Annotated in this window: 223 protein-coding genes, 11 tRNA genes, 2 other RNA genes, 2 pseudogenes, 1 riboswitch and 1 other annotated feature (2 of these 240 cut by a window edge); of the genes and pseudogenes, 110 read left to right on the plus strand and 128 right to left on the minus strand. The window is 55.2% G+C overall.

Features of this window, described 5'->3' with window-relative positions; all coding sequences use genetic code 11:
- From moaE to moaA, 5 genes are all read right to left on the minus strand, one after another.
- Nucleotides 1–56, minus strand: the beginning of a protein-coding gene (moaE, locus tag K6R05_RS13190) for a molybdopterin synthase catalytic subunit MoaE (RefSeq protein ID WP_161736227.1). Its footprint begins 397 nt before the window's first position; only the first 56 of its 453 coding nucleotides appear in the window; it begins with the start codon at nt 54–56; its stop codon lies off the left edge, out of view.
- Between the two features lies 1 nt (nt 57).
- Nucleotides 58–303 carry a molybdopterin synthase sulfur carrier subunit gene (gene moaD / locus K6R05_RS13195; protein WP_161736228.1) on the minus strand — a complete coding sequence of 82 codons (246 nt, stop codon included), beginning with the start codon at nt 301–303 and terminating at the stop codon, nt 58–60.
- The gene (gene moaC / locus K6R05_RS13200; RefSeq protein WP_161736229.1) at nt 296–781 is read right to left on the minus strand and encodes a cyclic pyranopterin monophosphate synthase MoaC; all 486 of its coding nucleotides are present in this window, start codon (nt 779–781) and stop codon (nt 296–298) included. Before moaC ends, moaD begins: the two co-directional genes overlap by 8 nt.
- Nucleotides 782–783: 2 nt before the next feature.
- Entirely contained in the window at nt 784–1,299 is a 516-nt protein-coding gene (moaB, locus tag K6R05_RS13205; protein WP_222924322.1) for a molybdenum cofactor biosynthesis protein B, read from the minus strand.
- 14 nt (nt 1,300–1,313) lie between these two features.
- On the minus strand, nt 1,314–2,300 hold the full coding sequence (gene moaA / locus K6R05_RS13210; RefSeq protein WP_161736231.1) for a GTP 3',8-cyclase MoaA: 987 nt from the start codon (nt 2,298–2,300) through the stop codon (nt 1,314–1,316).
- A riboswitch (molybdenum cofactor riboswitch) is annotated at nt 2,290–2,423 on the minus strand. Its footprint overlaps the gene before it by 11 nt.
- Nucleotides 2,424–2,627: 204 nt before the next feature.
- Between moaA and K6R05_RS13215 the strand changes: the two genes are divergently transcribed.
- Entirely contained in the window at nt 2,628–3,551 is a 924-nt protein-coding gene (locus K6R05_RS13215) for a gluconeogenesis factor YvcK family protein (RefSeq protein WP_161736232.1), read from the plus strand.
- Here the strand turns inward: K6R05_RS13215 and uvrB are convergent.
- Nucleotides 3,535–5,556: an excinuclease ABC subunit UvrB gene (gene uvrB / locus K6R05_RS13220; RefSeq protein WP_222924323.1), complete on the minus strand. Its 2,022-nt coding sequence runs from the start codon at nt 5,554–5,556 to the stop codon at nt 3,535–3,537. The two genes, K6R05_RS13215 and uvrB, sit on opposite strands and share 17 nt — an antisense overlap.
- Before the next feature lie 892 nt (nt 5,557–6,448).
- On the opposite strand from uvrB, the gene K6R05_RS13225 reads away from it, so the two are divergent.
- Nucleotides 6,449–7,171: an ABC transporter ATP-binding protein gene (locus K6R05_RS13225; RefSeq protein ID WP_013357183.1), complete on the plus strand. Its 723-nt coding sequence runs from the start codon at nt 6,449–6,451 to the stop codon at nt 7,169–7,171.
- Nucleotides 7,172–7,174: 3 nt separating this feature from the next.
- Here the strand turns inward: K6R05_RS13225 and bioD are convergent, their stop codons facing one another.
- The 4 genes from bioD to bioB are packed head-to-tail and all read right to left on the minus strand — an operon-like array spanning nt 7,175 to nt 10,764.
- Nucleotides 7,175–7,846, minus strand: coding sequence for a dethiobiotin synthase (gene bioD, locus K6R05_RS13230; RefSeq protein WP_222924324.1), 672 nt, complete (start codon nt 7,844–7,846; stop codon nt 7,175–7,177).
- A complete protein-coding gene (gene bioC / locus K6R05_RS13235; protein WP_161736235.1) occupies nt 7,843–8,598 on the minus strand; it encodes a malonyl-ACP O-methyltransferase BioC in 756 nt (251 codons plus the stop codon). The genes bioD and bioC overlap by 4 nt, the downstream gene beginning before the upstream one ends.
- Entirely contained in the window at nt 8,582–9,733 is a 1,152-nt protein-coding gene (gene bioF / locus K6R05_RS13240) for an 8-amino-7-oxononanoate synthase (RefSeq protein ID WP_222924326.1), read from the minus strand. Before bioF ends, bioC begins: the two co-directional genes overlap by 17 nt.
- The gene (bioB, locus tag K6R05_RS13245) at nt 9,733–10,764 is read right to left on the minus strand and encodes a biotin synthase BioB (RefSeq protein WP_222924327.1); all 1,032 of its coding nucleotides are present in this window, start codon (nt 10,762–10,764) and stop codon (nt 9,733–9,735) included. Before bioB ends, bioF begins: the two co-directional genes overlap by 1 nt.
- Before the next feature lie 86 nt (nt 10,765–10,850).
- Between bioB and bioA the strand changes: the two genes are divergently transcribed.
- Both bioA and K6R05_RS13255 read left to right on the plus strand, forming a co-directional pair.
- Nucleotides 10,851–12,155 carry an adenosylmethionine--8-amino-7-oxononanoate transaminase gene (gene bioA, locus K6R05_RS13250; RefSeq protein WP_222924328.1) on the plus strand — a complete coding sequence of 435 codons (1,305 nt, stop codon included), beginning with the start codon at nt 10,851–10,853 and terminating at the stop codon, nt 12,153–12,155.
- Between the two features lie 75 nt (nt 12,156–12,230).
- The gene (locus K6R05_RS13255) at nt 12,231–12,707 is read left to right on the plus strand and encodes a kinase inhibitor (RefSeq protein WP_013357177.1); all 477 of its coding nucleotides are present in this window, start codon (nt 12,231–12,233) and stop codon (nt 12,705–12,707) included.
- A gap of 333 nt (nt 12,708–13,040) precedes the next feature.
- On the opposite strand, the gene pgl is transcribed toward K6R05_RS13255, so the two are convergent.
- Nucleotides 13,041–14,042: a 6-phosphogluconolactonase gene (gene pgl / locus K6R05_RS13260; protein WP_161736277.1), complete on the minus strand. Its 1,002-nt coding sequence runs from the start codon at nt 14,040–14,042 to the stop codon at nt 13,041–13,043.
- Between the two features lie 155 nt (nt 14,043–14,197).
- Here pgl and K6R05_RS13265 point away from each other — a divergent pair, with 155 nt between their 5' ends.
- Nucleotides 14,198–15,016 (plus strand): pyridoxal phosphatase, encoded by an 819-nt coding sequence (locus tag K6R05_RS13265; RefSeq protein ID WP_222924330.1) that lies wholly within the window; start codon nt 14,198–14,200, stop codon nt 15,014–15,016.
- On the opposite strand, the gene modC is transcribed toward K6R05_RS13265, so the two are convergent.
- The 4 genes from modC to K6R05_RS13285 form a co-directional block, all read right to left on the minus strand.
- A complete protein-coding gene (gene modC / locus K6R05_RS13270; protein ID WP_222924332.1) occupies nt 15,017–16,075 on the minus strand; it encodes a molybdenum ABC transporter ATP-binding protein ModC in 1,059 nt (352 codons plus the stop codon).
- Nucleotides 16,075–16,764: a molybdate ABC transporter permease subunit gene (gene modB, locus K6R05_RS13275; RefSeq protein ID WP_161736274.1), complete on the minus strand. Its 690-nt coding sequence runs from the start codon at nt 16,762–16,764 to the stop codon at nt 16,075–16,077. The genes modC and modB overlap by 1 nt, the downstream gene beginning before the upstream one ends.
- Nucleotides 16,761–17,534 carry a molybdate ABC transporter substrate-binding protein gene (gene modA, locus K6R05_RS13280; protein ID WP_161736273.1) on the minus strand — a complete coding sequence of 258 codons (774 nt, stop codon included), beginning with the start codon at nt 17,532–17,534 and terminating at the stop codon, nt 16,761–16,763. Before modA ends, modB begins: the two co-directional genes overlap by 4 nt.
- Before the next feature lie 145 nt (nt 17,535–17,679).
- On the minus strand, nt 17,680–17,835 hold the full coding sequence (locus K6R05_RS13285; protein WP_033731900.1) for an AcrZ family multidrug efflux pump-associated protein: 156 nt from the start codon (nt 17,833–17,835) through the stop codon (nt 17,680–17,682).
- Nucleotides 17,836–17,971: 136 nt separating this feature from the next.
- Here K6R05_RS13285 and modE point away from each other — a divergent pair, with 136 nt between their 5' ends.
- The 6 genes from modE to gpmA all read left to right on the plus strand — a co-directional run bounded on the left by modE (nt 17,972) and on the right by gpmA (nt 24,656).
- Nucleotides 17,972–18,754, plus strand: coding sequence for a molybdenum-dependent transcriptional regulator (modE, locus tag K6R05_RS13290; RefSeq protein WP_222924333.1), 783 nt, complete (start codon nt 17,972–17,974; stop codon nt 18,752–18,754).
- 69 nt (nt 18,755–18,823) lie between these two features.
- Nucleotides 18,824–20,296: a molybdate ABC transporter ATP-binding protein ModF gene (modF, locus tag K6R05_RS13295; protein ID WP_222924334.1), complete on the plus strand. Its 1,473-nt coding sequence runs from the start codon at nt 18,824–18,826 to the stop codon at nt 20,294–20,296.
- A gap of 236 nt (nt 20,297–20,532) precedes the next feature.
- Entirely contained in the window at nt 20,533–21,579 is a 1,047-nt protein-coding gene (gene galT, locus K6R05_RS13300; protein WP_161736270.1) for a galactose-1-phosphate uridylyltransferase, read from the plus strand.
- The gene (galK, locus tag K6R05_RS13305; protein ID WP_115758781.1) at nt 21,576–22,724 is read left to right on the plus strand and encodes a galactokinase; all 1,149 of its coding nucleotides are present in this window, start codon (nt 21,576–21,578) and stop codon (nt 22,722–22,724) included. Before galT ends, galK begins: the two co-directional genes overlap by 4 nt.
- Nucleotides 22,718–23,752, plus strand: a complete 1,035-nt coding sequence (gene galM / locus K6R05_RS13310; RefSeq protein ID WP_222924335.1) for a galactose-1-epimerase — start codon at nt 22,718–22,720, stop codon at nt 23,750–23,752. The genes galK and galM overlap by 7 nt, the downstream gene beginning before the upstream one ends.
- A 151-nt stretch (nt 23,753–23,903) precedes the next feature.
- Nucleotides 23,904–24,656 carry a 2,3-diphosphoglycerate-dependent phosphoglycerate mutase gene (gpmA, locus tag K6R05_RS13315; RefSeq protein ID WP_161736268.1) on the plus strand — a complete coding sequence of 251 codons (753 nt, stop codon included), beginning with the start codon at nt 23,904–23,906 and terminating at the stop codon, nt 24,654–24,656.
- Between the two features lie 343 nt (nt 24,657–24,999).
- On the opposite strand, the gene aroG is transcribed toward gpmA, so the two are convergent.
- Nucleotides 25,000–26,052 carry a 3-deoxy-7-phosphoheptulonate synthase AroG gene (aroG, locus tag K6R05_RS13320; RefSeq protein WP_161736267.1) on the minus strand — a complete coding sequence of 351 codons (1,053 nt, stop codon included), beginning with the start codon at nt 26,050–26,052 and terminating at the stop codon, nt 25,000–25,002.
- A gap of 287 nt (nt 26,053–26,339) precedes the next feature.
- On the opposite strand from aroG, the gene K6R05_RS13325 reads away from it, so the two are divergent.
- The 4 genes from K6R05_RS13325 (at nt 26,340) to zitB (ending at nt 31,428) form a co-directional block, all read left to right on the plus strand.
- Nucleotides 26,340–26,708 (plus strand): YbgS-like family protein, encoded by a 369-nt coding sequence (locus K6R05_RS13325; protein WP_202605056.1) that lies wholly within the window; start codon nt 26,340–26,342, stop codon nt 26,706–26,708.
- A gap of 100 nt (nt 26,709–26,808) precedes the next feature.
- Nucleotides 26,809–27,390: a response regulator transcription factor gene (locus tag K6R05_RS13330; protein WP_161736266.1), complete on the plus strand. Its 582-nt coding sequence runs from the start codon at nt 26,809–26,811 to the stop codon at nt 27,388–27,390.
- Entirely contained in the window at nt 27,372–30,461 is a 3,090-nt protein-coding gene (locus K6R05_RS13335) for a hybrid sensor histidine kinase/response regulator (RefSeq protein WP_222924336.1), read from the plus strand. The genes K6R05_RS13330 and K6R05_RS13335 overlap by 19 nt, the downstream gene beginning before the upstream one ends.
- Entirely contained in the window at nt 30,439–31,428 is a 990-nt protein-coding gene (gene zitB, locus K6R05_RS13340; protein WP_222924338.1) for a CDF family zinc transporter ZitB, read from the plus strand. The genes K6R05_RS13335 and zitB overlap by 23 nt, the downstream gene beginning before the upstream one ends.
- Here zitB and pnuC read toward each other — a convergent pair.
- From pnuC to K6R05_RS13355, 3 genes are all read right to left on the minus strand, one after another.
- A complete protein-coding gene (gene pnuC / locus K6R05_RS13345; protein WP_161736263.1) occupies nt 31,422–32,144 on the minus strand; it encodes a nicotinamide riboside transporter PnuC in 723 nt (240 codons plus the stop codon). The genes zitB and pnuC overlap by 7 nt on opposite strands.
- Before the next feature lie 23 nt (nt 32,145–32,167).
- Nucleotides 32,168–33,229 carry a quinolinate synthase NadA gene (nadA, locus tag K6R05_RS13350; RefSeq protein WP_222924340.1) on the minus strand — a complete coding sequence of 354 codons (1,062 nt, stop codon included), beginning with the start codon at nt 33,227–33,229 and terminating at the stop codon, nt 32,168–32,170.
- A 126-nt stretch (nt 33,230–33,355) separates the two neighbouring features.
- Nucleotides 33,356–33,889, minus strand: a complete 534-nt coding sequence (locus K6R05_RS13355; protein ID WP_222924342.1) for a methylated-DNA--[protein]-cysteine S-methyltransferase — start codon at nt 33,887–33,889, stop codon at nt 33,356–33,358.
- 158 nt (nt 33,890–34,047) lie between these two features.
- Between K6R05_RS13355 and K6R05_RS13360 the strand changes: the two genes are divergently transcribed.
- Nucleotides 34,048–35,523: an AlkA N-terminal domain-containing protein gene (locus K6R05_RS13360; protein ID WP_222924343.1), complete on the plus strand. Its 1,476-nt coding sequence runs from the start codon at nt 34,048–34,050 to the stop codon at nt 35,521–35,523.
- A gap of 397 nt (nt 35,524–35,920) precedes the next feature.
- Here the strand turns inward: K6R05_RS13360 and K6R05_RS13365 are convergent.
- The 23 genes from K6R05_RS13365 to sdhC all read right to left on the minus strand — a co-directional run bounded on the left by K6R05_RS13365 (nt 35,921) and on the right by sdhC (nt 55,755).
- Nucleotides 35,921–36,054, minus strand: a non-coding RNA gene (locus K6R05_RS13365) — RtT sRNA.
- A 43-nt stretch (nt 36,055–36,097) separates the two neighbouring features.
- Nucleotides 36,098–36,173: transfer RNA gene (locus tag K6R05_RS13370), tRNA-Lys, on the minus strand.
- Nucleotides 36,174–36,219: 46 nt separating this feature from the next.
- Nucleotides 36,220–36,295: transfer RNA gene (locus K6R05_RS13375), tRNA-Lys, on the minus strand.
- A 70-nt stretch (nt 36,296–36,365) separates the two neighbouring features.
- A tRNA-Lys gene (locus K6R05_RS13380) sits at nt 36,366–36,441 on the minus strand.
- 164 nt (nt 36,442–36,605) lie between these two features.
- Entirely contained in the window at nt 36,606–37,400 is a 795-nt protein-coding gene (gene cpoB, locus K6R05_RS13385; protein ID WP_161732155.1) for a cell division protein CpoB, read from the minus strand.
- A gap of 9 nt (nt 37,401–37,409) precedes the next feature.
- Complete coding sequence (gene pal / locus K6R05_RS13390; RefSeq protein ID WP_003853135.1) at nt 37,410–37,937, minus strand: peptidoglycan-associated lipoprotein Pal; 528 nt, start codon at nt 37,935–37,937, stop codon at nt 37,410–37,412.
- 51 nt (nt 37,938–37,988) lie between these two features.
- Nucleotides 37,989–39,284, minus strand: coding sequence for a Tol-Pal system beta propeller repeat protein TolB (gene tolB, locus K6R05_RS13395; protein ID WP_013357155.1), 1,296 nt, complete (start codon nt 39,282–39,284; stop codon nt 37,989–37,991).
- 115 nt (nt 39,285–39,399) lie between these two features.
- Nucleotides 39,400–40,725, minus strand: a complete 1,326-nt coding sequence (gene tolA, locus K6R05_RS13400; protein ID WP_222924350.1) for a cell envelope integrity protein TolA — start codon at nt 40,723–40,725, stop codon at nt 39,400–39,402.
- 27 nt (nt 40,726–40,752) lie between these two features.
- Nucleotides 40,753–41,181, minus strand: coding sequence for a colicin uptake protein TolR (tolR, locus tag K6R05_RS13405; protein ID WP_013357153.1), 429 nt, complete (start codon nt 41,179–41,181; stop codon nt 40,753–40,755).
- Nucleotides 41,182–41,194: 13 nt separating this feature from the next.
- Complete coding sequence (tolQ, locus tag K6R05_RS13410) at nt 41,195–41,881, minus strand: Tol-Pal system protein TolQ (RefSeq protein WP_003853142.1); 687 nt, start codon at nt 41,879–41,881, stop codon at nt 41,195–41,197.
- The gene (gene ybgC / locus K6R05_RS13415) at nt 41,878–42,282 is read right to left on the minus strand and encodes a tol-pal system-associated acyl-CoA thioesterase (protein WP_010260759.1); all 405 of its coding nucleotides are present in this window, start codon (nt 42,280–42,282) and stop codon (nt 41,878–41,880) included. The genes tolQ and ybgC overlap by 4 nt, the downstream gene beginning before the upstream one ends.
- Before the next feature lie 177 nt (nt 42,283–42,459).
- The gene (gene ybgE / locus K6R05_RS13420; protein ID WP_161732151.1) at nt 42,460–42,753 is read right to left on the minus strand and encodes a cyd operon protein YbgE; all 294 of its coding nucleotides are present in this window, start codon (nt 42,751–42,753) and stop codon (nt 42,460–42,462) included.
- Nucleotides 42,753–42,857 carry a cytochrome bd-I oxidase subunit CydX gene (gene cydX, locus K6R05_RS13425; RefSeq protein WP_013357150.1) on the minus strand — a complete coding sequence of 35 codons (105 nt, stop codon included), beginning with the start codon at nt 42,855–42,857 and terminating at the stop codon, nt 42,753–42,755. Before cydX ends, ybgE begins: the two co-directional genes overlap by 1 nt.
- A 15-nt stretch (nt 42,858–42,872) precedes the next feature.
- Entirely contained in the window at nt 42,873–44,012 is a 1,140-nt protein-coding gene (cydB, locus tag K6R05_RS13430; protein WP_161732149.1) for a cytochrome d ubiquinol oxidase subunit II, read from the minus strand.
- An 11-nt stretch (nt 44,013–44,023) separates the two neighbouring features.
- Nucleotides 44,024–45,595: a cytochrome ubiquinol oxidase subunit I gene (cydA, locus tag K6R05_RS13435; protein ID WP_161732147.1), complete on the minus strand. Its 1,572-nt coding sequence runs from the start codon at nt 45,593–45,595 to the stop codon at nt 44,024–44,026.
- 575 nt (nt 45,596–46,170) lie between these two features.
- On the minus strand, nt 46,171–47,046 hold the full coding sequence (gene sucD, locus K6R05_RS13440) for a succinate--CoA ligase subunit alpha (protein ID WP_161732145.1): 876 nt from the start codon (nt 47,044–47,046) through the stop codon (nt 46,171–46,173).
- Nucleotides 47,046–48,212: an ADP-forming succinate--CoA ligase subunit beta gene (sucC, locus tag K6R05_RS13445; RefSeq protein WP_003853151.1), complete on the minus strand. Its 1,167-nt coding sequence runs from the start codon at nt 48,210–48,212 to the stop codon at nt 47,046–47,048. Before sucC ends, sucD begins: the two co-directional genes overlap by 1 nt.
- Nucleotides 48,213–48,279: 67 nt before the next feature.
- Entirely contained in the window at nt 48,280–49,503 is a 1,224-nt protein-coding gene (gene odhB / locus K6R05_RS13450; RefSeq protein WP_222924352.1) for a 2-oxoglutarate dehydrogenase complex dihydrolipoyllysine-residue succinyltransferase, read from the minus strand.
- 15 nt (nt 49,504–49,518) lie between these two features.
- Nucleotides 49,519–52,326: a 2-oxoglutarate dehydrogenase E1 component gene (gene sucA, locus K6R05_RS13455; RefSeq protein WP_161732141.1), complete on the minus strand. Its 2,808-nt coding sequence runs from the start codon at nt 52,324–52,326 to the stop codon at nt 49,519–49,521.
- A 200-nt stretch (nt 52,327–52,526) separates the two neighbouring features.
- Nucleotides 52,527–53,243, minus strand: a complete 717-nt coding sequence (locus tag K6R05_RS13460; protein WP_222924353.1) for a succinate dehydrogenase iron-sulfur subunit — start codon at nt 53,241–53,243, stop codon at nt 52,527–52,529.
- A 14-nt stretch (nt 53,244–53,257) separates the two neighbouring features.
- Nucleotides 53,258–55,024, minus strand: a complete 1,767-nt coding sequence (sdhA, locus tag K6R05_RS13465; protein WP_161732139.1) for a succinate dehydrogenase flavoprotein subunit — start codon at nt 55,022–55,024, stop codon at nt 53,258–53,260.
- Nucleotides 55,025–55,372 carry a succinate dehydrogenase membrane anchor subunit gene (sdhD, locus tag K6R05_RS13470; protein ID WP_009091417.1) on the minus strand — a complete coding sequence of 116 codons (348 nt, stop codon included), beginning with the start codon at nt 55,370–55,372 and terminating at the stop codon, nt 55,025–55,027. It abuts the gene before it with no gap.
- Entirely contained in the window at nt 55,366–55,755 is a 390-nt protein-coding gene (gene sdhC, locus K6R05_RS13475) for a succinate dehydrogenase cytochrome b556 subunit (RefSeq protein WP_029519433.1), read from the minus strand. Before sdhC ends, sdhD begins: the two co-directional genes overlap by 7 nt.
- A 632-nt stretch (nt 55,756–56,387) precedes the next feature.
- Here sdhC and K6R05_RS13480 point away from each other — a divergent pair.
- Complete coding sequence (locus tag K6R05_RS13480) at nt 56,388–57,671, plus strand: citrate synthase (protein WP_033731874.1); 1,284 nt, start codon at nt 56,388–56,390, stop codon at nt 57,669–57,671.
- Between the two features lie 367 nt (nt 57,672–58,038).
- On the opposite strand, the gene nei is transcribed toward K6R05_RS13480, so the two are convergent.
- The 11 genes from nei to K6R05_RS13535 form a co-directional block, all read right to left on the minus strand.
- Nucleotides 58,039–58,827, minus strand: coding sequence for an endonuclease VIII (gene nei / locus K6R05_RS13485; RefSeq protein WP_161732137.1), 789 nt, complete (start codon nt 58,825–58,827; stop codon nt 58,039–58,041).
- 11 nt (nt 58,828–58,838) lie between these two features.
- Nucleotides 58,839–59,486 (minus strand): pyroglutamyl-peptidase I, encoded by a 648-nt coding sequence (pcp, locus tag K6R05_RS13490; protein ID WP_222924355.1) that lies wholly within the window; start codon nt 59,484–59,486, stop codon nt 58,839–58,841.
- A gap of 6 nt (nt 59,487–59,492) precedes the next feature.
- The gene (locus tag K6R05_RS13495; protein ID WP_222924357.1) at nt 59,493–60,509 is read right to left on the minus strand and encodes a DUF979 domain-containing protein; all 1,017 of its coding nucleotides are present in this window, start codon (nt 60,507–60,509) and stop codon (nt 59,493–59,495) included.
- Nucleotides 60,509–61,237, minus strand: coding sequence for a DUF969 domain-containing protein (locus K6R05_RS13500; protein ID WP_161732131.1), 729 nt, complete (start codon nt 61,235–61,237; stop codon nt 60,509–60,511). The genes K6R05_RS13495 and K6R05_RS13500 overlap by 1 nt, the downstream gene beginning before the upstream one ends.
- Before the next feature lie 52 nt (nt 61,238–61,289).
- Entirely contained in the window at nt 61,290–62,027 is a 738-nt protein-coding gene (gene pxpA / locus K6R05_RS13505) for a 5-oxoprolinase subunit PxpA (protein ID WP_161732129.1), read from the minus strand.
- Nucleotides 62,017–62,946 carry a 5-oxoprolinase subunit PxpC gene (pxpC, locus tag K6R05_RS13510; protein ID WP_161732126.1) on the minus strand — a complete coding sequence of 310 codons (930 nt, stop codon included), beginning with the start codon at nt 62,944–62,946 and terminating at the stop codon, nt 62,017–62,019. Before pxpC ends, pxpA begins: the two co-directional genes overlap by 11 nt.
- The gene (pxpB, locus tag K6R05_RS13515) at nt 62,940–63,596 is read right to left on the minus strand and encodes a 5-oxoprolinase subunit PxpB (RefSeq protein ID WP_161732124.1); all 657 of its coding nucleotides are present in this window, start codon (nt 63,594–63,596) and stop codon (nt 62,940–62,942) included. Before pxpB ends, pxpC begins: the two co-directional genes overlap by 7 nt.
- A gap of 159 nt (nt 63,597–63,755) precedes the next feature.
- Nucleotides 63,756–64,499, minus strand: coding sequence for a type 2 GTP cyclohydrolase I (locus K6R05_RS13520; protein WP_222924358.1), 744 nt, complete (start codon nt 64,497–64,499; stop codon nt 63,756–63,758).
- 18 nt (nt 64,500–64,517) lie between these two features.
- On the minus strand, nt 64,518–65,942 hold the full coding sequence (gene phrB, locus K6R05_RS13525; RefSeq protein ID WP_161732120.1) for a deoxyribodipyrimidine photo-lyase: 1,425 nt from the start codon (nt 65,940–65,942) through the stop codon (nt 64,518–64,520).
- A 12-nt stretch (nt 65,943–65,954) separates the two neighbouring features.
- A complete protein-coding gene (locus tag K6R05_RS13530; RefSeq protein ID WP_161732118.1) occupies nt 65,955–66,911 on the minus strand; it encodes a YbgA family protein in 957 nt (318 codons plus the stop codon).
- A 154-nt stretch (nt 66,912–67,065) separates the two neighbouring features.
- Nucleotides 67,066–67,266 (minus strand): DUF2517 family protein, encoded by a 201-nt coding sequence (locus K6R05_RS13535; protein WP_013357130.1) that lies wholly within the window; start codon nt 67,264–67,266, stop codon nt 67,066–67,068.
- A gap of 257 nt (nt 67,267–67,523) precedes the next feature.
- On the opposite strand from K6R05_RS13535, the gene kdpE reads away from it, so the two are divergent.
- The gene (kdpE, locus tag K6R05_RS13540; protein ID WP_222924359.1) at nt 67,524–68,198 is read left to right on the plus strand and encodes a two-component system response regulator KdpE; all 675 of its coding nucleotides are present in this window, start codon (nt 67,524–67,526) and stop codon (nt 68,196–68,198) included.
- 348 nt (nt 68,199–68,546) lie between these two features.
- Here kdpE and pgm read toward each other — a convergent pair whose 3' ends face one another.
- Both pgm and seqA read right to left on the minus strand, forming a co-directional pair.
- Nucleotides 68,547–70,187 (minus strand): phosphoglucomutase (alpha-D-glucose-1,6-bisphosphate-dependent), encoded by a 1,641-nt coding sequence (gene pgm / locus K6R05_RS13545; RefSeq protein ID WP_222924360.1) that lies wholly within the window; start codon nt 70,185–70,187, stop codon nt 68,547–68,549.
- Between the two features lie 26 nt (nt 70,188–70,213).
- Nucleotides 70,214–70,762 (minus strand): replication initiation negative regulator SeqA, encoded by a 549-nt coding sequence (gene seqA, locus K6R05_RS13550; protein ID WP_013357126.1) that lies wholly within the window; start codon nt 70,760–70,762, stop codon nt 70,214–70,216.
- 250 nt (nt 70,763–71,012) lie between these two features.
- Here seqA and ybfF point away from each other — a divergent pair, with 250 nt between their 5' ends.
- The 4 genes from ybfF (at nt 71,013) to fur (ending at nt 73,675) form a co-directional block, all read left to right on the plus strand.
- Nucleotides 71,013–71,777 (plus strand): esterase, encoded by a 765-nt coding sequence (ybfF, locus tag K6R05_RS13555; RefSeq protein WP_033782330.1) that lies wholly within the window; start codon nt 71,013–71,015, stop codon nt 71,775–71,777.
- A gap of 168 nt (nt 71,778–71,945) precedes the next feature.
- On the plus strand, nt 71,946–72,221 hold the full coding sequence (gene ybfE / locus K6R05_RS13560) for a LexA regulated protein (protein WP_161732113.1): 276 nt from the start codon (nt 71,946–71,948) through the stop codon (nt 72,219–72,221).
- Between the two features lie 132 nt (nt 72,222–72,353).
- Nucleotides 72,354–72,884: a flavodoxin FldA gene (gene fldA / locus K6R05_RS13565; RefSeq protein ID WP_013357124.1), complete on the plus strand. Its 531-nt coding sequence runs from the start codon at nt 72,354–72,356 to the stop codon at nt 72,882–72,884.
- A gap of 347 nt (nt 72,885–73,231) precedes the next feature.
- On the plus strand, nt 73,232–73,675 hold the full coding sequence (gene fur / locus K6R05_RS13570) for a ferric iron uptake transcriptional regulator (RefSeq protein ID WP_009091454.1): 444 nt from the start codon (nt 73,232–73,234) through the stop codon (nt 73,673–73,675).
- Nucleotides 73,676–73,740: 65 nt separating this feature from the next.
- Here the strand turns inward: fur and K6R05_RS13575 are convergent, their stop codons facing one another.
- The 3 genes from K6R05_RS13575 to nagE all read right to left on the minus strand — a co-directional run bounded on the left by K6R05_RS13575 (nt 73,741) and on the right by nagE (nt 78,220).
- A complete protein-coding gene (locus K6R05_RS13575; RefSeq protein WP_150037227.1) occupies nt 73,741–74,136 on the minus strand; it encodes a hypothetical protein in 396 nt (131 codons plus the stop codon).
- Between the two features lie 236 nt (nt 74,137–74,372).
- Nucleotides 74,373–76,040 (minus strand): glutamine--tRNA ligase, encoded by a 1,668-nt coding sequence (glnS, locus tag K6R05_RS13580; RefSeq protein ID WP_161732110.1) that lies wholly within the window; start codon nt 76,038–76,040, stop codon nt 74,373–74,375.
- A gap of 152 nt (nt 76,041–76,192) precedes the next feature.
- On the minus strand, nt 76,193–78,220 hold the full coding sequence (gene nagE / locus K6R05_RS13585) for an N-acetylglucosamine-specific PTS transporter subunit IIBC (RefSeq protein ID WP_161732108.1): 2,028 nt from the start codon (nt 78,218–78,220) through the stop codon (nt 76,193–76,195).
- A gap of 328 nt (nt 78,221–78,548) precedes the next feature.
- On the opposite strand from nagE, the gene nagB reads away from it, so the two are divergent.
- The 12 genes from nagB to K6R05_RS13645 all read left to right on the plus strand — a co-directional run bounded on the left by nagB (nt 78,549) and on the right by K6R05_RS13645 (nt 85,435).
- A complete protein-coding gene (nagB, locus tag K6R05_RS13590; protein ID WP_013357120.1) occupies nt 78,549–79,349 on the plus strand; it encodes a glucosamine-6-phosphate deaminase in 801 nt (266 codons plus the stop codon).
- Nucleotides 79,350–79,411: 62 nt separating this feature from the next.
- Entirely contained in the window at nt 79,412–80,560 is a 1,149-nt protein-coding gene (gene nagA, locus K6R05_RS13595) for an N-acetylglucosamine-6-phosphate deacetylase (RefSeq protein WP_222924361.1), read from the plus strand.
- Between the two features lie 7 nt (nt 80,561–80,567).
- Nucleotides 80,568–81,788, plus strand: a complete 1,221-nt coding sequence (gene nagC, locus K6R05_RS13600; RefSeq protein ID WP_222924362.1) for a DNA-binding transcriptional regulator NagC — start codon at nt 80,568–80,570, stop codon at nt 81,786–81,788.
- Nucleotides 81,789–81,827: 39 nt separating this feature from the next.
- Nucleotides 81,828–82,580: an HAD-IIA family hydrolase gene (locus K6R05_RS13605; RefSeq protein ID WP_013357117.1), complete on the plus strand. Its 753-nt coding sequence runs from the start codon at nt 81,828–81,830 to the stop codon at nt 82,578–82,580.
- Nucleotides 82,581–82,888: 308 nt separating this feature from the next.
- Nucleotides 82,889–84,556 carry an asparagine synthase B gene (asnB, locus tag K6R05_RS13610; RefSeq protein ID WP_013357116.1) on the plus strand — a complete coding sequence of 556 codons (1,668 nt, stop codon included), beginning with the start codon at nt 82,889–82,891 and terminating at the stop codon, nt 84,554–84,556.
- A gap of 218 nt (nt 84,557–84,774) precedes the next feature.
- Nucleotides 84,775–84,851, plus strand: a tRNA-Met gene (locus K6R05_RS13615).
- A gap of 9 nt (nt 84,852–84,860) precedes the next feature.
- Nucleotides 84,861–84,945: transfer RNA gene (locus tag K6R05_RS13620), tRNA-Leu, on the plus strand.
- 22 nt (nt 84,946–84,967) lie between these two features.
- Nucleotides 84,968–85,042 (plus strand) — tRNA-Gln (locus tag K6R05_RS13625).
- A 35-nt stretch (nt 85,043–85,077) separates the two neighbouring features.
- Nucleotides 85,078–85,152, plus strand: a tRNA-Gln gene (locus K6R05_RS13630).
- A 22-nt stretch (nt 85,153–85,174) separates the two neighbouring features.
- A tRNA-Met gene (locus tag K6R05_RS13635) sits at nt 85,175–85,251 on the plus strand.
- Between the two features lie 6 nt (nt 85,252–85,257).
- Nucleotides 85,258–85,332, plus strand: a tRNA-Gln gene (locus K6R05_RS13640).
- 28 nt (nt 85,333–85,360) lie between these two features.
- Nucleotides 85,361–85,435: transfer RNA gene (locus K6R05_RS13645), tRNA-Gln, on the plus strand.
- 103 nt (nt 85,436–85,538) lie between these two features.
- Here the strand turns inward: K6R05_RS13645 and ubiF are convergent.
- A complete protein-coding gene (ubiF, locus tag K6R05_RS13650; RefSeq protein WP_161732101.1) occupies nt 85,539–86,711 on the minus strand; it encodes a 3-demethoxyubiquinol 3-hydroxylase in 1,173 nt (390 codons plus the stop codon).
- Between the two features lie 172 nt (nt 86,712–86,883).
- Between ubiF and miaB the strand changes: the two genes are divergently transcribed.
- From miaB to lnt, 5 genes are all read left to right on the plus strand, one after another.
- Nucleotides 86,884–88,308 carry a tRNA (N6-isopentenyl adenosine(37)-C2)-methylthiotransferase MiaB gene (gene miaB / locus K6R05_RS13655; RefSeq protein ID WP_222924364.1) on the plus strand — a complete coding sequence of 475 codons (1,425 nt, stop codon included), beginning with the start codon at nt 86,884–86,886 and terminating at the stop codon, nt 88,306–88,308.
- A gap of 209 nt (nt 88,309–88,517) precedes the next feature.
- Nucleotides 88,518–89,579, plus strand: a complete 1,062-nt coding sequence (locus K6R05_RS13660) for a PhoH family protein (RefSeq protein ID WP_161732097.1) — start codon at nt 88,518–88,520, stop codon at nt 89,577–89,579.
- Nucleotides 89,576–90,049, plus strand: a complete 474-nt coding sequence (gene ybeY / locus K6R05_RS13665) for an rRNA maturation RNase YbeY (RefSeq protein WP_222924366.1) — start codon at nt 89,576–89,578, stop codon at nt 90,047–90,049. Before K6R05_RS13660 ends, ybeY begins: the two co-directional genes overlap by 4 nt.
- 82 nt (nt 90,050–90,131) lie before the next feature.
- Nucleotides 90,132–91,013, plus strand: coding sequence for a CNNM family magnesium/cobalt transport protein CorC (gene corC / locus K6R05_RS13670; RefSeq protein ID WP_013357111.1), 882 nt, complete (start codon nt 90,132–90,134; stop codon nt 91,011–91,013).
- A gap of 4 nt (nt 91,014–91,017) precedes the next feature.
- Nucleotides 91,018–92,541: an apolipoprotein N-acyltransferase gene (gene lnt, locus K6R05_RS13675; protein ID WP_222924368.1), complete on the plus strand. Its 1,524-nt coding sequence runs from the start codon at nt 91,018–91,020 to the stop codon at nt 92,539–92,541.
- A gap of 165 nt (nt 92,542–92,706) precedes the next feature.
- Here the strand turns inward: lnt and K6R05_RS22155 are convergent, their stop codons facing one another.
- Complete coding sequence (locus K6R05_RS22155) at nt 92,707–92,835, minus strand: hypothetical protein (RefSeq protein ID WP_256497707.1); 129 nt, start codon at nt 92,833–92,835, stop codon at nt 92,707–92,709.
- A 142-nt stretch (nt 92,836–92,977) separates the two neighbouring features.
- Here K6R05_RS22155 and K6R05_RS13680 point away from each other — a divergent pair, with 142 nt between their 5' ends.
- From K6R05_RS13680 to K6R05_RS13695, 4 genes are all read left to right on the plus strand, one after another.
- Entirely contained in the window at nt 92,978–93,874 is an 897-nt protein-coding gene (locus tag K6R05_RS13680) for an amino acid ABC transporter substrate-binding protein (protein ID WP_013357108.1), read from the plus strand.
- Between the two features lie 280 nt (nt 93,875–94,154).
- Nucleotides 94,155–94,895, plus strand: a complete 741-nt coding sequence (locus K6R05_RS13685; RefSeq protein ID WP_161732091.1) for an amino acid ABC transporter permease — start codon at nt 94,155–94,157, stop codon at nt 94,893–94,895.
- Nucleotides 94,895–95,572 carry a glutamate/aspartate ABC transporter permease GltK gene (gltK, locus tag K6R05_RS13690; RefSeq protein ID WP_013357106.1) on the plus strand — a complete coding sequence of 226 codons (678 nt, stop codon included), beginning with the start codon at nt 94,895–94,897 and terminating at the stop codon, nt 95,570–95,572. Before K6R05_RS13685 ends, gltK begins: the two co-directional genes overlap by 1 nt.
- Nucleotides 95,573–96,298 (plus strand): amino acid ABC transporter ATP-binding protein, encoded by a 726-nt coding sequence (locus K6R05_RS13695; protein WP_161732087.1) that lies wholly within the window; start codon nt 95,573–95,575, stop codon nt 96,296–96,298.
- 45 nt (nt 96,299–96,343) lie between these two features.
- On the opposite strand, the gene K6R05_RS13700 is transcribed toward K6R05_RS13695, so the two are convergent.
- Nucleotides 96,344–96,826 (minus strand): zinc ribbon-containing protein, encoded by a 483-nt coding sequence (locus K6R05_RS13700; protein ID WP_033731844.1) that lies wholly within the window; start codon nt 96,824–96,826, stop codon nt 96,344–96,346.
- A gap of 222 nt (nt 96,827–97,048) precedes the next feature.
- Here K6R05_RS13700 and leuS point away from each other — a divergent pair, with 222 nt between their 5' ends.
- From leuS to lipA, 13 genes are all read left to right on the plus strand, one after another.
- Complete coding sequence (gene leuS, locus K6R05_RS13705; RefSeq protein ID WP_222924370.1) at nt 97,049–99,631, plus strand: leucine--tRNA ligase; 2,583 nt, start codon at nt 97,049–97,051, stop codon at nt 99,629–99,631.
- 14 nt (nt 99,632–99,645) lie between these two features.
- A complete protein-coding gene (lptE, locus tag K6R05_RS13710) occupies nt 99,646–100,245 on the plus strand; it encodes an LPS assembly lipoprotein LptE (RefSeq protein ID WP_161732083.1) in 600 nt (199 codons plus the stop codon).
- Nucleotides 100,242–101,273 carry a DNA polymerase III subunit delta gene (holA, locus tag K6R05_RS13715; RefSeq protein ID WP_161732081.1) on the plus strand — a complete coding sequence of 344 codons (1,032 nt, stop codon included), beginning with the start codon at nt 100,242–100,244 and terminating at the stop codon, nt 101,271–101,273. Before lptE ends, holA begins: the two co-directional genes overlap by 4 nt.
- Entirely contained in the window at nt 101,266–101,910 is a 645-nt protein-coding gene (gene nadD, locus K6R05_RS13720; RefSeq protein ID WP_161732079.1) for a nicotinate-nucleotide adenylyltransferase, read from the plus strand. The genes holA and nadD overlap by 8 nt, the downstream gene beginning before the upstream one ends.
- 92 nt (nt 101,911–102,002) lie before the next feature.
- Nucleotides 102,003–102,320: a ribosome silencing factor gene (rsfS, locus tag K6R05_RS13725; RefSeq protein ID WP_111139027.1), complete on the plus strand. Its 318-nt coding sequence runs from the start codon at nt 102,003–102,005 to the stop codon at nt 102,318–102,320.
- A gap of 3 nt (nt 102,321–102,323) precedes the next feature.
- On the plus strand, nt 102,324–102,794 hold the full coding sequence (gene rlmH, locus K6R05_RS13730; protein ID WP_013357098.1) for a 23S rRNA (pseudouridine(1915)-N(3))-methyltransferase RlmH: 471 nt from the start codon (nt 102,324–102,326) through the stop codon (nt 102,792–102,794).
- A gap of 34 nt (nt 102,795–102,828) precedes the next feature.
- Nucleotides 102,829–104,733 carry a peptidoglycan DD-transpeptidase MrdA gene (mrdA, locus tag K6R05_RS13735; RefSeq protein WP_161732077.1) on the plus strand — a complete coding sequence of 635 codons (1,905 nt, stop codon included), beginning with the start codon at nt 102,829–102,831 and terminating at the stop codon, nt 104,731–104,733.
- Nucleotides 104,734–104,741: 8 nt separating this feature from the next.
- Complete coding sequence (mrdB, locus tag K6R05_RS13740) at nt 104,742–105,854, plus strand: peptidoglycan glycosyltransferase MrdB (RefSeq protein ID WP_033743010.1); 1,113 nt, start codon at nt 104,742–104,744, stop codon at nt 105,852–105,854.
- A 10-nt stretch (nt 105,855–105,864) separates the two neighbouring features.
- Nucleotides 105,865–106,959, plus strand: a complete 1,095-nt coding sequence (gene rlpA, locus K6R05_RS13745; RefSeq protein WP_222924371.1) for an endolytic peptidoglycan transglycosylase RlpA — start codon at nt 105,865–105,867, stop codon at nt 106,957–106,959.
- Between the two features lie 131 nt (nt 106,960–107,090).
- Nucleotides 107,091–108,302, plus strand: a complete 1,212-nt coding sequence (gene dacA / locus K6R05_RS13750; protein ID WP_033732040.1) for a D-alanyl-D-alanine carboxypeptidase DacA — start codon at nt 107,091–107,093, stop codon at nt 108,300–108,302.
- A 100-nt stretch (nt 108,303–108,402) separates the two neighbouring features.
- Nucleotides 108,403–108,666: a DUF493 family protein YbeD gene (gene ybeD / locus K6R05_RS13755; RefSeq protein ID WP_013357093.1), complete on the plus strand. Its 264-nt coding sequence runs from the start codon at nt 108,403–108,405 to the stop codon at nt 108,664–108,666.
- Between the two features lie 79 nt (nt 108,667–108,745).
- Nucleotides 108,746–109,405: a lipoyl(octanoyl) transferase LipB gene (lipB, locus tag K6R05_RS13760; protein ID WP_161732073.1), complete on the plus strand. Its 660-nt coding sequence runs from the start codon at nt 108,746–108,748 to the stop codon at nt 109,403–109,405.
- Between the two features lie 169 nt (nt 109,406–109,574).
- Complete coding sequence (lipA, locus tag K6R05_RS13765; RefSeq protein ID WP_222924373.1) at nt 109,575–110,540, plus strand: lipoyl synthase; 966 nt, start codon at nt 109,575–109,577, stop codon at nt 110,538–110,540.
- Between the two features lie 110 nt (nt 110,541–110,650).
- Here the strand turns inward: lipA and tatE are convergent, their stop codons facing one another.
- The 7 genes from tatE to K6R05_RS22475 form a co-directional block, all read right to left on the minus strand.
- The gene (gene tatE / locus K6R05_RS13770) at nt 110,651–110,854 is read right to left on the minus strand and encodes a twin-arginine translocase subunit TatE (RefSeq protein WP_003854033.1); all 204 of its coding nucleotides are present in this window, start codon (nt 110,852–110,854) and stop codon (nt 110,651–110,653) included.
- A 132-nt stretch (nt 110,855–110,986) separates the two neighbouring features.
- Nucleotides 110,987–111,775 carry a deaminated glutathione amidase gene (locus tag K6R05_RS13775; RefSeq protein WP_222925492.1) on the minus strand — a complete coding sequence of 263 codons (789 nt, stop codon included), beginning with the start codon at nt 111,773–111,775 and terminating at the stop codon, nt 110,987–110,989.
- A gap of 46 nt (nt 111,776–111,821) precedes the next feature.
- Entirely contained in the window at nt 111,822–111,980 is a 159-nt protein-coding gene (locus K6R05_RS13780) for a hypothetical protein (RefSeq protein WP_161732069.1), read from the minus strand.
- A 267-nt stretch (nt 111,981–112,247) separates the two neighbouring features.
- Nucleotides 112,248–112,679 carry a GNAT family N-acetyltransferase gene (locus tag K6R05_RS13785; protein ID WP_161732067.1) on the minus strand — a complete coding sequence of 144 codons (432 nt, stop codon included), beginning with the start codon at nt 112,677–112,679 and terminating at the stop codon, nt 112,248–112,250.
- A 227-nt stretch (nt 112,680–112,906) separates the two neighbouring features.
- Nucleotides 112,907–113,116 carry a transcription antiterminator/RNA stability regulator CspE gene (gene cspE, locus K6R05_RS13790; RefSeq protein WP_006118399.1) on the minus strand — a complete coding sequence of 70 codons (210 nt, stop codon included), beginning with the start codon at nt 113,114–113,116 and terminating at the stop codon, nt 112,907–112,909.
- 591 nt (nt 113,117–113,707) lie between these two features.
- Nucleotides 113,708–113,920 carry a hypothetical protein gene (locus K6R05_RS13795; RefSeq protein ID WP_161732065.1) on the minus strand — a complete coding sequence of 71 codons (213 nt, stop codon included), beginning with the start codon at nt 113,918–113,920 and terminating at the stop codon, nt 113,708–113,710.
- Between the two features lie 160 nt (nt 113,921–114,080).
- A complete protein-coding gene (locus K6R05_RS22475) occupies nt 114,081–114,164 on the minus strand; it encodes a small membrane protein YohP (protein ID WP_441339522.1) in 84 nt (27 codons plus the stop codon).
- A 257-nt stretch (nt 114,165–114,421) separates the two neighbouring features.
- Here K6R05_RS22475 and K6R05_RS13800 point away from each other — a divergent pair, with 257 nt between their 5' ends.
- A complete protein-coding gene (locus K6R05_RS13800; protein ID WP_013357084.1) occupies nt 114,422–114,667 on the plus strand; it encodes a hypothetical protein in 246 nt (81 codons plus the stop codon).
- A gap of 173 nt (nt 114,668–114,840) precedes the next feature.
- Here K6R05_RS13800 and gntT read toward each other — a convergent pair whose 3' ends face one another.
- Nucleotides 114,841–116,157, minus strand: coding sequence for a gluconate transporter (gene gntT, locus K6R05_RS13805; protein WP_013357083.1), 1,317 nt, complete (start codon nt 116,155–116,157; stop codon nt 114,841–114,843).
- A gap of 291 nt (nt 116,158–116,448) precedes the next feature.
- Here gntT and K6R05_RS13810 point away from each other — a divergent pair, with 291 nt between their 5' ends.
- Nucleotides 116,449–117,597 carry an iron-containing alcohol dehydrogenase gene (locus K6R05_RS13810; RefSeq protein ID WP_161732063.1) on the plus strand — a complete coding sequence of 383 codons (1,149 nt, stop codon included), beginning with the start codon at nt 116,449–116,451 and terminating at the stop codon, nt 117,595–117,597.
- 79 nt (nt 117,598–117,676) lie between these two features.
- Here K6R05_RS13810 and K6R05_RS13815 read toward each other — a convergent pair whose 3' ends face one another.
- From K6R05_RS13815 to K6R05_RS13830, 4 genes are all read right to left on the minus strand, one after another.
- On the minus strand, nt 117,677–118,513 hold the full coding sequence (locus tag K6R05_RS13815) for a Cof-type HAD-IIB family hydrolase (protein ID WP_161732161.1): 837 nt from the start codon (nt 118,511–118,513) through the stop codon (nt 117,677–117,679).
- A 101-nt stretch (nt 118,514–118,614) separates the two neighbouring features.
- The gene (locus K6R05_RS13820) at nt 118,615–119,058 is read right to left on the minus strand and encodes an RcnB family protein (protein ID WP_161732061.1); all 444 of its coding nucleotides are present in this window, start codon (nt 119,056–119,058) and stop codon (nt 118,615–118,617) included.
- Nucleotides 119,059–119,329: 271 nt separating this feature from the next.
- Nucleotides 119,330–120,427 carry an ABC transporter substrate-binding protein gene (locus K6R05_RS13825; protein ID WP_161732059.1) on the minus strand — a complete coding sequence of 366 codons (1,098 nt, stop codon included), beginning with the start codon at nt 120,425–120,427 and terminating at the stop codon, nt 119,330–119,332.
- A 234-nt stretch (nt 120,428–120,661) separates the two neighbouring features.
- Nucleotides 120,662–121,948 carry an HAAAP family serine/threonine permease gene (locus K6R05_RS13830; protein ID WP_161732057.1) on the minus strand — a complete coding sequence of 429 codons (1,287 nt, stop codon included), beginning with the start codon at nt 121,946–121,948 and terminating at the stop codon, nt 120,662–120,664.
- 363 nt (nt 121,949–122,311) lie between these two features.
- Here K6R05_RS13830 and K6R05_RS13835 point away from each other — a divergent pair, with 363 nt between their 5' ends.
- On the plus strand, nt 122,312–122,902 hold the full coding sequence (locus K6R05_RS13835; protein WP_161732055.1) for a hypothetical protein: 591 nt from the start codon (nt 122,312–122,314) through the stop codon (nt 122,900–122,902).
- Nucleotides 122,903–123,052: 150 nt separating this feature from the next.
- A complete protein-coding gene (locus K6R05_RS13840) occupies nt 123,053–124,246 on the plus strand; it encodes a zinc-dependent alcohol dehydrogenase (RefSeq protein ID WP_161732053.1) in 1,194 nt (397 codons plus the stop codon).
- Nucleotides 124,247–124,311: 65 nt separating this feature from the next.
- Here K6R05_RS13840 and K6R05_RS13845 read toward each other — a convergent pair whose 3' ends face one another.
- Nucleotides 124,312–124,518 carry a hypothetical protein gene (locus K6R05_RS13845; protein ID WP_161732051.1) on the minus strand — a complete coding sequence of 69 codons (207 nt, stop codon included), beginning with the start codon at nt 124,516–124,518 and terminating at the stop codon, nt 124,312–124,314.
- A gap of 188 nt (nt 124,519–124,706) precedes the next feature.
- On the opposite strand from K6R05_RS13845, the gene K6R05_RS13850 reads away from it, so the two are divergent.
- Nucleotides 124,707–125,459 (plus strand): GNAT family N-acetyltransferase, encoded by a 753-nt coding sequence (locus K6R05_RS13850; RefSeq protein ID WP_161732049.1) that lies wholly within the window; start codon nt 124,707–124,709, stop codon nt 125,457–125,459.
- On the opposite strand, the gene K6R05_RS13855 is transcribed toward K6R05_RS13850, so the two are convergent.
- Nucleotides 125,456–126,148, minus strand: a complete 693-nt coding sequence (locus K6R05_RS13855) for a DUF421 domain-containing protein (RefSeq protein WP_161732047.1) — start codon at nt 126,146–126,148, stop codon at nt 125,456–125,458. The two genes, K6R05_RS13850 and K6R05_RS13855, sit on opposite strands and share 4 nt — an antisense overlap.
- A gap of 579 nt (nt 126,149–126,727) precedes the next feature.
- Between K6R05_RS13855 and K6R05_RS13860 the strand changes: the two genes are divergently transcribed.
- A complete protein-coding gene (locus K6R05_RS13860) occupies nt 126,728–130,489 on the plus strand; it encodes an NAD(P)-binding protein (RefSeq protein WP_222924374.1) in 3,762 nt (1,253 codons plus the stop codon).
- A 14-nt stretch (nt 130,490–130,503) separates the two neighbouring features.
- Here K6R05_RS13860 and K6R05_RS13865 read toward each other — a convergent pair whose 3' ends face one another.
- Nucleotides 130,504–130,833 carry a hypothetical protein gene (locus tag K6R05_RS13865; RefSeq protein ID WP_222924375.1) on the minus strand — a complete coding sequence of 110 codons (330 nt, stop codon included), beginning with the start codon at nt 130,831–130,833 and terminating at the stop codon, nt 130,504–130,506.
- Nucleotides 130,834–131,185: 352 nt separating this feature from the next.
- On the opposite strand from K6R05_RS13865, the gene K6R05_RS13870 reads away from it, so the two are divergent.
- On the plus strand, nt 131,186–132,424 hold the full coding sequence (locus K6R05_RS13870; protein ID WP_222924376.1) for an AI-2E family transporter: 1,239 nt from the start codon (nt 131,186–131,188) through the stop codon (nt 132,422–132,424).
- A gap of 64 nt (nt 132,425–132,488) precedes the next feature.
- Here the strand turns inward: K6R05_RS13870 and K6R05_RS13875 are convergent, their stop codons facing one another.
- The 3 genes from K6R05_RS13875 to K6R05_RS13885 all read right to left on the minus strand — a co-directional run bounded on the left by K6R05_RS13875 (nt 132,489) and on the right by K6R05_RS13885 (nt 133,655).
- Nucleotides 132,489–132,806, minus strand: a complete 318-nt coding sequence (locus tag K6R05_RS13875; RefSeq protein ID WP_161732039.1) for a KPN_00521 family repetitive protein — start codon at nt 132,804–132,806, stop codon at nt 132,489–132,491.
- Nucleotides 132,807–132,944: 138 nt separating this feature from the next.
- On the minus strand, nt 132,945–133,370 hold the full coding sequence (locus K6R05_RS13880; RefSeq protein WP_222924378.1) for a DUF4186 domain-containing protein: 426 nt from the start codon (nt 133,368–133,370) through the stop codon (nt 132,945–132,947).
- Between the two features lie 12 nt (nt 133,371–133,382).
- Complete coding sequence (locus K6R05_RS13885) at nt 133,383–133,655, minus strand: cupin domain-containing protein (RefSeq protein WP_161732035.1); 273 nt, start codon at nt 133,653–133,655, stop codon at nt 133,383–133,385.
- Nucleotides 133,656–133,823: 168 nt separating this feature from the next.
- On the opposite strand from K6R05_RS13885, the gene K6R05_RS13890 reads away from it, so the two are divergent.
- Entirely contained in the window at nt 133,824–134,753 is a 930-nt protein-coding gene (locus K6R05_RS13890; RefSeq protein ID WP_161732033.1) for a lipid kinase, read from the plus strand.
- Nucleotides 134,754–134,760: 7 nt separating this feature from the next.
- Here K6R05_RS13890 and K6R05_RS13895 read toward each other — a convergent pair whose 3' ends face one another.
- The 4 genes from K6R05_RS13895 to K6R05_RS13910 all read right to left on the minus strand — a co-directional run bounded on the left by K6R05_RS13895 (nt 134,761) and on the right by K6R05_RS13910 (nt 138,273).
- Nucleotides 134,761–134,994, minus strand: a complete 234-nt coding sequence (locus tag K6R05_RS13895; protein WP_222924380.1) for a BssS family protein — start codon at nt 134,992–134,994, stop codon at nt 134,761–134,763.
- A 497-nt stretch (nt 134,995–135,491) separates the two neighbouring features.
- Entirely contained in the window at nt 135,492–136,457 is a 966-nt protein-coding gene (locus tag K6R05_RS13900; RefSeq protein ID WP_222924382.1) for a magnesium and cobalt transport protein CorA, read from the minus strand.
- A gap of 103 nt (nt 136,458–136,560) precedes the next feature.
- On the minus strand, nt 136,561–137,580 hold the full coding sequence (locus K6R05_RS13905) for a DUF481 domain-containing protein (protein WP_222924384.1): 1,020 nt from the start codon (nt 137,578–137,580) through the stop codon (nt 136,561–136,563).
- Between the two features lie 96 nt (nt 137,581–137,676).
- Nucleotides 137,677–138,273 (minus strand): DUF1349 domain-containing protein, encoded by a 597-nt coding sequence (locus K6R05_RS13910; RefSeq protein ID WP_222924386.1) that lies wholly within the window; start codon nt 138,271–138,273, stop codon nt 137,677–137,679.
- Between the two features lie 355 nt (nt 138,274–138,628).
- Between K6R05_RS13910 and K6R05_RS13915 the strand changes: the two genes are divergently transcribed.
- Entirely contained in the window at nt 138,629–138,865 is a 237-nt protein-coding gene (locus tag K6R05_RS13915; protein WP_003854080.1) for a DUF2171 domain-containing protein, read from the plus strand.
- A gap of 169 nt (nt 138,866–139,034) precedes the next feature.
- Here the strand turns inward: K6R05_RS13915 and ddpX are convergent, their stop codons facing one another.
- Nucleotides 139,035–139,616 (minus strand): D-alanyl-D-alanine dipeptidase, encoded by a 582-nt coding sequence (gene ddpX / locus K6R05_RS13920; RefSeq protein WP_222924388.1) that lies wholly within the window; start codon nt 139,614–139,616, stop codon nt 139,035–139,037.
- Between the two features lie 516 nt (nt 139,617–140,132).
- On the opposite strand from ddpX, the gene K6R05_RS13925 reads away from it, so the two are divergent.
- Entirely contained in the window at nt 140,133–140,459 is a 327-nt protein-coding gene (locus K6R05_RS13925; RefSeq protein WP_222924391.1) for a SymE family type I addiction module toxin, read from the plus strand.
- Nucleotides 140,460–140,765: 306 nt separating this feature from the next.
- Here K6R05_RS13925 and K6R05_RS13930 read toward each other — a convergent pair whose 3' ends face one another.
- On the minus strand, nt 140,766–141,089 hold the full coding sequence (locus K6R05_RS13930) for a hypothetical protein (protein WP_222924393.1): 324 nt from the start codon (nt 141,087–141,089) through the stop codon (nt 140,766–140,768).
- 564 nt (nt 141,090–141,653) lie between these two features.
- Here K6R05_RS13930 and K6R05_RS13935 point away from each other — a divergent pair.
- On the plus strand, nt 141,654–142,472 hold the full coding sequence (locus K6R05_RS13935; RefSeq protein ID WP_222924394.1) for a DUF4225 domain-containing protein: 819 nt from the start codon (nt 141,654–141,656) through the stop codon (nt 142,470–142,472).
- Here the strand turns inward: K6R05_RS13935 and K6R05_RS13940 are convergent.
- On the minus strand, nt 142,469–142,792 hold the full coding sequence (locus K6R05_RS13940) for a hypothetical protein (RefSeq protein ID WP_222924396.1): 324 nt from the start codon (nt 142,790–142,792) through the stop codon (nt 142,469–142,471). The genes K6R05_RS13935 and K6R05_RS13940 overlap by 4 nt on opposite strands.
- A 508-nt stretch (nt 142,793–143,300) precedes the next feature.
- Here K6R05_RS13940 and K6R05_RS13945 point away from each other — a divergent pair.
- A complete protein-coding gene (locus tag K6R05_RS13945; protein WP_222925493.1) occupies nt 143,301–143,528 on the plus strand; it encodes a putative hemolysin in 228 nt (75 codons plus the stop codon).
- Nucleotides 143,529–143,657: 129 nt separating this feature from the next.
- Complete coding sequence (locus tag K6R05_RS13950) at nt 143,658–143,870, plus strand: hypothetical protein (protein WP_033779622.1); 213 nt, start codon at nt 143,658–143,660, stop codon at nt 143,868–143,870.
- Between the two features lie 158 nt (nt 143,871–144,028).
- On the opposite strand, the gene K6R05_RS13955 is transcribed toward K6R05_RS13950, so the two are convergent.
- Nucleotides 144,029–145,168: a hypothetical protein gene (locus tag K6R05_RS13955; protein WP_222924397.1), complete on the minus strand. Its 1,140-nt coding sequence runs from the start codon at nt 145,166–145,168 to the stop codon at nt 144,029–144,031.
- Between the two features lie 105 nt (nt 145,169–145,273).
- Between K6R05_RS13955 and K6R05_RS13960 the strand changes: the two are divergent.
- Nucleotides 145,274–145,474 (plus strand): annotated as a pseudogene (locus tag K6R05_RS13960) (tyrosine-type recombinase/integrase); the annotation flags it as partial.
- A gap of 18 nt (nt 145,475–145,492) precedes the next feature.
- On the opposite strand, the gene K6R05_RS13965 reads toward K6R05_RS13960, so the two are convergent.
- Nucleotides 145,493–145,569: transfer RNA gene (locus K6R05_RS13965), tRNA-Arg, on the minus strand.
- Between the two features lie 94 nt (nt 145,570–145,663).
- A complete protein-coding gene (locus K6R05_RS13970; RefSeq protein ID WP_222924399.1) occupies nt 145,664–146,167 on the minus strand; it encodes a DUF1198 family protein in 504 nt (167 codons plus the stop codon).
- A gap of 173 nt (nt 146,168–146,340) precedes the next feature.
- Between K6R05_RS13970 and folD the strand changes: the two genes are divergently transcribed.
- On the plus strand, nt 146,341–147,207 hold the full coding sequence (gene folD, locus K6R05_RS13975) for a bifunctional methylenetetrahydrofolate dehydrogenase/methenyltetrahydrofolate cyclohydrolase FolD (protein ID WP_161732013.1): 867 nt from the start codon (nt 146,341–146,343) through the stop codon (nt 147,205–147,207).
- Nucleotides 147,208–147,420, plus strand: a complete 213-nt coding sequence (gene ybcJ / locus K6R05_RS13980; RefSeq protein WP_013357050.1) for a ribosome-associated protein YbcJ — start codon at nt 147,208–147,210, stop codon at nt 147,418–147,420. It abuts the gene before it with no gap.
- Nucleotides 147,421–147,447: 27 nt separating this feature from the next.
- On the opposite strand, the pseudogene K6R05_RS13985 reads toward ybcJ, so the two are convergent.
- Both K6R05_RS13985 and cysS read right to left on the minus strand, forming a co-directional pair.
- A pseudogene (locus K6R05_RS13985) lies at nt 147,448–148,554 on the minus strand (AAA family ATPase).
- A gap of 33 nt (nt 148,555–148,587) precedes the next feature.
- Nucleotides 148,588–149,973, minus strand: coding sequence for a cysteine--tRNA ligase (gene cysS / locus K6R05_RS13990; protein WP_033782242.1), 1,386 nt, complete (start codon nt 149,971–149,973; stop codon nt 148,588–148,590).
- Between the two features lie 212 nt (nt 149,974–150,185).
- On the opposite strand from cysS, the gene ppiB reads away from it, so the two are divergent.
- The 4 genes from ppiB (at nt 150,186) to purK (ending at nt 153,094) form a co-directional block, all read left to right on the plus strand.
- Nucleotides 150,186–150,680, plus strand: coding sequence for a peptidylprolyl isomerase B (gene ppiB, locus K6R05_RS13995; protein WP_013357047.1), 495 nt, complete (start codon nt 150,186–150,188; stop codon nt 150,678–150,680).
- Nucleotides 150,680–151,396, plus strand: coding sequence for a UDP-2,3-diacylglucosamine diphosphatase (gene lpxH, locus K6R05_RS14000; protein WP_222924400.1), 717 nt, complete (start codon nt 150,680–150,682; stop codon nt 151,394–151,396). The genes ppiB and lpxH overlap by 1 nt, the downstream gene beginning before the upstream one ends.
- A 130-nt stretch (nt 151,397–151,526) precedes the next feature.
- The gene (gene purE / locus K6R05_RS14005) at nt 151,527–152,033 is read left to right on the plus strand and encodes a 5-(carboxyamino)imidazole ribonucleotide mutase (RefSeq protein WP_161732007.1); all 507 of its coding nucleotides are present in this window, start codon (nt 151,527–151,529) and stop codon (nt 152,031–152,033) included.
- The gene (gene purK / locus K6R05_RS14010; RefSeq protein WP_161732005.1) at nt 152,030–153,094 is read left to right on the plus strand and encodes a 5-(carboxyamino)imidazole ribonucleotide synthase; all 1,065 of its coding nucleotides are present in this window, start codon (nt 152,030–152,032) and stop codon (nt 153,092–153,094) included. Before purE ends, purK begins: the two co-directional genes overlap by 4 nt.
- Nucleotides 153,095–153,178: 84 nt before the next feature.
- Here the strand turns inward: purK and ybbP are convergent, their stop codons facing one another.
- Both ybbP and ybbA read right to left on the minus strand, forming a co-directional pair.
- Nucleotides 153,179–155,596: a putative ABC transporter permease subunit YbbP gene (gene ybbP / locus K6R05_RS14015; protein WP_222924401.1), complete on the minus strand. Its 2,418-nt coding sequence runs from the start codon at nt 155,594–155,596 to the stop codon at nt 153,179–153,181.
- Complete coding sequence (gene ybbA / locus K6R05_RS14020; protein ID WP_010259059.1) at nt 155,593–156,279, minus strand: putative ABC transporter ATP-binding protein YbbA; 687 nt, start codon at nt 156,277–156,279, stop codon at nt 155,593–155,595. The genes ybbP and ybbA overlap by 4 nt, the downstream gene beginning before the upstream one ends.
- Here ybbA and tesA point away from each other — a divergent pair.
- From tesA to K6R05_RS14045, 5 genes are all read left to right on the plus strand, one after another.
- Nucleotides 156,247–156,873 carry a multifunctional acyl-CoA thioesterase I/protease I/lysophospholipase L1 gene (tesA, locus tag K6R05_RS14025; protein WP_202604849.1) on the plus strand — a complete coding sequence of 209 codons (627 nt, stop codon included), beginning with the start codon at nt 156,247–156,249 and terminating at the stop codon, nt 156,871–156,873. The two genes, ybbA and tesA, sit on opposite strands and share 33 nt — an antisense overlap.
- 30 nt (nt 156,874–156,903) lie before the next feature.
- The gene (locus tag K6R05_RS14030) at nt 156,904–157,677 is read left to right on the plus strand and encodes an SDR family oxidoreductase (protein WP_161732003.1); all 774 of its coding nucleotides are present in this window, start codon (nt 156,904–156,906) and stop codon (nt 157,675–157,677) included.
- A 79-nt stretch (nt 157,678–157,756) separates the two neighbouring features.
- Nucleotides 157,757–158,614, plus strand: coding sequence for a thioredoxin family protein (locus K6R05_RS14035; protein ID WP_161732001.1), 858 nt, complete (start codon nt 157,757–157,759; stop codon nt 158,612–158,614).
- Between the two features lie 57 nt (nt 158,615–158,671).
- A complete protein-coding gene (locus K6R05_RS14040; RefSeq protein ID WP_161731999.1) occupies nt 158,672–159,586 on the plus strand; it encodes an SPFH domain-containing protein in 915 nt (304 codons plus the stop codon).
- Nucleotides 159,586–160,032 (plus strand): NfeD family protein, encoded by a 447-nt coding sequence (locus K6R05_RS14045; RefSeq protein ID WP_222924402.1) that lies wholly within the window; start codon nt 159,586–159,588, stop codon nt 160,030–160,032. Before K6R05_RS14040 ends, K6R05_RS14045 begins: the two co-directional genes overlap by 1 nt.
- Here the strand turns inward: K6R05_RS14045 and cueR are convergent.
- On the minus strand, nt 160,020–160,424 hold the full coding sequence (gene cueR, locus K6R05_RS14050; RefSeq protein ID WP_161731995.1) for a Cu(I)-responsive transcriptional regulator: 405 nt from the start codon (nt 160,422–160,424) through the stop codon (nt 160,020–160,022). The two genes, K6R05_RS14045 and cueR, sit on opposite strands and share 13 nt — an antisense overlap.
- Nucleotides 160,425–160,521: 97 nt before the next feature.
- Between cueR and copA the strand changes: the two genes are divergently transcribed.
- From copA to ybaK, 3 genes are all read left to right on the plus strand, one after another.
- A complete protein-coding gene (copA, locus tag K6R05_RS14055) occupies nt 160,522–163,035 on the plus strand; it encodes a copper-exporting P-type ATPase CopA (RefSeq protein ID WP_222924404.1) in 2,514 nt (837 codons plus the stop codon).
- Nucleotides 163,036–163,106: 71 nt separating this feature from the next.
- Nucleotides 163,107–163,910 (plus strand): TraB/GumN family protein, encoded by an 804-nt coding sequence (locus tag K6R05_RS14060; RefSeq protein ID WP_222924406.1) that lies wholly within the window; start codon nt 163,107–163,109, stop codon nt 163,908–163,910.
- A 173-nt stretch (nt 163,911–164,083) separates the two neighbouring features.
- A complete protein-coding gene (gene ybaK, locus K6R05_RS14065; RefSeq protein WP_222924407.1) occupies nt 164,084–164,563 on the plus strand; it encodes a Cys-tRNA(Pro)/Cys-tRNA(Cys) deacylase YbaK in 480 nt (159 codons plus the stop codon).
- On the opposite strand, the gene K6R05_RS14070 is transcribed toward ybaK, so the two are convergent.
- The gene (locus K6R05_RS14070; protein ID WP_161731987.1) at nt 164,560–165,429 is read right to left on the minus strand and encodes a LysR family transcriptional regulator; all 870 of its coding nucleotides are present in this window, start codon (nt 165,427–165,429) and stop codon (nt 164,560–164,562) included. The two genes, ybaK and K6R05_RS14070, sit on opposite strands and share 4 nt — an antisense overlap.
- A gap of 89 nt (nt 165,430–165,518) precedes the next feature.
- On the opposite strand from K6R05_RS14070, the gene K6R05_RS14075 reads away from it, so the two are divergent.
- Complete coding sequence (locus tag K6R05_RS14075) at nt 165,519–165,950, plus strand: multidrug/biocide efflux PACE transporter (protein ID WP_161731985.1); 432 nt, start codon at nt 165,519–165,521, stop codon at nt 165,948–165,950.
- A 34-nt stretch (nt 165,951–165,984) separates the two neighbouring features.
- Here the strand turns inward: K6R05_RS14075 and ushA are convergent, their stop codons facing one another.
- Nucleotides 165,985–167,751 carry a bifunctional UDP-sugar hydrolase/5'-nucleotidase UshA gene (gene ushA, locus K6R05_RS14080; protein ID WP_161731983.1) on the minus strand — a complete coding sequence of 589 codons (1,767 nt, stop codon included), beginning with the start codon at nt 167,749–167,751 and terminating at the stop codon, nt 165,985–165,987.
- Between the two features lie 555 nt (nt 167,752–168,306).
- Between ushA and ybaL the strand changes: the two genes are divergently transcribed.
- On the plus strand, nt 168,307–170,001 hold the full coding sequence (ybaL, locus tag K6R05_RS14085; RefSeq protein WP_161731981.1) for a YbaL family putative K(+) efflux transporter: 1,695 nt from the start codon (nt 168,307–168,309) through the stop codon (nt 169,999–170,001).
- A 300-nt stretch (nt 170,002–170,301) separates the two neighbouring features.
- Here the strand turns inward: ybaL and K6R05_RS14090 are convergent, their stop codons facing one another.
- The 4 genes from K6R05_RS14090 to K6R05_RS14105 form a co-directional block, all read right to left on the minus strand.
- Nucleotides 170,302–171,603 carry an inosine/guanosine kinase gene (locus K6R05_RS14090; protein WP_161731979.1) on the minus strand — a complete coding sequence of 434 codons (1,302 nt, stop codon included), beginning with the start codon at nt 171,601–171,603 and terminating at the stop codon, nt 170,302–170,304.
- Between the two features lie 57 nt (nt 171,604–171,660).
- The gene (gene hemH / locus K6R05_RS14095) at nt 171,661–172,620 is read right to left on the minus strand and encodes a ferrochelatase (RefSeq protein WP_222924409.1); all 960 of its coding nucleotides are present in this window, start codon (nt 172,618–172,620) and stop codon (nt 171,661–171,663) included.
- A gap of 113 nt (nt 172,621–172,733) precedes the next feature.
- A complete protein-coding gene (adk, locus tag K6R05_RS14100) occupies nt 172,734–173,378 on the minus strand; it encodes an adenylate kinase (RefSeq protein WP_013357027.1) in 645 nt (214 codons plus the stop codon).
- A 114-nt stretch (nt 173,379–173,492) separates the two neighbouring features.
- Nucleotides 173,493–174,368, minus strand: a complete 876-nt coding sequence (locus K6R05_RS14105; RefSeq protein WP_222924410.1) for a DUF6024 family protein — start codon at nt 174,366–174,368, stop codon at nt 173,493–173,495.
- Nucleotides 174,369–174,555: 187 nt separating this feature from the next.
- Here K6R05_RS14105 and K6R05_RS14110 point away from each other — a divergent pair, with 187 nt between their 5' ends.
- Nucleotides 174,556–175,425: a LysR substrate-binding domain-containing protein gene (locus K6R05_RS14110; protein WP_222924411.1), complete on the plus strand. Its 870-nt coding sequence runs from the start codon at nt 174,556–174,558 to the stop codon at nt 175,423–175,425.
- A gap of 345 nt (nt 175,426–175,770) precedes the next feature.
- On the opposite strand, the gene htpG is transcribed toward K6R05_RS14110, so the two are convergent.
- From htpG to K6R05_RS14140, 6 genes are all read right to left on the minus strand, one after another.
- Nucleotides 175,771–177,645, minus strand: coding sequence for a molecular chaperone HtpG (gene htpG, locus K6R05_RS14115; protein ID WP_161731969.1), 1,875 nt, complete (start codon nt 177,643–177,645; stop codon nt 175,771–175,773).
- Nucleotides 177,646–177,742: 97 nt separating this feature from the next.
- A complete protein-coding gene (gene recR / locus K6R05_RS14120; RefSeq protein ID WP_222924412.1) occupies nt 177,743–178,348 on the minus strand; it encodes a recombination mediator RecR in 606 nt (201 codons plus the stop codon).
- Nucleotides 178,348–178,680: a YbaB/EbfC family nucleoid-associated protein gene (locus K6R05_RS14125; protein WP_003850423.1), complete on the minus strand. Its 333-nt coding sequence runs from the start codon at nt 178,678–178,680 to the stop codon at nt 178,348–178,350. The genes recR and K6R05_RS14125 overlap by 1 nt, the downstream gene beginning before the upstream one ends.
- A gap of 55 nt (nt 178,681–178,735) precedes the next feature.
- Nucleotides 178,736–180,805 carry a DNA polymerase III subunit gamma/tau gene (gene dnaX, locus K6R05_RS14130; RefSeq protein WP_222924413.1) on the minus strand — a complete coding sequence of 690 codons (2,070 nt, stop codon included), beginning with the start codon at nt 180,803–180,805 and terminating at the stop codon, nt 178,736–178,738.
- Nucleotides 179,333–179,394: a sequence feature (DnaX frameshifting element), on the minus strand. Its footprint overlaps the gene before it by 62 nt.
- A gap of 157 nt (nt 180,806–180,962) precedes the next feature.
- The gene (apt, locus tag K6R05_RS14135) at nt 180,963–181,514 is read right to left on the minus strand and encodes an adenine phosphoribosyltransferase (protein WP_013357022.1); all 552 of its coding nucleotides are present in this window, start codon (nt 181,512–181,514) and stop codon (nt 180,963–180,965) included.
- Nucleotides 181,515–181,658: 144 nt separating this feature from the next.
- The gene (locus K6R05_RS14140; RefSeq protein ID WP_222924415.1) at nt 181,659–182,048 is read right to left on the minus strand and encodes a DUF454 family protein; all 390 of its coding nucleotides are present in this window, start codon (nt 182,046–182,048) and stop codon (nt 181,659–181,661) included.
- A 57-nt stretch (nt 182,049–182,105) separates the two neighbouring features.
- Here K6R05_RS14140 and priC point away from each other — a divergent pair, with 57 nt between their 5' ends.
- From priC to rsmS, 3 genes are read left to right on the plus strand one after another with little or no spacing between them, the layout of a single operon-like run.
- On the plus strand, nt 182,106–182,636 hold the full coding sequence (gene priC / locus K6R05_RS14145; RefSeq protein WP_161731961.1) for a primosomal replication protein PriC: 531 nt from the start codon (nt 182,106–182,108) through the stop codon (nt 182,634–182,636).
- A gap of 57 nt (nt 182,637–182,693) precedes the next feature.
- A complete protein-coding gene (locus K6R05_RS14150) occupies nt 182,694–182,939 on the plus strand; it encodes a GlsB/YeaQ/YmgE family stress response membrane protein (RefSeq protein ID WP_161731959.1) in 246 nt (81 codons plus the stop codon).
- 8 nt (nt 182,940–182,947) lie between these two features.
- On the plus strand, nt 182,948–183,100 hold the full coding sequence (gene rsmS / locus K6R05_RS14155; protein ID WP_161731957.1) for a pleiotropic regulatory protein RsmS: 153 nt from the start codon (nt 182,948–182,950) through the stop codon (nt 183,098–183,100).
- Here the strand turns inward: rsmS and acrR are convergent.
- Nucleotides 183,097–183,735, minus strand: coding sequence for a multidrug efflux transporter transcriptional repressor AcrR (gene acrR / locus K6R05_RS14160; RefSeq protein WP_033731781.1), 639 nt, complete (start codon nt 183,733–183,735; stop codon nt 183,097–183,099). The two genes, rsmS and acrR, sit on opposite strands and share 4 nt — an antisense overlap.
- Before the next feature lie 142 nt (nt 183,736–183,877).
- Between acrR and K6R05_RS14165 the strand changes: the two genes are divergently transcribed.
- From K6R05_RS14165 to ykgO, 4 genes are all read left to right on the plus strand, one after another.
- Nucleotides 183,878–185,071 (plus strand): efflux RND transporter periplasmic adaptor subunit, encoded by a 1,194-nt coding sequence (locus K6R05_RS14165; protein ID WP_222924417.1) that lies wholly within the window; start codon nt 183,878–183,880, stop codon nt 185,069–185,071.
- Nucleotides 185,072–185,087: 16 nt separating this feature from the next.
- Nucleotides 185,088–188,243, plus strand: coding sequence for an efflux RND transporter permease subunit (locus tag K6R05_RS14170; RefSeq protein ID WP_222924419.1), 3,156 nt, complete (start codon nt 185,088–185,090; stop codon nt 188,241–188,243).
- Between the two features lie 162 nt (nt 188,244–188,405).
- On the plus strand, nt 188,406–188,660 hold the full coding sequence (locus K6R05_RS14175; RefSeq protein WP_222924421.1) for a type B 50S ribosomal protein L31: 255 nt from the start codon (nt 188,406–188,408) through the stop codon (nt 188,658–188,660).
- An 11-nt stretch (nt 188,661–188,671) separates the two neighbouring features.
- Entirely contained in the window at nt 188,672–188,812 is a 141-nt protein-coding gene (gene ykgO, locus K6R05_RS14180; protein ID WP_009091664.1) for a type B 50S ribosomal protein L36, read from the plus strand.
- A 45-nt stretch (nt 188,813–188,857) separates the two neighbouring features.
- Here the strand turns inward: ykgO and K6R05_RS14185 are convergent, their stop codons facing one another.
- The 3 genes from K6R05_RS14185 to K6R05_RS14195 are packed head-to-tail and all read right to left on the minus strand — an operon-like array spanning nt 188,858 to nt 191,256.
- A complete protein-coding gene (locus K6R05_RS14185; RefSeq protein ID WP_161731951.1) occupies nt 188,858–189,736 on the minus strand; it encodes a metal ABC transporter substrate-binding protein in 879 nt (292 codons plus the stop codon).
- Nucleotides 189,737–189,751: 15 nt separating this feature from the next.
- Nucleotides 189,752–190,591: a metal ABC transporter permease gene (locus K6R05_RS14190; RefSeq protein ID WP_222924423.1), complete on the minus strand. Its 840-nt coding sequence runs from the start codon at nt 190,589–190,591 to the stop codon at nt 189,752–189,754.
- Complete coding sequence (locus tag K6R05_RS14195) at nt 190,588–191,256, minus strand: metal ABC transporter ATP-binding protein (protein WP_222924425.1); 669 nt, start codon at nt 191,254–191,256, stop codon at nt 190,588–190,590. Before K6R05_RS14195 ends, K6R05_RS14190 begins: the two co-directional genes overlap by 4 nt.
- Before the next feature lie 326 nt (nt 191,257–191,582).
- Here K6R05_RS14195 and K6R05_RS14200 point away from each other — a divergent pair, with 326 nt between their 5' ends.
- From K6R05_RS14200 to hha, 3 genes are all read left to right on the plus strand, one after another.
- Entirely contained in the window at nt 191,583–191,936 is a 354-nt protein-coding gene (locus tag K6R05_RS14200; protein WP_222924426.1) for a hypothetical protein, read from the plus strand.
- A gap of 147 nt (nt 191,937–192,083) precedes the next feature.
- Nucleotides 192,084–192,461 (plus strand): Hha toxicity modulator TomB, encoded by a 378-nt coding sequence (gene tomB / locus K6R05_RS14205; protein ID WP_161736034.1) that lies wholly within the window; start codon nt 192,084–192,086, stop codon nt 192,459–192,461.
- Between the two features lie 24 nt (nt 192,462–192,485).
- Nucleotides 192,486–192,701, plus strand: a complete 216-nt coding sequence (hha, locus tag K6R05_RS14210) for a hemolysin expression-modulating protein Hha (RefSeq protein ID WP_003850458.1) — start codon at nt 192,486–192,488, stop codon at nt 192,699–192,701.
- 138 nt (nt 192,702–192,839) lie between these two features.
- On the opposite strand, the gene ffs is transcribed toward hha, so the two are convergent.
- Nucleotides 192,840–192,936: signal recognition particle sRNA small type (gene ffs, locus K6R05_RS14215), an RNA gene on the minus strand.
- Between the two features lie 187 nt (nt 192,937–193,123).
- Here ffs and K6R05_RS14220 point away from each other — a divergent pair.
- Nucleotides 193,124–193,444: an MGMT family protein gene (locus tag K6R05_RS14220; protein ID WP_161736031.1), complete on the plus strand. Its 321-nt coding sequence runs from the start codon at nt 193,124–193,126 to the stop codon at nt 193,442–193,444.
- Nucleotides 193,445–193,473: 29 nt separating this feature from the next.
- On the opposite strand, the gene K6R05_RS14225 is transcribed toward K6R05_RS14220, so the two are convergent.
- On the minus strand, nt 193,474–194,031 hold the full coding sequence (locus tag K6R05_RS14225) for a YbaY family lipoprotein (protein WP_033731772.1): 558 nt from the start codon (nt 194,029–194,031) through the stop codon (nt 193,474–193,476).
- A 190-nt stretch (nt 194,032–194,221) separates the two neighbouring features.
- On the opposite strand from K6R05_RS14225, the gene tesB reads away from it, so the two are divergent.
- A complete protein-coding gene (gene tesB / locus K6R05_RS14230) occupies nt 194,222–195,085 on the plus strand; it encodes an acyl-CoA thioesterase II (protein ID WP_161736030.1) in 864 nt (287 codons plus the stop codon).
- 58 nt (nt 195,086–195,143) lie between these two features.
- On the opposite strand, the gene amtB is transcribed toward tesB, so the two are convergent.
- From amtB to K6R05_RS14255, 5 genes are all read right to left on the minus strand, one after another.
- Nucleotides 195,144–196,430, minus strand: a complete 1,287-nt coding sequence (gene amtB, locus K6R05_RS14235) for an ammonium transporter AmtB (RefSeq protein ID WP_161736029.1) — start codon at nt 196,428–196,430, stop codon at nt 195,144–195,146.
- Nucleotides 196,431–196,464: 34 nt separating this feature from the next.
- Complete coding sequence (gene glnK, locus K6R05_RS14240; protein WP_003850469.1) at nt 196,465–196,803, minus strand: P-II family nitrogen regulator; 339 nt, start codon at nt 196,801–196,803, stop codon at nt 196,465–196,467.
- A 257-nt stretch (nt 196,804–197,060) separates the two neighbouring features.
- Complete coding sequence (locus tag K6R05_RS14245) at nt 197,061–198,836, minus strand: SmdB family multidrug efflux ABC transporter permease/ATP-binding protein (protein WP_161736028.1); 1,776 nt, start codon at nt 198,834–198,836, stop codon at nt 197,061–197,063.
- On the minus strand, nt 198,829–200,598 hold the full coding sequence (locus tag K6R05_RS14250) for a SmdA family multidrug ABC transporter permease/ATP-binding protein (RefSeq protein ID WP_161736027.1): 1,770 nt from the start codon (nt 200,596–200,598) through the stop codon (nt 198,829–198,831). Before K6R05_RS14250 ends, K6R05_RS14245 begins: the two co-directional genes overlap by 8 nt.
- Before the next feature lie 24 nt (nt 200,599–200,622).
- Nucleotides 200,623–201,084 (minus strand): Lrp/AsnC family transcriptional regulator, encoded by a 462-nt coding sequence (locus K6R05_RS14255; protein ID WP_033782182.1) that lies wholly within the window; start codon nt 201,082–201,084, stop codon nt 200,623–200,625.
- Between the two features lie 117 nt (nt 201,085–201,201).
- On the opposite strand from K6R05_RS14255, the gene K6R05_RS14260 reads away from it, so the two are divergent.
- On the plus strand, nt 201,202–202,236 hold the full coding sequence (locus tag K6R05_RS14260; RefSeq protein WP_161736026.1) for a PLP-dependent cysteine synthase family protein: 1,035 nt from the start codon (nt 201,202–201,204) through the stop codon (nt 202,234–202,236).
- 34 nt (nt 202,237–202,270) lie between these two features.
- Here K6R05_RS14260 and cof read toward each other — a convergent pair whose 3' ends face one another.
- Nucleotides 202,271–203,092: an HMP-PP phosphatase gene (cof, locus tag K6R05_RS14265; RefSeq protein WP_161736033.1), complete on the minus strand. Its 822-nt coding sequence runs from the start codon at nt 203,090–203,092 to the stop codon at nt 202,271–202,273.
- A gap of 92 nt (nt 203,093–203,184) precedes the next feature.
- Here cof and K6R05_RS14270 point away from each other — a divergent pair, with 92 nt between their 5' ends.
- Nucleotides 203,185–204,903, plus strand: a complete 1,719-nt coding sequence (locus tag K6R05_RS14270) for an SgrR family transcriptional regulator (RefSeq protein ID WP_222924427.1) — start codon at nt 203,185–203,187, stop codon at nt 204,901–204,903.
- 41 nt (nt 204,904–204,944) lie between these two features.
- Nucleotides 204,945–205,640 carry a 7-cyano-7-deazaguanine synthase QueC gene (gene queC / locus K6R05_RS14275; protein ID WP_161736024.1) on the plus strand — a complete coding sequence of 232 codons (696 nt, stop codon included), beginning with the start codon at nt 204,945–204,947 and terminating at the stop codon, nt 205,638–205,640.
- Nucleotides 205,641–205,690: 50 nt separating this feature from the next.
- On the opposite strand, the gene K6R05_RS14280 is transcribed toward queC, so the two are convergent.
- The 9 genes from K6R05_RS14280 to bolA form a co-directional block, all read right to left on the minus strand.
- Entirely contained in the window at nt 205,691–206,089 is a 399-nt protein-coding gene (locus tag K6R05_RS14280; RefSeq protein WP_150013161.1) for a YbgC/FadM family acyl-CoA thioesterase, read from the minus strand.
- Nucleotides 206,090–206,189: 100 nt separating this feature from the next.
- Nucleotides 206,190–206,549, minus strand: coding sequence for a helix-hairpin-helix domain-containing protein (locus tag K6R05_RS14285; protein WP_161736023.1), 360 nt, complete (start codon nt 206,547–206,549; stop codon nt 206,190–206,192).
- A 140-nt stretch (nt 206,550–206,689) separates the two neighbouring features.
- The gene (gene ppiD / locus K6R05_RS14290; RefSeq protein ID WP_222924428.1) at nt 206,690–208,558 is read right to left on the minus strand and encodes a peptidylprolyl isomerase; all 1,869 of its coding nucleotides are present in this window, start codon (nt 208,556–208,558) and stop codon (nt 206,690–206,692) included.
- 247 nt (nt 208,559–208,805) lie between these two features.
- Complete coding sequence (gene hupB / locus K6R05_RS14295) at nt 208,806–209,078, minus strand: nucleoid-associated protein HU-beta (RefSeq protein ID WP_033731763.1); 273 nt, start codon at nt 209,076–209,078, stop codon at nt 208,806–208,808.
- 214 nt (nt 209,079–209,292) lie between these two features.
- Nucleotides 209,293–211,647 (minus strand): endopeptidase La, encoded by a 2,355-nt coding sequence (lon, locus tag K6R05_RS14300; RefSeq protein ID WP_003850493.1) that lies wholly within the window; start codon nt 211,645–211,647, stop codon nt 209,293–209,295.
- Nucleotides 211,648–211,833: 186 nt separating this feature from the next.
- Nucleotides 211,834–213,105 (minus strand): ATP-dependent protease ATP-binding subunit ClpX, encoded by a 1,272-nt coding sequence (clpX, locus tag K6R05_RS14305; RefSeq protein ID WP_003850494.1) that lies wholly within the window; start codon nt 213,103–213,105, stop codon nt 211,834–211,836.
- A gap of 136 nt (nt 213,106–213,241) precedes the next feature.
- Nucleotides 213,242–213,865 (minus strand): ATP-dependent Clp endopeptidase proteolytic subunit ClpP, encoded by a 624-nt coding sequence (gene clpP / locus K6R05_RS14310; RefSeq protein ID WP_010255410.1) that lies wholly within the window; start codon nt 213,863–213,865, stop codon nt 213,242–213,244.
- Between the two features lie 335 nt (nt 213,866–214,200).
- Nucleotides 214,201–215,505, minus strand: coding sequence for a trigger factor (gene tig, locus K6R05_RS14315; RefSeq protein WP_161736020.1), 1,305 nt, complete (start codon nt 215,503–215,505; stop codon nt 214,201–214,203).
- 293 nt (nt 215,506–215,798) lie between these two features.
- Nucleotides 215,799–216,113 (minus strand): transcriptional regulator BolA, encoded by a 315-nt coding sequence (gene bolA, locus K6R05_RS14320; protein WP_033731761.1) that lies wholly within the window; start codon nt 216,111–216,113, stop codon nt 215,799–215,801.
- A 286-nt stretch (nt 216,114–216,399) separates the two neighbouring features.
- Here bolA and K6R05_RS14325 point away from each other — a divergent pair, with 286 nt between their 5' ends.
- The 8 genes from K6R05_RS14325 (at nt 216,400) to K6R05_RS14360 (ending at nt 225,228) form a co-directional block, all read left to right on the plus strand.
- The gene (locus K6R05_RS14325; RefSeq protein WP_161736019.1) at nt 216,400–216,978 is read left to right on the plus strand and encodes a lipoprotein; all 579 of its coding nucleotides are present in this window, start codon (nt 216,400–216,402) and stop codon (nt 216,976–216,978) included.
- 57 nt (nt 216,979–217,035) lie between these two features.
- On the plus strand, nt 217,036–218,526 hold the full coding sequence (ampG, locus tag K6R05_RS14330) for a muropeptide MFS transporter AmpG (protein WP_222924429.1): 1,491 nt from the start codon (nt 217,036–217,038) through the stop codon (nt 218,524–218,526).
- 444 nt (nt 218,527–218,970) lie between these two features.
- The gene (cyoA, locus tag K6R05_RS14335; RefSeq protein WP_150037820.1) at nt 218,971–219,897 is read left to right on the plus strand and encodes a cytochrome o ubiquinol oxidase subunit II; all 927 of its coding nucleotides are present in this window, start codon (nt 218,971–218,973) and stop codon (nt 219,895–219,897) included.
- Between the two features lie 4 nt (nt 219,898–219,901).
- Entirely contained in the window at nt 219,902–221,884 is a 1,983-nt protein-coding gene (gene cyoB, locus K6R05_RS14340; RefSeq protein ID WP_013356988.1) for a cytochrome o ubiquinol oxidase subunit I, read from the plus strand.
- The gene (locus K6R05_RS14345) at nt 221,884–222,501 is read left to right on the plus strand and encodes a cytochrome o ubiquinol oxidase subunit III (protein ID WP_009091720.1); all 618 of its coding nucleotides are present in this window, start codon (nt 221,884–221,886) and stop codon (nt 222,499–222,501) included. The genes cyoB and K6R05_RS14345 overlap by 1 nt, the downstream gene beginning before the upstream one ends.
- Entirely contained in the window at nt 222,501–222,830 is a 330-nt protein-coding gene (locus K6R05_RS14350) for a cytochrome o ubiquinol oxidase subunit IV (RefSeq protein ID WP_008924889.1), read from the plus strand. Before K6R05_RS14345 ends, K6R05_RS14350 begins: the two co-directional genes overlap by 1 nt.
- Before the next feature lie 13 nt (nt 222,831–222,843).
- On the plus strand, nt 222,844–223,731 hold the full coding sequence (gene cyoE / locus K6R05_RS14355; protein ID WP_010255394.1) for a heme o synthase: 888 nt from the start codon (nt 222,844–222,846) through the stop codon (nt 223,729–223,731).
- Nucleotides 223,732–223,863: 132 nt separating this feature from the next.
- Complete coding sequence (locus K6R05_RS14360; RefSeq protein ID WP_222924431.1) at nt 223,864–225,228, plus strand: MFS transporter; 1,365 nt, start codon at nt 223,864–223,866, stop codon at nt 225,226–225,228.
- Nucleotides 225,229–225,726: 498 nt separating this feature from the next.
- On the opposite strand, the gene K6R05_RS14365 is transcribed toward K6R05_RS14360, so the two are convergent.
- Nucleotides 225,727–226,105: the 3' portion of a YajQ family cyclic di-GMP-binding protein gene (locus tag K6R05_RS14365; RefSeq protein ID WP_003852530.1), read on the minus strand. It continues 113 nt past the right edge of the window; 379 of the gene's 492 nt are visible here — the last part of the coding sequence; its start codon lies beyond the right edge, outside the window; the stop codon is at nt 225,727–225,729.

Genomic DNA, 226,105 nt, shown 5'->3' on the forward strand with positions numbered 1-226,105 from the left:
CGATACGCTTCCGCCATATCAAAGGGTGCGGGACCGACGCGAATCTCTGTTTCCATCTCAGCCTCCGGTCACGGGCGGGAAAAAGGCCACTTCATCACCGGCGTGCAGCGGGTGACTCATCGGCACCAGCGTCTGATTGACAGCCGCCAGCAGTTTGCCCGACTCCAGCGCCAGTGCCCAGCGATCGTCACGTTCAGCCAGCGCAGCGCGCAGCGCGGCCACATCCGGATACTCCGCACCGACCTCAAGCGATGCGGTGCCGGTCAGCTCACGCACCTGGGCGAAAAACAGCACCTTAATCATGGGCGACCGCCTGAAAATCACCGCTTTTGCCGCCGCGCTTGCTGATTAACCGCAGCTGATCAATGACAATATCTTTCTGAACCGCTTTGCACATGTCGTAGATGGTCAGCGCGGCAACCGAGGCGGCCGTCAGCGCTTCCATCTCGACGCCGGTTTTGCCGGTCAGGCGACAGAGCGAGGTGATGCGAACCCGATTATGGTCCTGTTCCGCTTCAAGGTTCACTTCCACTTTGCTCAGCATCAGCGGATGACAGAGCGGGATCAGCTCCCAGGTGCGTTTTGCTGCCTGGATCCCGGCGATGCGCGCGGTGGCAAAGACATCCCCTTTGTGGTGGCTGCCTTCCATAATCATCTGCAGCGTTTCCGGCTGCATCAGCACCAGCACTTCGGCACGTGCTTCGCGCACGGTTTCAGCCTTGGCGGAGACATCCACCATGTGCGCTTCGCCCGCGGCGTTAATGTGTGTGAGTTGAGACATACTTACCGTTTTTTCAGATGTGAGACAAAATTACAGGGCGCGGTGCGTGCATCAAGCTGGTCAGCAATAATGCGCTCCCAGGCGGTGCGACAGGCGCTGGTGGAGCCCGGCACGGCCAGGATCAGCGTCCCGTTAGCCAGACCGGCAATGGCGCGCGACTGCAGCGTCGATCCGCCAATCTCTTCATAGGAGATCATCCGGAACAGTTCGCCAAACCCGTCGATTTCGCGGTCAAACAGCGGCAGCAGCGCTTCCGGCGTGCTGTTTTTCAGGTTAAAGCCGGTGCCGCCATTAATGATCACCACCTGTACATCGTCACTGGCGATCCAGCGCGATACTGTGGCGCGAATGCGGTAGAGATGATCCGGCACGATGGCGTGATCGACGACGTCATGGCCCGCTTCTGCCGCCGCCTCGCGCAGATAGTCGCCGGAGGTGTCGTTGCTGGCATCGCGACGGTCTGACACCGTCATCACCGCAATCTGCACGGCCTGAAATTCGCTGGCTGGTTTACCCATACTTCCTCCTGAAATTAGCCACCAATGTAAGAGAGATTCTGTGTGATGCCGGTGTTGCCCTGATGCAGGAAGTGCGTCTGTTTCTTCTGCCCCAGGCTGCTGGCGATGCGCGCCTGCAGTTCGGCCTGCTGCGCATCGGATGCCAGCAGGTCGCGCAGCGGCACACCGCCGTCACCAAACAGGCACAGGTGCAGATTACCCTGCGCCGATACACGCAGACGGTTGCAGCTGGCACAGAAATCTTTGGCGTAAGGCATGATCAGGCCAATCTCGCCGACATAATCGGGATGGTAAAAAACCTGAGCCGGGCCGTCGCTGCGTCCGCTTTCGCGCCGCTGCCAGCCCTGGGCGATGAGTTGATCGCGGATCACCATGCCGGACACATGCTGATCGCGGAACAGCGTGCCGCCGTCGCCGGTCTCCATCAGTTCGATAAAGCGCAGCTGAATCGGACGGGTGCGGATCCAGTCAAGAAAAGTCGCCAGATTACGGCTATTGAGATCGCGCATCAGCACGCTGTTGACTTTGACCTGGCGAAAACCGGCGTCCAGCGCCGCGTCGATGCCGCTCATCACCTGATGGAATTTATCCTGGCCGGTGATGGCGTGAAACTGACGGGCATCCAGGCTGTCGACGCTGACGTTAAGTGCGGTCAGACCCGCATCACGCCACTGCTTCACGTCGCGGGCCAGCCGGTAGCCATTGGTGGTCACTGCGATCTGGCGGATAGAGGCGTTTTCACGCACTGCCGCAATGATGTCGGTAAAATCACGGCGCAGCGACGGCTCACCGCCGGTCAGCCGCACTTTTTCGGTTCCGGCTGCGGCGAAGGCCCGCGTGACGCGGCGGATTTCATCCAGAGAGAGAAAGCTTTTGTTACGAATTCCCTGCGGTTTGTAGCCGTCAGGAAGACAGTAGGTACAGCGGAAATTACAGACATCCGTGACCGACAGGCGCAGGTAATAGAACTTACGCGCGTATGCATCAGTAAATTGTGACACCAGAACACCTTTCCAGATTGGGAGATGCAGTCATTTCTTCCTGCACCCTGGCAGCTCGATGGCTACGGCCTGAACCCCCTATCCGCAGACTTAGGCATTCAGGCTTGAGTGTACGCTGACCCGTTGATCAGCGCGGTAAACATGATGGTAGCGTGAATTCCGCCACTCTTCCATTTGCTCTTTTCGCTATATATTCTTATACATATCGAATTTTCACCGCATTTTCGCGACAGGATACGTTAAAATGCGATCCAGATTTTGACGTAAGTCATCCGCGCGGGCTTAGCGTTTAGAGCCACGCTACGCGAAAGGATAGTAAGGAGAAGTATGAATCGCACACTGGCCGATCTTGATCGCGTTGTGGCACTGGGCGGCGGACACGGTTTAGGCCGCGTGATGTCGGCTCTTTCCCCGCTGGGCTCACGTCTCACCGGCATCGTCACCACCACCGACAACGGCGGATCGACCGGCCGCATTCGTCGATCCGAAGGCGGTATCGCCTGGGGCGACATGCGCAACTGCCTCAACCAGCTGATTGCAGAACCGAGCGTCGCCTCCGCGATGTTCGAGTATCGCTTTGCCGGTAACGGCGAACTGGCCGGTCACAATCTCGGTAACCTGATGCTGCGGGCGCTGGATCATCTGAGCGTTCGTCCGCTGGAAGCGATCAACATCATCCGTAACCTGCTGAAGGTCGACGCCTTTTTAATTCCGATGTCAGAGCAGCCAGTGGATCTGGTGGCGATGGATGCCGAAGGCAATATGGTTTACGGCGAAACCGCGATTGACGAGATGAAGCAGCCGCCGCAGGAGTTGATGCTGCACCCCAACGTCCAGCCGACGCGGGAAGCGCTACAGGCCGTTGCAGAAGCGGATCTGATCCTGATTGGCCCAGGCAGTTTCTATACCAGCCTGATGCCGATTCTGCTGATGGAAGAGATGGCGCAGGCACTGCGTCGCACGCCTGCCACTATGGTGTTTATCGGTAATCTGGGTCGCGAGCTGAGTCCTGCCGCGGCCAGTCTTTCGGTGGCTGACAAGCTTCAGATGATGGAACGTTATATCGGCAAGCGGGTGATTGATGCGGTCGTGGTCGGTCCGGCGGTCGCCACAGAGGGCATTGAGAACCGGCTGATTGTCCGTGAACCGCTGGAGGCCGCTGACATTAAATATCGTCACGACCGCCAGCTGTTACGGGTGGCGCTGGAACACGCCATTCAGGGCTTTGACGGCGCTACGAGGCCGCAATAAACAGCGTTCGCAGCTCATGCAGCTGATCGCGCACGCTGGCTGCCTGTTCGAACTCCAGGTTCTGCGCGTGCTGCTGCATCTGCCCTTCCAGCTCGTGGATCTTCTTCTGCAGCGCCTGCGGCGTTAGCAGTTGCAAATCGGCCAGTGCCTGAGCTTCGCCAGGTCGGGCGGGTTTCGCTTTACCACGGGTTTTCACCACGTTGTTGCCCAGTTCCAGAATATCGGTGATCTTCTTATTCAGGCCCTGCGGCACAATGCCGTTCTGCTCGTTGTGCAGCTGCTGCTTCTCACGGCGGCGCTCCGTCTCTTCAATGGCGCGCGCCATTGACGGCGTGATTTTATCGCCATAAAGAATCGCCTTGCCGTTGATGTTACGCGCCGCACGACCAATGGTCTGAATCAGCGATCGTTCGGAACGCAGGAAGCCCTCTTTATCCGCATCCAGAATCGCCACCAGCGACACTTCCGGCATATCCAGCCCCTCACGCAGTAAGTTGATGCCTACCAGTACATCAAACTCACCCAGACGTAAGTCGCGGATAATCTCCATACGCTCTACGGTGTCAATGTCGGAGTGCAGATAGCGCACTTTCTCGCCATGCTCCGTGAGATACTCGGTAAGATCTTCCGCCATGCGCTTGGTCAGCACCGTCACCAGCACACGTTCGTTGATCGCCACGCGCTGACGGATCTCGGACAGCAGATCGTCAACCTGCGTCCCGACCGGACGCACTTCGATGATCGGGTCCAGCAGGCCGGTAGGACGTACCACCTGGTCAACCACTTCATCGCCCGATTTTTCCAGCTCATATTTGCCCGGCGTTGCCGAGACATAGATGGTCTGCGGGGCCAGCGCCTCAAACTCTTCAAACTTCATCGGACGGTTGTCCAGCGCCGACGGCAGGCGGAAGCCATACTCCACCAGCGTCTCTTTACGCGCCCGGTCGCCTTTGTACATGCCGCCAATCTGCGGGATGGTCACATGCGACTCATCCACCACCAGCAGGCCATCGGCGGGCAGATAGTCAAACAGCGTCGGCGGCGCTTCGCCCGGTCCGCGTGCGGAGAGGTAGCGCGAGTAGTTTTCGATACCGGAGCAGTAACCCAGCTCACTCATCATCTCAAGGTCAAACTGGGTACGCTGGGTAATACGCTGCTCTTCCAGCAGCTTATTGTTCTCCAGCAATACCCGGCGACGGTCGGCCAGCTCGACTTTGATATCTTCCATCGCCTGCAGAATACGCTCACGCGGCGTCACGTAGTGCGTCTTGGGATAGATGGTAAAGCGCGGCACTACTGAATCGATCTGACCGGTCAGCGGGTCAAACAGCGACAGACGCTCGACCTCTTCGTCAAACAGTTCGACGCGCAGCGCGATATCGTCCGACTCTGCCGGGAAGATATCGATCACTTCGCCACGCACGCGGAAAGTGCCGCGCTGGAACGCCTGGTCGTTACGGGTGTATTGCAGCTCTGACAGGCGGCGCAGAATGCTGCGCTGATCGATAATCATGCCGCGGGTCAGGTGCAACATCATTTTGAGATAGAGATCGGGATCGCCCAGACCGTAGATCGCCGAAACCGACGCCACCACGATAACGTCGCGCCGTTCAAGCAGCGCCTTGGTGGCCGACAGACGCATCTGTTCGATGTGTTCGTTAACCGATGCATCCTTTTCGATAAAGGTATCGGAGCTCGGCACATAGGCTTCAGGCTGATAGTAGTCGTAGTAAGAGACGAAAAACTCGACGGCGTTATCCGGGAAAAACTCTTTCATCTCGCCATAGAGCTGAGCCGCCAGCGTCTTGTTCGGTGCCAGCACCATCGTCGGGCGGTTAAGGTCGGCAATGACGTTGGCGACGGTAAACGTTTTACCTGAGCCGGTCACGCCTAATAAGGTCTGATGGGCCAGTCCATCCTCCAGCCCATCTTCCAGGCGACGGATCGCCTCAGGCTGGTCGCCCGAAGGTTTAAAGGCGGAATTGAGTTTAAAAGCTTTGGTCATGAATGCAGTTCCTGCTGGAGAAGTCGGCGGGCAGGCACTTATTTTACTCTGCTATGGTGATTTTGCCAGAAAATAATACTGGATATAAAAACAGTAATCGTGCAAAGTTAATGCAATCAGGGTGAGTCTTAGCCTGCCCGTATTGTGGAGGCGTTATCGCAAAGCGAGCTGCGCAATGTTATCCCCAGACCGGGATCAGATTTAACATTTGTCAATAGAACGTCACAAAATTACAGTTCGGTTACCTGACAGAGAATTCGCAGGCTTGTTTTTTGATAACCAGCTGATTTTATTGATTTAAGATCATAAGGCCAGAATCTCGTCATTATGTTACCAGGCCGCGTATTTCCTCGCTTCTAACCGGTTTTCATTACCTAATGCACAAGGTTATCCACAGGAATGGTGGATAAGTGATGGCAGCCCCGCCGCCATCAGCTGTGTATAATTTTTCCCTGCCCTCCCGCCTCAGTGAAAATAATTTTTTTTGCGTTAAATTTCGCGTTGGCTGCTGACGGATTATTCTGCATTTTTAATCTGTCTTCTGGCGTGGCACGCAAATTTTCATCATTTCACTAAGATTCTTAATCAGACATTCTGCGTTACTGCAGCACGTCTGCACCACAAACAGCGCCCGCAGGCACTGTAAAAGTGCAGGCGCGTGATGACCATGGGTAATTGATAAGTTTTTCTCACCTTTTATCCCTGATACAGCGCACTGTAGCAGGAAACAGGGCCATTTTAAGATCTGGCCTGGGAATTGCAGGAGTCAGTAACGTCACCGCGCTTTATGCGCACTGTGCTGCAATGGTGAGGCTGCCGTTGCTGATGACTTGTTTGCCAGACGACAGAGAGCGGAAGCAATCAGGCTAATGATCGGGAAGGAGAGTGTCAGATGCTGAGTCTACGTTCGGTAAATCAATTTTACGGTCAGAACCATATTCTGTGGGATGTGGACCTGGATCTGTCGCCTGGCACCTGCACCGGCATTCTGGGCCGTCCTGGCATGGGCAAAACCACGCTGGTCAACTGCATTATGGGCAGATTGCCGATTAACAGCGGCACAATTTCCTGGAAAGAGGATGGCTCGCCGCCGGAAGATTTGCTGCTGCAACCGGCTGAACAGCGGGCGCAGATGGGGATTGGCTATGTGCCTCAGGGCCGCCATATTTTTACCCAGATGAGCGTGGAAGATAACCTGCTGATTGCCCTGCTCGCGGGTGCCAGCCAGCGCGACCGTCATCGTGCTATTCCTGAAATGGTATTTGATTTGTTCCCGGCGCTCTACTCGCTGCGCCAGCAACGCAGCGGCGATCTGCCCATCGATCAGCAGCAACAGCTGGCACTGGCGCGCGCGCTGGTGCTGCAGCCCAAACTGCTGATTCTGGATGAGCCGACTGATGGGATGTCGCCGTGGCTGGAAGAGGAGATGGGCAACCTGATCCGCCGGCTTAACCTTGATTACGGGCTGACCATTCTGCTGCTGGAGCAGCGGCTGTCGCTGATCCGGCGTGTGGCGGACTATTTCCTGCTGCTGCACCGTGGCCGTAATGTGGCGCAGGGCAGCATGGAGCAGCTCGATGACCACACCGTGGATAAGTGGCTGACGGTCGCCTGAACCTCACTGCGGCAGCGTCAGGTACTGTCCACAGGACGCCTGCTGCGCTGCATCGGTGAGATACGGAATCGTGCCCAGGCAGGGGGCAGGTAGTCGTTGCTTCAGGCTGGAGAGATATTCCTGATAGCGTTTGCCTGGCGGCTCGACGGTGTTAGCGATCCAGCCCACCAGCAGCAGGCCACGCGCGCGCACCGCCTCGGCGGTGAGCATGGCGTGATTGATGCAGCCGAGCTTAATTCCCACCACCAGAATCACGGGCAGCTGTTCGCTGACCACCCAGTCCGCATAGGTGTGCGTCTCTGACAACGGGGTATACCAGCCGCCCGCGCCTTCGACCAGAATCCAGTCCGCCAGCGGCTCCAGCGCTGCCAGACCTGCTGACAGTGCCAGATGGGTGATCGGCCTGCCCTCTTCAGCGCTGACGATGTGCGGCGAGGTCGGTTCGATAAACGCCAGCGGATTGACCTGCTGGTAGCTCAACGGCACGCTGCTGAAGCGCTGCAGCGCCAGCGCATCACTGTTGCGGAGCCCCTCTGGCGTCATCTCACAGCCTGAAGCAACCGGCTTATAGCCTGCACAGCGGTAGCCCGCAGCGGCGGCGGCCTGCAACAGTGCGCCGCTGGCGACAGTTTTACCGACTTCGGTGTCGGTGCCGGTAATAAACAGCCGTTTCATGATGCACTTACTCCATAAATTAAATGGTAACTCAGGCGATAGCCGTGCCGGTCGCGCGGCCAGTGCGCCTCTAACTGGTTGAGTCGTTGTCGGGTGAGGAGCTGCCCGTCGCGGCCCTGATGCAGATGGGTCGCGCCGATCCCTTTCAGCGAACGCATGGCGCTGAGCGCATCGGGAAAATGCAGCGTCACTTTTTCCGCGCTGCAATGCAGTTGCTCTGCGTAGCAGGCCGCCGCAATCTGCGTCTCGCTGAGAAAGCGGTTGGCGTGCGGCGACGCATCCAGATGGGACCAGGCTTCATGCACCTCCTGCAACGAGCCATCGCCCAGCGTAGAAAACAGCAGCGTGCCAGTGGGGCGCAGCACGCGCCGGAACTGACGCAGCGCGCCGGGCAGATTTTCACTCCACTGCACAGCCAGGTTACTCCACACCAGGTCGAGGCTGTTATCCGCCAGCGGCAGTGCGTCGATGTCGCCCGCCAGATAGTGCTGCGCCGCGTCGTTGTCCCGCGCCTGTTGCAGCATCTGCGGAGAGAGATCCAGCGCCGTGACCTGTTTGCCCCGCTCACGCCATACCCTGCTGTACCAGCCGGTGCCACACCCGGCATCCAGCAGCTGCAGTCCGCTCTGTACGGGTGCACGTGCCAGCAGCGCATTGCCGCTGAGGCGCTGCAGCGCAGCATGCGCATCATAATGGCTGGCCGCGCGGCCAAAGGCGCGCGCCACCGCCTGCTTATCAACCCGCAGCGTCATGCAGCGCCTCCAGTAACCGGTCAATATCTTCAGGGCGATGTGCCGCGGTCAGGGTAATACGCAGCCGGGCCGTTCCCGGCGGCACGGTAGGCGGTCGGATCGCACTGACCCAGCAGCCTGCCTCCGCCAGTCGCTGAGAGAGCGCCATTGCATCGCTGTTTTCACCTATCAGCAGCGGCTGAATCGCGCTGGCAGAGTCCATCAATTGCCACGGCAGCGAGGCCGCGCCACGCCGGAAATGCGCAATGTTCTGCTGCAACTGCTGGCGCAGCACATCGCCCTGCTGAATTTCGCGCAGCGCCGCCTGCAGCGCAGTGGCTTGTGCGGCGGGCATGGCGGTGGAGTAAATCAGATGCCGGCTGAACTGCAGGAAATAGTCAGCGATATCGGCGCAGCACAGCAGCGCAGCACCGCTGACGCCAAAAGCTTTGCCAAAGGTGACCACCAGCAGTTCCGGTTTAACGCCCTGCTGCCAGCAGCTGCCGCGCCCCTGCTCACCTACTACACCGATGCCGTGTGCATCATCCACCAGCAGCCAGCCCTCTGCCTGCTGCGTCTGTTGTGCCAGCGCAGCCAGCGGCGCACTGTCGCCATCCATGCTGAAAATCCCCTCGGTCACCACCAGCGTCTCCCCCTCGCAGGGTGACGCGAGCCGTGCTGCCAGGCTCTCCGGATCGTTATGACTGAAACGCCGCAGCTGCGCCGGGCTGTGGCTGGCGGCGTCGAGCAGCGAGGCATGGCTGAGTTTATCGGCCAGGATGCGATCGTTTTTCTCGCCCAGCAGATGAATCACCGCCTGATTGGCCGCGAATCCGGAGATAAACAGCAGCGCACGGTCGTAGCCGAGCCAGTCGGCCAGCTGCGCCTCAAGATCGGCATGCTGACGGTGATAACCGGTGACGTGTCCCGAGGCACCCGCCCCCGCCCCCGCCTGCGCCGCGCCCTGCTGCCAGCCCGCAATCACCGCCGGATGGCGGGTTAAACCAAGATAGTCATTGCTGGAGAAGTGCAGATAGCGGCGGCCACCGCTCTCTAACGTGCGGGTGGCTTGCTGATCGATGATTCGACGCTGCCGCCAGCCATCGGCCGCACGGCGCTGCGCCAGCCCCTGCTGAAGTCGTTGCTGCCAGCTCATTACAGTGCCGCGTTGTAGAACTGTTCAGTGTCGGCATGGAACAGCTGCTCGCTGAGTTGTTCTTCCTGCTGCTGATCGCCATGTTGGGTGTGGGTATGCTCCGGGTTCAGCCCCAGTTTGCGGAACAGCACGCGGTCTTTATCCTCTTCCGGATTCGGCGTGGTCAGCAGTTTGCAGCCGTAGAAAATCGAGTTCGCCCCGGCCATAAAGCACATCGCCTGAGTCTGCTCGCTCATCTGCTCGCGGCCCGCGGAGAGACGCACATGCGAGGTTGGCATCATGATGCGCGCTACCGCGATGGTGCGGATAAAATCGAAAGGCTCTACGTCATCGTTGTCCGCCAGCGGCGTGCCTTTGACCTTGACCAGCATGTTGATCGGCACGCTCTCTGGCGGCGTCGGCAGATTGGCTAACTGCACCAGCAGACCGGCGCGGTCGTTCACGGTTTCTCCCAGGCCAACGATACCGCCCGAACAGACTTTGATCCCGGCGTCGCGCACTTTGCCCAGCGTATCGAGACGTTCCTGGTAGCTGCGGGTCGTGATGATAGAGCCGTAGAACTCCGGTGAGGTGTCGAGGTTATGGTTGTAGTAATCAAGGCCCGCGCCCGCCAGCCGCTGCGCCTGTTGATCGCTGAGCGTACCGAGCGTCATGCAGGTTTCCATTCCCATCGCCTTCACGCCTTCAACCATTTTTTCCAGGTAAGGCATATCGCGCTCGTGCGGGTTTTTCCACGCGGCACCCATGCAGAAACGGGTTGAACCCGCGGCTTTGGCCTGACGCGCGGAGGTCAGTACCTCCTCCACTTCCATCAGACGTTCCGACTCCAGGCCGGTCTTGTAGCGCGCGCTCTGCGGGCAATATTTGCAATCTTCCGGACAGGCGCCGGTTTTAATCGACAGCAGGGTACTGACCTGCACCTGGCGCGGGTCGAAGTGCTGACGATGCACCTGCTGCGCTTCAAACATCAGTTCAAGAAAAGGTTGATCAAACAGCGCTTGCGCCTGTGCAATTGTCCAGCGTTGAGCCATTAGGTACTCCAGAAAAGGGTGTCATCCCGACAGAAAGCAGGGGTATACTTGTAAACTATATTTTTTTATTTTGGTTTACAACTCCGATGACTACCCCTGTTTTCTCCCTGGATGATGCCCGTTTTGACCGCCAGCATATCTGGCATCCTTACACCTCGATGCGGGATCCCCTGCCCTGCTATCCGGTCGTTGCCGCGCAGGGTTTTCAGCTGCAGCTGGCCGATGGCCGTGAGCTGGTGGATGGAATGTCATCGTGGTGGGCGGCAATTCATGGTTACAACCATCCCCGCCTGAACCGGGCGCTCACGGAGCAGGTCACGCAGATGTCGCACGTGATGTTTGGCGGCATTACCCATCCGGCAGCAGTGGCACTCTGTCGTCAGCTGGTGGCGATGACACCTGAGGCGCTGGAGTGCGTTTTCCTGGCCGATTCCGGCTCGGTAGCAGTGGAAGTATCGATGAAGATGGCGCTGCAGTACTGGCTGGGCCGGGGTGAAACTCGCCAGCAGTTCCTGACGCTGAAGCGCGGCTATCACGGCGATACCTTTGCCGCGATGTCGGTCTGCGATCCCGAGAACTCGATGCACAGCCTGTGGCGCGGTTATCTGCCTGAGCACCACTTTGCGGCGGCTCCGGCCTGCGGCTTTGATGATGAATGGGACGCGCGCGACTTCGATGATTTTACCCGACTGATCGAACAGCATCACCAGCAACTGGCGGCGGTGATCCTGGAGCCGATTGTGCAGGGTGCGGGCGGGATGCGTTTCTATCATCCGCGCTATCTGCAGCAGGTCCGGGAAGCGTGCGACCGCTATGGCGTGCTGCTGATAGCGGATGAGATCGCCACCGGATTTGGCCGCACCGGCAAGCTCTTTGCCTGTGAACACGCGGGTATTACCGCGGATATTCTTTGTGTCGGCAAAGCGCTGACCGGCGGCATGATGACGCTGGCGGCGACCCTGACTACCCGCGAGGTGGCTGATGCCATCAGCCGCAGCGCGGCAGGCTGTTTTATGCATGGCCCGACATTTATGGGGAATCCGCTGGCCTGCGCGGTGGCGGCGGAGAGCCTGAGCATGCTGGCGGAAGGTGACTGGCAGCGACAGGTGGCCGCGATCGAACAGCAGCTGCGGGCTGAGCTGCTGCCGCTGCGCCGTTCACCACAGGTGGCCGATGTGCGCGTGCTGGGGGCGATTGGCGTGGTGGAAACCCATCAGCCGGTCAACATGGCGGCACTACAGCAGTTCTTTGTTGAACAGGGCGTCTGGATCCGGCCGTTTGGCCGACTGATTTACCTGATGCCGCCCTACATCATCTCGCCGCAGGCGCTGAGTCAGCTGGTGCAGGCGATGGGCAGCGCGCTGGAACATTCGCAACATTTTGCCGCCTGATGCGGGCTGACCACTGGCACTGATGGTGCTTTTGGTTATGATGAAAGGCTATTCATCGACAGTTAAGGAGATGTGATGCGCGTTTTTAGTCAGGACTTTAATGACGGCGAAAAGATGCCAGAAAAGCATGTTTTCAACGGAATGGGTTATCAGGGCGAGAATATTTCTCCCCATCTTGCCTGGGAAGCGGCACCGGAAGGCACCAAAAGTTTTGTGGTGACCTGCTACGATCCTGATGCGCCGACGGGTTCCGGCTGGTGGCACTGGGTCGTGGCGAATATTCCGGCCAGCACCACGTCACTGCCGCAGGGTGCCGGTTCCGGCAAAGCGTCACTGCCAGCAGGCGCAATCCAGACCCGTACCGATTTCGGTCAGGCGGGCTATGGTGGCGCGGCGCCGCCTCAGGGCGAAACCCATCGCTACATTTTCACCGTGCATGCGCTGGATGTGGAGACGATTGAGGTGGATGAAGGCGCCAGTGGCGCAATGGTCGGCTTTAATGTGCATTTCCACGCACTGGCGAGCGCCTCGCTGACCGTGAATTATCAGTAATTCAGTCCGCCTGACAAACCCAAAGCTGAGTGACCTGGCAGCAACGCATTAGCTTAAACTGCAGGGAATAGGGTCAGAGGAGGAAAGCGTCCCGCCGCCCGGAAAAAAACGCCGGGAGCGTTTTTGAACAACGCAACGCGTTGGCCCGGCAACGGACGCACCTCAGGAATGAGGTGCGTAATTGCGCAGGTCGAGCACGCCATGGATGGCGGCTTTTGCGTCTTTCCGATCTGACCCTATTGCCTGTGTCTGCACGATCTCACAGCTGGCAGTGGCAAACGCCGTCAACAATTTCACGCCTCTCCCACCCGGGAGAGGCTTTTTCACGATGCGTTACGCCTGCAACTGGTGAATCACCACCCACATCGGGCCCTGCCCTACCGCATAACGTCCCAGCGGCTGTAACAGCCCCTTCGGTTCGCTAATCGCATACACTTCGATGTGATGCGATTTCTGTCCCGCCGCCACCAGAAAACGTCCGCTGTGATCGATATTGAACCCGCGCGGCTGCGTTTCCGTCGGCTGGAACCCTTCCAGCGTCAGTTCATCGCCCAGTTCGCTGACGCTGAAAATCGCCAGCGTGCTGCTGGTGCGGTCGCAGGCGTAGAGGAAACGGCCATCCGGCGTCAGGTGAATATCGGCTGCCCAGCGCGTACCGCTGAAGTCCGGCGGCATCATATCCAGCGTCTGCACGCTTTCCGCTTCGCCTTCACCGGTATTTAATGCCCAGACATCAACAGTACTGTCCAGCTCATTCACGCAGTAAGCATACTGGCCGCCCGGATGGAACTGCATATGACGCGGGCCTGCACCCTCTACCGTCGTGACCTGCGCCTGTTTGCGCGGCGTCAGCTGACCGTCTGCGCCCAGCGCAAACAGACAGATACGATCCTGCTTCAGTGCCGGGACGTAGAGCGTTTTATTGTCAGTGTCGATATTGGCTGAGTGACAGCCATCCAGGCCGTTGATTACCTGTAGCGGGGCCTGCGGAATGCCATCATCGCCAATCGGGCTGACGCTGACGCAGGCATCATTGTAGGAGCCGCAGAACAGGAACCGGCCCTCGCGATCGGTGGAAATGTGGGTCGGACTGCCGGGCAGCGTTGCCTGACCGGCTTCGGTCAGCGTACCATCGGCGGCAATCCGGAACGCCAGCACGCGAAAATTGGGACGCACACCGACATAGAGAAAATCGCGTTTCGGACTCACCACCATCGGCTGAACCTGGCCGGCGACATCGATCACCTGAAGCAACGTCAGCGCACCCTCATCATTCATCTGCCAGACGTGAATCTGCTGGCTCTCGGGACTGGCGGTGTAGACAACCTGTTTCATGCATTCTCCTTTTTTTGCTGCCTGATCATATCTGTGAATCACTGTAGCGCGTTTTATTACCCTACGCTGGAATCATTTGTGCCCTGTTTTTTGTCTCCGGACCGTGGACAGGTGTAGACTTCAGCCCCTGCAAACCTGAAAAAACGAGAGGATGAATGAGCTACCGAGTAATTGCCCTCGACCTCGACGGCACGCTGCTGACCCCAGCCAAAACGATTCTGCCGCAGTCAATTGACGCGCTGAACCAGGCCCGCCAGGCGGGTGTTCATGTCGCTATCGTGACCGGACGCCATCACTGCGCTATCCACCCTTTTTATCAGGCGCTACAACTGGATACACCCGCAATCTGCTGTAATGGCACCTATTTGTATGATTACCGTGCGAAAAAGGTGCTGGCGTCCGATCCTCTCGACCCGCAGCTGGCGTTACAGGTGATTGATAGGCTGGATCAGCAGCAGATTCACGGTTTGCTCTACGTGGATGATGCCATGCTCTATCAGACGCCGACCGGTCATGTGATGCGCACCCTGAAGTGGGCCGAATCGCTGCCTGAGCATCAGCGTCCGCTGTTCTGTCAGGTGCCTGATTTAGCCCAGGCGGCACGTGACGCCGGTTCGATCTGGAAGTTTGCCCTGTCGCACGACAACCATCAGGAGCTGCAACAGTTCGCCACTACAGTGGAAGCGGAGCTGGGGCTGGCCTGCGAATGGTCATGGCACGATCAGGTGGATATCGCCAGAGGCGGCAACAGCAAAGGCAAACGGCTGGCGCAGTGGGTTGAATCGCTGGGGCTGAGCATGTCCGATGTGATCGCGTTTGGTGATAACTACAACGACCTCAGCATGCTGGAAACGGCCGGTCTGGGCGTGGCGATGGGCAATGCCGACGAGGCGATCAAAGCGCGGGTGAAAAAGGTAATCGGCACCAATATTGAACCCGGCATTGCCGACACCCTCCGTCAGTACGTGTTGTAATCAGGGCGTTACCGAAACGCTTTTTATCTGGGCATAAAGCCACTGATCCGGCCGGATGCCCAGTTCATCCCGCGCCCACGGCGTGATGCGCGCCCAGAGTTCGCTGATGCCGATACGCAGCTTCACCTCCACCTGGTCTCCGACCTCCAGCAGCTCAACTACCTGTGCCGGTAAAATGTTGCGAATGGAGGTGTGCTGTGGCGGTTGCAGCGCCAGCGAGACATCTGATGAGGCGATGCGAATACGCAGCGGCGTTTTCACCGGCTGATTCACCCTGCTGACCCAGATGTGTTGATCGCCCAGCGAGAGCGCGGTCATCGGATAGTCGGGATGCTGCTCCAGCACCTGCACCCGCAGCACGCTGGTCAGTTCGCTTACCGGCAGCCATGGCCGCATCGCGCTGCTGCTCCAGACCCGCTCCAGCGGACCAAAGGCTTTGACCTTGCCCGCATCCAGCACCAGCACGTTATCAGCCAGATGCAGGATCTCATCCAGACTGTGCGAGACGTAGAGCATAGGAATATCGACCTGCTTCGCCAGTTTTTGCAGATACGGCATCAGCTCACGTTTGCGCGGCAGATCCAGCGACGCCAGCGGTTCATCAAGCAGCAGCATATCCGGTGCGGTCAGCAGTGCCCGGCCAATCGCAACCCGCTGCTTTTCACCGCCCGACAGCGACAGCGGAAAGCGCGACAGCAGCGCCTCCAGCCCCAGCAGCGAAACCAGGCTGTCGAACTGTGCTTTCATCGCCGGGGCCATACCATATTGCAGGTTGCCCCGGACCCGATAGTGCGGGAAGAGCCGCGCATCCTGAAACACATAGCCGATGCGGCGTTTTTCCGGCGGCAGCGCAACCTTCTGCTCCGCATCAAACAGCAGACGATCGTTAAGCTCAATCCGCCCGCGCTGCGGCTGAGTCAGTCCGCTGATGGCGTTGATCAGTGAGGTTTTACCGGCACCGGAAACACCGAAAATGGCGGTGATGCCTTTGGCGGGGATCTGCAGGTCGATCTCCAGCTGGTGAGCGCCCTGCTGCTGCATAAAATTGAGTGATAGCATCAGCTTCCCATCCGCTTGCGGCCTGCGCGTGCCAGCCCTTCCGACGCCAGCAGTGACGCCAGTGCCAGTACGATAGCGATGATACAGAGCCGTGCCGCCGCACCCTCTGCACCAGGGGTTTCGATCAGGGTAAACATTGCCAGCGGAAGCGTGCGCGTTTCACCGGGAATATTGGACACAAAGGTAATGGTGGCACCGAATTCGCCCAGCGATCGGGCAAACGCCAGCACCGTTCCGGCGATCACGCCTGGCAACGTCAGCGGCAGTGTGATGGTGAAAAAGACCCGCCAGCGTCCGGCACCCAGCGTACGTGCCGCCTGCTCCAGCCGGCTATCCACCGCTTCCAGCGCCAGCCGGATAGCGCGTACCATCAAGGGAAAGGCGATAACGGCGGAAGCCAGCGCTGCACCGCGCCAGCTGAACGCAAAGCTGAAACCGAACCAGTCAAAAAGCTTTTCGCCAATGAAGCCGCGTCGCCCCAGGCTAACCAGCAGCAGATAACCTACCACTACTGGCGGCAGCACCAGCGGCAGGTGGATCAGGCTGTCGAGCAGCGCTTTGCCGGGAAAACGGCAGCGCACCAGAATCCAGGCCATCAGAATGCCAAACGGCAGACTGCCAAGCACGGCTATGCCAGAGACTTTAAGGCTAAGCAGCACTGCCTGCCATTCGGGATCGCTGAGTATCATTTCGTCGGTGTGAATCCGTAATGTTTGAAAATCGCCGCAGCCTGCGGCCCTTTCAGGTAATCATAAAAGGCTTGAACGGTGGCCGTGTCGTGATCGTTTACGATCGCCATCGGATATTCCACCGGTTTGTGACTGGTTGCCGGAAAACGCCCGACCACCTGCACTTTATCGCTGGCGACCGCATCAGATCCGTAGACAATGCCGTATGGGGTTTCGTTACGCTCGACCAGCGCCAGTGCTGCCCGCACATTATTAGCGGGCGCTAACGCGGGCGCAACGCCATCCCAGGCTCCCAGCTTCTGCAACGCCTCTTTAGCATAGATACCCGCCGGAACGTGGTCCGGATCGCCCACCGCCAGACGTTCGCCGTGCAGCAATGTTTTCCAGTCGGTCTGCGGATCCAGCGTCACCGCTTTAGCTGCGGCACTCCGTGGCGCAATCAGTACCAGGTCGTTGCCCAGCAGGGTATAGCGGGTGCGGGTTATCACGCTTTTCTTCGCCACCGCATCATTCATCCACTGCTGATCGGCAGAGATAAACAGGTCGGCAGGCGCACCCTGTTCAAGCTGACGCGCCAGCGTGGAGGATGAGGCGAACGAAGAGACGACTGTCACGCCCTTTTCCTTCTGATACTGACTGGCAATATCCTGCATCGCATTGGTCAGCGAAGCCGCGGCGAACACGGTAATGTTATCGGCGGCCACTGCCTGTCCGGCCAGCGATACGGTGACCAGCGCCGCGACGCCCCAGCGGGTGTAATTTGATGACATGATTCTCTCCGGCTATTCGTTGTGTAGCGAATAATATAACGCAATATCAGGGAGGTTCAGTAAATTATCGGCAGGTGTCAGAGAAGGTTGAATCAATGCGGGACAAAAATGATGACGCTCGCCAGGATGGCGGGCGTCACAGAAATTAATTATGGGAACGGGCTGAAGATTTTTCGCGATGACCCACTTTAGAGAAGATATTAAACACTTCACCCAGGCCATAAATCATACCCAGCATCAGCGCCATTACCACAGGGACCATGAGTACAGCCACGGCGAGGCTTTTCAGTAATTCCAGCATGGAGAGTCTCACTCTGCTAACAAAAAAGTGATTGTAACGGGTCAGTAAAATTTTGCGCAGCCCTTTTCGTGCTTTTACTTTGGACATAAAACGCCGCTATCATCGGCCTTCGCCTTAACCCTTTGCCGGAGCTGTCATGGAAGCCGAACTGTCCCTTCATATCCGTTTACAACAGAAACTGTTTGCCGATCCACGACGTATTGAGCTGCTGAAACGCGTCCAGCAGACCGGCTCGATCAGTCAGGGGGCGAAGCTGGCTGGCATCAGTTACAAAAGTGCCTGGGATGCGATTAATGAGATGAACCAGATGGCGGATGAAACGCTGGTGGCGCGGGCAACCGGCGGCAAAGGCGGCGGCGGTGCAACGCTGACCCGCTACGGTGAACGCCTGATTCAGCTGTTTCATCTGATGGAGCAGATCCAGCAGAAAGCCTTTGATGCACTGCAGCAGGATACACTGCCGCTCGACAGCCTGCTGGCGGCCATCGCCCGCTTTTCACTGCAGACCAGCGCCCGCAACCAGCTGTTCGGCACCGTGGTGAGCAACGATGCGCAGCAGGTGGTTCAGCATCTGATGATTCAGCTGGCTGATGGCGTCACGCAACTCAATGTTGCGCTGACCCAGCGCAGCGCCGATCGTCTGCAGCTGGCGGCGGGTAAAGAGGTGCTGGTGCTGATCAAAGCGCCGTGGATCCGTATCAGTCGTGACGCCGCAGAGGAAGACAATCAGCTGACCGCCATCGTCACTGCCATCGAACCGGGTGAGCAGATGAGTGAGGTGCTGATGCAGCTCGCCAGCGGCGAAACCCTGTGTGCCACTCTGAGTAATGCACAGTTACAGCAGCTGAAGCTGCAGCCCGGCGATGCGGTGATCGCCAGTTTCAATGCAGAGAACGCTATCGTCGCTACCCTGCTCTAGCGGTTGAGTTGACTTCACTGCGGGCAATGGTTACAACTCAGTAACTCGATGCAAAAAATGGAACAGATCATGGCTTCATTGCATATTTTGCAAAGCACGTTTCATCTCAGTGATACCCGGATACTGAGTCTGAATCAGGTGGAACTGCAGCGCGGCGAAAGCTGGGCCTTTGTCGGTGCCAACGGCAGCGGTAAATCCTCACTGGCGCGCGCGCTCTCCGGTGAATTGCCCCCGCTTGCGGGTTCCGTCAGCAGCGATTTCACAAGGCCGGTCCGGCTGTCACTGGAACAGTTACAGACGCTGGTGGCGCAGGAGTGGCAGCGCAACAACACCGACATGCTCAGCGAAGGTGAAGAGGATACCGGACTGACCGTGGCAGAGGTCATTCAGGCGGAAGTGCAGCAGCCAGAACGTTGCGAACAACTGGCTCAGCAGTTTGGTATCGAACCGCTGTTGTCACGCCGCTTCAAATATCTCTCTACCGGCGAAACCCGCAAAACCCTGCTTTGTCAGGCCCTGATGAACCAGCCAGATTTGCTGATTCTGGATGAGCCGTTTGACGGACTGGATGTGGCGTCACGCGCCAGCCTGACCGATACGCTGCGCAACCTGCAGCACCCGGCGTTTACGCTGGTGCTGGTACTCAATCGCTTTGACGACATTCCCGATTTCGTTCAGCAGGTGGGTGTGCTGGCGGAGTGTACTCTTACTCACAGTGGCCCACGCCAGACGATTTTAACGGAAGCGCTGGTGGCACAGCTGGCACACAGTGAACAGCTGATGGGAATGGCGCTGCCCGAAGCGGATGTGCCGGATCAGCTGCCCTCACTGGCGGATGATGCGCCGCGCGTTATCCTGCGCAACGGCACCGTCTCCTACAACGACCAACCGGTCATTCAGGGGCTGAACTGGCAGGTTAACGCAGGCGAGCACTGGCAGATTACTGGCCCGAACGGCGCCGGGAAATCGACGCTGCTGAGTCTGGTAACCGGCGATCATCCACAGGGCTACAGCAATGATCTCACCCTGTTTGGCCGTCGTCGCGGCAGTGGCGAAACCATCTGGGATATCAAACAGCATATTGGCTATGTCAGCAGCAGTCTGCACCTCGATTATCGCGTCAGCACCAATGTGCGGACGGTGATCCTGTCGGGCTTCTTCGACTCCATCGGTCTCTATCAGGCGGCATCCGATCGGCAGAAAGCGCTGGCACAACAGTGGCTGACACTGCTGGGAATGGATAACCGGCTGGGCGATGCGCCGTTCCATTCACTCTCCTGGGGACAGCAGCGGCTGGTGCTGATTGCCCGCGCGCTGGTTAAGCATCCGACGCTGCTGATTCTGGACGAGCCACTCCAGGGACTTGACCCGATTAACCGCCAGCTGGTGCGGCGCTTCGTCGATGTGCTGATTGGCGAAGGTCGCACTCAGCTGCTGTTTGTTTCCCATCATGCCGAAGATGCGCCCGCCTGTATCACGCATCGCCTGAGCTTTGTTCCCGATAAAGGCGGCTACGCTTTTCAGCAGGAAACGTTGCGCTAACGCGTTCACATCGGCCCCTCAACGCCGCTATCGCGGCGTTTTAAAGTACACCTGTGTAATCGCTACCATTCCTGCCTGCCTTTTATCCCGCATTACTGCACACAATGCCACGAAATAAGAATATTCAGCTTGTGTAAACGATACCATTTATCCAGACTTGATCACGCTTTCGGGCGCGCTGATGTGCTACTTTTTACCGATGCCTCTCTGGCTTTTGACGCTTACCAGGATCTCACATGGAAAAATTCAACCCGGTCGATCATCCCCATCGCCGTTACAATCCACTGATTGATCAATGGATTTTAGTTTCACCTCATCGGGCCAAGCGTCCGTGGCAGGGCGCGCAGGAAACGCCAGCGGTTAATACCTTACCGTCGCACGATCCGGACTGCTTCCTGTGTGCCGGAAATACCCGCATTACCGGTGACAAAAACCCCGACTATTCTGGCACGTATGTCTTTACCAATGACTTTGCTGCGCTGATGACCGACACGCCTGACGCGCCCGAGAGCGACGATATCCTGATGCGCTGTGAAAGCGCACGCGGCACCAGTCGGGTCATCTGCTTTTCGCCCGATCACAGCAAAACTCTGCCGGAGATGTCACTGAGCGCGCTGGAAGAAGTGGTGCGTACCTGGCAGGCGCAGACCGCCGATCTGGGTCAGCACTATCCGTGGGTGCAGGTGTTTGAGAACAAAGGCGCGGCGATGGGCTGCTCAAACCCGCATCCCCATGGTCAGATCTGGGCCAACAGCTTCCTGCCGAATGAAGCGCAGCGCGAAGATGATCATCAGCGCGACTATTTCGCAAAACATGGCTCGCCGATGCTGGTCGATTATCTGGCACGTGAGCAGCAGGATGGCAGCCGCACCGTGGTGGAAACCGAACACTGGCTGGCCGTCGTGCCGTGGTGGGCTGCCTGGCCGTTTGAAACTCTGCTGCTGCCGAAAGCGCACGTTAAACAGCTGACCGATCTCAGTGAAGCGCAGAGTGCCGATCTGGCAAAAGCCATTAAGCTTTTGACCAGCCGCTACGACAACCTGTTCCAGTGCTCCTTCCCCTACTCCATGGGCTGGCACGGCGCGCCGTTTAATGGCGAAGCCAACGACCACTGGCAGTTGCATGCGCACTTCTATCCACCGCTGCTGCGCTCAGCAACGGTACGTAAATTTATGGTTGGCTATGAAATGCTGGCCGAAACCCAACGCGATTTAACGGCGGAACAGGCGGCGGAACGTCTGCGTTCTGTCAGCGACGTTCACTTCCGTGAGGCACAACAATGAGCTTAAAAACCATCACGCAGCAGCTTTTCTCTGACACCTTCGGTTACGCTGCAACGCATACCATTCAGGCGCCGGGCCGCGTTAACCTGATTGGCGAGCACACCGACTATAACGACGGCTTTGTGCTGCCATGTGCCATCGATTACCAGACAGTCATCGCCTGCGCCCGCCGTGACGACCGCCAGATTCGCGTAGTCGCTGCCGATTATGAGAATGCGCAGGACACCTTCTCGCTGGACGAAGAGATCGTCAGCGTGCAGGAACCGATGTGGGCTAACTATGTGCGCGGCGTGGTGAAACATCTGCAGCAGCGTCATGCCGATTTCGGTGGCATTGATATGGTGATCAGCGGCAACGTGCCACAGGGCGCAGGTCTGAGCTCATCCGCCTCGCTGGAAGTGGCGGTCGGTACCGTGGTGCAGCAGCTCTATAACCTGCCGCTGGATGGCGCGGCTATCGCGGTGAATGGTCAGGAAGCGGAGAACCAGTTCGTTGGCTGTAACTGCGGCATCATGGACCAGCTGATCTCCGCACTGGGCAGGAAAGATCACGCGATGCTGCTCGACTGCCGCACGCTGGGCACCCGTCCGGTGTCGATGCCGGAAGATATCGCGGTGGTGATCATCAACTCCAACTTCCGCCGCACCCTGGTCGGCAGCGAATACAATACCCGTCGCGAGCAGTGTGAAGCGGGCGCGCGTTTCTTCAATAAGAAGGCCCTGCGTGACGTTGAACTGGCCGAGTTTGAAGCAGCCCAGGCGCAGCTCGACCCCCAGGTGGCAAAACGCGTGCGTCACGTTCTGACCGAGAACGCCCGAACGCTGGAAGCAGCCGATGCGCTGACTCAGGGCGACCTGACACGTATGGGTCAGCTGATGGCCGAGTCGCACGCCTCAATGCGTGACGATTTCGAGATCACCGTGCCGCCAATTGATACGCTGGTTGAGATCGTGAAAGCGCAGATTGGTGAACGCGGCGGCGTGCGCATGACCGGCGGCGGCTTTGGTGGCTGCATCGTGGCACTGATGCCACTGGATCTGGTCGATCAGGTGAAAGCTGCCGTTGCTGAGCAGTATGAAGCCGCGACCGGCATCAAAGAGACCTTCTACGTCTGCAAAGCCTCTGAAGGAGCGGGCCAATGCTGAATGACGTCAATTCCCATGCGCCCGACGGTCAGCCGTGGCGCATAACGGTGCTGCGTAATGCCAACGGCATGCTGGCGACCTTTATGGACTGGGGCGCAACCTGGCTTTCTGCCCGCGTCCCGATGCAGGATGGCACCGTGCGTGAAGCGCTGCTTGGCTGCGCCACGCCCTCTGACTACCTGCACCAGGATGCCTATCTGGGTGCCACGGTGGGCCGTTACGCCAACCGCATCGCCGGGGCAAAACTGAATAAACTGAACCGTCAGCTGGTGCCAAACCAGGGTGCCCATCAGCTGCATGGCGGGCCGGAGGGCTTCGATAAACGCCGCTGGCAGATTGTCAGCCAGTCCGACAGCGAAGTGCACTACCGCATCGACTCGCCGGATGGCGACCAGGGCTATCCGGGCAATCTGATTGCCGACGTGCGCTATCAACTGGATGACCAGAACTGCCTGAACATCCGCTACGAAGCGCGCTGCGATCAGCCCTGCCCGGTCAATCTGACTAACCATGCCTACTTTAACCTTGATGCGCATCATGGCGACGCACGCCAGCATCGCTTACAACTGCACGCCGACCAGTATCTGCCGGTCGACAGCGAAGGTATTCCGAATGCGCCGCTGAAAGCCGTTGCCGATACCAGCTTTGATTTCCGCAACGCCAAAGTCGTGGCGCAGGATTTCCTGGCAGACGATGACCAGCGCGCGGTGAAGGGCTATGACCATGCGTTTCTGCTCAACAGCGCAGGCGACGATAGTCAGCCTGCGGCAGAACTCTGGTCGGAAGATGGCAGATTGCAGCTCAGCGTGACTACCTCGGCACCGGCACTGCAGTTCTATACCGGCAACTACCTGGCCGGCACCCGTGCCCGTGAGCAGGCGAGCTATAATGCATTTCAGGGCATTGCGCTGGAGAGTGAATTTTTACCGGATTCGCCCAATCATGCTGAGTGGCCTCAGCCTGATTGCTGGCTGCAGCCGGGAGATCGCTGGGAATCCGTGACGCGGTATCGCTTCACGCCACGCTGAGCCTCCGGCTGAAAAACGCGCAGTGCGTCACACACAGGCTTACGCGCTGCCCGCTTTTCCGTTATGGTATGGCGCAATCAGCTCGTGTTTCATGCGGGCAGCAGCAGGTTTCCAATCTCACAGAAACATCACAGTATTAAGGAGTTAAGCTATGGCTGTAACTAAGCTGGTTCTGGTGCGACACGGCGAAAGCCAGTGGAACAACGAAAACCGCTTTACCGGTTGGTATGATGTTGACCTTTCTGAGAAAGGTCGTGGCGAAGCCAAATCAGCAGGTCAGCTGCTGAAGAAAGAGGGCTTTGTTTTTGATTTCGCTTACACCTCCGTACTGAAGCGTGCGATTCACACGCTGTGGAATGTGCTGGATGAGCTGGATCAGGCCTGGCTGCCGGTTGAGAAAACCTGGCGTCTGAACGAGCGTCACTACGGTGCGCTGCAGGGTCTGGACAAAGCGGAAACGGCCGCCAAATATGGCGACGAGCAGGTTAAGCAGTGGCGTCGCGGCTTTGCCGTTACCCCGCCAGAGCTGGATCGTTCAGATGAGCGCTTCCCGGGCCATGACCCGCGTTACGCGAAACTGACTCCGGAGCAGCTGCCAACCACCGAAAGCCTGGCGCTGACCATCGACCGCGTTATCCCTTACTGGAATGACACCATTCTGCCGCGCATCAAAAGCGGTGAGAAAGTGATTATTGCCGCACACGGCAACTCACTGCGTGCGCTGGTGAAATATCTGGATAACCTCGGCGAAGATGAAATCCTCGAGCTGAATATCCCTACCGGCGTTCCGCTGGTGTATGAGTTCGATGAAAACTTCAAACCGCTGAAACGCTACTACCTGGGCGACCAGGACGAGATTGCTGCGAAAGCCGCAGCCGTTGCGAATCAGGGTAAAGCGAAGTAATTTTTCGCTGAAAAGGCAAAAAGGCCAGACGAAAGTCTGGCCTTTTTTATTGGGCTGCGCCCGACAATGCTGCGCGTCATGTTTAACTGCCAGAGTAAAATCCTGGATGTGAGTACGTACCAGACTAATCACATATTCAAATCCGTCTAAGTCTGGCAGCAATAAACTAGCTCGACGCGCAGGGAACAGAGTCAGAAGAGGAAAGCGTCCCGCGCCAGGGATGGCGCGGGCAGAGCGACCAGGGACTGGCTTGAGCGTCTTTCCGATCTGACCGTGTTCCCTGAGCAGGCTCACTCTCCACAGAGAATCCGGCCAGACTTTGTTAATGAGTCTGAATAACCAATCAGCCGCGGCGCTGTTTAACCGCTGCCGCCAGCTGACGCAGCACCTTGTCCGTATCTTCCCAGCCGATACAGGCGTCGGTGACACTTTTGCCATAGACCAGCGGCTCGCCGCTCTCCAGACTCTGGTTGCCTTCCACCAGATGACTCTCAATCATCACACCGACAATCGCCTGCTCACCGTTAATCAGCTGCTGTGAGACATCGTCTGCTACGATCATCTGACGCTGGAACTGCTTGCTGCTGTTGGCGTGGCTGAAATCGATCATCACCTGCTGTGGCAGACCCGCTTTTGCCAGGCCCTCTTTGACCTCTGCAACATGCTGCGCACTGTAGTTCGGCTCTTTGCCGCCGCGCAGAATGATGTGGCAGTCATCGTTGCCGCTGGTTTCCACAATGGCGGAGTGACCATACTTTGTCACTGACAGAAAACAGTGTGGCGATCCCGCTGCGTTAATCGCATCAATCGCGACCTTGATGGTGCCATCGGTGCCGTTTTTAAAGCCAACCGGGCAGGAAAGACCGGATGCCAGCTCGCGGTGTACCTGAGATTCCGTGGTGCGCGCACCAATCGCGCCCCAGCTCATCAGGTCAGCCACATACTGCGGGGTAATCATATCCAGAAACTCGCCCGCTGCCGGTAAGCCGCTGTCGTTGATCTCCAGCAGCAGCTTACGCGCCAGACGCAGACCGTCGTTAAGCTGGTAGCTGTTATCCATGTAGGGGTCGTTAATCAGCCCTTTCCAACCCACCGTGGTGCGCGGCTTTTCAAAATAGACCCGCATGACCACTTCCAGCTCGCCTTTCAGCTCATCACGCAACGCCAGCAGGCGGCCTGCATACTCTTTCGCCGCTTCGGTGTCATGAATTGAACAGGGTCCAATCACCACCAGCAGACGATCGTCCTTGCCCTGCAGGATCTGATGAATCGCCTGACGGGCCTGTGAAACGGTCTGCGCAGCACGATCGGTCGCCGGGAATTTTTCGAGCAGCGCAACAGGAGGTAACAGCTCTTTAATCTCTTTGATGCGTAAATCATCGTTCTGGTAATTCATACTGATTCCATATTATTTCTTGCCCGACGCCCGCCGGACACATCCTGCCCAATGTAGCCCGAAGCGCCAGGGGTGTAAATTCCTGCTGCGGGTTAAATGTGCGGGTCATATTTGCATTAATCAGCTTAGCGACTAGACTTTTTAATGGTAAGCACTGAGGAAAGTCCCGCTTACCTTATTTAATTACCCTGTTTAAGCCAACTGGCGAATTTTATTTCGTCAGGAATTTTTTTACCCGAAATTGCACCTCTGGGCTTAAAGCCTCTTCATTTATTAACGGGAGCATAATGATGAAAAAGTTTGCCTTAATCTTTTTGACAGCAGCAATGACACTGAGCAGCGGCGCGGTACTGGCTGCAGACAGCAGCAGCAATAACGGTACAGCGAATCAGGCAGCCAGTGCAGGTGCAGCGGCGGGTGGAGCAAAAGAGAATCTGCCACCAAATAATGTTGATAACAGCAAAATTAATAACACTGGCACCGACACAAATCCTGCAACGTCTGGCAGCACCACCAGCCATGGTAATATGTCTGCTAACGAAATGGACCAGAACGCCCAGTGTAAAGATGGCAAATGTCCGAACATCAATAAAAAAGTTCAGACTAAAGTGGGCGGCGGTGACGTAGATACCAAAACCGACGGCACCACCCAGTAATTCTGTTTAAAACCAGGAGAGCTGACGTTCTCCTGGTTTTTCTCCCCTCTGCCCCACTCTTCCGCTATGCTAATCCTGTGAAATTTACAGGAAATCCTTCATGGCCGTTTTGCTTCTGATTGACGATCATCCGCTGGTTGAAGTGGCACTGGAAGCTGCCCTGAGCCAGTCACCCATACCTATTAAACTCCTCTCTGCCATCAGTGAAAAAGCCGCCCGCCCCTTACTTCAGGAGCCACTGGACATTATCGTGCTGGATATCGGCCTGCCGGACAGTGATGGCCTGGAGTTTCTTCGTCGTCTGAAGATCCATCGGCCTGATTGCCCGGTGCTCATCTACTCTGCTCAGCAGACCCGCCACTATGTGCGTCGCGCCCAGGCGCTGGGTGCGGCCGGTTACGTGGTAAAGAGTCAGCGCATGACGCAATTACTCAGCGCCATCCTGGCGGTGCTGGGCGGTCAGACGGCCTTTCCGGTGATGGATGATGAGCCTGAGCTGCCCCTGACCCAGAAGGAGCGTCAGATTCTGGCACTGCTGGCCAGTGGACTATCCAATCTGCAAATCGCGGCTCAGTTGCACATCAGTAACAAAACGGTCAGTACTCATAAAAAGAACATTCTGGAAAAAACCGGAGCCCGCTCAGTAGTGGAACTGGCTGACCTGTGGAAAGCCCAGCAGTGAGGGTTATTCTGCTGATCCTGCTGTTCTGGTGCGGCACCGGGCTGGCTGAGGTGCGTCCGGTGAGCAGCGTGAATCTGCCGATGATGCTGCCGGTGACGCACGCGGAAACGATGCAGGGCAGGATCCTGCGCGTCGGCCTGCTGGAAGAGAACCACGCGCCCTGGGCAATGCGCATCGGCAATGACCTCTATGGCATCAATGCCGACTATCTTTCCGCGCTGCGACAGCTGACCGGTGCGCAGTTCACGCTTAACCTCTACAGCGATCAACCACATCTGATGCAGGCGCTGACCAGCGGCCAGATCGATTTTGCGCTGGGCATGTGGAGCGACCCACTGCCACCCGGCACCCTGAGCAGCGAAAACTGGTTCAGCAGTCCGCTGCGGGTTTACCGCAATCAGCAAAACCAGCGTGCCGTGATGTTTAACAGCCAGAATGCCTCGCTTGCTATCAGTGACAGCACGCTGGCACAGCTGCCATCTGCGCTGGCGGCCCGTCACAGCTGGCAACGCTACAGCAGCGACCTGCAGGCGCTCTATACCCTGCTTAATCAGCAAAATGACTATGTGGTGGCAGATGAGACCAGCGCCGGTTTTCTGCTGAGCCAGCTGCAACAGGGCCAGATTTATCAGATCGCCTCCCATATTGAGGCCGGCCAGCTCAACCTGCGCGCGGTGGCGCGCGATCCCCAGCTTATCAGCTGGATAAATCAGAGCCTGCGTCAGTTGCCTGCAGAACTGATGAACACGCTGCAGGCACGCTGGAGCAGTACGCTGCCGCGCTATCAGGACACCCAGACTCTGATGCTCAGCCCCGCTGAGCGCGCCTGGATTGCCGATCATCCGCGTATTACCTATACCGCCGAACCGGACAACTATCCCTGGAGTTATCGCGATGCCAGCGGAACTGCCCGAGGCTATGGCGTGGATTTGCTGAAAGCGATTGCGCAGAGCACCGGATTAGCGTTTGAGCCGGTGTGGGTCAGTAATCCCCGTCAGGCCAGCACGCTGATTCAGCAAAAGCAGGCAATGCTGCAGCTGATGCAGCCGCTGAATGGCGATGCGATGCAGAGCACGTCGCTGCCGGTGTGGCGTGCGCTGTGGGGCATTTATAGCGTCCAGTCCGATACGCTGGCTCACTGGCGCGACCTGCAGGGCAAGCGGATCGGCGTGTTGCAGGATGACCTGGCGCTGCGTCTGCTGCCTGCGGATCTCAAGCCACAGCCGTTTGCCGATCGTAATAGTCTCTATGACGCGCTGGCAAAGGGGCAGATCGATGTGCTGGTCGATAACGTACTCTCCGCCCGCTGGCGCATCGCCAGCCGGGATGATGCCCGTATTCATCTCGCCTTTGCCGCCAGCGATATCGCCTGGCCGATCGCGCTGGGCGTCACGCCTGGCCAGCCGGTGCTGCGCACCCTGCTGGATCGCGCGCTGCAGCAGATCCCGGCTGACACACAGAGCCAGATGCGCGACAGCTGGTCAACCCCGCCGCAGCCCGGCAGCGTGATAGCGATGCGTTCGCTGCCGATGATGGTGCTGGCGGTGGCAGGTGCGGCCATTGTGCTGCTGCTGTTGCTGCTGGCGCGCCGCTACTGGCAACAGCGCCGGGAACGTCAGCAGCGTGAACAGGCGGAACATGCCAATGCAATGAAAAGCCAGTTTCTGGCGACCGTCAGTCATGAGCTGCGTACCCCAATGCAGGCGATCCTGGGTCTGCTGGAGCTGGAGAAGCAGCAGCACAGCAGCCAGAACCTTTCGCTACTGCACAGCAGCGCACAATCGCTGCTGACTCTGCTGAATGACCTGCAGGATCATGCACGCATCGAGAGCAACAGTTTTACCCTGGCACCTCGCCCGCTGGCGCTGGCGCAGTGGCTCGATCAACAGCAGCATTTTTATCATCCGTTGATGCGCGCTGACGGCCCACGTCTGATCGTCGAGGCGCTGACGCCGCTGCCTGGCACCGTATTGATTGATGCCGACCGCCTTCAGCAGGTTGTAAACAACCTGATGACCAATGCGCTAAAATTCACCCGCCACGGCGCGATTCGCCTGACGCTGGCCGCACAGCAACAACAGTTGATTCTGACAGTGAGCGACAGCGGCAGCGGTATTCCGCCAGAGGAGCAGCAGAAGCTGTTTGATCCCTGGTATCAGGCGCCGTCCGGTAAATCGGTTTCGGTGCAGGGCAGCGGCCTGGGGCTGTTTATCTGCCGGGAAATGGTGCTGCGGATGGGCGGCGACATCCGGCTCGCCTCTGAACCTGGGCACGGTACTCAGGTCACCGTGACGCTGCCGCTGCAGATCTGTGCACCGGTAAACCACGCAGACGACACGACCCTGCCCGGCTTTCCACAGCTTAGGGTGGCGATTGTCGATGACCATCCAGCCAATCTGCTGGTGATGCAGCAGCAGCTGGCGCGCTTTGCAATTCAGGCTGACATCTTCGAACAGGGACGCGCACTGCTGCAGGCCGACGCAAAGCAGCCTTATGATCTATTGTTTATCGACCAGATGATGCCGCGCCCTGACGGTACGCTGTTGTTGCGCATATTGCGTCGTCGTGACCGCCAGCGCAGACGTCAGGCGATGCGGGTGCTCTGCTCGGCTGACGCGCAGCTGCTGTCGCAGTCACCTGAGGCGGGCGAGCGTGTGCTGATTAAACCGGTGCAGTTAGCCGATCTCAGCGCGCTGCTGGCAGAGTGGCAGCAGGAGTGGCAGGACGATCCGCTGGCGACACTGGATGACAACCTGTGGCAGCTGGCGCAGCAGAATGACAAATTCCTCAGCCGTCTGAGCCAGACGTTGCACAGTACGGTGACACAGGACCTGGCTGTGATGCGTGAGGCACACGAACGCGCAGACTGGACGCAGTTCGCCGAAGCAGCACACCGGATGAAAGGAAGCTGCTTGCTGGCAGGGCTGGAGCATGGCGCGCAACTCAGCCAGCAGCTGACGGAGCAGGTTAAACAGCATCAGGACACGTCTGAGACGTGGCAATTACTGATATTATTCGCAAACAGGTTACTGAAAAAACTGGAATCTTATGGCACATACCCACACTCATAGCGGGCAGGATAGTAATCGCACGCGTCTGGCGGCCGCCTTCGGGGTGACAGTCGTCTTCATGGTTGCTGAAGTCATTGGCGGCTGGCTCTCAGGTTCACTGGCGCTGCTGGCGGACGCCGGGCATATGCTGACCGACGCCGCCGCTCTGCTGATGGCCTTGCTGGCGGTCCATTTCTCACGCCGTAAACCTAATGCACGCCACACCTTTGGCCTGCTGCGTCTGACCACGGTAGCGGCATTTGTTAACGCGATTGCGCTGCTGGGCATTACCGTGCTTATCGTCTGGGAGGCAGTGCGTCGCTTTGCCGACCCGCAGCCGGTGACGGGCGGATTGATGCTGGGGATCGCGATTGGCGGCCTGCTGGCCAATATTCTGTCATTCTGGCTGCTGCATCACGGCAGTGGAGAAAAGAACCTCAACGTGCGGGCTGCCGCGCTGCATGTCATGGGTGACCTGCTGGGTTCGGTGGGCGCGATTGTGGCGGCGGTGATTATTCTGCTGACCGGCTGGACGCCTATCGACCCGATTCTGTCACTGCTGGTCTCCCTGCTGGTGCTGCGCAGCGCCTGGGCGCTGCTGCGTGAAAGTCTGCAGGAGTTACTGGAAGGGACACCGCATTCGCTGGATGTGAACCGGCTGATACGGGATCTGACGCTGAACATCGCCGAAGTGCGCAATGTTCACCATGTGCATCTGTGGCAGGTCGGCGAAAAGCCGCTGCTGACGCTGCATGCGCAGGTGATCCCGCCTTACGATCACGATGCGCTGCTGCATCGTATCCACGACTATCTGCGCCAGCACTATCAGATTGCGCATGCGACCGTGCAGATGGAGTATCAGCCCTGTGCCGGTGCCGAGTGTGAACTCGGCTTAAGCAGCGCTGCTGCCTCCGGCCATGATCACAGTCATTCTCACGACCCTGATCATGACCACGCTCACGCTAAAGGCGAAGCCCACACTCACTGAGCCGAGAGCGCGCGGGAACCCTGTTGCCGCGCGCTGCGGATCCACATACGCGATCCGTTCAGCGCAATCAGCGTCAGAATCACATACTCCAGCGACATCGCATACACGCCCTGACGGGCGAAAATCATCACGCTAATCACGTTGATGATGACCCACAGCAGCCAGTTCTCAACATATTTGCGTGTCATCAGCACCATCGCCGCAATCGACAACACCATCAGGCAGGAATCCCAGAACGGGAAAGCATCCGGCTGCAACGCGGGCATCGCTACCGACAGGCCAAGACCGTTCATCAGCGTCACCGCTGTACGGGTTAACAGCGCAAACACCGGATCGATATAGAGGGTCATCAGCGCAATGGCGATCACACAACCCGCCGCCCAGGCCAGCGCTTTGGGCAGTGGCAGCCAGCGGATTTTCAGCTCGACCTGATGATCGGCGGTCTGACGGCTCCAGGCGTACCAGCCATAGATATTGGCGGCAAAGAAGAAGAGCTGCAGCAGGAGGCTGGCATAGAGCTGGATCTGAAAGAAGATCACCGCAAACAGCGTCACGTTGATCAAACCGAACGGATAGTTGATGATTTTTTCCAGGCTGGCAAACCAGATACAGAGTAAGCCCGCCAGCGTGCCGATGGCCTCAATCCATGAGAGATCGTAGCCCCCGGCACCCAGAGGAATATGAACCAGAATATTATGTGTGCTGAAGAAATCCATGCTGAGCACCTGTCCGGGAACGCTTAGGCGTTGCCCTTCACGTTGAGTTTAAGTTCCGCTGCAAAGGATAGCATGCGATTAAGCGGCAGTAACGCCGCCTCACGCAGCGCCTCATCCACGTGAATCTCATGTTCCGCCCCGCCCGTCTCCAGCGCCTCTGCGATGGCTTTGAGGCCGTTCATTGCCATCCATGGACAGTGAGCACAACTGCGGCAGGTTGCGCCCTCACCCGCGGTCGGCGCTTCCAGCAGCTCTTTGTCCGGTACTGCCTGCTGCATCTTGTAGAAGATGCCGCGATCGGTGGCGACAATCATCTGCGGATGTGGCAGGGATTTCGCCGCCTGAATCAGCTGGCTGGTCGAGCCGACCGCGTCCGCCAGATCGACAATGGCCTGCGGCGACTCCGGGTGCACCAGCACCGCTGCGTCGGGATAGAGCGCTTTCATACGCTGCAGCGCCTGGGTTTTAAACTCGTCATGCACAATGCAGGCACCCTGCCAGCAGAGCACATCCGCCCCCGATTTATGGGTGACGTAGCGGCCAAGATGACGATCCGGTGCCCAGATGATCTTTTCGCCCAGGCTGTCGAGATGCTCAATCAGCTCAACCGCAATGCTGGACGTCACTACCCAGTCGGCCCGCGCTTTGACAGCCGCTGAGGTATTGGCATAGACCACGACGGTGCGATCGGGATGGGCATCACAGAAGGCGTTAAACTCTTCGATTGGACAGCCCAGGTCCAGGGAGCACTCCGCCTGCAGCGTCGGCATCAGCACGGTTTTTTCGGGACTGAGGATTTTGGCGGTTTCGCCCATAAAGCGTACGCCTGCCACCAGCAGTGTGGTGGCAGAATGGTGGCTGCCAAAGCGCGCCATCTCCAGCGAGTCAGAGACGCAGCCGCCGGTCTCTTCCGCCAGCGCCTGAATTTCCGGATCGGTATAGTAGTGCGCCACCATCACCGCGTTACGCGCCTTCAGCAGCGCTTTGATTTTCTCACGGTAAAACGCCTTCTCGTCGTCACTCAGACGAGCAGGTTTAGGTGGAAAAGGGTAAACGGCGCTTTCAGGATCGAACATCACACTCATGACACAGCTCTCGTTTTATCTAATTAACGAAAATCGCCTGATAAGGCGAATAATGGCGATGAATCCGCCGTCGTGTTTTATATGCTAAACACGATAACGGAAAAGTCAGACTGTGTCGTGGGATTTTTAGTCCGCCTGTATCACTAACTGGACCGGCTCTGGAGCCGCTTTGTCGGGAAGCGACTGCGGCGCTTCCAGCGCCAGCAGGAAAGCTTTGATATCCAGCCCGCCTGCAAAGCCGGTCAGCTTGCCGTTGGCACCGATCACGCGGTGGCATGGCGCAACAATGGAGAGTGGATTACGGCCATTGGCCGCGCCGACCGCCCGTACTGCCAGCGGATGGCCGATCTCTCTGGCAATCTGGCTGTAGCTGCGCGTTTCACCAAACGGAATCGCCACCAGCGCTTGCCAGACTTTTTTCTGAAACTCGGTACCAACAAAATCGAGCGGCAGCTCAAAGCAGCGACGCGCACCGGTAAAGTACTCGCTGAGCTGACGCTCAGTTTCAAGCAGGATGGGATGATCGTCATCGCGCGTCTGGGGCAAAAATCGGGTGCGCTTCGGATCATCATTTTCCCACAAGATGCCCGCCAGGCCACTGTCGCTGGCGACCAGTTTCAGCTCGCCTACCGGGGTAACTATCGGTTTGAAGTAGTACATAGTGATTCTCCCGTCACGGTTTCATCGCCTATTATCGCACTTTTCATCAGCCTGACTGGCTGTTTTCGGTCATGGTTCTAAACTGTTGTGCTGTCCGAAAACAGCCAGTCTCTCGGGATTCACCATTGTAGGCTGTGCTTATTTACCGGAGAAATACCATGATCGATCCCGACATTGCTTATCAGGCGCTGACCTCTCGTGATACCCGCTTTGACGGCGTTTTCTTTGTGGGCGTGACGTCAACCGGTATCTATTGCCGTCCGATCTGCCCGGTCAAAGCACCCATGCAGAAAAATTGCCTTTTCTTCAGCAGCGCCGAGGCAGCGGAAAAAGCGCGCTTCCGTCCCTGCCTGCGCTGCCGGCCAGAACTGGCACCCGGCAATGCGCCCGTTGATCAGCCGCATCGTGTGGCGGAGCGGCTGATTCAGCGCATTGAGGAAGGCATGCTGGAGGAGCGCGAAGGTCTGGAAGCGATTGCCGCTGAATTCGGCCTTAGCCTGCGTCAGCTGCGCCGTATCGTGCAGCTTGAACTCGGCGTCTCGCCGATGGAGCTGAAGCAGACGCGGCGTATGCTGCTGGCAAAACAGCTGCTGACCGAAACACAACTGCCGGTTACAGAAGTCGCCTACGCCAGCGGTTTCAGCAGCCTGCGTCGCTTTAATGATGTGTTCCAGGCGCGCTACCGCATGACGCCGAGCGCGCTGCGTCGGGACGATACGGGCACTCAACGTGCGCAGCCCGGCGACCGCGTGACGCTGCGGCTGGCCTATCGCCCACCCTACGACTGGGCAGCGATGCTCTGGTTTTTGCAGACGCACCTGATGAAGGAGGTCGAAGCAGTGGAAGATGGCAGCTGGCGACGCACCGTGGCGCTGGGTCGCTGCCGGGGTTGGGTCAGCGTTTCCCATCTGCCGCAGAAGAACGCATTGCAGGTGACGCTCTCAACGTCCCTGACGCCAGTGCTGCCTCTGCTGCTGCGCCGTCTGCGTGACCTGTTCGATCTTGACGCGCAGCCGCAGCGTATCGCCACCTGCCTGGCCCAGGATCCGCTGCTGGCGCCCAGCCTGATCGCGCATCCGGGTCTGCGCGTGCCTGGCGCGTTTGACGCTTTTGAGCTGGGCGTGCGCGCCATTATCGGCCAGCAGGTAACGGTCAAAGCAGCCACCACGGTCAGCAGCCGCTTTGCCGCCGCCTTCGGTGAGCCCTGCGAGACGCCTTTTGCCGATCTCACCCGTTATACCGCGCTTCCTGAACGTATCGCCGGGCTGACGGTGGACGATGTTGCACCGATGGGCATTGTCAGCGCCGCGCGCTCCCGCGCCATCATCGCCTTTGCCAGCGCCTGCGCCAGCGGTGACCTGCGTCTTAGCGCCGCTCAGCAGCCTGACGAGGTGATAAAAAAGCTGGTCAGCCTGCCGGGCATTGGCCCCTGGACAGCGCATTATATCGCGATGCGCGCCCTGCGCTGGCCGGATGCTTTTCCCAAAGAGGATATCGCCATCCGTAACAACCTGGGCGGCCTGTCATCCAAAGAAGCGGAAGCGCGCTCGCAATCCTGGCGTCCCTGGCGCAGCTATGCGGTGATGCATATCTGGGAGAGCCTGGCGGTGGCAAAGGTGAAGAAAAAGGCGTGAGGGCGAGATTTGGGGGCAACTCTGCCAACAATACAGAAGCTCAACGCGCAGCGAACAAGGTCAGAAGAGGAAAGCGTCCCGCGCATGGGACAAAAACGCCAGTGATGCTTTCAGACTGTTGAGGAAAGCAAACCAGGGTAATTTTCCCAACATTACAGATGCTCAACGCGCAGGGAACAGGGTCAGAAGAGGAAAGCGTCCCGCGCCAGGGACGGCGCGGGCCGAGCAGGTCAGGGATGACGGCTTTTACGTCTTTCCGATCTGATCCTGTTCTCTGCGCAGGCTCGATCAAACAGCGGGCAGCGACAACCTCAAGCACTTGAGGTGTTTTGCTTCTTCAAAGTGAGTTAGTGCCGCAGAAACGAAAAAAGCGCCCTGAGGGCGCTTCTTTCTTAATGGGTGGGTCGTGCAGGATTGCCTCGGCCCTTCCAGGGCCTCACCCTCCGGGTGATGCTAACGCATCAGCCTGAATCGCCGGGCGATTCAGTCGAACCTGCTGCAGGTTCTCACCCTGCACGATAAAGTCCGTGCCCCGGAAACGAAAAAAGCGCCTTAAAGGCGCTTCTTTCTTAATTGGTGGGTCGTGCAGGATTCGAACCTGCGACCAATTGATTAAAAGTCAACTGCTCTACCAACTGAGCTAACGACCCGCTGGGGGCTTACAACCGTTCAGCGCGCCAGGCGGCTGAGGTAAGATGGTGGGTCGTGCAGGATTCGAACCTGCGACCAATTGATTAAAAGTCAACTGCTCTACCAACTGAGCTAACGACCCATCTTAGGTTGTGAAGCAATGCTGAAGTGTTCTTCTTAAAACAGCGCGGTAAAAGCGCGTCTGAAGGAGATGGTGGGTCGTGCAGGATTCGAACCTGCGACCAATTGATTAAAAGTCAACTGCTCTACCAACTGAGCTAACGACCCATCTTCAGGCTGACCAGACACTTTTCAATGTGTCCCGGCAACGGCGGCATATATTACTGATTTAGCGGGGTAGCGCAACTCTTATTTCTGCTAAATGCTTCAGTTGCTTACCTTTCATACGGCAAGACCAGAAATCACACGATATCTGGTCTGAACCGGACAAATTACAGGCCTGCCAGACGTTTCTGCGCCTGTTTAGCAGATTCGGTGTCTGGATAAAGTTTGATCACCTGCTGGAAGACCGCTTTGGCTTTCGCCGTATCTTTCTTCTCCTGCATGATGACACCCACTTTCAACAACGCTTCTGCAGCTTTCGGCGACTTCGGATAATTCTTCACCACCGTGGCGTAATAATAAGCCGCGTCGTCCTTTTTGCCTTTGTTGTAGTTCAGCTGACCCAGCCAGTAATTCGCATTCGGCTGATAGGTCGAATCAGGGTAACGTTTTACCCACGCCTGAAGCGCGCTGATCGCCTGGTCATACTGTTTCTTCTCCAGAATCAGCGCCACAGCCGCATTGTAATCGCTGTTGGCATCGCCGGTCTGCGCGGGTGCGCTCCCCGTGGATGCTGCCGCGCCTGCGGTTGCTGCTGCGCCTGTATCCGCTGCGGCGTCGCTGCCGGCAGCCTGCTGCCCGCCGCTGCTGCTGGCGCTGCTTAGCGTGTCAATCTGCTGGTAGAGCTGCTTCTGCCGCTCAACAACCTGATTCAACTGATACGTGTTTTGCTGGATTTGCCCACGCAGCGCATCAATATCACGCTGGTTATCACTCATCTGCTGCTGCAGTTGCTGCATCAGCTGTGCCTGGGCATTAGAGATTCGTTCAAGAGTGGTGACACGGTCTTCGACCGAGCCGGAGCCAACGTTACTGATTGACGCTTGGGCATTAGCGGCCCAGGGGGCCGCTACGCCAATCAGTAACGACAGACTCAACAGATGACGTCTGAAGTTACTAACCATGTGATTCTCTTAGTAGACCAGTACGGCACGACGGTTTTTAGAATACGCTGCTTCGTCATGACCCAGAACGGCTGGCTTCTCTTTACCGTAAGAAACGATAGACATCTGATCAGCCGACACGCCTTTACCCTGCAGGTACATTTTAACGGCGTTAGCACGACGTTCGCCCAGGGCGATGTTGTATTCCGGCGTACCGCGCTCATCCGCGTGACCTTCAATGGTCACTTTGTATGATGGGTTGCTGCGCAGGAAGGTCGCGTGCTGATCCAGCATCTGTGCGTAATCAGACTGAACGTCATACTTGTCCAGGCCGAAGTACACGATGTTGTTCTGCTGCAGCTGCTGCATCTGCAGACGAGCCTGCTCGTCAGAAGACATGTTGCCGCCGTTACCGTTCATGCCAGAGTTTGCACCGTAAGCGCCATCAGCGCCCATGCCAGTCTGGTCATTGTTGTTGTTTTTGTGTGAGCTACAAGCCGCTACTGCCAGAACCGGCAGAGCCAGCATCAAACCCTTCAGCACTTTGTTCAGTTGCATTTCAAAAATCCCATTATTGTTTATTGTTTGCGATGTCTGAACTGTCAGACATTACAGATACGGCGACCAGGCAGGAAATTTGACCTGTCCATCAGTTGCCGGAAGACGCGCTTTGAAACGACCGTCGGTTGAAACCAACTGCAGCACGGAACCCATCCCCTGAGTAGAGCTATAGATTACCATTGTGCCGTTTGGTGCCAGGCTCGGCGTTTCATCCAGGAACGTGTCCGTTAACGTTTGAACGGCTCCCGTTTCCAGATCCTGTTTGGCGACGTGTTGAGCACCACCGCTGGTGCTAATCATCACCATAGATTTACCATCTGTTGCGACATCCGCATCCTGGTTCTGACCACCTTCCCAGGTAATACGCTGCGGCGTGCCGCCGTTAAGGCCGACTTTATAGATCTGAGGCGCACCCGCCTGATCCGAGGTATAAGCCAGCGTCTGGCTGTCCGGGAACCAGGTTGGTTCAGTGCTGTTATAGCGGCCATCTGTCACCTGACGCGTCTGACCTGACGCCAGATCCATCACATAGAGGTTCAGACTGCCGGTTTTAGAGAGCGCGAAAGCGAGCTTAGAGCCATCTGGCGAAAACGCCGGTGCACCGTTATGACGTGGATAAGAGGCGACCTGACGGATAGCACCGTTAGACAGCGTCTGAACCACCAGCGCAGATTTGCCGCTTTCAAAGGTCACGTAGGCAACTTTGCTGCCATCCGGAGACCAGGCTGGCGACATCAGTGGCTGTGGTGAACGATGTACCACAAACTGATTGTAACCATCGTAGTCAGCGACGCGCAGCTCATACGGGAACTGACCGCCGTTGGTCTGCACGACATAGGCGATACGGGTACGGAAAGCACCTTTAATGCCGGTCAGCTTCTGGAACGTCTCATCACTGGCCGTGTGGGCAGCATAACGCAGCCACTGTTTAGTCACTTTATACGAGTTCTGTGCCAGTACGGTACCTGGCGCACCGCCGGTATCAACCAACTGGTAAGAAACCTGATAGCTGCCATCCGGGTTAGAAGCAACCTGACCGACGACAACGGCATCAATGCCGAGCGCGCTCCAGGCGGCAGGCTGAACTTCCTGCGCGCTGGCAGGCTGCTGTGGCAGACGCGAGCGATCCAGTGGATTAAATTTGCCACTGTTGCGCAGGTCAGCCGCCACGATACCGCCGACATCTTCTGGCGCGGCACCCGCACCCGCCCATTTAAACGGCACCACACCAATCGGGCGCGCGGTGTTAACACCCTGGGTGATCTCAATTCGAACTTCTGCATGCAGCATGGCTGCCCACAGCAGGATAAAAAAGCCTAACGTAACGCGAAGAGCTTGCTTCATTTTATCTCCCTTATCTGAACCTCAGTCCACGATAATTGGCACTGTTCCTGGAAACCACGAGTACAACTTAAGTACGGCAAGCTAAACATAGATCAACTTGCCGACCGTGACTGCATTATTGCGGTTTAAAACGCATCGGGGCGTTTTTAAACACTTCGTAGACCGCCTGCGAAGGCGGCTTCGGAATACGTGCCTGTTTGGCGGCAGCAATCGCGGCCTGACAGAGCGCGGGATCGCCCCCCTCTGACTTAACATCAATCAACAAGCCATCAGGCGCAAGTTTAATCCGCAAATCACAGGTTTTTCCGCGATACAGATCGGCATCGTAGAATCGGCTCTGAATCGCGCTCACAACCTGACCCATGTAGGAGTTGATCTCCGCGCCTGATGCGCCCGCTTTCTTCTGGTTGCCCTGCCCTGCTGCGCCACCTGAGGTGCCGCTTTTCGGTGCATTTTTGCCGGAAGCGAGTCCACCCAGTAAATCATCGACATCGCTGTCGTTAGCCGCATCAGCGGCCGCTTTCGCTTTGGCATCTGCTTTGGCTTTAGCAGCGGCATCCGCTTTTGCTTTGGCTGCCGCATCGGCTTTGGCTTTTGCCGCGGCATCGGCTTTCGCCTTGGCAGCCGCTTCTGCCTTCTCTTTTGCGGCTTCTTTGGCCGCCTCAGCTTTCTCTTTCGCGGCTTCAGCGGCCTTCTCTTTCGCCGCCTCTGCGGCTTTTTCTTTGGCTTCTGCAGCTTTCTCTTTCGCTTCTTCGGCCGCTTTGGCTTTGGCATCCGCCGCCGCTTTCACTTTGGCCTCAGCCGCCGCTTTGGCATCCGCTTCAGACTTTGCTTTGGCTTCCGCAACGGCTTTCTCTTTTGCCGCGGCCGCCGCCGCGGCTTTCGCCTGCTGATCAGCCTGCTTCTTTGCGTCGGCAGCGGCCTGCTTCGCCTGCTCGGCGGCGGCTTTTGCCTGTGCATCCGCCTGGGCTTTCGCATCCGCTTTAGCTTTGGCTGCCGCTGCTTCAGCGGTTTTCTGCTGTTCCTGAGCCTGCTTAGCGGCCTCTTCAGCTGCTTTCTGTTGCTCAGCCTGCTGTTTAGCCTCTTCTTTCGCCGTTTCCTGCGCGGCCAGACGCTCTTTTTCCAGCGCTTTCAGACGCTGCTGTTCAGCGGCCTGTTTCTGTTGCAGCTCTTCAGCCTGCTGCTGCGCCTGCTTTTTACGCTGCTGCTCAGCCCGCTGGCTGTCACTCTGCTGGTTCTGCTGACGATTGTATTGACTTACGACGGCACCAGGATCGACCATCACTGCATCAATATCACTGCCACCACCACCCGCACTGCTGGGGTCAACATGCTCATTAAACGAGCTCCAAATCAGCAGCGCGATCAGCACGATGTGCAGAATCACCGAAATGATTATCGCGCGCTTTAACTTCTCGTTTTGCTCGGTTGCCTTCGACACACTCGGTTCCCAAAAAACGGTTCGATTTTAAATCGGCTGCGTCATCAAACCGACAGATTTAACACCCGCCTGATGCAGCAGGTTGAGCGCTTTAATAATTTCATCGTAAGGCACCTCTTTCGCGCCCCCGATCAAAAAGACCGTCTTAGGATTTGCTTCCAGTCGACGCTGCGCTTCGCTGATGACCTGCTCAGGGGGGAGTTGGTCCATACGATCGTGATCCACGACCAGGCTGTACTGCCCCACGCCCGCTACTTCGACAATTACCGGCGGATTATCGTCGCTGGAAACCGTTTTTGAATCGGTCGCATCCGGCAGATCCACTTCCACGCTCTGGGTAATAATGGGTGCCGTCGCCATGAAGATCAGCAACAGCACCAGCAGGACGTCCAGTAGCGGAACGATGTTGATTTCCGACTTCAGGTCGCGGCTTTTGCGACCACGTACTCTGGCCATCATTAACCTCTATTTACTTAGCGCTATCGCTGGAGAAAGCCTGGCGATGCAGGATGGCAGTGAACTCTTCCATAAAATTGTCGTAGCCCTGCTCCAGTTTGTTTACGCGCTGGTTCAGACGGTTATACGCCATGACCGCCGGAATCGCGGCAAACAGGCCGATTGCGGTCGCAATCAGTGCTTCAGCAATACCCGGTGCCACCATCTGCAGCGTCGCCTGCTTCACCGCGCCCAGCGCGATAAAGGCGTGCATAATTCCCCAGACGGTACCGAACAGCCCGATGTAAGGACTGATAGAGCCGACCGTTCCCAGGAACGGAATGTGGTTTTCCAGCGCTTCCAGCTCGCGGTTCATTGAGATGCGCATAGCACGACTCGCCCCGTCAATGACCGCTTCCGGCGCATGATTATTGGCGCGATGCAGGCGGGCAAACTCTTTGAAGCCGGAATAGAAAATCTGCTCCGAGCCACCCAGTTCTTCCCGGCGCTCCTGGCTCTCCTGATACAGGCGCGAGAGTTCGATGCCGGACCAGAATTTGTCTTCAAACGCCTCCGCTTCTCTTCCCGCCGCATTCAGAATACGTGTGCGCTGAATAATGATGGCCCAGGAGGCAATAGAAAAGCCGATCAAAATCAACATGATAAGTTTGACCAGAAGGCTCGCCTTCAGGAACAAATCAAGAATGTTCATGTCAGTCACTGCTTGAACTCCGCGACAATAGACTTGGGAAGCGCAATCGGCTTCATCAGGTGTGGGTTAATGCAGGCAATCAGGACTTCTGCCTCATTGAGCACTTTGCCTTCAGTATTCACGATACGCTGCGTGAACGTCATGGTAGCCCGTGTCATTGATGTGACCTCACTCTGGATCTCCAGAAGGTCATCAAGACGCGCCGCCGCCAGATAGTCCACCGATATGCGCCGTACCACAAAAGCGATCTGCTGTTCTAACAGCGTCTGCTGATTGAAATGGTGCTGTCGCAACATTTCGGTACGTGCTCGTTCATAAAAAGCGATATAGCTGGCGTGATAAACCACACCACCGGCATCAGTATCTTCGTAGTAGACCCGAACCGGCCAGCGAAACAGCGTTGTACTCACTCTACATCCCGGCCTCGTTTTAAACGTTGCTACTATACGCAAGAGAATTGGGGTTGGGAATGGGTCGCCAGAGCCAGGCGAAAATAATTATCGCTCCGTAACAAACGGAACGATTTCAGAGAGATTTATTGACCCGGCGCTGACAAATATTCACTGACAGCGCGGGTGAGGCGGGGATTAAAGGTAAAAACGGTAAAGCGCAATCAATAACACCAGCAGAGCCGGTAACGGCGTAAACAGCGCCTGCCATCGGGTTTTCCGTGGCCGGAAACCCACACCGTGAATTACGCCGCAGCAGACCGCCCAGATCAGCACCAGCCCCTGCAGAGCAGGAAGCTGGCCCGCCTGATTAGCAAAACGGGTCGGATCCCACATCACGCCGCCCGCCGTCAGCAGCGCCAGCAGCAGTGAAAGGGCCCGTAACGGGCCCTTATCCATCAGATCATAGAGCATCCGAATTGGCGTGCGCATCAGTGAGTCTCATCCTGCGCTTCAACGTGTTCAATCGCCAGAGCGGTCACGATACCAAAGGCACAGGCCAGCAACGTGCCGAGAATCCAGGCAAAATACCACATGCGACATCTCCTTTATTAATAGAGTGAGTGACTGTTGCTTTCAATCTGCTCTTTGGTAATACGGCCAAACATCTTCCAGTAGCACCAGGTGGTGTAAATCAGAATGATTGGGACAAAGATAGCGGCGGCCACGGTCATGGTTTGCAGCGTCAGCAGACTGGACGTTGCGTCCCACATTGTCAGGCTGGTCCCCGGCACGGTGCTGGATGGCATAATGAACGGAAACATCGCAATGCCGGCGGTCATGATGACGCAGGCCAGGGTCAGTGAGGAGAACAGGAACGCCCAGGCGCCCTTCTCAACCCGCGAGCAGAGTACGGTAAGCAGCGGCAGCACTGAACCGAGCAGCGGGAACAGCCACAGTACAGGATGGTTCTGGAAGTTGACCATCCAGGCACCCGCTTCGCGTACGACAGTTTTTCCCAGTGGATTCGAGGCGGCGAAGTGATCCACTGTGCTGGTCACCACATAACCATCGATACCGTATTTCACCCAGACACCCGCCAGGATGAAGCAGACCATCATCACCAGCGCGGCAAGTTGTGCAGCGGTACGCGAACGCAGATGCAGTTCGCCAGTAGTGCGCATCTGCAGGTAGGTTGCGCCCTGCGCCAGAATCATCGCCACACTGACCACACCCGCCAGCAGGCCAAACGGATTCAGCAGCTGGAAGAAGTTGCCGGTATAGAACAGGCGCAGATACGCATCGGCATGGAATGGCACGCCCTGTAACAGGTTGCCAAAAGCCACGCCAATCACCAGCGGCGGCACGAAGCTGCCAATAAAAATGCCCCAGTCCCAGGCACCGCGCCAGCGGTTATCTTCAATCTTCGAGCGGTAATCGAAACCGACCGGACGGAAGAACAGCGACGCGAGCACCAGAATCATCGCCACATAGAAGCCGGAGAAGGCTGCCGCGTAAACCATCGGCCAGGCAGCAAATAGCGCGCCACCCGCGGTGATCAGCCAGACCTGGTTACCGTCCCAGTGCGGAGCGATACTGTTAATCATGATGCGACGTTCAGTATCAGTGCGGCCCAGCATGCGCGTCAGCATCCCGACGCCCATATCAAAACCATCTGCGACAGCAAAGCCAATCAGCAGCACGCCGATCAGCAGCCACCAGACAAAGCGCAGAACTTCATAATCAAACATGGTCGCTCTCCTTATCCCTGAACCGGCTGAGTGGTTGCCGTGATCTGCTCATGATGATAACGCCCGGTTTTCAGGCTGCTCGGCCCAAGGCGGGCGAATTTGAACATCAGGTACATCTCTGCCACCAGGAACAGCGTGTAGAGTCCGCAGATCAGGATCATCGAGAACAGCAGATCGCCAACAGTCAGCGAGGAGTTGGCCACTGCTGTCGGCAGGATTTCACCGATAGCCCAGGGCTGACGACCATACTCCGCCACGAACCAGCCTGATTCGACAGCAATCCAGGGTAAGGGAATACCAAACAGCGCCGCTTTCAGTAACCAGCGGTTTTTGCCGACGCGATTGCGTATTACGCTCCAGAAGGAGAGCGCGATGATACCCAACAGCAGTACGCCACACAGCACCATGATGCGGAAGGCGAAGTAGAGCGGCGCCACACGTGGGATAGAGTCCTGCGTCGCCTGTTTGATCTGTGCTTCGGTCGCATCCGCTACGTTGTCGGTATAGCGCTTCAGCAGCAGACCATAACCGAGATCCTGCTTGTGGCTGTTGAACGCGTCACGTACTGCGGGATCCTGACTGCCGCTGCGCAGTTCATTCAGCAGGGTGTAGGCTTTCATGCCATTACGGATACGCACTTCATGCTGAGCCATCAGATCTTTCAGACCGGTGACCGGCTTATCGATGGACCGGGTCGCGATAAGGCCCAGCAGCCACGGGATCTGCACGGCATACCGGTTCTCCTGCGTTGCCTGATCGGGCAGGCCAAACAGCGTAAATGACGCCGGGGCTGGCTGGGTTTCCCACTCCGCTTCGATAGCGGCCAGCTTGGTTTTCTGCACGTCGCCCATTTCGTAGCCTGACTCATCGCCCAGCAGAATCACGGAGAGCACCGCCGCCATACCAAAACTGGCCGCGATAGCGAACGAGCGTTTAGCAAAAGCAATGTCACGCCCTTTCAGCATGTACCACGCGCTGATACCCAGAATGAACATCGCGCCGGTGGTGTAACCGGCCGCAACGGTGTGAACAAATTTAACCTGCGCCACCGGGTTCAGTACCAGCTCAGAGAAGCTGACCATTTCCATGCGCATGGTTTCGAAGTTGAATTCCGAGGCGATGGGATTCTGCATCCAGCCGTTGGCAACCAGAATCCACAGCGCAGACATATTCGAGCCCAGCGCCACCAGCCAGGTCACCGCCATGTGCTGCACTTTACCCAGCCGATCCCAGCCAAAAAAGAACAGGCCGACAAAGGTCGATTCCAGGAAGAACGCCATCAGACCTTCAATGGCGAGCGGCGCACCGAAGATATCGCCGACGTAGTGAGAGTAATATGACCAGTTTGTCCCGAACTGAAATTCCATGGTCAGGCCTGTGGCGACACCCAGCGCAAAGTTAATACCAAATAACTTGCCCCAGAACTTCGTCATATCTTTATAAATTTGTTTGCCGCTCAGGACATAAACCGTCTCCATGATCGCCAGCAAAAACGCCATACCCAGCGTTAAAGGGACGAACAGAAAATGGTACATCGCTGTTAAGGCAAACTGTAACCGCGACAGTTCGACGATATCTAACATAAGGACTCCTTGCTCCTCGCTTTGTCTCTGTCACGCGCGCGATCAGAACGAACGTAATCAGAGTCAGGAACGGCTGTTTATTGATTCCAGTTTTTTATTACCAGCAGAACAGATCTGTGAGCTGCCCGAACAGGCGAGTAGCGAATGAAGCAGCTCTGAAAATTGTCAATCCGCGCTTTCATTAACGCGTGCTTTAACAGGAGGAAAGCGGGTGTCATCCCGGGTTGAGCAGACGTTTGAAAATTTGTGTAAAAGGCTGGATTGATGCAGCGCAATTTACGCTCTTAGCGTTGCGCTTTGCCAGCGATATAGTTGGATTTAAATCGTGATTAATTGATCTGGATTAACGCAATAAGTTTCCAGATAAAGTCAGGTGGGTTTCTTGTTAATGAGATGTCATTAATGAAATAAGGCGGGGAAAAAATAGTTTACCTTTGATACTTTTTTTTAACGCAACCAATACCTGAATGGTTATCTGACTCTGCCCTCTTCTTTTTAATTGTCTGAGTTAAGACTGTGCGTTACCGGCATAAAAAAAGCCACCCGGAGGTGGCTTAGTCTCAGATGACGCCGACTTAATTTGCCGGTAATACGGCTTTAACCGCGTCACCGATGTCAGCCAGGCTGCGAACGGTCTTCACACCTGCGGCTTCCAGCGCAGCAAATTTCTCATCTGCTGTACCTTTACCACCGGCAATGATGGCGCCAGCATGGCCCATGCGCTTGCCTTTCGGCGCGGTTACGCCAGCAATGTAGCCCACAACCGGTTTGGTCACGTGCTCTTTGATGAAGGCGGCGGCTTCTTCTTCTGCGCTACCACCGATTTCACCAATCATCACGATCGCTTCAGTCTGTGGATCGTCCTGGAACATTTTCAGGATGTCGATGAAGTTAGAGCCAGGGATCGGGTCACCACCGATGCCGACGCAGGTTGACTGGCCGTAGCCGATGTCAGTGGTCTGCTTAACCGCTTCATAGGTCAGGGTGCCTGAACGGGAAACGATACCGACGCGGCCCGGCTGATGAATGTGGCCCGGCATGATGCCGATCTTACATTCGCCTGGGGTGATCACGCCCGGGCAGTTTGGACCGATCATCCGCACGCCCGCTTCATCCAGCTTCACTTTCACAGTCAGCATATCCAGGGTCGGGATACCTTCGGTGATGGTGATGATCAGTTTGATACCTGCTTCAATCGCTTCCAGGATGCCATCTTTACAGAAAGGCGCCGGAACGTAGATCACGGTGGCGGTTGCGCCGGTCGCTTCTACCGCTTCGCGTACGGTGTTGAACACCGGCAGGCCAAGGTGAGTCGTGCCGCCTTTGCCTGGCGTTACGCCGCCAACCAGCTGGGTGCCGTATGCCAGCGCCTGCTCAGAATGGAAAGTCCCCTGGCCACCGGTGAAACCCTGGCAAATGACTTTGGTGTTTTTGTCGATCAGAATGGACATTATTTACCCTCCGCGGCAGCAACAACACGCTGTGCGGCGTCTGTCAGGCTGGTTGCTGCAATGATGTTCAGACCGCTGTCCGCCAGTTTCTGTGCGCCCAGCTCGGCGTTGTTACCTTCCAGACGTACCACCACTGGCACGTTCACACCCACTTCAGCGACTGCGCCAATGATGCCATCGGCAATCAGATCACAGCGTACGATACCGCCGAAGATGTTAACGAAGACGGCTTTAACCGCATCGTCAGACAGGATGATTTTGAAGGCTTCGGTCACGCGCTCTTTCGTTGCGCCACCGCCGACATCAAGAAAGTTGGCTGGCTGACCGCCATGGTGCTTAACGATGTCCATGGTGCCCATCGCCAGACCTGCGCCGTTAACCATACAACCGATGTTGCCTTCCAGCGCAACATAGTTCAGTTCCCACTGTGTCGCATGCGCTTCACGTGGATCTTCCTGGCTTGGATCGCGCATTTCGCGCAGCTCTGGCTGACGGAACAGGGCATTGCCATCGGCACCCAGTTTGCCATCCAGGCAGATCAGATCGCCCTGTTTAGTGATGACCAGCGGGTTGATCTCAACCATCGCCAGATCGCGCTCCAGGAACAGGGTCGCCAGACCCATGAAGATCTTGGTGAACTGTCCTACCAGCTTGCCGGTCAGGCCAAGTTTGAACGCCAGCTCACGGCCCTGATAAGGCTGCGGGCCGGTCAGGGGATCCAGCGCCATTTTGTGGATCAGGTGCGGGGTCTCTTCCGCCACTTTTTCGATTTCCACGCCGCCTTCGGTAGAGGCCATGAAAATCACGCGACGCGTTGCGCGATCGACCACCGCGCCCAGGTAGAGCTCCTGATCGATGTCGGTTGCCGCTTCAACCAGAATCTGGTTTACCGGCTGGCCGTTTGCGTCTGTCTGATAGGTCACCAGACGTTTGCCCAGCCAGTTTTCAGCAAATGCGCGAATCTCTTCTTTGCTGTTAACCACTTTCACACCGCCCGCTTTACCGCGGCCACCGGCATGAACCTGACATTTAACTACCCACGGGCCTGCGCCAATTTTAGAGGCTGCTTCTTCCGCTTCACGTGGTGTAGTACAGGCGTAACCCGTTGGTGCCGGCATGCCATACCGTGCAAACAGTTGTTTCGCCTGGTATTCGTGTAAGTTCATGATGTTCTATCCATTCAGGTCTGAAAAGAGTATTGAGGTTGGGCGCGCGAGGCGCGCCCGGTGAAAATCAGACATCCAGCAGCAGACGCGCCGGATCTTCCAGCATCTCTTTCACTGCAACCAGATAACCCACTGATTCACGGCCATCGATCAGACGGTGGTCATAAGAGAGCGCCAGGTACATCATTGGCAGCACCACGACCTGACCATTGACCGCCATAGGGCGATCTTTGATAGCGTGCATGCCCAGGATGGCGCTCTGCGGTGGGTTGATGATTGGGGTGGACATCAGGGAACCAAAGACGCCGCCGTTGGTAATGGTGAAGTTACCGCCGGTCAGATCGTCAACTGTCAGCTTGCCGTCACGGCCTTTCACTGCCAGCTCTTTGATTTTCTTCTCAATGTCCGCCATGCTCAGCGCATCAACGTCACGCAGAACGGGGGTCACCAGACCGCGTGGCGTAGAGACCGCGATGCTGACGTCGAAGTAGTTGTGGTAAACCACATCTTCGCCATCGATGGACGCATTCACTTCCGGATAGCGTTTCAGTGCTTCAACAACCGCTTTGATGTAGAAGGACATAAAGCCCAGACGTACACCGTGACGCTTCTCGAAGGCCTCACCATACTGCTTACGCAGATCCATGATGGGCTTCATGTTAATTTCATTGAAGGTCGTCAGCATCGCCGTGCTGTTTTTCGCTTCCAGCAGACGCTCGGCAACGCGCTTACGCAGACGGGTCATCGGCACGCGTTTTTCGCTGCGATTCGCCACGGGTTGCTGCACGGCTGCAGTTTCTGCCGCTGGTGCGGCGGCTTTGGCAGCCTGCGGTTTGTTGGCCAGATGTTTTTCAACATCTTCACGGGTCAGACGACCACCCACACCGCTGCCTTTGATCTGTGAGGCATCAAGATTGTGCTCTGCAATCAGACGGCGGATAGCCGGGCTGAGCGCATCGTTGCTCTCTTCTTCCAGTGACGCAGTCTGACGCTGAGCCGGGGTAGACTCTTTGCTTTCAGACTTCGCGCTACTCTCTTTACCGGCGCTGTTGCCCTCTTTCAGACGACCCAGGATCTGGCGGGAAGTGACGGTGGCGCCCTCTTCTTCCAGAACCGCTTCCAGGATACCGTCAGCAGAGGCTGGCACTTCCAGTACAACTTTGTCAGTTTCGATTTCGACCAGCACTTCATCGCGAGTGACTGCATCGCCTGGTTTTTTATGCCAGGTTGCCACAGAGGCATCGGCAACCGATTCAGGCAGGTCGGGAACGAGAATATCTACGCTACTCATTATCTTTCCTTTTAATTAATTAACGTTCAGCGCGTCATTAACCAGGTCTTGCTGCTGTTGTTGGTGTACGGACATGTAACCCACGGCCGGTGAGGCAGATGCCGGGCGGCCTGCATAACGTAAAGTGGCACCAAATGGCACAACTTCACGGAAATGATGCTGGCTGCAATACCAGGCGCCCTGATTCAGTGGCTCTTCCTGACACCAGACAAAATCCTGCACGTGAGCATACGCTTTTAATGCTTCCTGTACCGCGTGATGCGGGAACGGATAGAGCTGCTCGATGCGCACGATAGCCACATCGGTCTGCTCATTTTTACGACGCTGCTCCAGCAGGTCGTAATAGACTTTACCGGAGCACAGCACGACGCGTTTCACGCCCTGCGGATCCAGATCATCGACTTCGCCAATCGCCGGCTGGAAGCTGCCGTTAGCCAGTTCATCCAGCGTGGAGATGGCCAGCGGATGACGCAGCAGTGATTTCGGCGACATCACAATCAGCGGACGGCGCATACCGCGCAGCGCCTGACGACGCAGCATGTGGTAAACCTGCGCAGGGGTAGACGGCACGCAGACCTGCATGTTCTGCTCAGCACAGAGTTGCAGATAACGTTCCAGGCGCGCAGAGGAGTGCTCTGGCCCCTGACCTTCATAACCGTGCGGCAGCAGCATAACCAGGCCACACATCCGGCCCCATTTCTGCTCACCGGAGCTGATGAACTGGTCGATAACAACCTGTGCGCCGTTGGCGAAGTCACCAAACTGCGCTTCCCAGATGGTCAGGATGCGCGGCTCTGCGGTGGCGTAACCATATTCAAAGGCCAGCACCGCTTCCTCTGACAGCACGGAGTCCCAGACTTTGAACTGGCCCTGGCCGCTGTGCACATGATGCAGAGGGGTATAGGTTGAGCCGTTCGCCTGGTTATGGACTACCGCGTGACGATGGAAGAAGGTTCCGCGACCGGTATCTTCACCCGACAGACGCACCGGAATGCCTTCATCAACCAGCGTGGCATAGGCCAGGTTTTCCGCGCCGCCCCAGTCAAAGGCTTTCTCGCCTTCAGCCATCAGGCGACGGTCGTTATAAATCTTGGCAACACGCGACTGCACTTCCACCTCTTCAGGCACCTGGCTGATACGCAGCGCCAGTTCCTTCAGACGTTTCATGTCGACCTGAGCCGGGTAAGGTTCATCCCACTCATGATTCAGGTAAGGTGACCAGGTAAAGGAGTGCAGGCTCATCGGACGCCATTCCGGCACCACGCACTCGCCCGCATCCAGCGCATCACGATAAAGATTGACCATTTCGGTCGCATCTTCCTGCGTGGCGACGGCTTCACCTTCCAGACGGTCGGCGTAGATTTTACGCGGCGTCGGGTGTTTTTTGATTTTCTGATACATCAGCGGCTGGGTCGCACTTGGCTCATCCGCCTCGTTGTGACCATGACGGCGATAGCAGACCAGATCGATAAACACATCACGCTTAAAGGTATTGCGATAGTCGAGCGCCAGACGGGTCACAAAGGCGACCGCTTCCGGATCATCTGCGTTCACGTGGAAAATCGGTGCCAGCACCATTTTGCCGATGTCGGTGCAGTAAGGGGTCGAACGCGCATCTTTCGGGTTGGAGGTGGTGAAGCCAACCTGGTTGTTGATGACGATGCGAACGGTACCGCCCACTTCATAACCGCGTGCCTGTGACATGTTCAGGGTTTCCTGAACCACACCCTGGCCAATCACCGCCGCGTCACCATGAATGGTGATCGGTAAGACTTTATTGCTGGCAGGCTCGTCCAGACGGTCCAGACGGGCACGCACAGAACCCATGACGACCGGGCTGACGATCTCCAGGTGTGACGGGTTAAACGCCAGCGCCAGGTGAACCAGACCGCCTTCGGTTTCCACATCAGAAGAGAAGCCCATGTGGTACTTCACGTCACCGGTGCCCAGATGCTCTTTATGCTTACCGGCGAACTCGTCGAACAGATCCTGTGGCTTTTTACCCAGCACGTTGATCAGCACGTTGAGACGACCACGGTGCGCCATACCCAGCACGACTTCACGGGTACCGCTCTTACCGGCGTGACGGATCATTTCGCGCAGCATGGGCACCAGCGCATCGCCGCCTTCCAGCGAGAAGCGTTTGGCACCCGGGAATTTCGCCCCGAGATATTTTTCCAGCCCTTCTGCCGCGGTCAGCTCTTTCAGGAAACCTTTTTTCTCTTCGTTGCTGAACGCTGCACGGCCCGCTACAGACTCAAGACGCTGCTGGATCCAGCGTTTCTCATCCGTGTTGTTGATGTGCATATATTCCGCACCGATTGAGCCACAGTACGTCTGCGTCAGCGCGTCGAAGAGATCGGCCAGCTTCATGGTCTCTTTACCGATGGCAAAAGAGCCGACGTTAAAGCTTTCCTGAAAATCGGCCTCGGTCAGGTCATGAAAAGCCGGATCAAGATCGGCCACCCGATCCTGTTTCCACAGGCCAAGCGGATCGAGATTCGCATGCTGGTGACCGCGAAAACGAAACGCGTTGATCAGCTGCAGCACTTTTACTTGCTTGGAGTTGGTTTCCGGATCGGAGACAGATGAGGTGTAACGAGATGCGTCTTTCGCCAGGCGACGGAAGTACTCACGTGTGGTGGAGTGAAACTGCTCAGGTTTCATTCCGGTGCCCGGTAACTGTTGGAACATCGAGCGCCACACTGCATCGACAGAGTCAGGATCGGTCAGGAAATCCTCATAGAGCTGCTCTATGTAAGACTGATTCGCGCCGGCCAGCCAGGAAGAGTCCAGCCAGGGCTTCATCGCGCTGTTCTGCATTGTGATCCCTTAAGCATTGCTATGCTTTTTTGAGGTTTCATTTGTTGCCGCTTTCGCGGTTTGCCGTAGTGAGTTCAGCGATACGAGCACTCTGCGCAGCGCGCGTGGCCCGTAAGGGAACCTTTGTAAACGTGGTCATCACCGCGCTTACAGAGGCTTCCGTAAAACACCGGGAACCTGAGGTTCCCGGCGAAGACTGCTTATGCGCCGCGCTGCAGCAGCATCGACTTGATATGGCCGATGGCGCGCGTCGGGTTCAGTCCTTTCGGACAGACGCTCACACAGTTCATGATACTGTGACAGCGGAATACGCTGAAAGCATCATTCAGATTGTCGAGACGCGCATCCGTTTCGGTGTCGCGGCTGTCAATCAGGAAACGGTATGCCGCCAGCAGGCCGGCAGGACCGATGAACTTCTCAGGGTTCCACCAGAATGATGGGCATGAGGTTGAGCAGCAGGCACAGAGAATACACTCGTACAGGCCATCCAGGTGTTCACGTTCTTCCGGCATCTGCAGATGTTCACGTGCTGGCGGATTTTCCCCATTATTCAACAGGAAAGGCTTAATTTTCTCATACTGAGCATAAAACTGGCTCATGTCTACGACCAGGTCACGCACAACCGGTAAACCTGGCAATGGACGGATAACAATTTTCTGTTTGCCGTTGCCCAGTGCCGAGACCGGCGTAATGCAGGCCAGTCCGTTTTTACCGTTCATGTTGAGGCCATCCGAGCCGCAGACGCCTTCACGACACGAGCGACGAAACGCCAGCGTCGGATCTTTCTCTTTCAGGCGAATCAGCGCGTCCAGCAGCATCATGTCGCGACCATCTTCCGACTCCAGGGTGTAATCCTGCATGCGCGGCCTGTCATCGACGTCCGGATTGTAGCGATAAATTGAAAACTCGAGTCTCATGATCGTCTCCGAAATTAGTAGGTACGCACTTTCGGCGGGAACGCCGCGCGCAGTTTCGGCTGCATGTTCACCTCACGGCGCGTCATGCTTTCGGTTTCCGGGACATAAAGACTGTGGCACAGCCAGTTTTCATCATCACGATCCGGGAAGTCGAAGCGACTGTGCGCACCGCGGCTCTCGGTGCGGTAGTTAGCCGCGACCGCCGTGGCAAAGGCCGTTTCCATCAGGTTATCCAGTTCCAGACACTCAATACGCTGGGTGTTGAAATCCGGTGAGCGGTCATCCAGACGCGCTGATTTCAGACGCTGGCGAATCTCTTTCAGCTCTTCCAGACCCTGCGCCATCGCGTCGCCTTCGCGGAATACAGAGAAGTTATTCTGCATGCAGCGTTGCAGCGCTTTACGAATCTCAACCGGGTCTTCACCCGTGGTATTGTTTTCCCAGCGGTTGAAGCGCGCCATCGCAACGGCAATCTCATCTTCCGTAGCGTCACGCAGTTCGCCCTGCTCCTGAATACTCTCCAGCAGATGCAGACCCGCTGCGCGGCCAAAGACCACCAGGTCGAGCAGTGAGTTACCGCCCAGACGGTTGGCACCGTGTACCGATACGCAGGCAATTTCGCCGACAGCGAACAGGCCAGGAATTACCACATCTTCACCCTGCTCATTCACACGCAGTGCCTGACCGGTCACTTTAGTCGGAATACCGCCCATCATGTAGTGGCAGGTCGGAATGACCGGGATAGGTTCTTTGACTGGATCGGCGTGAGCAAAGGTGCGTGACAGCTCGAGGATGCCAGGCAGACGTGACTCAAGCACCTCTTTACCCAGGTGATCGAGTTTCAGTTTGATGTGCGGGCCCCACGGACCGTCACAGCCGCGACCTTCACGGATTTCAATCATCATTGAGCGCGCAACCACGTCGCGGCCCGCCAGATCTTTAGCGTTTGGCGCATAACGCTCCATGAAGCGTTCGCCATGTTTGTTCAGCAGATAACCGCCTTCACCACGGCAGCCCTCGGTGACCAGCACGCCCGCACCAGCAATACCGGTTGGGTGGAACTGCCACATCTCCATATCCTGCACCGGCACGCCCGCACGCAGTGCCATACCCACGCCGTCGCCGGTGTTGATGTGTGCATTGGTGGTGGACTGATAGATACGGCCCGCGCCGCCGGTGGCCAGAATGGTCGCTTTTGCTTTGAAATAGACGGTTTCGCCGGTTTCGATGCAGATAGCGGTACAACCCACCACTGCGCCCTCGGCGTTTTTCACCAGATCCAGTGCATACCACTCAGAGAAGATGGTGGTTTTGTTTTTCAGGTTCTGCTGGTAAAGAGTATGCAACAGGGCGTGGCCGGTACGGTCAGCTGCTGCAGCGGTACGTGCCGCCTGCTCGCCGCCGAAGTTCTTCGACTGACCACCAAACGGACGCTGATAGACACGACCATCTTCCAGACGCGAGAACGGCAGGCCCATGTGTTCCAGTTCCAGAATTGCTTCCGGGCCGGTTTTACACATATATTCAATCGCGTCCTGGTCACCGATGTAGTCGGAACCTTTGACGGTGTCGTACATATGCCATTCCCAGTTATCTTCATGGGTATTACCCAGCGCAACGGTAATACCGCCCTGCGCAGATACAGTGTGGGAACGGGTCGGGAAAACTTTAGATAACAGGGCACAGCTCTGACCGGCCTGGGAGATTTGCAGTGCGGCCCGCATACCTGCGCCACCTGCGCCGATCACCACGGCATCAAACTCTCTGATTGGCAAACTCATTTACACACCCCACACCACAACAAATCCATAAATCGCATACCACAGCAGCGCCACGACAATCACAAACTGCAACAACAAGCGCGTTGGCAGTGATTTGACGTAGTCTGTTAACACCTGCCACATGCCGATCCAGCCATGAATCAGAATGGAGAACAGCGTCAGCAGCGTGAACACTTTAGTGAATGCGGAAGCGAAGAAGCCACGCCACAGGTCATAAGTCAGCGTGTCTGTCATCACAACGAAACCGAGGATGTAGACGATGTAGAGCGTAATGAGAATTGCAGTTGCCCGCAGCAGCAGCCAGTCCTGAATGCCGTTGCGACCCAATGCGGATGCATTGCTTACCATACGAGGACTCCCGCCAGAATTGCCAGCACGACAGTGATCACAAAAGTCATATGAGCAGAACGCTTACCAACCTGCAGCGTTTCAGCCAGATAACCAAAATCCATCAACATATGACGAATCCCGCTCACCGCGTGATAGGCCAGCGCGGTTAAGATGCCCCACATGATGAACTTCGCGAAGAAGCCATCCATGATGGATGCAGCGTGCTGGAAACCTTCAGGAGAAGAGAGAGAGAGACCGAGCAGCCACAGCAGGATGCCAATGGCAACCAGAGTGATTACGCCGGAGACGCGGTGAAGAATGGACGATATTGCAGTAACGGGAAACCGGATCGTCGAGAGATCCAAGTTGACAGGTCTTTGTTTTTTCACGGTTTTGCCCACACAGCTCTTTTTTATTTTGCTTCCTCCGGACCTGAGGCGGAGTCTAATCACAACGTGTGGCAGACTTAACCGTCACCAAACAAGCAACATCCAGTGTTAATTGACGCGGTAGTAAACGCTGGGTGGCTCCTGGTGTCAGGGTGTTCCGGAGACCTGCCAGGAGTATAGGAGGATCACATTCTGATTACAATTCCCCTACAAACTCTTTGGTATATTTTAGGTGGAACAGTGATCCTACTCACGATTTTCACAATTGATACAATTTTAATTATCTGATTTGACAATAGTTCAACAATTCAGTTACAAACTAAGCCTGTAAATTCCTATGATGCACAAAAGTTATGGGGATACACTTTCCCCTAAGCGCAAGTTATGTAACATTGCGATAATGAGCATTAAAAAGCATCAGGTTATTGGTTACCAAGAAGTTATATCCTGACCGGATCTTTAACAACCGCGATATGCAGCATGTCCATGGCTCACCGGTTCCCGCTGGGAACGCGTCGCTCACTCTGTACCCTGCACCCGCTTTATCCCCGCAGAGTGATACTGTGTAGTTTTGCCAACCGCAACATGAACGCGTTTCAGGTGTCTAAAGATCCTTACCTACATAAGGCGCTATGGAGACGAAAATGACAGATAAAAAAGTAACGCTAACCCTGCAAGATGGAACATCTATTGAACTGGACGTGCTTAAAGGCACGCTGGGTCAGGATGTGGTTGATGTCCGCGCTCTGGGTTCAAGTGGCCTGTTCACCTTCGATCCCGGTTTTACGTCTACAGCGTCCTGTGAATCTGCTATCACTTTTATCGATGGTGATGAAGGTATCCTGCTGCACCGTGGTTTCCCGATTTCTCAGCTGGCGACCCACTCTAACTACCTGGAAGTCTGCTACATCCTGCTGAATGGCGAAGCGCCGGACCAGAAACAGTTTGATGAGTTCCGAACCACGGTTACCCGCCACACCATGATTCATGAGCAGATTACCCGTCTGTTCCACGGCTTCCGTCGTGACTCGCATCCTATGGCGGTAATGTGCGGCGTGACCGGCGCACTGGCTGCGTTTTACCACGATTCACTGGATGTAAACATTGAGCGCCACCGCGAAATCGCGGCATTCCGTCTGCTCTCTAAGATGCCGACCATGGCAGCGATGTGTTACAAATATTCAATCGGCCAGCCGTTTGTCTATCCACGCAATGACCTCTCTTACGCCGGTAACTTCCTGCATATGATGTTTGCTACGCCGTGCGAAGAGTACAAAGTGAATCCGGTGCTGGAACGCGCTATGGACCGTATCCTGATTCTGCATGCTGACCATGAGCAGAACGCTTCAACCTCTACCGTACGTACCGCCGGTTCAAGCGGCGCGAATCCGTTTGCCTGTATCGCCGCCGGGATCGCCTCCCTGTGGGGACCGGCGCACGGCGGTGCCAACGAAGCGACTCTGCGTATGCTGGAAGAGATCAGCACCGTTGAGCACATCCCGGAATTTGTTAAACGCGCTAAAGACAAGAATGATTCATTCCGTCTGATGGGCTTTGGTCACCGCGTTTACAAAAATTACGATCCACGCGCGACCGTGATGCGCGATACCTGCCATGAGGTTCTGAATGAACTGGGTATGAAGGATGATCTGCTGGAAGTGGCGATGGAGCTGGAACACATTGCGCTGAACGACCCGTACTTCATCGAGCGTAAACTTTATCCAAACGTGGATTTCTACTCCGGTATCATTCTGAAAGCGATGGGTATTCCGTCGTCCATGTTTACGGTGATCTTCGCGATGGCCCGTACGGTTGGCTGGATTGCCCACTGGAAAGAGATGCACGACGAAGGCATGAAGATTGCCCGTCCACGTCAGCTCTACACCGGTTATACCGAGCGCGAATTCAGCTCACAGCTGAAAAAGTAAGGCTCAGTGGATAGCGGAGAGGGATCTCCGCCTGATGTTGCTTTAAAGCCGGGGCGGTTGGCTGTGATACCGCGCCTGCGTAGAGAACCTGGTCAGATCGGAAAGACGCAAAAGCCGTCATCCATGACACGCTCGGCCCGCGCGATTACGCACCTCATCCCTGAGGTGCGCCCGTAGCCGGGCCAACGCATTGCGTTGTTCAAAAACGCTCCCGACGTTTTTATCCGGGCGGCGGGACGCTTTCCTCCTCTGACCGTATTCCCTGCGCGTCAGACTTCTTCGTAGCGGCTGGACTCTCCCGGATTCGGGTTTGTCAGCTGTTTGCAGTAAGAACCTTTTCCTGTTTTGTTCCCCAATGCGGCCGCCTCTATCTCTGGCAACCCGGACACCAGTAAAAAGGCCGTGATGAAAGCGTGCCCTTCTCGATCACTGTGCCACAGCGCCGGCATTTTTTGCCCTGCCGATGAAAAACCTCAAACTGAAACGCTGCTTCCTCATGATATTTCTTCATGGTTCCACGCATCCGATAGGCATGACGCGGCACCGACAGCAGCGCCTCGCTGAAAGCAGTCAGCTGATCTTCAGTGAGATCCTGCGCCCGATGATTGGGCAGCAGCTGCGCCAGCCAGAGAATCTCGGCGCGCAGGTAGTTTCCCAGCCCGGCCAGAAAAGCCTGATCCAGCAGCAGACCACTGAACTGCCGCCGCCGGAAACGGGGTGACAGCAGCCGCTCTTTCACTTCTTCCACGCTAAGCTGGCTGTTCAGCACATCCGGTCCGATGCGGGTCAGAAACGGATGCGCCGCCAGCGTATCTGCGTTGAGCAGTTCAATATCGGAGGCACTATAAAGCAGAATCGCTTTGCTCGCCGTCGCCAGCCGCACCCGCAACTGGCGTGTGGTATTCAGTTCAGTATCGGGTTTCACGATGCGCCAGACACCATAAAGCTGGTTATGACTGTAAAGCGTCAGGCCATTGCTGAAATGTGTCAGCAGCGCTTTTCCCCGCGTCTCAATCGCCTGCACCTGCTCACCAATCAGCGAGGGTTCGTAAGTTTTAAGCTGAGGAAACGCAAACCACGCTTCGGTTAACGGCTGACCCACGATGGCAGTTTCAAGCTTATCCGCCACGCGGCGAATTTCCGGTCCTTCAGGCATCGTTCTTCCTCTTAATGGGTGGCGCCGCCAGCCTGTTTGATATCGTCGCCGGTCTCCAGCGTGACGTTTACCGCAATCTCCAGCGCCTGAATAATGGTCGCGACCGCCATGCTCGGCGCACCAGGATGGAGCGCCGCCTGTTCAGGCAGATAAGGAATATGAATAAAGCCACCGCGCGCCGGACTCTTCTGCTGCTCCAGCCAGTGCAGCAGGCCATACATCACCCGGTTACAGGTGAAGGTGCCCGCCGTCTGCGAAACCGATGCGGGAATGCCCGCTTTACGCACCGCGGCAACAATCGCTTTGATTGGCAGACGGGAAAAATAGGCTGCCGGGCCGCCAGCCACAATCGGTTCATCCACCGGCTGATGACCAGCGTTGTCCGGGATGCGGGCGTCATCGACATTGATACCGATACGTTCAACGGTAATGTCGCTGCGGCCGCCCGCTTGCCCGACCGACAGCACCGCATCCGGTTTGACCTCTTCCAGCGCCTGGTTCAGCACGTGGAGTACCTCACTGAACACCACCGGCAGCTGACGGATCACTATCGTCGCCCCGCCAATCTGTTTGCCTTCCAGTGCGCGCACCGCTTCCCAGGAGGGATTAATCGTTTCACCGCCAAAGGGTTCAAAGGCGGTCATCAGGACAGTTTTCATGCAGCCTCACAGGAACATCAGGAAATAGAGCAGGAAAATGTTAACGATTAACAGTAGCACACCGGTTGGAATCTGAGCTTTGATCACCGCGTTACGATCGGGCAGCTCCAGCAGCGCCGCCGGGACAATATTGAAGTTGGCCGCCATCGGCGTCATCAGCGTACCGCAGTAGCCGGAAAACATACCAATCGCCGCCATCACTGCCGGATTTCCGCCGTGCTGCAGCACCAGAATCGGGATGCCAACGCCTGCGGTGATAATCGGAAACGCCGCAAACGCGTTACCCATGATCATGGTTAACAGCGCCATTCCGACGGCATAGACCGTTACCGCGATAAAGCGATTATCCACCGCCAGCCAGGTTTCGGTCAGATGCGAAATGGCACTGCCCACGCCCGCACTGGTAAACAGCAGTCCCAGGGTGGCAAGGATCTGCGGCAGGATAAAGGCCCAGCCAATCGAATCCAGCAGGCGACGGGTCTCCTGCATCGACTGCACCGGTTTTTCATGGGTCAGTTTTAACGCCACCAGCCAGCCAATGACACAGCCGACCATCATTGAAAACAATGTCACCAGCGTGGCGTGATTCCCGGGACCGAACACCACATCCTGCATACCGGGAATATGATTAAACGCCAGCACGCCGACCACGGTCACGACCGGAATGGCCAGCGCAGGCAGAAACAGTTTGTTGCGCAGACGCAGCGCACTGGCCTGCTTCTCTTCATCGCTGCGCTGATGATAGCGCCCCAGCCGGACCCCACCCAGACCGGCAATCAGCGCCATTATCACCACAATGACACCGATAGTGATGTGCAGCATTCGGGTGCCCGCCGCGTCCGAGCCCATCAGGCTGCTCATCAGCTGCGTCGTCCAGTCACCCACTAGGAATACCAGGCCATACAAGGCCCAGAACAGTCCGGTGGTAAAGCGACGCGGATTAGCGCTGTCACGCCAGGAGAGGATGGCTACTACCAGCAGGATAATGCCTGCCAGCCACATCAGATATTGTTGCTGGAACATTACTGACCTCCTTTGGCTTTCAGCGCCTGGCTGTTGAGCTGTTGCAGCTCACGCGCCAGCTGACGATCGAGTCGCACCAGACGTGCCGAGTGGATCAGGAACGCGGCTACAGCGGTCGGAATGCCCCATAACGCAATGTGCAGCGGTTCGGTCTGAATCCCGGCCGACTCCTGCATGAAGTTGTGCATAAAAATAATCGCACCAAACGCCACGAAGATATCCTCACCAAAGAACAGGCCGACGTTGTCGGTGGCTGCTGACATGGCACGCAGCTTGTGCCGCAGCTCAGGTGTGATTTCGCCGTAGCGGTTTTCAGTGGCGCCTTCTGCCATCGGTGCGAGCAATGGACGCACCATCTGCGGATGTCCGCCGAGACTGGTTAACCCCAGTGCCGCCGTGATTTCACGCACAAACAGGTAGACAATCAGCAGACGTCCGGCGGTGGCGGTTTTGATCTGAGCAATCCACGCCTGTGCCCGCTCCTTCAGCCCGTGACGCTCCAGCAGCCCAATGACCGCCAGTGGCAGCAGCAGAATCAGCGGCAGGTTACGGGTGTTAAGAAACCCCGCGCCAAGCTTTTCCAGAATGTCAGCCAGCGGCATCATCGCCGCCAGACCGGTCACAAATCCGGCGACAATTACCACCAGCACCGGGTTAAAACGTAATACGAAGCCGACAACGATCGCGGCAATGCCCAGTAAAGGCCAGAGATTCACTGCACTTTCCATGGATTTCCCCCAGAGTTAAAAAACCCGACATAAGCCGGGCTAAGTGTTGTTTTCAGGCGCTGGTGACACGGATCTGCTGTTTGGCAAACGCATCACGCAACCGCTGGGCAAACTGCAGGGCGTGTGCGCCGTCGCCATGTAAGCAGACGGTCTGCGCATTCACTGCCACCCATTCTCCTGTGATACTTTTCACTTTGCCCTGCTGCACCATCGTCAGCGTCTGATCGATAGCCTGCTGCTCATCGTCAATCAGTGCGCCGGGCTCGCTGCGCGGCACCAGCGCACCGCTGCTGAGATAGCCACGATCGGCAAAGACCTCTTCCCGCGTGCGTAAGTCGTAGTGCGACGCGGCACGTATCGATTCGCTGTTCGCCAGTCCCACCACAATCAGCTGACTGTCGACAGCACGGATGGCGCGGGCAATGGCGTCTGCCAGCACCGGATCAGCCGCGGCCTGGTTATAGAGCATGCCGTGCGGCTTAACGTGAACCAGCCGCGCACCTTCGCTCTCTGCCAGGCTTTTCAGCGCGCCAATCTGGTAGATCATCTGGGCATAGACCGTTTCAGGTGGCAGTTGCATGGCACTGCGGCCAAAGTTCTCCCGATCGGGGAAAGCAGGATGCGCGCCGATAGCGACGCCGCATGCGTGCGCCCAGCGCACCGACTGCAGCATGGTCTGCGCATCCCCTGCGTGAAAGCCACAGGCGATGTTGGCGGAACTCACCAGCTCCAGCAACGCCTGATCGCTGGCACAGCCTTCGCCCAGGTCGGCGTTTAAATCAATTTTCATGGAGTCCCCATTTCATCTGGTCCAGCGCGCGTTGCTGATGCTGGCGTGCCAGCATCGCTTCCGGCAGCGTGCAGTGAATAAAGTGAATCGGCTCACCGAGGCGGATTTGCGCCAGATGGTAGAGATCGGCTTCGATGACGGAGGCGATACGCGGATAGCCGCCGGTGGTCTGGGCATCCGCCATCAGCACGATAGGCTGTCCATTCGGCGGCACCTGAATCACACCCGGCATCACACCATGTGACAGCAGCTCACGCGGACTTTCACGTTTAAGCTCACGTCCCTCAAGCCGGTATCCCATCCGGTTGCTTTGCGGGCTGAGTTTCCATGCGGTACGCCAGAACGCCTGCTGCGCGTCGGGACTGAACTCGTGATACTCCGGGCCAGGCAGTGCGCGGATGCGGTTGCCCCACAGCAGTTGCCGCACCCCGACTTTGCGATCGAACTGACGCGTCGGTTTACCCAGCGGGATCTGATCGCCATCCCGTAAGGTACGCCCCTGAAATCCGCCAAATTTTGCTTTCAGATCGGTGCTGGCTGAGCCGAGCACCTCAGGGATGTCAAAACCGCCCTGCACTGCCAGATAGCTGCGCATGCCGCGCTGCGGCATCGCCAGCGACAGGACCTGCCCGCGTTTCACCGGGGTACGCCAGCCCGTCCAGACCGGCTGACCATCCAGCTCCGCATGGCAGCCTGCGCCAGTCAGCGCGAACCAGCCGTCGCGGGTAAACTCCGCTTTAAACTGGCCGAGCACCAGCTCCAGCACCGCGCTATCAGGCGCATTGCCCACCAGCACGTTAGCGGTGAACATCGCGGGATGATCCAGCACGCCGCCGGGGCTGATGCCATACTGACGCCAGCCGTAGCGGCCTGCATCCTGGATGGTGGCGGCCAGCCCGGCTCGCAGAATGTTTAACATATGCCCTCCTGTTGCGGCACAAAGCGAACCCTGTCACCGGGACGGAGCAGTGTGGGCGGCTGCTGCAGGGGATTAAACAGCGCGGTGCGCGTCTGGCCGATCAGTTGCCAGCCGCCGGGCGAAGCGAGCGGATAGACGCCCGTCTGGCTGCCGCCGATGCCAACCGATCCGGCGGGTACCGCAACTCTCGGTTCCGCACGACGCGGTATGTGAAGGCGCGGATCCAGGCCGCCCAGATAGGGAAAACCGGGCTGAAAACCGACAAAAAACACCACATACTCGCTGCTGCTGTGCAGCTCAACTACCTGACCGGGCGTCAGCGCGGCATGTTCCGCCACCACAGTCAGATCGGGGCCATGTTCGCCGCCGTAAATCACCGGGATCTCTACCAGACGTGACTCCGGCAACTGCGCTTCACTCTCTTCCCACCAGCGCTGAAGCCGCTCTATCGCATCCAGTGCACTCTGCTGGGGATCACGCAGGATCAGGGTGATGTTGTTCATGCCGGGAATGACCTCCAGCACGTCCGCAAACGACTGCAGTCGCTGGTTCAGTCCCCAGATACGTTGCTGACTCTCCAGTGAGACCGGCGGCTCCAGCTCCAGCACGACAGCGCGTTCACCCAATAAATAACACCGTGCTCGTTGCAACAGCTACCTCCTGCCTGATTGAGATCGTGCCTGGCCGACCTGACCGGATGCCCCGATCAGCCGATGGCTTATCTACTTAAAGCAAATAGTTATGCGAAAGTGGCAGGGATGTGTCAACAGATTTAGGTCCTGCGCAGGCGCGCAGGACAGAAGAAACAATCAGGCAGGATTAGGTATATCGATGAAGGTCACGTCAAGATTGTGGTGTTGTGCCAGCCACTCACCCAGCGCTTTTACGCCGCCACGCTCGGTGGCGTGATGGCCTGCGGCAAAGAAATGCACCCCCTGCTCGCGTGCACTATGAATGGTCTGTTCAGAGACTTCACCGGTGATGTAGGCATCAACGCCCGCAGCGGCAGCATGGTCGATAAAGCCCTGTCCGCCACCGCTGCACCAGGCGATACGACGAATCAGCGCGGGTGCGTTATCACCACAATACAGCGGTTCACGCCCCAGCTTATCGCCGATTCGGCGGGCCAGCTGTTCACCCGAGATCGGCTCAGCCAGCTCACCCCAGAACACCAGCGGCATGATTTCGCCACGTACGTCAATATCCAGCAGTCTGGCCAGCTGGGCGTTGTTGCCCAGTTCTGAATGCGCATCAAGCGGCAGGTGCCAGCCATAGAGATTTATATCGTTAGCCAGCAGCGTCCGCAGACGGCGGCGCTTCATGCCTTTAATCGCGGCCGGTTCACTTTTCCAGAAGTAGCCATGATGGACGATTATTGCATCGGCCTGACGTGTGACTGCCTCATCCAGCAGGGCCTGACAGGCCGTCACACCGGTAATAATCGTTCTGACTTCGTTACGTCCCTCAACCTGCAAACCGTTGGGGGCATAATCACTGAAGCTATGGCTATCGAGGTGCTTATTGATCAATGTCTCTAATTCGTAATGATTCATTCAGGCTCCTTCGAGGCCTCAGGCGGCGCTTTTGGCGCGCTCAAAGGCGTCTAATGTCTTTTTACGGGCTGCCTTATGATCCACGATTGGTGCCGGATAATCGAGTTTCCTGTTGTTCTTTTCCGCCCAGAGATGAGGCTGGTGAATATGGCTGTCAGGGACGTCCGCCAGCTCCGGCAGATAGTGACGGATAAACTCACCCTGCTCATCAAAGCGCTCACCCTGCGTGGTCGGGTTAAAAATGCGGAAATAAGGTGCTGAGTCTGTACCAGTGGAAGCCGCCCACTGCCAGCCACCATTGTTTGCGGCCAGGTCACCATCAATCAGCTGCTGCATGAAATAGCGTTCGCCTTCGCGCCAGTCGATCAGCAGATCTTTGACCAGGAAACTGGCGGTGATCATACGTAAACGGTTGTGCATCCAGCCCAGCGCCTTCATCTGACGCATTGCAGCATCGACGATCGGATAGCCGGTTTTTCCCGCTTTCCAGGCTTCGAAATGCGCGTCGTCACGCTGCCATTCAACGTGACGCGTCCAGTCGATAAAGGGCTTGTGACGACACAGTGCCGGGTAAGCCACCAGCAGATGACGGTAGAACTCACGCCAGATCAGCTCGTTCAGCCAGGTAAATGCGCGACTGTTGTCCAGCGCATCGGGATGTTCATGCAGCACGCGATGCAGGCACTGACGTGGCGACAGCACGCCGGTTGACAGATAGACCGACAGACGGCTGGTGGCGTCCAGCGCCGGAAGATCGCGCTTCGCGGGATAATCGATAACGGGTTGAGTGGCGAAATGACGCAACCGCTTCAGGGCGGCCGCTTCGCCTGCGGGAAACAGGTCCTCATCAAAGGCTTCGGTCAGATAGTCAAACGCAGGGATTGGGGCGGTTTTCAGCGGCGCACCGTCGCGCGGCTTAGGTGCAGGCACGCACTCCGGCAGACTCTGCTGCAAACGGCGGACAAAGGCTTTGCTGAAGGGAGTAAAGACCTTATACATCGTGCGATCGCCACTCTGTACACTGCCTGGTGGCAGCAGCAGGCTGTCATCAAAGCCCTGACAAATCACGCCCGCATCGTCAAGACGCTTTTCCGCCTCTGCATCGCGTTGACGCTCGTTAACCTCATACTGATAGTTGTAGAAGAGCTGATCGACCTGATGCTTCTCACAGAATTCTGCCAGCACATCAATACTGTCGCTGAAGGCGTGACACGCCTGATAGTGCAACTCAATGCCCCGCTCAGCCAGCGCACTTTGCACCTGCAACAGACTGGCGTGAATAAACGCCGCCTGCCTGGGGGACATATCATGCTGCTGCCACTGTTCTGGCGTAGCGAGGAAGAGCGCCATCACTTTCGCTTTGCTGTCGCTGCAGGCAGCGTGGAGCGCCAGGTTATCATTGATGCGTAAATCATTACGCAGCCAGACCAGATGGGTGGTCATACGCCTCCTGAATTACTGTCCGTAGCGTAAGCGCAAGGCTTCGGGATAGGGATCGAAATAGCGCTGCTGTGCCAGCCACGGATGTGGGAACTCGGCCATGTAGTGCTTAAGAATGGTAATCGGTACCAGTAGCGGCTGTGTGCCCTGACGATAGCGGTCAATCAGCGTTGCCAGCTCCTGGCGCTGCGGTGAACTCAGATGCGTGCGGAAGTAGCCCTGCACATGCATCAGCACATTGGTGTGATTGCGACGTGAGGCGGGACGTGACATCAGTTCCATCATGCGATTACGGTACTCAAAGGCAAAGGCATCCAGCGAGTCCCACTCGCTCATCGAGGCGACAAAGGGCCCCAGTTCGCGATATTTCTCCTGCGAGTGCGCCAGCATCATCAGTTTGTAACGACTGTGGAAGCCGATCAGTCCCTGACGGGTCAGGCCGTTTTCCCACATCTGATTAAATTCGTGCAGTGCGCAGATACGACCAATAAAGTTTTCACGCAGGGCGGGATCGTGCAGGCGTCCATCTTCTTCCAGCGGCAGCCAGGGCATTTCACGCTGCAGGAACTCCGCAAAAATACCGGTGCCCACTTTTCGGTTGTTGTTGTTGTCAGGCTCGTAGACCCGCACGCGCTCCATCCCACAGCTGGGCGATTTGGCGCACAGGATATAACCGGAGAGATGATGCAGCGATTTGACCCGCTCGGCAGACCAGTTACGCATCTGAGCAGTGACTTCTTCACCGCCGTCTTTGCTGAAGCAAAGATGCAACTCATCATCGCCCTGCTTAACCAGACGCAATGCCGGACGCGGCGTAGGCAGTCCAATCGCCATTTCAGGACAGATCGGCTCAAAGCGGACAAATGGCGTAAGATCCTCAGTCGCAAAAGTAAGACGCTTATGGCCACCATCAAACCTCACGCTATCGCCGAGCAGGCATGCACTGATTCCAACGGGGATTTTTTTGCTCATACTTGTACAACCTCTAAAATCTTGTAGAGGTTTAAGTGTAGCGCAAAATGGCCAGGAATAAAGGGGTAAAACGCGGTTCCGGACCGCTTATTCTCAGAAAAAACGCAAAAAAAAGCCCGGTCAGATGACCAGGCCTGTTCTGTGGCAGGACGCATTACCAGAATGCGCCACCACCGGCTTCAGACTGCGCCAGCCAGACCGGCTTTGCACTGGTCTTACACCAGACGCGATGCAGATAGCTGTAGAAACGCGCCCGATCCTGTCGGAACAACATGACAGGCAGAGCCAGAACGCCGAGAAGAACCACCAGCGTACGGCGTGCGAGTATTTTATAACGTGGATAAGCCTGATACATGGTTTCTCCTCCCGGTAAGTTAAAGTGTGCGAATGTGATCTGTGTTCAACTTTACGCCAGATAGTGTAATTTTACTACTCATCTGACCACTTAATTGTCGCTATTTTTGCTGTTTAAGAATTAACCTGTAATTTAGTTACAGATAAGTTACCGCCAGGTTACAGGAGGGTTTGAGTATCCGAAAGATGAAGTGCGCGGACGGCAGCATAAAATATTGATAAAGTAGCGCTTCGGCCCTCACTCAAGGCAGGTATTGCGTGACCACGGTTTTGATCGTTGAAGATGAAAAAGAGATCCGCCGCTTTGTCCGGCTGGCGCTGGAAAATGAAGATCTGAAGGTGTTTGATGCCGATACGCTGCAGCGCGGACTAATTGAAGCGGCGACCCGCAAGCCAGACCTTGTGATCCTCGATCTTGGCCTGCCTGATGGAGATGGCACCGATTTTATTCGCGACCTGCGCCAGTGGAGCGCTATCCCGGTGATTGTACTGTCGGCGCGCAGTGATGAGCAGGATAAGATTGCCGCACTGGATGCAGGGGCCGATGACTATCTGACCAAACCGTTCGGCGTGGGCGAACTGCTGGCGCGCGTGCGGGTGGCGCTGCGCCGGCACAGTGGCCAGCAGCCTGATGCCAGGATTCACTTTGCCGACGTGAGTGTCGATTTTGCCGCACGGCGGGTACAGCGCGGCGGCAGTGAGATTCACCTCACCCCGATTGAGTTTCGTCTGTTGAGTATTCTACTGAATAATGCCGGCAAGGTGCTGACGCAGCGGCAGCTGCTGAGCCAGGTCTGGGGACCCAATGCGGTTGAGCACAGCCATTATCTGCGCATCTATATGGGTCATCTGCGCCAGAAGCTGGAAGCGAATCCAACCCAACCGGCGCATCTGCTGACCGAAACCGGGATCGGCTATCGCTTTATGCCATAAAAAAAGGCGCCAGAGGCGCCTGAGACTGTCAACAAATTCTGGCCCGGTTCGCTGTGAGACCGAGCTTGCTCAGGAAACAGGGTCAGATCGGAAAGACGCTAAAGCTAATCCATGACCAGCTCGGCCCACGCGATTACGCACCTCATCCGTGAGGTGCGACCGTTGCCGGGCTAACGCTTTGCGTTATTCAAAAACGCTCCCGGCGTTTTTGTCCATGGCGTGTGACGCTTTCCTCTTCTGACCCTGCTCCCTGCGCGTTAAATAAATCCGTTGCGGTCAGATTTACCCTGATGTGAGTTTGTCAGCAGCTCTGAGGCGCGCGATGCGCCTCTTTATCTGACCGACTAATCAGGCGTTTTTCAGCACTTCACTAACAATCTCTACGGCTTCTTTCTCAATCTGCGCGCGATGTTCTGCGCCCAGGAAGCTTTCACAGTAGATTTTGTAAGCGTCTTCGGTGCCTGATGGACGGGCCGCAAACCAGCCATTCTCCGTCATCACTTTCAGACCGCCGATTGAAGCACCGTTACCTGGTGCTGCCGTCAGGCGCGCGGTGATGGGATCACCCGCCAGCGTATCTGCGCTCACCATCTCTGGTGACAGCTTCGACAGCGCAGCTTTCTGCGCCGAAGTGGCGGATGCCTGCAGACGGTTGTAGCTTGGTGCGCCGAAGCGCGCGGCCAGATCATCATAGTGCTGCTGCGGGTTTTTACCGGTCACGGCGGTAATTTCAGCCGCCAGCAGACACATGATGATGCCATCTTTGTCCGTTGACCATGGCGTGCCGTCGAAACGCAGGAATGAAGCACCCGCGCTCTCTTCGCCGCCGAAACCAAAACTGCCGTCATACAGACCATCAACAAACCATTTGAAGCCAACCGGCACTTCCACCAGCTTGCGGCCAATGTCGTTGACGACACGGTCAATCATGGCGCTGGACACCAGGGTTTTACCCACGGCAACATCCTGGCCCCATTGTGGACGATGCTGGAACAGATAGTTGATCGCGACCGCCAGATAGTGGTTTGGATTCATCAGACCCGCCGGGGTCACAATGCCGTGACGGTCATAATCGGGATCGTTGCCGAACGCCAGATCAAACTTGTCACGGTAGGCCAGCAGACCTGCCATTGCGCTTTCAGACGAGCAGTCCATGCGCACAACACCATCTTTATCCAGATGCATAAAGCGGAAGGTCTGATCGACTGCGTCGTTCACCAGCGTCAGATCCAGCTTATAATGCTCAGCAATACGCTGCCAGTAAGCAATACCGGAACCGCCCAGGGGATCAACACCCAGCTTCAGACCTGCTTTCTGGATCGCCGGGAAGTCGATAATCTCTGCCAGACCTTCAACGTAAGGCTGGATGAGATCTTTCTCGACCACGTGGCCACTCGCCATCGCCTGTTCCAGCGGCAGACGTTTCACCTCTTTCAGCCCATCTTTGATCAGCTGATTGGCGCGATCTTCCACCACTTTGGTGACGTTGGTATCAGCCGGTCCCCCGTTAGGTGGGTTGTACTTGATGCCGCCATCTTCCGGTGGGTTGTGCGATGGTGTGATGACGATACCGTCAGCCAGCGGTCCACCCGCTTTGTTGTGCTCAAGAATCGCGTTCGAGATTGCAGGGGTCGGCGTATAGCCATTGTCCTGCTGCACAATCACATCAACGCCGTTCGCCGCCAGCACTTCCAGCACCGACAGGATCGCCGGCTCTGATAGCGCATGGGTGTCTTTACCAACGTAGCAAGGCCCGGTGATACCGTTCTTTTTACGCTCTTCAGCAATCGCCTGAGCGATAGCCAGAATGTGCATCTCGTTGAAGCTCTGACGCCCTGCACTGCCACGATGGCCAGAGGTGCCAAATTTCACCGCGTGTTCCGGGTTCGCCACATCGGGCTGCAGGACATAATATTGTGACGTTAATTGTGCAACGTTAATCAAATCGCTCTGCTGGGCGGGTTGCCCGGCACGTGGGTGATTGGCCATTGGCGCTGCTCCCTGACGCTTAAGTTTTAGATGGTGCCGCAAACTTTCTCGGTCAGTTCCGCAGGGAACTGCATCGAGAGCATGATGTGTTCGACCATGCTGCATTTACGACCGGTATTGGTGTTGGTGATCACCCAGTACGGCGTGCCGGGCACATGCTTCGGCTTAGTATGGGTGCCATTCTGTAACAGCGTATGCTCATCACCGGCAAAGTAGACGCGGGTGCGGCCCTGCAAAGATGCAGTAGCTTCAGCAAAAGCTGCAGTATCAAGACGATAGAGCGTTGACAAGATAAGCATAAAGCGATTCACCGCCCGCTTCTGCTCCGCATATTCATCGGAAAGCAGCAGCTCTCGCACCGCGCGGACACGATCCTGCGGGCGCGAACCGACAGACGCAGGCTGAGACTCTTTCGCTGCCTCTTTTGAGGCTGGCTGAGCAGGCGAAGCGGGTGCAGTCTGACCGGCAGTGAACTTCAGCATACGACGCAGAATGTCGGATGCGCTTTCACCAATGTGTTGCGTGTGGCTGGCAATATAACGGTAGAGCTCTTCGTCAACTTCGATCGTTTTCATCTTATTCCGTACGGTTCTTTCTCATGACAGAACCACCTGTTTCCTGAAAAGCTCTGAGTATAGTCAGGCAATTCAAAGGATGTGCGGGTTCTAACATCAGGATTATAAAGTTAAATTCAGGCGGGTTGTTAGCAATCAAACGGTTTACGGGCAAAAGTCAGAATATGTCCTAATGCCGCCGGAACCGGCGCGCCTGAAAAGGTGAAACCATGATAACCTAAGCACAGGTCTCAAACTTAAGAACTTTGCTATGATTTTGAACGCCCGTCTGCAAACTGAACAATCCCCTGCTGATTCCTTACCTGTCCTGCTTATCCATGGCCTTTTTGGCAGTCTGGATAACCTTGGCGTGCTGGCGCGCGGACTGAAAGATGCCGGTCCTCTGCTGCAGGTTGATGTCCGTAACCACGGACTCTCTCCACGATCTGACGAGATGAACTACGCTGTAATGGCGCAGGACATGGTCGATACGCTGGATGCGCACGGCATTGAACGCGTCGCGGTGATCGGTCACTCAATGGGCGGCAAGATCGCCATGACCATGAGCGCGCTGGTGCCGGACCGCATTGAGCGGCTGGTGATGATCGATATTGCCCCGGTCGACTACCAGACCCGCCGCCATGACGAGATCTTTGCCGGCATTCGAGCTGTAACCGACGCAGGCGTCTCGTCACGCAGTGAGGCGGCGAAGATTATGCGTACGCTTATCGATGAAGAAGGGGTGATTCAGTTCCTGCTGAAGTCATTTCAGGCGGGCGAGTGGCGCTTTAACGTCCCGGTGCTGTGGGATAACTACACCACGATCTCGGGCTGGCAGCCGGTTCCGGCCTGGGATCATCCGGCGCTGTTTATTCGCGGCGGCGACTCCAGCTATCTGGACAACCGCTACCGCGATGCGCTACTGCAGCAGTTCCCTGCCGCGCAGGCCCATGTCATTGGAGGCGCGGGACACTGGGTTCATGCAGAGAAACCCGATGCCGTTTTGCGCAGTGTCCGTCGCTTTTTTGCGCTTTAAAAGCAAATAGATGGCGGCAAAGGTTTAGGATTGGCGTCCGGAGTAAGCGTGAAGTATGATGGCGCGCTAAAATTTTGCCGCGCGTCCGTTTTGCTGCGGCAATGGCCAATAATTTATAATCTGCGCGGTGAGTGACTGGCGCCCGCCCCCATTCAGTTTTACTAAGCCATGGCAAAAGAACAGACTGACCGCACGACGCTCGATCTCTTTGCTGATGAGCGCCGCCCTGGTCGACCCAAAACCAGCCCGCTTTCGCGTGATGAACAGCTGCGCATTAACAAGCGCAATCAACTCAAACGTGACAAAGGACGCGGACTTCGTCGTGTCGAACTGAAAATGAACAGTGAAGCCGTCGATGCGCTCAACACGCTGGCAGAACAGCGCAATCTCAGCCGCAGCGAACTGATTGAACAGATGCTGCTGGCACAGCTCCAACTGGATTAATGCGGGCAAAACGCACGCAGGAGCAAATGTCGGGGCTTTAACCGTTCACCGGTTTTCTCTCGTCTGCTATTATTCGCTGAAATGTGCTGCGGCACACATCTCATTATCAGGATTTAAGAGGTTATTTTACTCATGGCACTCGTAGGCATCTTCTTTGGCAGCGATACCGGCAATACCGAAAACATTGCAAAAATGATCCAGAAACAGCTGGGTACAGACGTTGCAGAAGTGCATGACATCGCGAAAAGCACAAAAGAAGATCTGGAAGCGTTTGATATCCTGCTGCTGGGCATTCCGACCTGGTACTATGGTGAAGCGCAGTGCGACTGGGATGATTTTTTCCCGACGCTGGAAGAGATCGATTTCAACGGCAAGCTGGTTGCGCTGTTTGGCTGCGGCGATCAGGAAGATTACGCGGAGTACTTCTGTGATGCGATGGGCACGATCCGTGACATCATTGAGCCGCACGGTGCCGTAATAGTGGGCCACTGGCCAACAGAAGGCTATCACTTCGAAGCCTCAAAAGGGCTGGCCGATGATACCCACTTCCTGGGTCTGGCCATCGATGAAGATCGTCAGCCTGAACTGACCAACCAGCGCGTGGAGCAGTGGGTTAAGCAGATTTCTGATGAACTGCAGCTGAAAGATATCCTTGAAGCCTGATCCTGCCCGCCTCAATGTGAGCGCCAGCTCACATTGAGGCAATGGAAATTCCTATAGAAATAATAGCCACATTTTTTTAACTTTCTCCGTTTAATCTGTAGAATACCCGCATCGATCTTCCGCTTATTTTTTCAGGCGGTAAGACTAAGCGATGTACCAACAGACATCTGCCAGAATCCTCCCCGGCCCGGTGACCTATCCCCCACAGCCCGTGATGATTCAGGCACGCCCTCTGGTTTTCATTTCATCGCTTCAGTTCTATAATGAGACGCAAATGAGAATGAGCGCAGATCGACATTCAAGGCGATAAGCCACAAAAGTGAATATAGTGACAGGACAAAATCCGCATGACTGACAATAACACCGCATTAAAGAAGGCTGGCCTGAAAGTGACGCTGCCCAGACTGAAAATTCTGGAAGTGCTTCAGGAACCTGAGTGCCATCACGTCAGTGCGGAAGATTTGTACAAACGCCTGATCGACATCGGCGAAGAGATTGGCCTGGCTACCGTTTACCGTGTTCTGAACCAGTTTGATGACGCCGGTATCGTGACCCGTCACAACTTTGAAGGCGGTAAATCTGTCTTTGAACTGACGCAGCAGCATCACCACGATCATCTGATCTGTCTGGATTGCGGCAAGGTTATTGAGTTCAGCGATGAGTCGATCGAAACGCGTCAGCGTGAAATCGCCACCCGTCATGGCATCAAGCTGACCAACCACAGCCTCTATCTCTATGGACACTGTACGCTGGGTGATTGCCGGGAAGACGAAACCCTGCACGACCAGTAACGCGACCTGAAATAAAAAAACCGGTGAATTCACCGGTTTTTTTTCGTCTGTCTTCGGCTGTTGTATCAGGCGACCAGCGTCTCCTGCAGATAGCGCCAGCGTGGAATAGAGCTGCTGCAGTCCAGTATCGCCAGCGAGATACGGCTCTGATTATTGCCATTCATCATCTGCATTTCGCGATACTGTACGGTGATCTCTTTTTCATGATGAGAGAGGATGACGTGTTCGCAGGTGACAATGCGCATCCCTTCGCGCTGTCCCTGCAGCTGCCGGAAAAGCGCCTCGACCTCGTTCAGATTGCACTCTCTGCCCTTTGGGGTGACCATGCGGAATTCAGGATGAAAATAGGACATCAGCAGCTCAAAACTGTCGTCAGATCCGGCAGGCTGGTTAAAAATACGTTCAATGAGCTGATGTAAAACGACCACACTGTTTCTGGCTTCCTGGGCGAGAACTGTCATTTTTTTTCCTTCTGTAACCCGCTTTGCAACCTCTGAGAGCGCATAGCCTACCTGAAAGCGGATAATTCACATCTGGAAATTGATTAATTTTTTTAAACTCAGATTTCTCTCACAATGCCGCATTTAATCGGTTGCGGTTAGATCAGAATAAATGTCGGCAATGAGTAAAATCAGGGCAACAAAAAAGGGCGATAAATCGCCCTTTTGTCATTTTATGAGGTCAGCCTCAAAAAAATTTATTCGCCAGTTTTCGCCCAGGTATCACGAAGACCGACGGTGCGGTTAAACACCAGTTGCGATGGCGTAGAGTAAACGCTGTCGGCGCAGAAATAACCCTCACGTTCAAACTGGAACGGAGTGGTCGGTTCCACATCGCGCAGGCTCGGTTCCACAAAGCCCAGTTTGATCGCCAGTGACTCAGGGTTGATCACCGCCAGGAAGTCCTCTGCCGCGCCCGGATTTGGCACACTGAACAGACGATCATACAGGCGGAACTCTGCTGGCTGCGCGTGATCCGCAGACACCCAGTGAATGACCCCTTTGACCTTACGGCCATCGGCAGGATCTTTGCTCAGCGTGTCTACGTCGCTGGTGCAGTAGATGCAGGTGATGTTGCCCGCTTCATCTTTAGCGACGCGCTCAGCACGAATCACATAGGCATTGCGCAGGCGGACTTCTTTGCCCAGCACCAGGCGCTTATATTGCTTGTTCGCCTCTTCGCGGAAATCGGCACGGTCAATCCAGATCTCGCGGCTGAACGGCACTTCACGCGTACCCATCTCCGGTTTACCCGGATGATTTGGCATGGTGATGATTTCGTTATGGCCAGCTGGCAGGTTTTCGATCACCACTTTCAGCGGATCCAGCACAGCCATAGCACGTGGCGCATTCTCATTCAGGTCATCACGGATACAGGACTCCAGCGAGGCCATCTCCACGATGTTATCCTGCTTGGTCACGCCGATACGACGGCAGAACTCGCGGATAGAGGCGGCGGTGTAACCACGACGACGCAGACCTGAAACGGTCAGCATGCGCGGATCGTCCCAGCCTTCAACGTGCTTCTCGGTCACCAGCTGAGTGAGTTTGCGTTTCGACATTACCGCATACTCCAGATTCAGGCGCGAGAACTCATACTGGCGCGGATGAACCGGAATGGTGATGTTATCCAGCACCCAGTCATAGAGACGGCGGTTATCCTGGAACTCCAGCGTACACAGCGAGTGCGTAATGCCTTCCAGCGCATCGGAGATGCAGTGGGTAAAGTCATACATCGGGTAGATGCACCACTTGTTGCCGGTCTGGTGGTGTTCCGCGAACTTGATGCGGTAAAGCACTGGATCACGCATCACGATAAAATTAGAGGCCATGTCGATTTTCGCGCGCAGACAGGCAGTGCCTTCGGCAAACTCACCGTTTCGCATCTTCTCAAACAGCGCCAGGTTCTCTTCCACGCTGCGATCGCGATAAGGGCTGTTTTTGCCCGGCTCTTTCAGGGTGCCGCGATATTCGCGAATCTGATCCGGACTCAGCTCATCAACGTAGGCGAGACCTTTAGAAATCAGCTCGATAGCATAGTCATAAAGCTGATCAAAATAGTTTGATGAGTAACAGACCTCACCGCTCCACTCAAAACCCAGCCACTGGACGTCACGCTTGATGGATTCAACAAATTCCATATCCTCTTTAACCGGATTGGTATCGTCGAAACGCAGGTTGCATTGCCCCTGATAATCCTGGGCGATGCCAAAATTCAGACAGATCGATTTCGCATGACCAATATGCAGATAACCATTGGGCTCTGGCGGGAAACGGGTATGCACGCTGCTGTGCTTACCGCTCGCCAAATCTTCGTCAATGATCTGACGAATAAAGTTAGTTGGGCGGGCTTCAGCCTCACTCATCTCAAAAATCCTCAATACGAATAACGGGTGATTTGTACCACGAAGTAACGGAGTATGATCCACAAAGCGTCTGAGGGAAACAACCGTTTGTTAAGCCTTTAAAACAAAAAAGGCAGGAATCGCTTCCTGCCTGTGGGGTTATGTTGCGGGGATTAGCCTTTCACTTCATACAGCGGAGTTTCACCTGCCACCACCTGACCGCGGGCCAGTAATGTCAGACCGGCAAAATCATCGCTGTTGCTGACCACGACCGGACTCACCATTGAGCGGGCATTGGCATTGAGGAATTCAAGGTCCATTTCCAGCACAGGCTGACCGGCGACCACCGTGGCCCCCTCTTCAGCCAGACGGGTAAAGCCTTTACCTTCCAGCGCCACGGTATCCAGTCCCATGTGCACCACTATCTCTACACCATTCTCCGTTTCCAGACAGAAGGCGTGATTGGTGTTGAAGATTTTCACCAGCGTACCGTCAATCGGTGCCACGACCCATTTGTCGCTGGGTTTGATCGCCAGACCATCGCCAACTGCTTTGCTGGCAAAGGCTTCATCCGGCACATCATCCAGCGCGACCACTTCGCCCGATACCGGTGCCAGCAATGTCGCAATAACACGCTTCTCGCTGTTCAGCACGGCCTGCGGTTTAATGTCAGGCTCCACTGGCGCACTGCTGGTAGCCGCGGCTGCGACCGGCCCCTTGGTCAGGACTTTTTTCATCGCCGAGGCAATGCTTTCGGCCTGGGTACCCACGATGATCTGCACGCTCTGCTTATTAAGGCGGATCACCCCGGATGCACCCAGATGCTTCGCAACGCCTTCATTAACCTGCGCCGAATCATTCACGTTAAGACGCAGGCGGGTAATGCAGGCATCGATGCTGGTTAAGTTGGCTGAGCCGCCCACGGCACCAATATAACGACGCGCCAGCGATTCAGTGGCCGTTTCGCCATTGTCAGTTTTATCCACGTTGACGTCATAACCATCACTTTCATCACCCGCAACTGCCAGCTCGCGGCCCGGCGTCATCAGGTTGAATTTTTTGATGGTGAAGCGGAATACCACGTAGTAGATAACGAAGAAGACCAGGCCCTGCGGAATCAGCATGTACCAGTGTGTTGCCAGCGGGTTACGGGTCGACAGCACCATATCCACCAGCCCGGCGCTGAAACCAAATCCGGCAATCCAGTGCATGCTGGCAGCGATAAAGACCGAGATGCCGGTCAGGACGGCGTGAATCAGATAGAGTACTGGCGCCACGAACATGAAGGAGAATTCCAGCGGTTCGGTGATACCGGTAAAGAAGGCAGCAAACGCGGCAGCCAGCATGATACTACCGACTTTGACACGGTTCTCTGGACGCGCACAGTGATAGATGGCCAACGCAGCACCCGGCAGACCAAACATCATAATCGGGAAGAAGCCTGCCTGATAACGACCGGTAATGCCCACGGTTGCCGACCCATCAGCCAGTGACTGTGCACCGCCCAGGAATTTAGGAATGTCATTAATGCCCGCAACATCAAACCAGAACACGGAGTTCAGGGCGTGATGCAGACCGACCGGAATCAGCAGGCGGTTAAAGAAGGCGTAGATACCGGCACCGGCAGAGCCGAGCTTCTGGATATGTTCACCAAAGTTAACCAGACCATTAAACACCACGGGCCAGATATACATCAGGATAAAAGCGACAAAGATCATCAGGAACGAAACGAGAATCGGCACCAGCCGGCGTCCGCTGAAGAAAGAGAGTGCCTTAGGCAGTTCAACGTGGCTGAAGCGGTTATAGACCTCTGCCGACAGAATACCGACAAGGATGCCGACAAACTGGTTTTCAATTTTGCCAAAGGCTGCTGGCACCTGATCCAAAGGAATTTTCTGAATCATCGACACTGCAGCGGGTGAGCAGAGCGTGGTGACCACCAGAAAGCCGACATAGCCAGTCAGCGCTGCGGCACCATCTTTATCTTTTGACATGCCGTAGGCAATACCGATCGCAAACAGCACCGACATGTGCTCAATGATTGCCGCACCCGACTTGATCAGTAATGCCGCCAGCGCATTACCTGCCCCCCAACTGTCTGGATCAATCCAGTAACCGACCCCCATTAATATCGCTGCTGCTGGCAGGGTTGCTACCGGCACCATCAGTGCGCGCCCCACCTTTTGTAAGTAACCTAACATATCCCCTTCCCCCTATGAGCCTGACTTGTCGCTTTGCGCTGCTTAATGTTGTTATGTCAGCTGCAAAGATCGTTAATACACTTCATATCACGCAGCGAAGTGTAATGATAAATTAATTCGCCTCGCAAATTAAAACCCTGGTAAATGTGATTTTTATCACTAAAAAACATCGTGTCACACGGCAACATCTGGCTATCACCACAAACTTATTTTATGATCCGAAATATTGAATTGTGCTCCGCCCGTGGCGAGAATAGATCATCTGCTCTGGCTGATGACTAACGCAGCGGTTTAGCGATCCCCTTTCCATTTTTAATTGAGGTGAAACATGAGACTGATTCCATTAGCGACGCCAACCCAGGTAGGTAAATGGGCCGCCCGACATATTGTTAACCGCATCAATGCGTTTAACCCGACGGCGGACAGGCCTTTTGTTCTGGGTCTGCCAACCGGCGGCACGCCACTGGAGGCGTACAAGCACCTGATTGATATGCACAAAGCGGGCCAGGTCAGTTTTAAACATGTCGTGACTTTCAATATGGATGAATATGTCGGTCTGCCAAAAGAGCATCCTGAAAGCTATCACAGCTTTATGTATCGCAACTTCTTCGATCACGTTGATATTCAACCGGAAAATATCAACCTGCTAAATGGTAATGCGCCTGATATTGACGCAGAATGTCGTCAGTACGAAGAGAAAATTCGCGCACTGGGTAAAATTCACCTGTTTATGGGCGGCGTTGGCAACGACGGTCATATCGCCTTTAACGAACCGGCTTCGTCACTGGCTTCGCGTACCCGTATTAAAACCCTGACCCATGATACCCGCGTGGCGAACTCGCGCTTCTTTAACGGGGACGTTGATCAGGTACCTAAATATGCGCTGACGGTCGGCGTCGGCACGCTGCTGGATGCCGAAGAAGTCATGATTCTGGTTACCGGTCATGTCAAAGCGCAGGCACTGCAGGCAGCAGTTGAAGGTAACGTGAATCATATGTGGACCATCAGCTGTCTGCAGCTGCATGCGAAATCGGTTGTGGTCTGTGATGAGCCAGCCACCATGGAACTGAAAGTGAAAACCGTGAAATATTTCCGCGAAATGGAAGCGGAAAATATGAAAGGCGTGTAACAGAATAGTGCCTTGCCCTGCTGTTACGCTGAGTGACAGCAGGCCAGGACGGGAGAAGAGAGATGTACGCATTAGTAAACGGCCGGATCTACAGCGGCCATGAGATTCTGGATAATCACGCCGTCGTGGTGGCAGACGGGCACATTGCGCGCGTCTGCCCGCGTGAATCGCTCCCGGCTGATATTGAGCAGCGGGATATGGCGGGTGCGATTATTGCGCCGGGCTTTATCGATCTCCAGCTTAATGGCTGCGGTGGCGTGCAGTTCAATGACAGCCTGGATGCGCTCAGCATTGAGACGCTGGAAACGATGCAGCGCGCCAATGAAAAGTCTGGCTGCACCAGCTTTTTACCGACGCTGATCACCAGCAGCGACGCGCTGATGAAGCGGGCGATTGAAACCATGCGCGCTTACCTGCAGAAACATCAGCATCAGGCGCTGGGTCTGCATCTGGAAGGCCCGTGGCTGAGCAAAGCGAAAAAAGGCACACACGATCCGGCACTGATTCGCCTGCCGGATGCGGCGATGGTGCAGTATCTTTGCGACAACGCAGACGTCATTACCAAAGTCACCCTGGCACCGGAAAACGCAGGCAGCGACGTGATTCGTCAGTTGACCGATGCCGGAATCATTGTCTCAGCAGGTCACTCGAATGCGACCTATGAAGAGGCGAAAGCGGGCTTTGCTGCGGGCGTGAGTTTCGCGACCCACCTCTACAATGCTATGCCGGCGTTTGCCGGACGTGAACCCGGGCTTATCGGTGCGCTGTTTGATTCGCCTGATGTATACTGCGGCATTATTGCGGATGGTTTACATGTACATTACGCTAACGTGCGCAATGCAAAACGCATCAAAGGCGACAAACTGGTGCTGGTAACGGATGCCACAGCACCGGCTGGCGCTGACATCAGCGAGTTTATTTTTGCTGGAAAAACAATCTATTATCGTGACGGCCTCTGTGTTGACGAAAACGGCACACTCAGTGGTTCGGCCCTGACGATGATTGAAGCGGTACAAAACAGCGTCGAGCATGTCGGTATCGCACTGGACGAAGCGTTACGCATGGCATCACTCTACCCGGCACGGGCGATGGGCGTGGAAAGACAGTTGGGCTCGATCGAAGCAGGAAAAATCGCGAACCTGACTGTGTTTACGCGCGACTTTAAAATCATTAAGACGTTAGTCAACGGAGACGACGTCCTGAGCGAGTAAGCACTGAATGACCACTGGCGGCCAGTCACAAATAGGAAATGTCGATCTTGTTAAGCAACTTAATAGCGCAGCGGTTTACCGGCTGATTGATCAACAGGGGCCGATATCGCGCATTCAGATTGCCGAACTCAGCCAGCTCGCCCCCGCCAGCGTCACCAAAATTACCCGCCAGTTGATTGAGCGCGGCCTGATCAAAGAGGTAGACCAGCAGGCGTCTACCGGTGGTCGCCGCGCTATCTCGATTATCACTGAAACCCGCCACTTCCATACCATCGGGGTTCGCCTCGGCCGCAACGATGCCACCCTGACCCTGTTCGACCTTAGCGGTAAATCGCTGGCGCAGGAGGATTATGCGCTGCCTGAACGCACTCAGGAGACGCTGGAACATGCGCTGTTTAACGCCATCAGCGGTTTCATCGAGCAGCACCAGCGTAAAATACGCGAGCTGATTGCGATTTCCGTCATCCTGCCGGGCCTGGTTGACCCGATTAACGGCGTGATTCGTTATATGCCGCACATCTCTGTCAGCCACTGGCCGCTGGTCGCCAGTCTGAAAAAACGGTTCAACGTCACCAGCTTTGTGGGGCACGATATTCGCAGTCTGGCGCTGGCCGAGCACTATTTCGGTGCAAGCCGCGACTGTGCTGACTCAATCCTGGTGCGCTTACACCGCGGCACGGGTGCCGGCATTATTGCTAACGGCCATATTTTCCTCGGCAGCAACGGCAACGTCGGCGAAATCGGCCATATCCAGGTTGACCCGCTTGGCGAGCGCTGTCACTGCGGTAACTTTGGCTGCCTTGAAACCATTGCCGCTAACGGCGCCATTGAGAATCGTGTGCGGCATCTGCTGAATCAGGGCTACCCCAGTGTACTGACGCTGGAGGCGTGCCAGATGTCCCACATCTGCAAAGCGGCCAATCAGGGTGATCCGCTGGCCTGTGAAGTGGTCGAACAGGTAGGCCGGTATCTCGGCAAAGCGATTGCCATCGCGATTAACCTGTTTAATCCACAAAAAGTTGTGCTGGCGGGCGAGATTACGGAAGCAGAAAAAGTGCTGCTGCCCGCGATTGAAGGCTGCATCAACACCCAGGCATTAGAAGCTTTCCGTAAAAATCTGCCGGTGGTGCGTTCTACCCTGGATCACCGTTCTGCGATTGGCGCGTTTGCGCTGGCTAAACGTGCCATGCTTAACGGCATTCTGCTGCAACATCTTCTGGAAGACTAAGCTAACCCGCTGTTGTGGCGGGCCACATCGGATCTGACTATGACCATTAAAAGCGTAATTTGTGATATCGATGGCGTGCTGATGCACGACAACACGGCCGTTCCTGGCGCACAGGAATTTTTACAGCGCATTCTGGCCAAAGAGATGCCGCTGGTGGTGCTGACGAACTATCCCTCGCAGACCGAGCAGGATCTGGCTAACCGCTTTGCTTCGGCTGGTGTCGAGGTCCCTGAATCCGTTTTCTATACCTCTGCCATGGCTACAGCAGACTTCCTGCGTCGTCAGGAGGGTAAAAAGGCCTATGTCATTGGTGAAGGCGCGTTGATTCATGAGCTCTATAAAGCGGGCTTTACCATTACGGATGTGAATCCCGATTTTGTCATTGTCGGGGAGACGCGTTCGTTCAACTGGGACATGATGCACAAAGCGGCCTTCTTCGTCGCTAACGGCGCGCGCTTCATCGCCACTAACCCCGATACGCACGCGCGCGGCTTTATACCCGCCTGTGGCGCGCTCTGCGCCGGTATTGAGAAGATCTCAGGTCGTAGCCCGTTTGTGGTGGGCAAACCTAGCCCTTACATCATGCGTGCCGCGCTGAATAAAATGCAGGCCCACTCGGAAGAGACGGTCATTGTGGGTGATAACCTGCGAACCGATATTCTCGCCGGTTTCCAGGCAGGTCTGGAGACAGTACTGGTGCTGTCAGGCGTCTCGACGCTGAGTGATATCGATGCCATGCCGTTCCGTCCGGACTGGATCTACCCTTCTGTTGCCGATATTGATCTGTTCTGATTCATTTTTCTTATGACGCATCCGGTTAATCTGTGATGCGTCCCCCTTTTTTTGCATGTTCCCGCCTACTTTCACTGCCTGTTTTTTACTCACAAACACCATTTCATTGCCGATCCAACAACAAAACAACGTTAAAACTATCGTTTATTTAATTTTATTGCCATGTGAGCAATATTTTTATCAGTAAATCACGATTCCTCTTGCATTGAATGCACCAAATAGCGCATTTTCTTATCTATCACGCAGCGTCAGGCTGCCGGACAAACGCAAAAGATAACATCGCCGTAAGGTGAGATCAGGAGTCAGTTATGTGTTCAATTTTTGGTGTGCTGGATCTGAAAACCGATCCTGTTGAGCTGCGCAAGAAAGCGCTGGAATGTTCACGCTTAATGCGTCATCGCGGCCCGGACTGGTCAGGCGTCTATGCAGATGACAAGGCTATTCTGGCGCATGAACGCCTCTCAATTGTTGACGTTAACAACGGCGCACAGCCCCTGTACAACGCCGATCACACCCACGTACTGGCCGTTAACGGCGAAATTTACAACCATCAGGCGCTGCGCGCTGAGCTCAGCGATCGCTATGAATTTCAGACCGGTTCTGACTGTGAAGTGATTCTGGCGCTCTATCAGGAGAAAGGTGTCGATTTCCTTGATGAGCTGGAAGGCATGTTCGCCTTTATCCTCTATGACAGCGTTAAGAAATCGTATCTGATTGGCCGCGACCATATCGGCATCATCCCGCTTTATATGGGTAACGATGAACACGGCAACCTGTTTGTTGCGTCAGAAATGAAAGCGCTGGTACCGGCGTGTCGTTCGATCAAAGAGTTCCCGCCGGGAAGCTATCTCTCCAGCACCGATGGCGAAATCCGTCGTTACTGGCAGCGTGACTGGATGGAATACAAAAACGTTGAACACAACACCACTGATGCGGCAGGCCTGAAACATGCGCTTGAAGAGTCCGTGAAAAGCCACCTGATGTCAGACGTCCCTTATGGCGTGCTGCTGTCAGGCGGTCTGGACTCCTCCATCATTTCAGCCGTGACCAAGCGTTTTGCGGCGAAACGGGTTGAAGATCAGGATAAAAGTGATGCGTGGTGGCCGCAGCTACACTCCTTTGCGGTCGGGCTGGAAGGTTCACCTGATTTAAAAGCAGCAAAATCTGTCGCTGAACATCTGGGCACCGTGCACCACGAAATTCATTTCACCGTGCAGGAAGGTCTGGATGCGATTCGCGATGTGATTTATCACATTGAAACCTATGACGTCACTACCATTCGCGCCTCTACGCCGATGTACTTAATGTCGCGTAAAATCAAAGCAATGGGCATTAAGATGGTGCTGTCAGGCGAAGGTGCAGACGAAGTCTTTGGCGGCTATCTCTACTTCCATAAAGCGCCAAACGCCAAAGAGTTCCACGAAGAAAACGTGCGTAAACTGCAGGCGCTGCATATGTTCGACTGCGCTCGTGCCAACAAAGCGATGTCCGCCTGGGGCGTTGAAGCCCGCGTACCCTTCCTGGATAAAAAATTCCTGGATGTGGCAATGCGTATCAACCCTGCCGACAAAATGTGTGGCAGCAACGGTAAAATGGAGAAACACATTCTGCGTGAATGTTTCTCCTCTTACCTGCCAGAGAGCGTAGCGTGGCGTCAGAAAGAGCAGTTCTCTGATGGTGTGGGTTACAGCTGGATCGACTCACTCAAGGAAGTGGCCGCGAAGCAAATCAGCGACCAGCAGCTGGCAACCGCCCATTTCCGCTTCCCGTTCAACACGCCGGGTTCGAAAGAAGCTTATCTCTATCGTGAGATCTTCGAAGAGCTGTTCCCGTTAGCGAGTGCGGCAGAGTGTGTGCCTGGCGGTCCATCCGTTGCCTGTTCTTCCGCCAAAGCGATTGAGTGGGATGAAGCGTTTAAAAACATGGACGATCCTTCCGGACGTGCCGTGGGTGTGCATCAGTCAGCCTATAAATAACCTGACAGAAAGCCACCGGAATGGGCCTGTTATGGCCCATTTTTTTTACGATGAGCGTTGTATTCACTGAAAAATTGCCGAATAAACCGCCAGGCTGGTTATAAGCCAGTCAAACAGCGATTATCTGGCAAAAAACGGTAAAAAACTTGTTGACGCTGTCTGGTCAACTCCGCATAATGCGCCCCGCAACGCCGATGAAGGTAACGCGAAAAAAAGATGGCTACGTAGCTCAGCTGGTTAGAGCACAGCACTCATAATGCTGGGGTCACAGGTTCGATTCCCGTCGTAGCCACCATCTTTTTTTGCGGGAGTGGCGAAATTGGTAGACGCACCAGATTTAGGTTCTGGCGCCGCAAGGTGTGCGAGTTCAAGTCTCGCCTCCCGCACCATTTCATTATTCGGCAGCGTGGATGGGATATCGCCAAGCGGTAAGGCACCGGTTTTTGATACCGGCATTCCCTGGTTCGAATCCAGGTATCCCAGCCAATTTCGATGATTCTTGTATGCTGAGAACGGACGAATGGGATATCGCCAAGCGGTAAGGCACCGGTTTTTGATACCGGCATTCCCTGGTTCGAATCCAGGTATCCCAGCCATCATTGAAATGCAGTACAATTTGGCTACGTAGCTCAGCTGGTTAGAGCACAGCACTCATAATGCTGGGGTCACAGGTTCGATTCCCGTCGTAGCCACCATATAATTGGGGTGTCGCCAAGCGGTAAGGCACTGGTTTCTGATACCAGCATTCCGGGGTTCGAATCCCTGCACCCCAGCCATACAAAGACAATTTGAAAAGCCCATTATTGGGGTGTCGCCAAGCGGTAAGGCACTGGTTTCTGATACCAGCATTCCGGGGTTCGAATCCCTGCACCCCAGCCAAATTGCACAACCAGGCCCGCTTTTGCGGGCTTTGTTGTTTTTATCCCTTCTCCACCATCCTGATTACAGGCCCGCCCTGCGGCGAGCCTGAACACGTAAGCGGCTATAGCCCCAGCGCGTAACGCAATACCTGCCGCTTCAGTACGCCAGAATGTTCGGCAGCAATCAGTCCAAGATTTCGCGCAAACCGCAGCGGTGCCAGCTGATTGCTGAAGGCAAAATAAAAGAGATCCATCCCGCCCTGCATCAGCAGATTGTCTTTGCGACGCTGCCGGTGATAGCGCTGTAATACCCGCTCTGAGGCCCAGTCCTCCGCAGCACCGCGTGCGCTCACCAGTACATCTATCAACGCATCACTATCGCGATACCCCAGATTCACGCCCTGCCCGGCCAGCGGGTTAATGGTATGCGCGGCATCACCGACCAGCGCCAGCCCAGGCAGGACATAACGTGAAGCATGACGTCGCACCAGCGGGAAGCCACCCGCCGCATGGGCTTTAAACCGTCCCAACCGCGCCGGGAAGTGGCTGGCAATCTCTTTTTCCAGCTGGGCTATCGGCATCGCCTGAAGCTGACGCACTCTTGCGGGCGCGTCATACCAGACCAGCGAGGCCCGGTTGCCATACAGCGGTAAAAAGGCTCGTGGTCCCTGAGGTGTAAAGTGCTGCCAGGTCGCATCCCCTGCCGGATGTTCGCAGGTCACGCTTATCAGCAGGCAGGACTGCGCATAGCTCCAGCCATGAATCCCGATTCCGGCCATCTGCCGCACCTGCGAGTTTGCGCCATCTGCACCAATCACCAGCCGGGTATGCAAGGCCATGCCGTCGTTAAGGTCGACGCGCCAGCCGCCATTTTCTGGCTGCAGGTTTTCCAGCGTGGCCGGGCAATAGCAGGTCACGCCCAGCGACTGCATCTCCTCCCATAATGCCCGCTGAAGCACGCTGTTCTCGACCATAAAGCCCAGTTCAGGCAAGTTCAGCGAGGCAGCATCAAAACTCACCTGCGCGGTCTGCCACTCCCAGGTTTCCAGCCTGCGATAGGGCGCACTGCGCATCGCTTCGACCCGCGGCCAGACATTGAGCTGCTTCAGCAACGCCACCGAGGAAGATCCGATTGCTGAAATTCGCAGATCGGGATCGCTGTCGGCATCAAACGGCGCGGGTTCGGCACGCTCAATCACCGCCACGCGAAAATGGTGCTGTGTCAGTCCACAGGCCAGCGCAGCACCGACCATGCCACCGCCGACAATCACGACATCAAACTGATTATCCTGCATTGCTTAACTCCCTCTATTATTCCTGCCAGCCTGCGCATTGCGGGTCTGAATAGAGCAAAGTGTACCGGAAAACCCGATGGCTGGCAGAAAAGCCCTCAGGCTGGTCACCACAGCATCAAAGCATTACAATACGCGCCCCTCACTTCACTGCACTGAATCAATGGCTAGCGCGATGACAAAAAAACTGCATATCAAAACCTGGGGATGTCAGATGAATGAGTATGATTCATCCAAGATGTCTGATCTGCTGAATAGTACGCACGGCTATACGCTGACCGAGGTCCCTGAAGAGGCAGATATTCTGCTGCTTAACACCTGCTCCATTCGTGAGAAAGCGCAGGAGAAGGTGTTTCATCTGCTGGGACGCTGGAGAAAACTCAAAGAGTGCAACCCGGATGTGATTATCGGCGTGGGTGGCTGTGTGGCGTCGCAGGAAGGCGATCATATTCGTCAGCGTGCTCCCTGCGTGGATATTGTGTTTGGTCCGCAGACGCTGCACCGCCTGCCGGAGATGATCAACACTGTGCGCGGCACCAAAAGCCCGGTAGTCGACATCAGCTTCCCGGAAATTGAGAAATTTGACCGTCTGCCGGAACCGCGTGCAGAAGGTCCGACAGCCTTTGTCTCCATTATGGAAGGCTGCAACAAATATTGTACTTTCTGCGTGGTGCCTTACACCCGTGGTGAGGAAGTGAGCCGTCCCAGCGATGATATTCTGCTGGAGATCGCCCAGCTGGCGGCGCAGGGCGTGCGTGAAGTTAACCTGTTGGGTCAGAACGTCAACGCTTATCGTGGTGCCACCTTTGATGGTGAGATCTGTACCTTTGCTGAGCTGCTGCGCCTGGTCGCCGCTATCGACGGCATCGACCGCATTCGATTCACCACCAGCCACCCGATTGAGTTCACTGATGACATCATTGATGTCTATCGCGATACCCCGGAGCTGGTGAGTTTCCTGCATCTGCCGGTTCAGAGTGGTGCAGACCGTATTCTGACGCTGATGAAGCGCGCGCATACCGCACTGGAGTATAAGGCGATTATCCGCAAGCTGCGCGCGGCGCGCCCGGATATTGAGATCAGCTCTGACTTCATCATCGGCTTCCCGGGTGAAACCCAGCAGGATTTCGAGCAGACCATGAAGCTCATCGCAGACATCAATTTCGACGTCAGCTTCAGCTTTGTCTACTCTGCCCGTCCCGGCACGCCCGCTGCTGACCTGCCGGATGATGTCAGTGAAGAGGAGAAAAAGCAGCGTCTGTGGATCCTGCAGGACCGCATTAACCAGCAGGCGCAGGCGATCAGTCGCCGCATGCTCGGCACCGTGCAGCGTATACTGGTGGAAGGCATCTCCCGCAAGAACGTCATGGAAGTCTCTGGCCGCACCGAAAATAACCGCGTAGTCAATTTTGAAGGCACGCCTGAGATGATTGGCCGCTTTGTGGATGTTGAAATTGTTGATGTCTACACCAACTCGCTGCGCGGCAGGCTGGTGCGTACTGAAGAAGAGATGGGCCTGCGTATGGCGCAAAGCCCGGCATCCGTGATTGCCCGTACCCGCAAAGAAAACGACATCGGCGTGGGTCTGTTCCAGCCGTGATACCTGCTATATTGTGCGGCAGCGCGCATTGCGTTGCCGCCAATTTCACGCCACGACACTTGGTTTCTGAAAGTGTCGCCCAAATATCTCTCCTTAAGCTTGCGCCCAGGCGTTACGGCATAAATAATTTCGTTATGGTGCATCCGGTTAAGCCCAACGGTGCGTCAGACACATCCCATAACTGGCCCTGAGTGACCCAAAGGATTCGTTTGAATATCGAAACTCGTGAAATCGCCCTTGAACCGGCTGATAACCGTCGTCTGATGAGCCTGTGTGGGCCTTTCGACGATAATGTAAAACAGCTTGAGCGTCGTCTGGGCATTGAGATCAATCGTCGTGACAACGTCTTTAAGCTGTCAGGACGCCCGCTTTGCGTCAATGCCGCCGCAGATATTCTGAAGACCCTGTATGTCGATACTGCGCCAATGCGTGGCGAGATCCCGGATATCGAGCCAGACCAGATTCACCTGGCGATCAAAGAGAGCCGGGTACTGGAGCAAACCGCCGAAAGCGTGCCGGAATACGGAAAAGCGGTCAATATCAAGACCAAGCGTGGTGTCATCAAACCGCGTACGCCAAACCAGGCGCAGTACATCGCGAATGTGCTCGACCACGACATTACCTTTGGTGTCGGCCCGGCCGGTACCGGTAAAACCTATCTGGCGGTGGCTGCGGCCGTGGATGCATTGGAGCGTCAGGAGATTCGCCGCATCATGCTGACCCGCCCTGCCGTCGAAGCGGGTGAAAAGCTCGGCTTCCTGCCAGGCGACCTGAGTCAGAAAGTCGACCCTTATCTGCGTCCGCTCTACGATGCGCTGTTTGAAATGCTCGGCTTCGAGCGCGTTGAAAAGCTGATGGAGCGCAACGTTATTGAAGTTGCCCCACTGGCCTATATGCGCGGTCGAACGCTGAACGATGCGTTTATCATTCTTGATGAGAGTCAGAACACCACCATCGAGCAGATGAAGATGTTCCTGACGCGCATTGGCTTCAACTCCAAAGCGGTGATTACCGGTGACGTTACCCAGATTGACCTGCCGCGTCACGTCAAGTCGGGCCTGCGCCATGCCATTGAGGTGCTGGCAGACGTGGAAGAAATCAGCTTTAACTTCTTCCACAGCGAAGATGTGGTGCGCCATCCGGTCGTTGCCCGCATTGTCACCGCTTATGAAGCCTGGGAAGCCGCCGATCAGACCCGCCGTGACCAGCAGGCTGAAGAGCGTAAACGTGAAGCGCTGGCGGCACAGAATGCCACGCAGGAGAGCAAATGAGCCAGGTGATTCTCGACCTGCAGGTCGCCTGTGATAACACCGCTGATTTGCCTGATGAAAGCCAGTTTCACCGCTGGCTCTCAGCGGCTGTTACCCCTTTCCAGCCCGAAAGCGAAGTCACAGTACGTCTGGTTGACGAAGCGGAAAGTCATGAGCTTAATCTGACTTATCGTGGCAAAGATAAGCCGACGAATGTCCTGTCCTTCCCGTTTGAAGCGCCGCCGGGCATTGAGCTGCCACTGCTGGGCGATCTGATCATCTGCCGTCAGGTGGTTGAGCAGGAAGCCGCAGAACAGGGAAAAAGCGTTGAAGCCCACTGGGCACACATGGTGGTACACGGTACGCTCCACCTGCTGGGTTACGACCATATTGAAGACGACGAAGCTGACGAGATGGAAGGACTGGAGACCGAGATAATGCTTGCTCTTGGGTATCCTGATCCGTACATTTCGGAGAAAGAAGACGCCTGAATCCTGAATTCAGGCTATCCGGCTGTCAGCACGGTTTGCTGACAGCACCTATTCCTCACCAGAGAGATCTTTAAAAACCGCCATGAGCGACGACCATTCTCAAAACAGCGATGCACCCAGTAGTAAAAAGGGATTTTTCTCCCTGTTAATCAACCAACTCTTTCACGGTGAACCTAAAAACCGTGATGAGCTACTGGAGCTGATCCGCGACTCGAATAATAAAGAGCTGATTGACCAGGACACCCGCGACATGCTTGAAGGGGTTCTGGATATTGCGGAGCAGCGCGTGCGTGACATCATGATCCCGCGCTCGCAAATGATCACCCTGAAACGTAATCAGAGCCTCGAAGAGTGTCTGGATGTCATTATCGACTCCGCGCACTCCCGCTTCCCGGTGATCAGCGAAGACAAAGATCATGTGGAAGGGATTCTGATGGCGAAAGACCTGCTGCCGTTTATGAGCAGTGAATCAGAGCCGTTCAGTATCGAGAAAGTGCTGCGTCCTGCGGTGGTGGTGCCTGAAAGTAAGCGTGTCGACCGGATGCTGAAAGAGTTCCGTTCCCAGCGTTATCACATGGCGATTGTTATTGATGAGTTTGGTGGTGTCTCCGGTCTGGTCACAATCGAAGATATTCTTGAGCTGATCGTAGGTGAGATTGAAGATGAGTATGATGATGAAGAAGATCGTGATATCCGTCAGCTCAATCGCCACACCTTCACGGTGCGCGCACTGACCGCCATTGAAGATTTCAATGAGGTGTTTGGCACGCAGTTCAGTGATGATGAAGTCGATACCATTGGTGGTCTGGTCATGCAGGGCTTCGGCCATCTCCCCGCACGTGGTGAAAGCATTGAGATTGAAGGTTACCAGTTCAAGGTGGCGATGGCGGACAGCCGCCGCATCATCCAGGTTCACGTGACTATCCCGGAAAATTCGCCACAACCCCAACTGGAAGACGAATAAGTCTATGGCTTTAGCCTCACTCTACCCGCGCCAGCGGGTTCGCCTGCTGCTGGCTTTAATAACGGGTGCACTGGGTACCCTCGCCTTCTCTCCTTACGATTTCTGGCCTGCCGCTCTGCTCTCGCTGTGCGGCTTACAGTTGCTGACCCTGAACCGCTCAAGCCCGCAGGCCACTGCGATCGGCTTTGTGTGGGGAGTAGGTCTGTTCGGCAGCGGTATTAACTGGGTCTATGTCAGTGTTGCCACCTTTGGCGGCATGCCTGGTCCGGTCAATGTCTTTATCGTGGCGCTGCTGGCGGCGTATCTGGCGGTTTACCCGGCGCTGTTTGCCGGTGTACTCAATCGACTCTGGCCATGCACGACGCTATGGCGCCTGGCGCTGGCGGCACCGGCATTGTGGCAGATGACCGAGTTCCTGCGCGGCTGGGTGCTGACTGGCTTCCCGTGGCTGCAGTTTGGTTACAGCCAGATTGACGGACCGTTAAAAGGGCTGGCTCCGCTGGCGGGTGTCGAGACCCTGACCTTCCTGCTGATGGTCATTGCTGGCCTGCTGGCTTATGCTCTGCAGCAGCGCAACGTCAGAAGTCTGGTGGCGGCGTTGCTGCTGCTGGCCCTGCCGTGGCCACTGCGCTACATCCAGTGGGTTCAGCCAATGCCAGAGCGTGCCGTAGAAGTGGCGCTGGTTCAGGGAAACATCCCGCAGTCGATGAAGTGGGATCCTCAGCAACTGCTCACTACTCTGCGCATCTATAACGGTCTGAGCCAGCCGCTGATGGGTAAGGCGCCAATCATTATCTGGCCAGAATCGGCAATTACCGATCTGGAAAGTAATCAGCAGCCGTTCCTGCGTTCGCTGGATGATGAACTGCGTGAACGTGGCAGCTCACTGGTCACCGGTATCGTGGACTCCCGACTGGAGCAGAATCGTTATCACGACTACAACACCGTGATCGTGCTGGGCGGCAAAACGCCTTATAACTACTTCAGCGGCAATCGTTACCAGAAGAATCATCTGGTGCCGTTTGGCGAATTTGTGCCGCTGGCCGACCTGCTGCGTCCGCTGGCCCCGTTCTTTGATCTGCCGATGTCGGCTTTCAGCCGTGGCAACTATCTCCAGCCGCAACTCAGCGTCGCAGGCTATAACCTGACCAGCGCCATCTGTTATGAGATCGTGCTCGGTGAGCAGGTGCGGGCTAACTTCCATCCCGACACCAGTTTCCTGCTGACCGTTTCGAACGATGCCTGGTTTGGTCATTCTATCGGACCGTGGCAGCACTTCCAGATGGCGAGAATGCGGGCGCTGGAGCTGGGACGTCCGCTGTTGCGCAGCACCAACAACGGCGTGACGGCAGTAGTAAATGCCAGTGGTGATGTGGAGGCGATGCTGCCGCAGTTTACCCGCGACGTGCTGACCAGCAAAGTCACGCCGACACAGGGGGAAACCCCGTATGCGCGGGCGGGCATCTGGCCAGTCTGGTCACTGACGCTACTGGCGGCAATGATAGCTCTGCTGCGTCGACGCCGGTAACCTATCCGATCCTTCAAGGCGAAGCGCAGGCTTCGCCTTTTTTCTTTGCTCGCTCTCCGGTATATCTCACTCCCCTGACCACATACTCTGCTGCCTTTCTCACCATGCACCGCTTTCTGGCACGATGATTGCAGAATGTTTCACTGTTTTTCGCCGACAGGCGGATTACAGGCGCTGATGCCTGGCCGTTTGCACCAAAACAGTCGCCTCTGCTGCACCGTTAATGCGCAGAGCAAGATATTTGCCTTTTTTTGGTGCGGATTGCCTCGCAAAAAAGAAACTTTTTTGTTTCATTGCGTTAACAATCCGCTATGTTAGTGACTCTTCTGCGCCCATTTAGCCCGCAGAATGAGCAGAAACGCAGCAAAAAACAGACACAACATCATAATCAGCACAGGTATCAGCCTGGGCCTTTTTCATACGAAGGAGTTGGAACATGCAACTACGCAAAGTGGCATTATCTCTTCTGCTGATCAGCGCAGCGGCGGGAGCGGCCCAGGCGGAAGATCTCAGCGGCACCCTGAAGAAGATCAATGACAACGGCGTCATTGTGGTCGGGCATCGCGAATCATCAGTTCCCTTTTCTTACTATGACAACCAGCAAAAAGTCGTCGGCTATTCACAGGCTTACTCAAACGCCATCGTGGAAGCCATCAAAGCGAAGCTGAACAAGCCGGATTTGCAGGTCAAAATGATCCCGATCACCTCACAAAACCGTATTCCGCTGCTGCAAAACGGCACCTACGATTATGAGTGTGGCTCTACCACCAACAACCTTGAGCGCCAGAAACAGGCCGCGTTCTCTGACACCATTTTTGTCATCGGCACCCGTCTGCTGGTTAAGAAAGATGGCCCGATCAAAGATTTCGCTGATCTGAAAGGCAAAACGGTGGTGGTGACTTCAGGAACCACCTCTGAAGTGCTGCTTCATAAACTCAACGACGAACAGAAACTGGATATGCGCATCATCAGCGCCAAAGATCACGGTGACTCTTTCCGTACGCTGGAAACCGGTCGTGCCGTGGCTTTCATGATGGATGATGCTCTGCTGGCTGGCGAACGCGCCAAAGCTAAAAAGCCAGATAACTGGGAAATCTTAGGTACGCCGCAGTCAAAAGAGGCCTATGGCTGCATGCTGCGTAAAGATGATCCGCAGTTTAAAGCGCTGGTCGATGAAACTATTGCTAAAGCCCAGACCTCTGGCCAGGCAGAAAAATGGTTCGATACCTGGTTTAAACAGCCGATTCCGCCAAAGAATCTGAACATGAACTTTGAACTCTCTGATGACATGAAAGCCCTGTTCAAAACGCCAAATGACAAAGCACTGAATTAACAAAAAAATACCCAATGGATCTCAGATTGCATTGAGACGGCAAGAGAATGCATCCCGGTGAGCTTACTCAGGTAAGTCATTTGGATGAGTGAACCTGGCCAACAAAAATGCAGCCTGAAAGACGGCGGGTATAACAAGGGCAGCCTGGCTGCCCTCTCGATTGCTGAAACCGCGGCATGGACAGACAGACTGACACGGGTCGTTCCCCTGAGTCAGGAAATAAAACGCCGTTCATCAATCTTCAGGGTAGCTTAGCTACCCTTTTTTTCCGGAGCTCGTTATGGGTATCGATTGGAACTGGGGCATTTTCCTCGAACAGGCCCCGTTCGGTAACACAACCTACCTCGGCTGGCTGTGGTCCGGTTTTCAGGTGACGATAGCCGTCTCCTGCTGCGCCTGGATTATCGCCTTCTGCGTGGGTTCATTTTTCGGCATTCTGCGCACCGTGCCTAATCGCCTGCTGTCGACCATTGGCACCTGCTATGTGGAACTGTTTCGTAACATCCCGCTGATCGTCCAGTTCTTCTTCTGGTATCTGGTGGCGCCCGAACTGGTGGGCGAAAAGCTCGGCATGTGGTTTAAGTCTGAGCTGGACCCCAACATTCAGTTCTTCCTCTCTTCAATGATCTGTCTTGGCCTTTTTACCGCCGCCCGCGTCTGCGAGCAGGTGCGCGCAGCCATTCAGTCACTGCCGACAGGACAGAAAAATGCCGGTCTGGCGATGGGATTAACCCTGCCGCAGACCTATCGCTATGTCCTGCTGCCGAATGCGTATCGTGTGATTGTTCCGCCGATGACCTCGGAAATGCTGAACCTGGTAAAGAACTCCGCTATCGCCTCCACCATCGGTCTGGTCGATATGGCGGCGCAGGCGGGCAAACTGCTCGACTATTCTGCTCACGCCTATGAATCCTTTACCGCCATTACGCTGGCCTATGTCGCGATTAACCTGGTGATTATGCTGTTGATGAGTCTGGTCGAGCGTAAAGTCCGGCTGCCAGGCAATGCGGGAGGCAAGTAATGTACGACTTTGACTGGAGTTCGATTACACCCAGCCTGCCCTACCTGCTTAACGGCTTAGTGATTACCTTCAAGATCACCATTACTGCCGTGGTTTTCGGTATTTTGTGGGGAACCCTGCTGGCGGTGATGCGTCTGTCGAGCTTTAAGCCCGTCAGCTGGTTCGCCAAAATCTACGTCAACCTGTTCCGTTCGGTGCCGCTGGTCATGGTGCTGCTGTGGTTCTATCTGGTGGTGCCGAGTTTCCTGCAGCAGGTCCTGGGCCTGTCGCCGAAAACCGATATCCGGCTGATTTCCGCCATGGTTGCCTTTTCGCTGTTTGAAGCGGCCTACTACTCCGAAATCATTCGTGCCGGCATCATCAGTATTTCGCGTGGACAGGGCAATGCCGCGCTGGCGCTGGGTATGACACAGTGGCAGGCAATGCGCCTGATCATCCTGCCGCAGGCGTTCCGCGCCATGGTTCCGCTGTTACTGACGCAGGGTATCGTACTGTTCCAGGATACCTCGCTGGTCTATGTCTTAAGCCTGGCGGACTTCTTCCGTACCGCGTCCACCATTGGTGAGCGCGACGGCACCCAGGTTGAAATGGTTCTGTTTGCAGGTCTGGTCTACTTCGTTATCAGCCTGAGCGCATCGCTGTTGGTCAGCTATCTGAAAAGAAAAAGGACGGTTTAAATGATTAGCCTGAAAAATGTTTCTAAGTGGTATGGTCACTTTCAGGTGCTGACCGACTGCTCAACCGAGGTCAAAACCGGTGAGGTAGTGGTGGTCTGCGGGCCGTCCGGCTCCGGTAAATCAACGCTGATCAAAACGGTGAACGGACTCGAGCCGGTTCAGCAGGGTGTGATTGCGGTCAACGGCACCGAGGTGAACAACAAAAAAACCAACCTTGCGCAGCTTCGCAGTCAGGTCGGTATGGTGTTCCAGCACTTCGAGCTGTTCCCGCATCTGAGCATTATCAACAATCTGGTGCTGGCGCAGGTGAAAGTGCTGAAGCGTGACAAGGCAGCAGCCCGCGATAAAGGACTGAAGCTGCTGAAGCGTGTGGGTCTCTCAGCCCATGCCGACAAGTTCCCTGGCCAGCTCTCTGGCGGGCAGCAGCAGCGTGTAGCCATTGCGCGTGCGCTCTGCATGGACCCCATCGCGATGCTGTTTGATGAACCAACGTCCGCGCTGGATCCGGAAATGATCAACGAAGTGCTGGATGTGATGGTTGAACTGGCACAGGAGGGGATGACGATGATGGTGGTGACACACGAGATGGGCTTCGCCCGTAAAGTCGCCAATCGTGTGATCTTCATGGATGAAGGGAAAATTATCGAAGACACCAACAAAGATGACTTCTTTAATAATCCACAGTCTGACCGCGCGAAAGATTTCCTCGCTAAAATTCTGCACTAAACAACCTGTGCGGGTCACGCAGAGTGGCCCGCACAGGTTTTATTATCAGGGTTCAAAAGGCTGACGCTGAAACTGGTCATTGCCGCATTCCGGACAGCGCGACAGGGTTTCCGGCGTATAGATCGCCCGGGTAAACTGACACTTCTCACATACCAGATTGCCCAGCCCCACCACTTCGCCGCTCTGATATACACCGTGATGATGCAGATCCTGAAAAACTTCGCGCCACTCCAGCTGACTTTTATCGGTGATATCCGCCAGCTCTTTCCAGACGCTCTCGCGAATAATGCGCATAAACAGTGAATCCGCCAGCGGCTCCTCCACATCGGTATAACTGCGTGCAAATTCGCCTAAATCACGGCGCACCGAGCTAAGCGCCTGATCAATCTCTTCTTCCGTCATATCATCGCGAACCCGTAACTGGCTGCGTCGCCCGGCAATCAGCTCATCAAGGTTCCGATCGCCCTGACGGAGACGTTCGGTCAGTACGGCTAACGACTCGCGATATTCCTGAGCTACTTTATTCATTTTATTCTCCTTTATGCAGACCCTCGCTGAATTAAGTTTAGTCGCAATGCGACTTTTGCCGTGTCGTCTGTACAGTGAATTACAAAAGGGTGAAGAGGCTGTCGCTTTCAGCAGAAATCGTGCCAGCAAAAGTGGGAAGTGTTGTTGATACGCGGCCTTATGGGTATGCTATGCGGATCGTAGAGCCCGAAAAATGTTATTCATAAAGGACCACAGGCAGCCATGCAAGAGCAATACCGCCCGGAAGAGATTGAATCCCGTGTGCAGCAACACTGGGATGAAAACGAAACGTTTAAAGTGACTGAGCAGGAAGGTAAAGAGAAATACTATTGCCTCTCCATGTTGCCCTATCCTTCTGGCCGCCTGCATATGGGCCACGTTCGTAACTACACCATCGGCGACGTAATCGCGCGTTATCAGCGTATGCTCGGCAAAAACGTACTACAGCCGATTGGCTGGGATGCTTTCGGCCTGCCTGCGGAAGGCGCTGCGGTTAAAAATAACACCGCACCGGCCCCCTGGACATACGACAACATCGCCTACATGAAAAACCAGCTTAAATTGCTGGGCTTTGGCTATGACTGGAGTCGTGAACTGGCGACCTGCCAGCCAGAGTACTATCGCTGGGAACAGTGGTTCTTCACCAAACTGTATGAAAAAGGTCTGGTCTATAAAAAGACCTCTGCCGTCAACTGGTGTCCGAACGATCAGACGGTGCTGGCGAACGAGCAGGTGATCGATGGCTGCTGCTGGCGCTGTGACACCAAAGTTGAGCGCAAAGAGATCCCTCAGTGGTTTATCAAAATCACCGATTATGCGGAAGAGCTGCTGAACGATCTGGATACGCTGGAAGAGTGGCCTGAGCAGGTCAAAACCATGCAGCGTAACTGGATTGGCCGTTCTGAAGGCGTCGAAATCACTTTCGACGTTGCTGGCAGCGAAGAGAAAGTTACCGTCTATACCACCCGCCCGGATACCTTTATCGGCGCAACCTATGTTGCCGTTGCGGCGGGTCATCCGCTGGCAACCCAGGCGTCGGTGAATAACCCGGCACTGGCTGACTTTATCGCTGAATGCCGCAATACCAAAGTGGCCGAAGCCGATATGGCGACCATGGAGAAGAAAGGCATGGCGACCGGCCTGTCTGTTATTCATCCGCTGACCGGCGAGCTTCTCCCGGTCTGGGTCGCTAACTTCGTGCTGATGGAATATGGCACCGGTGCCGTCATGGCGGTCCCGGCGCACGACCAGCGCGACTGGGAATTTGCCACTAAATACGATCTGGCGATCAAGCCGGTAGTACTCAACCTGGATGGCTCTATTCCTGACGTCAGCGTTGCGGCAATGACCGACAAAGGCGCGCTGTTTAATTCAGGTGAGTTCAACGGTCTGGATCACGCCGCAGGGTTTACCGCCATTGCAGATTCTCTGGCGGCAAAAGGCGTGGGCGTTCGTAAAGTGAACTACCGTCTGCGCGACTGGGGTGTTTCCCGTCAGCGTTACTGGGGTGCACCGATCCCAATGGTCACGCTGGAAGATGGCACCGTAATGCCGACACCTGAAGACCAGCTGCCGGTGATCCTGCCGGAAGATGTGGTAATGGATGGCATTACCAGCCCGATCAAAGCGGATCCGGAGTGGGCGAAGACCACCGTAAATGGCCAGTCTGCTCTGCGTGAAACCGACACCTTTGACACCTTCATGGAGTCCTCCTGGTACTACGCGCGCTATACCTGCGCCAGCTACAAGGAAGGCATGCTGGATCCGGCCGCCGCAAACTACTGGCTGCCGGTCGATCAGTATGTGGGGGGTATTGAACACGCCATCATGCACCTGATGTATTTCCGCTTCTTCCACAAGCTGCTGCGTGACGCGGGCCTGGTCAACTCGAATGAACCAGCCAAACGTCTGCTGTGCCAGGGCATGGTGCTGGCTGATGCCTTCTACTATCTCGGTAACAACGGCGAGCGTAACTGGGTTTCACCGGTTGACGTTGAGGTTGAGCGTGATGAGAAAGGCCGCATTGTAAAAGCCACCGATACGCAGGGCCGCGAGGTGATTTATGCGGGCATGAGTAAAATGTCGAAGTCGAAAAACAATGGCATCGACCCACAGCTGATGGTTGAGCGTTACGGCGCGGATACCGTGCGTCTGTTCATGATGTTTGCTTCACCGGCCGATATGACGCTGGAGTGGCAGGAATCGGGCGTTGAAGGAGCGAACCGCTTCCTGAAGCGTGTCTGGAAGCTGGTCTACGAGCACACCTCACAGGGTGCGACCGTGGCGCTGGATGTGGATAGCCTGAATGACGAGCAGAAATCGCTGCGTCGTGACCTGCACAAAACCATCGCCAAAGTGGCGGATGATATTGGCCGTCGTCAGACTTTTAACACCGCCATTGCAGCGATTATGGAGCTGATGAACAAACTGGCGCGTGCCCCGCAGGAAAGCGAGCAGGATCGCGCTCTGATGCAGGAAGCACTGCTGGCTATCGTCCGTCTTCTCTATCCGTTTACCCCGCACGCCTGCTATGTTCTGTGGCAGACGCTGGGTGGCGAAGGCACCATCGATGAAGCGAGCTGGCCGGTGGCTGATGAAGCCGCTATGGTTGAAGATTCACTGCTGGTCGTGGTGCAGGTGAACGGTAAAGTGCGTGGCAAAATTACCGTACCCGCCGAGGCAACGCAGGAACAGGTTCAGGCACGCGCGGCTCAGGAGCATCTGGTGGCGAAGTATCTGGACGGCGTGACTATCCGTAAAGTCATTTATGTACCGGGCAAACTGCTTAACCTGGTCGTAGGTTAAGTTCAGGAGGAACTGTGCGACATCCGATTATCAGGCTGTTTGTCATGCTGGCGGTGGTTATCACCGCTGGCTGCGGTTTTCATCCGCGCGGCACCACACAGGTGCCCAGCGAACTGAAAACCCTGATTGTTTCAACCGGCGATCCTTATGGACCGCTGGCGCGTACTGTGCGCCAGCAACTGCGTATCAACGATGTCACTATTGTTGAAGACACTAAACAGAAGCGCACCGATATTCCGACGCTGCGTCTGGGTCCTGAAGTGTCGGGACGTAACACCGCATCGGTCTTTATCAGCGGCACCTCTGCTGAGTATCAGCTGGTCATGACGCTGACGGCGCAGGTCCTGTTGCCGGGCAAAGGAATCTACCCAATCAGCACCACGGTTTATCGTTCATTCTTCGATAACCCGAATGCTGCGCTGGCAAAAGATGCCGAGCAGGATCTGATTACGCAGGAGATGCGTCAGCGTGCTGCCGAACAGCTGGTACGTAAGCTGCTGACCGTGCATGCTGCACAGATCAACAATAAAGAGACCTTACCGGCGTCAGTGATTCCGGTTCCGGGTCAGGGTTCACAGGAAGCACCCTCTTCCTCTGCTACCAGCCTGCAATGATCAGGATTTATCCTGAGCAACTCAGCGCGCAGCTCCGTGAGGGGCTGCGCGCCTGTTATCTGTTAGCCGGAAACGAACCGCTGCTGTTGCAGGAGAGTGCGGATGCCATCCGTGCCGCCGCAACCGCGCAGCAATTTGAAGAACATTTTAGTTTTACGCTGGACGCCCAGACCGACTGGGAGAGCCTGTTTGTCAGTTGCCAGTCACTGAGTCTGTTTGCCCAGCGTCAGACGATGACGCTGCAATTCCCCGAGAATGGCCCCAATGCCGCAATGGCCGAGCAGTTGGTTAAGCTGTCGCAGCTGCTGCATGCCGATATTCTGCTGATCTGCCGGATGCCAAAGCTGACCCGCGCGCAGGAAAACAGTGCATGGTTTAAAGCCCTGTCCGCCTCCGCAGTTTTCGTGCCCTGCCAGACGCCCGAACAGGCACAACTGCCACGCTGGGTCGCGAATCGGGCTCAGGCGCTGAAACTCTCGGTCGATGACGCGGCCGTGCAGCTGTTGTGTTACTGCTATGAAGGCAATCTGCTGGCGCTGGCCCAGGCGCTGGAGCGTCTCTCGCTGCAGTGGCCTGACGGCAAGCTGACCCTGCCCCGGGTTGAAGAGGCGGTCAGCGATGCGGCTCACTTCACACCGTTCCACTGGGTCGATGCTCTGCTGGCGGGTAAGAGCCGTCGCGCGCTGCACATCCTGCATCAGCTGGAGAAAGAAGAGAGCGAAGTCGTGATTCTGCTGCGTACGCTACAGCGCGATCTGCTGACGCTGCTGCATCTGCATCGCCATCAGGCGCAGCAGCCGTTGCGTACGCTGATGGATCAACAGCGTATCTGGCAGAACCGCCGCGCGCTGTTCACTGACGCACTGCAACGCCTGGACGCCACGCGTCTTCAACGCGCGATTCATCTGCTCAGTCAGATTGAGATCACCCTGAAGCAGGATTATGGGCAGCCGGTATGGCCGCAGTTACAGACCCTGACACTGCTGCTCAGCAGTCGTGCTTTTCCGACGAGTTTTGCCCATGTCTGAGTTACACGCGCTGTTTGGTGGCACCTTCGATCCGATTCATTTTGGCCATCTGCGCCCGGTCGAAGCACTGGCTCAACAGACCAGCTTACAGCGTGTGACGCTGCTGCCCAACAATGTGCCACCGCATCGTCCACAACCGGAAGCCAGCGCGACCCAGCGGGTTGCTATGCTGCGCTGTGCTATCCGTGACTTACCGCTGTTTGAGATTGATACCCGGGAGCTGGAACGCGACACGCCCTCCTGGACCGTAACCACCCTGGAAGCCTGGCGCGCCGAACGCGGTGCAGCGCAGCCGCTGGCTTTTATCATCGGTCAGGATTCCCTGCTGAGCTTATCGAAATGGCATCGCTGGCAGGATCTGTTGTCACTCTGCCATCTGCTGGTATGCCAGCGTCCCGGCTATGCGACCCGGTTCGACTCGCCGGAGATGCAGCACTGGCTTAATCAGCATCTCGCTCAGGATATCCGGCAGCTGCATCAGCAGCCCGCAGGCCATATCTGGCTGGCGGAAACCCCACTCTATGACATTTCGGCGACCGAAATTCGCCGCCGTCGCCATCAGAACCAGCCCTGCGACGACCTGTTGCCTGCGGCGGTGATCGACTATATCGACCGCGAAGGCTTATATCGCGACTGATCCGGGCATGCTATACTGCGCCGCTTAAATTTTTGGCTGCACTCTCCGGGCTTACAGCCGGCCCGATACCACCAGATTCCAAGGGGAACCTTTTGCAAGGTAAAGCACTCCAAGAGTTCGTTATTGATAAGATTGATGATCTCAAAGGCCAGGACATTGTCACCATCGACGTTCAGGGCAAATCCAGCATCACCGATTTCATGATCATCTGCACCGGCACCTCCACGCGTCATGTGACGTCGATCGCAGAACACGTTGAGCAGGAGTCCCGTTTAGCAGGCCTGATGCCATTAGGCATTGAAGGTAAAAGCGCGGCAGACTGGGTTGTGGTTGATCTGGGTGATGTCATCGTACATGTGATGCAGGAAGAGAGTCGCCAGCTGTATGAGCTGGAAAAACTCTGGAGCTAATCGGTGAAACTGCAACTTGTTGCCGTCGGCACAAAAATGCCCGACTGGGTGCAGACCGGTTTCATGGAGTATTTGCGCCGCTTCCCGAAAGATATGCCGTTTGAGCTGACCGAAGTGACCGCAGGTAAACGCGGCAAAAATGCTGATATCAAACGCATCCTTGAAAAAGAGGGTGAAGCGATGTTAGCGGCGGTCGGCAAAGGCAATCGCATCGTCACGCTGGATATTCCGGGTCAACCGTGGGAAACCCCGCAGCTGGCGCAGCAGCTTGAACGCTGGAAGCTGGATGGTCGCGATGTCAGCCTGCTGATCGGCGGGCCTGAAGGCCTGGCCCCCGCCTGTAAAGCGGCGGCAGAGCAGAGCTGGTCACTGTCAGCATTGACGTTGCCTCATCCGCTGGTGCGCGTGCTGGTGGCCGAAAGTCTGTATCGGGCCTGGAGTATAACGACTAATCATCCTTATCATCGTGAATGACCGATCAGCCCACATCAGACATGACAAGTAGCGGATGAAATTACAAAGCAACGCCTTTCGCGATTACAGCGCCGAACAGAAACTCTTTGTCCGTCGGGCGTTCATCGCCTTCGTCGGTATCTTACTGCTCTCTTCAATCCTGGTGGTTAACCTATACCACCTGCAGATTCTTCGCTTCGATGATTACAGCACCCGCTCCAATCAGAACCGCATTAAACTGGTGCCTGTCGCACCCAGCCGCGGCATTATTTACGATCGCACCGGCACGCCGCTCGCACTGAACCGCACCATCTATCAGGCAGAACTGGTGCCGGAGAAAGTCGATAACCTGCAGCAGACGCTGGAAAACTTACGCCCGGTGCTTGAGCTGACGGACGAAGACCTGGAAAACTTCCAGAAAGAGCGAAAACGCTCGCGTCGCTTTACCTCCATTCCGGTTAAAACCGGTCTGAATGAAGTTCAGGTGGCACGCTTTGCGGTCAATCAGTACCGCTTTCCCGGCGTGGAAGTTAAAGGTTATCAGCGCCGCTACTACCCCTACGGTGCCACGCTAACGCATGTGGTCGGTTACGTCTCAAAAATTAACGATCGTGACGTTGCACGCCTCGACAAAGAAGGCATATGGCCTAACTACGCCGCGACGCACGATATCGGCAAGCTGGGCATCGAAGCGTATTACGAAAGTCTGCTGCATGGCAAAACGGGCTTTGAAGAGGTTGAGGTCAACAACCGTGGCCGTGTCATTCGCCAGCTGCATGAGGAGTCACCTCAGGCAGGCCGTGATATCTATCTGACTATCGATCTCAAACTGCAGCAGTATGTCGAGACCCTGCTGGCGGGCAGTCGCGCCGCTGTTGTCGTCAGCGATCCGCGCACCGGCGAAATTCTCGCCATGGTCTCCACACCCAGTTACGATGCAAACTTATTTGTCGACGGTATTTCCAGCAAGGATTATCGCGGCCTGCTGGAAGATGAAAATCGCCCTCTCTATAACCGTGCAATTCAGGCGGCTTATCCACCGGCCTCGACGGTTAAACCCTATGTAGCAGTTTCTGCGCTGAGTGCTGGCGTGATTAACCGTAATACCAGCCTGTTTGATCCTGGCTGGTGGCAGCTTCCCGGTTCAGAGAAGCGCTTCCGCGACTGGAAAAAGTGGGGTCATGGTCGTCTTAACGTCACCAAAGCGCTGGAGGAGTCTGCCGATACCTTCTTCTATCAGGTCGCCTACGACATGGGTATTGACCGCCTGTCAGAATGGATGAATAAATTTGGTTACGGCAGCCGTACCGGCATTGACTTACCGCAGGAGAGCGCCGGTAACATGCCGACCCGCGAGTGGAAGCAGAAGCGCTTTAAAAAGCCGTGGTATCAGGGTGACACCATTCCGGTGGGAATCGGCCAGGGTTACTGGACGGCGACCCCGCTGCAGATGAACAAAGCGATGATGATTCTGATCAACGATGGCGTCGTCAAGGTGCCACACATGCTGCGCGCCACCCGCGAAGGCCGAACTCTGGTGCCCTATCGCCAGCCGCCTGGGGCCCCGATTGGTGATATCCATTCCGGCTACTGGGAAATCGCCAAAGATGGCATGTACGGCGTGGCGAATCGCCCCAACGGCACCGCGCACAAAAGCTTTGCTGATGCCCCTTATAAAATCGCCGCCAAATCCGGTACGGCACAGGTTTTTGGCCTGAAAGAGAACGAAACCTATAACGCCCATAGAATTGCTGAACGATTGCGCGACCATAAATTAATGACCGCGTTTGCCCCTTATGACAAACCTCGGGTGGCTGTGACCATCATTCTGGAGAACGGTGGCGCCGGTCCGGCTGTCGGCACCGTGATGCGCCAGATTCTGGATCACATTATGTTGGGTGATAACAATACAGTTCTGCCGGACGCCGCCCCTGTGCCGCCCGGTTATGAAGGTGAATAAACATGTCGATGCAAGATAGTCCGCAGAAACGATCGATCTGGATGCGCATCCACATCGATCCGATGTTTATGCTGATCATTCTCGCGCTGCTGACTTACAGCGCCGTGGTGATCTGGAGTGCCAGCGGACAGGATCCCGGCATGATGGAGCGTAAACTCGGTCAGATCGCGATGGGTCTGGTCATCATGATTGTGCTGGCGCAGGTGCCGCCGCGCGTTTATGAAGGCTGGGCACCCTATCTCTATATTGTCTGCGTCATTCTGCTGGTGGCGGTGGATGCTTTTGGTCAGATCAGTAAAGGCGCACAGCGCTGGCTCGATCTTGGCTTTGTTCGCTTTCAGCCTTCTGAGATTGCCAAAATCGCGGTGCCACTGATGGTGGCGCGCTTTATTAATCGCGATGTCTGTCCGCCGACGCTGAAAAATACCGGTATTGCACTGATTCTGATCTTCCTGCCTACCCTGCTGGTGGCCGCACAGCCCGATCTCGGCACCTCGATTCTGATTGCCGCCTCAGGCCTGTTTGTGCTGTTCCTCTCAGGGATGAGCTGGAAACTGATTAGCGTGGCGGTACTGTTGGTCGCCGCGTTTATCCCGATTCTGTGGTTCTTCCTGATGCACGACTATCAGCGTGACCGCGTCATGATGCTGCTCGACCCGGAAACGGATCCGCTGGGCGCGGGTTATCACATTATCCAGTCGAAAATCGCCATCGGGTCGGGCGGACTGCGCGGCAAGGGCTGGCTACAGGGCACCCAGTCTCAGCTGGAGTTTTTGCCGGAACGTCATACTGACTTTATCTTCGCGGTTCTGGCCGAAGAGTTAGGGCTGGTCGGCGTACTGCTGCTGCTGGCCCTCTATCTTCTGCTGATCATGCGGGGACTGGTGGTAGCAGCCCGCGCGCAGACCACCTTTGGCCGCGTCATGGCGGGCGGTTTAATGCTGATTTTATTCGTTTATGTTTTCGTTAACATTGGCATGGTTAGTGGTATCTTACCGGTAGTTGGCGTGCCGCTGCCGCTGGTCAGTTATGGCGGCTCCGCGCTTATCGTGCTTATGGCGGGATTCGGCATTGTGATGTCGATCCACACTCACCGAAAAATGTTATCTAAAAGTGTCTAAGAGGCTGCAGATGCGTAAGGAATGGCTTGGCGTTGCACTGGCATCACTGGTTCTGGCGGCCTGTACCACGCCCGAACCCCAAAATACGGCGCCGCCGCAACCGGCTTACAATGGGCCGGTAGTAGAGATTCCAGGCGTTGAGCCTCGTTATGAGCCGATCAATCCGGGCACCAGCCAGGATTACAGCGTTAACGGCAAAAACTATCGCATCATCAAAGATCCGTCGAACTACAGCGAAGTCGGCCTGGCCACCTGGTACGGCGAAGAGGCGCAGGGCAACCGAACCGCTACCGGCGAAGCCTACGATCCCGATGCGCTGACGGCCGCCCACCCTACTCTGCCGCTCCCGGGGTATGTGCGCGTAACCAATATCGCGAACGGTCGTCAGATTGTGGTGCGCGTTAACGATCGCGGCCCTTACACGCCAGGACGCATTATCGACCTGTCGCGGGCAGCCGGTGACCGACTGAACATTTCCAATAATTCACGGGTGCGGGTCGACTATATCAAGGTGGCTCCCGACGGTACGCTCTCTGGCCCAGGCACCATCGGAACTGTGGTAGCCAAACAGAGCTACTCACTGCCTGCCCGTCCGGACCTGAGTGGGGGTGCGGTGATGAATGGCGGCAGCGCCGCAAACGCTGAACCCCCTGCCCAAAACGTAGAAGCCATCAGTAACAGCACGCTGCAGGGCGGTGACAACATGGGCGCGCCGGTACAGAGCAGCGGCTTTCTTGGCGCACCTCAGCCATTAGCGAACGGCGTGCTGGAAGGTAATGAACCATCCACCACGGCGCCCGTCACTGCACCGGTCGCCAGCAGTGCTACTCCGGTCGCCGCCAGCGCCGCGCCGGCAGCCAGCAGTGGTGCCGCAGCCGGCTATGTCGTGCAGGTTGGTGCACTGAATGACCCGGCGCGTGCTCAGCAGATGATGAAAAGCCTGAGCCAGCGTTATGGTGTGCCCGGCAAGGTCGAAGACGCGGGCAACAACGTTTATCGCGTTCAGCTCGGCGGTTACAGCTCCCGTGCCGAAGCGGCTGCGCTGCAACAGCGCCTGAGCAGTGAAGGCCAGACAGCCTCATTTATTACTAATACGCGTCGCTGATCGGTTTCTCAGACAGCGACACGTTACGTCTGCTAACAACCCAATCATCACGCCCGGTGCCAGACTCACTGGCATTGGGTATGATGAGTGACATTTTTAACCTCAAACTCACGGATGTTGTAGTCCTACACATGAACACGCTGAAATCATCTCGTTTGCTGAAACGCCTGACAGTGGGATCACTGATCGCTTTCTCTCTCAGCCATGCTGCTATTGCTGATGACGTCAATCTCAAGACCATGATTCCGGGCGTGCCGGACATTGATGCCGAAGCGTATGTCCTTATCGACTACAACTCGGGTAAAGTGCTGGCAGAGAAAAACGCCGATGCACGCCGCGATCCTGCCAGTCTGACCAAGATGATGACCAGCTATGTCATTGGTCAGGCCGTGAAAGCGGGCAAAATTCATCAGGACGATATGGTCACTGTGGGTCCGGATGCCTGGGCGACCGGCAACCCGGTGTTCAAAGGTTCCTCCCTGATGTTCCTGAAGCCAGGCGACCGCGTACCGGTCTCTCAGCTGACTCGTGGAATTGTACTGCAGTCGGGTAATGACGCCTGTGTTGCGATGGCTGACTATGTCGCCGGCAGCCAGGATGCGTTCGTTAATCTGATGAACAACTACGTCAAAGCGATTGGCCTGCAGAATACCCATTTCGGGACAGTGCATGGCCTGGACGCTGAAGGTCAGTACAGCTCCGCGCGCGACATGGCGTTGATCGGTCAGGCGCTGATCCGCGACGTGCCGGAAGAGTACGCTGTCTATAAAGAGAAAGAGTTCACCTTCAACAACATCCGTCAGATGAACCGTAACGGTCTGCTGTGGGATACCAACCTGAATGTGGACGGTATTAAAACCGGCCACACTAACTCTGCCGGTTACAACCTGGTGGCGTCCGCGACTGAAGGCCAGATGCGCCTGATTTCTGCCGTCATGGGCGGTCATACCTTTAAAGGCCGTGAAACCGAGAGCAAAAAACTGCTCACCTGGGGCTTCCGTTTCTTTGAAACCGTTGCGCCACTGAAAGCGGGTAAAGAGTTCGCCTCTGAGCCGGTCTGGTTCGGTGATAATGACCGTGTGCAGCTGGGCGTGGAAAAAGATGCTTACCTGACCATTCCACGTGGCCGTATGAAAGATCTGAAAGCCAGCTATGTGCTGACCAACACGGAACTGCATGCCCCACTGAAGAAAAACCAGGTTGTCGGCAGCATCAACTTCCAGCTGGATGGCAAGACTATCGAACAGCGTCCACTGGTGGTGCTGAACGAAATCTCTGAGGGTGGTTTCTTTGGCCGTATCGTGGATTACATCAAACTGATGTTCCATCACTGGTTCGGTTAAGCGTAAAGGGTGATTGAAAAATCACCCTTTCGTCCCCATTACCAGATATTATGATGCTCCCGCTCAGGCGGGAGCCTGTTTTTTATGCACCGGAGTTAATATGAAAACCAAACTGAATGAGCTGCTCGAATTTCCTACCCCGTTTACCTACAAAGTAATGGGTCTGGCGCAACCGGAGCTGGTTGATCAAGTGGTTGAAGTGGTGCAACGTCATGCGCCCGGCGATTACAGCCCTGAAGTTAAGCCGAGCAGCAAAGGCAACTATCACTCCGTAAACATCACTATCAACGCCACTCACATCGAGCAGGTCGAACGCCTGTACGAAGAGCTGGGCCAGATCGAAATTGTGCGGATGGTACTGTAATTTACGGGTCGGCAAGGCGCCTCTGCCTGACGGTTTGCCGACGTTATCCTCAGCGTTTTTCCTTTAGCGGGCTATCGCTTTGTCAGTTGAAACCCTCTTTGTCCGTCAGTCCGGTCTGCGTGACTGGCAACCTGTCTCCGACGCCATGCACCAGTATACTGACCAGCGCGACGACCAGAGTCGTGATGAAATCTGGCTGGTCGAACATCCTCCGGTCTTTACTCAGGGTCAGGCGGGAAAAGCAGAACATCTTCTGATGCCAGGCGATATTCCCGTGGTGCAGAGCGATCGTGGCGGTCAGGTCACCTATCACGGGCCGGGACAACAGGTCATGTATGTCCTGATTGATGTAAAACGCCGTAAGCTCGGCGTGCGCCAGCTGGTGACTATTCTGGAAGAGACGGTGATCGCCACTCTGGCAGAGTTCGGCGTCAGCGCCCGCGCCCGCGCAGATGCACCCGGCGTCTATGTCGGTGAAGAGAAGATCTGCTCGCTGGGATTACGCATTCGCAAAGGCTGCTCGTTTCACGGCCTGGCGCTGAATGTTGCCATGGATTTATCTCCTTTTCTGCGCATCAACCCCTGTGGTTACGCCGGGATGAGCATGACCCAGTTGAAACATTTTCAGCCCGACGTGACCACAGAGCAGGTGCGTTCCCCACTGGTCAGTGCGTTTGCGCGGCTGGCAGGTTATGAAAATGTTGAATGGATCGCAGGCGAACTCCCTGTTAAGCCTTAACGCAGAATGCGAATTTACAAATATGTAACGTATCCGCGCTGACTATGGCTGCTTCGCAGGCGATGTGATGATATAATTTTTGCACTTTTTTCAAATAAAGTTGAAAGCCCCCTTCCCGGTTTGAGTGGGAACGCTTTCAAATCGCAATCCGACCGGAACCTGCTGATTTATGAGTAAACCAATTCAGATGGAACGCGGCGTCAAATATCGTGACGCAGACAAAATGGCGCTGATCCCGGTAAAAACCGTGGCTGTTGAACGGCAGGAGATGTTGCGTAAGCCGGAATGGATGAAAATCAAGCTGCCAGCCGACTCCAGTCGTATTCAGGGCATCAAAGCCGCGATGCGCAATAACGGCCTGCACTCGGTCTGTGAAGAGGCATCCTGCCCTAACCTGGCCGAATGCTTTAACCACGGCACCGCCACCTTTATGATTCTTGGCGCAATCTGCACCCGTCGTTGTCCGTTCTGCGATGTGGCTCATGGCCGTCCTAATGCGCCTGATGCCAACGAACCCGCAAAACTGGCACAGACGATTGCCGATATGGGCCTGCGCTACGTGGTGATCACCTCGGTGGACCGCGATGATTTGCGTGATGGCGGCGCTCAGCACTTTGCCGACTGCATCAGCGCGATTCGTGAAAAAAATCCTACCATTAAAATTGAAACGCTGGTGCCGGACTTCCGTGGCCGTATGGATCGTGCGCTGGAGATTCTCACCGCGACGCCACCAGATGTGTTTAACCACAACCTGGAAAACGTACCGCGCGTCTACCGTCAGGTGCGTCCAGGCGCGAACTACGAGTGGTCACTGAAGCTGCTGGAGCGTTTTAAAGAAGCTCATCCTGATGTTCCGACCAAATCGGGTCTGATGGTGGGCCTGGGTGAAACCAATGCCGAAATCGTTGAGGTAATGCGCGATCTGCGTCGCCACGGCGTCACCATGCTGACGCTGGGACAGTATCTGCAGCCGAGCCGCCATCACCTGCCGGTTCAGCGCTACGTCAGCCCGGCCGAATTCGATGAGATGAAAGCAGAAGCGATGGCGATGGGCTTTACCCATGCCGCGTGCGGTCCGTTTGTCCGCTCCTCCTATCATGCGGATATGCAGGCTAAAGGCGAAGAAGTGAAATAAGTAGCCTTTGCGGTCAGAAGAGTGAAAACAAAAAACCAGACTGGAAACAGCCTGGTTTTTTTAGATGTGCCTGAAATAAAAAGTAACAGTTATTTGCAGCAAATAACCGATTAATCTTTATGAACGACGCGTTCTGCTGGCACGTCTTCTGCCGTCGTTCGGGTTGCGCTGGTATCTTCATCTTTCATGGCTTTCTTGAAGCCTTTGATTGCAGAGCCCAGATCGCCGCCCAGTGAGCGCAACTTGTTGGTACCAAAAAGCAGTACGATAAGCGCACCGATAATCAGCAGCTTGGCAATACTGATACCTTCCATATTTAACCTTTCGACTTTATTGAATCACGGTGACTGTTATTTACGCGCAGTTTGCCTGTGACGACAACTGGAATCTGTAACAGAGTAAGATCTTTGCTGTAGCGAATATGTGGTGTTTCCCGGTTCAGGCAATCACTTCAGCTCAGGCCGTTCAAAACGCCGGTTTTCAAGAACCGGTAATACCCGGCGGGCATAGGCAATACGCTCAGGATCAAGATCGGCAAACAGCAGTGCCGGAGACTCAGCCGCATTTGCCACCGCCACGCCCAGTGGATCGACGACCAGACTATTACCAATATTGCGTGGACCACACTCACCTACCGCCACCATATAACAGGTGTTCTCCAGCGCACGGGCACGGGTCAACAGCTCCCAGTGCATCTCTTTAAGCGGACCTTTTACCCATGCAGCAGGGAGCACCAGCACTTGCGCACCATCCAGCGCCAGCCGACGCGCCAGTTCCGGGAAGCGCACGTCATAGCAGGTCATCAATCCGACTGTCATTCCCGCGACGTCAATCAGCGGCGGAATGATGTGGCCCGGATTGACCCGCTGTGACTCCTGCATCGCAAAGGCATCGTACAGATGCAGCTTTTCATAGGCGGCGATGATTTTACCCTTACGAATAGCCACCAGCACGTTGAGCGCTTTATGCTGCCCGGTGGGAACATGAACGCTCATTATGGTAGTCAGCGCATTGTGTTCACTGGTGGCCAGCAACTGGCTGAGGAAAGGGCCATCCAGTGGCTGCGCCGCCTTCACCACTAAATCGGGATCGGCATTATCGCGCGCCAGCACCGCTTCCGGCAGCACCAGCAAATCGGCGCCGCCTTCTGCCGCCCGCTGCATTAAGTCCAGACAGGTATCAGCGTTCTCCTGCCATTCACGGCTCACTGCAAATTGCCCTAACGCCACTTTCATCATTGTTCTTCTCCTGCAGCGCCGGCAATATTACTCCCGGCGTCAGTTATCGGTGGATCAGCCCCTGCTGATAGTGCCCGTATTCGGCGTGAGCCATCATCTTCTCATTGGCGCTAAAACCATTGTGCTGCCAGCAAAGCAGACATTCCTGCGTCATGCACCGCAAATCCTTAGCCAGCCACGGCAACGTATCGTCCTTATTCATGTATGCTCGCCCCCCCCCAGCTTAATAGTGCTGGCGGCCTGTGTATGGCTTTACCTTCGACAGCGTGCCACCGGTTTGCAGAGGCCTGCTGTCCGCCAGAGAGCGAACCCTCACGGCAACCGTTTCTGCTGTCCGGTTGCCACCGTGAAAGCAGAAAGTGCTGACAGGCACAGGATGCAGCGATCAGTCATCATTTCTGTCGCCAGCCTCAGGAAGGCACTGTGGAAAAATATCGCCGACGTGCGGGTCGTCACTCTGGTCGGGAAGTTAACCCACTTGCAGATCTTTGATGAGATAACAGGGTGACTCAGTATAGCCTTCGCGAGCGTAGAACTGATTCGCCTTAAGACGTGACTGATGGCAATGAACTTCCATACGGTCGCAGCCATGACGCGCAGCCAGCGTTTCAGCGTGCTGAAGCAGCTGCTGGCCGACGCCTTTACTGCGCTCACCTTCTGCAATGCAGAAATAGCTGATGCGGGCGAAATCGCCGGCCAGGGCAAGCTGAGGGATAAAATGGAGGGAAAGGAAACCCAGCACCTGGCTGCCATGTTCAGCCACCAGCAATACTTCACTGGGATCGCTGCATAACTGTGCCAGGCGCTGTTCAATAAAGCTTTCGGTACCGCCGTAGCCTAACTCGCTTAACAGGGCACTCAACGCAAAACTGTCTTTTAACTCCGCCTGACGTATCTTCATCCTGCCTCCTCACTCACCAGATTCTGTCGCTCAGTTATATAGCGTCACACGCTAAAAAGCTGTATGCCGGGTTGTTATGAATATGTTACGAGGATTTATTGTGAGCCGCCGCGCAGTTTGTGCGGCCTCAGGGACGATGCAGAGGGTACGATGAAGAGGATGAAGTGCAGATGACAGGCATAAAAAAACCCGCCATAAGGCGGGTTTTTAGAATTCTGACTGTTAACTTACAGACTGATAACGTTAGCAGCAGATGGGCCTTTAGCACCGTCGGTGATTTCAAACTCTACGCGCTGACCTTCAGCCAGAGTTTTGAAGCCGTTGCTCTGGATTGCAGAGAAATGTACGAATACATCTTTGCTGCCATCTTCAGGAGTAATGAAACCGAATCCTTTAGATTCATTAAACCACTTAACGTTACCTTTGATCTTAGACATCTATATTACCTTTACATGAAAAATGGACACTAAACTGTGTCGCTGTCTAGTACAGCAATTGTGGAGGGATTTGTCCAGCATGATTTGATGAAAAAGTGATAAATATCGACTTTCTGTGCATCCATCACACTTTCCTGCTTTTCAACTTGCGAAACCCGCCTGAACGGGTAACGCGGATGGGGCTGTTCCCACACGCTAACCCGCTGGAAAGGCATATCTTTTTTATTTCATACAGATATGCCATTCACGTTAAAAAGAAAAATCTCATTAAGAGTTGCACCTGCTTTTCCTGACACTTTAGCTGGCAAAACAGCACTATTTTCCACTTTTATCAGGCATGTAAAAAACCTGAAACACGCATGTTTTTTCAGGCGTTACCGGGCACCGCTGTAATTCTGACCTTTTAATGATCACAACAGCGCATTTTTTCCGCACCCCGAAGCCGGTTTTTTCGGGAAAATTTAATTCCGAGCGCTGTTCAGCCCAGTCAGAGCAGGCTATTCGCGGATAAGTCAGACAAAAAACCATAAACATTGAGCAGGATCAATGAACTGCCTTTTAGAGAATAAATTCGCATTTGGCAACAAACAATTAACCTGATAAGCCACTACTTTCCTCACTGCAGGCCGGAATAATATTGCGCTGCAATAGATAAATTTTTCTTAAGATGTCAGGGACGGGCATGGGTGAATGCTCAGTGAAATGGAGGATAAACCTAAGATGGTGATGAAAATACGCTGTACCCAGTGTGGAAGCGCCAGGTTCATATTTACTGATTACAGAGAAGGTGATCGCAACTTTCATGGTGCCTGCTGCGCAAGCTGTAAAAAGCCGCTGGGGTCGCAGGATCTGCTGCCCAATACGCCGATAGATCCCATTACGCACTATCTGCTGGCCAGCCAGAAAACAGCGCGGGCACCTGATTAGGTGCCCGCTGTCGCTGAAGCTTTAAAAAAATATGACATCAGAAAATCAGTTTGAACACCCCTGTCAGGGTCAGCAAGCCCACGACGAATATGATCGCGATAATCCACAGAATAATTTTCATTTCCTTTTCCCCTCACTGATTAAACATTTTTCCTGTAAGCAGTATAGACAGAAAAATATGTCATGCTGCTTCACTCAGGGTTCAACTGCTCATAAGTTCAGCAGATTTCGCTTTTATTTATGTTCTGAGATAACGATCGCAACACCACTTTTTACCGGCCCTCTTTCTTCGTTTTACAGACTACTCCTGGCTAAAATTCAGGCGGTAAGGCATGCCTTAGTAGTGATGAGATTGAAAATGAGTCGCGAGGAGATCTTATGAGCACGATTAATACCAGCATGGGCCGCTACAGCCTCAAGGCAAAAAACAGCGGTAACCACATCAAAGGTTCTTTCGCCATCAACGATGAAGGCGGCACGCAGCTCTCTATGCAGGAGTTTGACGAGCACTATCTTGATGATGTGGTAAACAACGTTATCTATCCGGTCACCGGCGGCAACCGTGAAATTGCGCGTGCGCTGCGGGAACAGATGGTCAAAGCCGGATTTGAACCACCTCATTAAGGGGCCAGATTTACACGGTTACAGACCTGTGGGCCGCGCTTTGCGGCCCTTTTTATCGTCGTGGTTATGGGCTGTGAATAAATGGCCAACGATGCCGTCCGCGATAAACAAGCAAACGGGCTGGAGAGAAGCAAAAGCGGAGTGCCGCTGGCAGGCCTGCCAGCGGCCAGAGGTTAAATCGCCCAGGAGAGCAGCAGGCAACCTACCAGACCACAGACCGAAATAATGGTCTCCAGTGCCGACCAGGAGCGAATGGTTTCGCCAATCGTCAGGTTGAAATACTCTTTGAACAGCCAGAAGCCAGGGTCATTAACGTGTGAGAAGATCACGCTGCCGGACCCCACAGCGATCACCATCAGTTCCGGGCTGGCACCACTTGTGACAATCAACGGTGCCACGATGCCACCAGCGGTAATCGCCGCTACCGTGGCAGACCCCAGGGCAATACGCAGCACGGCAGCAATCGACCAGGCCATAAAGATGGGTGAGAGCTGGGTAGAGTGCATCATGCTGGCGATATATTTATCCACGCCGCTGTCCACCAGCACCTGTTTGAAAGCACCGCCACCGCCAATGATCAGCAGCATCATGGCAATGATTTTAATCGAGTCGGTCAGGGTGTCCATCACCTGTTCCATCGTACGACCGCGATTCAGACCAAAGGTGAAGATCGCAATCAGCACCGCAATCAGCGTTGCCATTACCGGGTCACCAAAGAACTCCGCATAGGGCAGCAGTACGTGCCCTTTAGGCAACAGCATCTCCGCCACGGCACGCAGCGCCATCAGCACCACCGGAACCAGGGCCGTCCAGACGCTAACGCCAAAGCTGGGCATTTCCGCTTCGGTAAAGGTTTTCGGGTTGTAAAGCCCCTGCGGAATCGGTTTGTCGATATTCTTCAGGAAACGGGCATAAACCGGACCTGCCAGAATCACCGTAGGGATACCCAGCAGCGTACCGAACAGCAGCGTTTTACCCATGTCAGCATTAAACAGCGTGGCAATAGCCGTCGGGCCGGGGTGTGGCGGAAGAAAACCGTGCGTCACTGAAAGAGCCGCCGCCATCGGTACCCCGACATAGAGAAGCGGTACACGCGCAGACGCCGCCACGCTGAACACCAGCGGCAGCATCAGGACAAAGCCAACTTCGTAGAACAGCGCGAAGCCGACGATAAAACCGGTCAGCACCAGCGCCCACTGAATATGCTTAGTGCCGAATTTTTCAATCAGAGTGGTGGCAATACGCTGCGCGCCGCCGCAATCGGCCAGCAACTTACCGAGCATGGCACCAAAGCCCATGATCAGCGCGAGGCTGCCAAGCGTGCCACCCACGCCCGCTTTGATTGAGGTAATGACTTTATTAACCGGCATGCCCTGCATCACACCGACCGCCAGCGCCACCAGGATCAGCGCGATAAATCCATTAAGCTTAAAGCGAATCATCAGCAGCAGCAGTAACGCGACGCCGATCGCCACATAGAGTAATGGCATAGGTTTTCTCCACCTTGCACACTGAAGGGTATTCAGTGTCGGTTTATTATCATGATCCCCTGAGGGCTACAAAACAGTGCGCTGTAAGATGCTTACACATCCCGACAAACGCTGTTACCGATAACATGTTAAGGGTAACATCCGCAGGAAAGCACCACCCTGCCGACGGTGAATTTCTGTTTTGCGAAGATGATCAACTTTTTGCCAGCGTGTTATCAGAAAGTTTGCCCATGCTGGCGCCGCGCTTTTCGTTACACTCAGATTTTAGCGAAATGTAAAAAGGATGCGCTGGTGAGTGAGAACCTGAGTGAGCTGTACAGTAATCAACGAACCCTCTTTGGCCGCGGCAGTCTGGATAAACTGGTGCCGCTGCTGGCCGCCCGGCCACAACCTACCCTGCTGTTTTGCGGACAATCTTTCCTCCAGGGGGCGGCCTATGCCCGGATAAAAGCTGAACTCAACGATCACATCCTCGGCTACGAAATTGTCAGCCATGAAGCTTCGCCCGCTGAGATCGATGGCTGGGTTGCCCGCTGGCGTGGTCATGTTGATCGGGTATTAGCGATTGGCGGAGGCAGCGTGCTGGATGCGGCGAAAGCCTTTAGCGCCATGATCCAACACCCGCTGCCCACCGCTCGCTATCTGGAGAAGGTGGGTGATACCGCAGTTCAGCCCATCACGCTGCCGCTGATTGCGGTCCCGACGACTGCCGGGACCGGCAGCGAAGTCACGCAAAATGCGGTAGTAACCGACCAGCAGGATATTCAGATCAAAGCGTCACTGCGTCATCCGGTCTTTGTGCCGGAGGTAGCGATTCTTGACCCGGATTTGCTGAAAGGCGCGCCTGATCACGTGCTGGCGACCTGCGGCATCGATGCTTTTACCCACCTGTTTGAAGCGTATCTCTCCGGCAAAGGCAACTTGTTCACCCGCCAGCTGGCGCTGACCGGTCTGCGTCAGTTTGTTCAGGCGTGGCCTGCACTCAATCGCGAGGATGCGGCGGGTGATGCGGCACGTGAAGCAATGATGATGGCATCGTGGCTGGGGGGCGTCACTCTCAGCAGCGCGGGTCTGGGGGTGATCCACGGTATTGCCGGGGAAGTGGGCGCGATTAAACCGTACCATCACGGTGAAGTGTGCGGACGCCTGCTGTTTCCGTTCCTGGATCTGCTGTCTGACAGCCAGCAACCGCTGCAGCATACGCTGATGGCGGAACTGCACCCGCAGCTCTTCAGCGAATCCACAGATTCACCGGCACAGTTTCTGAAACAGTGGCTGCAGCAGCAGGCTATCACGCCATTCTGGCAGGATGGCCCGTCGCTGAGCCGCACTGAGGTGGAGTGGATTCTGGCGCGTGCCAACAGCAAAAATTCGCTGGTGAATTACAGCCGCGAACAGATGCGGACAATGATTGCGCAGGCCTGGCAAATCACGGCGTGATCCAGGGGCGCGCTGGCCTTTCGACCTGCCAGGCTGGCAGGTCATGCAACAGCTCAGCGCTATCCTGGCGCCTTCATTCTCAGCGGCTCAGGGCGGCAAAAGGCCCCTCGCCTGCCAGCATCTGCTCAATGATCTGCAACACGCCCTGCTCATTATTAGACGGCGCGGCATAACGTGCCGCCTGCTTCACCCGCTGCGGCGCATTGTCCATGGCAAAACTGAAGCCGGACTGTTTCAGCATCTCCAGATCGTTACCGCCATCGCCAAAGGCCAGCACCTGGTCATGCGTGATCCCCCAGCGTTTTGCCAGCAGATCCAGACCGTGCGCTTTGTGATTTCCCGGCACGATCAGATCCACCGAGCCATGACCGCTTGACGTCGCGGCCACGCGTCCCTGGTGCAGTCGCTCAATATCCGCCATCAATGGCTCGATGTAGTCGTCAGAGAGATTCAGCGCGAACTTAAACAGCCGGTCATCCTGCACCTCATCCAGATGATGAATCGGCTTCAGCCGGTGACAGTAATGGCGCATCTTCTTCAGCCAGCTCTCTTCCATGCCGTCGAAGTAATACGCGCTGTTACGACCACACAGCAGGTAACGCAGGCCGGGATAGTTGCCGTTTTGCAGGGTGCCGATTACCGCTTCAACATCGCAGCGTTCAAAGGCACCGCAAAACAGCTCCTCATCACGGTCAATAATCCATGCACCATTTTCCGCCACAAACGCGATATCGCTGGCGATCGCCGGGAAAAAGGATTTGAGCTGGTAATACTGATTGCCGCTGGCCACCACAAATTTGATGTCGCGGGCGGTGAGTTGCTGATAGCAGGCGAGAAAGCGGGATCGGTTGTACTGCTTGTTATCGTCCAGAAACGTGCCATCCATATCTACCGCAACCATCTTAACCGTCGTCATCATGACTCCTTACACAGGAAATTTCAGCGTGGAGTCTCAGGATAGCCGCTGGCGCAGCAAAACGGAAAGAAACAGGGATGGCCGCAGCCATCCCCGGGGGATTAATTCAGAGCGCTGTTCAGCACCAGCGCGGTAATCACTCCGGTTGCAGCAGCAATCAGCACATAGTTGCCGTCGATGTTTGCCCAGTGATAACCACGCGGCGGTTCACGCAGACCGCGTTCATGCCAGTCGGCTACACGGTAACGGTCGCCGCGAAATTCCTGCGGGACAGGATGGCCGCGACGGAAATCGTGGCCCTGCCAGGCGAAATGGTCACGGTCATTGCGGGATTCTCTGCCACGATGGTTATTATCCTCATCATGCCGGTTATTGCCGCGGTCTCGTTTCTGGTCAGGACCGCGATTTTCAGAACGTTTATCACTGTTCTGATGCGGCACAGGCATGCGGTGTCCGTCATCATGATCGTCTGCCAGTGAAACCTGAGAGAAGAGCGTGCTGCAGGTTAAAAGTGAAGCGATAAGCGTGAGTGTTGTTTTTTTCATGATACTGCCTCCGGAAATAACGGCTGTTCAGGCACCGTTGCCCGGCATCATGGCAATAATCCTGGCGGGGGACATCTGTAAAAGTCTTAAAATCCGGTAACTTACACACTATTACGCTTGCTTAGCGCTTTCTTAACACGGGTCATATCCTTACAACTTTCCTGACGCAATTCAGATTTCAACCGCGCAGCCTGAGCATCGCGCCTCAGGCTGACCCGTTAAAACCTGTTCAACGTCAGGGTGCTGAAACGCACCCCGACGCTTTACCCGGTTATGGCGTGCTGAGGATCACTGGCGCATCCGGCAATCCCGTGAATTGTTTTACGATGTGGTGGAAATCGGCCGTCGGATCCAGATCGCGGAACAGTTCCGGATAGAGATCTTTTGCCAGAATTTCCATACCGATGATGTTGTATGGGTGATTATAGAAATGATGATAAACGCCATAGACCCGTTTCTGTTTCACCGGTTCGATCTGCTCCAGGCCGGTGCGACTCTGCAGGCGATTAAAAGTGGCGGTCACGTCGGTCTGACTGGCACCGTAACCAAACGGCAGCACGTTACTGTTCGGACGCTTCGAGCCGGTCATGATGTACACGTCCGGCTTCATGGCAATAATCTTCTCCAGCGACACAAAACCTGAACTGCCGGGCAGCAGCGCTGAGCCAATATTTTTCCCGCCGACCGCTTCCACCAGCGCGCCCCAGCCGTTATGACCATGGGTAAAGCAGCAGTTATCGCTGTTACCGGCAATCGGTTCAATAAATACCGTCGGCTTGTGCGGCACCTGGGCAATCTTTTGCTGAATCATCTGCCAGCGCTGCTGATAAAAATCAGCGTAGGCTTTCGCTTCGGTTTCGCGATTCAGAACGGTACCCAACACTTTCACGCTCTTCAGGGTGTTCTCTTTAGGATGAAGCTCATCATCCAGAAACAGCACCGGAATATGCAGATTTTTCAGGGTCGCGAGCACGCCCGACTGCGCCAGTGCCGGTTTAGCGCGCAGCTGCGCAATCATCAGATCGGGTTGCTTCGCCAGCACGCTCTCCAGATTGACCTGCCCCTGATCGTTAAAGCCCATATCCACAATCGATGCCGCCTGCGGCCAGCGCTGCTTCAGCAGGTCCCAGGTCTGGGTATCCTGCTTTTTCGGCAGGTTGTTCCAGGCGACCACCCGTTGAAACGGGTTCTGTCGATCCAGTAAGGCCAGCGTCATCACGTCGCGTCCATCCTGCAAAATCACATGCTGCGGCTCCTTTTGCAGCGTAATTTTCTGACCATCCATGTCGGTCACCGTGACCGGATAGGTGGTCGCCGCGCAGGCGGTTGACAGTAACAGCGTGGTGGCAGCAACAATCCCGATTTTCATTTTTCTCCTGTCCTTTAAAGGAATAATAATTATTCGCGTTAACTCTACCATGTGAAAAAGTAACAAATGTAAATATTGCTGACGAGATGCGTCTGACGGAGAGGGTTTGCTGTGTGGCGGCAGGCTAAAACAGGGAGGCGATACAGGGAGGCGATACAGGGAGAAAATGACGGGTAGCGGGCCGAACAGCAGACGCCTCTCAATACCGCTGAGAAGCGCCTGTTGAGTGATCGGTTACTTCACCAGCGAATAGAAAATCGCGGAGATAGCAATCAGACCTGTCAGCACCACAAACAGGTTACTGATTTTACCACTGTACCTGCGCATTGCCGGGACTTTCTGAATCGCATACATCGGCATCAGGAACAGGATCATCGCAATCACCGGCCCGCCCAGCGTCTCAATCATGCCGAGAATATTCGGGTCCAGTGTTGCCACCAGCCAGGTGGTGAGCAACATAAAGAGTGACGTCAGGCGATTCAGTCTGGCGGGCGCGATGGTTTTACCGCGACTGCGCAGCGCCTTATTGACCATACCGTTAAACCCTTCACGCGCTCCCAGATAGTGGCCGAGGAACGATTTGGTGATCGCCACAATGGCAATCAGCGGCCCGAGCCAGGCAATCATCGGCACCTGAAAATGGTTCGCCAGATAGGAGAGAATGGTAATGTTTTGCGCCTTGGCGGCGTGCAGATCATCAGGCGACAGGCTCAGCACGCAGCTGAATACAAAGAACATCACCGTTACCACCATCATCAGGTGTGAGCAGGCCAGAATGCGCGAGCATTTTTTCTCAGCGGCGTCGCCATACTCTTCGCGCTTTGCCAGTGCAAAGGAGGAGATGATCGGTGAGTGGTTAAACGAAAAGACCATAACCGGTATCGCCAGCCACAGCGTCATCCACAGGCTGCTGCCCGCAGGCTGAACGTTCAGGGTAGAGAGTGCAGCGCCATGCCAGTGCGGGATCAGATAGCAGGCCATCAGCATCAGCACCGCCACAAAGGGATAGACCAGCACGCTCATCGCTTTAACGATCATCTTCTCGCCGAAGCGCACAATGGTCATCAGGCCGACAATCAGCAGCAGCGACAGCAGCACACGTGGCGGCGGCACCAGACCGAGTTGGTTCACCATCAGGCTCTCAACCGTGTTTGTAATCGCTACGCTGTACATCAGCAGAATCGGGTAGATGGCGAAGAAATAGAGCAGTGTAATCAGCTTGCCCGCGCCGACGCCGAAATGCTCTTCGACCACTTCGGTAATATCACCCGCCGGATTTTTGCCGGAAAGGACAAAGCGTGTCAGGGCGCGGTGCGCGAAGAAGGTCAGCGGAAAGGCCAGCACCGCCATAATGATCAGTGGGATCAGCCCGCCGACACCGGCATTGATGGGCAGGAACAGCACACCGGCTCCAATTGCGGTGCCGTATAAACCCAGCATCCACATCGTGTCGGTTTTACGCCATCCCGTATCGACGTCACTCTCAAGCGCGCCCAGCGTGCCAGTTTGCGTGGTTTTCATCAGATAGTCCGTGTTAAAAGCCGCCAGTAACCTGAGCCGTCAGGCAGATAAACGTATGCCCCGCTCAGCCTCAGCTGCAGACGGATCGGTGAAGCGTAAAAGTGATCCACCCGCGCATAGGTAATCGATTGCGTGCGCCACTTTTTACACTACCTGACGATAAAAGTTCAAGCCGCGAAGATAAACACGCATGGATTGCTGAAAAAACCGTCAGGTTGTGCAAAGTGACTGCGCGGCGATCATGCCATTTTTGCGCCCGTTTTACTGCCCCTGAAAAGGTGATCCCTGTAACGATTAAGCGTAACGGACTACGCTTTAACTGACGCTGTCGCGATTATGCCGACAGGTACACAGGAGAAAAGAATGAAAATTGCCTGTCTGGGATGGGGATCGTTAATCTGGAAACCTGGCGCACTGCCGGTGGCCAGTCAGTGGCATCATGATGGACCTGCCGTACCAATTGAGTTTGTGCGCATCGCTGACGGCGGGGAACTATCAACGGCGATCTGTCTCAACGCCCGCCCGGTGCCGGTGTTCTGGGCCTGGCTGAACACCGCTTCTCTGGAGAGCGCCTGCCGCGCGTTGCGCATTCGGGAAGGGATACCGGACAGCCGCGTTGATGGCGTCGGCATGATGACGGTGACAGAAAGCTCAGCCGGACCGCTGGCAACGTGGGCGCAGGCCAAAGGCATTGAAGGTCTGATCTGGACCGATCTGCCTGCCCGCATGGCGCGTGTCGAAGGCCTGACCCCCACACTGGATGACGCGCGACATTACCTGCAGAATCTTACCGGCGAAACACGTGAGCACGCGTTTCACTACATTGAACAGGTTCCGGCGCAAATCGATACCGCTTACCGGCGCGCACTGGCTGATCTTACCGGCTGGCAACCGGATGCGTTGCCCGTCAACACCGCCACAGCTCAGATGCCGTCCCCCAGCCCGCCGGTCTGAAAGCGCCCCGCCTTCAGCACCGCTCTGCTTACTCTTCAAAGGATTACTACACTTCAGGCAGGTTTCGATTTCAGATTCCCTGAGTCTTCCTCGCAGGTAGCCATACCTTCTGGTCTGGCTGCCCTTTCCTCGTCAGTAGGAGATCAACAGATGAAAGCATTAACGTATCATGGCCCCCATAAAGTCAGCGTGGATAATGTGCCCGACCCGGGTCTGGAAGCGGCCGATGACATTATCCTGCGCGTGACCGCCACCGCCATTTGCGGTTCAGACCTGCACTTATACCGCGGCAAAATTCCCGGCACCGGGCATGGCGATATTTTTGGTCATGAGTTTATGGGCGAAGTGGTTGAGGCGGGCAGCGCAGTGACTGCCGTCGCCAAAGGCGATCGGGTAGTCATTCCGTTTGTGATCGCCTGTGGCGACTGCTTTTTCTGCCTGATGAGCCAGTATGCCGCCTGTGAAAATACAAACAGCGGACGGGGCGCTATTCTGAACCGCAAGAACATCACGCCGCCCGCGGCGCTGTTTGGTTTCAGCAAGCTCTATGGCGGTGTGCCCGGCGGACAGGCGGAGTATGTCAGGGTGCCGAAAGCCAATACCGGCCCGTTTAAAGTGCCGTCGGTACTGTCAGATGAGAAAGTGCTGTTCCTGTCGGACATTCTGCCCACCGCGTGGCAGGCGGTCAAAAATGCCGAAGTTAAACCCGGCTCCAGCCTGGCGATTTTCGGTGCCGGACCGGTTGGCCTGCTCAGTGCCGCCTGCGCCCGGCAGCAGGGCGCCGAGCAGATCTACATGATTGACCACAACAACTACCGCTTAAACTTTGCCCGCGATCGCTACGGCGTCATCCCGATTAACTTCGATGAGATCGATGACCCGGCTGGCTGGATTATCGAGCACAGCACCGGCAATCGCGGTGTGGATGCCGTGATCGATGCCGTCGGGTTCGAGGCGAAAGGGAGCCTGACTGAAACCGTGCTCACCAATCTCAAGCTGGAAGGCAGCAGTGGTAAAGCGTTGCGTCAGTGTATTGCTGCGGTGCGGCGTGGCGGTATCGTCAGCGTACCAGGCGTCTACGCCGGATTCATTCATGGCTTCCTGTTTGGTGATGCCTTCGACAAAGGGCTGACCTTTAAAATGGGACAGACGCATGTGCATGCTTATCTGCCGGATCTGCTGAAGCTGATTGAGCAGGGGCATCTGACGCCGGAAGAGATTGTAACCCATCATCTGCCGCTGGAAGATGCCGCACGCGGCTACGATATTTTTGCCAAACGCGAAGAGGAGTGCCGCAAGGTGATTCTGGTGCCAGGCATGGCAGCGACACAGGCCACAATATAATTTCACAACGGGTCTGTAACGCTCAACCCCTGGCTCCCCGGCTGTTTTACGCCGGGGCTCTCGTCTCAGAACGGCTTGCGTTGCAGGCTGCTTCGCCACTCCCGCCTCTCCAGCAGATGTTCATCCGGCGAGTCCGCCGTATCCACCTGACTCCCCTGTTCCAGCAGTCGCGCACTGCGTGAATGAGGATGACTTTCGCTGATCACCTGTTGTGAAAATGCACCAAATGACAACAGTAAAAACAGTAATGCACTGGCCGCCCTCACTTTCATACGCACACCTCTTTAGTAACGGTGTCGCTATGCTGCCCGAAGGGTTTTCATTTTCTGTCAGTAACAGGCAAAGTTATGTGTTAAGCGGGAACAAGCTGCGACGGGTTTAACCGCGGTTCAGGATAGCCAGTCAGCCCGGCATCATAAGTTTTCCGGAATACCGTCCGTATTCTTTGAGGAGAATGTTGTTGAACATCAATCAGTTTGATCAGCCGGTCGGTGAGGCCCTGCCCGACTGGCAACCGGTCACAAGGCCCCCCTGTATGCCACTCACGGGTCAGTACTGCCTTCTCCTGCCGCTGAGCATCGATCATGCAGAACCGCTATTGCAGGCATTTATGCTGGCACCGGATGATCGCGACTGGACCTGGCTGAGCGCGAAGCGGCCCGCCTCCCTGCCGCAGATGCAGCAATGGATTGCAGATAAAGTGGCGGATAAGGCCCTGGTGCCCTTCACGGTCTGCTCGCCAAATCAGCAGCCCTGTGGGGTGGTCTGCTTCGCCAGCATTGAGCCGGGACATGGCACGCTTGAAATCGGTCACGTCACCTGGTCGCCGCTGATGCAGCGCAGTGTCATCGGCAGCGAGGCGATTTATCTGCTGCTGCAACAGGCTTTCTCGCGCGGCTATCGGCGGGTAGCATGGCGCTGTGATTCGACCAACATCGCATCACGACGCGCAGCAGAACGGCTGGGGTTCCGCTTTGAGGGCCGTTTTCGTCAGGTGATAACGCGTAAACAGCGTAATCGCGATACCGACTGGCTATCAATTATTGACCGTGAATGGCCGGATGTTCAGCGCGCCCTGTGTGCCTGGCTGAGTGCGGATAATTTCGCTGCCGGGGGACAGCAAAAGCGCCCGCTCAGCGCCTGCTTCGCCGACGTTAACCCGGCGGATGCAAACGCGACAAGTTCTGAGCGCGGAGCGGATACGGGCGATTAATGCAGCCGACGCACGGTCAGTGCTGCAGACCAGCGCTGTCGCTGACAGCGCGGGCAGACTGCCTGCTGCTCAGCCTTAATGATCTGCGTCTGGCCGCAATGGGTGCAGGCATAGAGCGTGCTGATCGGTACAGTGCTGTAATCCTGCCGGTGCTCTGGGGGCAGTACGCTTAACCCGGCGCGCATCTCATCGTCATCGTAGAAATAGAGGCTGAGCTGACCATCGACCTCCACCAGCGCCAGCCTGATCTGCCCCAGATGTTCCACACCGCTCTGCCGCAACTCCATAAAGAACTCATCTTCAGAAATATTCAGCCGATCCAGGCTCTCCAGCACATACAATCCGTCTTTAATCAGGGTAATGACGTCGCCCTGAATCAGCCGCGAAAAGCGTGGGCTGTGTGACGTCAGCCAGGTGGTGAAGCGGTAGAGCGTCAGCAGGACCACAAACACCATAATGACCGGCAGCACCGGCACATCATCATAAAAAGTGACGTCACCGGACGCGGAACCCAGCGTCAGGATCACCACCAGTTCGAACAGCGACAGCTGACGCACGCCGCGTCGTCCTGAGACTTTCAGAAACGTAAAAACCACCAGATAAGCGATCAGGACCCGCGCCACCACCTCAAACAAAAAGGTGGCCGGTTGGTCGTTAAGTAAGAAACGGTGCCAGTCGAATGAGAACATAGTCGGTTAAACATCCTGTTTTAAGCGGCGCGCCGCTTAACCAGCCGCCCGTTAATAGCCCGCAGATTCAGGCCAGCAATAAGTAAATCTTGTCGCCAGTCCGTTAAAAGGCAAGCGAAGCAGTAACGCTAAAACAGGTAAGTCTGTCTGCTCTGCATGTTGAGGAAAAGGTTAACAAAGCTGAAAATAGTGTTGACTCTCTTCACGCCTCGCTTATCAATCCGACAGCATAAACAAAAGTTAAAAATTCCTGTTTCTGAATGGATGACTTTTGCCGCTGCGCTTTTTTCTTTTCACTTCAATAAGTTGCGAATAACCCCTCCCTGCCTATACTTTCCAGTAAGGCTTCCGCAAAATTCGTTAACATTCAGAGAAGCCACTCTTTTTCCTGCCGATAGCGCCGCACGTTTAGTTCTGCTATCTCACGCATCCAAACCGTCACAGGCTCTGTTGCCTGCAATTTAGCGTCTGTGACTTATGGCAAGGATCGCCAGTCTGCTTTGCATACCTGTAACGCCCTGACCCGTTTCGCGACGGCTCGTCAGCGGGAAGCGTGTTGCTTTTTTTTCGGGAGATGCCATGACGCCCTTTTCCAGTTTCTGGCAGGCCGGCTACGAAGGTGCTGATCATATTAATCCGGCTGGTGTTGCGCTGTCGATGAACGATCTGAACCAGCATCAGGCGCGCGCGGCAGAGGATTATGCCGCGCTGGGGCCCTTTGCCATTCGCACGGTGCGCGAAAGCGTCGGCTGGCGGCTATGTGAACGCGACGGCCGCTATGATTTCTCCACGGTCGCTGCACGGATTCAGGCAGCAGAGCAGCAGGGTATTCAGCTGAGCTGGACAATCTGCCACTACGGCTGGCCCGCGGGTGTCAGCCTGTTTGATCACGACTTTGTCCCCCGTTTCGCTGCCTTCTGTGGCGCACTGGCCCGCTTCCTGGCGCCCTGGTATCAGCAGGCACCGATCTACTCCCCGATGAATGAGATCTCCTTTGTCAGCTGGGGCATCTCGGTCGGGCTGTTCGCCTGTGAGGCGATCCCGGAGCCGGCCCGGGCCGATGCCGTCAAGCAGCAACTGGTGCGCGCTACCCTGGCTGGCTGTGATGCGATCTGGCAGGCCGATCCGCGCGCCCGTGTGCTGCACTGCGATCCGCTGATCCATATCGCGCCCGATCCCGCCGATTCCGACAGCGACCGTCTGGCGCGTGAGATGTGTGATACCCAGTATCAGGCATGGGACATGCTCTGTGGCCGCCGTAACCCGGAACTGGGCGGCGCACCCCGCTATCTCGATCTGATTGGCGTGAATTACTACCACGACAACCAGTGGGAACAGGGTTCAAACCGGCGACTTTACTGGCATCTGGGCGACCGCCGACGCCAGCCGCTGCATCAGCTACTGCTGCAGGTCTGGCAGCGCTATCAGCGGCCGCTGCTGCTGGCGGAAACCAGCCATGTCGGCAGCGGACGCGGCGCCTGGATCCGTGAGATCGCCACACAGGTTGCACAGGCGCAGCTGGCGGGCGCGGACCTGCTCGGCATCTGCCTCTATCCGATTCTTGATCGTCCCTTGTGGGAAGAGACCACCTTCTGGACCCGCAGCGGCCTGTGGGATCTTGACCTACTCGGCACCGATCCTTACGCCCGCCAGTTACAGCAGCCCTATGCTGACGCCTTGCGCCAGGCGCAGCGCTTTTTGCAGCACATCCAGTTCCCCTTACATCCCAGCCAGGAGCACACCATGAAACCACCTGTTCTTATCGTTTTCAGCCATTTACGCTGGGGTTTTGTTTTTCAGCGTCCGCAGCAGCTACTGACACGACTGGCACAGCACTATCGCGTGCTGTTTGTCGAGGAGCCGGTCTGGCAGGCGGGGCCACCAGGTCTGCATCAGAGTACGCCTGCCGCCAACATCACGGTGATTCAGCCGCACACCGACAGCGACGCGCCCGGCTTTCACGACAGCCAGATCGCCCCACTGCTGCTGCTGCTGACGCCGCTGCTGGAGGAGGACGAACAGCCTCTGATTTGGTTCTATACGCCAATGGCACTGCCGCTGCTGACGCCGTTTGATCCGGCACTGGTGATTTACGACTGTATGGATGAGCTTTCAGCCTTCCAGAATGCGCCACGCCAGCTGCAGCAGCGCGAATCTGCGCTGATGACCCGCGCCGATCTGGTCTTTACCGGCGGCTCCAGCCTCTATGAAGCGAAGCGTGACAAACACGCTCAGGTTTACTGCTTCCCCAGCAGTGTTGATGCCATTCATTTTGAACAGGCGCGCGATCGCACGAATCGTCATCCGTTACAGGATGCCATTCCGTCGCAGCGTCTGGGTTATTACGGCGTGCTGGATGAGCGTATCGACCTGCCGCTGATAGCCGCGCTGGCAGACAGCCATCCCGAATGGCAGATCATTATGGTCGGACCGGTGGTGAAAATTGATCCTGCCAGCCTGCCGCAGCGCGACAATATTCACTGGCTCGGTCAGCAGCCCTATCAGGCTCTGCCACAGTTTCTGGCGGGCTGGGATGTCTGTCTGATGCCATTTGCCATTAATGCTTCGACCCGCTACATCTCCCCGACCAAGGTGCTGGAGTATATGGCGGCGCAGCTGCCGATTGTCAGTACTGCCATTGTCGATGTGGCGCGCCACTACGCTGAGGAAGTGGCGGTAGCAGAGACGCACGCGGAATTTATTGCCGCCTGTGAACAGGCAATGGCGATCGGTGCCGCAGAACGGCTGGCGCTGGCGGGACGGATGCAGGCCAAAGTGGATGTTACTTCCTGGGATCGCACCGCAGAGCAGATACATGGCCTGATCCAGCAGGCGCTGACGCAGCGTCAGCCCGCACTGAAGTCTGCCAGTCAGGCCCGCGCGCAGGCTGATGTCATGCCACTCACACCAGCGATGCTGGAGAGCGATGCGGTGCCCTGCCTGATTATTGGCGCCGGACCGACGGGTCTGAGCGCCGGGTATCACTATGGCGAAGGCGCGGTGCTGCTGGAGAAAAATAGCACGCCCGGCGGCTGGTGCCGATCGATTGACGATCAGGGGTTCACCTTCGACTATGCCGGTCACATCATGTTCTCGCAGGATCCCTACGTGTTGCAGCTCTATGAGCTGCTGCTGGGCGACAATCTGCACTGGCAGGCGCGCGAAGCCTGGGTTTACAGCGACGGTGTTTATACCCGTTATCCCTTCCAGTCAGCGCTGCACGGCTTGCCGGTCGGGGTGGTAAAAGAGTGCGTGCTGGGCGCTATCGAAGCGCGTTACGGCGAAACCGCGGCGGCTGCCGTGCCACTGGATCGGGCGCGGGCGCGGCGGGATTGCTGTGCAGATGGCGCGATCCCCGATGAGGGTAGCAGTCTCGCTGCCGTGGAGGGCAAAGAGGATTTCCAGCATTTCATTATGCGCACCTGGGGTAAAGGCATCGCGCGTCACTTCGCCCTGCCCTATAACCAGAAACTGTGGAAAGTGCCGCTGACCGACATGGAAACGTCGTGGCTGGGCGGACGCGTGCCGCTGCCCGATCTGTCACAGATCATTGATGGTGCGCTGCAACCGCTGGCGAAACCGGTCGGCCCAAATGCCCGTTTCGGCTATCCGCTGCGCGGTGGCTTCCAGGCACTGATGTCGGGCTTTTTACCGCACCTGAAATGTACGCTGGAAACGGACACCACCCTGACCCGCATTTACCCGCAGGCGCATGTCGCCCTGCTGGCGGATGGTCGCCACTACCGGTATGAGCAGTTGATCAGCACCATGCCGCTGCCGGAGCTGATTAAGCTGATGGGTGATGAAGTGCCGGAGAGCGTCCGGCTGGCGGCGCAGCAGCTGCAGTTTGTGTCGGTGCGCTGTGTGAATCTGGGCATTGGCCGGGCTGACCTGACTGAAAAACACTGGATTTACTATCCTGGCGATACGCTGTTTCATCGCATTTTTGTGCAGGGTAATGCCAGTCCGCACTGCAATCCGCCGGGCGGCTTCGGCTTAACCTGTGAAATCACTTACAACGCGGCTAATCCGCTGCCGCTTCAGGGCGATGCGCTGATTGAGCGCTGCCGTCAGGATTGCATCCGGGTCGGCATGATCACCGCGGACGATCCGCTGCTCTGCGCATCTGAGGTTGATATGCCTTACGCCTACGTGGTCTATGACCATGCGCGCAGCGATAACGTGGCGCTGATCCGCCAGTGGCTGCTGACCCAGGATATCCATCTGTCGGGTCGTTACAGCGAGTGGGAATATTACAACTCGGATCACGCCTTCCTGGCCGGTAAACGCGCGGCCGAAAATGTCCAGTTGCAACATGTCAGCGCAGGGACGCTTGGCTGATCTGACGCCGACCGTTATGAAAGACGCTGGCTGCACTTTGCGGCTTTCAGCGACTGCAACGCAGTGACCCGCTTTTCCACTTTCCGGGTGGCATTGTATTTTGCAATGCCATTGCCCAGTCCGAAATCCCCGACAAAGCCCAGCACGGTCAGAGCATTAAACTGGCCGGTCTGCTCAATATCACTCTGCACGCTGTACGCTTTACTCAGCTCCTGATCCAGGACGTTGCAGTTCAGCGTCGCTGTCTCTTGCGGCGTCACCGCAGCCGCTTGTGGATAGTGTTTGGTTGCGCAGCCGGTTAACACCAGCACCAGTAGTCCCATTAAGACTTTCTGTTTACACATTTTTCATTGCCTGTTTTTTGCCCGATTAACAGGGTTATCGGCAACATACACAGAGATCATGAGTCTCTGAGCTACCAATAATGGTCGAAACCGCTACGCTAATGTAGGATTCAGCGCGCTGCAGTCAGAGGCAGCCCGCTACCGACCGGAAGTCACGCAGCGAACGCACATTGCCCGTTCATCACTTCTGCCAGACCTTTCAGAGAGTTAGCCAGCATGATGCTGCCATCAGCAGTATTTAACGAGCAAAGCCTGAGCGTTAATTTGTGACAAGGCAGCCGCGCAAGCGAAGCCGGACACAGCAAATTTGCGCGTCGGGTTTATCAGAGTTTGTTCCAGATGAGGTTTCTCCATGCGTTTTAAAGGATTGAACATCGGGTTTTTCATTTTAATTCTGGCTATCGCCACCGTCGCGTTTTTCGAGGTGCTTTCGCCCTATTTCTCGCCAATTTTATGGGCGGCGATTCTGGCGGTGATTTTCCATCCGCTGAAAACCTGGTTGCGCAACCGACTGGGTGACCGCAACGGCGTGGCCGCGTTAATTACCCTGTTCTGCATCTGCCTGATTGTTTTCACGCCACTGGCGATTATTGCCTCCTCGCTGGTGGTTGAAACCAACGCGGTCTATCACAAGCTGCAGACCAATTCGTCGCAGTTCCCGTCCGTGTTCGCCGATCTGCTGCAGCATCTGCCGCGCTGGGCAAGGCATTTCCTGGCTGAAAATAATCTGGATAACGCCGCACAGATTCAGCAGAAGCTCTCCTCGTTTGCGCTTAAGGGCGGTCAGTATGTGGCGGGCAGTGCCTTTATCATCGGTAAAGGGACGTTCAGCTTCACCGTCGGCTTTGGCATCATGCTCTATCTGCTGTTCTTCCTGCTGAAAGATGGCTCCTATCTGGTGCATCTGATTCTGGAAGCGCTGCCGCTTTCCACCTACGTGAAGCACCACCTGATGGTAAAGTTTGCTGCCGTGGCGCGCGCGACGGTGAAAGGCACTGTGGTGGTCGGTATCGTGCAGGGTATTCTCGGCGGGCTGGCGTTCTGGTTTACCGGCATCGATGGCAGCCTGCTGTGGGGCGCGCTGATGGCGTTCCTCTCCCTGATTCCGGCGGTCGGTTCCGCTATCATCTGGGTGCCTGCGGCAATCTTCTTCTTCGCCACCGGCGCACTGTGGAAAGGGCTGTTCCTGGTTGGTTTCTTCGTGGTGATTGTCGGTCTGGTGGATAACATCCTTCGTCCGTTGCTGGTCGGTAAAGACACTAAAATGCCTGACTATATGATCCTGATCGCCACGCTGGGCGGCATGGAAATATACGGCATTAACGGTTTCGTGATCGGTCCGGTCATTGCTGCTCTGTTTATCGCCTGCTGGAATCTGCTCTCCGGCCGCGACAACCGCGAAAATATTGAAGTCATTGACGAAGAAGTGATCGAAGAAGGCAAGAAACAGTCAGAGACAGCGGCAGAAGCCGCAGCGGAAGCCGCTTCTGCTGCAGCCGATGCGGCCGCTGAAGCGGAAATCAAAGTGTCAGCGTTAGCCGCGGTGGAAAGAGAAGCCGCAAAAAGAAAGGCAGCGGACAACAAAGCGTAACCTGGATCAGCCATAAAAAAACCCACCTTCCGGTGGGTTCTTTTTTAACCTGAAAACCAGCGTCTTAGTTGGTCGCTTTGTTTTTCAGATCTTCAGCACCCTGCTTGGTTTTATCCCAGCCTTTTTCAGTGCCTTCTTTGGTTTTGTGCCAGCCTTGCTGAGCACCTTCGGTGATCTTGCTACCGGTAGTGTGGCTTTTGCCTTCAGCGGCATGCTCAGACTTCAGCTTCAGCTCTTTGCCTTCGTTCTGGGTCTGATGCAGTTTTTCTTTCGCAGTATCAGCGCCTTTATGCGCTTCCGCAACGGTGTTATCTGTGGTGGTAGCAGCAAATACTGGCGAGGCCAGCAAAATAGCAGACAGTGCAATAATTGATTTCTTCATAATTCCCTCTGTATTCATCGTTGCCGTGTAGGTTTTAATCCTGGCATAGTCTTTCCAGGAAAGATTTAAGAATAAACCAGGAATGAAAAAGGGCCAGTTTTCACCAGAAAAAGCCGCTGACTGTAGCTTTTTTATCCATTACCAGAGCGCCAGCTGCGGATCGTCGTCCGGTTTCGGCTTATTCCGGCTCACGCGGGCGGGCGGTGCTGGCTGCTGCATCTGATGGGTGATCCACGCCAGTAATACCGTCACGACATAATCCTGCTGCTCAGCGCTCAGCGGCTGATGCTGCCCGATGCTGTGCCACTTGTTCAGACAGCCACGACAGCAGGTCGCGGTGGCGTGCTGGGCGATAAACACCGGATGGCCGCGCATCGGCGTCTGTTTGCCATCATTTTCCGGCTGAGCAGGCGCCAGCCGCTGTGCAACAAACTCTGCGGCGTGCTGTCGCAAAACCGGCTCGCCTTTGCTGCTCGCATAATCGTACTCAGCGCGTCCCAGTCGAAAGCGCTGACGAAACGGCGAACGTGCCAGTCGGGTAAACAGATCGTCAGACACGTTCATACTGATTGCCAGTTACTCATATTTACGCCCCGCCAGATAGCTGACGCCCTGTGGTCCGAACGCTTCGCGATGCAGTTCATTCGGCTGCAGGTGAAACGTCTCGCCGGGATGATAGGTCGTGTCGCCCTGCTCGGTACTGATGGTGATGTCACCACTGAGAATCAGGGCCAGCGCTTCAAAAGGATGGACGTGATTATCAAGCTGGGCTGATGCGGCACGCTCAATCAGCAGTGGCTCATCAAAACCCTGTTCGGCTAACAATTTTCTGAATTCGTGTTCGGTCATTGCAACTCCTCAATATGGAACTGACCCTAAGCAGTGTAGACGATCTTTATCGCCGCTTATGGCACGGAGCGGGTACGTAAAGTCGCGCAAACAGGGTTGTTCACGGGTCAGGCCAATGCTGTACTTGCCGTCTCGTTCCCCATTTTGACATCAGGATGACGTAAAAGTATGTCTAACCCTCAGAGAACGGCTCTGCTGCTGATTAATCAGCGCTCACGAAAAGGACGCATTGAGGCCAGTCGGGCGCAGACGCTGCTGGTTCAGGCTGGTTTCACCCTGCTACAACCGGACGAGGATGAGACCCGCACCTACAGCCAGCTCATCGCGGCGTATGCCGGTCGCGTCGATGCGGTGATCGTCGGCGGTGGCGACGGTACGCTTAACGCGGCCGCGCCGGGACTGATGCAGACTGGCCTGCCACTGGGCATTTTACCGCTGGGCACCGCCAACGATTTTGCCCGTACGCTGGGCATTCCCGCCAGCCTTGAACAGGCGGTGAAAATTATCGCAGACGGGCAGTGGCGCGCTGTAGATCTGGGGGAAGTGAATCAGCACCTGTTTCTCAACGTCTGCAGCATCGGCTTTTCGGCAGAGCTGGCGCGTAACCTTACGGCGGAATCGAAAAAACGCTGGGGTGTCGGCGGGTATGCCCTGGCAGCGTTGCGGCTGCTGCGGCAGAGCCGTCCGTTCAGCGCCACGCTGGTGCATCAGGGTCAGCGGATACCGATCAAAACGGTTCAGGTATCGGTAGGCAACGGGCGCTTCTACGGGGGTGGCATGACGGTGGAACAGTGCGCAGCACCCGACGATGGGCTACTGGATGTCTACAGCCTGGAGTTGCAGCACAGCTGGCAATTGATTGCGCTGCTGCCCTTTCTGCGGCGCGGCACGCATGGCCGCTGGCGCGATGTGCGGGCGTTCAGCACCACGGAACTGACCATTGAAACGCGCCGTCCTCATTACATCAATGCAGACGGCGAGATTATCGGCCAGACACCGGCACATTTCCGTCTAATCGCCCGTGCGCTACAGGTTTATGCCCCAGGCGACAGCGCGATATACCAGCCCGCCAGCAGGCGTTGTAACCAGCGTGAGTAATAAGAAACTAGTGTCCGATGCCGTTTTTTTCAGCGTAGTCGATATGCTCAGAAAGACTGGTGGCCAGCTTCTTCGCCATTTCAAGGGTCAGCCCCAGAAACAACGTCTCCTGCGGGCCCTGTTCTCGCGGGGCGTCGGGGTCGATATAACCGAATTTCAGTACCAGTGCCCGATGTGATTTCAGGGGACCAATATGCCAGCCGGTAACCGGATAGAAGGTAAAACTCGTAAATTCATTCACTTTGATCCTGACTGTGAAAGCATAACGCTGATTGGGAGTCAGGCCAGCTCTGATGATAAAACATGAATAGAGTGCTGAGTCTGAACCAAATTCACAGGATTACAAGGGAAGCGGCAGAACAAGCGCAGCGTCAACCGGTTAGCATCGTTGCGGCGTCTGGAGCCTTGCCTGACAGGCAAATGTCGGTAAATGACGCCCGCGCTTCTGTTACCGGAGGCACTGGTCTGATGTAATCCATTCAACTCAGACGCTGTAATCAATCCCCGGCGCTTCTGTCTTCGGAATAACAGAACGTTGAACGTTTTAATGTCATCGCAGCCTGTTTCATCCGTTCAAATCGCGCCAGGATTGTGACGCTTCCAGCACGTCGTCAGAATTAATGATGGTCGTCTTTGCGCGCATCAGGTACACACACGGGCAGCTGCATTAAGCATGCGAGATGACGCCGTATCAGGATTGGATGAGGCGCCCCGGCATCCGCCCCTGCCAGACGACAATCACAGCCAGCCAGAGCGTCGCAGTTTAGCCCACAACCCGCCACAGGCCAGCAGCGTCAGCCCAACCGCCAGCGGATAGCCATACAGCGACTTCAGCTCTGGCATATGTTCGAAGTTCATGCCATACATGCTGAACACCACGGTCGGAATCACCAGGATCGCGCCCCAGCCCGCCAGCTTTTTGACCACCTCATTCTGCTGCACCGTCACCAGCGCCAGGTTGACCTGCATGGCGCTGGTCAGCATCTCGCGCATATCTTCCGCGTCGGTCACCACATGACGGGCGTGATCCTGCACGTCGCGGATATAGGCGCGCAGCGGACGCGGGATCAGATCTTCATGCAGGTGGATAAGCTGATTACAGATCTCTTCCACCGGCTGCGCTGCATTGCGTAGTGACAGCAGATGACGTCGCATGGTGTAGACCGACTGAACCGACTTACGGTCAAATTCGCTGGTGAAGAGATCGTTCTCCATCTGCCCCACCCGCTCATTCAGCGAGGTAGAGAGCGCGGCATAGCGATCGACAATAAAGTCGAGCAGGCAGTAGAGCGGCCAGGCTGGGCCAAACTTCAGCAGCGCCGGATTTTCACACGCCCGCTGCCGCACCGGGGTATAGCTTTCAGATGCGCCGTGACGGATGCTGATCAGGAATTTTTTTCCGACAAAGAAATGGGTTTCGCCCAGTTCGCAGCTGTCATCCTTCGCACATACCGTCTTGACCACGATAAAGAGTGAGTCACCGTAATGTTCAATTTTAGGGCGCTGGTGGGCATTAAGCGCATCTTCAACCGCCAGTTCGTGCAGGCCGAACTCCTCTTTAATTTTCGCCATAAATTCAGCATCTGGCTGCCACAGCCCGAGCCAGATAAACGCTTCCGGTTCTTTGATCACTTCACTGATATCTTCGACGTCGACCTCTTCGCCCGCACTTCCCGGACGATACACCCTGCTGCTTACGATCATCTTCTGCATTCCCGTTATGACAGTACATGCAGCTTAGCTAAAGCCGGGCCTGTAACCGGATAAAAACAGTAAGGATTTGCTGCGACGCTGCGCGATCAGCGGGTTACCACTTCAGGCCTAATCCGGTGGAGAAAATGCCTTCGTTCAGGGTATCGGGAATGCCGCTGACCAGATTGCGATGATAGCCAAGGTGCAGGGTTGACCACGACGTCAGGCTGTAGCGCAGCCCGACTTCGGCATCCAGCATAAATACGCCGTCATCATCCAGCGAATGGCCGACATCGCCATTGCTGTAAAGCGTGACCGACTTACCCAGCAGATAGCGCTGATAGTTCCAGCGCAGCGAGCCGCCAAAGTGCCGCTCTTCGCGATCGTCGCTGTAGCCATACTCAAAGGCCCCGCCGAGCACGGAGAGTGAGAACGCGCTGAGTTCGGTGTCCCAAAGCTGATAACCGGGGCCGGTGCCGAGCAGCGCCTGGCGTGAGAGGTTCTCCACCCAGTCGCGCTTGTAGGTCGCGCGGGTCTGCCAGAAGAACTGCTCACTGACCAGATAGTCGAAGGCGTAGCGCAGGCTGTAGTTATCTGTGTTAACGCTCGCATTTTCCTGCTCACGGTTATAGGTCGCGCCGATGTCGTGCCGCCATTTTCCCTTGTTCAGTTTGGTGTTGAGCGCAAAGCTGTAGTCGTCAGTTTTCGTCGAAGCTTTTTTGACCTTCACACCGGCATCGATATTGCCGGTCCAGGCGAGCTGATCGCTGCGCACTTTGGCTTTCATAAACTCATCGATGCGACTGACGGAGACCTGCTGCTCCTGCTCATTGCGTTCCACCCAGACATAACCGGGATCGGACGAAGAGAGCCGCACCTGATAGTGTTCGCCGGTCTTTTTGTTTTCGACATTGACTGGATTGTCGCTGGCAAGCGTACTGACCGCATTCCACGCCAGGGTGACGGTGCCTGCGTAGTGTGTCTCTATCGCCAGCTTGCCGTCGCTGAGGTAGCGGATCGTGCCAGTCAGTCGATCGCCATTATTCAGCCAGACGGTATCGGCTGCGGCCTGCTCTGCCCATCCGGCACAGCAGAAGATGACCAGCAGCCGGGTCAATAAGGTGGCGCAACGCATAGCTTTCCCTGTAAAGGCGTCGTTCGGTTCGGACGACGCGTCACCGTAAATTCGGACCTGACAATTAAGCGGATTCCGCGATGATATGCAATGCGGTCAGGAGAGATCGTGAAGTGCTTTGCCAGGCGGCGGACCCAGCGTGAAATCGCTGAAACGGATCGCCAGTCCCTCGCGTTCAGGCGAACAGCCCATCACGCCGACAAAACGCCGCATCTGACCCGGCCACGGGCAGAGCCGCAACAGTGGCCAGGTCAGGCCGTCGGTGGAGTACTGGATTCGTAATGCCGCCTTTTCCAGCGTGGCGCGCAGCCAGAACTGACGCGCATCACCGGGAAATACACCGGTAGACCAGTCGGAAAACTCACGCGTGACTACGCTGCCAATGGCAGGCTGATCATCGTTAAACTCAATGCCCGCCTTAACCCAGTGCGTTTCGCTATCCTGAATAAACAGACCAGCCTGATCGTAGAGCTGACTGAAATCCGCCCTCACCTGCACCTGAACTGTAAAGTCGTTTTCCACCCAGAAGCCAAAAGCGTGGCCGCTGTGACGTTCGAAGCCGTACCAGGTACGCTGCCAGAAATCGCTGTTCAGCGCGGTTTCAAACCTCAGCGTATCGCCATCCAGACTGTGTACCGGCGGCTGATTAATCCAGACGCTACCTTCAGCGGTAATGGAACTGACTGCTGTCATAGGCACTCCTTTGGGTAAGTTAAACCGCCCGCGTTCTGGCCGATCTGCGGCGTGGCGATTGACCTGATTATCATAGCGTTGATTGGTGAACGGGCGGCAGACGATTTCGGCAAATCTGATGATGCCGATGTGGCAGGCAGTGAGGTCAGCAGACCCGTGGCTGCAGACACGCCGGTTCCGTTAGCGGTTTCGCTTATATACCTTTTATTCTTCTGCCGGAAATAAATAACAGCGACCAGGTCCAGCTCACTCAACTATTTCATTTTGTTAATAGCCTGGCGCAAATCGCATTTAACAACCAGACTTGTTTTGTCTGAGGGCAACTGAACTCATTAAATATAAGGATTAAGCCACCATGGTAGATAAATCAGAAATTTTAGATCACGCGCAGGTTGTTGATGTGAATGGCGAACATGTCGGGATTGTCGACCACTTCGAAGGCGACGACAAAATTAAGCTGGCGAAAAGCGATCCTGAAGCGGGCGGCAAACACCACATTATTCCATTCAGCTGGGTGAAAGAGGTTGATGATAATAAAGTCATCCTTTCTAAAGCCAAAGCGGATGTTGAAAGTGAGTGGCAGTCTGCATAAAACATTAGCCGTGGCATCTGCCACGGCTTATTTATTTTCTTTGCGTTAAGCTATTTTTTCTTATCACCCTGCCCGAACCCGCTCATTTTATCGCTCTGCCCTTCTGCATTTGATGAAGAAACAACGCTTTCTGCATTTCCCCTGAATATACTCAAATTGTTCTGTTTTCTCAGAGGCTGATATTTTCTGGTTGCAGTAAGGAATAACAGCCAAATACGCCGTCGATCAGCAGATAGCTTTCTGATCCGGGCAATTCAAAATGCCACCATTCGGTCGCAATGCCGGTGAAGCCACCACCCAGCATGATGGCATTAAGCATCAGACGGTTACGCTGTGCCTGAACGGGCACCGCAGGGTGATAAGGATGGGAGTGCTCACTCATCTCATCGAAGCCGGTACCCATATCAACGATTTCGCCACGCTCGTCGATAAGCGTCACGTCTACTGCGGTGCCGCGGCTGTGGTTTGATCCGCGCGTCAGCGGTGCGACATAGTCCTGATTCGGGCAGGCCTGCCACAGGATTGCCTGCGCGGCAGGTGGCCGGTACGCATCGAGGATCAGCAGTGAATAGCCCGCCACGTTTGCAATCCCGATGCTTTTCGCCAGCGCTTTTGCCGCATCAACGTGCAGCAGACAGCGCGCATCGCGGTAGATTGGCTGTCCGGTCAGGTTGTCGGCGGTGGCATATTTCAGGTCGATGGCTAACTGAGGAAAGGCCTCAGCAATATCAACAAGATTTTTACTTTCCATGATGAAGTGCTCCCTGTTTATGTGCTCTGTGGCGGGCTGGCCGGAGAAGATAGTTATGAGGCGGTTATCATGGCACTGCGGCGGGAGGAAAAAAAGATGTGATGGTTTTCTGAGTCTGGTCGTGATGTGGCAGTTTGTTTACTCAGGATGCTGGCTGGCAGGTTTAAAGGCTTGAGAGATGAGTACAGGTGGAATAATCAGTTACCTGAATTCAGGAACTATAGCGTTTTATAAATAATTACAGTCAGATGAAAGGCGATATTTCAACCCCAGGAAATTCGAATCCTTTATCAATTTTACTTCACATGAAAGTGCAGCAGTTAATTACTTTATTTTGCGATCTGCGCCGCAAATAATAGCGTTTAAATTGTGAATAAACTCGCTGATTTACATCGATTTTCAGCTGGACTTTATTCGTATTAGTTGATTATATGTACAGGTATTTAGCGCGATACAGAGGTGTTGGAGCACCCCTGCATCGCTAATCACAACCACTATTTAGCGAGAATAGAGATTATGACTGAGTCAGAGTGTAATGCAGTTGACTTAAATCCAGAAGCCCCTTCCGTTACCCGGCGTAAATTAACGGTGAGTTACGCCAGCCGGTATCCAGACTATATCCGTATTCCGTCGATCATTATGAAAGGCCAGTGGCTGGCAGCAGCCGGATTCACCACCGGAACCGAAGTTGAGGTGAGCGTTACAGAGGGCCGTATCGTGCTGACCGTGAAGCCACCCGAGCCTGTCGATGAGCAACTGGTTAATGCTTTAGCGCAGCTGAATAAGCTGCCTGCAAAGAAACAGAAGCAGGTGCTGGCATTGTCGGGTGTGACTGCGGGTTAGCGGTGTTGAGGTGAAAGGATGCCGCTTCTGTTTGGGGAGCGGCAGATTAGTATTGCTGGCAATGATTATCCGTGTTTCTATATTTAAAGGATCTTTTGCCCCGCCAACGTAGCGCTCCCCTGTTTTAATCGCCTTTTATAATGAGAGGACAGATAATCTATAGATTGGAATGATTTCAGGAGAATTATTAGATGGTTACTATCGCAAAATACAGATTATCGATGTACCCACTAATTTCCTGTAAGGATCGTACAACTATAAATGCGTGCCTAAAACAGGAATCAGGCAATTAGCAGTGTATAGAAATTAGCGCTTACATGCTCTGGTGAATTTATATGATTTCCATGCAAGATTCATCGGTATCACTAAATATACTACAACTGCTCCTACCATCAGGACGATTGCATATGATATCAGGCTTTGCTGATGTCCTTTTGCTACTCCATAAATGAAAAAAGAAATTAAAGTCGCCATGCAAATAATTCCAGCCCAAAAACGCTTACTGAGTTCCTGGACGAGAGACTGCGGGGTGTATAATTTGTTCTCATCTCTGGTAAGCGTATCTTTTAGTTTTCGCAGATCTTTAGCTGAGAAACCACTTTGAAAAAGCTTTTGCTCAAATTCGTTCATCAGATTCCTCCTGAAGTATGTTTCTATGCGTACGAAGATACCATCCTGACCAACCTTTTTATATGATCTGCTTCGCCATCAGTGTTTATCTAACCTTGGATTAACCTTTTTTCAACTAGCTGAAAACCTACAGCGCGAGCAATTAATCGGCGAATGCAAACATCAGAACTGTCGATAACAGGTTTTGACTTTACGAGCCTCCAGACAAAGCCATAAATTGGTACCATATCCAAACTACCGCATAGTCAAAGTACTGCTATTGAATACGTGCGTACGAAAGAAAGCAAACCATTAAGGTATTATGACGGCAGTATAAAAACAAAGAGTATGTGGATGCTAAACAAAAGGTAGAATTGGGTACCCTAAAGGATTTACTCCTGTTAGAAAGCCTATTGTTATATAAGAAATTTTTTATTTGAATTTGTTGCATGCTTCTGAGGCACCCCTTACTAAAACTGTCACCACTCCTTAAAATCTTCAATTTGTAATCTCTAAAAACTCCAGCTATTTTAGGATCTGATTAACCATGTCTGGTGAGAAAGACGCTTATATAAAGGTATTGTTATGGACAACTATTGGGACACCAGAAGACTCTCAAACTACTTTCTGACGATTGCAAATATTGAAGCTAATCAGTTAGTTAATGTAGCAATCTCACTTTCACAATTTCATCTTAAAGATGCTCTTTTAAGAGTAAAATTTCAGGATGAAGTGCGTGATTTCGCTCGACTACAGCTCCATACGATTCGCAATTCGACTTCGGATGATCAGTGTCAGGAGTGTATCCAGAATCTGAAGCAGGAAAGCCAGTATCTTAAGATTCAGGACAGAATGCTCAGAACTGGTGAAGCTGTCGTATCGTCTTCGGTGCAGTTTTACCATGACCATGAAAAGGTCATTGGGTATGTAATCAATGGCATCGGCGTGGTGTTGAGTGGCTTACAAATCGTGGCTGGGGTCGGTCTGATTGTGGGTTCTGTCACCACGGGTAATATTTTAGGTGTTGTAGCGGGTTCCACCCTGGTGATGAATGGAGTGGGATCAGGGATTGAGAGCATAGGTAGACTTAGCGGTGTGGCTCATCCATCTAACCCAATAAGAGATAAATATGAGGATGTGGCAGATTTCTTTGGCTTTGATAAGCGACTGGGATTGCTAGCCTATCAGGTAGTTGATTTGACCACTTCATACTATGGCATTTTCAAGCTGACGTTGAAGCCAGAGGCCTGGAGGCTATACAAATATCTGCCAACTGACTATTACCGCAAAGTACAGGTTATGAGTAAACCAGCACTTGCTTTTAAAGGCGCTGGAGCAGCCTATAAGGGGACTGGAATAAGTATCAACCTTTATCAAATGCAAAATAGCCCCTCTCAAAACTAACTTCTGGTTTTTCTGACAAACTTGTAGGATTTCCATGCCAGTCTCATAGGCGTAACAAAATAGACCACAAGGAATGCAAACGTCAGAACAACGATATATGGAATGGCATTTGAAGCATCTGCATTGAAAATGCCATCCAGTCCAATAAGCATCAAAATAATAAGAGCAATAACTCCGCCCCAGAAGCGTTTACTTAGATCAATCACGAGGCTTTGAAGTGTATCTTTTTTTGACTCGTCTTTTTTTATAATACTTTTGAGTTTACCGATCTCTTTAGCAGAGAAGCCATTATTAAAGAGTTTTTGCTCAAATTCGTTCATCTGATTCATCCTGAATGCCGTTGCGATACGAGCAAAATATAGCACAGTGTACCTGAGCCAGGCTAACCCCCTCTTTGCATGGGCGGCACCGGTACCGCCCGATGATATTGTCTGCGCTGCTGTCATTGGTGTGGTGTAACCCGTTAATCCCGCGATGGCTGCCCCTCCTTAAGTGCTCTATCAATGCGCCGGTTACAGCTGACGAATAAGCGGCCAGCAATGCAGCTGCTGAAGCAGCGCCTGTAGCCGGTTTATGTGGCCAACGCAGCTCTGGCTGTACCCAGATGAGATGCGATCCCAAAGGTAAGGGAAAGTGGTGATGCACCTAATGAACACGATGTATGTATAAATCCACACTAACTGGCGGTATTAAGCCCAGGTTATGATCTGATTTCAATGGCTACACAGGGTCACAATAGCCGTTTAATTAAACAGAAAAACTAGCGCGAGATGAAGCAGCGTGGATATAACGATTAACCCTCATCAATCTCTTCAGATAAGGTTAAAAATGAAAACAATTACAATCGCAGCGACCATTTTATTACTCACAGCCTGTGTACCCCATAATGACAGACAACACGTTGTGGGCATGGCTAACCCAGCCTCTGTGTATTGTGAAAAGATGGGCGGCAAGCTGGACATAGTGAAGGGCCCGGATGGTGAATCAGGTTACTGTACTCTGCCAGGCGGAGAGCGCATCGAGGAGTGGGCGCTGTACAGAAGGGATAACCAATAGACTCGTTAGTCGGAAGGCATATCAGGGCAGCTATCAAGGAGCCATAAGAATGGGACGTGGCTTTATGAAAGAAGGATTACCAGCATACGGCCGCATTGATGTTCCTGATTTCACAAAGTGTGTAGTGCGATGAAAATACTGATATTTATTATAATCTTCTCCGCAACCTGGTTTCTCATACCTGAAAGCATCATCAGATCCCTGGTAGAAGGCCACATTAGCGGTGATGGTGAAGGCGCTATGGATAGTTTCGAATTCACAGTGATTGCACTTAAGGCGGTGCTTTCTGCTCTGCTGGCCTTTATCGGTGTCTGGCTATATCGCAAAGCTAACCAACGATAACGAAGCGACATTCTGAAATAATCTCTATTTGTATGCCGATTTATGAAATGATGATTTGATCGTTTTGATCGAATATTTTGCTCATAAAAAACCTCGCCGAAGCGAGGTGTAGTTAAAAAATTTTATAAGCGTTTATATAGCAATATTGAGAAAAAGGTTTATAACGAGCTTTTCTTAGCTTCTTCAATTTCTGCGTTGCAAGCATCTATGTTGTTGAAGTCATACTGAAGATAAACATATCCCTTACTGGAGTCATTGGCTCTTACCTCCATTGAGACAGATGTGAGCCTGTTTTTAAGAGGTGTTGCAGACGATTCTTCCCATTGAGCTGAGAGGAAACGTTCCTTTTTGTTCAGCGCCATCATCCAGTCTTGAGGTTCTTTCCAGATTGAGCCTGAAAGTAAAAAATCGGTGCTTTTAGGTTTGCCATAGATTGAAGAGAGAGAATCGAAGAGTTCTTTGTATTTTGATTGGAGCGCAAGTCCATAACTGTCTGTATCAATGTTTTTACCTAACGCTCTGATTTGGCATAGGCCAGACTTTGGAGATATAAGTAGACCATAACCCTCAAATTCAGTGTTCTTTTTCGGTGGAAATTTTACAGTGTAGAGATTTGTCACGCCCTCATAAGGCTTAAGCTCTTCACCGGTCATATCTTCGATATTCTTTTTGGTTAAACCTGACTCCAGGCCAAATGGCCCATCTCCCGGCGGAAGTAATGGCTGATTATTGTTAGCCTGAACTGCTTTCTCGATTGGCTTTGCTTCCGCAACGTTGCCCTGCTTCAAATCAGATGGCATAGCGTTAGCAAGTCCATACCTGGCTGACAAATAGCGCTGTTGAAGCATCGCCATGGTTTGCTCCTGAGTTGCGATTGCTGCCAGTTTCATCGCAAGAACCAAGCCACCGCTATATTGGTTCGCTTCTGCTTTAGCCTGAGAAATCTGAGCATTTAACGCATCTATTTCGCTCTTAACTGAATCAGCCGCCGCCTCATCCGGTTTTATTACGTGTACATCCATTGTTATTTTTGCGCCTGACTCAATAGCATCAATTCGCTGCTTAATTAGCGCCTGGTTTGTTTTGAGAATCTCAACTCTGGCGCTGATTAAAGTCTTGATCAGCCCACCAGAGTAGTTCTGATTGGTGGCATTCGCGGACGAAATCTCACTTTCTGTTTGTGATAATTCTACCTTGAGTTGCTCTACTTTTTGTTTCTCTTCAGGAGAAAGCTCCTTTGGACCACATCCTGTCAAAATGAAAACAGATATAAAACATGCCAGAATAGACTTTTTCATTTCCTTGCCCCTTAGAAAAAAGCCACCCGAAGGTCGCTAGCTATCAGTTATGGTTTTCACATCCCATCTGTGATTTGTCGATAATTTGCGTACCCTCAACACGGAGCAAGCTGGCTAATTCAGTCTGGAGTTCCGTTTTCTGCGCTGCAGGAAATGGGAGGCTGGGAAAGTATCGAAATGGTCCAGCGGTATGCGCACCCTGCACCTAACCATTTAACGGAGCATGCACGGCAAATTGATGCGATTTTTGGCAGTCGTGTCCCAAATCTGTCCCATGTGGAAAATCTGGTAGTCGGAGGGAGGTGATAACTCGTTGATTTTATTTGGTACGCCCTACAGGATTCGAACCTGTGACCTACGGCTTAGAAGGCCGGTGCTCTATCCAACTGAGCTAAGGGCGCATGGAGATGGCACGGATTATACGTCGGGAAGCGGGTACGTCAACGTTTTTGCCGTTTCTCCGCAGCGAAGTGCTGCGGTAATGACCAATTGACGTCAGTGGCGCCTGCGCCATTCGCTGAGCGACACAAGTTTACTGGTGCCGGTAAATTCTCCTTCCAGCTCAATCCCTTGTGAGGTGAAACGCGCATTGTATTGCTCACGAAGTGCGTGCAGCACCTGGCTGTCCGGCTCCAGCTGGCGCAGAAAACCCAGCGCGAGCAGCAACTGCTGGCGGCTGATAAGCGGTGGAAAACCGGCACGACTGAGAATCGCATGCCAGCGCTGGCTGTTCTCTTCGCTGCCATCAACAATCAACACCTGCCAGATCAGCAGTACCGCTGCGCCATTATGCAGGTGCGTTTCATTATCCTTGCTGAGATAGTCGGTAAACTCTTTCGCCGCCTCTTTCCCCATCATAGAGATCATTGATTCCACCTGTACCGGTGGCAGCTGCAGCCGTTTGCTGAGCCGCTGAGCGGCATGGCGTGAGCCAGCGGTGAGCAGCTGAAATCCAGCGACAAACACCACCGCCAGCGTAGCAAGCATTATCCAAATCATTACATCGTCCCCGGATTGTCCTGCAGATATCATACGCATGGAGGCAGGTACTCGTCGCGACGAAAAAGCCGGAAAGCGCATACGCGGCTGAAACTGTGACTGACAGCAGCCCACGCTTCTGACAAAATAGCCCCCTTCCCCGATTCAATACAACACAGTGGATTTCCTCTCTGATGGCAGCAAAAATTATTGACGGTAAAACGATTGCGCAGCAGGTGCGCGTTGAGGTTGCGGAAAAAGTAAAGCAGCGTCTGGCCGCCGGAAAACGTGCGCCAGGTCTGGCCGTGGTTCTGGTGGGTGAAAACCCGGCATCGCAGATCTATGTGGCCAGCAAACGCCGCGCCTGTGAAGAGGTCGGTTTCCACTCCCGCTCTTACGATCTGCCTGCCACCACCCGCGAAGCTGAGCTTCTGGAGCTGATCGATAAGCTCAATCAGGACGCTGAAATCGATGGCATCCTGGTGCAGCTGCCGCTGCCAGCGGGCATCGATAATGTGAAAGTGCTGGAGCGCATCACGCCAGATAAGGATGTTGATGGCTTCCACCCTTATAACGTTGGCCGCCTGTGCCAGCGTGCGCCAACCCTGCGTCCCTGCACCCCGCGCGGTATCGTGACGCTGCTGGAGCGCTACAACATCGACACCTATGGCCTGAATGCTGTGGTGGTCGGTGCGTCTAACATTGTTGGTCGTCCGATGAGCATGGAGCTGCTGCTTGCGGGCTGCACCACCACCGTGACCCATCGCTTTACCAAAGATCTGCGCCATCACGTTGAGCATGCCGATCTGCTTGTCGTTGCGGTGGGCAAGCCAGGCTTTATTCCGGGCGACTGGATTAAACCGGGTGCCATCGTCATCGACGTGGGCATTAACCGTCTGGACAGCGGCAAAGTGGTGGGCGACGTTGATTTTGACAGCGCATCAGAGCGCGCATCCTACATTACCCCGGTACCGGGCGGTGTCGGACCGATGACAGTCGCAACACTGATTCAAAACACGCTGCAGGCGTGCGAAGAGTTTCACGATAAAGAGGACGTTTAAATGGCAAGTTTTTCACTGGGTAAATTCCCGCACGTCGATCTGTGTGACCTGCTGAAGCTGGAAGGCTGGGTTCAGAGTGGCGCACAGGCGAAAGTCGTGATTGCCGAGGGTGAAGTGAAGGTCAATGGCGCGGTAGAGACCCGTAAGCGCTGCAAGATCGTTGCCGGTCAGACTGTGGAATTTGCTGGTTTTCGCATCACTGTCGTCGAGTAATTTTCAGGCGTCCCTGCGGGGACGCTGTCACAGCAGTGCTTCCCCCGCCACACGCGTCTCTCCTTCCCGCTGTTCCAGTGCAATATGATTCACCGCCGTATGCCGCGCAATCAGCGTTGCAAGCCGGGCTGAATGGCTGGTGATCCAGAGCTGACTGTACTGACTGGCTTCGGCGATTAAGCGCGCCAGCGCAGGCAACAGATCTTCATGCAGACTGTTTTCCGGCTCATTCAGCGCCATAAAGGCGGGCGGGCGCGGGCTGAGCAGCGCCACAACCAGACACAGAAAACGCAGCGTGCCATCTGAAAACTCTGCACTCTCCAGCGAACGCAGAATGCCATGGCGGGACATCAGCATCTGAAAGCGGCCGTTCTACACTTCGACGTCAAACTGGCTGTCAGGAAACGCCTGCGCCATCACCTCAAACAACAGCTCTGAATGACCGCGCTCCACGATGGTTGCCCAGGCCGCGGCCAGATTACTGCCATTATGGCTCAGCACTGGCGCACGCACGCCAATCTGCGGCGCACGAATCGGTGAGCCAGGCCAGACGGCGAACTTATGGTAGAAGCGCCACTGCAGCAGCCGTTCGCGCAGCTGGGAAAGCTCCGGGTAGCGATGGGGTTCGCTAAGCTGACCAAACAGCGACTCTTCCGGATGCAGCACCGCCGGCCAGGCGACGCGATCGCCCTCAACGTTATGCAGAAAGGCGGTCTGATTTTCACGCTGCATGAGGCAGGCAGAATGACGACGACGCTGGCCGCTGAGCCAGAGCCGCTCCTGCTTCACCAGCGGATCAAGATTGAACAGGCTGGTCGACAGCGGCTCGGGAAAGCCAATCTCCAGCTGGTAATCCATATCATCCATCACCACGGCCAGCTCCAGCCGCTTCGGATCGTGTCGGCGATCGCCCCGGCGCAATCCGCCTGCCCACATCGCTTTCTGAATGCCGCCTTCGTCAGCCAGTGCCAGCGCGAGACGACCGCTGGCCGCCTCGTGCAGCAGTCGCACCGCTTTGTAGAGGTTGGATTTACCGCAGCCGTTGGGACCGCTCACCACATTCAGCTGTTGCAGTGACAGCGTCAGGTTACGTATTGAGCGGAAACCGCGGATCTGAATCTGTTCAATCGCCATAATAAAAAAGGGCGATTGCTCGCCCTCTCCGGTTTATTTTCGACGCCAGCTGGAGCCCTGTGGCCCATCCTCGACGATGACCCCCAGCGCGTTAAGCTTGTCGCGCGCGATATCCGCTTCTGCCCAGGCTTTCGCAGCACGCGCATCGGCACGGGCCTTCACCCAATGCTCAATCTCGGCAACCTCTTCATCATTAACCTGCGCGCCGCTTTGCAGGAACAGCTCAGGATCCTGCTGCAGAATACCCAGCACGTTAGCCATCTCGCGCAGCTTCGACGCCAGACCATGCGCTGACGCGCCGTCTTCGCTTTTCAGACGGTTCACTTCACGCGCCATATCGAACAGCACCGAGTAGGCTTCCGGGGTATTGAAATCATCATCCATAGCGCTGCGGAAACGCGCTTCAAACGCTTCGCCGCCGTGCGCTTTAACGCTGCTGTCGGTGTGACGCAGCGCGGTATAAAGGCGTTCCAGCGCCGCGCGCGCCTGATTCAGGTTATCTTCGCCGTAGTTAAGCTGGCTGCGATAGTGACCGGACATCAGGAAGTAACGCACCGTCTCCGCATCATAATGTTGCAGCACGTCTCGTACGGTGAAGAAGTTGCCGAGCGATTTCGACATCTTCTCGCGGTCAACCATCACCATGCCGGAGTGCATCCAGTAGTTAACGTAAGGACCGTCATGAGCGCAGCTCGACTGGGCGATTTCGTTTTCATGGTGCGGGAACATCAGGTCTGAACCGCCGCCGTGGATATCGAAATGGGTGCCCAGCTGTTTGCAGTTCATCGCCGAGCACTCAATGTGCCAGCCAGGACGGCCGTTGCCCCACGGTGATGACCAGGCGGGCTCATCCGCTTTAGACATCTTCCACAGCACGAAGTCCATCGGATTGCGCTTCACATCAGCGACTTCAACGCGTGCGCCCGCCTGCAGCTGCTCCAGATCCTGACGCGACAGCGCGCCATAATCGGTGTCGCTCAGTACATCAAACATCACGTCGCCGTTATCTGCCACATAGGCATGACCGCGAGCGATCAATGTTTCCACCAACTCGATGATTTCAGCGATGTGACGGGTGGCGCGCGGTTCCTCATCAGGTGGCAGAATGCCCAGCGCGGCGAAGTCGTTGTGCATCTCGCCGATCATACGGTTGGTCAGCGTTTCGATGCTCTCGCCATTCTCATTGGCGCGTTTGATGATTTTGTCATCAATGTCGGTGATGTTACGTACATAGTTAAGCTGATAACCGAGGTAACGCAGGTAGCGCGCCACCACGTCAAACGCCACGAACGTCCGCCCATGACCAATGTGACAGAGGTCATACACCGTGATGCCGCAAACATACATCCCGATTTTACCGGCATGAATGGGTTTGAATTCCTCTTTCTGTCGACTCAGGGTGTTATAAATCTTAAGCATTGAACGGTTCCGTTTTCGCGTGTGGTTGGCTTTTTTAAGTATCCAGACATTGTGCCGTATTTTTATCGCTCGCGCGACGCAAAGCAAGCCAACTGCGCCGTGCTGCTGACGCGTCATTGGAAATTATGATATAAGAACGGTCGACTAAAAGGGGTACGCCAGTTAACAGCGCGATCCCGGCAACTGATCACAACCTTTACAGGACAACAAAAATGGTAACTTTCCAGACGAACCATGGCGATATCGTAATCAAAACTTTCGATGATAAAGCGCCGGCAACCGTACAGAACTTCCTGGATTACTGCCGTGAAGGTTTTTACGACAACACCATTTTCCACCGTGTCATCAACGGCTTTATGATTCAGGGCGGCGGCTTCGAGCCGGGCATGAAGCAGAAAGCGACCAAAGATGAAATCCAGAACGAAGCGAACAACGGTCTGAAAAACACTAAAGGTACGCTGGCAATGGCACGTACCTCTGCGCCGCACTCTGCGACCGCACAGTTCTTCATCAACGTGGCTGACAATGACTTCCTGAACTTCCGTGACGAAAGCGTTCAGGGCTGGGGCTACTGCGTATTCGCTGAAGTGGTTGAAGGTATGGACGTGGTCGAGAAGATCAAAGCCGTTTCTACCGGCCGCAGCGGCATGCATCAGGATGTGCCAAAAGATGACGTCGTTATCCAGAAAGTGACCGTCAGCGAGTAATGTCCCGCACGCTGTTTATCGCAGATCTCCATCTGTGTCAGGAAGAACCGGCGATTACCGCCGGTTTTCTGCATTTTTTACAGCGCGAAGCGCCCCACTGCGACGCGCTCTATATTCTCGGCGATCTGTTTGAAGCCTGGATTGGCGACGACGACCCCAATCCGCTGCATCAGCAGATTGCCCGCGCCCTGCGCGCCCTTCCGGTTCCCGTCTACTTTATTCATGGCAATCGCGACTTCCTGATTGGCCGACGCTTCGCGCAGGCCTGCGGCATGACGCTGCTGCCGGAAGAGCAGGTGCTGACGCTCTACGGCCATCGGTTGCTGATCATGCACGGCGATACGCTCTGTACCGACGATGCGGGTTACCTGCGTTTTCGGGCCAAAGTGCATAATCCCTGGATTCAGCGGCTCTTCCTGGCGCTGCCGTTGTGGATACGTAAACGCATCGCCGCCCGGATGCGCGCCGACAGTAAACAGGCCAACCAGCATAAATCCCAGACCATTATGGATGTGAATCAGGATGCTGTGGCCGCCGCAATGCTGCGCCAGCAGGTGCCTTTGCTGATCCATGGCCATACGCATCGCCCGGCGATTCATACGCTGAACTTAAAAGGTGAAACAGCACAACGCGCAGTGCTGGGTGCCTGGCACAGCCGGGGTTCCATGATCCAGCTCGACGCCAGCGGCATTCAGCTTATCCATTTCGACTTTTAATCTGCGGTTAACTCCCCAACCTTAGCCTGACGCAACCGTTTTCCTTGCGTGCGTCTCATGCTATTCTCGGTGCCCTTCAAAACCTGTCCGCCCGGCCAGGTCTGTTTGTTCATTCACAGGAGTTGACCCCATGTCATCCAACGCCCCGGCCCGCATCGCCATTGTTATGGGTTCCAGAAGTGACTGGGCCACCATGCAGTTCGCCGCTGAAATCCTCTCCAGCCTGGACGTCCCTTTTGATGTTGAAGTGGTCTCTGCGCACCGCACCCCGGATAAGCTGTTCAGCTTCGCCGAAACGGCAGCCGGCAACGGTTATCAGGTGATTATTGCTGGCGCAGGTGGCGCGGCGCATCTGCCGGGAATGCTGGCAGCAAAAACCCTGGTGCCGGTGCTGGGTGTGCCGGTGCAGAGTGCGGCCCTGAGCGGCGTCGATAGCCTCTATTCGATTGTGCAGATGCCGCGCGGTATTCCGGTCGGTACGCTGGCAATTGGTAAAGCGGGTGCAGCTAATGCCGCCCTGCTGGCCGCGCAGATTCTGGCACTGCATGACAGCGCGCTGGCGTCACGCCTGAATACCTGGCGTCAGACTCAGACCGATGAGGTGCTGAACCATCCCGATCCGCGGGTGGATGCATGAAGCCGGTTTGCGTACTGGGCAACGGCCAGTTAGGTCGTATGCTGCGTCAGGCGGGTGAACCGCTGGGCATTGCGGTCTATCCGGTAGGCCTGGATGCCGATCCTGCCGCCCTGCCGATCGCCGATAGCGTGATTACCGCCGAAATCGAACGCTGGCCGGAGACCGCGCTGACGCGTGAACTGGCGAGCCATCCGGCTTTTGTTAACCGTGATATTTTCCCACGTCTGGCCGATCGCCTGACGCAGAAACAGCTACTGGATCAACTGGGGCTCGCTACCGCGCCGTGGCAGTTGCTGGCGGACAAAAGCGAATGGCCAGCGGTGTTTGATTCACTGGGCGAGCTGGCAATTGTGAAAAGCCGCACGGGTGGTTATGACGGACGGGGTCAGTGGCGTCTGCGTGCTGATGAAACTGACCAGCTGCCGGATGCGTGTTATGGCGAGTGTATCGTTGAGCAGGGCATCAACTTTTCCGGTGAAGTGTCACTGGTCGGCGCGCGCGGTCACGATGGCAAGGTCGTGTTCTATCCACTGACGCATAACCTGCATCAGGACGGCATTCTGCGCACCAGCGTGGCGTTTCCGCAGGCGGATCCGGCACAGCAGCAGCAGGCCGAAACGATGCTGAGCGCGATCATGCAGGCGCTGAATTACGTTGGCGTGATGGCGATGGAGTGTTTTGTGACGCCAGCCGGGTTGCTGATCAATGAGCTGGCACCGCGTGTGCATAACAGTGGTCACTGGACGCAGAACGGCGCGTCTATCAGCCAATTTGAGCTGCATCTGCGCGCCATTCTTGGCCTGGCATTACCGCAGCCGGTGGTGTTTGCGCCGTCGGTCATGGTGAATCTGATCGGCACTGCCGTGAATCTCAGCTGGCTGCAACAGCCGCTGGTGCATCTGCACTGGTATGACAAAGAGGTGCGTCCGGGTCGTAAGGTGGGCCACCTCAATCTGAACGACAGCGATGCAGAGCGGCTCAGCGCAGCGCTAAATGCGCTGGTGCCTCAGCTACCGGAAGAGTACGCCAGCGGTATCGCCTGGGCCGTTGAAAAGCTGTAGTTTCCCGTAATCCGCCTGCAGGTTACGGGTGCAGTCTGAATAAAGGTCAAAGGCGGCCTGGTGCCGCCTTATTCCAGCCCTGCTTTACGCCGCATCAAACTTCCTGAACAGCGCCTTTCCTTTCAGTAACCGTATCCCCAGCCAGCCGCCGCACAGCGACAGCAGCAGCGCGCCACACAACGGCAATGCCAGCCACAGTGTCCAGTCAGGCTGCCATGGGAAGTCGAAAATCTTCGTCTGTAATCCCCACAGCGCCGCTTCTGCCCCCATCGCGGCCGCCACGCCGGAAACCACGCCGAGCAGCGCAAACTCACACCACAGCGTCGTGCGTAGCAGGCGTTTACCGGCACCCAGCGTGCGATAGACCACCAGCTCCTGCCGACGCTGGTGCATCCCGACCTGAATCTGCGCCAGCAGCAGCAACACACCGCAGGCCGTGACCAGCACCACCATGATCTCCAGCGCCCGGCTGACCTGCGTCAGCACCTGACCGATCTGCCGCATAATGCTGCCGATATCCAGCAGACTCAGCGCCGGGAAAGCACGGTTCAGCTGCGCCAGCAGTACAGGATTCGCCTCCATGCGGAAGCTGGTGAGCCAGGTCTGGGGCTGACTGTCGAGCGCACCTGGCGGAAAGATAAAGAAGAAATTCGGCTTCAGGCTTTCCCAGTCCACTTTTCGCAGACTGGTAATATGGGCGCTGAAGGTCTGCGTATCGCCGTCGAACGTCAGCGTATCACCGAGCTTCAGCCCCAGACGATCCGCCAGTTCTACCTCCATCGACACTTCACCGGCCTTCGGCGGCCAGTTGCCAGCGACCAGCGGATTGTGATCCGGGCGCTCGGCCAGCTCTGTCAGGTTGAGTTCGCGATTCAGGGCATTATCCCGTTTCGGATCGGCCGGTTTGCCGTTGAGTTCGCTAAGCCGCACCCGCGCAATCGGATAGAAGGTTTCGGGTTTGATCTGGTGCGCTTGCAGGAAATCGCGCACCTGCGGCACCTGATCCGCCGTCATATTGAGCAGGAAGAAATTCGGGCTGTCTGCCGGTAACTGCTGCTGCCAGCGATCCAGTAGATCGCCGCGCATCACCAGCAACAGCGCCAGCAGCATAAACGACAGCGAAAAGGCCGCGAGCTGGCTCAGCGTCATGCCGGGCTGGCGCAGCAGCCGGTTGATCGCCAGTCGCAGCGCCAGATTGCGCACCACCAGCCGACGCAGCAGCAACAGGGTTCCCAAGCCGAGTAACGCCAGTAATCCCGCCAGCACCACCACACCTGCCAGCAGCGCCCAGAGCATTTTACTGCCCCCGACCAGCAACGCTAACAGCGTGACGACCACCGCGATCATCACCGGGATATAGATTTTCAGCGGCCAGAGATTTGCCACTGCATCGCGCCGCAGCACGCGCAGCGGCTGCGTTGCCAGCAGCAGACGATAGGGACGCAAACCCACCAGCAGCGAAATGACAAACAGCGATCCCACCGCCCAGATCCACGGCCAGACGCTGGCCGCCGGTAAGCTGGCGGGCAACACGGGTTTCAGCATGGCCATCAGGATCGCTTCCACGCCCTGCCCCACAACGCCTCCGGCAATCGCCGCCAGCAGCAGCACCGCCAGCCACTGGCCGATGATCAACCGCTGCAACGCACCCTGCGTCGCGCCCAGGGTTTTCAGCACCGCCACCAGATCGTAACGGCTGCGGCAATAGTGACTCATGGCAACCGCCACGGCCGCAATCGCCAGCATCAGCGTCAGTAAGGCCGAGAGCAGCAGGAACTGCTGCGCGCGCTGCATCGAACGGCCCAGCGCATCTTCCGAGTTCTCCACGCTGATCCAGCGCTGGTCCGTCTTCAGCTGCGGTTCAATCCAGCGGTCATAGCGGGCCAGCTGTTCGGAATTACCGGAGAATTTATAGCGCCACGTAATACGGCTGCCTGGCTGAATCGCACCGGTTTTGCCAGCATCCGCCAGATTGATCAGCAGACGCGGTGCCATCTCAAACGGGTTAAAGCCACCATCCGGCTCCTGGATTATCTCCCCGCTGATGCGCAGCTGGGTATCGCCGACTTCCAGCGTATCGCCCACTTTCAGATTCAGCAGCGCAATCAGGCGCGGTGCCGCCAGCGCAGTACCCGCCTGCGGCCTCAGTCCCGGCGGCTGCGTCTGCAGCGTGCCAAACATCGGGTAGCGGTCATCCACTGCTTTTACCGAGGCGAGCTGCGGTGATTGGTCGGCAAAGGTCATGGTCATGAAGGTGAGCTGACGACTGACCGTCAGGCCGGTTTCCCGCGCCTTTTCCAGCCAGGCTTCGGGCGCAGCATCGGTGCTACGCAGCGTGCGGTCACCAGCCATAAAATCACGGCTCTGCTGATTCAGCCCTTTTTCCATGCGATCGCTGATCGACCCCAGCGCCAGCACGCAGGCCACCGCCAGCGTCAGGGCCAGCCAGACAATCAGCAGCGAGGGCGAACGCCACTCGCGCCAGAACCAGCGCCAGATCATTGCTCCTCCCACAATTTTCCGTCGCGCAGCCGCAGGCGACGATCGCAGCGCGCCGCCAGTTGCTCGTCATGCGTCACCAGAATCAGCGTGGTGGCGAAGTCGCGATTAAGGGAAAAGAGCAAATCGGCGATGCGATCACCGGTTTTGCGGTCAAGGTTGCCGGTCGGCTCATCGGCAAACAGCAGACCCGGACGACCACTGAAGGCGCGAGCCAGCGCGACACGCTGCTGTTCGCCGCCTGACAGCTGAGCGGGCAGATGATGCAGACGTTCACCCAGCCCGAGCAGCGTCAAAAGTTCCCGTGCCTGTTCGCGACTCTGGCGGTCGCTGTCACCGCGCAGGAGTGATGGCAGCTGGACGTTCTCCTGTGCATTCAGTGTCGGCACCAGCATAAATGACTGAAACACAAAGCCGACCTGACGGGCACGCAGAGCCGCACGCTGTTCTTCGTTCATCTGGTGCAGCGGCTGCCCCAGCAGATGAACTTCGCCGCTGCTGCCATCGTCCAGCCCGGCCAGAATGCCCAGCAGGGTTGACTTGCCGGAGCCGGACTCGCCAATCAGCGCAATGGTCTCGGCTGGTTTGACAACCAACTCAACTCCGGTAAGGATGGTTAACTGATGCTCTCCCTGACCGACGGACTTAGTAAGATGATGAACTTCAACAATGTTTTCCGCTGGCATTATCCCTTCCTGTTATTGATTCTTCTGATGGTGTCGCGTCTTGCTGCTGCAGATACCCTGATGGTGCTGGGCGACAGCCTGAGCGCAGGCTATCGCATGTCTGCCACCGCTGCCTGGCCCAGCCTGCTTGATAAGCAGTGGCAGCAGAAACCAAAAGTAGTCAACGCCAGCATCAGCGGCGACACTGCCGCACAGGGACTGGCGCGCCTGCCTGCACTATTAAAACAGCATCAGCCGCAATGGGTGTTAATCGAACTGGGCGGTAACGATGGTCTGCGCGGTTTTCCGCCTGACGCTATCGCGCAGAATCTGAGTAAAGTCATCGACGATGTCAAAGCTGCCGATGCAAAGCCGCTGCTGATGCAGATCCGTCTGCCCGCCAACTATGGCCGCCGCTACACCGAGGCGTTCAGCGGCATCTACCCTGGACTCGCGCAGCAGCATGATATTCCTCTGGTGCCCTTTTTCATGGAGCAGGTCTATCTGAAACCCGAGTGGATGCAGCAGGATGGCATACATCCCAATCCTGATGCACAGCCATTTATCGCCGGATTAATGGCAAAAGAACTGGCTCCCTTAGTTAAGCAGCCGTAGCGCGCCTGGATGCGCAAAAAGGGTAAAGAAATGCAAAAAACCATTCTGATTACAGGTTGTTCCAGCGGGATTGGCCTGGTCGCCGCGCACGATCTGCTGGCGCGCGGTTATAAGGTGATCGCCGCCTGCCGAAAAGCCGACGATGTCGCCCGCATGAACACGCTGGGTTATACGGGCCTGCAGCTCGATCTCGACGATCCGCAGAGTGTCGATCGGGCAGCGGACACGGTGCTCGCACTCTGCGATAACCGTCTGGCCGCGCTATTCAACAACGCCGGATTTGGTCTGTATGGCCCGTTGCGAACCCTCACCCGTCAGCAGCTGGAGCAGCAGTTTTCCAGCAACTTTTTTGGCGTCCATCAGCTGACGCTGCGACTGTTGCCGGCGCTGCAGGCCAGCGGCGATGGCCGCATTGTGAATACCAGCTCGGTACTGGGACTGATCTCCACGCCTGGCCGGGGTGCCTATGCCGCCAGCAAATATGCACTGGAAGCCTGGAGCGATGCGCTGCGGCTCGAAGTGCGCAATAGCGGCATCCGGGTCAGCCTGATTGAACCTGGCCCGATTGAGACTCGCTTTACCGACAATGTGACGCAGGGGGAACAGCATAACCCGGTGCGTAACCCGGGCATCGCGGCACGCTTTACCCTGCCAGCGGAAGCCATTCTGCCTAAGCTTCGTCACGCACTCGAGAGTAAACATCCACGTTTGCGCTATCCGGTGACGCTGATCGCACACGTCATGAGCCTGCTGAAACGGTTACTGCCAGGCTGGATGCTGGATCGCATTTTGCGCAGCCATTAATCAGCCATGCGCAATAGCGCTTGAAGCCGGGCCAGTTGGCCCCATATTCTTAGAACACTTTTTGCAAAGAGACTTATCCATGTCACCACACGCTTCTATCATCGACATCAACGAATCTAACCTGCAGCAGACCCTTGAGCAGTCGATGCAGCTGCCGGTGCTGTTCTACTTCTGGTCTGAGCGCAGTCAGCACTGTCAGGAGCTGACACCTGTGCTGGAGCGTCTGGCGCAGGAGTACGCGGGTCAGTTTATTCTCGCAAAACTCGATTGCGACAAAGAGCAAAGAGTCGCGTCGCAGTTTGGTCTGCGTTCAATCCCGACCGTCTACCTGTTCCAGGATGGTCAGCCGGTTGACGGTTTCCAGGGACCGCAGCCGGAAGAGGCGATCCGCGCCCTGCTGGAAAAAGTCCTGCCGCGTGAAGAAGAGCTGAAAGCGCAGCAGGCGATGGTGCTGATGCAGGAAGATAAACCGTTGGAGGCGCTGCCGCTGTTAAAAGATGCGTGGCAGCTGAGCAACCAGTCCAGTGAGATCGGTTTCCTGCTGGCAGAAGTACTGATTACCCTGAACCGCAGCGATGAAGCAGAAGCAGTGCTAAAAGTCGTACCTTTGCAGGATCAGGATACCCGTTATCAGAGCCTGATGGCGCAGATCGATCTGCTGAAACAGGCTGCGGATACGCCGGAGATTCAGCAGTTGCAATCCGAGCTGGAAGCGGACCCGACTAACGCCGGGCTGGCTGCTAAACTCTCGTTACAACTGCATCAGGTGGGTCGCAATGAAGAAGCACTGGAACTGCTGTTCAGCTTTCTGAAATCCGATCTCAATGCCGCAGATGGCCAGGCGCGTAAAATGCTGCAGGAGATTCTGGCGGCGCTGGGAACCGGCGATGCACTGGCTGCGCGTTATCGTCGCCAGCTCTATTCCCTGCTGTACTAACAGCAGCACCACGGGCCGAAGCGACTCGGCCCGTTAATCTGACAATGCGGAGGTTGTATGATAACTGTCATTCCTGCCCTGATTATTCTGGCACTGGTAGCGGTCTGGGCAACCGTCAAGATCGTGCCACAAGGTTTTCAATGGACGGTTGAGCGCTTTGGCCGTTATACCCGCACGCTACAGCCAGGATTAAGTCTGGTCGTGCCGTTCATGGATCGCGTCGGTCGCAAGATCAACATGATGGAACAGGTACTGGATATTCCCTCGCAGGAGATCATCTCCAAAGATAACGCCAACGTCACCATCGATGCGGTCTGTTTTATTCAGGTCGTTGATCCGGCGCGTGCCGCCTATGAAGTCAGCAATCTTGAGCAGGCGATTCTGAACCTCACTATGACCAATATGCGCACCGTGCTGGGCAGCATGGAGCTGGACGAAATGCTGTCACAGCGTGACAGCATTAATACCCGTCTGCTGCATATCGTGGATGAAGCGACCAACCCGTGGGGCGTTAAGATCACCCGTATCGAGATTCGCGACGTGCGTCCACCGCAGGAGCTTATCGGCGCGATGAATGCACAGATGAAAGCAGAGCGAACCAAGCGCGCCGATATTCTGACGGCCGAAGGGGTACGACAGGCGGCTATCCTGCGCGCTGAAGGGGAGAAGCAGTCGCAGATCCTCAAAGCGGAAGGTGAACGTACCTCGGCGTTTCTGCAGGCAGAAGCCCGTGAACGTCAGGCTGAAGCGGAAGCTAACGCCACTAAAATGGTCTCGGAAGCGATCGCGGCGGGTGATATTCAGGCTATCAACTACTTCGTGGCGCAGAAATACACCGATGCGCTGCAAAAAATCGGTGAAGGCACTAACAGCAAAGTCGTGATGATGCCGCTGGAAGCGAGCAGTCTGCTGGGGTCGATCGCGGGCATCGGTGAACTGCTGAAGGAATCGCGTACCGAGTCGACACGCTGATGCTGATGGAAATCATCGCGCATCCGCACTGGTTCTGGCTGACGCTGGGTGGATTACTGCTGGCGGCTGAGATGCTGGGCACCAGCGGTTATCTGCTGTGGAGCGGACTGGCGGCAGTTATTGTCGGCATCTTTGAGTGGCTGGTGCCAGTGAGCTGGACGACACAGGGGTCACTATTTGCCGTGCTGACACTGATTTGCGTCTTTCTGTGGTATCGCTGGATGCGCCACCGTGAAACGCATCAGACGCCCAATGCCCTGAACCAGCGCGGTAGCCAGATGATCGGGTTGCAGCTGACGCTGGATACCGCGCTGCATAACCGCACCGGTCACATACGCATCGGGGATAGCAGCTGGCGGGTTGAGGCAGAACAGGATCTGCCTGCCGGCACACCGGTCGTCGTGGTCGGCATTGAGGGGATTACGCTGCGAATTCAGCCACGCTGAATGCAGCACCCGGCCAGATTATTGATAATCGGGCACTCTGCGCTCTCATCGCCCGGGCAGGCGTCCGCCAGCGCCAGCAGACGAGCGCGCATGGCATGCAGCTCTTCAATGTGCGCTGCAATTTCATCGGCTTTCTGCAGAGTGCGGGCTTTTACATCGGCACTGTGTCGCGACGGATTGTTAAACAGCGCCACCAGCTCGCGGCACTCATCCAGCGTAAAGCCTACCTGTCGCGCCTGACGTAACAGGTTCAGTTCATCCAGATGGTGACCGTCGTAATGGCGGTAACCATTTTCACTGCGCAACGGCGGCGTCACCACCCCTTTCTCTTCGTAGAAACGAATCGCCTTGCTGGTCAGCCCGGTCTTTTTCGCCACATCGCTGATGTTCATTTTCGTCCCCTTGACCTTCCCCTTGATGGAAGGTTTATGCTTAAGCATGAATCGAAACTGACCAGTTGGTCAAATGGGATCACAAGAGGAGTTGATTATGTCACACACTATTTCTCTGGCACTGGACGGCTTGTCCTGCGGCCACTGTGTCAAACGCGTCAAAGAGGCACTTGAGCAGCGCGACGATGTTGACCAGGCCGAGGTTACCCAACAGGAAGCGCAGGTCTCCGGTTACGCGGATGCGGCTGCACTGATCGCCACTGTTGAGCAGGCGGGCTATCACGCGACGCTGAAAACGGCGGACGCGTCCCCAAAGTCTGAACCGTTGACAGCATCGGAGCCGCCGCCGGAGGCGCTGACAACGGAGACCGCTTCTCATCCGGCAGAAAAAACATTACCCACCCATATGCTGCTGATTGAAGGCATGACCTGCGCCAGCTGCGTGAGCCGGGTGGAAAAAGCGCTGCAGCAGGTCGCAGGCGTCAGCCAGGCGCGGGTCAATCTCGGCGAGCGCAGTGCGCTGGTGCTGGGTGATGCTGACCCTGAGCAGCTGGTGGCTGCCGTTGATGCCGCGGGTTATGGCGCGCAGGTGGTGGATGACGAGCAGGAGCGACGTGAAAAGCAGCAGCACAGCGCCCGCAGCGCGATGCGGCGTTTCAGCTGGCAGGCGGCTGTCGCCTTAGCCTTTGGCGTACCGCTGATGATCTGGGGCATGGTTGGCGACAACATGATGCTCACCGACCATAACCACGGCATCTGGCTGACGCTGGGCCTCGTGACCCTGCTGATCATGGTCGTGACCGGCAGCCACTTTTATCGCAGCGCCTGGCGCAGTTTATGTAATGGCAGCGCTACCATGGATACGCTGGTAGCACTCGGCACCGGCGCGGCCTGGATTTATTCCTTTAGCGTGGTGTTGTGGCCCGACTTTTTCCCGCCGCAGGCGCGCCATCTTTATTTCGAAGCCAGCGTGATGATTCTGGGCCTGATCAATCTGGGCCATGCACTGGAGCAGCGGGCGCGTCAGCGATCGTCTAAGGCACTGGAGCGACTGCTTGATCTGACACCGGCCCAGGCGCGGCTGGTCGATCAACAGGGCGACCGACTGATCCCGGTCAGTGACGTCCAGCCCGGCATGACGCTGCGCCTGGTCACCGGCGATCGGGTGCCGGTCGATGGCGAAATCATCACGGGTGAAGCCTGGTTTGATGAAGCGATGCTCACCGGCGAAGCGGTGCCGCAAAGCAAAAATCCGGGTGTGGCGATCTTTGCCGGAACCCTGGTGCAGGACGGCTCAGTAGAATTTATCGCCCGAGCAACCGGGAATCACACCACCCTGTCGCGCATTATCCGGCTGGTACGTCAGGCGCAGAGCAGCAAACCCGATGTGGGCCGTCTGGCGGATCGCATCTCCGCCGTTTTTGTCCCGGTGGTGGTATTGATTGCGCTGCTCAGCGGCGCGGTGTGGTATCTGTTCGGCCCGCAGCCGCAGATTGCCTACATGCTGGTGATTGCGACAACCGTCCTGATTATCGCCTGCCCCTGTGCACTGGGACTGGCGACGCCGATGTCGATTATTGCCGGTGTTGGCCGTGCCGCCGAGCTGGGGGTGCTGGTCCGCGACGCCGATGCGCTGCAGCGCGCCAGCCAGATCGACACCCTGGTGTTTGATAAAACCGGCACCCTGACGGCCGGAAAGCCGCAGGTCAGTGAGGTGCTGGTCTGGGGGAACGCCAGCCGTGAATCGGTATTAGCGACCGCGGCTGCGCTGGAGTTCGCCTCGGGTCATCCGCTGGCAAAAGCGATTGTCGCCGAAGCGAAACTGACTCAGCCAGCGTCGTTAGCGCAATTTCGTACAATACGCGGCAGAGGGGTCAGCGGTAGTCTGGATGGCAGAGCGCTGCTGCTGGGTAACGCTGCACTGTTGCAGGATAACGGCGTCGATTGCCGGGCGGCAGAAGCAGCGATTATGCGCCTGACACAACAGGGTGCCACCCCGGTGTTGCTGGCTGAACAGGGTCAGCTCTCCGGGCTGATCGCGCTGCGCGATCAGCTACGTCCTGAAAGCAGTGCAGCCCTTAAGCGACTGCATCAGCAGGGTTATCGCCTGATTATGCTGACCGGCGACCATGAAGATACCGCACGCGCCATCGCTGCCGAAACCGGCATTGATGAAGTGATTGCAGGCGTATTGCCTGAAGGCAAAGCGGCGGCCATTGAACAGCTACAGCAGCAGGGTCGTCGCGTCGCGATGGTCGGTGATGGCATCAATGACGCGCCTGCACTGGCGCAGGCCGATGTGGGCATTGCGATGGGTGGCGGCAGCGATGTGGCGGTAGAAACTGCGGGAATTACGCTGATGCGCGCCGATCTCAACAGCGTGGCAGATGCGTTAGCGCTCTCTTCCGCGACGCTGCGCAATATCCGGCAGAACCTGTTTGGCGCATTTATCTATAACAGTATCGGTATTCCGGTAGCCGCGGGCGTGCTCTATCCGCTGACCGGCACCCTGCTCAGCCCGATTGTTGCAGGTGCGGCGATGGCGCTCTCCTCCATTACCGTGGTCAGCAATGCTAACCGCCTGCTGCGTTACCGGCCACCGCGCCAGTAATCGCCGTTTCAGCGCTGTTTTTAACGCTCTGAAGTCGCTAGCATGGGGTTTTGAATCGCAAAGGACCGGGAATGACAGGCAACATCTGGCGCTCACTGCGCGGCTTTATCAGCCAACTTTTTCCCGCCAGTTACCGCTGGCCTGCGATAGATGTCCGGCTTGGCAATCGTCAACTGCATCTGGTGGGCAGTATTCATATGGGAACGCGCGATATGCAGCCGTTGCCCGCTCGCCTGCTGCATCAGTTGCAGCAGGCTGATGCGCTGATTGTGGAAGCGGATATTACGCAGGGTGGCTCACCCTTCGATCACCGAGGCGATCGTCCTGCGCTCTCAGAGCGACTGGAGAGCAGCGCGATGCAAACGCTTACCGCACTGTGTCAGGAGATGAGTCTCACGCTTAGCCTGCTGGATAACCTGCCCGCCTGGCAGGTGGCGCTGATGTTACAGGCGCAACAGGCACAGAGGCTGGGATTACGGCCTGACTACGGCATTGATTATCAGCTGTTGCAGGCAGCGAAAGGCCTGAACAAACCCGTGATTGAACTGGAAGGTGCCGATGCGCAGATCGCCCTGCTAACCGCGCTACCGGATGATGGCATGGCGCTGTTACAGGATACGCTGCTGCACTGGCACACTAATGCACGACTGCTGCAGATGATGGTGAGCTGGTGGCTTGATGCACCGCCACGCCAGCCTGAAATCACGCTGCCCGCGACGTTCAGTCAGGCGCTGAATGATACGTTGATCGGTCAGCGTAATGCGCAGTGGTGTGACAGGCTGCAGGGGTTAGCGGCGGGAAACTATGTGGTGGCCGTGGGTGCTTTGCATCTTTACGGCGAAGATAATCTGCCTGAGATGCTGAAGAAGCCCTGAAAAAAAGAGAGCCGATAAGTTTATCGGCCCGTCAAAGAGGAATTTGTTTATGATTTTGGTTATCGCTCAGCAATCAGATTGCTGGCGCGCGGCCAATTTTACGCAAAGAACAAAATTTCGCCACCTTTTTCCATGATTCTGCGTAATAAGATTTTTCTTAGTAAGGAATACGTATGACACCCGCCGTAAAATTACTTGAAAAACAAAAGGTCAGCTTTACGCTGCATCCTTATGAACATGACAGTAACGAAACGCATTTTGGTGACGAAGCGGTCCGCAAGCTTAATCTTGATGCGCGCCAGGTCTATAAAACGCTGCTGGTGGCGCTGAATGGTGAAGCGAAACAGCTGGCGGTAGCGATTACGCCGGTATCGACGCAGCTCGACCTGAAAAAGGTGGCAAAAGCGCTGGGCGCGAAGAAAGCCGATATGGCCGATCCGCAGCTGGCACAGCGTGTGACCGGCTATCTGGTGGGCGGTATCAGTCCGCTGGGACAGAAAAAACAGCTGCCCACGGTAATCGATGACTCAGCCAGCGCGTTTGACGCCATGTTTATCTCTGGCGGCAAACGAGGCCTGGATATTGAACTGGCACCTCAGGATCTTTCACGCCTGCTGGACGCACCGTTTGCGGATATCGCCCGCCACGACTAAACACGCGGCTGGGCGCACAGCTGATCGATCATCCAGCGCCCCGCCGGACCGGGCGGCGTTCGTCGTGACCAGACAACTTCAACGGCGATGTGCTGTGGCCAGCCCGACATCGACAACTCTTTCAGCACGCCATGCCCAAACTGTTTCACCAGCCAGCGTGGCAGAATCGTCCAGCCAAATCCCTGCTCCGCCATCTCCAGCAGCAGTAAATAGGTGGGCGCTGACCAGATGCGACCCATGGGCGCGGGTTCATGCGCCTCAACCCAGGTGTTAAGCCGCAGATGTCGCACGCCTTCCAGTTCGCTTTCGCTCAGGGTATCAGGCTGTGCCAGCGGGTGATCGCGATGTAAAAAGACCGCCATCTGCGCTTCAACCTGCAGCCGCGCCACTGCGATATCTACCGGCAGATTGGGCTGCGCCCGCACGACGCCCAGATGTACCCGCCCGGCCTGCAGCAGATCAAGGACATCACCATCTTCAGCAATCATGACTTCCAGTTCAATCTCCGGATAACGCGCATCAAATTGCCTGAGCAGATGTTCATGATGATCGGTTTGCCAGAAATCGGACATGGCAAAACTGAGCCGGGGTTCAACGCCCTGCGACAGACGTATCGCCAGCGCATCCAGCCGCTCGCTGGCCGACAGAATCTGCTGAACCTGAGGAACAACGCGACGTCCCTGCTCGGAGAGGATCGGCTGACGGCCCGTTCGATCAAACAGCGCAAAGCCGAGATCGTCTTCTAAATTAGCCACCGCTGCGCTGATGGTGGACTGACTTTTACCCAGCGCACGCGCAGCCGCCGAAAAGGAGCCACTCGCCACGGTCTGCATAAAAGCCTCAAGGGATTCCGGGGAGTATCGCATTTTTTCCATCGCTTTTTTCGATAGGTGTTCATTTTATCTTAGCATTCTGACATGTGAAAATGCGCCGTATTATTGAAGGAGAACAAAAAATGCGTACCCGCTCACTTAAAGAACGTATTCTTCATGCTGTCTGCTTTGAAACACTGGCGATTCTGACCGTTTCGCCGCTGGCGGCATGGGCAATGAATAAACCGCTGTTTCAGATGGGATCGCTGGCGATTATGCTCTCTACGGCCGCGATGCTATGGAATATGATTTACAACAGCGGGTTTGATCGGATTTATGCGCCAGGCCAGAAACGCGGTCCGGGCGTGCGTGTGTTACATGCGCTGGGCTTTGAAGGCGGATTTATCCTGATTGGTCTGCCGATCGCCGCCCTGATGCTGGATATCACCCTGTGGGAAGCTTTCCTGGTTGAAGTGGCCTTTTTCCTCTTCTTCCTGCCCTTCACCATGGCTTACAACTGGGGATGGGACAAACTGCGCGAGCGCTGGATCAGACGTCACCCCTGCCGGGCATAAGAAAAACGGGAGGCGCAAGCGCCTCCCGGTCAGTTCAATGCGTGGCGGCTGTTTCGTTCCCCCACGGCCAGATCCACGCCAGAATCATTTTGGGATAGTTACGCTTCCGCGCTTTCTCTGCTGCCTCATCCCGCGCCCGAATCTGCTCATCGGTAAGATGCACGATCTGCCCTTTCGGCTCATAGTCACTGGCTTTAACCGGTGAATGCGCCTTGATGAAGTCGCGCAGCACCTGCGCATCCACTGCTCCGCTGTTGACGTACCCGGCATGATTATCCAGACGCGGATAGCCGTCGCCGCCCGCCGCATTAAAGCTGTTTGTCGCCATGCGATAATGCTGCGTATCTTCAATCGGTTTGCCGTTAATACGGACGTTACTGACATGCTTACCATCGGCGGTCAGGCTGATACCGGCAAACTGGGCATAGCCACCTGAGTCAGGCTGAATATTGGCGACCACATCCAGATATTTTTTGACCTCTGCGCCAGTCAGGCTGACCGAGACCACCTGGTTGCTGAACGGCTGGACCTGTAGCAGGTCACGCCAGCTCAGCTTGCCCGATTTCAGCGAGGTGCGAATACCGCCGCCGCTCATCACCGCAAAATCGGCTTTAGTATGCGCCATCTGAGCGCGCAGAATCAGCTGGCCGAGATTTGTCTGCTCAAACCGAACCTGCTCTTTTTCACCGCTGAAGTCGCCGTCAACGCTGCCGACATTCAGGGTCAGCTTCGCCTCTGCCCGCTTCTGAAACGGCATCAGCAGCTTCATCATTGCGGTATTTTTCGGGATCTCTTCCTGCCAGGTGAGCCAGGTTTCACTGCCATCGGCATTCTTCACCTGATGTTTGAGGTTGACCGGCACCAGCTGATAAGCCTCCAGTGACACTTCTCCATTACGGAAGGTGAAGTCGCCACGTCCGACATATTTGCCCCACTTATCGGCCTGCATAATCCAGATGCCGTTCTGCTGATCGGGTTTGCAGGGCTGGCCGGGCTGATAATTTTTGACGCTGACGTTCTCTTTTTCCATGCAGACCGCATCATGGGAATGCCCACCCACGATCAGATCGATTGTGCCGGCAGGCAGGCTGCGGGCCAGAGTGACGTCATCGATGCCGTTGCTGCCGTGCTTACCGTCGTCATAGTGGCCAAGGTGGGTCAGCGCAACAATCACGTCCGGCTTCTCCGCGGCACGCAGTTCAGCAACCGCCTTCACCGTTTCTGCAATAGGATCGCGGAACTCGGTATCTGTCAGCCCAGCCGGATTGGCCAGTTTTGCGGTATCCGGGGTAATTAACCCGACGACTGCGATTTTCAGCCCGAGACGGTTAAATACCGCCCAGGGTTTAAACAGGCGCTGATCGGTGCCTTTCTGATAAACGTTGGCGGCCAGCAGCGGGAATCGCGCCCACTTCTCCTGCTTGCGCAGAACCGCAATCGGCTTGTCGAACTCATGATTGCCCAGCGCCATCGCGTCATAGCCAATCAGGTTCATCGCACGAAAATCGGGTTCAGCATCCAGCTCGTCGGACTCCGGCACGCCGGTATTGATATCACCGGCAGAGAGAATCAGTGCGCCGCCGCCTCTGGCCTGGACATCGTAGCGCAGGGTATCCATCAACGTTTTCTGCGCCGCCAGACCATATTCGCCCTGCGCATTAAACCAGAAGTGGCCATGCTCATCGTTGGTGTGCAGCAGGCTGAAACGATAGGTGTGATCGGCCTCAGCGGCCTGTGAAAACAGCGGCATCAGGGCCACCAGTAGCGCCACACCTGCTCCTGTCCATTTTGATAACAACACGGTGATTCTCCTTAATTTACTTTCTGGCCCGATTATCTGCCGCTTTGCCCCACTGTGTCGCATATTCCCCCGGCGAACTCAAGGCCAATGCACATCTGCGTGCATGCATGAGCTTACGCTTTTTATTTCTGCTCCGTGTTTGCAGAGCAAGCAAGTGGCTCCGGAGTGACACCTATACAACAGCGGGCTCTCGTTCCAGCCCGGGTCCGGTTTCTCCCGACTGAGCAGAAAGAGGCGATAAAGCGTGTTGTTAACCGATTGTTTACTGCTGCAAAAGTGCCGCTGGCAGGCTTTACCCCCTCTGCATGCACATTTCTCCCTTATTCGTGCCAGACCGACGTTATTTACTGATGCGAATTTTTATTTATCCGGCCCTGTTTAAAGCGTCAAATCAGCCAATATTATGGATAATGGACAAAAACACCCTTTCGATTGTGGTTTTGACTTTTTTTCATGGTTTTTTAAGGTATTCCCGCAAATTGCTCAGCGAAAGAAGTGATTTTGTTTTAAACTCATTTGTTACAAGCGGATACATTTGTATACAAGGAGACAGGCATGCATCACACCACACCGTTGATCACTACCATTGTCGGAGCACTGGTTCTGGCATTTCTCCTTGGGATGCTGGCAAACCGCCTGCGTATTTCGCCCCTCGTCGGTTACCTGATGGCAGGCGTGCTGGCGGGTCCTTTTACGCCCGGCTTTGTCGCAGATACCAATCTGGCCCCTGAACTGGCAGAACTCGGCGTTATCCTGCTGATGTTTGGTGTCGGCCTCCACTTCTCAATGAAAGATCTCATGTCGGTAAAGTCGATCGCCATTCCCGGTGCCATCGCGCAAATCGCAGTCGCGACGTTACTGGGAATGGGATTGTCATGGACGCTGGGATGGTCATGGTTGACCGGCCTGGTGTTTGGTCTCTGCCTTTCTACCGCCAGTACCGTGGTGTTACTGCGTGCGTTAGAGGAACGACAGCTGATTGATAGCCAGCGCGGACAGATAGCCATTGGCTGGCTGATTGTTGAAGATCTGGTGATGGTGCTGACGCTGGTACTGCTGCCCGCCATTGCGGGCATGATGGAACAGGGCAACGCCAGCGCCGGACTGCTGGCCTGGGATCTGCTGTGGACCATCGGTAAGGTGGCTGCCTTTATGGTGCTGATGATGGTGGTGGGACGCCGTGCCGTGCCCTGGATCCTCGCCCGCAGCGCCGCCACCGGCTCACGCGAATTGTTTACGCTGGCGGTGTTAGCGCTGGCATTGGGCATCGCTTTTGGGGCCGTTGAATTCTTTGATGTTTCGTTTGCATTAGGTGCTTTCTTCGCCGGTATGGTGCTGAATGAGTCGGAACTGAGCCATCGTGCCGCACGGGATACTCTGCCGTTGCGTGATGCGTTTGCCGTGCTGTTCTTTGTTTCGGTCGGCATGCTGTTCGACCCGTCGATTCTGGTGACGCAGCCGCTGGCAGTGCTGGGCGCACTGGTGATTATCGTGGTGGGTAAGTCGGTCGCCGCGTGGCTGCTGGTAACGCTGCTCGGCCATTCGCGTCGTACGGCGCTGACCATTTCGGTCAGCCTGGCACAGATTGGTGAGTTCGCCTTTATTCTGGCCGGTCTGGGTATCTCGCTGGGCCTGCTGAGTGATGAGGGCCGCAACCTGGTGCTGGCCGCCGCCATCCTGTCGATTATGCTTAACCCGATTCTGTTTACCCTGCTGGAGCGTTTTCTGGCAAAAACAGAGACGATGGAAGAGCAGACGCTGGAAGAAGCCATTGAAGAAGAGAAGCAGATCCCGGTGGATTTCTGTAATCACGCCGTGATTGTGGGCTATGGCCGGGTTGGCAGCCTGATTGGTCAGAAGCTTCTTGAGGCTAATGTTCCGCTGGTGGTGGTTGAAAACTCCCGTACCCGGGTCGAAGCGCTGCGCGAACAGGGCATCAAGGCGGTGCTCGGTAATGCTGCCCGCGCGGATACCATGGAACTGGCACGACTCGACTGCGCCCGCTGGCTGTTACTGACCATCCCGAATGGCTATGAAGCGGGTGAAGTGGTGACGGCGGCGCGTGAAAAGCATCAGAATATCGAGATTATCGCCCGTGCCCACTATGACGACGAGGTGGAGTACATCATGGAGCGTGGTGCCACCCGCGTCGTGATGGGTGAGCGTGAGATTGCCAGCAGTATGCTGCAAATCCTGCAGGATGAGATGAAGCAGGGCGAAGATTTAAAGCCCTGCGATGTCGTGCGCTGATTCAGTCTGGCCCGTATAGCTGTGATATCGAAACGGCACAGGGAACAGGGTCAGATCGGAAAGACGCAAAAGCCGACATCCATGACACGCCTGGCCCGCGCGATTACGCACCTCATCCCTGAGGTGCGCCCGTTACCGGGCCAGCGCTCTGCGTTGTTCAAAAACGCCTGGCGTTTTTGTCCATGGCGCGGGACGCTCTCCTCTTCTGACCCTGTTCCCTGCGCGTTGAGTTAATCCATTGCTGCCAGATTCACCCTCATTTAAGTTTGCAAACTGTCTGCCGTCCTGTGGCAACCCGCTTTACCGATCCCAGTAAGACTCTTCCAGACTGTCTTCACGCTCCGGCAGGCCGCGGGTTAAACGCGGCGAATGCTGATTCAGCACCTGATAGCTGACGCGATTGGCATACTTACACACCTGCGCCAGTGACGAATAGGTCAGATACGGACGCGCATGTTTACTGGAGTTCGGCACATTCAGGCTGTGATAGTTGTTGGCGGTGATGTCATGCAGCAACGCCGCCAGCGCACCATCTCCGGCGCCGTTGGTGTTCATGATCTTTTCAGGTCCGCCCATATAAGGCGCGATGTGCGAGAAGATACGCAGCGGCTGCTGGCAATCCTGCTGGCGCATCACGCGGCTGAACTCATACTGGTTGAATTCTGCAATCGCGCCAGGCAGCAGCGGATGGTTGGTTTTGCGTTTGAACTCGTCTTCGGTGTAGCCCGCCATATAGAGCCCAATCGGGCCAGCGGTGCAGAGCACCAGATCCACCCAGTCCAGCGCCATATTGGAAGCAAGCAGCGGATCGGCTTCGCCGGTCAGCGCCAGCGCTTCCTCCTCGTTCATCGCCACGATGCTGACGTGCTCGCGCAGGAAGTCCCGCCAGAACTGAGGATTATCGCCAATCACATGTTTGGTACCCAGCGTCAGCACCACCGGCACATTGTGGCGTTTGGCATATTCAATCGCCTGTAACGTTGCCTGCGGCATCGGTTCACCTTCGGCACAGCGCACCAGATAGGAGGTCAGCACCAGCGCAGAAGCTCCGGCGATCACCTCTTCTGGCACCTTCTCCGGATGCAGCTGGTTCATCTGGCCGGGGCTGATCGCGAAGGTTCGCTCGCCATGTTCGCCAATCAGCGTAAAGCAGCGGCCAATAGCGCCATCAACACCCTGCAGATAGTTAAGATCGACCCGGCTTGAGGTGTTACAGAGATAGCGATAGGCGTAGCCGCCAATCTGGATATTGTTGCACATCACGCCGAGCAGCACGGAGCGGTCATCGGCCAGCACCGAGAAGTTGTGCAGCGTGTTACCGATGGTGCCTCCGGCAAACTGATGAGTGATTAGCGCATCGCGCATCAGCTCGTTGTACAACGCTTCCGCGACAGCATTATCGATTACCAGCGAGTGCCCGGCACTCAGACCGTAACGGGCGAGAAAGTCGTCATCGACTTTGGCTTCGATATCCACCAGCGTCTGGTCGATACCCACTACCCAGCTGCCTGCATCAACATCGTGTTGAGCGGGCTGTAACAGGGGATCGCGTGCGCTGACGGGAAAGTAGTGTTTGGATTTACGTTTGCCGGGAAATTTCATCGGGAATGCCGTCTGGAAAAACAGGCGGAGAATGATATCACACTCTCCGCCTTCGCTTTAACGGCGTGCGTCGACCAGTTGCACCATCATGTCGATATGCGCCTCATCGGCGTTCAGCGCAGGGATATACTCAAACTTTTCACCGCCGGCATGCATAAAGATTTCGCAGTTTTCACCACTGATCTCCTCCAGCGTTTCCAGGCAGTCAGACGAGAAGCCCGGACTCATGACCTGAACATGTTTGATCCCTTTGGCAGGCAGGCCTTCCATGGTTTTGTCGGTGTAGGGCATCAGCCAGGGCTCACGACCAAAACGCGACTGGAAGGTCATCATGTACTGATCCTCACGCAGACCCAGCGCTTTGACCAGTGCGGCGGTGGTATCCGCACAGCGCTGCGGATAGTCATCGCCTTCGTTAGCAAAACGTTGCGGAATGCCGTGGAACGACAACACCAGCAGTTCGGGCTGACCGTGCCGCTCAAACGAGCGCTCTACCGTCGCTTTCAGCGCGGCGATATAGGCCGGATGTTCGGCGTAGTCACGGATAAACTGCACATCGGGCAGCGAACGATACCCTTTGAAGACGGCGGTCAGGCCATCCCATACCGCGGCTACGGTGGAGCAGGAGAATTGCGGATAGAGTGGCAGCACAATCAGGCGGGTGACGCCCTGCGCCATCAGCTTATCGACTGCGCTTTTCAGGCTCGGATTGCCATAGCTCATACCCAGTTCGACGGGCATATCAACCCGTGCCGCCAGGGCATCGCGCTGACGCATGCTGTAGACCAGCAACGGAGAACCGCCTTCCATCCAGACCGATGCGTAGAGCTTCGACACGCGCGGTGAGCGAAACGGCAGAATGACAGCATTGAGAACCGGCCACCAGAGCCAGCGCGGTGCATCGACCACGCGCGGATCGCTTAAAAACTGCTTCAGATAGCGTTTAACTGCAGGTGTGGTTGGAGCGTCTGGCGTACCTAAATTAACCAATAACACGCCGGGCTTATCTTGCCTCATTTGAGTTCCTTGATGACAACGGGGATGCGTGAAAACAGGGAAATTGTAGCGGAATTAGTGGGAGGTAAAAGCAATTACTGCAAAAGGGGCCAGTGATACCGGCCCCATTGAGCTTAGCCGAGGATCTTAGCCAGCTCGGCACTCACTTCGGTCACTTTACGGGTGCCGTCGATTTTGTGATAGGCGGTGTTGCCCGCTTCCGCTTCTTTGCTGTAGTAAGCAATCAGCGGGGCGGTCATCTGATGGTATTCCACCAGGCGCTTACGCACGGTCTCTTCCTGATCGTCTTTACGCGTGGTCAGCTCCTCGCCTGTCACATCATCTTTACCTTCCACTTTCGGTGGATTAAAGGTGACGTGATAAACACGGCCAGATGGCGCGTGAACGCGACGGCCCACGATACGTTCAACAATCAGCTCGTCCGGTACGGCGAACTCCAGCACGTGATCAACAGTGATCCCGGCTTCTTTCATTGCATCTGCCTGAGGGATGGTGCGCGGGAAACCGTCCAGCAGGAAACCGTTTTTGCAGTCTTCCTGAGTGATACGCTCTTTAACCAGCGCAATCACCAGCTCATCGGTTACCAGTTTGCCAGCATCCATGATGGCTTTCGCCTGGTTACCCAGCTCGCTGCCTGCTTTTACTGCTGCACGCAACATGTCGCCAGTGGAGATTTGCGGAATGCCGTACTTCTCCATGATGAATTGGGCCTGAGTCCCCTTACCTGCGCCCGGAGCTCCGAGCAGAATAATACGCATTGCGTAAATCCCCTTGCGAATCGCATTGATCTATCTTAGAAGCGGAAGAACATACCATTATGACCCGCTCATCACAAGGAAGGGCGAGGATCGCTCAGGATGACTTTACTCTCTTTATGGCCCTGAACCCGGCCCGGCTGGCTGGCCTGCCGCTTTTTCAGATTTACCGCCTGTGCTGAGCAGGAATTGCAGTCGCCGGCTCAGATGATGTGTCATATTCACGCTTTTTTTGCCACTGCCGCGCACGTTAGCATTCAGCTGCAGCCGTGCCTGCTGGGGCCACTTCACCACATCTTCCGCATCTGACAGCGCAGCGATCAGCGAGGCCGGAACATTAAAACTGGCAAACGGCAAACCGGGCTGATGGCAGGAACTCAGCGGCAGTGGTGCTGACAGGGAAAGCGCATCAACGGTGGCGGCGTTGTAGGGTCGCCACTCGGGATCGGCGAAGCAGCGTAGTGCCTCGTGCGTGCCGTTCAGGCTCAGCCCCTGTTCAAACAGCCGCAGTTCGCTGCGCACCAGCGTACTGAAGTCGTGGGTCCGCAATGCTACCAGCACCAGATCGCTGCAGATCCCGGCGTGGCGATCCAGCCGGGTAACAAACAGATTGGCTTCATCGATCAGCTTCTGATGCAGCACGCTGGCGAAACTCTCGCTCGCCTCTGTCACGCCCTGATTCTGGCATTCCCGCAATGAACGGACGCGGCCATTGGGCACTTCGACATGCGGCACCAGCATAATGCTGCCCGCTATCAGCGGCACCGCGGGCAGCATGTTGAGTTCGGTGACCGGAAAGTGAGACGCATAACGGCTCTGATTGCGTGCCTGCTCCTGCCGCAGAAACAGCTGAGAAAGCAGCACCTGCGTCAGATGCAGTGAAGGCGCAAAGAAGAGATCGAACTGCTCCAGCCTGTAAAAACGGGAGAGCGCCAGGCGTAACCGATGGCGCGCCTCTGCTGACGTTTCAGAGGATAAAAGGCTGTGTGCCATGTATGTCTCGCTTTAGTGATGATGCGGCGTAAGCGCAGGAGAAGCGAGGCGGAATATCGGTGAAAAACCACAGATATCAGGCTGAGTCAACCCGCCAGAATTTGCCATTCAGAGTAGGTCAATGCGTCTGGACTTTAAAATGATATAAATTGACAATCTCTGTTAGTTTTTTGCACAGGAGATGAGGATGAACGGACTGCCGCCACTAAGAGCGCTGCACTATTTTCACCAGGCAGCCTTACACAGCAGCTTTAGTGTGGCGGCCGACCATCTGCATGTTACGCACAGCGCCATTAGCCACCAGATTCGTCAGCTGGAGAGCTGGATGGGCAAACCACTTTTTGTCCGCAGTAATGGCCGGGTGAAACTGACCTCACATGGCGACCGCCTGTTGCTGAGCTGTCAGCAGGCATTCAGTGAGTTACGCAGCAGCTGTGAGAACATTCGTACCGGTCTGCTTCAGCAGATTCGGATCTCCTGTGCGCCCAGCTTTTTGTCACAATGGCTGATTCCCCGTATCGCCAGCTTTTATCAACGCTATCCGGAGATTGAGGTTCACTTCCAGCCGCTGACGCAGGTTTCGGAACTGCGCAGTGAACATGTGGATGTGCTGATCCTCAGTCATAGTGAGCCACCTGAAGCTGATTTAGACGCGACGCTGGTCAGCGAAGATGAGACCGGACCGCTCTGCGCACCGCATTTTGCTTCTCAGCTGCGGGTCGGCGAGGATCTGGCTACCCTGCCCTTGCTGCACGCGGATACCCGACTACACGCATGGTCAGAGTGGGCGGCAAAAACGGGGTACAGTGGCCATTTTAATCGCGGTAAGCATTTTGAGTCGCTGACGCTGGCTATTCAGGCTGCACGAAGCGGCCTTGGCGTGTTGATGGCACCGCATCTGCTGGTACGCAAAGAGCTGGAGGATGGTACGTTGCTTGCGCCGCTTGGCTTTGTCCCCGTCGAGCGGGCAACCTGGATGATGACGAAGCAGAGCCGGCGTCATGATACGGAGATTAGTCTGTTTCGTGACTGGCTGCGGGATGCCGCACAACCCTAAAAAAAGCCGGTGATGATCACCGGCTTGATTTTTATGAGTGCGCCTGGCCTCTGGCCGCATCGAATGAATCCGGTTCGCAGGGAACACGGTCAGAAGAGGAAAGCGTCCCGCGCCATGGACAAAAACGCCAGGCGTTTTTGAACAACGCAGAGCGTTGGCGCGGTAACGGGCGCACCTCCGGGATGAGGTGCGTAATCGCGCGGGCCGAGCGGGTCATGGATGACGGCTTTTGCGTCTTTTCGATCTGACCGTGTTTTCTGCGCTGGCTCGATCTGACAGCAGTCCAGCCCCTGCTTTGACTTTATCAGCCGTCTGAGGCCGGTGAAAACCACCGGCCTGTAAGCGTTATGCCGTCAGCAACTGGTTCATGCGACGGATAAACTGGTTAGGATCGTCCAGCGTGCCGCGCTCGGCCAGCAACGCCTGATCCAGCAGCAGCTCAATCCACTCACCGAAGCGTGCTTCATCCTGCGTATCGGCAACACGTTTCACCAGCGGATGATCCGGGTTGATTTCAAACAGGTACTTCACTTCCGGCACGTCCTGCCCGGCCGCCGCAAACAGCTTCGCCATCTGCGTGGTCATCTCATTGGCATCGGTAGTCACAATCGCTGGCGTGTCAGTCAGACGATGCGTCAGACGCACCTCTTTCACCCGTTCGCCCAGCAGATTTTTCACACGCTCAACAAACGGCTCCAGCGCTTTTTCCGCCTCTTTCTGCTCTTCGGTCTCTTCATCAGCCAGCTTGCTCAGCGACTCATCCGCTTTGCTGACCGACTGGAAGGTTTTACCGTCGAACTCAGTGAGGTAGCTCATCATCCATTCGTCGATGCGATCGGAGAGCAGCAGCACCTCAATGCCTTTCTTGCGGAACAGCTCCAGATGCGGGCTGCTCTTCGCAGCAGCATAGCTGTCAGCAGTGATGTAATATATCTTCTCCTGACCTTCCACCATGCGGCTGACGTAGTCTTCCAGCGAAATGGTCTGTGCTGAACCTTCGCTCTGGGTGGTGGCGAAGCGCAGCAGCTTAGCGATCGTTTCCTGGTTGGCGTGATCTTCTGCCGGACCTTCTTTCAGCACCAGACCGAACTCATTCCAGAAGGTCTGATATTTCTCGTTGTCCTCTTTCGCCAGTTTTTCCAGCATCTGCAGGGTCCGCTTCGTCAGCGCAGCGCGCAGGCTCTGGGTCACGCGGCTGTCCTGCAGGATCTCACGGGAGACGTTCAGCGGCAGATCGTTGGAGTCAATCAGACCACGCACAAAGCGCAGATAGTTCGGCATAAACTGCTCAGCGTCATCCATGATAAAGACGCGCTGCACGTAGAGTTTCAGGCCATGTTTCTGATCGCGGTTCCACATATCGAATGGCGCACGCGCCGGGATGTAGAGCAGGCTGGTATATTCCTGCTTACCTTCCACCCGATTGTGGCTCCAGGCGACAGGGTCGCTATAGTCATGGGCGATATGCTTGTAGAACTCGTTGTACTCGTCGTCGCTGATCTCAGACTTGTTGCGGGTCCATAGCGCCTGGGCTTTGTTGATCTTCTCCCAGTGCGTTCCTTCGCCCTCTTCGTCTTTGCTCTCAATCTCAACCGGCAGCGCGATGTGATCGGAATATTTGCTGATGATGCTGCGCACGCGCCATGCGTCCAGGAACTCATCCTCGCCTTCGCGCAGATGCAGGGTGATCTCAGTACCGCGATCGGCTTTCTCGATCTCAGCCAGGGTATATTCGCCCTCGCCCGCGGATTCCCAGAACACGCCTTCATCGGCTGATGCGCCCGCGGCACGGGTACGCACCGTGACTTTATCCGCCACGATAAAGGCAGAGTAGAAACCGACACCGAACTGACCGATCAGCTGGCTGTCTTTCGCCTGATCGGAGCCCAGGGATTCCAGGAAAGATTTGGTGCCTGATTTGGCAATAGTCCCGAGGTTCTCAATAACCTCATCGCGACGCATACCGATGCCGTTATCACTGAGCGTGAGGGTACGGTTGTCCTTATCAACAGAGAGACGGACACGCAGCTCGCCATCACCTTCATAGAGGCTGGAATCTGACAGGGCGCGGAAGCGCAGTTTGTCTGCCGCATCCGAGGCGTTGGAGATCAGCTCACGCAGGAAAATCTCTTTGTTTGAATAGAGAGAATGGATCATCAGGTGCAGAAGTTGTTTTACTTCCGACTGAAAGCCACGGGTCTCTTGTCCTTTCATGGTCATTGCTACCTCAACAAAACAGGTTGAACAAACGTTGAGGTTGATGTGGGGATGACAGAAGGAATTTCAAGCCGGTGTCTGTCACAACACCGGCAAGTGATTAAAATTTAAACTTCTGGCGGCCTGCCAGCGAGTGGGACAGCGTGGTGCCATCCACCATCTCCAGCTCTCCGCCTACCGGCACACCGTGCGCGATACGGCTGGCGTCAACGCCATACTGACCACAGAGCTCCGCGATGTAGTTTGCGGTTGCCTCGCCTTCTACCGTCGGGTTGGTGGCGAGAATTACTTCCTGCAGCGTTTCATTCTCCAGCCGCTGCTCCAGACGGTCCAGGCCGATATCCGCCGGACCGATGCCGTCGAGCGGCGAGAGATGCCCCATCAGCACAAAATAGCGACCGCCAAACTGGCCGGTTTGCTCAATGGCGTGGATATCTGCCGGGCTTTCCACCACGCAGATTTGACCATTCTGCTGACGCCGTGGATTGGCGCAGATGGTGCAAATTTCCTGCTCGGTAAATGTCCGGCAGTCGGCACAGTGTCCGATCTCCGACATCGCGCGGGTCAGCGCCTGTGCCAGCCGCATGCCACCGCTGCGATCGCGCTGCAGCAGCTGAAAAGCCATGCGCTGTGCCGACTTCGGCCCAACGCCAGGCAGACAGCGCAGCGACTCCATCAATGATTCAAGCAGTGGACTGGTTTGCATCAGAACGGCATCTTAAAGCCTGGTGGCAGCTGCATGCCTGAGGAAACAGACGCCATCTTCTCTTTCTGGGTTTCATCAATGCGACGTGCCGCATCGTTGAACGCGGCGGCAATCAAATCTTCCAGCATATCTTTGTCATCTTCCAGCAGGCTGGGATCGACTTCCACGCGACGGCAGTTGTGCGCGCCGTTAATGGTGACTTTTACCAGGCCAGCACCCGATTCACCGGTCACTTCAATCGCGGCGATCTCTTCCTGAACCTTGGCCATTTTGTCCTGCATCTGCTGGGCCTGTTTCATCAGGTTGCCCAATCCGCCTTTACCACCAAACATAGTTTTCTCTCTCAGCTAAGGCTACAACGCTATCGTTACGATAGCAGCAGCGTGTCTAAACAGGTCGGATACTCTCCTCATCCAGATCGGCATCAAAAAATCGTTGCAGCGTCTGGATGTGGGTATCACAGGTGATCGACTGACGCGCCTGCGCCAGTTTCTCTTCGTAAATGGCCTGACGCCACTCCAGTGGCGTCAACACCGATGAATTATCGTCTTCAACGACAGAGAGTTCAACTTTCTGCCCTGCACTCTGGCTAAGCGCATCGCTTAAGACCTGCTGCGCCGACGGTGAATTAAGGTGACGCTGGCTGCTGCGCAGGTGCAGGCAGACGCCATTTTCGGTTGTCTCTTTCCAGGCATTTAATGCCAGCTGCTGCACCAGCTTCGGCAACGGCAGGGTTGCAATCTCTGCGGCCCAGGAATCGCGCTGCTGGGCTTCTTCCGCCAGACGCGCCGCCAGCTCAGGGGTTTTCTCATGCTCCAGCGCGGAACGCAAGGCCTTAGGCGTCGCCACCGGCTCCGCTACTTCAACCGGCTGATTAACCGCTTTCCAGCGGTATGCTTCCTCTTTTACCGGGACGGCAGGCTCACGATCGCGGATACGCTGCTGACTGCGCTCGGTGACCGAGGCCAGCCGCTCCAGCGCGGAGTTGGCCGGCCGCGCACCTGGCGCCGCCGGCTCACTCTTTTTTGGCTTGTTCGCTCCCTGACGCAGCAACTGCGTGCGCGCCTGCAGGAGCTGGCTGGTGGAGCTGGAGAGTGCAGTGTCAGGTGCCGCATCCGGTGGCGGCGCAGGCTGCAGAGCCGGATCGGGCGCGGCCATCTGTGGCTGAGCGGCAACCTGCTGTTGCGACGCAGGCATCGGCTGCTGAGCTACGGGCGACCTTGTCTGAGCAGGTGACGGTGTGGCTGGCTGTGCTGTCGTGTGTCGTGCTACAGGCGAAGGACCGGATGGTGTCGGTGACGTCGGCGCAGGAGCAACAGATGCCATCTGTTCCGTTAACACGGGACGCGCAATGGGTTCTGCCACCGCCGCTTTGGGATGAAACGCCAGGGCGCGCAGCAGCGTCATCTCAACGCCCATGCGGCGATCGGGCGCAATCGGCAGATCCTTGCGGCCCATCAGCAGTGTCTGATAATAGAGCTGCAAATCGGCGGGTGGTACGACGCGGGCCAGTTCACGCAGCCGGATCGCATTGCTTTCGTCGTCGTCATTAAGCGAGGCCGGCAGCAGTTGCACCATCGCAATCTGGTGCAGCAGGCGCAGCATCTCGACCAGCAGCGCCTCCCACTCCACCCCGCGTGACGCAGCCTGGCTCAGCAGGTTCATTACCTGCTGACCGTTACCGTCAACCAGCGCTTCAAGCAGCCCCAGCGGCTGTTCATCATCCAGCGTGCCGAGCATAACGCTGACCGTGCTGCTGGTCACCGCGCCCTGCCCCATGGCAATCGCCTGGTCGGTGAGGCTCAGCGCATCGCGCATACTGCCATCGGCGGCGCGCGCCAGCAGCTGCAGTGCCCGGGTTTCGCTCTCAATCTGTTCCTGCTTCAGCACATGCTCAAGCTGCTGACGGATTTGATCAACATCCAGCGCTTTGAGGTGGAACTGCAGGCAGCGCGAGAGAATGGTCACCGGCAGTTTCTGCGGATCGGTGGTCGCCAGCAGAAATTTAACGTGTGAAGGTGGCTCTTCCAGCGTCTTTAACAGCGCATTAAAGCTGTGACGCGACAGCATGTGCACTTCATCGATCAGATAGACTTTGAAACGGCCACGCGCCGGCGCGTACTGCACGTTGTCGAGCAGATCGCGGGTGTCTTCAACTTTGGTGCGTGATGCGGCGTCAATCTCAATCAGATCGACAAAGCGGCCCTGCTCGATTTCACGGCAATTATCGCACTGACCACAGGGCGTGGCGGTGATACCGGTTTCGCAGTTAAGGCCTTTGGCCAGCAGACGCGCAATAGTGGTTTTCCCTACGCCGCGGGTGCCGGAGAAGAGATAAGCATGATGGATGCGTCCCAGAGACAATCCATTCGCCAGCGCCGTCAGAACATGTTCCTGACCGACAACATCAGCAAAAGCCTGGGGACGCCATTTTCGCGCAAGTACCTGATAGCTCATGTGGATTCGACGAAGTTGGATGGAAAGATGAGCGCAGACGCTCTGCAACCCCTGTATAAGATTGCAGTAGTCTATCAGCTACGCTTTTGGCTGGCACTCGTTATCTTGACGCCGGGGGCGTGACGGCCTCGCCGGGTGGCGAGGCCAAAAGCGTGGCTTAGTGGCCGGGGAATTTGACCAGGCTATAGCTCTCAACGCCCAGGGCATTGAGACGCGATTCACCAGTCAGATCGAACAGGTTAATAATGAAGGCTGCGTCTTTCACTTCACCGCCAGCACGGCGAATCAGTTTAACCGTCGCTTCAATAGTCCCGCCGGTCGCCAGCAGATCGTCAACCACCAGCACCAGATCGCCTGGCTGGATGGCATCTTTGTGCAATTCCAGCTTATCGGTGCCGTATTCCAGCTCATAGGATTCGCTGTAAACCTCACGCGGCAGTTTGCCAGGTTTACGAACCGGAACAAAACCGACACCCAGACCTAATGCCACGGGTGCACCAAACAGAAAACCGCGCGCTTCCGTGCCTACCACTTTGGTGATGCCTTTATTACGGTAACGCTCAACCAGCAGCGCAATCGACGCAGCATAGGCTTTCGGATCTTCCAGCAGGCTGGTGACATCGCGGAACAGGATGCCTGGCTTAGGATAATCGGGGATACTTTTAATGCTGTTTTTAATGAATTCAAGCTGCTGCGCAGTGTCGGTCATAATGATACGCCTGGTAAAAAATTCTGTTTCGCGCAGCTTCAAAAGCGCTAATACCTGATAAAAGGCTCAGCGGAAGTCAATTCACAAAGGGAAGCCACGCACGAAGACGCCCAAATCTAAGCAAATGACCGGCTAAATGCAACTTTATCGCGGCGGCGGCGGTGCGTCCGCTGTTTCTGCCACCACCGGAATACGCCACATAAACAGCAGCAGCGCCGCCAGCATGATCAGGAGCATGATGCGAACCCAGAGCTGATGCACCAGAAAAAGTGAGAGACTAAAGGTCGCGACTATCAGGAAGATCGCGCGCACTTTGGCACCCGGTGGCATGGCGCGATGCTGTTGCCAGTGACGCAGATAGCGCCCAAAAGGCGATGTCCACAGCAGCCAGTGATGGAAACGCGGCGATGAACGGGCAAAACACCAGGCCGCCAGCAGCATGAATGGCGTGGTGGGTAATAATGGTAATACAATGCCCAGCGTCCCCAGCACAATCGCCAGCCAGCCGAGGGTTAATAACAGAATGCGTTGCATGAATCTCGCCCAGCTCTTTCCTCATCAGCGTAAGTTAGCACAACTCAGGGCCACACGATGAGTGCGATCGCTGTACAACAGCGCCTGCACCAGCTCCTTATCGCCCTGCGTCAGGAGATAGCCCGCCATCCCGATGGCGTTTGCCGTCTGCCACGTTTTGATACGCAGCTGTTCCAGACCAAAGGCACGCGACTGGCGGATTATCTGCAGGAGGTGGAACAGAACTTCGCCCGATTATGCGATGTCAGCCATGACCTGGCCCGCAGTGCCTGGCTGGCTGAACGCCTGGTCGATCAGATTGCCGCCCTGCAACGCGAGGCGAGTACCCAACAGCTGCGTACCCGACGCGAACAGCCAATAAAGAACCCACGCGCGACCAGATATCAGGAGTACCGTGAATTTGAACGGCGTTTACTGGCGATGATCGATCAGCGTGAGCAGCGGCTGGCACTCGCTGAAACCCTGGCGGTACAGCATCAGCTTAAGCAGGATCTGGAAACGTTAGAGGGACGACTGGCACGCTGTCGACAGGCGATTCGCTCGGTTGAGTGGGCCTCGTCATTGCGCGGCAGTGAAGACGGCGAATAAAGCGCAACGAGATAAAAGCGCTTCTATACTGGGTGTAATTCGGCGCGGAGACGAAAAATGGGCTTACTGAGCTGGCTGCTATGCGGGCTGCTACTGGGATTGCTGAAGCGTCTGCTGATGCCGGGACGACCCGGCGGCCTGATGGCAACCCTGACGCTGTCGATGATCGGCGCACTGATTGGCGGCTATATCGCCACCTATTTTGAACTGGGCTCGCTGGCAACGTTGCATGCTGGCGCGCTGGGCATGGCGATCCTCGGCGCAGTGCTGATGCTGCTGGTCGCGGCCCGCTTACGTATTTAGGAGAAAAAATGTCACTGGAAAATGCCCCTGACGACGTCAAACTGGCAGTGGATTTGATCCAGCTTCTGGAAGAGCATCAGTTACCGGTGGAAACGGTGCTTTCAGCGCTGGCCATCGTGCAGCGCGATTTCGAGAACAAGCGCGATGGGCAGCCTGCTTAGCGCTGAGCAGTCAGCGTCGGGCTAAGACGCAGCATATCAATAAAGGCATTGACCAGCGTTGGCGCGTCAGCGGCTAAATCAAAACTTTCAGGCGCAAAAAGCCAGCTTTCCATCATGCCATTAACGTAACCACGCAGGATAAGTGCGGCCTGTCGCGTACTGAGACTACCCGGAAGTTGTCCGGCTTCAATACACTGACGCAGAACATCTTCTATTTTGTCATAGCACTCCAGCAGCAGGCTTTGTTGAATATTTTTCAGCGCCGACATTTCGCCCACAAATTCACATTTATGGAAAATGATCTCCATCAAAGCGCGGCGCTGTGGATCCTTTGCTGTTGCATCAAAGATATAGACCAGCATTGCGCGCAACACAGAGAGTGGATCGCCAGGGTATTTTGTCTGATACTCAAGTTCCACATCGTCCAGACCAGCATCACAACGAAGCCATATTTCATGTAACACATCGGCTTTATTTTTGAAGTGCCAGTAGATAGCCCCACGCGTGACACTGGCCGCGGTGGCAATCTCTGCAAGAGAAGTGGCTGAGACGCCCTGCTGCGAAAACAGAACAATGGCGGCATCAAGAATTTGATGTCGCGTTTCAAGTGCTTGCGCTTTGGTTTTTCGTGCCATAAGGGGCTTTTTTTACAAACAGGTAAGTTTACATACATTTGTGAATGTATGTACCATAGCATGACCTGCGACTTGACACAGCAATGGGTTTTTCAGTTTGTGATCCATTGACCAATTGATATCGGACACTAGAGGTTTATTTATGAATAAAATCAGAGGATTATCGCCTCTGGCGGCCGTCCTGATGCTATCAGGCAGCTTTTTGTTAACAGGATGTGACAACAATAAATCCGAACAAGCCGCCCAGCAACCGCCAGCAGTGGGTGTTGTGACACTTAAAACTGAACCCCTGAAAATTTCGACTGAACTCCCTGGCCGCACCTCAGCATATCGTGTGGCTGAAGTCCGTCCGCAGGTTTCCGGTATCATTCTGAAGCGTAATTTTGTTGAAGGCAGCGATGTCAAAGCAGGTCAGTCTCTTTATCAGATCGATCCGGCGACTTATCAGGCTGCTTACGACAGCGCTAAAGGCGATTTGACACAGGCTCAGGCGAATGCTCGCATCGCTCAGCTGACCGTCAAGCGCTATAAACCGCTGCTCGGCACCAAATATATCAGTCAGCAGGATTATGACACCGCCGTTGCTACTGCCGCGCAAAACGATGCTGCCGTGCAGGTGGCAAAAGCCAATGTTGAAACGGCCCGTATTAACCTGGCTTACACCAAAGTGACCTCGCCTATCAGTGGCCGCATCGGTAAATCCTCTGTTACCGAAGGTGCATTGGTACAAAGCGCACAAACCACCGCGCTCGCTACCGTGCAGCAGCTTGATCCAATGTATGTCGACGTGACCCAGTCGAGCGAAGATTTCATGCGCTTACGTTCAGAACTGGAGTCGGGTCAGCTGAAGCAGAACGATGGCAAAGCCAACGTGACGCTGCTGATGCAGAACGGCAGCAGCTATGCACAGACCGGTACGCTGGAGTTCTCTGACGTGACCGTTGATGAAACCACCGGTTCCATCACCCTACGCGCCATTGTCCCGAACCCGAACCACACGCTGTTACCGGGCATGTTTGTTCGTGCGCGTCTGGATGAGGGGATCAACCCGAATGCAATGCTGGTGCCCCAACAGGCAGTTACCCGCACGCCAACGGGTCAGGCAACCGTGATGGTCGTAGGTGCAGATAACAAAGTCGAATCACGTCAGGTCACCACCTCTCAGGCGATTGGCGACAAGTGGTTAGTGACCGACGGCGTTAAAGCAGGCGAACGTGTGATCAGCACCGGACTGCAGCGTGCCAAGCCAGGCGCACAGGTTACTCCACAAGAAGTCTCAGACGATGCGAAAGCGGCACCCGATTCAAAACCGCAGTCTGACAAGTCATCGTCATAACAGGAGCCGTTGATTCATGGCTAAGTTCTTTATCGATCGCCCCATCTTTGCGTGGGTGCTCGCCATCATCATCATGCTGGTCGGTGCGCTATCGATTCTCAAACTTCCGATCGAGCAATATCCCAATGTTGCGCCGCCGGCAATTGAGATTCAGGCGACCTACCCTGGTGCGGATGCAAAAACGCTGCAGGACTCGGTGACGCAGGTCATTGAGCAAAACATGAACGGTATCGATGGGCTGATGTATATGTCCTCGAGCAGCGACTCATCCGGTACGCTGACCCTGACTATCTCTTTTGAGTCAGGAACAGATGCGGACATCGCGCAGGTTCAGGTGCAGAACAAACTGCAGCTGGCGACGCCGCTGCTGCCGCAGGAAGTGCAGCAACAGGGGATTCAGGTTAAAAAATCCTCCAGCAGCTTCCTGATGGTTGCGGGCTTCATCAGCGACGATGACAATATGACGCAGAATGATATTTCTGATTTCATTTCGTCGTCCATCAAAGATCCCATCAGCCGTACTAAAGGCGTGGGTGATACCCAGGTATTTGGTGCGCAGTACGCGATGCGTATCTGGATGGATCCGCACAAGCTGAACAACTACAACCTGACACCGGTCGATGTGATCAGCGCGCTGAACACTCAGAACACCCAGGTCGCTGCCGGTCAGTTAGGTGGTACGCCTCCGGTTCCGGGCCAGCAGCTTAACGCCTCAATCATTGCGCAAACCCGTCTGACCTCAACGGATGAGTTCGGTAAAATTCTGCTCAAAGTGAACGAGGATGGTTCTCAGGTTCGTCTGCGTGATGTGGCCAGAATTGAGCTCGGCGCAGAAAACTACGAGATCATTGCCCGTTATAACGGCAAGCCTGCGTCCGGTATCGGTATCAAGCTGGCCACAGGTGCGAATGCGCTGGATACCGCCAATGCGGTGAAAGCCGAACTGGCCAAATTGCAGCCAACGTTCCCGGCCGGGTTAAAAGTAGTCTATCCGTATGACACCACCCCATTCGTTAAGATCTCGATTTTCGAAGTAGTGAAAACGCTGATCGAAGCGATTGTGCTGGTGTTCCTGGTCATGTACCTGTTCCTGCAAAACTTCCGTGCCACGTTGATTCCTACCATCGCCGTGCCCGTGGTATTGCTGGGTACGTTTGCCGTTATCAGCGCGTTTGGTTATTCGATAAATACCCTGACGATGTTCGGGATGGTGCTGGCCATCGGCTTGCTGGTGGATGACGCCATCGTGGTGGTCGAGAACGTCGAGCGCGTCATGGCGGAAGAAGGATTGCCGCCAAAAGAAGCGACCAAGCGTTCTATGGAGCAGATTCAGGGCGCGCTGGTCGGTATCGCGCTGGTGCTTGCCGCCGTATTTATTCCGATGGCGTTCTTTGGTGGTTCGACCGGCGTTATTTATCGTCAGTTCTCAATCACTATCGTTTCAGCGATGGCGTTGTCGGTGCTGGTCGCCTTTATTCTGACGCCGGCACTCTGTGCCACCATGCTGAAGCCGGTTAAAAAAGGCGAGCACGGTAAAACCACCGGTTTCTTTGGCTGGTTCAACCGCATGTTCGACAAAAGCACCCACCACTATGTCGACAGCGTCGGCCACATGATCCGCAGTACGGGTCGCTATATGGTGATCTACCTGCTGATCGTGGTCGGTATGGCGTTTCTGTTTATGCGACTGCCCTCTTCATTCTTACCGGAAGAGGATCAGGGTCTGCTGCTCGCTCAGGCACAGCTGCCAGCGGGTGCTACTCAGGAACGTACCCAGAAAGTGCTGGATCAGGTGTCGGATTACTTCCTGACGCAAGAGAAAGATACGGTTAAATCGGTGTTCACCGTTAACGGCTTCGGCTTTGCTGGTCGTGGACAGAACACCGGTATCGCCTTTGTCAGTCTTAAGCCGTGGGATGAGCGTGCCGGTAGCGACATGAAAGTTCCGGCGATTGCTGGCCGTGCCATGCAGGCGCTGGGCGCGATCAAAGATGCGATGGTCATTCCTTTCAACCTGCCAGCAATTATCGAACTGGGTAATGCGACCGGCTTTGACTTTGAGCTGATTGATCAGAACAACCTCGGCCACGATAAGCTGACAGAAGCCCGTAATCAGCTGTTCGGTATGATTGCGCAGCATCCTGATACGCTGGTGGGTGTTCGCCCTAACGGGATGGAAGATACACCGCAGTACAAACTGACTATCGATCAGGAAAAAGCGCAGGCGCTGGGCGTATCACTGAGTGATATCAATACCACGCTGGCAGCCTCCTGGGGCGGCTCTTACGTAAACGACTTTATCGACCGCGGTCGTGTGAAGAAAGTTTACGTCATGGGTAATGCGGATTCCCGTATGCTGCCGGACGACATTGGTAAATGGTACGTGCGTAACAGCAGTGGAACTATGGTGCCCTTCTCTGCCTTCTCGTCAGCGAAGTGGCAATATGGTTCACCGCGTCTCGAACGTTACAACGGTCTGCCTGCGATGGAAATTCTGGGACAGGCCGCACCAGGCAAAAGCTCCGGTGCAGCAATGGACCTGATGGAAGAGCTGGCGGCGAAGTTGCCTGCGGGCATCGGCTATGACTGGACCGGTATGTCCTATCAGGAACGTCTGTCAGGCAACCAGGCTCCTGCGCTCTATGCCATCTCGCTAATTGTGGTCTTCCTGTGTCTTGCCGCACTGTACGAGAGCTGGTCGATTCCCTTCTCGGTCATGCTGGTTGTTCCACTTGGGGTCATAGGTGCGCTGATCTTTACCACGCTGCGTGGCCTGAGTAATGACGTCTACTTCGTGGTGGGGTTATTGACAACCATCGGCCTCTCGACCAAGAACGCCATCCTTATCGTCGAATTTGCCAAGGATTTGATGGATAAAGAGGGTAAAGGGCTGATTGAAGCAGCACTGGAAGCCTGTCGTATGCGTCTGCGTCCTATCCTGATGACGTCGCTGGCGTTTATTCTCGGGGTACTGCCGCTGGCGATCAGTACGGGTGCTGGCTCCGGTTCACAAAACGCCGTAGGTACTGGCGTTATCGGGGGCATGGTCACCGCGACCATACTGGCGATCTTCTTCGTTCCTGTGTTCTTTGTGGTGGTACGCCGCCGCTTTGGCAAGAAAAAAGACGAATCATCCAGAAGTCATCCGGTTGAGGCTGACCAGACTCACTAAGCTGTAAATCATCTGAGGCCGCGCAAGCGGCCTTTTTTTATGCCTGCGATTCAGCCCTTCTCCCTTCCTGACACTTCACGCGAGCTGACGTCCTGGCAGTTGCAATCCTGAACAGTGCGGCGCATAATAATGTTATATTATAACATTACATAGGAGAGTATTTTGAAAGCGAATATCCATCCTCACTATCGTCACGTGGTCTTCCATGACACATCAGTTGACGTTTATTTCAAAATCGGTTCGACCATCAAAACCGATCGCACCGTAGAGTTTGAAGGTGAAACGCTGCCCTACGTCACACTGGATGTGTCGTCGGCCTCACACGTTTTCTATACCGGCAAACAGAAAGATTTCGCCAAAGAGGGCAGCACCGCGCGCTTTAATCAGCGTTTCGGGCGCTTTCTTGGCCGTAAATAAGGTAAAGATTCATGCAGGTATTGAGTTCGCTGCGCTCAGCAAAAAATCGCCATCGGGATTGCAGGGTAGTGCGCCGCAAGGGTCGGATTTACGTGATCTGTAAAACGAATCCACGCTTTAAAGCCGTACAGGGAAGAAAGAAAAAACGCTAGTATGTGTCGTGATGACTGGCCGGGCTTGCCCGGCCTTTTTTATGCTTAGCGCATGCTCTTCAGCATCGCATTCACGTTATGTCTAAAGGCCGCCTCATAAGTGGCTGCCGGGCCAGAGGCCGTGGACAACGCTTCCGGATAGAGCTCACCACCCGGCTCGGCACCCGTGGCGCTGGCAATCTGTTTTACCAGGCGCGGATCAGTCTGGTTCTCTATAAAATAGCGGTTGATATGCTGCTGCTTTAGTTGGGTGATTAAACTACCCACGTCACTGGCACTTGCTTCCGCTTCAGTAGAGAACCCTACCGGCGCAAGAAACGTCACGCCATAGCGCTGTCCAAAGTAACCAAACGCATCATGACTGGTCAGCACTTTTCGCTTGTCGACAGGCACAGCATCAAAGGCCGTTTTTGCCCAACTATCCAGCGCCTCCAGCTGCTGAATGTAATTCTGACCACGCTGACGAATGGCGGTGGCATCTTCAGGATCGGCTTTGACCAGCGCATTCATTACGTTAGTGGCATAGATCACGCCGTTCTGCATGCTGTTCCAGGCGTGAGGATCGGTAACGGTTTTGCCCTCCTCCTCCATGCTGCGGGTGGTGACACCCGCCGAGGCCACAACGGACTGGCCGCGATATCCGGAGGCGCTGACCAGCCGATCCATCCACCCTTCCAGTCCCAGTCCACTGACAAAGACCAGATCGGCCTTTGCAAGTGCCTGACTGTCCTGCGGCGTGGGTTCAAATGTATGAGGATCGCCATTCGGCCCCACCAGGCTTTTCACGTTGACATGGTCGCCGCCGACCTGCTTAACGATGTCTGCCAGCACGGTAAAGCTGGCCACCACATCCACCGTTTTTGCCATCGCAAAAGGCGTGGCAAATAGCGCTGCGAGCGCCAGGCTAACCGGTAATTTCTTCATAGATACCCCTTTAGATTAATGGCGACGAAAAATCCCGCCGCATGGCCCTGCAAGAATGGAGAGAAAAAACAGCATGGCGGCGCTCAGCACCACAGCGGGGCCGGCCGGCAATGAAAAGTGCCAGGAGAGCATCAGTCCCGCCAGCGCTGAAATCATTGCCATGAAAATGGCAATCACCAGCATGGCGGCAAGATGACGGCTCCAGAAACGGGCGCTGGCGGCGGGTAGCATCATCAGTCCCACCGACATCAGCGTGCCCAGTACCTGAAAGCCCGCGACCAGATTCAGCACCACCAGCATTAAAAACAGACCATGCACCAGCGGCGCGCTCCATTTCCCCTGCGCCCGCAGAAAGTCACCGTCAAATGCGTCGATGACCAGCGGACGATAGATGATCGCCAGCAGAATCAGCGTAAAGGCGGCGATGCCGCCGACCAGCAGCAGCGCGCTGTTATCCACCGCCAGCAGCGAGCCAAACAGAACGTGCAGCAGATCCACGCTTGAGCCGCGTAATGAGACCAGCGTGACGCCCAGCGCCAGGGATCCAAGATAGAACCCGGCAAAACTGGCATCCTCTTTCAGGGGCGTATAGCGACTGACCGCGCCAGAAAGCAGCGCCACGGCTAAACCGGCGATCAGGCCGCCGATACCCATCGCAACCAGCGACAGGCCGGAGATCAGATAACCAATAGCGGCACCGGGCAGCACTGCATGTGATAAGGCATCACCAATCAGGCTCATCCGGCGCAGCGAAAGGAACACGCCGAGTGGCGTAGCGCTGACCGCCAGTGCAAAACAGGCCACCAGCGCGCGCCGCATAAAACCAAACTCAATAAAAGGCTGCATCAGGGTCACGGCGCACAACTCCGCAAAGGGATAGCAGGCTGACTGGTGCAGCTGACCTCACTGTCATCCATCGACATGACGTTACTGAAGTAGCGCGCCACCAGCGGACGATCGTGCAGCACCACCAGCAGGGTTGTGCCGGCCTGCTGTTGCTGCTCAAGAATCGACATCAGTAATGTCACGGTCTGGCTGTCAATGCCGTTAAAAGGCTCATCCAGCAGCCAGAGCTGGCTGCGCTGCAACATCAGTCGTGCAAACAAAACGCGCTGAAGTTGTCCGCCTGATAAAGTCGCGGGCTGCACATCTGCATAATCATGCATCTGAACGGCCTCCAGCGCCTGCCAGATTTCACGGCGTAGTACCCGGTTAATACCGCCGAACCAGCCGCAGCGAGGCCAGCAGCCTATTGAGACCAGTTCAAATACTGTCAGGGGAAAACGGGTTTCAAGTTCTGTTCGCTGCGGCATCCAGCCGATATCCCGACGCGAAACCTGCAATTCACAACGTCCGGTTATCGGTGGCAATAAACCCGCAATAGTTTTCAGCAGGGTTGATTTGCCACTGCCGTTAGCACCGACTAAGGCTGTCATCGAGCCAGCTGCAATCTGCCCGGTAACCAACGGGGTGACGCTCTGTCCCTGATAGCCAGCACGAAGCGTGTTGAACCGGATCATGTGATCCCCCATTTTATGGCCACGGCAAGCAGCGCGATGAATAGCACGGCTACACTCAACCTCCCACCCAATGACATAAGTAATCCACTCTGACGCATCGCTTCACCAATATGTTATAACATAACAAATAAGATACCGGATATTCCCGTCAGGGAAACGCGTGATTGTGTATCAAAAGATAAACACCAACAGGACTTACGGCAGGATGCTGGCAGGCACTGCCGCCTGCTGAAGCGCAGATGCTGACAGTTTTGTGCTCTGCTGGCTTGCAAACCAGTTGCAGAAAACCAATGATAGGTTTATTAACGGTTATTAGTGGATCAGATATGCTGTCACGTATTGAATGTGATATTGCCCTGGGCGAAGCAGACTGCGAAAAAATAGCAGAGATTGTTCAGCGGAATATTCTCAAAATAACAGATTTGCTGGTAGGTGATTTACGCTGGTACTCACAGAATGCGCAGTTAGTTCCAGGCAGTTTAAAAATTGTTTCGGTTGAATACCTGGATATGAATAGTTTTAAATTACTTTACGATTTTGACTGGAATTTATTTAATCCCTGTCTGGATCTAAATGAAACCGTGACGCAATCTGAACAGGTAAACTTTCACATTAAGCCCGGAGCACTTGAGTTTGATGTGGTCGACAATCAGCAGCCCTCCCCTGGCGATGAATTGTAATATTTAGTAATGGAGGTGAGCAGAACTAATGGTTTTACACTATCTTTAAGGTATCCCGTTTAATAACTGCCCGAATAATCGCTTCCTGGCTGCGTTATCCACTATCGCTGCCCTGCGGCAACTGAGCTAGCTATGGAGGGGAAAAAGATGGACGAATACTCACCGAAACGGCATGATATTGCCCAGCTTAAATATCTGTGTGAGAGCCTGTTTGACGACAGCATGGCAACATTAACCGACAGCCATCACGGCTGGGTGAATGACCCCACTTCTGAAAGCAATCTGCAGCTTAACGATTTGATTGAACACATTGCCTCTTTCACCATGAATTACAAAATTAAGCACGTCGAAGATGAAGCGCTGATTTCGCAAATCGATGAATATCTTGATGATACTTTTATGCTATTCAGCAACTATGGTATCAACAGTCCGGATCTTCAACGGTGGCAACGTTCAGCGAAACGCTTATTTAATCTGTTCACTGAAGAGTGCGCTTTTCTGCACCAGCCAAGCCATTCATTATAGTACAGACATGAGAACGGTTTATTTATGAACAAAACCCTGACTAAAACCGATTATTTGATGCGACTGCGGCGTTGCCGCTCTCTGGATACCCTGGAAAGGGTCATTGAAAAAAATAAGTATGAATTACCCGAGGATGAATTAGCGGTATTTTACTCCGCAGCCGACCATCGCCTGGCGGAACTGACGATGAACAAGCTCTACGATAAAGTCCCAGGTTCAGTATGGAAATTTGTCCGTTAATCTGACGGATTGTTGCTGCGTTTAATCTCTTCTTTAGTACCGGATATTCCTGCCTGTCGGCAAAGGATCGGCCCAGGCGGGTTTTGCCTGTCTGCAGTTTCGGGAGAAGAGATATTCAGAGGGGGAAAATGGTGGGGGCCCTGCCAGCTACATCCCGGCACACGCGTCACCTGCTGCGGCTGCTTCCTTCCGGATCTGACCGAGTTCACAAGCTAGCATTGCGGGAGAACCAACAGGGCCCCCATTGACAAGCCCTCTTTACGAGAGCGGGGGCATTATCTGGGAAGGAGATGGCAATTGCAAGCGTAGTCGGGACAACCGTTGTTTTCTTGAACAATCGCCGAGCTGACACTGTTTCCTCATCCTCCTCATGCTAAAGTTAAAACCCAATTCCTGATGAAAAAAGCAGAATAAATAAGCACATGGATCAGCCTGACTCTTTCCAGCAACGCATCTGGCAAATTGTTGCCGCAATACCCTATGGCCACGTCGCGACTTATGGCGACGTTGCGCGACTGGCGGGCTCCCCGCGCGCGGCACGTCAGGTGGGCGGCGTGCTGAGCCGGTTACCAGAAGGCACTACTCTACCCTGGCATCGCGTTGTTAATCGCCATGGCACAATTTCACTACAGGGCGACCGTCTGATGCGGCAGCGGGATGCGCTGGAAGCGGAAGGCATAGAGGTCAGTGATGACGGGCAACTCGATCTTTCGACCTGTCGCTGGCAATTTCAGGCAGGATGAAGGGGCGACAAGGTCGCCCCGGCAGAGAATTAAATACGTGTTGGTGCCGGAACAGCAGCAGATGGCGTCACCTGAGTGGGTGAAGTCGACGGAACAGTTGTCGCTGCGCCCGGCTGGGTTGGCATCGCTACTGACGGTACCGGTACCAGCAGCAGTTCAGCTTTGGTGCCACCCTGGTTGATGACCGGCTTCACGCCTTCAGTGACAAAGGCCAGCTTGCCGTCGATTGAGATGGCTGCGCTTAACAGAATGCGTGCATTGGGCTGAATGTCGGCAGGGTTAAACGGTAATACAAACTGGAACGGTGCCTGTTTACCTTCAGTACGCACCACGCGCTGCGACAGCACTTTTGATGGAGCATCAGATACGGAGGCATCAGAAAGCGTCACGGTTAATACCGCATCCGGCGGCAGCGCAATGCGCTGGCGGATAAAGACTGAACCACTTACGTTTGGCTGCGCAATCGCGGCCGTTTGTCCTGCCACTGCAGAACCCAGCGTTGGCGTTGGAACTGGTTTACTCTTGTCGGCACATCCCGCAACAGCAACCGCAATAACTACCCCACTGAACACATGCCTGAGTTTCATTGATGTCGTCTCCATTTGATCAAAATGATTGTCGGCAGCGAATCCTGCTTACAGCGCTTCACTCGCCGTATGGGCTTAATATTGGCACAAAAATGAAATTTTGCCTGGCACAGGCAAAGCGGAAAGTCTGATTGACGTCAACTGGTCCGATCTTTCACACTGAGCGGGTCACTATATTGAGGAATGCGCCATGAGTCAGGCACTGCAAAATCTGCTGAATTTATTGAATCTGGAAAAACTGGAGGAGGGTTTATATCGCGGCCAGAGCGAAGATCTGGGACTGCGCCAGGTGTTTGGCGGTCAGGTGGTGGGTCAGGCGCTGTATGCTGCAAAGCAAACCGTCGCGGAAGATCGCATTATTCACTCATTTCACAGCTATTTTTTGCGGCCCGGCGATAGCCAGAAAGCGATTATCTATGATGTTGAAACGCTGCGTGATGGCAAAAGTTTCAGCGCACGCAGGGTCAGCGCCATTCAGAATGGCCAGCCCATTTTTTATATGACGGCCTCTTTTCAGTCACCTGAAAGCGGATTTGAACATCAGAATCCGATGCCACAGGTGCCGGGGCCGGAGAACCTGTTAACCGAACAGGCGATGGCGCAGAAAATGGCGCATCTGCTGCCAGAAAAGTTACGCGAGAAATTCATTGCTGAACGTCCGCTGGAGATTCGCCCGGTACAGATCCATAACCCGCTTCGTGGACATGTGGATAAACCGGAGCGTCAGGTCTGGATCCGTGCCACCGGCCCCCTGCCCGATGACCTGCGTATCCATCAGTACCTGCTCGGCTATGCGTCCGACCTCAACTTCCTGCCGGTTGCGCTGCAGCCGCACGGTAAAGGCTTTTTAGAGCCGGATATGCAGGTCGCCACGATCGACCACTCTATGTGGTTCCACCGCCCGTTCGACTTCACTGAATGGCTGCTCTACAGCGTGGTCAGTACCTCAGCTTCCGGGGCACGCGGTTTTGTCCGCGGCGAGTTCTACAATCAGCAGGGTGTGCTGGTAGCCTCAACAGTTCAGGAAGGGGTAATGCGCCAGCGCAGCGAATAAAGAGAAATAAAAAAGGGGCGATTGCTCGCCCCCGATTATTCATTTCAGTGCCTGTCCATTACTGGTTGTAAGCATTCTCGCCGTGGCTGTTTACATCCAGACCTTCACGTTCATGCTCTTCCGGTACGCGCAGTCCGACAATCAGATCGGCCAGCTTGAAGCCAATGAAGGCAACAACGCCCGACCAGACAATCGTCAGACCCACACTGAAGAGCTGCACCCAGACCTGATGGCCCATGGTTACACCCTGAGCATAACCGACGCCGCCCAGTGAAGAGGAAGCAAACACGCCCGTCAGGATACAGCCCACGATACCGCACACGCCATGCACGCCGAACACATCGCACGGATCATCAACGCGCAGCCATTTTTTGAGGGTGGTGACGCCCCACAGTCCCGCCAGTCCGCCGACCAGGCCGATGATTAACGCACCGCCTACACCGACATAGCCACAGGCTGGGGTAATCGCGACCAGACCGGCAATAAAGCCTGAGCAGGCACCCAGCAGTGAAGGCTTACCCCGTACCGCCCACTCACCAAAGGTCCATGCCAGTACCGCACCTGCTGTTGCAACCACGGTGTTAAGGAAAGCCAGCGCGGCGATTTCGTTCGCTGCTGAAGCTGAACCGGCATTAAAGCCAAACCAGCCAACGTACAGAATAGCGGTGCCGGTAAAGACCATCGGCAGGTTGTGGGGTTTGAATGCCTCTTTACCAAATCCCGCACGTTTGCCCACCAGATATGCACCAACCAGACCCGCTATAGCGGCGTTAATATGCACCACGGTACCGCCAGCGAAATCCAGTGCGCCATCCTGTGCCAGGAAACCGCCCGCCCAGACCATGTGTGCAATAGGTAAATATGAAAGCGTCAGCCAGACACCGACGAAGATCAATACGGCAGAGAAACGGATACGCTCTGCAATGGCACCAACAATCAGGCCCACGGTAATACAGGCAAACGAGGCCTGGAATGCTACATGGATATACTGATAGAAACTGCCCATAACGGCGGTAAGCTGAATGTTTTTCAGCATGGCCCAGCCAAAGCCGCCGAAAAAGGCGTTACCTTCACTGAATGCCAGGGAGTAGCCGTAGACCACCCACAGCACGCACACCAGCGAGAAGGTGACAGCAACCTGCGTCAGCATCGACAGAACGTTTTTGCCACGAATCAGACCGCCGTAAAACAGCGCAATACCTGGAATTGACATAAAGAGCACCAGCGCGGTGCAAATCATCATAAATGCGTTATCAGCCTTGTCCGCAACGGCAGGCGCAGCCATTGCGAGTGAGGGTAACAGTGCCAGACTGGTGAGGCCCAGCTTAGTGAAAATTTTATTCATTTTTATTCCATCCCATCACAGTACTGAGTCTTAATTACAGAGCGGCTTCGTCGGTTTCGCCGGTACGAATACGGATGACGCGCTGCAGTTCAGCCACGAAAATTTTACCGTCGCCAATTTTGCCGGTGTAAGCCGCTTTACTGATGACATCCACCACTTCGTCTAACTGATCGTCGGCAATGGCGATATCAATTTTGACCTTTGGCAGGAAGTTCACGCTGTACTCTGCGCCACGATAGAGCTCTGCATGGCCTTTCTGACGACCAAAACCTTTCACTTCGGAGACGGTCAGTCCCTGAATGCCGATAGAGGATAAAGCTTCACGTACATCCTCCAGTTTGAATGGCTTAATTACGACGGTAACCAGCTTCATTGGATCCCCTCCAGCGAGTAAATAGGTAACGTTTACGGACACGCAGGGATATAAGCAAAGCCTGTGCCAGAGTGTAAAAGTGCCCTTAATCAGTGAGTCAGGCGAGACAGAGCAAGGGATGCTTCAGGGAAGATATGAATGAGAATGGGTGTGTGACAGGGATCGCAGGCTGAGACTGCACTCCTTTGGTGCTCCAGGCGTCAAAGGAGTGCATTTATACAGATTATTCCGATAAAGCTGCGCAAAAAAGGTGCAAGTCAGCTTTCAGATGTTACAGGTACGCCCGACGCCAGATCTTCCCCTGCCTGCTGCAGCTGATACATCTGCCAGTAGCGTCCCTGCAGCGCCAGCAGTTGCTGATGGGTGCCCTGCTCAACCACACGACCACGATGCAGCACCAGAATCTTATCCGCATCGATAATCGTTGAGAGGCGGTGAGCGATCACCACCAGCGTGCTGTGTTGCCTTAGTGTCGCAAGCGTCTGCTGAATCGCCTGCTCGGTGCCGGAGTCGATGTTAGCGGTTGCCTCGTCGAGGATCAGAATCTGCGGCAGATCAACCAGTACCCGGGCCAGCGCCAGCAGCTGTTTCTGCCCGACCGACAGGTTATTGCCCTGCTCGCCCAGTCGGGTGTGAATCCCCTCCGGCAGGGCATGCGCCAGCGGTGCCAGTTGCACCTGTTCCAGCACTGTCCAGACAGCCTCTTCGCTGATGTCGCGGCCCAGCCGCACATTGGCCAGCAGCGTATCGGCCAGCACCACCGGATCCTGCTGCACCATCGCGATACCGCGTCGCAGCACGGCGTGGCTCAAGCCGCCAATCGGGCGATCATCAATACGGATTTCGCCACGCGTCACCGGGTAATAACCCATTAACAGATTAGCCAGGGTACTTTTGCCACTGCCGGTATGGCCCACCAGCGCCACAAACTCACGCGGTGCGACTTCAAGATTGATATCACTCAGCACATCACGATTTTCACGGTAGGCAAAACTGAGATTGTTCAGGGCAATACGACCTGAAGCCAGTGGCTGCTGATCGGCCCCATACTGCTGCTGGGCGGCATCCATCAGCTCGAAAATACGCTCACCGGAAACCACCGCCTGCTGCAGCATCGACTGCTGGGTGGTCAGCTCAATCAGTGGCTCATTCAGACGGCCCAGGTAAGTAATAAAGGCATAGAGCACCCCCACTTCAAACACACCAGGCACAGAGAAACTGAACAGAATCAGCAGCCCGCACAAGACCATCGCTGAAAACAGGCTCAACAGCGGACGCAGCAGAAAGCCATCGAGGCGCAGCGTCTCCATTCGCGCCAGATAGTGAGAGCGGCTCGCTTCGCCCATGCGCTCACCAAATCGTGCCTGCTGACGAAACTGCTGAATCACACTCATGCCGCTGATCACTTCATTGAAGCCGTTGTTGATGTCAGCCAGATAGCTGCGAACCCGTCGGGCAATCGGCGTGCTGTAACGCTGATAGATGAACATCACTATCAGTACCAGCGGGAAGATCATCATTGCTACCAGCGCCATGCGCCAGTCAAGACTGAACATGGCCACCATCATGGCGCCGACCAGCGCAGCGCTACGCAGTACGGTTGAAACCACTGTGACATAAAGATCGCGGATCACTTCGGTGTCATTCGTCACGCGCGAAATAATCTGCCCGACCGGCTGAGTATCAAAGGCGCTCAGCGGCTGACAAAGCGCAGCATTCATCACGTCACTGCGTAACCGCTGCACCACACCAATCGCAGCGCGATTAAACAGCAGCGCCTGCCAGTAGTGCAGCCCGGCGGCCAGTAGCTGAAGCAGGACAAAGCTGATGACCAGACCGGCCACCAGTCCCCAGGGCATCTGATGCTTCGCCACCAGGTTATCAATAAAGTAGCTGACCAGCACCGGACCGGTTACTTCCGCCGCGGCAGCGATCCACAGCATGCCTACCGCCAGCGACAGGGATTTACGCCAGGGCTTACCGTAACTCAGCAGGCGCTTCAGGGTTGGCCACAAGCGGGCAGACTTAGCCATGCGGCACTCCTTTCTCATTTTCATCATCATCCAGCGCCGCTTCCAGTTGCTGGTAACGATACATGTCACGATACCAGCCAGCGCTGGCGGTCAGCGCGTCATGATTGCCACGCTGTGCCACGCTGCCCTGTTGTAACACCAGAATTTCACTGGCTTCCGTCAGCGCTGACAGGCGATGCGCGCTGATAATCAGTGTTTTTCCCTGCCCCCAGATGCGCAGGTTATGCAGGATTTCGTGCTCGGTACGACCATCCACCGCAGAGAGTGCGTCGTCCAGAATCAGGATTTCTGCGTTCAGCAGCAGTGCCCGGGCAATCGAAAGACGCTGCTTCTGTCCACCGGACAGCATCACACCTCGCTCCCCGACTTCGGTTTCATAACCCTGCGGCAGCCGCAGGATATCGTCATGCACGCAGGCCAGGGTGGCGGCCTGTTCAATCTCCTGCTGGGTTGCGCCCGGTTTCCCCAGCGCAATATTGTTCGCTACGCTGTCCGAAAACAGGAATGGTGTCTGGCTGACCACGGCGAGACGACTGCGCCAGCTGTCCAGCCGTAACTGCGGCAGCGGGATCTGGTGATAACGGATGTCGCCCTGCTGAATATCAAAATGGCGCTGGATCAGGCTCAGTAAGGTACTTTTTCCGCTGCCGGTTGGCCCACACAGTCCCAGCATTTCGCCGGGCTTCAGCTGGAAGCTGACATCACTTAACACCGGAGCCGCGCTGGCCGGATAGTGAAAGGCGCGAATCGCGACCTGCAGCGTGCCCGGGTCAGGTGGCAGTGACTTATCACCATCTTCCACCGCTGGCGCTTCCGCCAGTAATGCACCGATGCGGCTCCAGGCGGCGCTGCCGCGTTCGACGATATTGAACATCCACGCTAGCGCCAGCATCGGCCAGATCATCAGGCCGAGATACATCACAAAGCTGGTAAGCTGCCCCAGCGTCATCTGGTCATGCCACACCAGCCAGCTTCCGCCGCCAATCGCCAGCAGGTTTGAGAAACCAATAGCGATGTAGATAGTGGGATCGAAACGGGCATCGACCCGCGCCACGCGCAGGTTCTTTTCACCGGTATCGCGGGCGATGTCGGAGAATTGCTGCGACTGATGCTGTTCAAGACCGAAGGATTTAATCATCCGGATGCTGGTCAGGCTCTCCTGCGTCTGGTCGTTAAGGCTGGAGAAGGCCGCCTGGGCCAGTTTAAAGCGATGATGCAGCTGATTACCGTAGCGATGGATGACGATCGCCATAATGGGCATCGGCACCAGCGCCAGCAGCGTCAGCTGCCAGCTGATTTGCGTACTCATCACCAGCAGCACCACGCAGCCCATCACCAGCGAGTCGACCAGCGTCAGCACCCCTTCCCCGGCTGCAAACACTACCCGATCCACATCGTTAGTGGCGCGCGCAATCAGGTCACCTGTGCGGTGACGCAGATAAAATGCCGGTTGCTGCCGACTCAGCTGGCGATAAAAATCTTCGCGCAGCTCAACCGCCAGCTGGTAGGAGGCACCAAACAGCAGTACGCGCCAGACGTAGCGCAGCAGATAGACCACCACTGCGGTTGCCAGCATGATGCCAATCCACATCATGATGCGACTGGTACTCATGTTGTCACGTGTGACACCATCAACAATGACACCGACCACATGCGGCGGCAGCAACTGCAGAATAGCAATAACAATCAGCAGGATAACCGCGCCCAGATAGCGCCGCCACTCCCGCAGAAAATACCAACTTAATTGACTGAATAATCGCACAACGCTGCTCTCAATCTCAGGCCCTCAGGGGGCGACAGGTAAAGCCGTGGTGTATTTAATCTCTTCCATGGCGAAGCTGGATGTCACATCAATCAGGCCGGGCACACCGTTCACTAATCGCTTGTAGAAAGCATCATAGCTCTTCATGTCGGCCACCTGAATGCGCAGCAGGTAATCATACTCGCCTGCCATCCGGTAAAAGGCCATCACCTCGGGCATGCTGCTTACCACCGAGACAAAGGCCTGATACCAGTCGCGGCTATGCTGCTGGGTTTTCACAAACATAAACGCCGTCAGTGACAGTCCGATTTTATCCCCATCCAGCAGTGCCACCCGGGCGCGAATAATGCCATCATCTTCCAGCTTTTTCAGGCGCTTCCAGCAGGGTGTGGTGGTGAGGTTGACGGCATCCGCCAGCGCCTGCAGCGACAGCGTGCAATCCTGCTGCAGCAGTGAGAGCAGTTTAAGATCAGTTTTATCTAACATATGGGACTCCCGGAGAATCATTTTCTCCATTACCGCGATTTTAGCGGTATTTTTGCAATCTCTTTTTCCTGCACGTGCCATAAAATAGCCGCATCACTTCTTTACCGGATGCCTGAAATGCAGACCTGCTGGATTCGCCACGCTATCAACGAAATTAACGCTGATTTTCAACGATCGGCTGAAACCCATTTGATCCGTTTCGATCTGGCGGATTTTCCCGGCATCTGGTTCTATCTGAAAGATGAGAGCACCCATCCCAGTGGCAGTCTTAAACATCGGCTGGCACGATCCCTGTTTCTCTACGGTCTCTCCAACGGCTGGATTAAAGAGAATACGCCGATTATCGAAGCCTCGTCAGGCAGCACGGCCGTTTCAGAGGCGTACTTCGCAAGGCTGCTTGGTCTGCCCTTTATTGCGGTGATGCCCGCCAGCACGGCGAAACGTAAAATTGAGCAGATCACCTTTTATGGTGGACAGTGCCATTTTGTCGAGGATCCCTGCCAGCTTTACGCAGAATCTGAACGGCTGGCACGTGAGCTGAATGGCCATTTTATGGATCAGTTTACCTACGCTGAACGCGCTACTGACTGGCGCGGTAATAACAATATTGCTGAGAGCATTTTCCGTCAGATGCAGCATGAACCCTATCCGATTCCGCATACGGTGATTATGAGCGCGGGCACTGGCGGCACCTCAGCGACGCTGGGCCGCTATATTCGTTATCAGGGCCTGGAAACGAAACTGCTGGTGGTGGATCCCCAGCATTCCGTGTTTTTCGATTACTGGCAACAGCGCGATGCAACACTGACCAGCACGCGCGGCAGCATGATCGAGGGAATTGGCCGTCCGCGCGTAGAGCCGTCATTTATGCCTGACGTGATTGATGAAATGATCAAAGTACCGGATGGTGCGACGTTGGCCGCCATGCTGAAGCTGGAAAAGATCCTGGGACGCAAACCGGGCGCCTCTACGGGCACCAATTTCTGGGGCATGATGCAGGTGGCGAAACGCTTACGGGCAGCAAATCAGCAGGGATCCCTGGTGACACTGCTGTGCGACAGTGGCGAACGTTATCCCGATAGCTACTATCAGCCGGAATGGGTGGCAAAACATATTGGCGATATCACGCCGTGGCAGTGCGAACTCGAATAAAAAACCGGACATCCAGTCCGGTTCACGGCAATCCTCAGCATTCGGGGGAATACGCGAGGTCGGGTGTTGCCAGCCAGTGATTTAAATAGTGAGACACCGCCTGTGTCTCGCAATGCCCTAATACCGGCAGATGCGGTAGCGCAGCTTTCAGTTGCGCCATCGCATTGCCCATGATGAAGCCCCGCCCAACCTGCGACAGCATTTCTCGGTCATTCATTGCATCCCCGAACGCCATGCACTCCGCCAGCGTCAGTGACAGATGGTCGCACAACAGCGCCAGCGCGCTGCCTTTGTTGCAACTGGCGGGCAACACTTCCAGACAGTCCACTGCAGAGAAGCAGATATTCGCCTGCTCACCCAGCGCCGCACCCAGTTCCGTTTTCAGCTGGCACAGATGCTGATGCTGATCGATAAAGCAGATTTTTGTTACCTGATGCGCGGGAAGCCTTTTCAAATCGCACAGCTGATAGCTAAACCCGCTCATCTGATGGGCCACCAGCAGCTCAGGCTGGGGGCGATCGGTAAACCACCCCTGATCGTTGAAAATGTGGATCGACGCGGATGTTTCCCAGTGGCGATGGATGACCTCTTCGGCTACCGCAGAGGGCAGATCACGCGCAAAGATCAGATTGCCCTGCCTGTCGTGTACACGAGTGCCGTTCCCGGTAATCAGCCACGCAGGCAGCGTTAATTTCTCCCTCAGAATCTGCATCTCCAGCAGATGGCGGCCCGTCGCCAGCGCCAGATTTACGCCACGCAGATGCAACGCCTGCAGGCTATCCAGCGTCTGCTGACCCAGCTGATGATCCGGCAGCAATAATGTGCCATCCATATCGAATGCGGCTAAACGCATTATGGTTACCCTCATGCTGAAAAGATGAGCTTACTATTGCCTGTTAATCGCGGAACTAATAGTGAATACTTTTAAAAAACTGTTCCGGGTTTACGATGCGTCAGCTTAACCGCCTTAATCAGTTTCAGCGCCTGTGGCAGCAAAGCCAGGGCATCCCTCAGCAGACCTGCGTGGCAGAGATGGCGCGCCACTGCATCTGCAGCGAGCGTCATCTGCGCACGTTACTGTCACAGTGGCAGCACGCTGGCTGGCTTAGCTGGCACGGCGAGCCGGGCCGTGGCAAACAGGGTCAGTTAGTGTTTCTGCGCACGCCTGAACAGTTACGGCAGCAGTTGTTGCAAAAACAGCTTGATGCCGGAGATGCGGCGGATGCCTTACAGCTGCTGGATCTGCCGCCGGAAAGGCTGATCAATATGCTGCGGCCGTTAATGGGTGGACAATGGCAGAACGACACGCCGGTTCTGCGTATCCCCTACTATCGTCCGATGGAGAGCACCGAGCCGCGCCAGATTACCGGACGGGCTGAACAGCACCTGGTTCGTCAGATCTATTCCGGTCTGACCCGTTTTGAGCAGGATGCGCCGGTCGGCGACCTGGCGCATCACTGGCAGCACGATGAGGCGTCATGTAGCTGGTTATTCTGGTTACGGCCTCAGCTGATGTGGCATAACGACGAGCCGGTGCAGGCCGCACAACTGGTGACGCAGTTCCGCCAGCTGTTGCGGGATACGCGTGTCAGGATATTGCTTGCCGATGTGGTCAGCGTGGATGCGCCTCACCCGCTGGCGCTGCGGTTTACCCTGCGACGACCTGATTTCTGGTTGCCTCACCGACTTGCCCATCTTTTGTGTCTGCTGCCCCATCCCGCTGATATGAAGACAGGCAGCGGGCCGTGGAAACTGAGGCATTTCAGCGCTGAGCTGGTGAGGATTGAAAGCCATGCGCGCTGGCATCTGCAGCGTCCTCTGCTGCAGGCGGTGGAGTACTGGATTACTCCTCAGCTGTTTGATCCCGCTCTCGGCAGCAGCTGTCGTCATCCGGTGCAGATTGCGATAGGGGATGCCGCAGAACTCAGGACATTGAAGCCGGTCAGCAGTAGCATCAGTCTCGGCTTCTGTTATCTGGTCTGCCGGCCGCGAGCCGGATTTACCCCTGATCAGGCGCGCACGCTTTTCCAGCTGATTCAGCAAAGCGGCATCGTCAGCCGATTACCACTGGATGAGGGATTAATTACCCCCAGCAAAGAGCTGTTACCTGGCTGGGAAGTGCCGCTGATTGATAATGTTCCGGTCCCCTTGCCCACCACTCTGACACTGCATTATCAGCTGCCGGTTGAGCTGCATCAGATGTCACAGGCACTGGTCGCCCTGTTAAAACAGCACGGTTGTACTCTGAACGTCGTTTTTCACCCGGTGAAAAGCTGGCATCATATCGACCCGCCTGATGAGGCGGATATCCTGATGGGCGATCGGCTGATTGGCGATGCGCCGATCTTCACACTGGCGAGCTGGTTACAGATTGACCCGCTATGGCGTCGGCTGTGGTCTACACCGCATGGCGAAGAAGTCCAGGCGCAACTGCTGGCTATCCAGCAGATAGCAGATAGCGACAGCCGTACCCGTGCGCTACAGCAGCTTTATCATCAACTGATGAGGGACGGCATCCTGCTGCCTCTGTTCAATTATCGCTACCAGATTTATGCGCCCCCTGCCGTAGAAGGGATTGAACTGAACACGCTGGGCTGGTTTGATTTCAGCCGCGCATGGATTCCACCGCCCATTGATCCGCCTTGCAGCTGTTCAGCAGCGGACTGAGGCATTACCATAAGCGCAAAATTAATTATCAGGGAAACACCATGAAACGCGCGGTTGTAGTTTTCAGCGGTGGACAAGACTCCACTACCTGCCTGATTCAGGCTGTACAGCTTTATGATGAAGTTCACTGTGTCACTTTCGACTATGGACAACGCCACCGGGAAGAGATCGATGTCGCCCGCGATCTGGCGATGACACTGGGTGCGCGCGCACATAAAGTGCTGGACGTGACCATGCTGAACGAACTCGCTGTCAGCAGCCTGACGCGGGATAACATTCCGGTGCCGGCTTATAATCCTGAGGCCAGTGGATTACCCAGTACGTTTGTACCAGGACGCAATATTCTCTTTCTGACGCTGGCCTCAGTTTACGCGTATCAGGTCGAAGCGGAAGCGGTCATCACCGGCGTCTGCGAAACCGATTTTTCCGGCTATCCCGACTGCCGCGATGAGTTTGTCAAAGCGCTGAACCATGCGGTGTCGCTTGGCATGGCTCGCGAGGTGCGTTTTGAGACGCCGCTGATGTGGCTCAATAAAGCGGAAACCTGGGCGCTGGCAGATTACTGGCAGCAACTTTCGCTGGTACGCGAGCAGACGCTGACCTGCTATAACGGCGTAAAAGGCGACGGATGTGGTGAGTGTGCTGCCTGTCATTTACGGGCCAATGGCCTGCAGGGTTATCTCAGCGATCGGGCGGGCGTAATGTCTGCCATGAAAGCTAAAAGCGGCCTTAACTAAGACGGTATGACATGGCGGCAAAGCAGTCAGGTTTGCCGCTTTTTATCAGCTCATGCCATCAGACGCATCAGCCGCTCACGTAACTCCCCTTCCAGCGCAACCGCCTTTTGGGTCCGCAAATCAATACAGACAAACGTGAGTGCGGCATCCGCCACCACGGTCTCCTGACCTGCCAGCAACACCCGCTGGGCAATAATGCCGCTTTTGCCATTTAACTGCGTAATCTCACTGTCGATAGCCAGTACGTCGCCCAGCACGGCCGGGCGACGGTAGTTAATGTTGATATTGACCACCACAAAAGCCAGTTTCTGTTCCAGCAACCAGTGGAACGCTTCAACCTCTTCCAGCCATTGCCAGCGCGCCTCCTCAAGAAACTCAAGATAGCGCGCATTGTTGACGTGCTGATAGACATCCAGATGATAGCCACGCACTTTTATGGTGGTCTGCATGATCATGCTCTCCTGCTACTGTAAGTTAACTGGTTGGACCTGTTCACTTTAGCAGAGTCACCTGATTAGCGTGGGTTAAGCATCACAGATGTGTACTGCCTCACAATTTCAGCCGGGACGCATTTCGCTCTATCAGCGCGTTACCGATACCCGGTACTTCACTGAGTTGCTGAATCGCGCTAAAGGGTCCGTACTGTTCGCGATAGTTCACAATCGCCTGCGCTTTCTTCAGCCCCACACCATTCATAGCAGCAGAGAGCTGTTCCGCTGTCGCTTCATTGATGCTGACCTGTTCCTGCTTTGGCTGCAGCTGCGCGGCTGTCTCCGGCTTCGGTGCAGGATGTGCGTTCTGCGACACAGCCGGACTGGCAGGTTCAGGTGCCGCAGAGACGCTGCCGTGACAGAGTGTACCGCCCAGTGCGAGTGAGAGATAAAAGGCAACAAGTTTATGTTTAGCCATGCTGTGTTTCTCCTTGTGTGTAAACAGCAGTGACAGAGTGGCACTACACCGCACAAGGCTCAAAAGCGGGATTTCAGAAATGGAAAAGGCCGCGAATGCGGCCTTTGATTGTTACAGTGGTTGCGTAGTTTTTGCGAGGCTTACTGCATTTGTGCGGCAGCGCCGTACTTGATTTTCGCCTCTTTACGGAGGTTTTGCAGTAAGGCTTCAAACGTCAGCTGCGCATTGTTCTGCGTGACGCCCTTAACCATTTCGTCAATCTGCGCCTGTGGCATGCTGCCGGTTTTAACTTTATCTACCGCCACCAGCACCACATTACCCTGCATATCTTCGCTGACACCCCATGAAGGCTTATTGTCAGCAGGCTGAGGCAGATTAAAGGCGGCCTGTGCCACCGGATCCTGCGCATTCCGGTCAACGGTTTTGCTGGCGCTCAGTGTCAGGCCTGCTGCTGTCAGTGCTTCCAGCTTGCCCGCTTTGAGATCGGTCAGCAGTTTATCGGCCTGTGCTTTCGCCTGCTGTGTCGCTTTGTCATGCTTAAGCGTATCCGTAATCTGCGCCTTAACCTGCTCCAGCGGTTTTACCGCTTCCGGTTTGTGCTCGCTGATACGCAGCACAAAGGCACGATCGCCGTCGACGGTAATAATGTCGGAGTTGTTGCCCGGTGCACCGTTCTGACCCACCAGACCGCCGTTAAAGATTGCCTGCTTCACAGCATCAAAGTTAAGCGCGTCTGGCAGCGTGTCCTGACTGAACCAGCCGGTCTCTTTCGCTTTCAGACCCGAAGTCTGCTCGGCACCCGCCAGTGACTCATTGTCATTGCTGGCCGCTTCACTGACTTTTTGCTGCAGTTTGTAGAAGGCATCAACGCCCTTCTCCTGCTTCACTTTCGCGGCAACAGCGCTGCGAACGTCATCCAGTGGCTTAACCTGCTCTGGCTGAATATCGTCGAGACGAACCACCAGGAAGCCCACTGAAGATTTAATCACGCCTGACATCTGGCCTTTCTCCGTCAGACCGGCATTTTTCAGCTCATCAGGGGTCGTTGACGGTTCCAGCCAGCCCATATCACCGCCCTTACGCGCAGAGATTGGGTCGATGGATTTGGCTTTCGCCACATCCGCGAAGTTAGCGCCCCCCTTCAGCTGAGCCAGTACCGCATTGGCATCGGCTTCAGTTTTGGTCTGAATGACGCTGTAGCGCGTACGCTGTGGCTGCGAATAGTCCGCTTTATGCTGGTCGTACCAGGCCTGAATATCCGCTTCGCTGGCATCCTGCTGCATGCTGGCAGCATCCATCAGGATGTAGCTGACACGGAACTGCTCCGGTGCCATAAAGCTGGTTTTATGCTGCTGATAATACTGACTGATTTCGTCGTCGGTGACGGTTTGTTTCGCCATCAGGGCATTGACGTCCAGCGTCGCCTGACGAATATCACGTTGCTGTGAAACCAGATCCACCAGTTTGCTGGCTTCGCCTTTCAGCGTGAAGTCTGTGTTGGCCACGGCATTGATCAGCTGCTGATTGGAGAGTTGCTTACGCAGCGCTTCAGCATACTGGTCGGCACTGAAACCCATGTTGCCGATCAGCGCCAGATATTTAGCATTATCGAATTTGCCGTTGGTCTGGAAAGCCTGCTGATTGAAGATAGCCTGCTTAACCTGATCGTCACTGATGCTGAGGTGGAGATCTTTGATGTAGCTGTCGAGCAGTGCCTGGTCGATTAACTGAGACAGTGCCTGCTGACGCATCTGCTGCATGAAGCCATCGTTGCTGGCCAGCTGCGAGAACTGGTCACCCAGCATCTGCTGCTGACGACTGCGTTCACTGTTGAAAGCCTGCTCCAGCTGTCCCCGGCTAATCTCCTGACCGTTAACTTTGGCCGCATAGTCGTTATTGCCGCCAATCAGATAGTTGCCAACGCCTGTCAGCACAAAAGAGACGATAATCAGTCCCAGAATAATCTTGAGCACGACATGGTTCGACGCCGCGCGTAAATTGTCCATCATGGTATGGCAACGCTCCGCTGTAGTGTGAATGTAAAGCTCGGTCGCAACTCGCCACTGGCTGGCGACTCACGTAACTGCTGGCTTGGCTGGCAGTCTCAATACGGTCCAGGTCCATCTTACGACCCGATTCTCACCGGTTAAAACAAAAAAGGCACATCTCATTGATGTGCCCGTATGTTACATGAGAACGGGTTAATCGTCCTCTAATCCACTGAAGAAAATGCGTCAATGAATCTATTCGTTGTTATTAATTGACAGCGTCTTTCAATGCTTTACCAGCACGGAAACCCGGTACTTTACCAGCCGGGATGGTGATTTCTTTACCGGTTTGCGGATTGCGGCCGGTACGTGCAGCGCGGTCACGCACAGAGAATGTGCCGAAACCCACCAGAGCCACTTCATCACCCTCTTTCAGCGCATCTGAAACTGAGCCCATAAATGCATCTAAAACACGTCCTGCTGCAGCTTTAGAAATATCAGCATCGGCAGCAATTTTGTCGATCAATTGTGACTTATTCACTCTCTTCATCCCCTCTTTTATTATTTCACATCGTACCGGGCTTCCGGCCGGGTACGAACGCGCAGCAAGTTATATCAAGCCTGTGGAGCCGAAACAACGGAATTTCTCTGAGAACGTCGCATCGACAGCCACCTAAATTAGCGGCACAAAAAAAAGCTGGCAAGCGCCAATTGCCTTGCCAGCTCCGCTTTTTAACGGTTTATGCCGTTAATCACTATTTTGCTGTTGCGACCTGCATGCCGTAAGGCGCATTTTCCAGTGCCAGATTCAGCACCTCTTCAATGCGTTTCACCGGATGGATCTCCAGATCGGCAATCACGTTCTGTGGAATCTCTTCCAGATCACGCTTGTTGTCGTCCGGGATCAGCACGGTTTTAATGCCACCACGGTGTGCTGCCAGCAGTTTCTCTTTCAGACCGCCAATCGGCAGAACCTGACCACGCAGGGTGATTTCACCGGTCATAGCGACATCCGCACGCACCGGGTTACCGGTCAGACAAGAGACCAGCGCGGTACACATTGCGATACCGGCACTCGGGCCATCTTTCGGTGTGGCGCCTTCTGGCACGTGAACGTGAATATCACGTTTTTCGTAGAAGTCACCATTAATGCCCAGTTTCTCGGCACGGGCACGCACCACGGTCAGCGCAGCCTGAATCGACTCCTGCATCACTTCACCCAGGGAGCCGGTGTAAGTCAGCTTGCCTTTACCCGGTACACACGCAGTTTCGATGGTCAGCAGATCGCCGCCCACTTCCGTCCACGCCAGGCCAGTGACCTGACCCACACGGTTTTCACTGTCAGCACGGCCGTAGTCGAAGCGCTGTACGCCCAGGAAGTCCTTGAGGTTTTCACCGTTGATGGTGATGTGCTTTTTCGTCTTGTCCATCAGCAGTGATTTCACCGCTTTACGGCACAATTTCGACAGCTCACGCTCAAGACTACGCACGCCAGCTTCACGGGTGTAGTAACGGATAATGCCGACAATCGCGCTATCTTCAACCGTAATTTCACTGGCTTTCAGCGCGTTGCGCTCAATCTGCTTGGTCAGCAGATGCTGCTTAGCGATGTTTAGTTTCTCATCTTCGGTATAACCCGACAGACGAATCACTTCCATACGGTCCAGCAGCGGTGCCGGGATGTTCATTGAGTTCGACGTTGCCACGAACATGACATCAGAGAGGTCATAGTCGACTTCCAGATAGTGGTCGTTGAACGCAATGTTCTGCTCAGGATCAAGCACTTCCAGCAGCGCTGAAGCAGGATCGCCGCGCATGTCCGAAGACATTTTGTCGATCTCATCCAGCAGGAACAGCGGGTTCTTAACCCCGACTTTCGCCATTTTCTGGATGAGTTTACCCGGCATAGAGCCGATGTAAGTACGACGGTGACCACGGATTTCCGCTTCATCACGCACGCCACCCAGCGCCATACGCACATATTTACGTCCGGTCGCTTTGGCGATCGACTGACCGAGGGACGTTTTACCTACCCCTGGCGGTCCGACCAGGCACAGAATCGGCCCTTTGATTTTGCTGACACGACTCTGAACCGCAAGATACTCAAGAATACGATCCTTCACGCGCTCCAGGCCGTAATGGTCAGTGTCCAGCGTCTCCTGCGCTTTACGCAGATCTTTCTTCACTTTGCTGCGCGCGTTCCACGGAACCTGCACCATCCAGTCGATGTAGCCGCGAACCACGGTCGCTTCAGCGGACATCGGGGACATCATTTTCAGCTTCTGTAGCTCAGCTTCTGCTTTTTCACGCGCTTCTTCCGGCATTTTTGCCGCGTCGATTTTGCGTTTTAACGCTTCGTACTCGTCAGGCGCGTCGTCCATCTCACCGAGCTCTTTCTGAATCGCCTTCATCTGCTCATTCAGATAATACTCGCGCTGGCTCTTCTCCATCTGCTTCTTAACACGGTTGCGAATGCGCTTCTCAACCTGCAGCAGATCGATTTCAGATTCCATCATCGCCATCAGATATTCCAGACGCTCATTAACGTCGGACATCTCCAGCACAGACTGTTTGTCTGCCAGTTTCAGTGGCATATGCGCTGCAACGGTGTCAGCAAGGCGGGCCGCATCGTCAATGTTATTCAGTGAGGTTAAAACCTCGGGTGGGATCTTTTTATTGAGTTTGATGTAGCCTTCAAACTGATTGATCGCCGTACGCACCAGCACTTCCTGCTCGCGCTCTTCAATCTCTGGCGAAACCAGATATTCAGCTTGTGCAACAAAATGGTCACCGTTGTCGGCCAGCGTCGTAATATGGGCGCGCTGTAAACCTTCTACCAAAACTTTGACAGTGCCATCCGGCAGTTTCAGCATTTGCAATACTGATGCAACGGTCCCTACTGAAAAGAGATCGTTAATGCCAGGTTCATCCGTTGAAGCCTCTTTCTGTGCGACCAGCATGATTTTTTTATCATGATCCATTGCGGCTTCAAGGCACCGAATTGATTTTTCCCGGCCAACAAACAACGGAATTACCATGTGCGGATAAACCACCACGTCGCGCAGCGGCAACACGGGGATTTCAATGCGTTCAGAACGCTCAGGATTCATAGAGCTCTCTCTTTGTTTAATGTCCGCCAGGTGATGGGAACCGCATCAGGCAGGTATGCAGTTAAACCCACAGGTATCTGAGTATATGGGGATGATTGTCCGACATTCAACGTCACAGAGGCGAGAAAAGCAAAAGGGGAAACATTTTCCCCTTTTTTAATTGAACAACATGGACGATCTGTTTAATTATTCGCCAGATGCCTGCGCTTCATGCTTGCCGTAGATCAACATGGGCTCAGACTGACCTTCAATAACTGATTCATCAATCACTACTTTTTCCACGTCATCCATGGAAGGCAGGTCATACATGGTTTCCAGCAGCGCACCTTCAACAATAGAACGCAGACCACGAGCACCGGTTTTACGTGACATCGCTTTCTTCGCGATAGCGGTTAATGCCTCGTCACGGAACTCCAGTTCAACCCCTTCCAGGTTAAACAGCGCCTGGTACTGTTTGGTCAGAGCGTTTTTCGGCTCACGCAGAATCTGAATCAGCGCTTCTTCGCTCAGCTCGCTCAGGGTCGCGACCACAGGCAGACGACCGATGAACTCAGGGATCAGACCAAACTTGATCAAATCTTCAGGTTCACACTGTGAAAGCAGTTCACCTTCGCTGGCTTTCTGTGACTTCCCTTTCACGGTGGCACCAAAACCAATACCAGATCCGGTTTCCACGCGCTGGGAGATCACTTTGTCCAGGCCGGCGAATGCGCCGCCGCAGATAAACAGAATTTTCGAGGTATCAACCTGCAAGAATTCCTGTTGCGGATGCTTACGTCCACCCTGCGGCGGAACGGCAGCCACGGTGCCTTCAATCAGTTTAAGCAGAGCCTGCTGTACACCTTCGCCTGACACGTCACGGGTAATCGACGGGTTATCAGACTTGCGTGAGATTTTATCGATTTCATCGATATAAACGATGCCGCGCTGTGCTTTCTGTACGTCGTAATCACATTTCTGCAGCAGTTTCTGGATGATGTTTTCAACGTCTTCACCCACGTAACCGGCTTCAGTCAGCGTGGTGGCGTCAGCCATAGTGAATGGCACATCCAGCAGGCGCGCCAGCGTTTCTGCCAGCAGCGTTTTACCACTACCGGTCGGGCCAATCAGCAGAATGTTACTTTTGCCCAGTTCGATGCCATTGCTGGTATCACCGTTACGCAAACGCTTGTAGTGGTTGTAAACCGCAACCGCCAGCACTTTCTTCGCTCTTTCCTGACCGATAACATAATCATCGAGGTGATGGCGAATTTCATGTGGGGTTGGCAACGCACTGCGTTCACGATGCGGGGCAACTTCTTTAATCTCTTCGCGAATGATGTCGTTGCACAGGTCAACACACTCATCGCAGATATACACTGACGGCCCGGCAATCAGCTTACGCACTTCATGCTGGCTTTTGCCGCAAAAAGAGCAGTACAGCAACTTTCCTGAACCGTCTTTGCGCTTATCTGTCATCAGTTAACCTCTTCTTGTTCTCAGGCCATACCCGCGTACGGCTCAGGCCGTACAGGGACGGCCGAAATTCATTCAACCCATAAATAGTACCGTTGTCCTGTTAACTATAGACCAGTGACAACGGTAAGTCGGGGTCTTATTGGCGATGCGTCAGAATTGAATCGACTAATCCATACTCTACCGCTTCATTTGCAGAGAGGAAACGATCACGCTCGGTATCACGCTCAATTTCTTCCAGCGTTTTACCGGTATGCTCAGCCATCAGCTCATTCATGCGCTGTTTAACTTTAAGGATTTCACGCGCATGGATTTCAATGTCTGACGCCTGGCCCTGATAGCCGCCCAGCGGCTGGTGGATCATCACGCGCGAGTTTGGCAGACAGAAACGCTTCCCTTTAGTGCCCGCTGTCAGCAGAAACGCCCCCATTGAACAGGCCTGTCCCATACAGATGGTGCTGACATCCGGTTTGATAAATTTCATGGTGTCGTAAATCGACATACCGGCCGTGATCACACCGCCTGGCGAGTTGATGTAGAGATAGATATCTTTTTCCGGGTTCTCAGCTTCCAGAAACAGCATCTGCGCCACGATCAGATTAGCCATGTGGTCTTCAACCTGACCGGTCAGAAAAATGACGCGCTCTTTCAGCAGACGGGAGTAGATGTCGTAAGAACGCTCACCACGCGAAGTTTGTTCAACCACCATTGGCACCAGCGCATTGTGCGGTGCAGTATATTCACGATCGCCACTGTATGACATTACCGTCTCCTGGATAAATTTCATTGGCAACATTCTGTACCGATTCTACGTAAGACGCTCGGGAAACTCCACGTCGCACCTTTTCCGACACCTTCAGGACGGTTAATCAGCCAGCCTCACTCTCATTTCTGCATACTCCCACTATCTGGGGATGCTGCACGCATGTTTCAAGCATAACAATCTTTTCCCTGTTCGCTAACCCGGAAAAAGCGATGCGTGAATAATTTGCCGATTAATTAAGCAAATAGCGGCGAAGAGTCGCGTTCTGTACGCAAAATACAAAAAAGCCCGCGACTTTTCAGTCACGGGCTTAGCACAGACGGTTAACTGCGTGATCAGGCCTGAGCGGTCTGATTCATCAGATCCTGGAAGTTGGTCTCTTTCTCGGTCACTTTAGCTTTCGCCAGGACCGCTTCAACCGCTTGCTCTTCCAGCGCGACGTTGCGCATATTGTTCATCAGCTCGTTATTCTTGCTGTAGAACTCGATGACTTCTTTCGGATCTTCATACGCAGAAGCCATCTCTTCGATCATGGTGTTCACGCGCGCTTCGTCAGCTTTCAGCTCGTGGGTACGAATCACTTCGCCCAGCAGCAGACCGACAACAACACGGCGTTTAGCCTGCTCTTCAAACAGTTCGCGTGGCAGTTCCAGCGCCTGCTGTTCGTTGCCACCGAAACGCTGTGCAGCCTGACGACGCAGAACATCGATTTCGCTGTCAACCAGCGCAGCTGGCACGTCGATTTCGTTCGCTTCAACCAGGCCGTCGATCGCCTGAGTTTTGATGCGGTTACGGATAGCGCCTTTCAGCTCGCGATCCATGTTCTTACGCACTTCAGTACGCAGACCGGCTACAGAACCATCTTCAACGCCGAAACGTTTGATGAACTCTTCAGTCAGCTCTGGCAGCTCACGCGTTTCAACTTTCTTCAGCACGATCTCGAACTTCGCATCTTTCCCTTTCAGGGTTTCTGCGTGGTAGTCGTCCGGGAATTTCACGTCGATAGTGAACGTTTCGCCCGCTTTGTGACCCACAACGCCTTCTTCAAAGCCTGGGATCATGCGGCCCTGGCCCATGGCCAGAACGAAATCAGTGGCTTTGCCGCCTTCGAACTCTTCACCGTCAACAGAACCGTTGAAATCGATAGTTGCACGATCTTCCGGGCCTGCAGCTGCGTCGCTTTCGATCCAGTTGGCCTGCTGCTTGCGCAGAGTATCCAGCATGGCATCAACATCAGCATCAGTTACTTCAACGACAGGTTTTTCGACTTCGATGTTTTCCAGGCCTTTCAGCTCAACTTCCGGATAGACTTCGAATTCAACCGCGTAGGTGAAATCCTGACCTTCTTTGTATTCGCCCGGCACATAGTTTGGTGCGCCAGCCGGATTAATTTTTTCTTTGATGATGGCGTCAACAAAGTTGCGCGTCATCAGCTCGCCCAGCACGTCCTGACGGACAGAAGCGCCGTAACGCTGCGCCACGATGTTCATCGGCACTTTGCCTTTACGGAAACCATCGATGCGAACTTTCCTGGCAACGTCAACCAGTTCTTTTTTTACTGCGCTTTCGATGCTGTCAGCTGCAACAGTAATCGTAATGCGACGGCCCAGGCCCTGAGTGGTCTCTACAGAAACTTGCATCTTGTTACCTCAAAAAATCACGTGCTCGGTCAACTTCAGACACCACACATAGTGAAATGCGCCGTATCCAACAACCGGGACGGCTTCCGTGAAGAGAACCTGATCCCTGTTACCAGAAGCGTCCCGAAGACATTCCGGAAAAATAGACGCAGCATTATAGCGGCATCGCTGGAATGAGTCGAGGACGCTAACTCACCACTTTTCAGCAGGTTTGCTGCTTTTTTGAGCCAGGGATCGCGTTTTTCGCTAAATCACAGAAAAAACGGCCAGCAGGCCGTTTCAGAGGAGGGAGATCAGGCGAGACTACCGGCACCACGACAGTTAGGCGAAGCCAGAACGGTATCCTGCAACCCTTCCCACTCTTTCAGGGTGTAAGTATGCAGGGCTAAGGCATGGACACTGCCCGCTAATTCAGCCGCCAGTTCGCTATAAATCAGACGATGACGCGCCAGGAAGCGCTGGCCTGCAAAGCAGTCGCTGACAATCACCACTTTGAAGTGACTTTCCGATCCGGCAGGCACGTTGTGCCGGTAACTTTCGTCATGCACTTCCAGATGAGCTGGCTGAAACGCCACACGCAGCTTTTCTTCTATTTGTTCGCGGATCATGGCTATTACTCCTCAATGGCGAGCGCGGTGCCCCATCTCATTCAATCTTAGTCGCTTTTAGTGCGCTTACCCGCCGGCGGACGCTAAATATTGCATTTTATGTCAGCCCGCTTCTGGTGTGCATCATAACGCAGTCGAAACCATCAGCAAACCTGCCTGTCAGAGAAGGGGCTTAAAACGGTTTCAGAGACAATTTCACCCGCAACAGGGCTTTTTTCACTGCCGGGCAATGCTATGATGGCCGCAGTTTTTGCAAACCAACCCCCTGACACCAACGAGAAAAAGTATGTTGAAAAAACTGTTATTCCCACTGTTGGCTGCGTTCATTTTAGCCGGCTGTGCAACCAGCAATAATACCCTCACTATCCAGCCTAAAATTCAGCTGCCGCAGCAGGATCCCGGCCTGATGGGCGTGACCGTGAGCATCAACGGTGCCGACCAGCGTAAAGATCAGGCGCTGGCAAAAGTTAACCGTGATGGTCAGTTAGTGACCCTGACGCCTTCGCGCGATCTCCGTTTCCTGCTGCAGGAAGTGCTGGAGAAGCAGATGACCGCACGTGGTTATATGATTGGTCCTGATGGCGCGGTCGATCTGCAGATTGTGGTTAACAATCTCTACGCTGACGTGACGCAGGGCAATGTGCGCTACAGCATCACTACCAAAGCGGACATCTCTATTATTGCGACCGCGAAAAATGGCAACAAGCAGGTTAAAAACTACCGCCAGACTTACAGCGTAGAAGGCGCATTCAACGCCAATAACCAGAAGATTACTGACGCGGTGAACGCCACCATGAGCGATGTGATTGCGGATATGGCACAGGACACCAGCGTTAACGACTTCATCAAGCAGAACGCCCGTTAATATCGTCTCACCTCTGCCCTGCCTCGTGCAGGGCTTTTTGTTATCTGCAGGATCCGCATGAACCACTATCTTCGCCTCTTCAGCCAGAAAAATGCCGCCGTACTACTGCTACTTGGTTTTGCTTCCGGACTGCCGCTGGCACTGACTTCGGGCACGTTGCAGGCGTGGATGACGGTGGAAAATGTTGATCTGAAAACCATCGGCTTCTTTTCACTGGTCGGCCAGGCCTATGTCTTTAAATTTCTCTGGTCGCCGATGATGGACCGCTATACGCCGCCGTTTCTGGGCCGGCGTCGCGGCTGGTTACTGCTGAGTCAGTTGGCGCTGGCAGGCGGGATTGTCGCGATGGGATTTCTGCAGCCAGAACGCGATCTGACCCTGATGGCGGCGCTGGCAGTGCTGATCGCTTTCTGCTCCGCCTCCCAGGACATCGTTTTTGACGCCTGGAAAACGGATATTCTGCCACCTGAAGAGCGCGGCAGCGGCGCAGCCATTACCGTGCTGGGCTATCGGCTGGCGATGCTGATTTCAGGCGGGCTGGCCTTGTGGCTGGCTGACCGTTATCTGGGCTGGCAGGCGACCTACTGGTTGATGGCGCTGATGATGGTGCCGGGCATTATTGCCACACTGATGGCGAGCGAGCCGGACACACGGACTTCCACCCCGCATTCACTGCGACAGGCAGTTGTCGATCCGCTCAAGGATTTCTTTCAGCGCAACAACGCCTGGCTACTCATTACGCTGATTATTCTCTACAAGCTGGGCGATGCCTTTGCCGCCTCACTGACGACTACCTTTCTGATCCGCGGCGTCGGGTTCAATGCCGGTGACGTCGGCCTGGTCAATAAGACGCTGGGTCTGCTGGCGACCATTATCGGCGCGCTTTATGGCGGCGTACTGATGCAGCGTCTGAGCCTGTTCCGGGCGCTAATGATTTTCGGTCTGCTGCAGGCTGTCTCGAACTTTGGTTACTGGCTGCTGGCAGTGACCGACAAACAGTTGTGGAGCATGGCCAGTGCAGTCTTTGTCGAAAACCTCTGCGGCGGCATGGGCACCGCGGCCTTTGTCGCATTGTTAATGACGCTGTGCAATAAGTCGTTCTCAGCCACCCAGTTTGCCCTGTTATCGGCGCTCTCCGCAGTCGGCCGGGTCTATGTCGGCCCGGCGGCGGGCTGGCTGGTGGAACTCTGGGGCTGGCCGACATTCTATGCTTTCACGGTGATGGCGGGTCTGCCAGGCCTGGTGCTGCTGGCTTTTTGCCGGCAAACATTGAATCAGGTCGAGCAGAGTGGCAATTTCCTCACACGTAGCTACTATCCTCATGGCTATCGCTGGACTAATCGTCTGTTTGCAGCTGGCTGCGGCGTGCTGGCTATCTGGCTGGTCGTGCTGGCACTGAATGCACTGGGGCTGACTGCGCTGGCACCGCTGCTGACCCGCCTGTTTGAGCTGGGCATGAGCCTCTCCCTGCTGGCGGTGTTTGCCGGGGTCTTGCTGGACTATCGGGCACTGAAGAGAACGCCGGTGTTGCCCGCGTCAGATGCTTAAGTGAAATCGATAGGTTAACGGGGTGCGGCTTATTTTTTGACATCCGGATAAGTCGCCGTCATTTATCATCGCGTGTTATTTTTAAAAAATAAGAATAGATCCTGAGGAGGCGTAGCGGAAATACTAAAAACCGGTTAGCAATTACTTTAGTTAAATTTCATCGCGCAAATGATGCAGACTTGTTAAATATTTGGGAGTTAAAAGTAAGGGTTATTCCTTTCCCTGATTTTTTTACGGTTACTTCCATTGGTTTTTGTTATATTGATGCCAACTGCTTGTCTGCGTTAATTATTTGTCACCTGGCGCAACATCTGTGACACCCTTAGCAAAAGGTGTCAACACGTATCTGACACATCCTTAAGCTGGTTTACACTGCATAAACCTTCCCGTAAAATGCGCGCACACTTAAACGACAATAGAGCCCTTTGTCATTGAGGTCGTTAAATGAGACTCAGTAAATACAATAAAAGTTTGGGGATTTTGTCATTAATTGCAGGCACTTTATTAATGAGTGGCTGCGATAGTGCATTGTTAAATCCCAAAGGACAGATTGCACTGGAGCAACGTTCGCTGATACTGACTGCCTTTGGCCTGATGTTGATCGTCGTGATTCCCGCAGTCCTGATGGCCGTGGTGTTTGCCTGGAAGTATCGGGCGTCCAACACGAATGCGAAGTACAGCCCTAACTGGTCACACTCTAACAAAGTGGAAGCCGTGGTCTGGACCATTCCGATCCTGATCATTCTCTTCCTCAGCGTACTGACCTGGAAATCAACCCACGCACTGGAGCCCAGCAAACCGCTGCAATCTGATGTGAAACCGGTTGAGATCGATGTGGTTGCACTGGACTGGAAATGGTTGTTCATTTACCCGGAACAGGGTATTGCGACTGTGAACCAGATTGCCTTCCCGGCAAATACTCCGGTGAACTTCAAAATCACCTCTAACTCCGTCATGAACTCTTTCTTCATTCCAACACTCGGCAGCCAGATTTATGCGATGGCGGGTATGCAGACCAAACTGCATCTGATTGCGAATGAGCCAGGCACGTTCGACGGTATCTCTGCGAACTTTAGTGGTCGTGGTTTCTCTGGCATGAAGTTTAAAGCCATTGCAACCAAAGACGATGCGGAATTCCAGCAGTGGGTGGCTAAAGTTAAAGCAGCCCCTAACACGCTGACCACCATGGAAGATTTCGAGAAAGTGGCTGTGCCAAGCGAAAATCATCCGGTGGAATATTTCTCTTCAGCTGATCCGAAACTGTTCATGCAAGTCATCGACAAGTTCAAGATGAGCCACGGGAAAATGGACATGCCACAGCATGAAGGTATGGACATGAGTCACGCCGCTTCCGCGGGAGCCGAGGAATAATACGATGTTAGGAAAATTAACACTTGATGCAGTGCCGTACCATGAGCCGATTATCATGGTTACGGTTGCCGCTATCCTGATAGGTGGTGCTGCGCTGGTCGCTGCGCTTACCTATTTTGGTAAGTGGAAATACCTGTGGTCTGAATGGCTGACGTCAGTTGACCACAAACGTCTGGGTATCATGTATATCATCATGGCGTTCGTCATGCTGATTCGTGGTTTCGCTGATGCCATTATGATGCGTACCCAGCAGGTGATGGCTTCGGCCGGTGAAGCGGGCATCCTGCCACCGCACCACTACGACCAGATCTTTACCGCGCACGGCGTGATTATGATCTTCTTCGTGGCGATGCCTTTCGTGGTTGGCCTGATGAACATCGCCGTTCCGTTGCAGATTGGTGCACGTGACGTTGCGTTCCCCTTCCTGAACAACCTGAGTTTCTGGTTTACCGCGGTCGGTGTGATCCTGGTTAACCTGTCTCTGGGTGTGGGCGAGTTCGCACAGACCGGCTGGCTGGCTTATCCGCCGCTTTCCGGCGCGGAGTATAGTCCCGGCGTCGGGGTCGATTACTGGATCTGGAGCCTTCAGCTTTCAGGTATTGGTACGACCTTGACCGGTATTAACTTCTTTGTGACCATTCTGAAGATGCGCGCACCGGGCATGAGCCTGTTCAAAATGCCGGTATTTACCTGGACTGCGCTGTGCACCAACGTCCTGATCATCGCTGCGTTCCCGGTTCTGACCGTGACCCTGGCGCTGTTGACCCTTGATCGTTATCTCGGCTTCCATTTCTTCACCAATGAAATGGGCGGCAACATGATGATGTATGTCAACCTGATCTGGGTCTGGGGCCATCCGGAAGTGTATATCCTGGTACTGCCGGTGTTTGGTGTGTTCGCAGAAATTACCGCGACCTTCTCCAAAAAACGTCTGTTTGGTTATACCTCACTGGTGTGGGCGACCATCGCCATTACCGTGCTGTCGTTCATCGTCTGGTTGCACCACTTCTTCACCATGGGTGCGGGTGCCAACGTTAACGCCTTCTTCGGTATTATGACGATGATCATCGCGATTCCGACCGGGGTTAAAATCTTTAACTGGCTGTTCACCATGTATCAGGGCCGCATTCAGATGCACTCTGCCATGCTGTGGACCGTTGGCTTCCTGGTAACCTTCTCTGTAGGGGGTATGACCGGCGTACTGCTGGCCGTTCCGGGCGCTGACTTCATTCTGCACAACAGCCTGTTCCTGATTGCACACTTCCACAACGTAATCATCGGCGGTGTAGTCTTCGGTTGTATGGCGGGCGTGACCTACTGGTTCCCGAAAGCATTCGGCTTCACCCTGAACGAAACCTGGGGTAAGCGCGCATTCTGGTTCTGGATCATTGGCTTCTTCGTTGCCTTTATGCCGCTGTACGCACTGGGCTTCATGGGTATGACCCGTCGTCTGAGCCAGGATATCGATCCACAGTTCCATCCTCTGCTGGTGGTTGCTGCGGTTGGTGCGGGTCTGATTGCGCTGGGTATCCTGTGTCAGCTGACCATGTTCTACGTCTCGGTACGTGACCGCGACCAGAACCGTGATGTGACAGGTGACCCGTGGGGCGGTCGTACGCTGGAGTGGGCAACCTCTTCACCACCACCGTTCTATAACTTTGCTGTGATCCCACATGTCCACGAGCGTGATGCGTTCTGGGAAATGAAAGAGAAAGGCGAAGCGTATAAGCAGCCGGCATCGTATGAAGAGATTCATATGCCGAAAAACAGCGGTGCGGCAATCGTCATCTGTGCATTCGCTACTGTGATGGGCTTTGCGCTGATCTGGCATATCTGGTGGATGGCGGGTCTTTCATTCCTCGGCATGATCGTTACCTGGATCGTGAAGAGCTTCGACGAAGACGTGGATTACTACGTTCCGGTTGCCGAAGTTCAGAAGATTGAGAACCAGCACTTTGACGAAATCAGCAAAGCAGGTCTGAAATAATGTCAACTGAAACTCTGATTAAACATCACCACGACGCCCATGCGGAGCATGGGCATCACGATGCAGGAGCCAATAAAGTCTTTGGCTTCTGGATCTACCTGATGAGTGACTGCATTATCTTCGCAACCCTGTTTGCGACCTATGCCGTCATGGTCAACAACACTGCCGGTGGCCCGGCAGGTAAAGATATCTTTGAGCTGCCGTTTGTTCTGGTAGAAACCGCCCTGCTGCTGTTGAGTTCGATCACTTACGGCATGGCTGTTATCTCCATGAACAAGGAGCAAAAAGGTGCCGTTATCGGCTGGCTGGCGCTGACCTTCCTGTTCGGTCTGGGCTTCATCGGGATGGAAATCTATGAATTCCATCACCTGATTGCTGAAGGCTTTGGTCCGGATCGCAGTGGCTTCCTGTCTGGCTTCTTTACGCTGGTCGGTACCCACGGTCTGCACGTGACCTCCGGTCTGATCTGGATGCTGGTCCTGATGTTCCAGATTTCCAAACGTGGCCTGAACGCGACTAACCGTACCCGTATCATGTGTCTGAGCCTGTTCTGGCACTTCCTGGACGTGGTCTGGATTTGCGTCTTCACCGTTGTTTACCTGATGGGAGCCATGTAATGAGTCATTCTGTTAACGAACATGGCGCTTCACACGGTAGCGTGAAGTCCTACATGATCGGCTTCATCCTCTCTATCATTCTGACGGCGATCCCGTTCTGGATGGTAATGGATGGCAGTGCATCTCACGGTACTATCCTCGGTGTTGTTCTGGTGTGTGCGGTCATTCAGGTGCTGGTTCACCTGGTGTACTTCCTGCACTTAGACAGCAAATCTGAGGGTGGCTGGAACATGGTAGCCATTGTTTTCTCGGCCATCATCATCCTGATTGTCGTAGTAGGCTCACTGTGGATCATGTGGAACCTCAACTACAACATGATGCCTCACTAAAGAGTCACGCGTAATGTTTAAGCAATACCTGCAAGTTACAAAACCAGGAATTATTTTCGGGAATTTAATTTCTGTGATCGGCGGATTCCTGTTGGCCTCCAAAGGCAACACGGATTACGCCCTGTTTCTCATCACCCTGGTGGGCGTGTCACTGGTGGTTGCATCGGGTTGTGTTTTCAACAACGTGATTGACCGCGACATCGACATCAAGATGGAGAGAACCAGGAATCGGGTGCTGGTAAAAGGCCTTATCTCCGCGAAAGTAAGCCTGGTTTATGCCACTGTGCTGGGTATTGCTGGCTTTGCGTTGCTCTACTTCGGTGCTAATCCGCTGGCCATGTGGCTGGCGGTGATGGGCTTCGTGGTGTACGTGGGCATCTACAGCCTGTACATGAAGCGTAATTCCGTTTACGGAACGCTGATTGGCAGTCTGTCAGGTGCTGCGCCGCCAGTTATCGGCTACTGCGCGGTCTCTAACCAGTTTGATGCTGGCGCGTTGATCCTGCTGGCGATCTTTAGCCTGTGGCAGATGCCGCATTCGTACGCGATTGCTATCTTCCGCTTTAAAGATTACCAGGCAGCGAACATCCCGGTTCTGCCGGTGGTGAAAGGCATTTCCGTCGCGAAGAATCATATTACGCTCTATATCCTGGCGTTTATGATTGCCACGCTGATGCTGACGCTGGGCGGTTACGCAGGCTACAAATATCTGGTGGTGGCCGCTGCGGTCAGCGTCTGGTGGCTGGGCATGGCATTATCGGGTTATAAAACCGCAGATGACCGTGTCTGGGCGCGTAAGCTGTTTGTCTTCTCTATCGTGACCATCACCGCACTGAGCGTGATGATGTCAGTAGATTCGATGGCTCCGGCTTCGAAGGACCTGCTGACCTACGTCTGGTAACCGGCACCGATACAGCATGAAAAGGGCGCGATTTTCGCGCCCTTTCTTTTTGTTACCACTGCTTAAAAACTATTGTTTTACCCGCCCTGCCCCGCCCCCTAGAATAAAAGCAGCACATTAACAGAGGTTGGAATGAACGATAATAAAATGACTCCGGTGGAGCTGCGCGCCACATGGGGCCTCGGTACGGTCTTTTCCCTGCGAATGCTTGGAATGTTTATGGTCCTGCCGGTACTGACCACTTATGGCATGGCATTACAGGGCGCGAGTGAAACCTTAATTGGTCTGGCGATTGGCATCTATGGCCTTGCCCAGGCAATATTTCAGATTCCTTTTGGTCTGCTCTCTGATCGCATCGGCCGCAAGCCGTTGATCGTCGGCGGACTGTTGCTGTTTGTTCTGGGCAGTATTATCGCAGCCTGCACCGACTCCATCTGGGGCATTATACTGGGCCGGGCATTACAGGGCTCGGGCGCGATTGCCGCTGCCGTGATGGCACTGTTATCCGATTTAACCCGCGAGCAGAACCGCACCAAAGCGATGGCGTTTATCGGCATCAGTTTTGGTGTGACCTTCGCGATTGCGATGGTGGTCGGTCCGGTTGTGACTCATGCATTGGGTCTGCATGCGTTGTTCTGGATGATTGCGATCCTGGCATCGCTGGGCATCGTGATTACCCTGCTGGTAGTGCCATCTGCCTCCAATCATGTCCTGAACCGTGAATCGGGCATGGTGAAAGGCAGCTTCCGCAAAGTGATGGCTAACCCGCGTCTGGTGAAACTCAATATTGGTATTTTCTGCCTGCACGTCCTGCTGATGTCGAGCTTTGTTGCGTTGCCAGGGCAGTTTGAACAGGCCGGTTTCCCGGCACCCGAACACTGGAAAGTCTATCTCTCCACCATGCTGATCGCTTTTGCTGGCGTAGTCCCCTTCATCATTTATGCCGAAGTGAAGCGCCGCATGAAGCGTGTCTTTGTCGGCTGTGTCGGAATGATTGTGATTGCGGAGATCGTGCTCTGGGGTGCAGAAGGCCACTTCTGGACGCTGGTGGTGGGTGTTCAGCTCTTCTTCTTCGCCTTCAACCTGATGGAAGCGATTCTGCCTTCGCTGATCAGTAAAGAGTCGCCTGCAGGATACAAAGGTACGGCGATGGGGATTTATTCTACCAGCCAGTTCCTGGGTGTGGCTGTTGGCGGCAGCATGGGTGGCTGGGTGTTTGGTCATTTCGATGCACAGACCGTATTCCTGGTGGGCGCGATGGTGGCCGCAGCCTGGCTGTTTGTCAGCATGACGATGCAGGAGCCGCCTTATGTCAGCAGCCTGCGCATCGTGCTGAGTGATGCTGCACTGGCTGTGCCGAATCTGGAGCAGCGCCTGAAGGCTCAGAAAGGCGTTAACTCCGTGTTTATCGTGCCGGAAGAGAAAAGCGCGTATATCAAAATTGATAGTAAGGTCACCAGCCGGCCTGAGCTGGAAGCGCTGCTGGGGAGTTGCTAGCTTTAAAAAGTTTAGTGATAACGTCAGCTCGTTTCGCTTCAGGATCGAGCTGGCTCAGGGAACACGTTCAGATCGGAAAGACGCAAAAGCCGCCATCCGTGGCATGCTCGGCCCGCGCCGTCCTGGCGCGGGACGCTTTCCTCCTCTGACCGTGTCCCCTGCGCCCCTTAGCTTTTGCGTTGCTGCCAGGTTCAGCCGCATTTAAATTTCTGAGTAAATATCACCCAGCACAATCCTTCTTACAGACCACTAATCAGCTTAAAGCGATGGGAGCCTGTGCCTGTAGCAAAGCATCGCGGGCCAGGGATGGCCCGCGCTGAGCCAGCCATGGATGGCGCTTTTGCGTCTTTGCGAAAGGCACAGGCTTCCTGAGCCTGAACGCGATGTTCCAGACGACATCCATCTCACAAAGCGATATAAGCAAGGTGCTAACAAAAAACCCGGCCTGAGCCGGGTTTTTTATCACTGCATTCAGGCCAAAAAAACAGCCTCCCCCACTTAATCGCGGAAGTTCTTAAACTGGAACGGCTGGCCCAGATTGCTGCCGCGCACGATCGCCATCGCACCCTGCAAATCGTCACGCGCTTTACCGGTCACACGCAACGCTTCACCCTGAATCTGGGTCTGCACCTTCAGCTTGCTGTCTTTGATCAGCTTCACCAGCTTCTTCGCCACGTCGCTTTCAATGCCTTTCTTCAGTTTGGCATCGACCGCCCAGCTCTTGCCGCTGTGCTCAATCTCTTCCGGCACCTCTAAAGCACCGCCTTCAATCCCACGCTTCAGCAACTTCTCTCGCAAAATATCGACCAGTTGCTTAACCTGAAAATCGGACTCGCTGGTGATTTTGATGGTTTCATTCTTTTCGTTGAGCTCAAAC

Origin of the sequence: Pantoea alfalfae (genome assembly GCF_019880205.1) — a bacterium.
In the GTDB taxonomy this organism is placed as follows: Bacteria; Pseudomonadota; Gammaproteobacteria; order Enterobacterales; family Enterobacteriaceae; genus Pantoea; species Pantoea alfalfae.

Bases quoted from the DNA above. Each gene is read 5' to 3' on its own strand.
- moaD (WP_161736228.1), bottom strand. From the start codon at position 303: ATGATTAAGGTGCTGTTTTTCGCCCAGGTGCGTGAGCTGACCGGCACC.
- moaC (WP_161736229.1), bottom strand. From the start codon at position 781: ATGTCTCAACTCACACACATTAACGCCGCGGGCGAAGCGCACATGGTG.
- moaB (WP_222924322.1), bottom strand. From the start codon at position 1,299: ATGGGTAAACCAGCCAGCGAATTTCAGGCCGTGCAGATTGCGGTGATG.
- K6R05_RS13215 (WP_161736232.1), top strand. From the start codon at position 2,628: ATGAATCGCACACTGGCCGATCTTGATCGCGTTGTGGCACTGGGCGGC.
- uvrB (WP_222924323.1), bottom strand. From the start codon at position 5,556: ATGACCAAAGCTTTTAAACTCAATTCCGCCTTTAAACCTTCGGGCGAC.
- K6R05_RS13225 (WP_013357183.1), top strand. From the start codon at position 6,449: ATGCTGAGTCTACGTTCGGTAAATCAATTTTACGGTCAGAACCATATT.
- bioD (WP_222924324.1), bottom strand. From the start codon at position 7,846: ATGAAACGGCTGTTTATTACCGGCACCGACACCGAAGTCGGTAAAACT.
- bioC (WP_161736235.1), bottom strand. From the start codon at position 8,598: ATGACGCTGCGGGTTGATAAGCAGGCGGTGGCGCGCGCCTTTGGCCGC.
- bioF (WP_222924326.1), bottom strand. From the start codon at position 9,733: ATGAGCTGGCAGCAACGACTTCAGCAGGGGCTGGCGCAGCGCCGTGCG.
- bioB (WP_222924327.1), bottom strand. From the start codon at position 10,764: ATGGCTCAACGCTGGACAATTGCACAGGCGCAAGCGCTGTTTGATCAA.
- bioA (WP_222924328.1), top strand. From the start codon at position 10,851: ATGACTACCCCTGTTTTCTCCCTGGATGATGCCCGTTTTGACCGCCAG.
- K6R05_RS13255 (WP_013357177.1), top strand. From the start codon at position 12,231: ATGCGCGTTTTTAGTCAGGACTTTAATGACGGCGAAAAGATGCCAGAA.
- pgl (WP_161736277.1), bottom strand. From the start codon at position 14,042: ATGAAACAGGTTGTCTACACCGCCAGTCCCGAGAGCCAGCAGATTCAC.
- K6R05_RS13265 (WP_222924330.1), top strand. From the start codon at position 14,198: ATGAGCTACCGAGTAATTGCCCTCGACCTCGACGGCACGCTGCTGACC.
- modC (WP_222924332.1), bottom strand. From the start codon at position 16,075: ATGCTATCACTCAATTTTATGCAGCAGCAGGGCGCTCACCAGCTGGAG.
- modB (WP_161736274.1), bottom strand. From the start codon at position 16,764: ATGATACTCAGCGATCCCGAATGGCAGGCAGTGCTGCTTAGCCTTAAA.
- modA (WP_161736273.1), bottom strand. From the start codon at position 17,534: ATGTCATCAAATTACACCCGCTGGGGCGTCGCGGCGCTGGTCACCGTA.
- K6R05_RS13285 (WP_033731900.1), bottom strand. From the start codon at position 17,835: ATGCTGGAATTACTGAAAAGCCTCGCCGTGGCTGTACTCATGGTCCCT.
- modE (WP_222924333.1), top strand. From the start codon at position 17,972: ATGGAAGCCGAACTGTCCCTTCATATCCGTTTACAACAGAAACTGTTT.
- modF (WP_222924334.1), top strand. From the start codon at position 18,824: ATGGCTTCATTGCATATTTTGCAAAGCACGTTTCATCTCAGTGATACC.
- galT (WP_161736270.1), top strand. From the start codon at position 20,533: ATGGAAAAATTCAACCCGGTCGATCATCCCCATCGCCGTTACAATCCA.
- galK (WP_115758781.1), top strand. From the start codon at position 21,576: ATGAGCTTAAAAACCATCACGCAGCAGCTTTTCTCTGACACCTTCGGT.
- galM (WP_222924335.1), top strand. From the start codon at position 22,718: ATGCTGAATGACGTCAATTCCCATGCGCCCGACGGTCAGCCGTGGCGC.
- gpmA (WP_161736268.1), top strand. From the start codon at position 23,904: ATGGCTGTAACTAAGCTGGTTCTGGTGCGACACGGCGAAAGCCAGTGG.
- aroG (WP_161736267.1), bottom strand. From the start codon at position 26,052: ATGAATTACCAGAACGATGATTTACGCATCAAAGAGATTAAAGAGCTG.
- K6R05_RS13325 (WP_202605056.1), top strand. From the start codon at position 26,340: ATGATGAAAAAGTTTGCCTTAATCTTTTTGACAGCAGCAATGACACTG.
- K6R05_RS13330 (WP_161736266.1), top strand. From the start codon at position 26,809: ATGGCCGTTTTGCTTCTGATTGACGATCATCCGCTGGTTGAAGTGGCA.
- zitB (WP_222924338.1), top strand. From the start codon at position 30,439: ATGGCACATACCCACACTCATAGCGGGCAGGATAGTAATCGCACGCGT.
- pnuC (WP_161736263.1), bottom strand. From the start codon at position 32,144: ATGGATTTCTTCAGCACACATAATATTCTGGTTCATATTCCTCTGGGT.
- nadA (WP_222924340.1), bottom strand. From the start codon at position 33,229: ATGAGTGTGATGTTCGATCCTGAAAGCGCCGTTTACCCTTTTCCACCT.
- K6R05_RS13355 (WP_222924342.1), bottom strand. From the start codon at position 33,889: ATGTACTACTTCAAACCGATAGTTACCCCGGTAGGCGAGCTGAAACTG.
- K6R05_RS13360 (WP_222924343.1), top strand. From the start codon at position 34,048: ATGATCGATCCCGACATTGCTTATCAGGCGCTGACCTCTCGTGATACC.
- cpoB (WP_161732155.1), bottom strand. From the start codon at position 37,400: ATGGTTAGTAACTTCAGACGTCATCTGTTGAGTCTGTCGTTACTGATT.
- pal (WP_003853135.1), bottom strand. From the start codon at position 37,937: ATGCAACTGAACAAAGTGCTGAAGGGTTTGATGCTGGCTCTGCCGGTT.
- tolB (WP_013357155.1), bottom strand. From the start codon at position 39,284: ATGAAGCAAGCTCTTCGCGTTACGTTAGGCTTTTTTATCCTGCTGTGG.
- tolR (WP_013357153.1), bottom strand. From the start codon at position 41,181: ATGGCCAGAGTACGTGGTCGCAAAAGCCGCGACCTGAAGTCGGAAATC.
- ybgE (WP_161732151.1), bottom strand. From the start codon at position 42,753: ATGCGCACGCCAATTCGGATGCTCTATGATCTGATGGATAAGGGCCCG.
- cydX (WP_013357150.1), bottom strand. From the start codon at position 42,857: ATGTGGTATTTTGCCTGGATTCTCGGCACGTTGCTGGCCTGTGCCTTT.
- cydB (WP_161732149.1), bottom strand. From the start codon at position 44,012: ATGTTTGATTATGAAGTTCTGCGCTTTGTCTGGTGGCTGCTGATCGGC.
- cydA (WP_161732147.1), bottom strand. From the start codon at position 45,595: ATGTTAGATATCGTCGAACTGTCGCGGTTACAGTTTGCCTTAACAGCG.
- sucD (WP_161732145.1), bottom strand. From the start codon at position 47,046: ATGTCCATTCTGATCGACAAAAACACCAAAGTCATTTGCCAGGGTTTC.
- sucC (WP_003853151.1), bottom strand. From the start codon at position 48,212: ATGAACTTACACGAATACCAGGCGAAACAACTGTTTGCACGGTATGGC.
- odhB (WP_222924352.1), bottom strand. From the start codon at position 49,503: ATGAGTAGCGTAGATATTCTCGTTCCCGACCTGCCTGAATCGGTTGCC.
- sucA (WP_161732141.1), bottom strand. From the start codon at position 52,326: ATGCAGAACAGCGCGATGAAGCCCTGGCTGGACTCTTCCTGGCTGGCC.
- K6R05_RS13460 (WP_222924353.1), bottom strand. From the start codon at position 53,243: ATGAGACTCGAGTTTTCAATTTATCGCTACAATCCGGACGTCGATGAC.
- sdhA (WP_161732139.1), bottom strand. From the start codon at position 55,024: ATGAGTTTGCCAATCAGAGAGTTTGATGCCGTGGTGATCGGCGCAGGT.
- sdhD (WP_009091417.1), bottom strand. From the start codon at position 55,372: ATGGTAAGCAATGCATCCGCATTGGGTCGCAACGGCATTCAGGACTGG.
- K6R05_RS13480 (WP_033731874.1), top strand. From the start codon at position 56,388: ATGACAGATAAAAAAGTAACGCTAACCCTGCAAGATGGAACATCTATT.
- nei (WP_161732137.1), bottom strand. From the start codon at position 58,827: ATGCCTGAAGGACCGGAAATTCGCCGCGTGGCGGATAAGCTTGAAACT.
- pcp (WP_222924355.1), bottom strand. From the start codon at position 59,486: ATGAAAACTGTCCTGATGACCGCCTTTGAACCCTTTGGCGGTGAAACG.
- K6R05_RS13495 (WP_222924357.1), bottom strand. From the start codon at position 60,509: ATGTTCCAGCAACAATATCTGATGTGGCTGGCAGGCATTATCCTGCTG.
- K6R05_RS13500 (WP_161732131.1), bottom strand. From the start codon at position 61,237: ATGGAAAGTGCAGTGAATCTCTGGCCTTTACTGGGCATTGCCGCGATC.
- pxpA (WP_161732129.1), bottom strand. From the start codon at position 62,027: ATGAAAATTGATTTAAACGCCGACCTGGGCGAAGGCTGTGCCAGCGAT.
- pxpC (WP_161732126.1), bottom strand. From the start codon at position 62,946: ATGTTAAACATTCTGCGAGCCGGGCTGGCCGCCACCATCCAGGATGCA.
- K6R05_RS13520 (WP_222924358.1), bottom strand. From the start codon at position 64,499: ATGAATCATTACGAATTAGAGACATTGATCAATAAGCACCTCGATAGC.
- phrB (WP_161732120.1), bottom strand. From the start codon at position 65,942: ATGACCACCCATCTGGTCTGGCTGCGTAATGATTTACGCATCAATGAT.
- K6R05_RS13530 (WP_161732118.1), bottom strand. From the start codon at position 66,911: ATGAGCAAAAAAATCCCCGTTGGAATCAGTGCATGCCTGCTCGGCGAT.
- K6R05_RS13535 (WP_013357130.1), bottom strand. From the start codon at position 67,266: ATGTATCAGGCTTATCCACGTTATAAAATACTCGCACGCCGTACGCTG.
- pgm (WP_222924360.1), bottom strand. From the start codon at position 70,187: ATGGCCAATCACCCACGTGCCGGGCAACCCGCCCAGCAGAGCGATTTG.
- seqA (WP_013357126.1), bottom strand. From the start codon at position 70,762: ATGAAAACGATCGAAGTTGACGAAGAGCTCTACCGTTATATTGCCAGC.
- ybfF (WP_033782330.1), top strand. From the start codon at position 71,013: ATGATTTTGAACGCCCGTCTGCAAACTGAACAATCCCCTGCTGATTCC.
- ybfE (WP_161732113.1), top strand. From the start codon at position 71,946: ATGGCAAAAGAACAGACTGACCGCACGACGCTCGATCTCTTTGCTGAT.
- fldA (WP_013357124.1), top strand. From the start codon at position 72,354: ATGGCACTCGTAGGCATCTTCTTTGGCAGCGATACCGGCAATACCGAA.
- fur (WP_009091454.1), top strand. From the start codon at position 73,232: ATGACTGACAATAACACCGCATTAAAGAAGGCTGGCCTGAAAGTGACG.
- K6R05_RS13575 (WP_150037227.1), bottom strand. From the start codon at position 74,136: ATGACAGTTCTCGCCCAGGAAGCCAGAAACAGTGTGGTCGTTTTACAT.
- glnS (WP_161732110.1), bottom strand. From the start codon at position 76,040: ATGAGTGAGGCTGAAGCCCGCCCAACTAACTTTATTCGTCAGATCATT.
- nagE (WP_161732108.1), bottom strand. From the start codon at position 78,220: ATGTTAGGTTACTTACAAAAGGTGGGGCGCGCACTGATGGTGCCGGTA.
- nagB (WP_013357120.1), top strand. From the start codon at position 78,549: ATGAGACTGATTCCATTAGCGACGCCAACCCAGGTAGGTAAATGGGCC.
- nagA (WP_222924361.1), top strand. From the start codon at position 79,412: ATGTACGCATTAGTAAACGGCCGGATCTACAGCGGCCATGAGATTCTG.
- nagC (WP_222924362.1), top strand. From the start codon at position 80,568: ATGACCACTGGCGGCCAGTCACAAATAGGAAATGTCGATCTTGTTAAG.
- K6R05_RS13605 (WP_013357117.1), top strand. From the start codon at position 81,828: ATGACCATTAAAAGCGTAATTTGTGATATCGATGGCGTGCTGATGCAC.
- asnB (WP_013357116.1), top strand. From the start codon at position 82,889: ATGTGTTCAATTTTTGGTGTGCTGGATCTGAAAACCGATCCTGTTGAG.
- ubiF (WP_161732101.1), bottom strand. From the start codon at position 86,711: ATGCAGGATAATCAGTTTGATGTCGTGATTGTCGGCGGTGGCATGGTC.
- miaB (WP_222924364.1), top strand. From the start codon at position 86,884: ATGACAAAAAAACTGCATATCAAAACCTGGGGATGTCAGATGAATGAG.
- ybeY (WP_222924366.1), top strand. From the start codon at position 89,576: ATGAGCCAGGTGATTCTCGACCTGCAGGTCGCCTGTGATAACACCGCT.
- corC (WP_013357111.1), top strand. From the start codon at position 90,132: ATGAGCGACGACCATTCTCAAAACAGCGATGCACCCAGTAGTAAAAAG.
- lnt (WP_222924368.1), top strand. From the start codon at position 91,018: ATGGCTTTAGCCTCACTCTACCCGCGCCAGCGGGTTCGCCTGCTGCTG.
- K6R05_RS22155 (WP_256497707.1), bottom strand. From the start codon at position 92,835: ATGAAACAAAAAAGTTTCTTTTTTGCGAGGCAATCCGCACCAAAAAAA.
- K6R05_RS13680 (WP_013357108.1), top strand. From the start codon at position 92,978: ATGCAACTACGCAAAGTGGCATTATCTCTTCTGCTGATCAGCGCAGCG.
- K6R05_RS13685 (WP_161732091.1), top strand. From the start codon at position 94,155: ATGGGTATCGATTGGAACTGGGGCATTTTCCTCGAACAGGCCCCGTTC.
- gltK (WP_013357106.1), top strand. From the start codon at position 94,895: ATGTACGACTTTGACTGGAGTTCGATTACACCCAGCCTGCCCTACCTG.
- K6R05_RS13695 (WP_161732087.1), top strand. From the start codon at position 95,573: ATGATTAGCCTGAAAAATGTTTCTAAGTGGTATGGTCACTTTCAGGTG.
- K6R05_RS13700 (WP_033731844.1), bottom strand. From the start codon at position 96,826: ATGAATAAAGTAGCTCAGGAATATCGCGAGTCGTTAGCCGTACTGACC.
- leuS (WP_222924370.1), top strand. From the start codon at position 97,049: ATGCAAGAGCAATACCGCCCGGAAGAGATTGAATCCCGTGTGCAGCAA.
- holA (WP_161732081.1), top strand. From the start codon at position 100,242: ATGATCAGGATTTATCCTGAGCAACTCAGCGCGCAGCTCCGTGAGGGG.
- nadD (WP_161732079.1), top strand. From the start codon at position 101,266: ATGTCTGAGTTACACGCGCTGTTTGGTGGCACCTTCGATCCGATTCAT.
- mrdA (WP_161732077.1), top strand. From the start codon at position 102,829: ATGAAATTACAAAGCAACGCCTTTCGCGATTACAGCGCCGAACAGAAA.
- mrdB (WP_033743010.1), top strand. From the start codon at position 104,742: ATGCAAGATAGTCCGCAGAAACGATCGATCTGGATGCGCATCCACATC.
- rlpA (WP_222924371.1), top strand. From the start codon at position 105,865: ATGCGTAAGGAATGGCTTGGCGTTGCACTGGCATCACTGGTTCTGGCG.
- dacA (WP_033732040.1), top strand. From the start codon at position 107,091: ATGAACACGCTGAAATCATCTCGTTTGCTGAAACGCCTGACAGTGGGA.
- ybeD (WP_013357093.1), top strand. From the start codon at position 108,403: ATGAAAACCAAACTGAATGAGCTGCTCGAATTTCCTACCCCGTTTACC.
- lipA (WP_222924373.1), top strand. From the start codon at position 109,575: ATGAGTAAACCAATTCAGATGGAACGCGGCGTCAAATATCGTGACGCA.
- tatE (WP_003854033.1), bottom strand. From the start codon at position 110,854: ATGGAAGGTATCAGTATTGCCAAGCTGCTGATTATCGGTGCGCTTATC.
- K6R05_RS13775 (WP_222925492.1), bottom strand. From the start codon at position 111,775: ATGAAAGTGGCGTTAGGGCAATTTGCAGTGAGCCGTGAATGGCAGGAG.
- K6R05_RS13780 (WP_161732069.1), bottom strand. From the start codon at position 111,980: ATGAATAAGGACGATACGTTGCCGTGGCTGGCTAAGGATTTGCGGTGC.
- K6R05_RS13785 (WP_161732067.1), bottom strand. From the start codon at position 112,679: ATGAAGATACGTCAGGCGGAGTTAAAAGACAGTTTTGCGTTGAGTGCC.
- cspE (WP_006118399.1), bottom strand. From the start codon at position 113,116: ATGTCTAAGATCAAAGGTAACGTTAAGTGGTTTAATGAATCTAAAGGA.
- K6R05_RS13795 (WP_161732065.1), bottom strand. From the start codon at position 113,920: ATGAAAGTTGCGATCACCTTCTCTGTAATCAGTAAATATGAACCTGGC.
- K6R05_RS22475 (WP_441339522.1), bottom strand. From the start codon at position 114,164: ATGAAAATTATTCTGTGGATTATCGCGATCATATTCGTCGTGGGCTTG.
- K6R05_RS13800 (WP_013357084.1), top strand. From the start codon at position 114,422: ATGAGCACGATTAATACCAGCATGGGCCGCTACAGCCTCAAGGCAAAA.
- gntT (WP_013357083.1), bottom strand. From the start codon at position 116,157: ATGCCATTACTCTATGTGGCGATCGGCGTCGCGTTACTGCTGCTGCTG.
- K6R05_RS13815 (WP_161732161.1), bottom strand. From the start codon at position 118,513: ATGACGACGGTTAAGATGGTTGCGGTAGATATGGATGGCACGTTTCTG.
- K6R05_RS13820 (WP_161732061.1), bottom strand. From the start codon at position 119,058: ATGAAAAAAACAACACTCACGCTTATCGCTTCACTTTTAACCTGCAGC.
- K6R05_RS13825 (WP_161732059.1), bottom strand. From the start codon at position 120,427: ATGAAAATCGGGATTGTTGCTGCCACCACGCTGTTACTGTCAACCGCC.
- K6R05_RS13830 (WP_161732057.1), bottom strand. From the start codon at position 121,948: ATGAAAACCACGCAAACTGGCACGCTGGGCGCGCTTGAGAGTGACGTC.
- K6R05_RS13835 (WP_161732055.1), top strand. From the start codon at position 122,312: ATGAAAATTGCCTGTCTGGGATGGGGATCGTTAATCTGGAAACCTGGC.
- K6R05_RS13840 (WP_161732053.1), top strand. From the start codon at position 123,053: ATGAAAGCATTAACGTATCATGGCCCCCATAAAGTCAGCGTGGATAAT.
- K6R05_RS13845 (WP_161732051.1), bottom strand. From the start codon at position 124,518: ATGAAAGTGAGGGCGGCCAGTGCATTACTGTTTTTACTGTTGTCATTT.
- K6R05_RS13855 (WP_161732047.1), bottom strand. From the start codon at position 126,148: ATGTTCTCATTCGACTGGCACCGTTTCTTACTTAACGACCAACCGGCC.
- K6R05_RS13860 (WP_222924374.1), top strand. From the start codon at position 126,728: ATGACGCCCTTTTCCAGTTTCTGGCAGGCCGGCTACGAAGGTGCTGAT.
- K6R05_RS13865 (WP_222924375.1), bottom strand. From the start codon at position 130,833: ATGTGTAAACAGAAAGTCTTAATGGGACTACTGGTGCTGGTGTTAACC.
- K6R05_RS13870 (WP_222924376.1), top strand. From the start codon at position 131,186: ATGCGTTTTAAAGGATTGAACATCGGGTTTTTCATTTTAATTCTGGCT.
- K6R05_RS13875 (WP_161732039.1), bottom strand. From the start codon at position 132,806: ATGAAGAAATCAATTATTGCACTGTCTGCTATTTTGCTGGCCTCGCCA.
- K6R05_RS13880 (WP_222924378.1), bottom strand. From the start codon at position 133,370: ATGAACGTGTCTGACGATCTGTTTACCCGACTGGCACGTTCGCCGTTT.
- K6R05_RS13885 (WP_161732035.1), bottom strand. From the start codon at position 133,655: ATGACCGAACACGAATTCAGAAAATTGTTAGCCGAACAGGGTTTTGAT.
- K6R05_RS13890 (WP_161732033.1), top strand. From the start codon at position 133,824: ATGTCTAACCCTCAGAGAACGGCTCTGCTGCTGATTAATCAGCGCTCA.
- K6R05_RS13900 (WP_222924382.1), bottom strand. From the start codon at position 136,457: ATGATCGTAAGCAGCAGGGTGTATCGTCCGGGAAGTGCGGGCGAAGAG.
- K6R05_RS13905 (WP_222924384.1), bottom strand. From the start codon at position 137,580: ATGCGTTGCGCCACCTTATTGACCCGGCTGCTGGTCATCTTCTGCTGT.
- K6R05_RS13910 (WP_222924386.1), bottom strand. From the start codon at position 138,273: ATGACAGCAGTCAGTTCCATTACCGCTGAAGGTAGCGTCTGGATTAAT.
- K6R05_RS13915 (WP_003854080.1), top strand. From the start codon at position 138,629: ATGGTAGATAAATCAGAAATTTTAGATCACGCGCAGGTTGTTGATGTG.
- ddpX (WP_222924388.1), bottom strand. From the start codon at position 139,616: ATGGAAAGTAAAAATCTTGTTGATATTGCTGAGGCCTTTCCTCAGTTA.
- K6R05_RS13925 (WP_222924391.1), top strand. From the start codon at position 140,133: ATGACTGAGTCAGAGTGTAATGCAGTTGACTTAAATCCAGAAGCCCCT.
- K6R05_RS13930 (WP_222924393.1), bottom strand. From the start codon at position 141,089: ATGAACGAATTTGAGCAAAAGCTTTTTCAAAGTGGTTTCTCAGCTAAA.
- K6R05_RS13935 (WP_222924394.1), top strand. From the start codon at position 141,654: ATGGACAACTATTGGGACACCAGAAGACTCTCAAACTACTTTCTGACG.
- K6R05_RS13940 (WP_222924396.1), bottom strand. From the start codon at position 142,792: ATGAACGAATTTGAGCAAAAACTCTTTAATAATGGCTTCTCTGCTAAA.
- K6R05_RS13945 (WP_222925493.1), top strand. From the start codon at position 143,301: ATGAAAACAATTACAATCGCAGCGACCATTTTATTACTCACAGCCTGT.
- K6R05_RS13950 (WP_033779622.1), top strand. From the start codon at position 143,658: ATGAAAATACTGATATTTATTATAATCTTCTCCGCAACCTGGTTTCTC.
- K6R05_RS13955 (WP_222924397.1), bottom strand. From the start codon at position 145,168: ATGAAAAAGTCTATTCTGGCATGTTTTATATCTGTTTTCATTTTGACA.
- K6R05_RS13970 (WP_222924399.1), bottom strand. From the start codon at position 146,167: ATGATTTGGATAATGCTTGCTACGCTGGCGGTGGTGTTTGTCGCTGGA.
- folD (WP_161732013.1), top strand. From the start codon at position 146,341: ATGGCAGCAAAAATTATTGACGGTAAAACGATTGCGCAGCAGGTGCGC.
- ybcJ (WP_013357050.1), top strand. From the start codon at position 147,208: ATGGCAAGTTTTTCACTGGGTAAATTCCCGCACGTCGATCTGTGTGAC.
- cysS (WP_033782242.1), bottom strand. From the start codon at position 149,973: ATGCTTAAGATTTATAACACCCTGAGTCGACAGAAAGAGGAATTCAAA.
- ppiB (WP_013357047.1), top strand. From the start codon at position 150,186: ATGGTAACTTTCCAGACGAACCATGGCGATATCGTAATCAAAACTTTC.
- lpxH (WP_222924400.1), top strand. From the start codon at position 150,680: ATGTCCCGCACGCTGTTTATCGCAGATCTCCATCTGTGTCAGGAAGAA.
- purE (WP_161732007.1), top strand. From the start codon at position 151,527: ATGTCATCCAACGCCCCGGCCCGCATCGCCATTGTTATGGGTTCCAGA.
- purK (WP_161732005.1), top strand. From the start codon at position 152,030: ATGAAGCCGGTTTGCGTACTGGGCAACGGCCAGTTAGGTCGTATGCTG.
- ybbP (WP_222924401.1), bottom strand. From the start codon at position 155,596: ATGATCTGGCGCTGGTTCTGGCGCGAGTGGCGTTCGCCCTCGCTGCTG.
- tesA (WP_202604849.1), top strand. From the start codon at position 156,247: ATGATGAACTTCAACAATGTTTTCCGCTGGCATTATCCCTTCCTGTTA.
- ybbA (WP_010259059.1), bottom strand. From the start codon at position 156,279: ATGCCAGCGGAAAACATTGTTGAAGTTCATCATCTTACTAAGTCCGTC.
- K6R05_RS14030 (WP_161732003.1), top strand. From the start codon at position 156,904: ATGCAAAAAACCATTCTGATTACAGGTTGTTCCAGCGGGATTGGCCTG.
- K6R05_RS14035 (WP_161732001.1), top strand. From the start codon at position 157,757: ATGTCACCACACGCTTCTATCATCGACATCAACGAATCTAACCTGCAG.
- K6R05_RS14040 (WP_161731999.1), top strand. From the start codon at position 158,672: ATGATAACTGTCATTCCTGCCCTGATTATTCTGGCACTGGTAGCGGTC.
- K6R05_RS14045 (WP_222924402.1), top strand. From the start codon at position 159,586: ATGCTGATGGAAATCATCGCGCATCCGCACTGGTTCTGGCTGACGCTG.
- cueR (WP_161731995.1), bottom strand. From the start codon at position 160,424: ATGAACATCAGCGATGTGGCGAAAAAGACCGGGCTGACCAGCAAGGCG.
- copA (WP_222924404.1), top strand. From the start codon at position 160,522: ATGTCACACACTATTTCTCTGGCACTGGACGGCTTGTCCTGCGGCCAC.
- K6R05_RS14060 (WP_222924406.1), top strand. From the start codon at position 163,107: ATGACAGGCAACATCTGGCGCTCACTGCGCGGCTTTATCAGCCAACTT.
- ybaK (WP_222924407.1), top strand. From the start codon at position 164,084: ATGACACCCGCCGTAAAATTACTTGAAAAACAAAAGGTCAGCTTTACG.
- K6R05_RS14070 (WP_161731987.1), bottom strand. From the start codon at position 165,429: ATGCGATACTCCCCGGAATCCCTTGAGGCTTTTATGCAGACCGTGGCG.
- K6R05_RS14075 (WP_161731985.1), top strand. From the start codon at position 165,519: ATGCGTACCCGCTCACTTAAAGAACGTATTCTTCATGCTGTCTGCTTT.
- ybaL (WP_161731981.1), top strand. From the start codon at position 168,307: ATGCATCACACCACACCGTTGATCACTACCATTGTCGGAGCACTGGTT.
- K6R05_RS14090 (WP_161731979.1), bottom strand. From the start codon at position 171,603: ATGAAATTTCCCGGCAAACGTAAATCCAAACACTACTTTCCCGTCAGC.
- hemH (WP_222924409.1), bottom strand. From the start codon at position 172,620: ATGAGGCAAGATAAGCCCGGCGTGTTATTGGTTAATTTAGGTACGCCA.
- adk (WP_013357027.1), bottom strand. From the start codon at position 173,378: ATGCGTATTATTCTGCTCGGAGCTCCGGGCGCAGGTAAGGGGACTCAG.
- K6R05_RS14105 (WP_222924410.1), bottom strand. From the start codon at position 174,368: ATGGCACACAGCCTTTTATCCTCTGAAACGTCAGCAGAGGCGCGCCAT.
- K6R05_RS14110 (WP_222924411.1), top strand. From the start codon at position 174,556: ATGAACGGACTGCCGCCACTAAGAGCGCTGCACTATTTTCACCAGGCA.
- htpG (WP_161731969.1), bottom strand. From the start codon at position 177,645: ATGACCATGAAAGGACAAGAGACCCGTGGCTTTCAGTCGGAAGTAAAA.
- recR (WP_222924412.1), bottom strand. From the start codon at position 178,348: ATGCAAACCAGTCCACTGCTTGAATCATTGATGGAGTCGCTGCGCTGT.
- K6R05_RS14125 (WP_003850423.1), bottom strand. From the start codon at position 178,680: ATGTTTGGTGGTAAAGGCGGATTGGGCAACCTGATGAAACAGGCCCAG.
- dnaX (WP_222924413.1), bottom strand. From the start codon at position 180,805: ATGAGCTATCAGGTACTTGCGCGAAAATGGCGTCCCCAGGCTTTTGCT.
- apt (WP_013357022.1), bottom strand. From the start codon at position 181,514: ATGACCGACACTGCGCAGCAGCTTGAATTCATTAAAAACAGCATTAAA.
- K6R05_RS14140 (WP_222924415.1), bottom strand. From the start codon at position 182,048: ATGCAACGCATTCTGTTATTAACCCTCGGCTGGCTGGCGATTGTGCTG.
- priC (WP_161731961.1), top strand. From the start codon at position 182,106: ATGAGTGCGATCGCTGTACAACAGCGCCTGCACCAGCTCCTTATCGCC.
- K6R05_RS14150 (WP_161731959.1), top strand. From the start codon at position 182,694: ATGGGCTTACTGAGCTGGCTGCTATGCGGGCTGCTACTGGGATTGCTG.
- rsmS (WP_161731957.1), top strand. From the start codon at position 182,948: ATGTCACTGGAAAATGCCCCTGACGACGTCAAACTGGCAGTGGATTTG.
- acrR (WP_033731781.1), bottom strand. From the start codon at position 183,735: ATGGCACGAAAAACCAAAGCGCAAGCACTTGAAACGCGACATCAAATT.
- K6R05_RS14165 (WP_222924417.1), top strand. From the start codon at position 183,878: ATGAATAAAATCAGAGGATTATCGCCTCTGGCGGCCGTCCTGATGCTA.
- K6R05_RS14170 (WP_222924419.1), top strand. From the start codon at position 185,088: ATGGCTAAGTTCTTTATCGATCGCCCCATCTTTGCGTGGGTGCTCGCC.
- ykgO (WP_009091664.1), top strand. From the start codon at position 188,672: ATGCAGGTATTGAGTTCGCTGCGCTCAGCAAAAAATCGCCATCGGGAT.
- K6R05_RS14185 (WP_161731951.1), bottom strand. From the start codon at position 189,736: ATGAAGAAATTACCGGTTAGCCTGGCGCTCGCAGCGCTATTTGCCACG.
- K6R05_RS14195 (WP_222924425.1), bottom strand. From the start codon at position 191,256: ATGATCCGGTTCAACACGCTTCGTGCTGGCTATCAGGGACAGAGCGTC.
- K6R05_RS14200 (WP_222924426.1), top strand. From the start codon at position 191,583: ATGCTGTCACGTATTGAATGTGATATTGCCCTGGGCGAAGCAGACTGC.
- tomB (WP_161736034.1), top strand. From the start codon at position 192,084: ATGGACGAATACTCACCGAAACGGCATGATATTGCCCAGCTTAAATAT.
- hha (WP_003850458.1), top strand. From the start codon at position 192,486: ATGAACAAAACCCTGACTAAAACCGATTATTTGATGCGACTGCGGCGT.
- K6R05_RS14220 (WP_161736031.1), top strand. From the start codon at position 193,124: ATGGATCAGCCTGACTCTTTCCAGCAACGCATCTGGCAAATTGTTGCC.
- K6R05_RS14225 (WP_033731772.1), bottom strand. From the start codon at position 194,031: ATGAAACTCAGGCATGTGTTCAGTGGGGTAGTTATTGCGGTTGCTGTT.
- tesB (WP_161736030.1), top strand. From the start codon at position 194,222: ATGAGTCAGGCACTGCAAAATCTGCTGAATTTATTGAATCTGGAAAAA.
- amtB (WP_161736029.1), bottom strand. From the start codon at position 196,430: ATGAATAAAATTTTCACTAAGCTGGGCCTCACCAGTCTGGCACTGTTA.
- glnK (WP_003850469.1), bottom strand. From the start codon at position 196,803: ATGAAGCTGGTTACCGTCGTAATTAAGCCATTCAAACTGGAGGATGTA.
- K6R05_RS14245 (WP_161736028.1), bottom strand. From the start codon at position 198,836: ATGGCTAAGTCTGCCCGCTTGTGGCCAACCCTGAAGCGCCTGCTGAGT.
- K6R05_RS14255 (WP_033782182.1), bottom strand. From the start codon at position 201,084: ATGTTAGATAAAACTGATCTTAAACTGCTCTCACTGCTGCAGCAGGAT.
- K6R05_RS14260 (WP_161736026.1), top strand. From the start codon at position 201,202: ATGCAGACCTGCTGGATTCGCCACGCTATCAACGAAATTAACGCTGAT.
- K6R05_RS14270 (WP_222924427.1), top strand. From the start codon at position 203,185: ATGCGTCAGCTTAACCGCCTTAATCAGTTTCAGCGCCTGTGGCAGCAA.
- queC (WP_161736024.1), top strand. From the start codon at position 204,945: ATGAAACGCGCGGTTGTAGTTTTCAGCGGTGGACAAGACTCCACTACC.
- K6R05_RS14280 (WP_150013161.1), bottom strand. From the start codon at position 206,089: ATGCAGACCACCATAAAAGTGCGTGGCTATCATCTGGATGTCTATCAG.
- K6R05_RS14285 (WP_161736023.1), bottom strand. From the start codon at position 206,549: ATGGCTAAACATAAACTTGTTGCCTTTTATCTCTCACTCGCACTGGGC.
- ppiD (WP_222924428.1), bottom strand. From the start codon at position 208,558: ATGATGGACAATTTACGCGCGGCGTCGAACCATGTCGTGCTCAAGATT.
- lon (WP_003850493.1), bottom strand. From the start codon at position 211,647: ATGAATCCTGAGCGTTCTGAACGCATTGAAATCCCCGTGTTGCCGCTG.
- clpX (WP_003850494.1), bottom strand. From the start codon at position 213,105: ATGACAGATAAGCGCAAAGACGGTTCAGGAAAGTTGCTGTACTGCTCT.
- clpP (WP_010255410.1), bottom strand. From the start codon at position 213,865: ATGTCATACAGTGGCGATCGTGAATATACTGCACCGCACAATGCGCTG.
- tig (WP_161736020.1), bottom strand. From the start codon at position 215,505: ATGCAAGTTTCTGTAGAGACCACTCAGGGCCTGGGCCGTCGCATTACG.
- bolA (WP_033731761.1), bottom strand. From the start codon at position 216,113: ATGATCCGCGAACAAATAGAAGAAAAGCTGCGTGTGGCGTTTCAGCCA.
- K6R05_RS14325 (WP_161736019.1), top strand. From the start codon at position 216,400: ATGTTGAAAAAACTGTTATTCCCACTGTTGGCTGCGTTCATTTTAGCC.
- ampG (WP_222924429.1), top strand. From the start codon at position 217,036: ATGAACCACTATCTTCGCCTCTTCAGCCAGAAAAATGCCGCCGTACTA.
- cyoA (WP_150037820.1), top strand. From the start codon at position 218,971: ATGAGACTCAGTAAATACAATAAAAGTTTGGGGATTTTGTCATTAATT.
- cyoB (WP_013356988.1), top strand. From the start codon at position 219,902: ATGTTAGGAAAATTAACACTTGATGCAGTGCCGTACCATGAGCCGATT.
- K6R05_RS14345 (WP_009091720.1), top strand. From the start codon at position 221,884: ATGTCAACTGAAACTCTGATTAAACATCACCACGACGCCCATGCGGAG.
- K6R05_RS14350 (WP_008924889.1), top strand. From the start codon at position 222,501: ATGAGTCATTCTGTTAACGAACATGGCGCTTCACACGGTAGCGTGAAG.
- cyoE (WP_010255394.1), top strand. From the start codon at position 222,844: ATGTTTAAGCAATACCTGCAAGTTACAAAACCAGGAATTATTTTCGGG.
- K6R05_RS14360 (WP_222924431.1), top strand. From the start codon at position 223,864: ATGAACGATAATAAAATGACTCCGGTGGAGCTGCGCGCCACATGGGGC.